200 protein-coding genes and 2 riboswitches (2 of these 202 running past the window's edge) are annotated in these 230,686 nt (G+C 71.7%); of the genes, 118 read left to right on the top strand and 82 right to left on the bottom strand.

Annotation, left to right across the window (positions count from 1 at the left end; translation table 11 throughout):
- The 6 genes from AB0F88_RS03140 to AB0F88_RS03115 all read right to left on the bottom strand — a co-directional run.
- Positions 1-488, bottom strand: the start of a protein-coding gene (locus AB0F88_RS03140; RefSeq protein WP_362676768.1) for a sensor histidine kinase. 1,660 nt of this gene lie to the left of the window's left edge; the window shows 488 of its 2,148 coding nt (coding positions 1-488); it begins with the start codon at positions 486-488; its stop codon lies beyond the left edge, outside the window.
- A gap of 2 nt (positions 489-490) precedes the next feature.
- The gene (locus AB0F88_RS03135) at positions 491-1,972 is read right to left on the bottom strand and encodes a BTAD domain-containing putative transcriptional regulator (RefSeq protein WP_362676766.1); all 1,482 of its coding nucleotides are present in this window, start codon (positions 1,970-1,972) and stop codon (positions 491-493) included.
- An 85-nt stretch (positions 1,973-2,057) separates the two neighbouring features.
- The gene (locus tag AB0F88_RS03130) at positions 2,058-3,992 is read right to left on the bottom strand and encodes a sensor histidine kinase (RefSeq protein ID WP_362676764.1); all 1,935 of its coding nucleotides are present in this window, start codon (positions 3,990-3,992) and stop codon (positions 2,058-2,060) included.
- A gap of 224 nt (positions 3,993-4,216) precedes the next feature.
- A complete protein-coding gene (locus AB0F88_RS03125; protein WP_362676762.1) occupies positions 4,217-5,242 on the bottom strand; it encodes a terpene synthase family protein in 1,026 nt (341 codons plus the stop codon).
- 71 nt (positions 5,243-5,313) lie between these two features.
- Entirely contained in the window at positions 5,314-5,859 is a 546-nt protein-coding gene (locus AB0F88_RS03120; RefSeq protein ID WP_362676760.1) for an EF-hand domain-containing protein, read from the bottom strand.
- 34 nt (positions 5,860-5,893) lie between these two features.
- Positions 5,894-6,838, bottom strand: a complete 945-nt coding sequence (locus AB0F88_RS03115) for a hypothetical protein (protein ID WP_362676758.1) — start codon at positions 6,836-6,838, stop codon at positions 5,894-5,896.
- 193 nt (positions 6,839-7,031) lie between these two features.
- Here AB0F88_RS03115 and AB0F88_RS03110 point away from each other — a divergent pair, with 193 nt between their 5' ends.
- Positions 7,032-8,393, top strand: coding sequence for a glutamine synthetase family protein (locus tag AB0F88_RS03110; RefSeq protein WP_362676756.1), 1,362 nt, complete (start codon positions 7,032-7,034; stop codon positions 8,391-8,393).
- Between the two features lie 92 nt (positions 8,394-8,485).
- Here AB0F88_RS03110 and AB0F88_RS03105 read toward each other — a convergent pair whose 3' ends face one another.
- Positions 8,486-9,286 (bottom strand): phytanoyl-CoA dioxygenase family protein, encoded by an 801-nt coding sequence (locus tag AB0F88_RS03105; protein WP_362676754.1) that lies wholly within the window; start codon positions 9,284-9,286, stop codon positions 8,486-8,488.
- Positions 9,287-9,810: 524 nt separating this feature from the next.
- On the opposite strand from AB0F88_RS03105, the gene AB0F88_RS03100 reads away from it, so the two are divergent.
- Positions 9,811-10,545, top strand: coding sequence for a hotdog fold domain-containing protein (locus AB0F88_RS03100; protein ID WP_362676752.1), 735 nt, complete (start codon positions 9,811-9,813; stop codon positions 10,543-10,545).
- A gap of 158 nt (positions 10,546-10,703) precedes the next feature.
- On the opposite strand, the gene AB0F88_RS03095 is transcribed toward AB0F88_RS03100, so the two are convergent.
- Complete coding sequence (locus tag AB0F88_RS03095) at positions 10,704-11,567, bottom strand: alpha/beta hydrolase (RefSeq protein ID WP_362676750.1); 864 nt, start codon at positions 11,565-11,567, stop codon at positions 10,704-10,706.
- A 168-nt stretch (positions 11,568-11,735) separates the two neighbouring features.
- On the opposite strand from AB0F88_RS03095, the gene AB0F88_RS03090 reads away from it, so the two are divergent.
- The 3 genes from AB0F88_RS03090 to AB0F88_RS03080 all read left to right on the top strand — a co-directional run bounded on the left by AB0F88_RS03090 (position 11,736) and on the right by AB0F88_RS03080 (position 17,129).
- Positions 11,736-12,446, top strand: a complete 711-nt coding sequence (locus tag AB0F88_RS03090; RefSeq protein ID WP_362676748.1) for a type 1 glutamine amidotransferase — start codon at positions 11,736-11,738, stop codon at positions 12,444-12,446.
- Between the two features lie 261 nt (positions 12,447-12,707).
- On the top strand, positions 12,708-15,689 hold the full coding sequence (locus tag AB0F88_RS03085) for a bifunctional [glutamine synthetase] adenylyltransferase/[glutamine synthetase]-adenylyl-L-tyrosine phosphorylase (RefSeq protein ID WP_362677928.1): 2,982 nt from the start codon (positions 12,708-12,710) through the stop codon (positions 15,687-15,689).
- A 201-nt stretch (positions 15,690-15,890) separates the two neighbouring features.
- Positions 15,891-17,129, top strand: a complete 1,239-nt coding sequence (locus tag AB0F88_RS03080; RefSeq protein ID WP_362676746.1) for a hypothetical protein — start codon at positions 15,891-15,893, stop codon at positions 17,127-17,129.
- A 37-nt stretch (positions 17,130-17,166) separates the two neighbouring features.
- On the opposite strand, the gene AB0F88_RS03075 is transcribed toward AB0F88_RS03080, so the two are convergent.
- From AB0F88_RS03075 to AB0F88_RS03050, 6 genes are all read right to left on the bottom strand, one after another.
- Positions 17,167-18,003 (bottom strand): LLM class flavin-dependent oxidoreductase, encoded by an 837-nt coding sequence (locus AB0F88_RS03075; protein ID WP_362676744.1) that lies wholly within the window; start codon positions 18,001-18,003, stop codon positions 17,167-17,169.
- 51 nt (positions 18,004-18,054) lie between these two features.
- On the bottom strand, positions 18,055-18,606 hold the full coding sequence (locus AB0F88_RS03070; RefSeq protein WP_362676742.1) for a C40 family peptidase: 552 nt from the start codon (positions 18,604-18,606) through the stop codon (positions 18,055-18,057).
- A 622-nt stretch (positions 18,607-19,228) separates the two neighbouring features.
- Positions 19,229-19,420 carry a hypothetical protein gene (locus tag AB0F88_RS03065; RefSeq protein ID WP_362676740.1) on the bottom strand — a complete coding sequence of 64 codons (192 nt, stop codon included), beginning with the start codon at positions 19,418-19,420 and terminating at the stop codon, positions 19,229-19,231.
- A 328-nt stretch (positions 19,421-19,748) separates the two neighbouring features.
- On the bottom strand, positions 19,749-22,442 hold the full coding sequence (locus AB0F88_RS03060; RefSeq protein ID WP_362676738.1) for a lectin: 2,694 nt from the start codon (positions 22,440-22,442) through the stop codon (positions 19,749-19,751).
- A gap of 1,135 nt (positions 22,443-23,577) precedes the next feature.
- On the bottom strand, positions 23,578-25,002 hold the full coding sequence (gene glnA / locus AB0F88_RS03055) for a type I glutamate--ammonia ligase (RefSeq protein WP_362676736.1): 1,425 nt from the start codon (positions 25,000-25,002) through the stop codon (positions 23,578-23,580).
- Between the two features lie 159 nt (positions 25,003-25,161).
- Positions 25,162-26,193 carry a hypothetical protein gene (locus AB0F88_RS03050; protein WP_362676734.1) on the bottom strand — a complete coding sequence of 344 codons (1,032 nt, stop codon included), beginning with the start codon at positions 26,191-26,193 and terminating at the stop codon, positions 25,162-25,164.
- Between the two features lie 127 nt (positions 26,194-26,320).
- On the opposite strand from AB0F88_RS03050, the gene AB0F88_RS03045 reads away from it, so the two are divergent.
- From AB0F88_RS03045 to AB0F88_RS03030, 4 genes are all read left to right on the top strand, one after another.
- On the top strand, positions 26,321-26,782 hold the full coding sequence (locus AB0F88_RS03045) for an RDD family protein (protein WP_362676732.1): 462 nt from the start codon (positions 26,321-26,323) through the stop codon (positions 26,780-26,782).
- Positions 26,783-27,190: 408 nt separating this feature from the next.
- Positions 27,191-28,237 (top strand): RNA polymerase subunit sigma-70, encoded by a 1,047-nt coding sequence (locus AB0F88_RS03040; protein ID WP_362676730.1) that lies wholly within the window; start codon positions 27,191-27,193, stop codon positions 28,235-28,237.
- Positions 28,234-28,536 (top strand): hypothetical protein, encoded by a 303-nt coding sequence (locus AB0F88_RS03035; RefSeq protein ID WP_362676728.1) that lies wholly within the window; start codon positions 28,234-28,236, stop codon positions 28,534-28,536. The genes AB0F88_RS03040 and AB0F88_RS03035 overlap by 4 nt, the downstream gene beginning before the upstream one ends.
- 133 nt (positions 28,537-28,669) lie before the next feature.
- On the top strand, positions 28,670-29,803 hold the full coding sequence (locus tag AB0F88_RS03030) for a serine hydrolase domain-containing protein (protein ID WP_362677926.1): 1,134 nt from the start codon (positions 28,670-28,672) through the stop codon (positions 29,801-29,803).
- Between the two features lie 96 nt (positions 29,804-29,899).
- Here AB0F88_RS03030 and AB0F88_RS03025 read toward each other — a convergent pair whose 3' ends face one another.
- From AB0F88_RS03025 to AB0F88_RS02985, 9 genes are all read right to left on the bottom strand, one after another.
- Positions 29,900-30,694, bottom strand: coding sequence for a class I SAM-dependent methyltransferase (locus AB0F88_RS03025; RefSeq protein ID WP_362676726.1), 795 nt, complete (start codon positions 30,692-30,694; stop codon positions 29,900-29,902).
- Positions 30,694-31,374: a DUF4191 domain-containing protein gene (locus AB0F88_RS03020; RefSeq protein WP_362676724.1), complete on the bottom strand. Its 681-nt coding sequence runs from the start codon at positions 31,372-31,374 to the stop codon at positions 30,694-30,696. The genes AB0F88_RS03025 and AB0F88_RS03020 overlap by 1 nt, the downstream gene beginning before the upstream one ends.
- Before the next feature lie 308 nt (positions 31,375-31,682).
- Positions 31,683-32,612 (bottom strand): lipoyl synthase, encoded by a 930-nt coding sequence (gene lipA / locus AB0F88_RS03015; protein ID WP_362676722.1) that lies wholly within the window; start codon positions 32,610-32,612, stop codon positions 31,683-31,685.
- Between the two features lie 197 nt (positions 32,613-32,809).
- Entirely contained in the window at positions 32,810-33,487 is a 678-nt protein-coding gene (gene lipB / locus AB0F88_RS03010) for a lipoyl(octanoyl) transferase LipB (RefSeq protein WP_362676720.1), read from the bottom strand.
- Between the two features lie 28 nt (positions 33,488-33,515).
- A complete protein-coding gene (locus tag AB0F88_RS03005) occupies positions 33,516-34,253 on the bottom strand; it encodes a peptidase E (RefSeq protein WP_362676718.1) in 738 nt (245 codons plus the stop codon).
- A gap of 49 nt (positions 34,254-34,302) precedes the next feature.
- On the bottom strand, positions 34,303-35,199 hold the full coding sequence (locus AB0F88_RS03000; protein ID WP_362676716.1) for a TIGR01777 family oxidoreductase: 897 nt from the start codon (positions 35,197-35,199) through the stop codon (positions 34,303-34,305).
- Between the two features lie 208 nt (positions 35,200-35,407).
- Positions 35,408-36,919 carry a 2-oxoglutarate dehydrogenase, E2 component, dihydrolipoamide succinyltransferase gene (gene sucB / locus AB0F88_RS02995; protein WP_362676714.1) on the bottom strand — a complete coding sequence of 504 codons (1,512 nt, stop codon included), beginning with the start codon at positions 36,917-36,919 and terminating at the stop codon, positions 35,408-35,410.
- A gap of 37 nt (positions 36,920-36,956) precedes the next feature.
- On the bottom strand, positions 36,957-38,336 hold the full coding sequence (gene lpdA, locus AB0F88_RS02990; protein ID WP_362676712.1) for a dihydrolipoyl dehydrogenase: 1,380 nt from the start codon (positions 38,334-38,336) through the stop codon (positions 36,957-36,959).
- A gap of 207 nt (positions 38,337-38,543) precedes the next feature.
- Positions 38,544-40,079, bottom strand: a complete 1,536-nt coding sequence (locus AB0F88_RS02985) for a leucyl aminopeptidase (protein WP_362676710.1) — start codon at positions 40,077-40,079, stop codon at positions 38,544-38,546.
- Between the two features lie 102 nt (positions 40,080-40,181).
- Between AB0F88_RS02985 and AB0F88_RS02980 the strand changes: the two genes are divergently transcribed.
- The 3 genes from AB0F88_RS02980 (at position 40,182) to AB0F88_RS02970 (ending at position 42,646) form a co-directional block, all read left to right on the top strand.
- A complete protein-coding gene (locus tag AB0F88_RS02980) occupies positions 40,182-40,517 on the top strand; it encodes a GntR family transcriptional regulator (protein ID WP_329092738.1) in 336 nt (111 codons plus the stop codon).
- Between the two features lie 38 nt (positions 40,518-40,555).
- Positions 40,556-41,551: a DUF1648 domain-containing protein gene (locus AB0F88_RS02975; protein WP_362676707.1), complete on the top strand. Its 996-nt coding sequence runs from the start codon at positions 40,556-40,558 to the stop codon at positions 41,549-41,551.
- A gap of 171 nt (positions 41,552-41,722) precedes the next feature.
- The gene (locus AB0F88_RS02970) at positions 41,723-42,646 is read left to right on the top strand and encodes a CPBP family intramembrane glutamic endopeptidase (RefSeq protein ID WP_362676705.1); all 924 of its coding nucleotides are present in this window, start codon (positions 41,723-41,725) and stop codon (positions 42,644-42,646) included.
- A gap of 113 nt (positions 42,647-42,759) precedes the next feature.
- On the opposite strand, the gene AB0F88_RS02965 is transcribed toward AB0F88_RS02970, so the two are convergent.
- Together AB0F88_RS02965 and AB0F88_RS02960 are read right to left on the bottom strand one after the other, a co-directional pair.
- Positions 42,760-43,710 (bottom strand): adenosylcobinamide-GDP ribazoletransferase, encoded by a 951-nt coding sequence (locus AB0F88_RS02965; RefSeq protein WP_362676703.1) that lies wholly within the window; start codon positions 43,708-43,710, stop codon positions 42,760-42,762.
- Between the two features lie 37 nt (positions 43,711-43,747).
- Complete coding sequence (locus AB0F88_RS02960) at positions 43,748-45,109, bottom strand: bifunctional adenosylcobinamide kinase/adenosylcobinamide-phosphate guanylyltransferase (protein WP_362676701.1); 1,362 nt, start codon at positions 45,107-45,109, stop codon at positions 43,748-43,750.
- Between the two features lie 269 nt (positions 45,110-45,378).
- On the opposite strand from AB0F88_RS02960, the gene AB0F88_RS02955 reads away from it, so the two are divergent.
- On the top strand, positions 45,379-45,585 hold the full coding sequence (locus tag AB0F88_RS02955; RefSeq protein ID WP_362676699.1) for a hypothetical protein: 207 nt from the start codon (positions 45,379-45,381) through the stop codon (positions 45,583-45,585).
- A 246-nt stretch (positions 45,586-45,831) separates the two neighbouring features.
- On the opposite strand, the gene AB0F88_RS02950 is transcribed toward AB0F88_RS02955, so the two are convergent.
- Positions 45,832-46,833, bottom strand: a complete 1,002-nt coding sequence (locus AB0F88_RS02950) for an aldo/keto reductase family protein (RefSeq protein ID WP_362676697.1) — start codon at positions 46,831-46,833, stop codon at positions 45,832-45,834.
- A gap of 55 nt (positions 46,834-46,888) precedes the next feature.
- On the opposite strand from AB0F88_RS02950, the gene AB0F88_RS02945 reads away from it, so the two are divergent.
- Entirely contained in the window at positions 46,889-48,256 is a 1,368-nt protein-coding gene (locus AB0F88_RS02945; RefSeq protein WP_362676695.1) for an SMI1/KNR4 family protein, read from the top strand.
- 194 nt (positions 48,257-48,450) lie between these two features.
- On the opposite strand, the gene AB0F88_RS02940 is transcribed toward AB0F88_RS02945, so the two are convergent.
- The gene (locus tag AB0F88_RS02940) at positions 48,451-49,059 is read right to left on the bottom strand and encodes a DUF3043 domain-containing protein (protein ID WP_362676693.1); all 609 of its coding nucleotides are present in this window, start codon (positions 49,057-49,059) and stop codon (positions 48,451-48,453) included.
- A 147-nt stretch (positions 49,060-49,206) separates the two neighbouring features.
- Between AB0F88_RS02940 and AB0F88_RS02935 the strand changes: the two genes are divergently transcribed.
- The 7 genes from AB0F88_RS02935 to AB0F88_RS02905 all read left to right on the top strand — a co-directional run bounded on the left by AB0F88_RS02935 (position 49,207) and on the right by AB0F88_RS02905 (position 56,380).
- On the top strand, positions 49,207-50,040 hold the full coding sequence (locus tag AB0F88_RS02935) for a PspA/IM30 family protein (RefSeq protein ID WP_344746178.1): 834 nt from the start codon (positions 49,207-49,209) through the stop codon (positions 50,038-50,040).
- Positions 50,037-50,315, top strand: a complete 279-nt coding sequence (locus tag AB0F88_RS02930) for a hypothetical protein (RefSeq protein WP_350947458.1) — start codon at positions 50,037-50,039, stop codon at positions 50,313-50,315. Before AB0F88_RS02935 ends, AB0F88_RS02930 begins: the two co-directional genes overlap by 4 nt.
- Before the next feature lie 9 nt (positions 50,316-50,324).
- Positions 50,325-51,230 carry a zinc metalloprotease HtpX gene (htpX, locus tag AB0F88_RS02925; protein WP_362676690.1) on the top strand — a complete coding sequence of 302 codons (906 nt, stop codon included), beginning with the start codon at positions 50,325-50,327 and terminating at the stop codon, positions 51,228-51,230.
- A 43-nt stretch (positions 51,231-51,273) separates the two neighbouring features.
- Positions 51,274-51,888: a hypothetical protein gene (locus AB0F88_RS02920; protein WP_362676688.1), complete on the top strand. Its 615-nt coding sequence runs from the start codon at positions 51,274-51,276 to the stop codon at positions 51,886-51,888.
- A 161-nt stretch (positions 51,889-52,049) separates the two neighbouring features.
- Entirely contained in the window at positions 52,050-54,662 is a 2,613-nt protein-coding gene (locus AB0F88_RS02915; RefSeq protein ID WP_362676685.1) for a protein kinase, read from the top strand.
- 1 nt (position 54,663) lies between these two features.
- A complete protein-coding gene (locus AB0F88_RS02910) occupies positions 54,664-55,416 on the top strand; it encodes a maleylpyruvate isomerase family mycothiol-dependent enzyme (protein WP_362676683.1) in 753 nt (250 codons plus the stop codon).
- Positions 55,417-55,654: 238 nt separating this feature from the next.
- On the top strand, positions 55,655-56,380 hold the full coding sequence (locus AB0F88_RS02905) for an SIMPL domain-containing protein (protein ID WP_362676681.1): 726 nt from the start codon (positions 55,655-55,657) through the stop codon (positions 56,378-56,380).
- A 124-nt stretch (positions 56,381-56,504) separates the two neighbouring features.
- Here AB0F88_RS02905 and nadA read toward each other — a convergent pair whose 3' ends face one another.
- On the bottom strand, positions 56,505-57,659 hold the full coding sequence (gene nadA / locus AB0F88_RS02900) for a quinolinate synthase NadA (RefSeq protein ID WP_362676679.1): 1,155 nt from the start codon (positions 57,657-57,659) through the stop codon (positions 56,505-56,507).
- Between the two features lie 211 nt (positions 57,660-57,870).
- Here nadA and AB0F88_RS02895 point away from each other — a divergent pair, with 211 nt between their 5' ends.
- Both AB0F88_RS02895 and AB0F88_RS02890 read left to right on the top strand, forming a co-directional pair.
- Positions 57,871-58,224 (top strand): iron-sulfur cluster assembly accessory protein, encoded by a 354-nt coding sequence (locus tag AB0F88_RS02895; RefSeq protein WP_030910261.1) that lies wholly within the window; start codon positions 57,871-57,873, stop codon positions 58,222-58,224.
- Between the two features lie 209 nt (positions 58,225-58,433).
- Entirely contained in the window at positions 58,434-59,420 is a 987-nt protein-coding gene (locus AB0F88_RS02890; protein WP_362676677.1) for a carbohydrate kinase family protein, read from the top strand.
- 268 nt (positions 59,421-59,688) lie between these two features.
- Here AB0F88_RS02890 and AB0F88_RS02885 read toward each other — a convergent pair whose 3' ends face one another.
- The 3 genes from AB0F88_RS02885 to AB0F88_RS02875 all read right to left on the bottom strand — a co-directional run bounded on the left by AB0F88_RS02885 (position 59,689) and on the right by AB0F88_RS02875 (position 61,604).
- A complete protein-coding gene (locus tag AB0F88_RS02885; RefSeq protein ID WP_362676675.1) occupies positions 59,689-60,111 on the bottom strand; it encodes a CBS domain-containing protein in 423 nt (140 codons plus the stop codon).
- Positions 60,112-60,172: 61 nt separating this feature from the next.
- Complete coding sequence (locus tag AB0F88_RS02880) at positions 60,173-60,442, bottom strand: sulfurtransferase TusA family protein (RefSeq protein ID WP_362677924.1); 270 nt, start codon at positions 60,440-60,442, stop codon at positions 60,173-60,175.
- Between the two features lie 25 nt (positions 60,443-60,467).
- Complete coding sequence (locus AB0F88_RS02875) at positions 60,468-61,604, bottom strand: aminotransferase class V-fold PLP-dependent enzyme (protein WP_362676673.1); 1,137 nt, start codon at positions 61,602-61,604, stop codon at positions 60,468-60,470.
- Between the two features lie 217 nt (positions 61,605-61,821).
- Here AB0F88_RS02875 and coxB point away from each other — a divergent pair, with 217 nt between their 5' ends.
- From coxB to AB0F88_RS02855, 4 genes are all read left to right on the top strand, one after another.
- Positions 61,822-62,568, top strand: a complete 747-nt coding sequence (gene coxB, locus AB0F88_RS02870; RefSeq protein WP_362676671.1) for a cytochrome c oxidase subunit II — start codon at positions 61,822-61,824, stop codon at positions 62,566-62,568.
- The gene (gene ctaD / locus AB0F88_RS02865; protein WP_362676669.1) at positions 62,565-64,232 is read left to right on the top strand and encodes a cytochrome c oxidase subunit I; all 1,668 of its coding nucleotides are present in this window, start codon (positions 62,565-62,567) and stop codon (positions 64,230-64,232) included. Before coxB ends, ctaD begins: the two co-directional genes overlap by 4 nt.
- Positions 64,229-64,624 (top strand): cytochrome c oxidase subunit 4, encoded by a 396-nt coding sequence (locus AB0F88_RS02860; protein WP_362676667.1) that lies wholly within the window; start codon positions 64,229-64,231, stop codon positions 64,622-64,624. Before ctaD ends, AB0F88_RS02860 begins: the two co-directional genes overlap by 4 nt.
- Positions 64,625-64,799: 175 nt before the next feature.
- Positions 64,800-66,035 (top strand): Ig-like domain-containing protein, encoded by a 1,236-nt coding sequence (locus tag AB0F88_RS02855; protein WP_362676665.1) that lies wholly within the window; start codon positions 64,800-64,802, stop codon positions 66,033-66,035.
- A gap of 384 nt (positions 66,036-66,419) precedes the next feature.
- Here the strand turns inward: AB0F88_RS02855 and AB0F88_RS02850 are convergent, their stop codons facing one another.
- From AB0F88_RS02850 to AB0F88_RS02835, 4 genes are read right to left on the bottom strand one after another with little or no spacing between them, the layout of a single operon-like run.
- Entirely contained in the window at positions 66,420-68,099 is a 1,680-nt protein-coding gene (locus AB0F88_RS02850) for a cytochrome bc complex cytochrome b subunit (protein WP_362676663.1), read from the bottom strand.
- Entirely contained in the window at positions 68,096-69,211 is a 1,116-nt protein-coding gene (locus AB0F88_RS02845; RefSeq protein WP_362676661.1) for a Rieske 2Fe-2S domain-containing protein, read from the bottom strand. Before AB0F88_RS02845 ends, AB0F88_RS02850 begins: the two co-directional genes overlap by 4 nt.
- Positions 69,208-70,023: a c-type cytochrome gene (locus AB0F88_RS02840; RefSeq protein WP_362676659.1), complete on the bottom strand. Its 816-nt coding sequence runs from the start codon at positions 70,021-70,023 to the stop codon at positions 69,208-69,210. Before AB0F88_RS02840 ends, AB0F88_RS02845 begins: the two co-directional genes overlap by 4 nt.
- A gap of 16 nt (positions 70,024-70,039) precedes the next feature.
- Positions 70,040-70,657: a heme-copper oxidase subunit III gene (locus AB0F88_RS02835; RefSeq protein ID WP_362676657.1), complete on the bottom strand. Its 618-nt coding sequence runs from the start codon at positions 70,655-70,657 to the stop codon at positions 70,040-70,042.
- A 195-nt stretch (positions 70,658-70,852) separates the two neighbouring features.
- On the opposite strand from AB0F88_RS02835, the gene AB0F88_RS02830 reads away from it, so the two are divergent.
- From AB0F88_RS02830 to AB0F88_RS02820, 3 genes are all read left to right on the top strand, one after another.
- Positions 70,853-71,251: a hypothetical protein gene (locus tag AB0F88_RS02830; protein WP_362677922.1), complete on the top strand. Its 399-nt coding sequence runs from the start codon at positions 70,853-70,855 to the stop codon at positions 71,249-71,251.
- A 28-nt stretch (positions 71,252-71,279) separates the two neighbouring features.
- Positions 71,280-72,350: an anthranilate phosphoribosyltransferase gene (trpD, locus tag AB0F88_RS02825; RefSeq protein ID WP_362676655.1), complete on the top strand. Its 1,071-nt coding sequence runs from the start codon at positions 71,280-71,282 to the stop codon at positions 72,348-72,350.
- Positions 72,351-72,449: 99 nt separating this feature from the next.
- Positions 72,450-73,646, top strand: a complete 1,197-nt coding sequence (locus AB0F88_RS02820) for a histidine kinase (protein ID WP_362676653.1) — start codon at positions 72,450-72,452, stop codon at positions 73,644-73,646.
- On the opposite strand, the gene AB0F88_RS02815 is transcribed toward AB0F88_RS02820, so the two are convergent.
- The 3 genes from AB0F88_RS02815 to AB0F88_RS02805 form a co-directional block, all read right to left on the bottom strand.
- The gene (locus tag AB0F88_RS02815; protein WP_362676651.1) at positions 73,589-73,876 is read right to left on the bottom strand and encodes an Lrp/AsnC ligand binding domain-containing protein; all 288 of its coding nucleotides are present in this window, start codon (positions 73,874-73,876) and stop codon (positions 73,589-73,591) included. The genes AB0F88_RS02820 and AB0F88_RS02815 overlap by 58 nt on opposite strands.
- 43 nt (positions 73,877-73,919) lie before the next feature.
- A complete protein-coding gene (locus tag AB0F88_RS02810) occupies positions 73,920-75,644 on the bottom strand; it encodes a DEDD exonuclease domain-containing protein (RefSeq protein WP_362676649.1) in 1,725 nt (574 codons plus the stop codon).
- A 141-nt stretch (positions 75,645-75,785) separates the two neighbouring features.
- Positions 75,786-76,946 carry a phosphotransferase family protein gene (locus tag AB0F88_RS02805; protein ID WP_362676647.1) on the bottom strand — a complete coding sequence of 387 codons (1,161 nt, stop codon included), beginning with the start codon at positions 76,944-76,946 and terminating at the stop codon, positions 75,786-75,788.
- Positions 76,947-77,097: 151 nt separating this feature from the next.
- Here AB0F88_RS02805 and AB0F88_RS02800 point away from each other — a divergent pair, with 151 nt between their 5' ends.
- The 7 genes from AB0F88_RS02800 (at position 77,098) to AB0F88_RS02770 (ending at position 85,434) form a co-directional block, all read left to right on the top strand.
- Complete coding sequence (locus AB0F88_RS02800; protein WP_362676645.1) at positions 77,098-78,420, top strand: NYN domain-containing protein; 1,323 nt, start codon at positions 77,098-77,100, stop codon at positions 78,418-78,420.
- A 47-nt stretch (positions 78,421-78,467) separates the two neighbouring features.
- Complete coding sequence (locus AB0F88_RS02795) at positions 78,468-79,100, top strand: hypothetical protein (RefSeq protein ID WP_362676643.1); 633 nt, start codon at positions 78,468-78,470, stop codon at positions 79,098-79,100.
- Positions 79,101-79,343: 243 nt separating this feature from the next.
- Positions 79,344-80,294, top strand: a complete 951-nt coding sequence (locus tag AB0F88_RS02790; RefSeq protein ID WP_362676641.1) for an NlpC/P60 family protein — start codon at positions 79,344-79,346, stop codon at positions 80,292-80,294.
- Between the two features lie 846 nt (positions 80,295-81,140).
- Positions 81,141-81,299: riboswitch (cyclic di-AMP (ydaO/yuaA leader) on the top strand.
- 133 nt (positions 81,300-81,432) lie between these two features.
- Entirely contained in the window at positions 81,433-81,948 is a 516-nt protein-coding gene (locus tag AB0F88_RS02785) for a C40 family peptidase (protein WP_362676639.1), read from the top strand.
- Positions 81,949-82,160: 212 nt separating this feature from the next.
- Positions 82,161-83,039, top strand: coding sequence for a hypothetical protein (locus tag AB0F88_RS02780; protein ID WP_362676637.1), 879 nt, complete (start codon positions 82,161-82,163; stop codon positions 83,037-83,039).
- Complete coding sequence (locus tag AB0F88_RS02775) at positions 83,036-84,313, top strand: M48 family metallopeptidase (RefSeq protein WP_362676635.1); 1,278 nt, start codon at positions 83,036-83,038, stop codon at positions 84,311-84,313. Before AB0F88_RS02780 ends, AB0F88_RS02775 begins: the two co-directional genes overlap by 4 nt.
- A complete protein-coding gene (locus AB0F88_RS02770) occupies positions 84,310-85,434 on the top strand; it encodes a glycosyltransferase family 4 protein (protein WP_362676633.1) in 1,125 nt (374 codons plus the stop codon). The genes AB0F88_RS02775 and AB0F88_RS02770 overlap by 4 nt, the downstream gene beginning before the upstream one ends.
- Positions 85,435-85,593: 159 nt before the next feature.
- Here AB0F88_RS02770 and AB0F88_RS02765 read toward each other — a convergent pair whose 3' ends face one another.
- Positions 85,594-87,387, bottom strand: a complete 1,794-nt coding sequence (locus AB0F88_RS02765) for an AMP-dependent synthetase/ligase (RefSeq protein ID WP_362676631.1) — start codon at positions 87,385-87,387, stop codon at positions 85,594-85,596.
- A gap of 218 nt (positions 87,388-87,605) precedes the next feature.
- Between AB0F88_RS02765 and AB0F88_RS02760 the strand changes: the two genes are divergently transcribed.
- The 7 genes from AB0F88_RS02760 (at position 87,606) to AB0F88_RS02730 (ending at position 94,502) form a co-directional block, all read left to right on the top strand.
- The gene (locus AB0F88_RS02760) at positions 87,606-88,373 is read left to right on the top strand and encodes a metallophosphoesterase (protein ID WP_362676629.1); all 768 of its coding nucleotides are present in this window, start codon (positions 87,606-87,608) and stop codon (positions 88,371-88,373) included.
- 67 nt (positions 88,374-88,440) lie between these two features.
- Positions 88,441-88,878, top strand: coding sequence for an SRPBCC family protein (locus tag AB0F88_RS02755; RefSeq protein WP_362676627.1), 438 nt, complete (start codon positions 88,441-88,443; stop codon positions 88,876-88,878).
- A 67-nt stretch (positions 88,879-88,945) separates the two neighbouring features.
- Positions 88,946-90,118, top strand: a complete 1,173-nt coding sequence (locus tag AB0F88_RS02750; RefSeq protein WP_362676625.1) for an ArsA family ATPase — start codon at positions 88,946-88,948, stop codon at positions 90,116-90,118.
- Entirely contained in the window at positions 90,108-91,235 is a 1,128-nt protein-coding gene (locus AB0F88_RS02745) for a hypothetical protein (protein WP_362676623.1), read from the top strand. The genes AB0F88_RS02750 and AB0F88_RS02745 overlap by 11 nt, the downstream gene beginning before the upstream one ends.
- Before the next feature lie 26 nt (positions 91,236-91,261).
- Positions 91,262-92,206: an ROK family glucokinase gene (locus AB0F88_RS02740; RefSeq protein WP_362676621.1), complete on the top strand. Its 945-nt coding sequence runs from the start codon at positions 91,262-91,264 to the stop codon at positions 92,204-92,206.
- Between the two features lie 190 nt (positions 92,207-92,396).
- On the top strand, positions 92,397-93,287 hold the full coding sequence (locus tag AB0F88_RS02735; protein ID WP_362676619.1) for an endonuclease/exonuclease/phosphatase family protein: 891 nt from the start codon (positions 92,397-92,399) through the stop codon (positions 93,285-93,287).
- A gap of 87 nt (positions 93,288-93,374) precedes the next feature.
- Positions 93,375-94,502 carry a hypothetical protein gene (locus AB0F88_RS02730; protein ID WP_362676617.1) on the top strand — a complete coding sequence of 376 codons (1,128 nt, stop codon included), beginning with the start codon at positions 93,375-93,377 and terminating at the stop codon, positions 94,500-94,502.
- 179 nt (positions 94,503-94,681) lie between these two features.
- Here AB0F88_RS02730 and AB0F88_RS02725 read toward each other — a convergent pair whose 3' ends face one another.
- Together AB0F88_RS02725 and AB0F88_RS02720 are read right to left on the bottom strand one after the other, a co-directional pair.
- A complete protein-coding gene (locus AB0F88_RS02725; RefSeq protein WP_362676615.1) occupies positions 94,682-95,158 on the bottom strand; it encodes a hypothetical protein in 477 nt (158 codons plus the stop codon).
- A 66-nt stretch (positions 95,159-95,224) separates the two neighbouring features.
- Positions 95,225-95,989 carry an alpha/beta fold hydrolase gene (locus AB0F88_RS02720; protein ID WP_362676613.1) on the bottom strand — a complete coding sequence of 255 codons (765 nt, stop codon included), beginning with the start codon at positions 95,987-95,989 and terminating at the stop codon, positions 95,225-95,227.
- A 149-nt stretch (positions 95,990-96,138) separates the two neighbouring features.
- Between AB0F88_RS02720 and AB0F88_RS02715 the strand changes: the two genes are divergently transcribed.
- The gene (locus AB0F88_RS02715) at positions 96,139-96,924 is read left to right on the top strand and encodes a lysophospholipid acyltransferase family protein (RefSeq protein WP_362676611.1); all 786 of its coding nucleotides are present in this window, start codon (positions 96,139-96,141) and stop codon (positions 96,922-96,924) included.
- A 39-nt stretch (positions 96,925-96,963) separates the two neighbouring features.
- Here AB0F88_RS02715 and AB0F88_RS02710 read toward each other — a convergent pair whose 3' ends face one another.
- On the bottom strand, positions 96,964-97,971 hold the full coding sequence (locus AB0F88_RS02710) for a substrate-binding domain-containing protein (protein ID WP_362676609.1): 1,008 nt from the start codon (positions 97,969-97,971) through the stop codon (positions 96,964-96,966).
- A gap of 248 nt (positions 97,972-98,219) precedes the next feature.
- On the opposite strand from AB0F88_RS02710, the gene AB0F88_RS02705 reads away from it, so the two are divergent.
- Together AB0F88_RS02705 and AB0F88_RS02700 are read left to right on the top strand one after the other, a co-directional pair.
- Complete coding sequence (locus tag AB0F88_RS02705; RefSeq protein ID WP_362676607.1) at positions 98,220-100,262, top strand: bifunctional aldolase/short-chain dehydrogenase; 2,043 nt, start codon at positions 98,220-98,222, stop codon at positions 100,260-100,262.
- Between the two features lie 204 nt (positions 100,263-100,466).
- Positions 100,467-102,050, top strand: a complete 1,584-nt coding sequence (locus AB0F88_RS02700) for a rhamnulokinase family protein (RefSeq protein WP_362676604.1) — start codon at positions 100,467-100,469, stop codon at positions 102,048-102,050.
- A gap of 136 nt (positions 102,051-102,186) precedes the next feature.
- Here the strand turns inward: AB0F88_RS02700 and mmuM are convergent, their stop codons facing one another.
- The gene (gene mmuM / locus AB0F88_RS02695; RefSeq protein WP_362676602.1) at positions 102,187-103,059 is read right to left on the bottom strand and encodes a homocysteine S-methyltransferase; all 873 of its coding nucleotides are present in this window, start codon (positions 103,057-103,059) and stop codon (positions 102,187-102,189) included.
- Positions 103,060-103,351: 292 nt separating this feature from the next.
- Between mmuM and AB0F88_RS02690 the strand changes: the two genes are divergently transcribed.
- Together AB0F88_RS02690 and AB0F88_RS02685 are read left to right on the top strand one after the other, a co-directional pair.
- Entirely contained in the window at positions 103,352-103,843 is a 492-nt protein-coding gene (locus tag AB0F88_RS02690; protein ID WP_362676600.1) for a SigE family RNA polymerase sigma factor, read from the top strand.
- Entirely contained in the window at positions 103,840-104,670 is an 831-nt protein-coding gene (locus AB0F88_RS02685; RefSeq protein ID WP_362676598.1) for a hypothetical protein, read from the top strand. Before AB0F88_RS02690 ends, AB0F88_RS02685 begins: the two co-directional genes overlap by 4 nt.
- A 171-nt stretch (positions 104,671-104,841) precedes the next feature.
- On the opposite strand, the gene AB0F88_RS02680 is transcribed toward AB0F88_RS02685, so the two are convergent.
- Positions 104,842-107,205, bottom strand: coding sequence for a VIT domain-containing protein (locus AB0F88_RS02680; RefSeq protein ID WP_362676596.1), 2,364 nt, complete (start codon positions 107,203-107,205; stop codon positions 104,842-104,844).
- Positions 107,202-108,047 (bottom strand): MerR family transcriptional regulator, encoded by an 846-nt coding sequence (locus AB0F88_RS02675; protein WP_362676594.1) that lies wholly within the window; start codon positions 108,045-108,047, stop codon positions 107,202-107,204. Before AB0F88_RS02675 ends, AB0F88_RS02680 begins: the two co-directional genes overlap by 4 nt.
- Before the next feature lie 124 nt (positions 108,048-108,171).
- Here AB0F88_RS02675 and AB0F88_RS02670 point away from each other — a divergent pair, with 124 nt between their 5' ends.
- Positions 108,172-108,639: a DNA starvation/stationary phase protection protein gene (locus AB0F88_RS02670; protein WP_362676592.1), complete on the top strand. Its 468-nt coding sequence runs from the start codon at positions 108,172-108,174 to the stop codon at positions 108,637-108,639.
- Between the two features lie 118 nt (positions 108,640-108,757).
- On the opposite strand, the gene AB0F88_RS02665 is transcribed toward AB0F88_RS02670, so the two are convergent.
- Positions 108,758-109,630, bottom strand: a complete 873-nt coding sequence (locus AB0F88_RS02665) for a class I SAM-dependent methyltransferase (protein ID WP_362676590.1) — start codon at positions 109,628-109,630, stop codon at positions 108,758-108,760.
- Positions 109,631-110,153: 523 nt separating this feature from the next.
- Here AB0F88_RS02665 and AB0F88_RS02660 point away from each other — a divergent pair.
- Both AB0F88_RS02660 and AB0F88_RS02655 read left to right on the top strand, forming a co-directional pair.
- Positions 110,154-110,576 carry a nuclear transport factor 2 family protein gene (locus AB0F88_RS02660; RefSeq protein ID WP_362676588.1) on the top strand — a complete coding sequence of 141 codons (423 nt, stop codon included), beginning with the start codon at positions 110,154-110,156 and terminating at the stop codon, positions 110,574-110,576.
- A gap of 496 nt (positions 110,577-111,072) precedes the next feature.
- Positions 111,073-112,317, top strand: coding sequence for a hypothetical protein (locus AB0F88_RS02655; RefSeq protein ID WP_362676586.1), 1,245 nt, complete (start codon positions 111,073-111,075; stop codon positions 112,315-112,317).
- 78 nt (positions 112,318-112,395) lie between these two features.
- Here AB0F88_RS02655 and AB0F88_RS02650 read toward each other — a convergent pair whose 3' ends face one another.
- The 7 genes from AB0F88_RS02650 to AB0F88_RS02620 all read right to left on the bottom strand — a co-directional run bounded on the left by AB0F88_RS02650 (position 112,396) and on the right by AB0F88_RS02620 (position 121,100).
- Positions 112,396-115,782 (bottom strand): P-loop NTPase fold protein, encoded by a 3,387-nt coding sequence (locus tag AB0F88_RS02650; RefSeq protein WP_362676584.1) that lies wholly within the window; start codon positions 115,780-115,782, stop codon positions 112,396-112,398.
- 42 nt (positions 115,783-115,824) lie between these two features.
- Entirely contained in the window at positions 115,825-116,037 is a 213-nt protein-coding gene (locus AB0F88_RS02645; protein WP_362676582.1) for a hypothetical protein, read from the bottom strand.
- 16 nt (positions 116,038-116,053) lie between these two features.
- Positions 116,054-116,989, bottom strand: a complete 936-nt coding sequence (locus AB0F88_RS02640) for an ABC transporter ATP-binding protein (protein WP_362676580.1) — start codon at positions 116,987-116,989, stop codon at positions 116,054-116,056.
- Positions 116,970-118,004 carry an ABC transporter substrate-binding protein gene (locus AB0F88_RS02635; protein WP_362676578.1) on the bottom strand — a complete coding sequence of 345 codons (1,035 nt, stop codon included), beginning with the start codon at positions 118,002-118,004 and terminating at the stop codon, positions 116,970-116,972. Before AB0F88_RS02635 ends, AB0F88_RS02640 begins: the two co-directional genes overlap by 20 nt.
- 12 nt (positions 118,005-118,016) lie before the next feature.
- Positions 118,017-118,856, bottom strand: a complete 840-nt coding sequence (locus AB0F88_RS02630) for an ABC transporter permease (RefSeq protein WP_362676576.1) — start codon at positions 118,854-118,856, stop codon at positions 118,017-118,019.
- The gene (locus tag AB0F88_RS02625) at positions 118,853-119,935 is read right to left on the bottom strand and encodes an LLM class flavin-dependent oxidoreductase (protein ID WP_362676574.1); all 1,083 of its coding nucleotides are present in this window, start codon (positions 119,933-119,935) and stop codon (positions 118,853-118,855) included. Before AB0F88_RS02625 ends, AB0F88_RS02630 begins: the two co-directional genes overlap by 4 nt.
- A 244-nt stretch (positions 119,936-120,179) precedes the next feature.
- Positions 120,180-121,100, bottom strand: coding sequence for a bifunctional helix-turn-helix transcriptional regulator/GNAT family N-acetyltransferase (locus tag AB0F88_RS02620; RefSeq protein ID WP_362676572.1), 921 nt, complete (start codon positions 121,098-121,100; stop codon positions 120,180-120,182).
- A gap of 153 nt (positions 121,101-121,253) precedes the next feature.
- Here AB0F88_RS02620 and AB0F88_RS02615 point away from each other — a divergent pair, with 153 nt between their 5' ends.
- Both AB0F88_RS02615 and AB0F88_RS02610 read left to right on the top strand, forming a co-directional pair.
- On the top strand, positions 121,254-122,252 hold the full coding sequence (locus AB0F88_RS02615; protein ID WP_362676570.1) for a beta-propeller fold lactonase family protein: 999 nt from the start codon (positions 121,254-121,256) through the stop codon (positions 122,250-122,252).
- 310 nt (positions 122,253-122,562) lie between these two features.
- Positions 122,563-123,588 carry a 6-phosphofructokinase gene (locus AB0F88_RS02610; protein WP_362676568.1) on the top strand — a complete coding sequence of 342 codons (1,026 nt, stop codon included), beginning with the start codon at positions 122,563-122,565 and terminating at the stop codon, positions 123,586-123,588.
- Between the two features lie 164 nt (positions 123,589-123,752).
- Here AB0F88_RS02610 and AB0F88_RS02605 read toward each other — a convergent pair whose 3' ends face one another.
- Positions 123,753-124,610 carry an MHYT domain-containing protein gene (locus tag AB0F88_RS02605; RefSeq protein ID WP_362676566.1) on the bottom strand — a complete coding sequence of 286 codons (858 nt, stop codon included), beginning with the start codon at positions 124,608-124,610 and terminating at the stop codon, positions 123,753-123,755.
- Positions 124,611-124,687: 77 nt separating this feature from the next.
- Between AB0F88_RS02605 and AB0F88_RS02600 the strand changes: the two genes are divergently transcribed.
- From AB0F88_RS02600 to thiI, 3 genes are all read left to right on the top strand, one after another.
- Positions 124,688-125,797 carry a DUF5931 domain-containing protein gene (locus AB0F88_RS02600; protein WP_362676564.1) on the top strand — a complete coding sequence of 370 codons (1,110 nt, stop codon included), beginning with the start codon at positions 124,688-124,690 and terminating at the stop codon, positions 125,795-125,797.
- A 52-nt stretch (positions 125,798-125,849) separates the two neighbouring features.
- On the top strand, positions 125,850-126,479 hold the full coding sequence (locus tag AB0F88_RS02595) for a response regulator transcription factor (protein WP_362677920.1): 630 nt from the start codon (positions 125,850-125,852) through the stop codon (positions 126,477-126,479).
- Between the two features lie 147 nt (positions 126,480-126,626).
- The gene (gene thiI / locus AB0F88_RS02590) at positions 126,627-127,829 is read left to right on the top strand and encodes a tRNA uracil 4-sulfurtransferase ThiI (RefSeq protein ID WP_362676562.1); all 1,203 of its coding nucleotides are present in this window, start codon (positions 126,627-126,629) and stop codon (positions 127,827-127,829) included.
- Between the two features lie 32 nt (positions 127,830-127,861).
- Here thiI and aroF read toward each other — a convergent pair whose 3' ends face one another.
- A complete protein-coding gene (gene aroF / locus AB0F88_RS02585; RefSeq protein ID WP_362676560.1) occupies positions 127,862-128,899 on the bottom strand; it encodes a 3-deoxy-7-phosphoheptulonate synthase in 1,038 nt (345 codons plus the stop codon).
- Between the two features lie 376 nt (positions 128,900-129,275).
- Here aroF and AB0F88_RS02580 point away from each other — a divergent pair, with 376 nt between their 5' ends.
- The 3 genes from AB0F88_RS02580 (at position 129,276) to AB0F88_RS02570 (ending at position 132,006) form a co-directional block, all read left to right on the top strand.
- Positions 129,276-129,890, top strand: a complete 615-nt coding sequence (locus AB0F88_RS02580; protein ID WP_362676558.1) for a molybdopterin-dependent oxidoreductase — start codon at positions 129,276-129,278, stop codon at positions 129,888-129,890.
- 48 nt (positions 129,891-129,938) lie between these two features.
- The gene (locus AB0F88_RS02575) at positions 129,939-131,132 is read left to right on the top strand and encodes a histidine kinase (RefSeq protein WP_362676556.1); all 1,194 of its coding nucleotides are present in this window, start codon (positions 129,939-129,941) and stop codon (positions 131,130-131,132) included.
- A 76-nt stretch (positions 131,133-131,208) separates the two neighbouring features.
- Positions 131,209-132,006: a LytTR family DNA-binding domain-containing protein gene (locus AB0F88_RS02570; RefSeq protein WP_362676553.1), complete on the top strand. Its 798-nt coding sequence runs from the start codon at positions 131,209-131,211 to the stop codon at positions 132,004-132,006.
- An 808-nt stretch (positions 132,007-132,814) separates the two neighbouring features.
- Here the strand turns inward: AB0F88_RS02570 and AB0F88_RS02565 are convergent.
- Entirely contained in the window at positions 132,815-133,654 is an 840-nt protein-coding gene (locus tag AB0F88_RS02565) for a deoxyribonuclease IV (protein WP_362676551.1), read from the bottom strand.
- 195 nt (positions 133,655-133,849) lie between these two features.
- Here AB0F88_RS02565 and uraD point away from each other — a divergent pair, with 195 nt between their 5' ends.
- From uraD to alc, 9 genes are all read left to right on the top strand, one after another.
- A complete protein-coding gene (gene uraD, locus AB0F88_RS02560) occupies positions 133,850-134,443 on the top strand; it encodes a 2-oxo-4-hydroxy-4-carboxy-5-ureidoimidazoline decarboxylase (RefSeq protein ID WP_362676549.1) in 594 nt (197 codons plus the stop codon).
- A 70-nt stretch (positions 134,444-134,513) separates the two neighbouring features.
- A complete protein-coding gene (gene uraH / locus AB0F88_RS02555) occupies positions 134,514-134,825 on the top strand; it encodes a hydroxyisourate hydrolase (protein ID WP_362676547.1) in 312 nt (103 codons plus the stop codon).
- Between the two features lies 1 nt (position 134,826).
- On the top strand, positions 134,827-135,729 hold the full coding sequence (gene pucL, locus AB0F88_RS02550; protein ID WP_362676545.1) for a factor-independent urate hydroxylase: 903 nt from the start codon (positions 134,827-134,829) through the stop codon (positions 135,727-135,729).
- A 15-nt stretch (positions 135,730-135,744) separates the two neighbouring features.
- Positions 135,745-136,620, top strand: a complete 876-nt coding sequence (locus AB0F88_RS02545; protein ID WP_362676543.1) for an FAD binding domain-containing protein — start codon at positions 135,745-135,747, stop codon at positions 136,618-136,620.
- Positions 136,620-137,093, top strand: coding sequence for a (2Fe-2S)-binding protein (locus AB0F88_RS02540; RefSeq protein ID WP_362677918.1), 474 nt, complete (start codon positions 136,620-136,622; stop codon positions 137,091-137,093). The genes AB0F88_RS02545 and AB0F88_RS02540 overlap by 1 nt, the downstream gene beginning before the upstream one ends.
- Positions 137,094-137,136: 43 nt before the next feature.
- Complete coding sequence (locus tag AB0F88_RS02535; protein ID WP_362676541.1) at positions 137,137-138,516, top strand: 8-oxoguanine deaminase; 1,380 nt, start codon at positions 137,137-137,139, stop codon at positions 138,514-138,516.
- Positions 138,517-138,768: 252 nt separating this feature from the next.
- Positions 138,769-140,010, top strand: coding sequence for a glycerate kinase (locus AB0F88_RS02530; RefSeq protein ID WP_362676539.1), 1,242 nt, complete (start codon positions 138,769-138,771; stop codon positions 140,008-140,010).
- A 73-nt stretch (positions 140,011-140,083) separates the two neighbouring features.
- On the top strand, positions 140,084-141,406 hold the full coding sequence (allB, locus tag AB0F88_RS02525) for an allantoinase AllB (RefSeq protein WP_362676537.1): 1,323 nt from the start codon (positions 140,084-140,086) through the stop codon (positions 141,404-141,406).
- A 71-nt stretch (positions 141,407-141,477) separates the two neighbouring features.
- Positions 141,478-142,443: an allantoicase gene (alc, locus tag AB0F88_RS02520; protein WP_362676535.1), complete on the top strand. Its 966-nt coding sequence runs from the start codon at positions 141,478-141,480 to the stop codon at positions 142,441-142,443.
- 42 nt (positions 142,444-142,485) lie between these two features.
- Here alc and pknB read toward each other — a convergent pair whose 3' ends face one another.
- The 4 genes from pknB to thiO form a co-directional block, all read right to left on the bottom strand.
- Positions 142,486-144,420, bottom strand: coding sequence for a Stk1 family PASTA domain-containing Ser/Thr kinase (gene pknB / locus AB0F88_RS02515; protein WP_362676533.1), 1,935 nt, complete (start codon positions 144,418-144,420; stop codon positions 142,486-142,488).
- 75 nt (positions 144,421-144,495) lie between these two features.
- Complete coding sequence (locus AB0F88_RS02510) at positions 144,496-145,302, bottom strand: thiazole synthase (RefSeq protein WP_362676531.1); 807 nt, start codon at positions 145,300-145,302, stop codon at positions 144,496-144,498.
- 69 nt (positions 145,303-145,371) lie between these two features.
- Complete coding sequence (gene thiS / locus AB0F88_RS02505; protein WP_344745009.1) at positions 145,372-145,572, bottom strand: sulfur carrier protein ThiS; 201 nt, start codon at positions 145,570-145,572, stop codon at positions 145,372-145,374.
- Positions 145,569-146,927: a glycine oxidase ThiO gene (thiO, locus tag AB0F88_RS02500; protein WP_362676528.1), complete on the bottom strand. Its 1,359-nt coding sequence runs from the start codon at positions 146,925-146,927 to the stop codon at positions 145,569-145,571. The genes thiS and thiO overlap by 4 nt, the downstream gene beginning before the upstream one ends.
- A 326-nt stretch (positions 146,928-147,253) precedes the next feature.
- On the opposite strand from thiO, the gene AB0F88_RS02495 reads away from it, so the two are divergent.
- The 3 genes from AB0F88_RS02495 to thiE are packed head-to-tail and all read left to right on the top strand — an operon-like array spanning position 147,254 to position 149,476.
- The gene (locus tag AB0F88_RS02495; protein WP_362676526.1) at positions 147,254-148,432 is read left to right on the top strand and encodes an FAD-dependent oxidoreductase; all 1,179 of its coding nucleotides are present in this window, start codon (positions 147,254-147,256) and stop codon (positions 148,430-148,432) included.
- A gap of 50 nt (positions 148,433-148,482) precedes the next feature.
- Positions 148,483-148,857 carry an Rv2175c family DNA-binding protein gene (locus AB0F88_RS02490; protein ID WP_362676524.1) on the top strand — a complete coding sequence of 125 codons (375 nt, stop codon included), beginning with the start codon at positions 148,483-148,485 and terminating at the stop codon, positions 148,855-148,857.
- A complete protein-coding gene (thiE, locus tag AB0F88_RS02485; protein ID WP_362676522.1) occupies positions 148,835-149,476 on the top strand; it encodes a thiamine phosphate synthase in 642 nt (213 codons plus the stop codon). Before AB0F88_RS02490 ends, thiE begins: the two co-directional genes overlap by 23 nt.
- Before the next feature lie 168 nt (positions 149,477-149,644).
- Here the strand turns inward: thiE and AB0F88_RS02480 are convergent, their stop codons facing one another.
- Complete coding sequence (locus AB0F88_RS02480) at positions 149,645-150,712, bottom strand: polyprenyl synthetase family protein (RefSeq protein ID WP_362676520.1); 1,068 nt, start codon at positions 150,710-150,712, stop codon at positions 149,645-149,647.
- Positions 150,713-151,127: 415 nt separating this feature from the next.
- Between AB0F88_RS02480 and metF the strand changes: the two genes are divergently transcribed.
- On the top strand, positions 151,128-152,060 hold the full coding sequence (gene metF / locus AB0F88_RS02475) for a methylenetetrahydrofolate reductase [NAD(P)H] (RefSeq protein ID WP_362676518.1): 933 nt from the start codon (positions 151,128-151,130) through the stop codon (positions 152,058-152,060).
- Between the two features lie 285 nt (positions 152,061-152,345).
- On the opposite strand, the gene AB0F88_RS02470 is transcribed toward metF, so the two are convergent.
- Together AB0F88_RS02470 and AB0F88_RS02465 are read right to left on the bottom strand one after the other, a co-directional pair.
- A complete protein-coding gene (locus tag AB0F88_RS02470) occupies positions 152,346-152,894 on the bottom strand; it encodes a GNAT family N-acetyltransferase (RefSeq protein WP_362676516.1) in 549 nt (182 codons plus the stop codon).
- 93 nt (positions 152,895-152,987) lie between these two features.
- Complete coding sequence (locus AB0F88_RS02465; RefSeq protein ID WP_362676514.1) at positions 152,988-153,464, bottom strand: YbaK/EbsC family protein; 477 nt, start codon at positions 153,462-153,464, stop codon at positions 152,988-152,990.
- Positions 153,465-153,583: 119 nt separating this feature from the next.
- Between AB0F88_RS02465 and AB0F88_RS02460 the strand changes: the two genes are divergently transcribed.
- Together AB0F88_RS02460 and AB0F88_RS02455 are read left to right on the top strand one after the other, a co-directional pair.
- On the top strand, positions 153,584-154,387 hold the full coding sequence (locus AB0F88_RS02460; protein ID WP_362676512.1) for a L,D-transpeptidase family protein: 804 nt from the start codon (positions 153,584-153,586) through the stop codon (positions 154,385-154,387).
- 405 nt (positions 154,388-154,792) lie between these two features.
- The gene (locus AB0F88_RS02455; protein WP_362676510.1) at positions 154,793-155,242 is read left to right on the top strand and encodes an SAV_6107 family HEPN domain-containing protein; all 450 of its coding nucleotides are present in this window, start codon (positions 154,793-154,795) and stop codon (positions 155,240-155,242) included.
- A gap of 282 nt (positions 155,243-155,524) precedes the next feature.
- Here AB0F88_RS02455 and AB0F88_RS02450 read toward each other — a convergent pair whose 3' ends face one another.
- The 4 genes from AB0F88_RS02450 to AB0F88_RS02435 form a co-directional block, all read right to left on the bottom strand.
- On the bottom strand, positions 155,525-156,658 hold the full coding sequence (locus AB0F88_RS02450; protein ID WP_362676508.1) for a PP2C family protein-serine/threonine phosphatase: 1,134 nt from the start codon (positions 156,656-156,658) through the stop codon (positions 155,525-155,527).
- Between the two features lie 217 nt (positions 156,659-156,875).
- On the bottom strand, positions 156,876-157,370 hold the full coding sequence (locus AB0F88_RS02445; RefSeq protein WP_329424589.1) for a transcriptional regulator: 495 nt from the start codon (positions 157,368-157,370) through the stop codon (positions 156,876-156,878).
- Positions 157,371-157,777: 407 nt separating this feature from the next.
- A complete protein-coding gene (locus AB0F88_RS02440; RefSeq protein ID WP_362676506.1) occupies positions 157,778-159,202 on the bottom strand; it encodes an amino acid permease in 1,425 nt (474 codons plus the stop codon).
- Positions 159,203-159,224: 22 nt separating this feature from the next.
- The gene (locus AB0F88_RS02435) at positions 159,225-160,469 is read right to left on the bottom strand and encodes an arginine deiminase (protein ID WP_362676504.1); all 1,245 of its coding nucleotides are present in this window, start codon (positions 160,467-160,469) and stop codon (positions 159,225-159,227) included.
- Positions 160,470-160,780: 311 nt separating this feature from the next.
- Between AB0F88_RS02435 and pyrR the strand changes: the two genes are divergently transcribed.
- From pyrR to metK, 14 genes are all read left to right on the top strand, one after another.
- Complete coding sequence (pyrR, locus tag AB0F88_RS02430) at positions 160,781-161,362, top strand: bifunctional pyr operon transcriptional regulator/uracil phosphoribosyltransferase PyrR (protein ID WP_362676502.1); 582 nt, start codon at positions 160,781-160,783, stop codon at positions 161,360-161,362.
- Positions 161,359-162,288 carry an aspartate carbamoyltransferase catalytic subunit gene (locus AB0F88_RS02425; RefSeq protein ID WP_344749604.1) on the top strand — a complete coding sequence of 310 codons (930 nt, stop codon included), beginning with the start codon at positions 161,359-161,361 and terminating at the stop codon, positions 162,286-162,288. Before pyrR ends, AB0F88_RS02425 begins: the two co-directional genes overlap by 4 nt.
- A complete protein-coding gene (locus tag AB0F88_RS02420) occupies positions 162,288-163,607 on the top strand; it encodes a dihydroorotase (protein WP_362676499.1) in 1,320 nt (439 codons plus the stop codon). The genes AB0F88_RS02425 and AB0F88_RS02420 overlap by 1 nt, the downstream gene beginning before the upstream one ends.
- A gap of 196 nt (positions 163,608-163,803) precedes the next feature.
- Positions 163,804-164,979, top strand: coding sequence for a glutamine-hydrolyzing carbamoyl-phosphate synthase small subunit (gene carA / locus AB0F88_RS02415; RefSeq protein ID WP_362676497.1), 1,176 nt, complete (start codon positions 163,804-163,806; stop codon positions 164,977-164,979).
- Positions 164,972-168,268, top strand: coding sequence for a carbamoyl-phosphate synthase large subunit (gene carB / locus AB0F88_RS02410; protein WP_362676495.1), 3,297 nt, complete (start codon positions 164,972-164,974; stop codon positions 168,266-168,268). Before carA ends, carB begins: the two co-directional genes overlap by 8 nt.
- A 56-nt stretch (positions 168,269-168,324) precedes the next feature.
- A complete protein-coding gene (locus AB0F88_RS02405; RefSeq protein WP_362676493.1) occupies positions 168,325-169,170 on the top strand; it encodes a dihydroorotate dehydrogenase electron transfer subunit in 846 nt (281 codons plus the stop codon).
- Entirely contained in the window at positions 169,160-170,134 is a 975-nt protein-coding gene (locus tag AB0F88_RS02400) for a dihydroorotate dehydrogenase (RefSeq protein ID WP_344749601.1), read from the top strand. The genes AB0F88_RS02405 and AB0F88_RS02400 overlap by 11 nt, the downstream gene beginning before the upstream one ends.
- The gene (pyrF, locus tag AB0F88_RS02395; protein WP_362676490.1) at positions 170,131-170,844 is read left to right on the top strand and encodes an orotidine-5'-phosphate decarboxylase; all 714 of its coding nucleotides are present in this window, start codon (positions 170,131-170,133) and stop codon (positions 170,842-170,844) included. Before AB0F88_RS02400 ends, pyrF begins: the two co-directional genes overlap by 4 nt.
- A 286-nt stretch (positions 170,845-171,130) precedes the next feature.
- A complete protein-coding gene (mihF, locus tag AB0F88_RS02390) occupies positions 171,131-171,454 on the top strand; it encodes an integration host factor, actinobacterial type (RefSeq protein WP_362676488.1) in 324 nt (107 codons plus the stop codon).
- 194 nt (positions 171,455-171,648) lie between these two features.
- Complete coding sequence (gene gmk, locus AB0F88_RS02385) at positions 171,649-172,221, top strand: guanylate kinase (RefSeq protein WP_362677916.1); 573 nt, start codon at positions 171,649-171,651, stop codon at positions 172,219-172,221.
- A gap of 12 nt (positions 172,222-172,233) precedes the next feature.
- Positions 172,234-172,497, top strand: a complete 264-nt coding sequence (rpoZ, locus tag AB0F88_RS02380; RefSeq protein WP_030909981.1) for a DNA-directed RNA polymerase subunit omega — start codon at positions 172,234-172,236, stop codon at positions 172,495-172,497.
- A 9-nt stretch (positions 172,498-172,506) separates the two neighbouring features.
- The gene (gene coaBC / locus AB0F88_RS02375) at positions 172,507-173,739 is read left to right on the top strand and encodes a bifunctional phosphopantothenoylcysteine decarboxylase/phosphopantothenate--cysteine ligase CoaBC (protein ID WP_362676486.1); all 1,233 of its coding nucleotides are present in this window, start codon (positions 172,507-172,509) and stop codon (positions 173,737-173,739) included.
- A gap of 148 nt (positions 173,740-173,887) precedes the next feature.
- Entirely contained in the window at positions 173,888-174,256 is a 369-nt protein-coding gene (locus AB0F88_RS02370) for a hypothetical protein (protein ID WP_362676484.1), read from the top strand.
- Positions 174,257-174,512: 256 nt separating this feature from the next.
- Positions 174,513-175,700, top strand: a complete 1,188-nt coding sequence (gene metK, locus AB0F88_RS02365) for a methionine adenosyltransferase (RefSeq protein WP_362676482.1) — start codon at positions 174,513-174,515, stop codon at positions 175,698-175,700.
- A gap of 96 nt (positions 175,701-175,796) precedes the next feature.
- Here metK and AB0F88_RS02360 read toward each other — a convergent pair whose 3' ends face one another.
- Positions 175,797-176,267: an ATP-binding protein gene (locus AB0F88_RS02360; RefSeq protein WP_362676480.1), complete on the bottom strand. Its 471-nt coding sequence runs from the start codon at positions 176,265-176,267 to the stop codon at positions 175,797-175,799.
- A 230-nt stretch (positions 176,268-176,497) separates the two neighbouring features.
- Between AB0F88_RS02360 and AB0F88_RS02355 the strand changes: the two genes are divergently transcribed.
- Positions 176,498-178,069 (top strand): hypothetical protein, encoded by a 1,572-nt coding sequence (locus AB0F88_RS02355; protein ID WP_362676478.1) that lies wholly within the window; start codon positions 176,498-176,500, stop codon positions 178,067-178,069.
- 123 nt (positions 178,070-178,192) lie between these two features.
- Positions 178,193-178,615 carry a hypothetical protein gene (locus AB0F88_RS02350; protein ID WP_362676477.1) on the top strand — a complete coding sequence of 141 codons (423 nt, stop codon included), beginning with the start codon at positions 178,193-178,195 and terminating at the stop codon, positions 178,613-178,615.
- An 8-nt stretch (positions 178,616-178,623) separates the two neighbouring features.
- Here AB0F88_RS02350 and AB0F88_RS02345 read toward each other — a convergent pair whose 3' ends face one another.
- Positions 178,624-180,618, bottom strand: coding sequence for a hypothetical protein (locus AB0F88_RS02345; protein ID WP_362676475.1), 1,995 nt, complete (start codon positions 180,616-180,618; stop codon positions 178,624-178,626).
- Positions 180,619-180,929: 311 nt separating this feature from the next.
- Here AB0F88_RS02345 and AB0F88_RS02340 point away from each other — a divergent pair, with 311 nt between their 5' ends.
- From AB0F88_RS02340 to AB0F88_RS02300, 9 genes are all read left to right on the top strand, one after another.
- Entirely contained in the window at positions 180,930-182,396 is a 1,467-nt protein-coding gene (locus AB0F88_RS02340) for an amidohydrolase family protein (RefSeq protein WP_362676473.1), read from the top strand.
- Between the two features lie 196 nt (positions 182,397-182,592).
- Positions 182,593-184,866 carry a primosomal protein N' gene (locus tag AB0F88_RS02335; RefSeq protein ID WP_362676471.1) on the top strand — a complete coding sequence of 758 codons (2,274 nt, stop codon included), beginning with the start codon at positions 182,593-182,595 and terminating at the stop codon, positions 184,864-184,866.
- 49 nt (positions 184,867-184,915) lie between these two features.
- A complete protein-coding gene (locus AB0F88_RS02330) occupies positions 184,916-186,574 on the top strand; it encodes a hypothetical protein (protein WP_362676469.1) in 1,659 nt (552 codons plus the stop codon).
- Positions 186,575-186,614: 40 nt separating this feature from the next.
- Positions 186,615-187,991: a hypothetical protein gene (locus AB0F88_RS02325; protein WP_362676467.1), complete on the top strand. Its 1,377-nt coding sequence runs from the start codon at positions 186,615-186,617 to the stop codon at positions 187,989-187,991.
- A 203-nt stretch (positions 187,992-188,194) separates the two neighbouring features.
- Complete coding sequence (gene def / locus AB0F88_RS02320) at positions 188,195-188,743, top strand: peptide deformylase (RefSeq protein ID WP_362676465.1); 549 nt, start codon at positions 188,195-188,197, stop codon at positions 188,741-188,743.
- A gap of 4 nt (positions 188,744-188,747) precedes the next feature.
- Positions 188,748-189,677 carry a methionyl-tRNA formyltransferase gene (fmt, locus tag AB0F88_RS02315; protein WP_362676463.1) on the top strand — a complete coding sequence of 310 codons (930 nt, stop codon included), beginning with the start codon at positions 188,748-188,750 and terminating at the stop codon, positions 189,675-189,677.
- A 5-nt stretch (positions 189,678-189,682) separates the two neighbouring features.
- On the top strand, positions 189,683-191,293 hold the full coding sequence (locus AB0F88_RS02310) for a transcription antitermination factor NusB (protein ID WP_362676461.1): 1,611 nt from the start codon (positions 189,683-189,685) through the stop codon (positions 191,291-191,293).
- Positions 191,294-191,443: 150 nt separating this feature from the next.
- Complete coding sequence (gene asnB, locus AB0F88_RS02305; protein WP_362676459.1) at positions 191,444-193,297, top strand: asparagine synthase (glutamine-hydrolyzing); 1,854 nt, start codon at positions 191,444-191,446, stop codon at positions 193,295-193,297.
- 133 nt (positions 193,298-193,430) lie between these two features.
- Positions 193,431-193,655 (top strand): twin-arginine translocase TatA/TatE family subunit, encoded by a 225-nt coding sequence (locus AB0F88_RS02300; RefSeq protein ID WP_362676457.1) that lies wholly within the window; start codon positions 193,431-193,433, stop codon positions 193,653-193,655.
- A gap of 30 nt (positions 193,656-193,685) precedes the next feature.
- On the opposite strand, the gene AB0F88_RS02295 is transcribed toward AB0F88_RS02300, so the two are convergent.
- From AB0F88_RS02295 to AB0F88_RS02285, 3 genes are read right to left on the bottom strand one after another with little or no spacing between them, the layout of a single operon-like run.
- Positions 193,686-196,253, bottom strand: a complete 2,568-nt coding sequence (locus tag AB0F88_RS02295; protein ID WP_362676455.1) for a PQQ-binding-like beta-propeller repeat protein — start codon at positions 196,251-196,253, stop codon at positions 193,686-193,688.
- Positions 196,247-197,065, bottom strand: a complete 819-nt coding sequence (locus tag AB0F88_RS02290) for a hypothetical protein (RefSeq protein ID WP_362676453.1) — start codon at positions 197,063-197,065, stop codon at positions 196,247-196,249. The genes AB0F88_RS02295 and AB0F88_RS02290 overlap by 7 nt, the downstream gene beginning before the upstream one ends.
- Positions 197,062-198,681 carry a PQQ-binding-like beta-propeller repeat protein gene (locus AB0F88_RS02285; RefSeq protein ID WP_362676451.1) on the bottom strand — a complete coding sequence of 540 codons (1,620 nt, stop codon included), beginning with the start codon at positions 198,679-198,681 and terminating at the stop codon, positions 197,062-197,064. The genes AB0F88_RS02290 and AB0F88_RS02285 overlap by 4 nt, the downstream gene beginning before the upstream one ends.
- A 334-nt stretch (positions 198,682-199,015) precedes the next feature.
- On the opposite strand from AB0F88_RS02285, the gene rpe reads away from it, so the two are divergent.
- Positions 199,016-199,672 (top strand): ribulose-phosphate 3-epimerase, encoded by a 657-nt coding sequence (gene rpe, locus AB0F88_RS02280; protein ID WP_362676449.1) that lies wholly within the window; start codon positions 199,016-199,018, stop codon positions 199,670-199,672.
- A 277-nt stretch (positions 199,673-199,949) separates the two neighbouring features.
- Here rpe and AB0F88_RS02275 read toward each other — a convergent pair whose 3' ends face one another.
- The 5 genes from AB0F88_RS02275 to AB0F88_RS02255 form a co-directional block, all read right to left on the bottom strand.
- The gene (locus AB0F88_RS02275) at positions 199,950-200,933 is read right to left on the bottom strand and encodes an oligopeptide/dipeptide ABC transporter ATP-binding protein (protein WP_362677914.1); all 984 of its coding nucleotides are present in this window, start codon (positions 200,931-200,933) and stop codon (positions 199,950-199,952) included.
- 71 nt (positions 200,934-201,004) lie between these two features.
- Positions 201,005-202,006, bottom strand: coding sequence for an ABC transporter ATP-binding protein (locus AB0F88_RS02270; RefSeq protein WP_362676447.1), 1,002 nt, complete (start codon positions 202,004-202,006; stop codon positions 201,005-201,007).
- Positions 202,007-202,020: 14 nt separating this feature from the next.
- Positions 202,021-203,001, bottom strand: coding sequence for an ABC transporter permease (locus AB0F88_RS02265; RefSeq protein WP_362676445.1), 981 nt, complete (start codon positions 202,999-203,001; stop codon positions 202,021-202,023).
- A gap of 123 nt (positions 203,002-203,124) precedes the next feature.
- Entirely contained in the window at positions 203,125-204,918 is a 1,794-nt protein-coding gene (locus AB0F88_RS02260) for an ABC transporter substrate-binding protein (protein ID WP_362676443.1), read from the bottom strand.
- An 18-nt stretch (positions 204,919-204,936) separates the two neighbouring features.
- Positions 204,937-205,938, bottom strand: coding sequence for an ABC transporter permease (locus AB0F88_RS02255; protein ID WP_362676441.1), 1,002 nt, complete (start codon positions 205,936-205,938; stop codon positions 204,937-204,939).
- A 343-nt stretch (positions 205,939-206,281) separates the two neighbouring features.
- On the opposite strand from AB0F88_RS02255, the gene AB0F88_RS02250 reads away from it, so the two are divergent.
- From AB0F88_RS02250 to AB0F88_RS02225, 6 genes are all read left to right on the top strand, one after another.
- On the top strand, positions 206,282-207,097 hold the full coding sequence (locus AB0F88_RS02250) for an oxygenase MpaB family protein (RefSeq protein WP_362676439.1): 816 nt from the start codon (positions 206,282-206,284) through the stop codon (positions 207,095-207,097).
- Positions 207,098-207,226: 129 nt separating this feature from the next.
- Positions 207,227-207,357: riboswitch (FMN riboswitch) on the top strand.
- A gap of 385 nt (positions 207,358-207,742) precedes the next feature.
- A complete protein-coding gene (locus AB0F88_RS02245) occupies positions 207,743-208,387 on the top strand; it encodes a riboflavin synthase (RefSeq protein ID WP_362676437.1) in 645 nt (214 codons plus the stop codon).
- Between the two features lie 143 nt (positions 208,388-208,530).
- Positions 208,531-209,748: a bifunctional 3,4-dihydroxy-2-butanone-4-phosphate synthase/GTP cyclohydrolase II gene (locus AB0F88_RS02240; protein ID WP_362676435.1), complete on the top strand. Its 1,218-nt coding sequence runs from the start codon at positions 208,531-208,533 to the stop codon at positions 209,746-209,748.
- Between the two features lie 58 nt (positions 209,749-209,806).
- Positions 209,807-210,277, top strand: a complete 471-nt coding sequence (gene ribH, locus AB0F88_RS02235) for a 6,7-dimethyl-8-ribityllumazine synthase (protein ID WP_362676433.1) — start codon at positions 209,807-209,809, stop codon at positions 210,275-210,277.
- Between the two features lie 134 nt (positions 210,278-210,411).
- A complete protein-coding gene (locus AB0F88_RS02230; protein ID WP_362676431.1) occupies positions 210,412-210,870 on the top strand; it encodes a PH domain-containing protein in 459 nt (152 codons plus the stop codon).
- A 321-nt stretch (positions 210,871-211,191) separates the two neighbouring features.
- Positions 211,192-213,426 carry a glycoside hydrolase family 9 protein gene (locus tag AB0F88_RS02225; RefSeq protein ID WP_362676429.1) on the top strand — a complete coding sequence of 745 codons (2,235 nt, stop codon included), beginning with the start codon at positions 211,192-211,194 and terminating at the stop codon, positions 213,424-213,426.
- 69 nt (positions 213,427-213,495) lie between these two features.
- Here the strand turns inward: AB0F88_RS02225 and AB0F88_RS02220 are convergent, their stop codons facing one another.
- The gene (locus AB0F88_RS02220) at positions 213,496-214,164 is read right to left on the bottom strand and encodes a TrkA family potassium uptake protein (protein ID WP_362676427.1); all 669 of its coding nucleotides are present in this window, start codon (positions 214,162-214,164) and stop codon (positions 213,496-213,498) included.
- The gene (locus AB0F88_RS02215) at positions 214,157-215,497 is read right to left on the bottom strand and encodes a potassium transporter TrkG (RefSeq protein WP_362676425.1); all 1,341 of its coding nucleotides are present in this window, start codon (positions 215,495-215,497) and stop codon (positions 214,157-214,159) included. The genes AB0F88_RS02220 and AB0F88_RS02215 overlap by 8 nt, the downstream gene beginning before the upstream one ends.
- Positions 215,498-215,699: 202 nt before the next feature.
- Between AB0F88_RS02215 and AB0F88_RS02210 the strand changes: the two genes are divergently transcribed.
- The 4 genes from AB0F88_RS02210 to AB0F88_RS02195 all read left to right on the top strand — a co-directional run bounded on the left by AB0F88_RS02210 (position 215,700) and on the right by AB0F88_RS02195 (position 219,648).
- Positions 215,700-216,599, top strand: coding sequence for a MoxR family ATPase (locus AB0F88_RS02210; protein WP_362676423.1), 900 nt, complete (start codon positions 215,700-215,702; stop codon positions 216,597-216,599).
- Positions 216,600-216,774: 175 nt separating this feature from the next.
- On the top strand, positions 216,775-217,845 hold the full coding sequence (locus AB0F88_RS02205) for a VWA domain-containing protein (protein WP_362677912.1): 1,071 nt from the start codon (positions 216,775-216,777) through the stop codon (positions 217,843-217,845).
- Entirely contained in the window at positions 217,838-218,944 is a 1,107-nt protein-coding gene (locus tag AB0F88_RS02200; RefSeq protein ID WP_362676421.1) for an XdhC family protein, read from the top strand. The genes AB0F88_RS02205 and AB0F88_RS02200 overlap by 8 nt, the downstream gene beginning before the upstream one ends.
- A 62-nt stretch (positions 218,945-219,006) precedes the next feature.
- Positions 219,007-219,648, top strand: coding sequence for a nucleotidyltransferase family protein (locus tag AB0F88_RS02195; protein WP_362677910.1), 642 nt, complete (start codon positions 219,007-219,009; stop codon positions 219,646-219,648).
- Positions 219,649-219,676: 28 nt separating this feature from the next.
- Here the strand turns inward: AB0F88_RS02195 and AB0F88_RS02190 are convergent, their stop codons facing one another.
- Positions 219,677-220,570: an endonuclease/exonuclease/phosphatase family protein gene (locus AB0F88_RS02190; protein WP_362676419.1), complete on the bottom strand. Its 894-nt coding sequence runs from the start codon at positions 220,568-220,570 to the stop codon at positions 219,677-219,679.
- 202 nt (positions 220,571-220,772) lie between these two features.
- On the opposite strand from AB0F88_RS02190, the gene AB0F88_RS02185 reads away from it, so the two are divergent.
- The 7 genes from AB0F88_RS02185 (at position 220,773) to AB0F88_RS02155 (ending at position 227,147) form a co-directional block, all read left to right on the top strand.
- Entirely contained in the window at positions 220,773-221,813 is a 1,041-nt protein-coding gene (locus tag AB0F88_RS02185; protein WP_362676416.1) for an LLM class F420-dependent oxidoreductase, read from the top strand.
- A gap of 136 nt (positions 221,814-221,949) precedes the next feature.
- Positions 221,950-223,098 (top strand): aminopeptidase P family protein, encoded by a 1,149-nt coding sequence (locus tag AB0F88_RS02180; RefSeq protein ID WP_362676414.1) that lies wholly within the window; start codon positions 221,950-221,952, stop codon positions 223,096-223,098.
- 25 nt (positions 223,099-223,123) lie between these two features.
- Entirely contained in the window at positions 223,124-223,684 is a 561-nt protein-coding gene (efp, locus tag AB0F88_RS02175) for an elongation factor P (RefSeq protein WP_362676412.1), read from the top strand.
- Complete coding sequence (nusB, locus tag AB0F88_RS02170; protein WP_362676410.1) at positions 223,684-224,094, top strand: transcription antitermination factor NusB; 411 nt, start codon at positions 223,684-223,686, stop codon at positions 224,092-224,094. Before efp ends, nusB begins: the two co-directional genes overlap by 1 nt.
- A gap of 457 nt (positions 224,095-224,551) precedes the next feature.
- A complete protein-coding gene (locus tag AB0F88_RS02165) occupies positions 224,552-225,310 on the top strand; it encodes a methyltransferase domain-containing protein (RefSeq protein ID WP_362676408.1) in 759 nt (252 codons plus the stop codon).
- A gap of 37 nt (positions 225,311-225,347) precedes the next feature.
- The gene (locus tag AB0F88_RS02160) at positions 225,348-226,586 is read left to right on the top strand and encodes a DNA polymerase IV (RefSeq protein ID WP_362676406.1); all 1,239 of its coding nucleotides are present in this window, start codon (positions 225,348-225,350) and stop codon (positions 226,584-226,586) included.
- A 147-nt stretch (positions 226,587-226,733) separates the two neighbouring features.
- Positions 226,734-227,147, top strand: a complete 414-nt coding sequence (locus AB0F88_RS02155; protein WP_344747391.1) for a DUF3040 domain-containing protein — start codon at positions 226,734-226,736, stop codon at positions 227,145-227,147.
- Between the two features lie 364 nt (positions 227,148-227,511).
- Here the strand turns inward: AB0F88_RS02155 and AB0F88_RS02150 are convergent, their stop codons facing one another.
- Together AB0F88_RS02150 and AB0F88_RS02145 are read right to left on the bottom strand one after the other, a co-directional pair.
- Entirely contained in the window at positions 227,512-229,953 is a 2,442-nt protein-coding gene (locus AB0F88_RS02150; RefSeq protein ID WP_362676404.1) for a DUF3488 and transglutaminase-like domain-containing protein, read from the bottom strand.
- On the bottom strand, positions 229,950-230,686 hold the 3' portion of the coding sequence (locus AB0F88_RS02145) for a DUF58 domain-containing protein (protein WP_362676402.1). Its footprint extends 520 nt past the window's final position; the window shows 737 of its 1,257 coding nt (coding positions 521-1,257); its start codon lies beyond the right edge, outside the window; the stop codon is at positions 229,950-229,952. The genes AB0F88_RS02150 and AB0F88_RS02145 overlap by 4 nt, the downstream gene beginning before the upstream one ends.

Raw genomic sequence — 230,686 nt, 5'->3', positions numbered from 1 at the left:
GCCTTTCCCGTGACCATGCTCAGGCGGAGGTACCCGGCGGACTCCATGTCGCCCGCCGCGGCGAAGGTGAACATCGCCGACTCGGAGAAGGAGTTGACCGCGCACATCAGGCCGCCCGCGCACATCAGCCACGCCGTGGCCGGACGCGAGCGGTGGGCCAGCAGGAAGGCTCCCACCACGGGGAACGTCAGTCCCGCCGCCAGATCGGGCGTGGCAGGCTCCTGTGGTCGCCACCCGGGCGGCAGGTCGAGACGCAGCACGAGGCCGACCACGGTGAGACCGACCGACAGGAGCGCCGCCGAGAGGGCGGCGAGCCGCAGCGGGGAGCGCAGCAGCCCGCGTGCGAGCGAGGTGACGGGCCAGGCGGGGGCGCCCTCGGTCACGGTATCGGTCACGGTGCCGGTCACGGTGACCGCGTCGACGACCCGCCTGGGCACGCCACCGGCGCCGTCGAGCACCCGGCCGCGGCCGCGCTGCCGCAGGGACATGGCTATCTGCCCACGTCGCCGGGGTTGACCAGCCCGGACTCGTACGCGGTGACGACGAGCTGGGCCCGGTCGAACAGCCCGAGATGGTCGAGCAGCTTGACGACCGACTGCGAGACCGACCGCTCGGGGACCGCCAGGGTCGCCGCGATCTGCCGGTTGGTCAGCCCCCGGGCGACCAGCTTCATCAGGTCGAGTTCCGTGTCGCCGAGACCGGCGAGGCCGGGGGGCGCCGACGGGTCGGTGCGCCCGGCGAAGGCCGCGATCAGACGGGTGGTGACGGCGGGGTCGATCAGCGCGTCACCGGCCTGCGCGGCCCGCATCGCGGTGATGAGCTGCTCGGGCGCCGACGTCTTGAGGACGAACCCGCTCACCCCGGCCCGCAGCGCCGCGTAGAGGTTGTCGTCCGTGCCGAACGTGGTCATCATCACGACCTTCGGCGGCGCCGCGTCGGACAGGATCCTGCGCGCGGCGGTCAGTCCGTCCAGCCTGGGCATCTGGATGTCCATCAGCACCAGATCGGGGGAGGTCTCCCTGACCACCGTGATCGCCTGCTCGCCGTTCTCGGCCTCCCCGACCAGCTCGAAACCGGGTTCGCTGTCCAGCACCACGCGCAGGCCGGTGCGGACCAGCGCCTGGTCGTCCACCACCACGACCCGCAGCCCCGGCAGCGCCCGCTCCTCGGCGGGCGTCACGCGCGCCGCCGCCGGTTCCGCGGCCCGCACCGGCTCCGCAGGCGGATGGAGATGCACGGCCTGGGCCAGCATGTCGGACTCCAGGCGTTGCAGGGTGGCGCCCAGGTCGAGGCCGAGCTCCTCGCGGAGCATCGTCCTGGCGCGCCGGAGCGCGCCCAGCGCGTCTCCCTGCCTGCCGTTGCGGTACAGGGCCAGCGCGAGCAGCCGCCAGGCCTCCTCCCGCAGCGGATGCGCCGAGGCGTGCGCCTCCAGGTCGGCGACCAGGGCGCCGGAGTGCCCCAGCAGCAGCCCCGCGTCGGCCCGGCGCTCGATCGCGATCAGCCGCAACTCCTCCAGCCTGCCCGCCTCGCTCACCGCCCACGGCAGGTCGGAGAACTCGGCCAGGGCCGGGCCGCGCCAGAGGGCGAGGGCCGCCTCCAGGCGATCCCACACCTCGGCGGGCTCGCCGCTCGTCTTGACCGCGCTCTCGAAACTCCAGGCGTCCACCTGGCCGGGCGAGGCGCGCAGCGCGTATCCCGGCGGGGCGGAGACCAGGACCTCGGCCTCCTCCCGCGGCGCGCGGCCGGGTTCCAGGGCGCGCCGCAGCCGCGACACGTATCCCTGGATGGTCGACAGGGCCTGGGCGGGAGGCTCGCCGGGCCACAGTTCGTCGATGAGCACGGCCACCGGGACGGCGCGGCCACCGGCCACGAGGAGCCGGGCCAGCACCGCCATCTGGCGCTGGCCGCCGAGGTCGAGTGATGTCTCACCATGAAGGGCCTGGAACGGGCCAAGAGCACGAAATGTCAGCATTGCAGGCGCAAGGGTAGGGCTACCTGGACCAACGTCATAGGGCAATACTCACCATCGTTCGCGAGCCGTAAGAAATCATCGGTGGTCAGATCTTCACATTCAAGTTCACCGGGAGTATCGCCTCGACCACGGTGCCCCCCTCGGGGGGCGTCGTGATCACGCATGTCCCGCCCAGTTCGGCGGCGCGCTCGCGCATCGACGCCAGCCCGACCCCCGAGCGGCGCCCGGCGGGGACGCCGATCCCGTCGTCGCGCACCCGGACGCTCAGGTCGTTCTCGCCCCGCTCCAGCGACACCCGCACCGTCGCGGCCCCGGCGTGCTTGCGCGCGTTGGTCAGCGCCTCCTGCGCGATCCGGTACGCCGCGACCTCGGTCGCGGCGGGCAGGCCCTGCAACTCGCCCTCGACCTCCACGGCGACGCCGGGGCCCGCCATCTCCGCCACGGCCCCGGCCAGGCCGAGGTCGTCCAGCGCCGGCGGCCGCAGGCCGTACACCAGGTGCCTGATGTCGCTGGTGACACTGTCCATGCCGGAACGCAGCTCACCGAGCATGCGCTCGGCCGTCTCGGGGGAGGCGCGCAGGGAGAGCCTGGCCGCGTTGATGGACATCGCCATCCCGCTGAGCGACTGGCCGAGACCGTCGTGCAGGTCGCGGCGGAGGCGGCGGCGCTCCTCCTCGCGGGTGGTGACGATCCGCTCCCGGGAACGCCGCAGCGCGCCGACCAGCCGGACCGCGTGGGCGGCGTCGGCCACGTACGGCGTTAGCGCGGTGATGACCCGCTCGTTGTGCGCGGCCGGCAGGCGCCGGGCGCCCGGCGGGCCGATGAGCAGGCGGCCGACGGGCTCGCCGTGCCAGACCAGCAGGATGTCGCGCGCCACCTCCTCCAGCGTCCCCGCCGTCGACTCCTCCGGCCAGCCGTCCTGGAAGCGCACGCCCGTGCCGGTGACCGCCAGGCCGTCGCGCAGCACGTCCAGGGCCGCGGCCAGTCCCCCCGCGGGATCGGTGCGCTGGAGCCTGCGCCCGAGCTCGGCGGCCAGGGCCACCGGGTCGCCCCTGCCGCCGTACAGGAGGCGGTCGGCGCCGCGCTGGAGCAGCCGCCGCATCGGGTGGAAGAACGCCCCCGCGCAGAGGGCGGCGACCAGGCCGCCGATCCGGTCCACGTCAGACAGGAACAGGCTGGAGGCGGCGCCCACCACCACGTACACCCCGCCGATCACGCCGACCAGGCCCGCGCCGACCAGCGTCCTGGTGATGAGCGTGTCGATCCCGTAGAGGCGGTGCCGCAGCACCGAGAAGGTGATCGCGACCGGGACCAGCGGGATCGTGAACGACGCCAGCCACCACACCGGGTTGCCGACCACCCAGGGGACGATCACGGTGGCGAGCGCGACCAGCGTCCAGAGGATCTGCCCGCGCTCCTCGCGGCCGGCCCGCCGGAACCGGGCGGCCAGCGAGGCGAAGGCCAGGATCATCATCGCGTTGGTGAGCATGTCCAGCGAGAACCGCAGGAAGTGGGGGGAGGAATCCACGGGCCCCTGTCCGGAGAGGGGCATCAGGTCCGTGACGAGCACGTCGGCCGCCAGGACGGCGACGGAGCCCCAGACCAGCGCCCGCCAGCGCGGGGAGGGTGGTTTCCCGTCCGGATAGAGCAGCGGCAGCAGCACGACCAGGAAGAGGACGGTCAGCTTCCAGCTCACCCCGGCGACCGCCCGGATCGCCTCCGGCAGGACCGTCCACTCTCGCGCGGTGTCCAGGAGCGCGAGGTTCACCGTGAGGCTGTTCAGCGCGGAGCACAGGCCGCCCAGGCAGAGCAGCCAGCCGATGACCAGCCGGGGCCGCTGGAACACCAGGAGCGCGCCGAGGACGGGGAACACTGCGCCGGCCACGTCCTCGGGCGCGAACGGCAGAGGTGTGTAGGAAGGCTGCGGGAGCTGCGCCGTGACCCAGATGTTGACGCACTCCATCGCCACGGACGCGGCGGCGGCGAGCACCGCCGCGATCCGCCTCTGGGCGGGCGTCACCCTCGGGATTCCCCGGTACAGCCCGCGCATGATGGTTTAGGCCCTTCATTTTGTGCTTAAAGGGACCTTAACCGGCGCAGACCGCAATTTAATCAACGAGCGATCAACGCGGGCCGGAGGTCGTACGGCGCCTCGGAACCGGCTCGCCCATCGGCCCCCACCCGCCCCACCCGCCCCCGCCCGGGCACGTGCGCGCGGGCGGGCGGGAGCGGCCGGTCACCGGGTCACGGCACGTCGTACCGGCTGGACTCCAGGAGCCATTCCAGCTGGGCCCTCGGCGCCGTGAGGAAGGCGCACGCGACCTTGCTGACGTCCCTGGCCTGGCCGGTCGAGAACCCGAAACGGTCGAACAGCGCCGGAAGGCGCCGCGCGGAGGTCCGCAGGTCCTCGGCGCGGGCGGCGATCCGGTCGTTCACCCAGGCGACGGCTCCGGTGTCGGAGAGGTCGAACGCGGTCGCGGCGACCGTCACGTAGTTGTGCACGTCGCCGTTGGCCCGCTCCTTGTGGTGCGAGGCGACGTCGTTGCACCAGGCGGTGACGTCGTTGCAGGCGTCCACCAGCGTCCGCCAGGTCGTACTCTCGCGCAGCCCCGCGGGCACCTCCACCCCCAGGCAGGGCTCCACCAGGTCGAACAGGTAGGGGCCCGCGGTGCCCCGCCGCAGCCGCGGGTACTCGGCGGGGGAGGGCACGCGGCCCGCGCAGCGGTTCTCGGCCTCGGTACGGCAGGCCTCGCCCTGCGCCGCCAGCCCCGCCAGGAACCGGTGCCGCCAGCGGGTGCTCATCCGCCCGGTGGTGGCCTTCCAGAGGTCGCCGAAGGCCAGCTCGACGGGCGAGGAGGCGTGCGCGGGCGCGCGTGCGACGAGGTCGAGCCGCGCGAAGGCGGCCTCGACGATCTCGGCCGCGCGCCCGGCGGGCTTCTCGTCCCACTCGTCGTCGAAGTGGAACAGCCAGGTCAGCCATTTGGCGAACAGCAGGGCCGACTCCACGCCGAATCCGCAGAAGGCGCGGCCGGCCATCCGCTCGAACCCGGCGCCGGGGGGAGGTTCGAGCCCGACCTCGCGGGCCCAGGCGGCCAGCTCGGTGCCGATCAGGTCGACCGAGGGGTGCATCGGGCACGGTGCCGACATCACCGGCACGAGCTCGGTGAGGGGCAGCAGCAGCGCCGCGGCCACTCCCGAGGGCCGCGGCGGCTCCGGGTGGCCCGGTGTTCCGGCGGGCGCGGCGGACGAAGGGGACAGGGAAAGTGACATGGAGGGTGGCAAGGTCTGTGGGTGGGGTCGGGAACGGGTGAGGGGGTCGCCGAACGTTGGGGTGAGCGCCACTACAGCGGACCGAACAGCCAGTTGCCGGCCACTTCCGGATCGGCGCTCGTGTAGAACTGCCGGGTCGCCTCGACCAGCTCGCCCACGGACACGACGCCGTCGCCGTCACCGTCGAGCCGCTCGAAGGTGGCCCGCACGTCCTCGCGCGCGGTGCCGAACGCGGCCATCATGGTCCAGAACTCGTCCGGCCCCACGGCCCCGTCGCCGTCGGTGTCGCACAGGCCGGCCGCCGCCTCGGCGGCGGGCGCGAACACCGCGTCGAAGTGGTCACCCTCGATGAACGCCGAGGTCATGCCCGCGCGGAACTCCTCGGACGAGATGGCGCCGTCGCCGTCGGCGTCGATCTCCGCGGCCAGGGTCCGCCAGATCCCCTCGAAGCCCTGGGCGAGCCTGTGACCGGCCGGGGAGGTCGGCGACTCGCCGAAGCCGACGAGGATCCGGGCACCGAGGCCGAGAAGGTCCTCGCGCTCGATCGATCCACTGCCGTCGACGTCCATGTGCCCGAAGGCACGGTCGAGCTTGTGATTGAGGAGCATGGTGCTCATCGTTACTCCAGCATTACTTGTCGAAATCGAACCGTTACCCTAAGTGACGATAGCGAGGTGTTTCCAGGAGCCACTCCAGGTAAGCCCGGGGGATGGTCAAGAAAGCGCATGCCACCCGCGTCACCTCACGGGAGGCGGTGAAGCCCAGGTCGTGCCGCTCCGTGAGCGCGGGGATCGCGCGGGCGGCCGTCCACAGCTCCTCCATGCGGGTGGCGACCCTGTCGATGATCCACTCTTCGGCCTCCTGATTGGAGCGTTCCAAAAAAATGGTGCCCGCATGGCCGCGTCCGGCCACCGCCTCCTGGCACCGGGCGACCACGTCGCCGCTCGCCTCGACGAGCGCCCGCCACTGCGGGCTCCGCCCCACCGGGGCCGGCACCTCCACCTCCAGGCACGGCTCCACCAGGTCGAACAGGTAGCGGCCGAAGGCGTCCCCGCACGGCTCCGCGGGTGTCTCAGGGGAGCACGGCTCCGCAGGTGTCTCAGGGGAGCACGGCTTCGCGGGTGTCCCGGGGGAGAGGGCCGCGGGTGGCTCGCGCGGGAGGATCGCCTCGCGCTGGGCGGCCAGCCCGGCCGTGAACCGCTCGCGCCACGCGTCGCTCATCCTCGGCGCGCACGCCGCCCAGAGGCCGGAGAAGGCCCGCTCCAGCGGCGCCGGCCCCGGCTCGCCGCCCGCGGCCACGGCGAGGACCGGGGTGAGGGCCTCGGGAGCCCGGCGCAGGCATGACATCCAGGTCAGCCAGCGGGCCAGCGCCGTGACCGCGCCGGTTTCGCAACGGGCGAACGCCCGCCCGGCCAGCCGGGAGGCCGCGGGATCGGGGTCCAGCCCGGCCGCGCGCGCCCAGTCGGCCGCCGCGGCCTCGACCAGGTGTATCGACGGATGGACGGGGCAGGGCATCGCCAGTGCCGCGAGGCGTTCGGCGAGCCTGGCCGGTGGCGGGACCGCGTGCGGTGATCCGTGAATTTCGGTACGCGTCATCGTTTCCCCCCGGATCGAACTTCCAGCGGCTCCGGTCGCACACTGTAGGAGGGGAGGGGGGCCGGCACGCGGAGGCGCGACGGTCCGGATGCCACATCTCACCGTTCTTCCTCGTAACGTGTGCGAAACACTGAGAGGGCAAACTGGGAGACCACTAGGCGTGTTGCGGCACGTCGGCAATGAAGGAGAAGCCTTGGACCGCCAGCAGGAGTTCGTTCTCCGCACCCTTGAGGAGCGCGACATCCGGTTCATCCGGCTGTGGTTCACCGACGTGCTCGGGTTCCTGAAGTCGGTGGCCATCGCTCCGGCCGAGCTCGAAGGGGCCTTCGCCGAGGGCATCGGCTTCGACGGCTCGGCCATCGAGGGCTTCGCCCGGGTCTACGAGTCGGACATGCTCGCCAAGCCCGACCCGTCGACCTTCCAGATCCTTCCCTGGCGCAGCGAGACGCCGGGCGCGGCCCGCATGTTCTGCGACATCCTCATGCCGGACGGCTCGCCCTCGCACGCCGACCCCCGCTGGGTGCTCAAGCGCACCCTGGCGAAGGCCTCGGACATGGGCTTCAGCTTCTACACCCACCCGGAGATCGAGTTCTTCCTGCTGAAGAACCGGCCGGAGGGCGACGAGCGGCCCGAGCCGATCGACGGCGGCGGCTACTTCGACCACACGCCGCACAGCTCGGGACACGACTTCCGGCGCAACGCGATCATGATGCTGGAGTCGATGGGCATCTCCGTCGAGTACAGCCACCACGAGGGCGGCCCCGGCCAGCAGGAGATCGACCTGCGCTACGCCGACGCGCTCACCACCGCCGACAACATCATGACCTTCCGCCTGGTCATGAAGGAGGTCGCGCTGGAGCAGGGCATCTGGGCGAGCTTCATGCCCAAGCCCTTCACCGAGCACCCCGGCTCCGGCATGCACACCCACATGTCGCTCTTCGAGGGCGACCGCAACGCCTTCTACGAGCCCGGCGCCGACTACCAGCTCTCCAAGATCGGGCGCTCCTTCATCGGTGGCCTGCTCACGCACGCCGCCGAGATCACCGCGGTCTGCAACCAGTGGGTCAACTCCTACAAGCGGCTGTGGGGCGGCGCCGAGGCGATCGCCGGAGCGGGCGGCGAGGCCCCGAGCTACATCTCCTGGGGCCACAACAACCGCTCCGCCCTGGTCCGGGTGCCGATGTACAAGCCGCACAAGGGCGGCTCGACCCGCATCGAGTTCCGCTCGCTCGACTCCGCCTGCAACCCGTACCTCGCCTTCGCCGTGATCCTCGCGGCCGGCCTGAAGGGCATCGAGGAGGGGTACGAGATGCCCCCCGGAGCCGAGGACGACGTGTGGGCGCTGACCTCGGCCGAGCGCAGGGCACTGGGCATCCAGCCGCTGCCCCAGTCGCTGGACGAGGCCATCGCGGTCATGGAGCGCAGCGAGCTCGTCGCCGAGACCCTCGGCGAGCACGTCTTCGACTACTTCCTGCGCAACAAGCGCGCCGAGTGGAGCGAGTACCGCAGGCAGGTCACCGAGTTCGAGCTCGGCCGCTACCTGCCGGTCCTGTAAGCCCAGGTCGGATTGGTTCTTACTTCGTAAAGGTGTGGGGCCGGACAGCGATGACCCGTCCGGCCCCACACCTTTTCAAGAATGAAGCACGTCTAACCGATACCGTCCCCGTCCGGGCCGGGGGTGGCCTGTCCCAGGCCCCGGCGGATCGCGATCTCCACGGGTGAGTACGCGCCGTCGGCCCGCTCCAGCTCGTACGGCACGGCCGGCATCAGCGGCGGCTGGGCCATGAAGCGCGGCCGCCCCCCGTGGTGCGGTTGCGCCGCGTGCACCAGGAACGGATGGCACAGGAAGACGTCGCCCGGGGAGCCGGTGGCGAGGGCGAGTGGCCGGTGGCCGGACGCCGCCACCAGATCGGGCGCGAGGACCAGCCCGCTCGCCCCGTCCTCCCCGTACCTCTCCAGCACCTTCGGCACGTCGAGGTGTGAGCCGACCCGGATCCGGGTCGGGGCGTCCTCCTCACCGACCTCGCTGAACAGGAACAGCATCAGCAGCGCCCGGCCCCGGGAGCGCAGATTCGTGAAGTACCAGCTCTCGCCCTCCGGCAGGTAGCTCCCCTCGATGTGCCAGCCCGCGTCGTCCGGCTCCTCCTCGTGCGGGAAGCGCAGCGGGAACGTGCCCAGCGAGTAGCGCGGCTCCCAGCGTCCCGCGCCGACGAGCAGGTCGTACGCGTGCTGCAGGAACGGGGAGTTGGGCGCGGCGGCGAACGGCCCCTGCGCCATGCCGGCCACCCAGTGCACGGGCTGCGTCCACGTCGACGGATCGTCCGGGTCGCAGCCCGTCTCCCGCCACAGCAGCCGCGCGCAGTCCGCGGCCACGCGCGGCGCGACGGCGCCCTCCAGCTTCACGAAGCCGTCGCGGAGGAAGCGGGATACCAAGGTCGTGTCATCCATGCCCCCATCGTGCGGCGGCACCGGTCCCGATCGCCCGACATTCTCCGCACCGCCTTTGTCGGGTGTTCGCCGAGTCCCTTCCTGTCCCTTCCTGCCCCTCGCCGCCCCTCGCCGCCCCTCCGGGACCGGAGGCGACCGTCCTGCGCCCACAGGACCACATCGCCGGCGGGTGCCGTGCGAGGAGCACCCCGGCGTGCCGGCCGGCCGCGAGGAGGGTGAAGCGGCCGTACCGGGCATCCGGCGGCGGGTGACGGGGGCCGGCGCTCCCGCCGGAGGCCGTGATCGGGGCGGGGTGCGACGGAGTGTGCCGCGTTCTTCCTGGAACGTGACGGACTGTGCCGCGTTCTTTCCGGAACGTGTGATCCGGGACCGCCCGCCAGACGTCATACCGGCGTTACCCACGGCTAACGAGGTCGTCATCGATCCCGAGTTGGCTGTATGTACAAGCAGTCCGGTAAAATCGGTCGGTCCGATTAACGTGATTTCTGAGGATTGATCGCCATAAAGGCGACAGGAGGTGCGGCATGACGACGACGTCCGAGCTGCAGACCGTGCTGACCGTTCCGGCGCGTTTCCGTGGTCCCGAGGGCTCCGCGAACGGCGGCTGGATCGCGGGTACGGTCTCGGAGGCGTTGCACGGCGCCCGGCACGACTCGGCCGTCGAGGTCACGCTGCACGCACCCACCCCGCTGGACACCGAGCTGTCCCTGGGCCACCTCGCCAACACCGCGACCCTCACCCACGGTGAGAAGCTCCTCGTCGAGGCCATCACGGTCGCCGAGGAGTTCGACGTCCCGGACTTCGTGCCCTTCAACGAGGCCGCGAAGGCCGAGGGCGGTTTCGCCGGCCTCGCCGGGCACGCCTTCCCCGGCTGCTTCGCGTGCGGCCTGCGCGATCCCGGCGACGGCCTGCGGATCTTCCCCGGCCCGGTGCCCGGCACCGACCTGATCGCCGCCGGCTGGCGGGTCCCGATGACCATCACCGACGCGGACGGCGTCGTCCCCGACGCGATCCTGTGGGCCGCCCTCGACTGCCCCACCGGCTGGGCGCACTTCGGGCCCGGTGAGTTCGCCCTGCTCGGCCGCCTGACCGCGCGGATCCACCGCCGGATCTACCCCGGCGGCACCTACTCCGTCGTCGCCCGCGCCACCGGCCGCGAGGGCCGCAAGCTCTTCGGCGAGAGCGCCGTCTACGAGACCGACGGCACCCTGGTCGCCGCGGCCAAGGCCACCTGGATCACGCCCGCCCAGCCCGCCTGACCGGGCCTGACCGGCGTCCCGCGTCCGGTCCCGCCGCTCCTCGCCGGTCCCGCCCGGCGCCGGGTGCCCGCCTCCCGCGTTCCGTACGACCTCCTCGGCCCGTACGACCTCCTTGGTGGCGACCCGGCGTGGGGTCGCCACTAACGGCTCACCATGACTTACCGGGAGAGGCGCTCGGCGACCAGCGAGGCGCAGCGGTCGTCGAAGAGGATCGTGTAGTGGTTGCAGTCGTCGAGCACCTCGTCCTCCAGCGCGGGCAGCCGCCTGGCCCACGCGGCGGCCAGCTCGTCGGGCAGCATGCCGACCGGCTGGTTCAGCAACCCCCGCGGGGCGCGCAGCAGCGACAGGGGTGAGGTGATCGCGCGCAGCGCCGCGCCGACCGTCTCGCCCTCGGTGAGCATCCACCGGCCGTCCTCGCGGACCGGTTCCCGCCGCACCCGCGAGCGCACCGCCCCCTCGGGCCCCGACGCGTCGTAGCGGACGTACTCCTCCGCCTCCTCCGTCCACGCCTCGGCGAAGGCGGGATGGGCCTTGAAGAAGTCCAGGTACGCGCCGACGCTCGGGAAGGTCTGGTCCAGCCGGGCGAGGGCCGGGCCGAGCGTGGCCTCCAGGACCGCGTCGGGGTCGGCGCCGCGGGGCGGCGGTATCGGGAGCCCGCCGTCGATCAGCACCACCCTGGCGTAGTCGTGTCCCGCGGCGGCGAGGGCCGCGACGTAGGCGCCCATCGAGTGACCGGTGAGCACGATGCCGGACTCGGCGCCCACGGAGCGGGCGACGAGGTTCACGTCCTCGGCGTGCGCGGCCAGGCCGTACGGGCCGGGGAGCCCGGCGCTGTGGCCGCGGCCCCGCAGGTCCATCGCGACCAGCGACCACTCGGCGGGGAGCCGGCGGGCGACGCCGGCCCAGGCCCGCAGCGAGGCGGTGATGCCGTGCACCGCCACGATCACGCGGGGCCCGGTGCCGAAGCGGGCGACGCGCAGCGCGCCGCCGGGGACCTCGACATCACTGAGGACGGGGTTCATCGGTTCTCCTCGTACATGGAGCCCCGCCTCCGGTTCCGGCGGGGCTGATGCCAAGGTGGCGGGTGCCCGTGCCCGAGGTCAATGTCCACGGCCGACATGAAGCGCGGCGGTCTCGTATGCCTCGCCCGCCCTGACCGCCTTGTGCCTATATAAGCCCATAATTGCCGTATGAGGATTACCGTCATCGAGCACGAGGCCGACGCGGGGCTCGGATTCCTCGCCGGATGGCTTTCCGGGGCCGGGGCCGTCTGCGAGGTCGTCCGGCCCTACCTGGGCGAGGCCGTGCCCGAGCGGGCCGCCGAAGGGCTGATCGTCCTCGGCGGCGAGGCGGCGGCCTGGGAGGACGAGCGGTGTCCCTGGCTGCCCGCCACCCGCGACCTGATCCGCGCCTGTGTCGAGGAGGGCGTGCCGACCCTGGGGATCTGCCTGGGGGCGCAGCTCATGGCGCTCGCCTGCGGCGGTGCCGTCGGGCGCGGGGAGCACGGGCTGGAGGTCGGCGTGACCGAGGTCGTCCCGCTGCCCGCCGCCGCGGCGGATCCGCTGTTCGCCGGCCTCGGCCCTTCCCCCGCCGTGCAGTACCACCGTGACGCGATCACGCAGCTCCCCCCGGGCGCGGTGCCGCTGGCCGCCGGGGACCCGTACCCCAACCAGGCCTACCGGCTGGGGGAGAGCGCCTGGGCGGTGCAGTTCCATCCGGAGGCCACCCCGGAGATCTTCGTCGGCTGGACGGCCGGCTCGGCCGACGTCCTGACCGGCCTGGGACACTCGGTCGAGGAGCTCAACGCGCGCGCGAAGGAGAGCGAGGACGGCCTGGTCGCCGCGTGGAAGCCGCTCGCCGAGCGGTTCGCCGCCGTCGCCGGGGCCGTCCAAAGCGCGTGACCGCGCGATTACGGTGCGAATCCGCTAACGACGCCGCACAGTTTCAGGATTAGCGTGTGCGGCGACGCTCCGAACGCGCGGGACGCGGGCCAGGGTGGGGATCCGGAGGCAGGTCGCGCCGATCCCGCCCACCCGCCGGGAGAACCGGGGTCCACGGACCGCGGGGAGCGTGCACCTTTGATCGCTCGGGGTAGGGACTGAGGAAGGGCACCCGTGCTTGTGATCGAGGAACATGGAGGGTCGGTGGAAACCGTGCCTCGGATGCAGACGACCGCCGGGCGCCTGGCGAGGCTCGGCTTCGCCGACGGCGCCAGGGCCGAGCGGCTGCTCGACGAGCTGGGGCCCGAGGCCGTCGGTGACATCGACCTGCTGACCTCGCTGGTCGCCGCGGCCGACCCCGACCTGGCGCTCACCTCGCTGAACCGGCTGGCCGAGCAGGATCCCAGCGTGCTTGGAGCGCTCCGGGCCGACCCCGGCCTGCGCGCGCGGCTGCTCGGCGTCTTCGGCGTCAGCGCCGCGCTCGGCGATCACGTCGTCAGGCACCCGGACCACTGGCGCCTGCTCGGCGGGGCACCGGACGCGGACCGCCCGACCGCGGAGGAGCTCCGTGCGGAGCTGCTGCTCGCGGTCGGCGCCGAGCCGGACGACCCCGAGCCGAGGGCCGCCGACGCCTCCACCGCCACCCTGTCGGCGCTGCGCGCCGCCTACCGGGGCCGCCTGCTCCACCTCGCCGCGCGCGACGTCACCGGGGTCGTCTCGCTGCCCGGGGTGACCGCCGAGCTGTCGGACCTGGCCGGGGCCGCCCTGGAGGCGGGACTCGCCGTCGCCAGGTCCGAGCACCCCGAGGCGGGGTCGGTACGGCTCGCCGTCATCGGCATGGGCAAGTGCGGGGCACGCGAACTCAACTACATCAGCGACGTCGACGTCGTCTTCGTGGCCGAGCCGCGCGAGGGAGGCGACGGCTCCCCCGACGAGCACGCGGCCATCAAGCTCGCCACCCGGCTGGCCCAGGGCATGATGCGCGCCTGCTCGACCAGCACCCCGGAGGGGGCGCTGTGGGAGGTCGACGCGGCGCTGCGCCCCGAGGGCAAGGCCGGGCCGCTGGTCCGCACCCTCGCCAGCCACCTCGCCTACTACCGGCGCTGGGCCAAGACCTGGGAGTTCCAGGCCCTGCTGAAGGCCAGGCCGGTCGCGGGCGACGCCGAGCTCGGCCAGCAGTACGTCGCCGCGATGAACGAGATGGTCTGGCAGGCCGCCACCCGCGACAAGTTCGTCGAGGACGTCCAGGCCATGCGCCGCCGGGTGGAGGCCCACGTTCGCGGCGGCGAGGCCGACCGCCAGCTGAAGCTCGGGCCCGGCGGGCTGCGCGACATCGAGTTCGCGGTGCAGCTGCTCCAGCTCGTCCACGGCCGCCTCGACCCGCTGCTGCGGAGGCGGGCCACGCTCTCCGCGCTCGGCGCCCTCTCCCGCGGCGGCTACGTGGGCAGGGACGACGCCAAGGCCCTCGCCGAGGCGTACACCTTCCTGCGCCAGGTCGAGCACCTGATCCAGCTGCACCGGCTGCGCCGCACGCACGTGGTGCCCGAGGGCGACGGCGACCTGCGCCGTCTCGGGCGGAGCCTGGGCATGACCGCCGACCCGGTGGGGGAGTTCACCACCAGGTGGCGCCGGCACGCCATGGAGGCCAGGCGCCTGCACGAGAAGCTGTTCTACCGGCCGCTGCTGCAGGCCGTCGCCCGGCTGCCCGAGTCGGAGGCCCGGCTGTCCACGGCCGCGGCCAAGGCCCGGCTGGAGGCGCTCGGCTACGCCGACCCCGGCGGGGCGCTGCACCACATCAGCGCGCTGACCACGGGAGTCTCCCGCCGCGCCGCGATCCAGCGGACCCTGCTGCCGGTCATGCTCGGCTGGTTCGCCGACGCCCCCGACCCCGACGCCGGTCTGCTCGGCTTCCGCCAGATCTCCGACAAGCTCGGCTCCACCCCCTGGTACCTGCGGCTGCTCCGCGACGAGACCGCCGTGGCGTCGCGCCTGGCCAGGATGCTCGGCACCAGCCGCTACGTGACGGGTCTGCTGATGAACGCCCCCGAGGCGGTCGCGATGCTCGGCTCGGACGCGGAGCTGGCCCCCAGGCCCGTCGAGGCGGTGCTGTCCGAGGCGCGGACCGTGGTGGCCCGCCACCCCGGGGACGCCGAGGGCGCGGTGGCCGCGGTCAGGGCGCTGCGCCGCAGGGAGCTGTGCCGCACGGCCGTCGCCGACCTCTCCGGGATCATCGGCATCGAGGAGGTCGGCCAGACCCTGTCCGGGCTCAACGACGTGACGATCCAGGCCGCGCTCGACGCCGCCATCGACAAGGTCGAGATGGAGCGCCGCACCCCGCTGGGCACGAGGTTCGCGGTGATCGCGATGGGCCGCCTGGGCGGGATCGAGTCCTCGTACGGCAGCGACGCCGACGTGATGTTCGTGCACTCGCCGCTGGAGGGCGTGCCGGAGCGTCAGGCCACCGAGACGGCGTTCGAGGTGGCCAACGAGCTGCGCCGCCTGCTGGCCCTGCCCGCCCCCGACCCGCCGCTGCTCATCGACCCCGGCCTGCGCCCCGAGGGCAAGGCGGGCCCGCTGGTCCGTACCCTGGCCTCCTACGCCGCCTACTACGAGCGGTGGTCGTCGCCGTGGGAGTCGCAGGCGCTGCTGCGCGCCCGCTTCTCCGCAGGGGACGCCGAGCTCGGCGTCGGGCTGCTGCACCTGGCCGACCCGCTGCGCTACCCCGAGGGGGGCATCTCCGACGCGGCCGTGCTGGAGATCCGCAGGCTCAAGGCCCGGATGGAGGCCGAGCGCCTTCCCCGCGGCGCCGATCCCGCGCTGCACACCAAGCTCGGTCCCGGCGGGCTGTCCGACGTGGAGTGGGTGGCCCAGCTCATCCAGCTCCGGCACGCGGGGTCGCGGCCGTCGCTGCGGACCACCCGCACCCTGGAGGCGCTGGGCGCGGCGGTCGCGGAGGGTCTGCTGTCGGAGGCCGACGAGGCCGTGCTCGCCGAGGCGTGGCGGTTCGCCTCGCGCATCCGCGACGCCATCGTCGCCGTCAGGGGCCGCGCCTCCGACGCGATCCCGGTGGACGCCCGCGAGCGCAGGCTCATCGCCCGCGCCCTCGGCTACCCGCCCGACGGTACGGAGGACTTCGTGGACGACTACCGCCGCGCCACCCGCCGCGCCCGCCGGGTCGTGGAGCGCGTCTTCTACGAGGACTGACCCGCTTCCACGGGGACTGGCCGGTTTCCACGAGGACCGACCCGGTTTCGCGGGGACTGGCCGGTTTCCACGAGGACCGATCCGTTTTCACGAGGAATGACCAGCGCGCCCGTTCGCGCGGGCGTCCTCCCGGTCACGAAAACCGACCTGTTTCGGTGATCGCGTTGCGCCGCCGGGGGCGTCCGTGTATCAACGGTCCGGGTGATCCTTTTGATATCCGTTTACATTGATCTGGCCATCGGCCTGATCCTGGCCTTTCTGCTCCTGTCGCTCCTGGTGAGCGGGATCAACGAGGCCTTCGTCCGGCTGCTCGGGATCCGCAGCAAGTTCCTGTGGGCCTACCTCAGGGACACCCTGGACGGCTCGGAGGACGGCAGGTCGTGGATCCCGTCGAAGATAGCCGACGTCTTCGCGAAGCTGCCCTTCTCCAAGGACGATCCGCGCCCGGTGCACAGCTCCGACCCCGCGCCCGCGGTGGTCGAGCCGATGCGGGTCGACGCGGCCACGGTCCTGGCCGCCCAGGCGGCCGCGGAGAGGGGCTCGGAGGAGATCTCCGAGGGGGTCGCCCCGGAGAGCGCCGCAGGGGAGGCGGGCGCCGGTGGCCCTCCCGATGCTCCCGCGGACGGTGCTCCCGCGGACGGCGGGCCCGTCGCCGGGGAATCGCCGGAGAGGCTCGCGCCGCCGGTGGACATGACCGCGCGGCTGTACGAGCGGCTGCAGGAGATCGACCATCCCAAGGGCGCCCGTACCAGCATCGCCAACATCCCGCCCGAGCGGTTCTCCGGCGCCGTGATGGAGCTGGTCGCCGCCGAGGAGGGCGGGATCGACGGCCTGCTCGCCAAGCTGGAGGCCATCAACAGCCCGCTCGCGGGCCACCTCAAGGGTGTCTGGGAGGGCGCCCAGCGGGACCTGCCGAGGTTCCGCAAGGGCGTCGAGGACTGGTTCAACGGGGAGATGCAGCGCCTGTCCACGCTCTACGCCCGCTACGTGAAGTGGGTGGTGTTCGCGCTGGGCGTGGTGCTGACGCTGGCGTTCAGCATGGACGCGCTGGAGTACGGCAAGACCCTGCTGCGCGACAACGCCTACCGCGCGGGGGTGAGCGCCATCGCGGGCGGCGGCGGGGACGGGTACGCCGCGCTCAAGGACAAGTGCGCCGGTGGCGAGATCGGTCTCGCCGAGCCGTACCAGTGCGTGACCGAGTCCCTCAGCTCCCCGGCGCTGGTCAAGATCTTCGATCACGCGATCGTGAGCATCACGATCCCGCCCGACGGCTCCGCCGATCCGTCCTTCCACTGGAACGGCGGAGCCTGGTGGGACCGGCTCATCGCTCCCGGGCACTGGCCCGGCTATCTGCTCACCATGGTCGCGCTGCTGTTCGGCGCCTCGTTCTGGTGGGACGTCCTGCGCCGCCTCACCGGTGTCCGGGGCGACCGCTCCTAGCTCGCGACGGCCGGTTCCCGGCCCGCGGCGACCGCTCCTAGCGGAGCTCCGCCAGGAGCAGGTCGACCTGGGGGAGCGGGTCCGGTCCGTACGGGCGGACCACGACCGTGCGGGCACCCGCCTCCCACAGGGATCTGACCTGGTCAGCGGCCTCCTCGGGAGAACCGGCCGCCATCACGACCTCCTCCGGGGCGACCTTCAGGAATCCGGCGGAGCCTTCGGCCAGACCGGCGACCACGGCGCGGTCGTCGCCCACGTAGAGGTTGACGAAGACGACCATCTCGTGATCGTCCTCGCCGGTCAGCTTCAGGGCCGCCTCGATCTGCCGGGGACCGACCCCCTCGGGCAGGATCGTGCCCTGCGCCACCCGTCCCGACAGCTCCAGCGAGCGGGGGCGCACCACCCCGGCCAGCACCGGCGGCACGACGGCGGGGGGATGCACCAGGCTCACCCCGTCGAGCCGCACGGCCCTGCCCTGGAGGGTGACCGTCTCGCCGCGCAGCAGCCCCCGTACCGCCGTGATGGTCTCCTCCAGCAACGCCAGCGGCGAGGGTGCGAGGACGCCCACCTGGCGCATCCAGTCCTGGACGCCGTGCCCGATGCCGGCCGCGAGCCGGCCCGGGTGCAGCCTGGCCAGGTTGCCCAGCTCCATGGCGAGCAGGGCCGGGTTGCGCAGCGGCGCAGGGGTGATCCCGATGCCCACCCGCAGGCGCTCGGTGACGGCGAGCGCGGTGGCCGCCGACGAGACGGCCCCGGTCCAGCCGAGATCCTCCACCACCCAGACGTCGTCCACCTCGGCCGCGTCCAGATGGCGGCAGAAGGGGATCAGTGACTCGGGGGGAAGGTCACGGTCGAACATGACGCCCAGGCGCATATCTCTCCTAGTGAACGGCGGGGGTTCCCGCTGTGCCGTTTTCGCGGGACCTCAGAGGGTCCTCGCGTAACGGAAGTAACCGGCGAGGTCGTCGATGGCCGCTACGCGATCGATCCGCACCTCGGTCCCGGTCCTCCGCGCATTGATCATCTTGCCCCGGCCGACATAGATGCCGACGTGGTGGGTCCTGACTTTACGCTTGCCGACCTTGCCGTAGAAGACGAGATCCCCCGGCCTCGCCACGGCGGCGGGGATCTTCTTGAGTCGTTTGACGTGGTCGTCGGTGTTACCCGGTCCAAGCACGTCGCGCCCGTAGGCGAGGTGGTAGACCCAGCGGGCGAGCCCGGAGCAGTCGAGGCCGCGGGTCCTGGTCGCGGGACAGGGCTTGATCGACCCCCGATAGCCCTGGCAGGTGCCGAAGGAGGGGCCGGGGTCATCGTCGTGGCCGCCGCCCCAGGAGTAGGGGATCTCCCCGCCCCGCCAGCCGGGCTGGTGCTGCCCGGCCTCGATCGCGTACGCGATGGCGGTGATCCGGTTGGGGGTGACGGGCCGGGTCGGTATCCAGGTGGAGGCGCTCAGGAGGAGGAACGTTCCCAGGAGCACGGCCGCCGCGGCCTGCCTGCGGCGCCGATGAGGACCGTGACGCCCGGGAGGACCGTGACCGCCGGGAGGACTCGGAAACCCGGGAGGGCTCGAGAAACCCCCGGGAGGGCTTGAGAAACCGGGGGAACCGTGATGCCCGAGGGGCCGGGTGTGCCCGAGGGGGCCGGGCTGCCGCTCCCCGGCCCGGGGAGGCCTGAGGTCCGCCTCTTCGTCCCGGAGCGACTCTGCCACGTCACCTCGCCTGGTCGGTCCCTGTGGGTCATGACCAGTCTGCCCAACAAGCCGGTGATGCGCGTCGTATGTTGTTTTGCCCTATTTCGTTCAGGCTCGTTCGTTCGGGCCCGACGGTGGTCTCGGTCTCGATGTTGCAGCGGCCTCGATGAGCATCGGCATCGTGGAGGAGGCGGACGGCGCGGCGCCGGGACTTCGAGATGGGACCAAGTCGTCATGAGCGGTCCTTAGAACGGGGACGACGACTTCGAGCGGGTGGTGATGCCTTGAGGGGGCCGGTGTCAAGAGACGCGGCGACCCGCGTGCGAAGCACGCGGGTCGCGGTGGTGCCGGGTACGGTGCGGGGCGCGATACGGAAGCGCCGCCCACCTGTGCCTCGCGGCCGGTGTCGTCAGTTGTTGTCGTCCCCGTCGTCGTCCGTGCCGCCGTCGTCGTCCACGCCGGGTCCGGTCGTCGTGTTGACGACGTCGGGACCGTCGTCCCCGTCATCGTCGCCACCGCCTCCGCAACCGCCGACCAGGCCGACGAGCGCCGCCATCGTCGCGGCGGCCAGCGCCGCCTTGCGCGTGGTCTGAGCAAGCATGCACAACCTCCAGGTGCCGGTCCTCGGCCGGACGCGTCGCCGTCCGGCCCCACCTCCCTGTCCCGTCTGGCGATGATCTAACACCGGGAGGGGATTCCATGTCGGACGCCCCCTCGCCGAGTACCGGGTTTCGCCCCGGAACCCCCGGTGTACCGGGGGTTCCGGGGCGGTCGTGGTCGTCCGGCCCGAACCGGCGCCGCGGTCCTCCTGCCGGATGTCCCCGGCGTCCGGCCCTCGGATACGACGCCTTCGGATGGGATCCCGGCCGCAGGCGGGTTGGGCCGCGGACGGTGCGCGATGACCGTCCGCGGCCCGGCAGGGCCTCACGTCAGCTGCGCAGGCTCCACTGCTGGTTCGTGCCGCCGTTGCACGACCACAGGATGATCCTCGTACCGTTGGCGGTGCCGCCGGCGTTGGCGTCCAGGCACAACCCGGACTGCACACCGGTGACGGTGCCGTTGGAGTTGAGGTTCCACTGCTGGTTGGTCTGTCCGTTGCAGTCCCAGATGATCACCTGGGTGCCGTTCGAGGTGCCCTGGTTGTAGGCGTCCAGGCACTTGTTGCCGAACACCTGCAGCTGCTTGCCGGAGGTGTAGGTGAACCGCTGGTTGGTGCCGCCGTTGCAGTCCCACAACTGCGCCTGAGCGCCGTTGGTCGCGGCGCCGCCGGTGATGTCCACGCATCGACCCGACTGGCCGCCCACGATCGTGCCGGTCTGGCCGCTTCCGCCGCCGTTTCCCTGCCTGACGAGCGACTTCGACTCAGGCGATCGGTTCCCCTGGGCGTCCACGACGTAGAGCCGGTACTCACCGGTCGACGTCGGAACGGCGATGGAGGTCGCGGTTCCGCCCGCCCTGGTCATCGTGTTCCCGGCGACGAAGGACGTCGTCCCCAAGGGAGCCAGCCAGACCGACTTGCCCGCGTCGCCGGCGCTCCGGATGGGAATCGACGTCGTACCGGCGGCGACGAACGTGCTGGCGGGCAGGACGTAGTCCGGCAGGGAGAGATTGCTCTGGGGGATGATGTTCCGGTACGCGTCCTCGAGTCCGGAGTTCACGGCGATGCCGTAGGCCTGCGACGGCCAGACGTAGTCGGAGGACACGAGGATGTCCTGGATCGTGCTGTTCGGCAGGTTCTTGTTGGAGACCTTGTTGATGGGGCCGTAGGTCTGCGTGATGCTCAGGTCGTGCTTACGCCCGAAGTCGTCGGAGTTGATGAGCCAGGTGATGTTCTTGTCCACACTCAGGACGTTGTCGCGGAAGGTCATGTTCCCCGAGCCCTCGTCCGGGTGGAGCCCGTACTTGTGGCCGGACGGCACGCCCTGCATGTAGTTGTTGGTGATCGTGGTTCCCGGCTGGTTGCCCAGCGTGTAGACGGGAGCCGTGTCACTCAGGCGCTGCACCGTGTCGATGAAGTGATTGTGGCTGATGGTGTTGTTCTTCGCCGTGGTGGTCGGCCGGTTGGGCGCGATCGAGCCTGACGAGCCGTCGAAGTTCCACCAGCCCCAGCCGAGCGTCACGCCGGACCACGGGGTCTTCTCGATGCGGTTGCGCTGGATGGACAGACCGTCGGCGAAGTACGCCGAGATGGGGCTGTGCCCGTTGAACAACACGGCACTGTCGTAGATGTAGTTGTTCTTTATCGTGATGTTCTTGGGCGCCCCTTCGACCTGGGCGGGATACTTCTCGCGATTCGTCGAGGTGTGGTCCCCGATGTAGACGTGCTGGGGATGGCCCACGGCGATGGCGGATCCGGCGATGTCGTTGGTGTGGTTTCCGATCAGCTGCGTGTTCACCACGTCGTTGACCATGTTGATTCCGTCGACGCCGGTGTGCTGTATCCGGTTCCTCTCCAGGACGAGCCCGTCGGCGTTGTCGATCTGGATGATGCCGGGCGCCATGTCGACATTGCGGTAGTAATAGACGTGGAAGTTCTGCTTGGCATACGCCTGCGCGCCGAGATTGCCCTGCTGGGCCTGCTTGAACGCCGAGCCGGCCACGTTGAACAGGTTCCAGTCGGAGTGCTGGACCGTGAGGCCGGAGAATGTGATGTTCCGGGCGCGAGCGCTCGTGGAGGTGCCGGCGACCTTGAGAAGGGTGGACACATTGTTCGGTGCGAAAACCGTGGCGGTCGCCATGTTCTCGGAAGCGGCCTTGTAGTAGTACACCGTCCGGCTCGTCTTGTCGAAGAAGAACTCGCCCGGCGTGTCCAGGAACTCGTAGGCGTTCATCACCTTGTGGGTGCCGCCGACCTGGGCGTTCCCGTTGAAGGCGCCCTGGGCGATGGCCGCGCCCGGCTGCTGGAACAGAGCTATACGGTTCGTGCCGTCAGAGGTGACCTGCCGGACTCCCACGATGGCCGTGGTCCAGGTCGTCCCCGTCTCCACCTCGATGTCGTCCTGATTGCCGGCGATGGCCGGAAAATCATTCAGACTGTACTTCGCTCCCGCGCACTGCGAGCCTGATTCCCACGCCCAGGACGCCTGTCCCGCCGTGATGTTGTAGGTTCCGGTGCACCCCGCCGAGCCTATTGTTTTGGAGGCCATGTACGCCCGCTTGTCATTGACGTAGAGCGCACGGAGCTTGTTGCTGCGATTCAGCGGGGCTTTCCAGATGTTGCCGCTGTGTTGCGTCCATCCGGTTACCTGAACGCCTCCGCTGAGGATCGGCGTCTCGTTCTGGTACGCGGCGTACACGACCCGGTAACCATTCGTGCCGGAGTCGGCCGGCGTGAAGTCGATCGTGCTGCCGACCGGATAGTTGCCCCCGCGGAGATACACGTGGATGTCGTCGGTCATGTTGGCGTTCACCGTGCGGACGACGTCTCTCGCGCGCTGCAGGGTTTTGAACGGTGACGTGATCGTTCCGGGGTTGGCGTCGTCGCCGCCGGGAGCGACGTAATAGGTCGCCTGGGCCGCTGCCGAGGCCGGGGCGCCACCCGCGAAGGTCGGCAGCGACGCTGCGGCGACGAACACCGCAAACGCCGCCAACACCTTTCCGGTGGTGGACAAGGCTGACTTCACGCTCTGTTCCTTTCGCTGGTTCCGAGCAGAGTGTTCGCCGCGCGGTCACCCCGCCGCAGCGGAACTCGCCGGGGTGTGCCATCGCGCGAGCGCGGCGCCTGTCTTGCGGTCGGGGACGTCGATCGGAGGGCCGTGCGCCTTTCCTGGCGGGCGAGGCGGGCCACCCTCACGCCATGCGCGGCGATCGCCGGTGGGGCGTGGGCGTCGGCGGACCCGTCGTCGGTGGGGCCGGATGTCCTCGCCGCGGGATGAGCGGTGCCGGCCGGTCCTGCGCGCCGGGCATTCGCCGCAGGCGGCTCACGGGCTCTCCATCACTCGAAGGACGAGCTCGCCGGTACCGAAGAAGCCCCGGTTGTCCGCCCTGGCACCGCGCTGACGAGGGTCACCGCCGCCGGCGAGAGGTCTCCTCATGACACGCCCTAAGAATCCGTGGCAAACGCGGCGTTACCATTTTGTAACGTATGACGTATGCCGAATGATGTCTGGGGGTAATGTCCCATTAACAGAGGTGTCTCGCAATAGTCGATGAAGCGGGGAAAAGCGCATCTGCGTTCACCCGGCGTCGCGACGCCGGGTGACCCTCCGCGACATGGCGGACTTCCCGCGGGTCGCGATGGGACCTCGCCGGTCATGCGTACGGCGCGACCCGGCGGCTCGCGGGCCCGATACGCCAGGCCAAGGCCGGTGTCTTTGTCGCCGCACCGGCTGCCGGCGGCCCGGCGCGATCCTCCGCGCGGTGCCCGCGGCGCACCGGATCCCCGCTGGATCGGCCCGCGTTCCGGGCGGTTCGAGGGGGGAGGCCGCTTACCTCGGCAGCGGTGAATCACGTTCGCCGATGTAAGTTTCATCGGCGAACGCGATCACGTTCGCCGGTTCGCTCAGTTGGTGTCCCCCGGCTTTCGTGAAGTCGTTTCAGTTGACTTAGGTGCCTTTATCCTTTTCGGGAGAGGTCGCCATGGCAGAAAGACATCTCTGCACGCCCTTCATGCCGCCGGGGGAGGGGCGCATGCGAAAGGCCGCCGAGCGTGCCCTCAACGGAGGGACGGCCGACGGCCTTTCGCGGGATGCCTGAGTGTCCTGGAGGTGCCCTGACGGGTTGACCGTCAGCGTTTTCCCAGATCAGAGGCTCGATAACTCAGACGTCGTAGTAGAGCTCGAACTCGTGCGGGTGCGGGCGCAGGCGGATCGGGTCGATCTCGTTCTCGCGCTTGTAGGCGATCCAGGTCTCGATCAGGTCCGGCGTGAACACGCCGCCCTCCAGCAGGTACTCGTGGTCGGCCTCCAGGGCCGCGAGCACGTCCGAGAGCGATCCCGGGACCTGCGGGATGTTGCGGGCCTCCTCCGGGGGAAGCTCGTAGAGGTCCTTGTCGACCGGCTCGACCGGCTCGATCTTGTTACGGATGCCGTCGATGCCCGCCATGAGCTGGGCGGCGAAGGCGAAGTACGGGTTGCAGGAGGGGTCGGGGACCCGGAACTCGATGCGCTTGGCCTTCGGGTTGGAGCCCGTGATCGGGATGCGGATGCACGCCGAGCGGTTGCGCTGGGAGTAGACCAGGTTGACCGGGGCCTCGTAGCCGGGCACCAGGCGGTGGTAGGAGTTGACCGTCGGGTTGGTGAACGCCAGCAGCGACGGGGCGTGCTTGAGCAGGCCGCCGATGTAGTAGCGGGCGGTGTCGGACAGGCCCGCGTAGCCGACCTCGTCGTAGAAGAGCGGCTCGCCGTCCTTCCAGAGCGACTGGTGGCAGTGCATGCCGGAACCGTTGTCACCGAAGATCGGCTTGGGCATGAAGGTGACCGTGTGGCCGTGCTCCAGGGCCGTGCTCTTGACGATGTACTTGTACAGCATCAGGGTGTCGGCGGACTTGAGCAGCGTGTTGAACCGGAAGTCGATCTCGGCCTGACCGGCCGTGCCCACCTCGTGGTGCTGCATCTCGACGTCGATCCCGGCGTCGATGAGCTTGCGGACCATCTCCGAGCGCAGGTCGGTGAAGTGGTCCATCGGCGGGACCGGGAAGTAGCCGCCCTTGAAGCGCGGCTTGTACCCGAGGTTGCCGCCGTCCTGGGCCTTGCCGCTGTTCCAGGCGCCCTCGATCGAGTCGATGTGGTAGTAGCTCGAGTGAGCGTTGGTCTCGAACCGCACGTCGTCGAAGATGTAGAACTCGGCCTCGGGGCCGAAGTAGACCGTGTCGGCGATGCCGGTGCCCTTGAGATACTCCTCCGCCTTGCGGGCGACGTTGCGCGGGTCGCGGCTGTAGGCCTCGCCCGTCAGCGGGTCGTGCACGAAGAAGTTGATGTTGAGCGTCTTGTGCTGCCTGAACGGGTCGAGCACGGCCGTGGACGGGTCGGGCAGCAGCAGCATGTCCGACTCGTGGATGGCCTGGAACCCGCGGATCGACGAGCCGTCGAACATCAGGCCGTCGGTGAAGACGCCGGCCCCGAAATTCTCCGAGGGGAACGTGAAATGGTGCGTCGTCCCCGGCAGGTCGGTGAACCTGACGTCAACGAACTGCACCCCTTCGTCCTTGATGAACTTCAGGACGTCGTCGGCGGAGTTGAACACGCGAACCTCCCATGGGACGGGCTAACAGCCCGAAAGTATGCCTGCGCCGTTACCGTCCCGTGTCTCGTTTGTTTCACCCGTGTTAAGCGAACATCGCCTCCACGGTAGTCCTCAAGTCCGCTTCGGGCGGGTATGAGAGGTCTTTCCTTTACTCGAGTTTCACGTCCCCGACGTCAGCGTCCCGCAGCTTCCCGGAGGCATGTCGACCTCGGCGCGGGAGTAGGGATCCACGGCGGGACCGGTCGCCTTCACGTCGGTCTGCGAGTCCGGATAGAAGGGGCGGACGAAGCCGTCGTCGATGTCGCACCGCGCGGAGGCCACACCCCCGCGGTTCCAGTCGCCCACCCAGAAGCGCAGCCGGTCACCGTCCCGCCACGCCTGCACGACGCCGACGCTGTGGGCGACGAGCCTCGTCACGGTGTCCGGGCGGCCCGGCCGCCGGACCGCGTACACGAACAGGTAGTTGACCTTGACCCGGACGCCCCTGAGACCGTTCTCCCGGAAGGCCGACAGCCGGGTCTCGCCGTCCACCTTGACGGTCCGGGTGACGAGTTCGGCGCTCCCCGGCGCCAGGCTCGTCACCCATTGGCGGCTGTGATACGCCCCCTTCCTGCCCGGACTTTTGAGCCCCTTGACGAACGGCGTGCGCTGCTCCGGGTCCAGCAGGCGGATCAGCTTCTCCGGCCTGCCGCCCATCAGCACCTTCCGGTCCAGGTGCGAGGCCACCAGAAGGCTCCTCGCGTGCCGCATGGCGGCGGACACTTCCTTGCGGCTCAGCCCGCCCACCGCCCTGGCGGGCGGCATGACCAGTCCCTTGGCGCCGTCGGCGTACCCCTGGGCGGGCGAGCCGTCGAAGGGGGAGGTCTTCCCCGATTCCGCGCGCGCCGTCTCGGCGGGCTCGTTCGTTCCAGCCGTCTCGGCGGTCTCTCCGGCCGCAAGGCCCGGGAGCCGCCCGGAGACGGCAATGCGGACCTGGTCGACGACATCCGGCCGGTAGACGACGAACCCCCCGGCCGCCGCCACCAGGACCGCCACGGCGATCGCCGCGTTCCGCAGCCTCCGGCGCCGCCGGAGGCGAGGATGCCGCGTCCACTCCTGGACGGCGGCCTTGTTCATCCGCCGGCGTTCCCGCTCGTCGATCTGAGCCGTGAGCGCTCTGAAACGCTCGTCGATGTCGTCGATGTCGGACACGGGGGTTCTCCGGGGGGATCTCGTGGGTGCCGACACACATGATCCACGGCTTTCGCGTGATACCGGTAGCCGGTAGGGGATGCGGGCGGATGCGGGGGCGGCGTCCCGGGCGGCTACCGTTGGGGGCATGAGCAGCAAGCAGCCGCGTTGGACGCAGACCTGGCTCGGCGGCGTCAGGTCCGCCGGAGTCGATCTCGGCTACCCCGGGGAGCGGCTCGGGCTGCCGAGGGAGGGCAGCGGCTCGGTGGCCGGCTTCGGCCGCAGGATCGGCGCCATCGTGATCGACTGGCTGATCTGCACCTGGGCCATCACCCAGGGGCTCCTGCGGATCGACCCCGCCGGGGCGCCCTGGGTGCCGGTCCTGGTCCTCGCCGCCGAATACCTCCTGCTGGTGGGCACCATGGGAATGACCTTCGGGATGCGCCTGCTCGGCGTCCGGGTCGCCGCGCTCGGCGGCGGCGCCCCCGGTTTCGTCGCCGTGCTGGTACGGACCTTCCTGCTCTGCCTGGCCGTGCCCGCCCTCGTCTGGGACCGCGACCAGCGCGGCCTGCACGACCGCGCGGCGAACACCGTGGTCGTACGCCTCTGAGCCGGCCCGCACCCGGTTCCCCGCTCCCGCCCCCGGCGTTCGCTCCGCGCCCGCACCCGGCTCCCCGCTCCCGCCCCCGCTTTTGCCCCCCGGCGTTCGCTCCGCGCCCGTTGTCGCGGTCGCGCTCCCCGGTTCGTGCTCCGCGCCCGTGCTCGCGGCCGCGCTCTCCTCGCCCGTGCTCGCGCTCGTGATCGCGTCCGCACTACCCTCGCCCCGTGCCCGTGCTCGCCCCGCGCTCTCCCCGTGCCCGTCACGGCTCCCGGACCGCCGCCCGTCTCCGGGCCCGTGCCGGATCCCGCGGTCCGGGCGGGACGGAACCGGGGCCTGCACCGATTCCTTTCCCGGCCGGTGGCCGTCATATCGGGGGCGGCCGCGCCGGGCGGGACGCCGCAGGGGAGGTATGAGGTCGTGACCAGGGACGAGACAGGCCGGGAACTGATGGAGGACGGCGAGGTCCTGGCCGCCGCGCTGGCGGGTGACGAGCCGGCGTTCGGCGCGCTCGCGGAGAGGTACCGGCGGGAGTTGCGGGTGCACTGCTACCGGATGCTCGGCTCGTTCGAGGAGTCGGAGGACATGGTGCAGGAGACGTTCCTGCGCGCCTGGCGCAAGCGGGAGAGCTTCCAGGGGCGTTCGACGTTCCGGGCCTGGCTGTACCGGATCGCGACCAACGCGTGCCTGGACCTCCTCGACCGCCACCCGCGCCGCCCGCGCCCGCGGGAGGCGCCGGTGCTGGCCACTCCCGGCGTGCCGTCGCCGTCGCCGACCGAGGTCTTCTGGCTGCGCCCCTACCCGGACCGGCTCCTGGAGCCGGTCGCGCCCGCCGGCGCCGAGCCGGACGTCGCCGTGGTCGCCAAGGAGACGATCGAGCTGGCGTTCATGGCCGCCATCCAGCATCTGCCTCCCCGGCAGCGGGTGGTGCTGATCCTGCGCGACGTCCTCGGCTGGTCGGCGCAGGAGACCGCCGCGCTGCTGGAGGTGAGCGTCGTCTCGGTGAAGAGCACCCTGCAGCGGGCACGGTCGACGATGCGGGAGAACCTGCCGGCGCGACGGCTGGACTGGGCGCCGTCATCGGATCCGACCGGTGAGGAGCGCGCGGTGCTGCAGCGCTACATCGACGCCGTCGAGCAGGCCGACCCGGCCATCCTGGCCGGGGTGTTGCGCGCGGACGCGTGGCAGTCGATGCCACCGGCGCCGATCTGGATCCTGGGAGGGCCGGCGATCGTCGACGCGTGGCGCCCGGCGATGATCGGCCCCGAGGCGTGGGGCGACTGGCGGGTCCTGCCCACCCGCGCCAACCGGCAGCCCGCGGCGGCGGCGTACGTCAAACGTGCCGGCGAGTCCGAGTACCACGGCTCGTGGCTCGGTGTCCTGCGGGTCGAGGACGGGCTGGTCACCCAGATCACGACCTTCGGCGCCGAGCTCTTCCCGGCTTTCGATCTTCCCCAGACGCTGTGACGGGCGCCGGTGAGAACCCGGCGCCCTCGCCTCCCGAACGGTTCGGGCCGTCGTTCGACGTGCGGAGGGTCGTGGTCGAGCCCGGCGGCTCGCGCGTCCACGACGAGGCCGAGTGGCGGGGGGCGATCGTCCTGCTGGAGCGCGGGCGTATCGAGCTGGTCTGCTCCGACGGCGATCACCGGGCCTTCCGGCGCGGCGACGTGCTGTGGCTGGACGGGCTGCCGGTGCGGGCGCTGCGCAACCCGGGGCGGGAGCCCGCCGTCCTGCTCGCGATCTCCCGGCGACCCTCGCGGCGCTGATCTCCCGTTCCCGGGACCGGACCGATTTCCCGGGACCCGGACCGATTTCCCGTCCCCGGACCGATTCCTTTCCCGGAGTCCGGCCGTCATACGGGTCACACACCTCATCACGAAGGGGAAGACCGTGAACGATATGCAGAAGCGGGTCCAGGAAGCGGCCGACAGGCTGGTGGAGTCCGGTGCCGAGCGGGGCCTGCAGGTCGCCGCGTACCTGCACGGCGAGCAGGTGGTCGACGTCGTCGCGGGCGTCGCCGATCCGGCCACCGGGCGCCTCGTCACGCCGGACATGCCGTTCTGGAGCGCCTCGACCGGCAAGGGCGTCACCTCGACCGTGGCGCACGTGCTCGTGGAGCGGGGCGTCCTCGGCTACGACACGCCGATCGTCGAGCTGTGGCCGGAGTTCGGCGCCCACGGCAAGGAGCGCGCGACCGTGCGGCACGCCCTGACCCACTCGACGGGCGTGCCCGGCGTACCGGTGGACACCACCCCGCAGGACCTGTGCGACTGGGAGGGGATGTGCGCGGCGATCGCCGATGCCAGGCCCTGGTGGGAGCCGGGCACCAGGAGCGGCTACCACCCCCAGTCGTTCGGCTACATCGTCGGTGAGATCGTCCGCCGGGCCACCGGCACGCCGATCTCCCAGGTCCTGCGGGAGGAGGTCGCCGGGCCGCTGGGAGTGGCGGACGAGCTGTTCTTCGGCGTCCCCGAGTCCGAGCTGGGCAGGCTGGCCCGCCTAGAGGACGCGCCGAGCGACTTCGAGATGCCCGAGGGGATGTCCGCGGAGACGATGTTCGCGGACATCCCGTTCTTCAAGGTCGTGGACGGCTACACGGCCGCGCCGATGGCGGCGATGCCCGACGCCGCTTTCGGCAACCGCGCCGACGTGCTGACCTCCGACATCCCGGCGGGCGGCACCATGTCCGCCCGCGCCGTGGCCCGCATGTACGCCGCCCTGCTGGGCGAGGTCGACGGCGTCCGGCTCGTCTCGCCGGAACGGCTTCGCGAGATCACCGCGGTGGAGTTCACCGGCATGGACGAGGTCACCGCCTTCCCGACCACCAGGTCCCTCGGGTACGCCCTCGGCGCCACCGGGGCTCTCGACGGCCTCACCCTGTTCGGGATGGCGGGCAGCGGCGGATCGGCCGCGTACGCCGACACGGCCACCGGGATCACGGTCGCCGTGACCAAGAACCTCGTCTCCGCCGGGGATTTCACCACCTTCGAGGCCCTCGGCGGACTGGTCGTGAACGCCGGTGGCGACCGCTAGGGCGCGTCCGGCGTGAGCGGTCCACCCCGCCGGGTCACCCGGCGGGGTTCCGCGCGTCTTGCCGTGCGCGGGTCGCCTTGCCGTGCGCGGGTCGTCTTACCGCGCGCAGGTGAAGATCGCGGTGCCGGGCAGGTGGCGGCCGCGCAGCGGGCTCCAGCCGCCCCACTCGCGGTCGTGGCCGGGCGGCCACTCGGGCTCGGTTAACCCCCGCAGCACCAGCCCCGACGCGGTGATGAGGCCGACCCAGTCGGCCATCGTGCGGTGGTGCTCGACATAGGACGGCCGCCCGTCCTCGCCGATCTCCACGTACGCGGAACGGTCGAAGTAGGAGCGGTCGGAGGTCAGCCCGGCGGGGCCCGGGTCGTCGGGGAAGGCCCAGCGGATCGGGTGGCTCACCGAGAAGACCAGCAGGCCCCCCGGGCGCAGCACCCGGTGGATCTCGGCCAGGACGGCCCCGGCGTCGGCCACGAACGGCAGCGCGCCGTAGGCCGAGCAGGCCAGGTCGAACGTCTGGTCGGCGAAGGGCAGCACCTCCGCGTCCGCCTGGACCACCGGCAGCGCGGACCCGGCCTCCAGGTCGATCCGGCCGGAGTGCTGGAGCTGCCGGAAGGACAGGTCGAAGGCGGCCACCCTGGCGCCCTGCCCGGCCAGCCAGCGCCCGCACTGCCCGGCGCCGCAGCCGATCTCCAGCACGTCCCTGCCCGAGACATCGCCCAGCAGGTGGGCGTCGGCCTCGTCCAGGCCCTCGGGGCCCCAGACGAACCCGGCGTCGCGCAGGAACTCCCCGTGCTCCGCCTGGTACTCGTCGGCGGCGCCGTCCCACCAGCCGCGGTTGGCCCGGGAGGTGGCCGCGGCGTCCACCCGGTGGCGGCCCACCCCGGCGAGGCTCATCAGCGCATCTTCGGGCGCGGCATCTTCGCGCCGCGCGGCAGCGGGCCCTTGGGCATCGGCAGCGTCTGCGGGAGGGCCTTCAGCCGGTTGTTGATCTCGTACAGGGCGGGCTTCTTGAGGTTGCGGGGCAGCTTCATCAGATGCCGCTGCAGCTTGGCCAGCGGGATCTGCCCGTCGCCGTCGCCGGACTGGATGTCGTAGACGGGGACGTCCAGCGCGACCCGCTGGACGCGCTTCTTCTCGGCGACCAGCATCTTCTGCACGCGGCTGCCCGGCCCCTCGGAGACCAGGATGATGCCGGGGTAGCCGACCACGCGGTGCACGATGTCCTGGTCGCGGGTGACGGCGACGGCGGGGGTGACCTCCCAGTTGCCGCGCATGCCCTGCAGGATCGCGGCGGCGGCGCCGATCTGCCCGTGCAGCATGGAGTACTGGGCCCTCTGGGCGAGCTGGCCGAACACCACCAGCCCGACGGTGAGGGCCAGCATGATCCCGATGAAGAGGAGATACCAGAACCAGCCCGTGACCAGGCCGATCACCACGCACAGCGCGAGCGTGCCCAGCGCCGAGGCGTAGACGATCGGCATCCCCTTGGGGTTTGCCTCCTTGATGATCTTCGCGATCATGCGGAGCTGCTTGATGCGCCCCGGGCGCTCTGAGTCTTCGGGCTTCTTGGCCATGTTCTGAAGGATACAAATCCAGGGCTCAAGAAGTGAAAACGTGACCTGCCGAGTGCCGGGTCCGGCGCGGGGGCCGCCGGGTGCCCGTGACCGTGCGCGTTCGCCGGCGGCCCCGCCGCGCCCTTTCCCGGGTGGAGGCGGCCATGCGGACGGGAGCCGAGGGCGGAAAACCGGAAGGACCCCTTCCCGGGTGGAGGCGGCCATGCGGACCGGCCGCGAAGGACGGGGACCGAGGGCGGAAAAACCGGAAGGACCCCGCTCGGGAGCGGGGTCCTTCCGGTTTCACGCGGGGCTCGGGGAGCCGGGGCTCAGGCGTGCTGGCGAGCCTCGACGGCCTGCTTGTACAGGCGGCCCGCCCGGTAGGAGGAGCGGACCAGCGGCCCGGAGAGGACTCCGGCGAAACCGATGGCCTCCGCCTCCTTCTGCAGCTCCACGAACTCCTCGGGCTTCACCCAGCGCTCGACGGGGTGGTGGCGCGGGGTGGGCCGCAGGTACTGGGTCACGGTGAGCAGGTCGCACCCGGCCTCGTGCAGGTCGCGCATGGCCTGGATGATCTCCTCGCGCTCCTCGCCCATGCCGAGGATCAGGTTGGACTTGGTCACCAGGCCGGCCTGGCGGGCCTTGGTGATCACTCCCAGGGACCGGTCGTAGCGGAACGCGGGCCGGATGCGCTTGAAGATCCGCGGCACGGTCTCGATGTTGTGCGCGAACACCTCGGGCCTGGAGGAGAACACCTCCTCCAGCTGGGCCTGGTCGCCGTTGAAGTCGGGCACCAGCAGCTCGACGCCGCACCCGGGCAGGAGCGCGTGGATCTGCCGCGCGGTCTCGGCGTACAGCCACGCGCCGCCGTCGGGCAGGTCGTCGCGGGCGACACCGGTCACGGTCGCGTAGTTGAGCCCCATCTGCCGCACCGAGTCGGCCACGCGGCGCGGCTCGTCGGTGTCGTACGCCTTGGGCTTGCCGGTGTCGATCTGGCAGAAGTCACACCGCCGGGTGCACTGGTCGCCGCCGATGAGGAAGGTGGCCTCGCGGTCCTCCCAGCACTCGGAGATGTTGGGACACCCGGCCTCCTGGCAGACCGTGTGCAGCCCCTCGCGTTTGACCAGCGCCCGGAGCTCGGTATGGTTCGGGCCCGCCCTGAACTTGGTCTTGATCCAGTCGGGCTTCTTCTCGATGGGGGTCTCGGCGTTGCGGACCTCGAGGCGGAGGAGCTTCCGCCCTTCGGGGGCGACGGTCATGCGAGCTCCTTCGTCGGTCGAGGGACCGAGGTGGTGCACATCGAGGTGCGGTAAATATCGTCACGCTCGCTCACCTCACCAGCTTATGTCCCGCCGCGGGTTGCGGCGGACCCGGGTCACGGCGGGTGAGAGGGCGGGGAGAACGGTCCCGAAGACGGTGCCGGACTCCGGACGCGCTCCGGAGGCCGGTGCCGGGGTCAGCGCCGGAACAGGTCTTCCTCGGGCAGCTCGAAGGCCTGCGCGCCGAGCGCCTCCGCCAGGTGCTTCTCGGCGTACGGCAGGACCTCGTCGACCACGATCCGGCGGCCGGTCTCGGCCGACAGCGAGGAGACCCCGGCGTCGCTGATGCCACATGGGACGATCCGGTTGTACCAGCTCGGGTCGTTGGAGCAGTTGAGCGCGAACCCGTGCATCGTGACGCCGCCCGAGACCCGGATGCCGATCGCGCCGACCTTGCGGTCCGGCAGGCCGTGCGAGGGGTCTCCGGCCACCCAGACGCCGCCGCGCCCCTCCACCCGGCCCGCCTGGACCCCGAAGTCGGCGCAGACGTGCACCAGGGTCTCCTCCAGGAGCCTCACGTAGGCGTTCACGTCGAGCGGGCCGCCGAGCCGCACGATCGGGTAGCCGACCAGCTGGCCGGGGCCGTGCCAGGTGATCCGGCCGCCCCGGTCGACCTCGACGACCGGGGTGCCGTCGGAGGGCCTCTCGTGCGGCGCGGTGCGCCTGCCCGCCGTGTAGACCGGCGCGTGTTCGAGCATCAGGCAGGTGTCGGGAATCTCCTCGGCCACCCGGCGCGCGTGGATGCGCCGCTGAAGATCCCATGCCTGCTCATAGGGGAAGTCAACGCCAAGACGGACGATTGCCAGGTCACTCACGCCTCAAGAGTAGTTGACCCGTTCGTGGTTAAGACGTGAGAAGCCGAGGCTCGATGCGGAACTCCTTCGCCCCGCCCGCCCCGTCGTGCTCGACCTTGTAGGCGTAGGCGTCCGGGTGCACGCTGACGGCCTGGATGAACTCGGTGCCCACGTAGTGCAGGGCGACGCCCTCGTCGGCGGCGTAACCCTGGGGCAACTCGCCCGAGGCCACCGCCTCGTGCAGCAGTCGCCGGCGCTGCGGGTCGGAGTCGTAGTGGACGCCGCAGGAGTAGGGGAGCATGCCCAGGCCGTCGGACCAGACCCGCAGCGTCGGCCCGAAGGAGTCGGTGTTGCCGCCCACGTGCCAGCAGAGCGCCCCGGCGCTCTGGCCCGCCAGCACCACGCCAGCCCGCCACGCCTCCTCGAAGATCTCGTCGAGGCCGTGCAGCCGCCACAGGACCGCCAGGTTGGCCACGCTGCCGCCGCTGACGTAGATGATGTCCTGGCTGAGCGCCCACTCGCGCGGGTCCTCGACGTTGGTCATCGGGAACACGGTCAGGTGGCTGACCTCGACGTCCCACGCGCCGAAGGCGCCGTACATCTTCAGCAGCCACTCCGCGTCGTCGCCGGTGGCGGTGGCGAGCAGGCCCAGGCGGGGCCGGTCCTGGCCGGTGAGGTCGAGGGCGTACCTGAGCAGCGGGCTCGCCTCCATGATCCCCTGGCGCGTGGACGCGCGGAACGAGCCGCCTCCGATCGCGAGGATGTGCGACTGCCCGGGGCTGCCCATGTCTGTCTCCCAAGTGATCTCATCGGCCAGAACGCCGAAAACAGGGATCTTAGAGTACGGCGGCCAGTGCCTCGTTGAGACGCGTATGCCGGAACGCGTAACCGCTGTCGAGCAGTCGCCGCGGGAGCACCCGCTGGCCGGTCAGCACCCCCTCCTCGGCGAACTCCCCGAGGGCCGTGCGCAGCACGAAGCCCGGCACCGCCAGCGGCATCGTGGGCCGGTGCAGTGCCGCTCCGAGCGCCTTGGTGAACTCGGCGTTGGTGACAGGCTCGGGGGCCGTCAGATTCACCGGGCCCGATATTTCAGGATTTTTCAGGATGTGTTGTACGGCGAGCACCCAGTCGTCGATGGAGATCCACGACCAGTACTGCCGCCCGGACCCCAGCGGGGCGCCCAGCCCGACCTTGAAGATGGGGAGGATCTGCGACAGCATGCCGCCCCGCCCGCTCAGCACCAGGCCCGTACGGAGCGTCACCACCCGGATGCCCGCCTCCTCGGCGGGCGCGGTCTCCGCCTCCCACGGCACCACCACGTCCTGCGCGAGGAACCCGGCGCCGGCGGGCGCCGTCTCGTCCACCGCCACGTCCCCGGTGTCGCCGTAGAAGCCGATCGCCGAGCCGGACAGCAGCACCGCGGGCTTCGCCGCCAGACCCGCGAGCGCGCCCGCCAGGGTCCTGGTCCCCTCGACCCGGCTGGCGACCACCTCGCGCTTGTGGTCCTCGCTCCAGCGCCGGTCGCCGATGCCCGCGCCGGCGAGATGGATCACCGCCTCCGCGCCCTCCAGCGCCTCCCGCTCGACGACCCCCTTCGCCGGGTTCCAGAAGGCCTCGTCGCCGCCCTCCGGCACCCGCCGGACCAAACGGACCACCCGGGCGCCGTCGTCCCGCAGAGCCTTGACCAGAGCCGATCCCAGCAGGCCCGAGGACCCGGTCACGATGATCGTCATGTCGTCCAATGTAATCGACCTCCCCCCGGATCTTCGGAAACCGGGCGCCCACCGGATTCGCGTCACCGCCGCGGGCTCTCGGAGGGCCACCGGGCCCCCGCGACCCCTGAGTACCGGCGGGACGCGGGAAGCCGCCCGCGCCCGGGGGGAGAACGAGCCGGGCCGGCCCGCGACGTCGCGGACCGGCCCGGTGGGAGAGAACGGGTGACTAGCCGTTCAGGCCCAGCTGGTTCTCGAAACGGCCCTCCTCGAGACGACGCTTGATCGTCGTCAGGAAGCGGGCGGCGTCGGCGCCGTCGACCAGGCGGTGGTCGTAGCTGAGCGCCAGGTACATCATCGAGCGGACGGCGATGACCTCGCCCTCGGGGGTGTCCAGGACCACCGGGCGCTTGACGACGGCGCCGGTGCCCAGCATGCCGACCTGCGGCTGGTTCAGGATCGGCGTGTCGAACAGCGCGCCGCGGCTGCCGGTGTTGGTCAGCGTGAACGTGCCGCCGCCCAGCTCGTCCGGGCTCACCTTGTTGGTGCGGGTGCGCTCGGCGAGGTCGGCGATCTTACGGGCCAGCCCGGCGATGTTGAGGTCGCCCGCGTCCTTGATCACCGGGACGATGAGGCCGCGCTCGGTGTCCGTCGCGAAGGCCAGGTGCTCGGCGTCGAAGTACGTGACCTCGTTGGTCTCGCTGTTGATCGTGGCGTTCAGCTTCGGGTGCTGCTTGAGCGCCTCGATCGTGGCGAGGGCGAAGAACGGCGTGAACGAGAGCTTGACGCCCTCGCGCCGCAGGAACTCGGCCTTCGCCTGCTCGCGCAGCCGCGCGATCTTGGTGACGTCGACCTCGACCACGCTGGTGAGCTGGGCCGAGACCTGCAGCGACTCGACCATGCGCTTGGCGATGGTCTGGCGCAGCCGCGACATCTTCTCGGTGCGCCCGCGCAGCGTGGTGTCCACCACGACCGGCTCGGGGGCCTGCGGGGCGGACGCCTGGGCCGGGGCCTGGGCGGCGGCCTGCGGAGCCTGGGCCTGGGGGGCCTGGGCCGCGGCGGCACGCTCGCGCTGGTCGCGGGCGGCCTCCAGCACGTCCTGCTTGCGGATGCGCCCGCCGACGCCGGTGCCGGTCAGCGTGTCGAGGTCGACGCCGTGCTCGCCGGCGAGCTTGCGCACCAGCGGGGTGACGTACGGGCTGTCGCCCGACGGCTGCGCGACGGGCTCGGACGCCGCGATCGGGGACGGCGGTGCGGACTGGGAGGACTGGACGGTCTGCGGAGCCTGGGCCTGGGGGGCCTGCTGCTGCGGGGCGGGAGCCTGCTGCGCCTGCGCCGGGGCCTGCTGCGCAGGGGCGGGAGCCTGCTGCGCGGGCGCCGGGGCCTGCGGAGCGGGCTGCGGGATCGAGGAGGCCGGCTGCGCCTGCTGCTGCGGAGCGGGCTCGGGCTCCGGCTCCGGCTCGGGGGCCTTCTCCTGCGCCGGGGCGGCGGCGCCCTCGGTGCCGTTCTCGTCGATGACGGCGAGCTCGGCGCCGACCTCGACGGTCTCGTCCTCGGCCACCACGATCTTCGTGAGGATGCCCGCCGCCGGGGAGGGGATCTCGGTGTCGACCTTGTCGGTGGAGACTTCGAGAAGCGGCTCGTCGGCCTCGACGCGCTCGCCCTCCTTCTTCAGCCAACGGGTGACGGTGCCCTCCGTGACGCTCTCACCGAGCTGGGGCATCTGTACGGACTTCGGCATGGGTTGTCTTCTCTCGCGTTCCGAGTGAGGGCTTGCGTTAGTTGTGGACGTGGAGCGGCTTGCCGGCCAGCGCCAGCATCGCCTCACCGACGGCCTCGGACTGGGTGGGGTGCGCGTGGATGAGCTGCGCGACCTCGGAGGGCAGGGCCTCCCAGTTGTAGATCAGCTGACCCTCGGTCACCAGCTCGCCGATGCGGCGGCCGACCATGTGCACACCGAGCACCGGGCCGTCCTTCGCCGCGATGATCTTGACGGCGCCCTGCGTCTGCAGGATCTGGCTCTTGGGGTTGCCCGCGAGGTCGTAGGTCAGCTCGACGACCTCGTGGCCGCGCTCCCTGGCCTGGGCGGAGGTGATGCCCACCGAGGCGACCTCGGGGTCGGAGTAGGTGATCCTGGGCACGCCGTCGTAGTCGATCGGCACCGGGTTCAGGCCGGCGATGTGCTCGGCCACCAGGATGCCCTCGGCGAAGCCCGCGTGCGCGAGCTGCAGGGTCGGGATGAGGTCGCCGACCGCGTACACGTTCGGCACGCTGGTCTGGCAGAACTCGTTCACCGTGACGGTGCCGCGCTCGATCGCGATGCCCGCCTCCTCGAAGCCCATGCCCGCGGAGACCGCGCCGCGGCCGACCGCGACGAGCAGCAGCTCGGCGTCGAGGGTCTTGCCGTTGGCCAGGCTGACGACCACGCCGGTGTCGGTGGTCTTGACGCCCTCGAAGAAGACGCCCAGCTCCTGCTTGATGCCGCGGCGGCGGAAGGAGCGCTCCAGCAGCTTGGAGCTGGACTCCTCCTCCAGGGGCAGCAGGTGCGGCAGGGCCTCGACGATCGTCACCTCGGCGCCGAAGGAGCGCCAGACGCTGGCGAACTCCACGCCGATGACGCCGCCGCCCAGGACGACCACCGAGGTGGGCACCCGGTCGAGCTTGAGCGCGTGCTCGCTGGTGATGACCCGCTCGCCGTCGATCTCCAGGCCCGGAAGGGACCTGGGCGCGGAGCCGGTGGCCAGCACGATGTTGCGGCCCTCGTAGACCTCGGAGCCCACCGACACCCGGTTCGGGCCCGCGAGACGGCCCTCACCCTCGATGATCGTGATGCCCTTGCTCTTGAGAAGGCCCTGCACGCCCTTCCAGGCGCGAGTGACGATCTTGTCCTTGAACGCGTGGACCGCGGGCACGTCGATGCCCTCGAAGCGGGCCTTGACGCCGTAGGTCGCGCTCTCCCGCGTCTCGTCGGCGACCTCCGCGGAGTGCAGAAGCGCCTTGGTGGGAATGCACCCGCGGTGCAGGCACGTACCGCCGATCTTGTCCTTCTCGATCAGCGCGACCGTCTTGCCCAGCTCGGCCGCCCGCAGAGCGCAGGCATACCCACCGCTACCGCCACCTAGGACGACGATGTCGTAGGGGCCGCTGCCATCAGCCACAGGAAAGCTCCTTGTCGGATCGGAATACCGTCTTCACGGTCGCGCCCCTCGTCGTGTCCTGGACGGCCGCGCGGATCCTCGATCGCATCCACGCCGCCACCGGACCCGGCTCGGCGCCGTGCCGGTGCCCGCCCTTGGCCTGACCCCGGCAACCGCATCTTTTCATTTGTCTGGGTTGCTTGTGACCCGCTTGCGCGGCGATGAGGGTTACCGCGCCGGCTCGCCCGCGTGGCGCTCGGCGAGGCCGACGAGCGTCCGGGTGATCGCCCCGGTGCCGCCCTTCGGCGTGTAGCCGTGGGCCTCGCCCTTGTTGAAGGCGGGACCAGCCATGTCAATGTGTGCCCAACGGACCCCGTCCGGTACGAATTCCCGCAGGAAGATGGCCGCCGTCAGCATCCCGCCGAAACGCTCGGGGTGCAGGTTGGCGATGTCGGCCACCGGGGAGTCGAGACCCTTGCGGAGCTCGTCGGGCAGGGGCATCGGCCACGCGGCCTCGCCCTGCTCGCCGGCCGTGGCGACGATCTCCGCGCGGAGGTCGTCGTCGTTGCCCATCACGCCCGCCGTCCGCCAGCCCAGCGCGACGATCTGCGCGCCGGTGAGCGTGGCGACGTCGACGATCACGTCGGGGTCGTCCTGCCCGGCGCGGGCGATGCCGTCGATCAGGACCAGGCGGCCCTCGGCGTCGGTGTCGAGCACCTCGACGGTCTTGCCCGCGAAGCTGGTGAACACGTCGGAGGGGCGCTGAGCGGTGCCGCTCGGCATGTTCTCCGCCAGGCAGAGGTAGCCGACCGCGTTGACCTTCAGGCCCAGCCTGGCGATCGCCAGGAGCGCGCCGAAGACCGCGCCGGCGCCACCCATGTCCGACTTCATCCAGTCCATCGAGGCCGTCGGCTTGAGCGACAGGCCGCCGGAGTCGAAGGTGATGCCCTTGCCGACGTACGCGAGCTTCTTGGTGGCCTCGGGGTGGCTGTAGGAGAGGCGGACCAGCCGGGGCGGGTTGGCCGACCCCTGGCCGACGGCGACGATGCCGCCGTAGCCGCCCTCCTTGAGCGCCTTCTCGTCCAGGACCTCCACCGACAGGCCGGCCTCGGTGCCCACCTGCTCGGCGATCTCGGCGAAGCGGGCCGGCCACAGGTCCGACGGCGGGGTGTTGACCAGGTCGCGGACCAGCGAGACCGACTCGGCCAGCGTGGTGGCGCGCTCGATCGCGGCCTGGGCGCCCTCGGCGTCGCTCAGCACGGCCAGCTCGGACACCGGGGAGCTCTGCTCTCCCACGGTGCGGTACCTGGTGAACGAGTAGGCGCCGAGAAGGCCGCCCAGGGCGGCGGCGCCGGCGTGCTCCGCGCTCGCGGCGGGCAGGGCGAGCGCCACCCGGCCGGTGCCGGCCAGGGCGCGGACCGCGGTGCCCGCGGCGCGGCGCAGGACCTCGGCGTCGTAGCCGCCGCCGGGGGCGTCGCCGAGGCCGACGACGACCAGCAGGGGCGCGGTCAGCGAGCCGAAGGTGGGGATCTTGGAGATCTCGCCCGGCTTACCCTTGGCGCCCACGCTCTCGAGCGTGGCGGCGAGTCTGCCGCCGAGCGCCTGGTCGAGGCCTTCGGCCCCGGGAGCGGGGAGCAGGCCGTCCGGTCCGGTGTGGACGCCGACGACCAGCGCGTCGGTATCGAACGAGACAGCGTTGTCAGTTGGGGTAAGCCGCACAGTGGTCACATAGGCCGATGCTAGTCGGGCTGGCGCAGTACGCATAAACGAGGGTTCGTCCTACGAATCGCATCGCTCAATGGTGCTATTCGCAGTGGCACCATTCGGGGGCTTGGTGCTAATGTCGATAGCACTATGTTGCTTACCTTGGATCTGAACGATCCCCGGCCGCTGCACGAGCAGGTCGCCGAGGCGATCAGACGTGCCGTCGCCGAGGGTTCGTACGCTCCGGGAGACCGGCTCCCGCCGGCTCGCGACCTGGCCGCCGCGCTGGGCATCAACGCCAACACGGTGTTGCGCGCCCTGCGGGACCTGCGCGACGAGGGGGTGCTGGAGTTCCGCCGGGGTCGCGGCGTGAGCGTGCTCAGCCGCCCCAACCCGCGCAGCGTCATCGAGGAGAAGCTGCGGGCCCTGCTCGACGAGGCGGTCCAGTACGGCTACCGCCACGACGACGTCATCGAGCTCATCAGGGAACTGTCGTGACCGGGCCGGGAGCCCGGTCCTTGGAAGGGGTGACCGACGTGGGCCTCCAAGCCCGATTCCTGCCCATCGCCGCCGGCTGGGTCACGCTGGTGACCGCCGTGACGATCGCCGCGCCGCTGGCGCTGCGAGACCGGCTGCCCGATCCGATCGCCACGCACTGGGGCCCGTCCGGCGCCCCTGACGACTCGATGCCGTTCATCGCCTCGCTGCTGTTCCAGGTGGGCCTGTGGGCGCTGCTGGCGGGCGGGGCACTGGTGTTCGCGCTCGCCAACGCCACACTGCTCAGGCGCAAGGCGAACCGCATGGGGCTCGGCGCCCTGCTGGGCGGCCTCGGCCTGTTCCTCCTGGGGCTGCAGGCGGTCACGCTGAAGGCCAACCTCGACGCCTCCGACTGGGGTCAGGCCGCCGACCTTGGGTGGGACGCGCTGCTCGCGGTCGCGGGGCTGGTGCTGGGCGGCTGGCTCGGCGCCCTCGTCGCCCGCCCGGGGCCCGACGACCGCCCCGAGCCCTCCGCCGTCCCCACCCGGAGGATCCCGCTCCGCCCCGGCCAGCGCGCGGTGTGGGTCTCCTCGGTGAGCAGCGTCGCGCTCGTCGCGCTCGGCGGCTCCCTCCTGGCCGCGGGCCTGGGGCTCGCCGTGCTCGCCCTGATCGGCGGCGAGGGCGCGCTGTGGCTCCCGGCGGTGATCATGTCTCTCGTGGGCCTGCTGGGGGCGACCTTCGGCTCGGTGCGGGTGCAGATCACCGAGGAGGGTGTCGTGCTCTTCTTCGGGCCGTTCCGCCTGCCCCGCAGGCACATCCCGATCGAGCGGGTGGAGCGGGCGTGGACGGAGGAGCGGTTCCCGATCGGCGTCGGAGGCTGGGGCGTCAGGGGGCTGCCGGGAGCCATGACGATCATGATCCGCGGCGGGGAGTGCCTCGTGCTGGGCTACGTCTCCGGTGGCCGCCTCGCCGTCTCGATCGACGACGCGGAGAGGGGCGCCGCCCTGCTGAACACCCTCGTGGACCGGGCCTCCACCGGCCCGTCCGCCCGCTGACCCCGTCCCCGCCCGTCCGTCGTCTCCCTCCTCCTTCCTTCGCACGTCCCTTTCCCGGCCTCTCGCTCCCCGGCCTCTCGTTTCCCTGGCCTCTCGCGGTGTCACGGCCCTCCCGTAGCCGCCTCCGCTGCCTTCCATTCCTTCCGCGTCCAAGCACCCGAAGGTGGTGTCATGCTTCGCCGATCCCCCGACCTGTGGTTGTTCCTGCTCGTCGCGTTCGGCCTGTCCTGGTTGTTCACTCTTCCCCTCTGGCTGTCGGACGCGCCGACCGGCACGCTCATGTTCACGTTGGTCGGGGTGGCGATGATGTTCACCCCGACGCTCGGCGTCCTCGCCGTCCGGCTACGCGGCAGGCAGCTCGGGGATCCCGCCACCGGGCGCGAGTGGGCGGTGCGGACGGGCCTGTCGGCGGGCGGGAGCCGGGGCCGCACGCTCGCGCTGGTCGCGCTGGCCTGGTTCGGCATCCCCGCGCTGGTCGTCGTCGCGATCGCGCTCAGCGCCGCCCTCGGCCTGCTCTCCGTCGACCTGCGGGAGTTCAGCCTGTTCCGCGAGAGCCTGGCGGCGGCCGCGCCGGGCGGGCCGCCCCCGGTGGAGATCGGAGTCCTGGTGGCCGCGCAGGCCGTGTCGATGGTTCTGATCGTCCCGGTGGTCAACTCGGTCGCGGCCTTCGGAGAGGAGTGGGGGTGGCGAGGCTGGATGCTGCCGCGCCTGACGCCGCTCGGCACCTGGCGGGCGCTCCTGGTGTCCGGGGTGATCTGGGGGCTCTGGCACTTCCCGCTCACCCTGCGCGGATACAACTACCCCGAACTCGGGGCGTGGGCCGCGCCGATGTTCGTCGTCTTCTGCGTGACCTTCGGAGCCCTGCTCGGCTGGCTCCGCCTCTATTCGGGAAGCGTCTGGCCCGCGGTCGTCGGGCACGGATCACTGAACTCCTCGGCGGGCCTGATGCTGCTCATCGGTGACGCGGCCGATCCGCCGGTGTTCGCCGTCGCGGGAATCACGAGCCTGGTCGGCTCGGCGCTGATGGCCGTGGTCTCCGCGTTGCTGTTCACATACCGGCCGGTCGAGCGGCCGGTCCCGGTCGCCGCCGGGTGAGGTCCCCGGTGAAGGCCGCGTGAGATTTCGGGCAGGGAGGGTCCCCGGCCCTCGGCCCCTCTTCTTCGGCCTTCGGCCCCTGGGCATCGAGGCCCGGGCCGGGCCCGGGGAGGTCAGTTCGCGAGGATCGTGCAGGCCAGCAGGGTCGTCGCGGTGGCGGTCTCGACGAGGGCGCCGAGCACGTCGCCGGTGACGCCGCCGAGCCGTCGCACGGCCCTGCGCCGTATGGCCCAGGCCGCCAGCAGTCCCACGAGCATGGCCAGGGGGAGACCCAGGGGGGCGAGGAACGGCCCCAGGCCCAAAGACCCCGCACCGGTGATGGCAACCTCGGAGTAGGGCATTTCCACGTAAGCCCAGTAGCCCCAGCCGCCGGAGGGCTCGGACGGGGAACCGGAAGACCACAGGTCGAGGGCGCCGATGCCGTGGAGATAGGCCAGCGCCGTCGTTCCCGCGAGCACCAGCGCGGTCACGGCCACCGCGACGCTCCGCCGTACGGTGCCCGCGACCATCGCGCCGAGCCCGTCGGGGCGTGCCGGGGGAACGCCCGCGCGGCAGGCCCAGGTGAGGGCGAGCCGCCCGGCCGTGCAGGCCGCGACCAGGGTGATCGCACCCGCGCCCGCGCCGGCACCGGTGATGGCCTCCTGCAGGGCCGTCACCTGGACCAGAAGGACCAGGACCAGCGTCACCACGCCGAAGGGGCCGATGTCCGACCGCTTCATGATCTCCAGCGCCCGCTCGGCGGGTTTCCCGCTGCCCAGCCCGTCGGCGAGGTCGGCCAGCCCGTCCAGGTGCAGTCCCCGGGTGAGCAGCGCCACGATCGTCACGGCCAGCACCGACGCCGGAAGCGGCGTCGTCCCCAGCCACAGGGAGATCATCAGCGCCAGCCCGCCGACGGCCCCGATCACCGCTCCCACCAGCGGGGCCACTGTCATCGCGATCCCTCCGGCGCGGCGGTCGACCACTCCTGGACGGACCGGGAAGACGCTCAGCGTGCCGATCGCGAGACGCACCCCGTCGGCGAACGTGGACGGGCCGTCCTTGGGCGGGGGCCAGGGGTCGGACATGACCGACGATCGTAGCCGTCGGCCTCGCGGGGAGGCATCAGACGGGGAGGGGGAGGAGGCGGCCGGAGACGACGAGGGTGGTGTCCTCCGACTCCAGGGCGAGGCGCTGGTTCAGCCGGCCGAGGGTGTCCCGGAACATCCGGCCGCTGGCGGTGCCGGGCACCACGCCGAGCCCGACCTCGTCGGAGACCGCCACGACCCGGACCCGGGTCTGCCTCCAGGCCGCCACCAGGTCGTCGCACCGGGCCGCGACCGCGTTCCCGCCGTCCCTGCCGTCCCTGCCGTTCCCGCCGTCCTCGCGGGTGGAGCCGTCACCGCCCGGCCAGGCGTCGCACTCGTCGAAGACGGCGGCCACCCAGGTACCGAGCCCGTCGATCAGCAGCGGGATGCCGGCGGACCGCAGCAGCCCGGCCAGGTCGGTGGTCTCGACGGTCCTCCAGTGCGCGGGCCTGCGGTCGCGGTGGGCCCGGACCCGGCGCAGCCACTCGGGGTCGCCGGCGCCGGACGGGCCTGTCGCGACGTAGAGCACCTCGGGCTCCGCCGCCAGCCGCAGTTCGGCCTCCGCCGACTTGCCCGACCGGCTCCCCCCGAGCAGCAGGGTCCTCCTGGGCGGGGGAACCGGAGCGGGCGGAGGCTCGCCGGTGTCGACGATCGTGCCGTCCGGTACGACGCGCACGCCCCACAGAGCGGCCCGCCGGGTCAGTTCCGCCTCCGTGGGGACCCGGTGGTCGACACCGACGGCCACCACGTGCGTCCGCTCACCGACCAGGCCCCGCCGGCGCAGGTCCCCAAGCCGTTCCGGCCGGTCCAGCACGTCCAGCAGCACCAGATCCAACGCCCCTTCCGCGCCCTCGGCGTCCCCCTCCCTGACGCCCCGCTCATCACGCGGCGGTTCATCGCGCGGAAGCTCGTCGCGCGGAGGCCCGCCGGGCGGGGGAGACTCGCGGGACGGGAGAGAGACGGACGGGGGCGAGGCAGAAGAGGAAGAAACGGCGTGGAGGACGCGCCGGCCGCTGGGGGTGGTGACGGTGAGGCCGTCCGGGCCGGCCGAGGCGTGGTACCCGGGCGGAAGCGGGCCGGTCGGCGGCAGCCGCGCGAGGCCGCCGGGCGCCTCCGAGCCGCCGGGTGTCCCCGAACCGTCGAGGGGCACCGGGTCGCCGGGGCCGACGAGAGGCAGGGAGCCGTCAGATGTCCCCGAACCGTCGAGGGGCACCGAGCCACCGGGACCGACGAGCATCAGGGAGCCGTCGGGCATCAGGGAGCCGTCGGGTGCCACCGGGACGTCGAGTATCACGGAGGTGGGGCGGCGGCCCGGTGTGACACGGGCGCAGGAGGCGCACCCGCAGTCCGGCGCCGGCCATCCGCCAGCGCTCGCCGTGCCGGAGATCAAGATCTTCACGTCCGCTCTCCCGCCGGGTCGAGGGGCCGCTCTCCCGCCGGGTCGAGGAGCCGGTCTCCCGCCGGGTCGAGGAGCCGGTCGAGAGGCCGCGTGCCCCCATCTCCGGGCGGACGCTGACGACCCCCGCGGCGGGCCGGGGGTGCCGGGAACGTCCCGGCGGCGGAGCACGAGGTCATGATCTCGCCTTCATGCCCGGGAGTGCCCGGGAGAGGTAGTGTTCGCTGAGCCGCCAAGGGGCACCGGCAGGATCCGCGAGAAGGAGCTATGGCATGACGTGGCGCTGGCGTTACGAAAACGCGAATGGTGGCGAGGTGGTCGAGGGTGTTTCGCCGTCCGACACGTTCCCGAGCCAGGCGGATGCCGAGTCGTGGCTCGGTGAAAGCTGGCGTGAGCTGTTGGAGTCCGGAGTCGAGAAGGTCGCCCTGCTCGAAGGCGAGCGCGTCGAGTACGAGGGGATGTCGCTGCGCCCGGAGTGAACCGGAGCGAATCCGGATGAACGGAGAACCCCTCGGACCCTCGGTGAAGATGAGGAACCGAGGGGTTCTTTTCCGTTCCACGCCCGCGTTTCCCGTTCCACGCCCACGCACGAGCGTCCACGCCCGCGTTTCCCGTTCCACGCCCGCGCACGAGCGTCCACGCCCGCGCACGAACGCGAGAGGCCCGCGCACGAACGCGAGAGGCCCGGTCAACGCCTCCGGCGTTCACCGGGACCGGTCACCGCGCTATGGACGCCGCTCGGGGCTCACGGTCTTGGCGGGGTCGCGCTCGACGATCGGGCCGAGGATGTCGTCGATCTTCTTCAGCACCTCGGACTCCAGTTTCACCCCGGAGGCCTTGACGTTGTCGCGCACCTGCTCGGGCCTGCTGGCCCCCACGATGGCGGAGGACACGTTGGGGTTCTGCAGCACCCAGGCCACCGCGAGCTGGGCCATGCTCAGGCCGAGGTCGGCGGCGACCGGCTCCAGCTGCTGGACGCGGGTGAGCACGTCGTCGTTGAGCATCCGGGCGATGAAGTTCTTCCCCCCGGATTCGTCGGTGGCCCGGCTACCGGTGGGAGGCGGCTGCCCCGGCCGGTACTTGCCGGTGAGCACGCCCTGGGCGATGGGAGAGAAGACGACCTGGCCGATGCCCTCCTTCTCGCTCAGCGGCACGACCTCGGCCTCGATGACCCGCCACAGCATGGAGTACTGGGGCTGGTTGGAGACCAGGCGGTCGAAGCCCATCTCGTCGGCGATCTTCAGTGCCCGGCCGATCTGGTCGGCGGTCCACTCGCTGACGCCGATGTAGAGGACCTTGCCCTGGCGTACGAGATCGTCGAAGGTCTTGAGGGTCTCCTCGAGCGGCGTCTCGTTGTCGAAGCGGTGTGCCTGGTACAGGTCGACGTAGTCGGTCTGCAGGCGGCGCAGCGAGCCGTGCAGTGACTCGGTGATGTGCTTGCGCGACAGCCCTCGGTCGTTGGGGCCGGGGCCGGTCGGCCAGTAGACCTTGGTGAAGATCTCTAGGGACTCGCGGCGAACCCCCGCGAGAGCGCGGCCGAGAACCTCCTCCGCCTTGGTGCCCGCGTACACGTCGGCGGTGTCGAAGGTGGTGATCCCCTCGTCGAGTGCCGCTCGCACGCATTGCTTGGCGGCGTCCTCCTCTACCTGGGAACCGTGTGTGATCCAGTTGCCGTAGCTGATCTCACTGACCATGAGACCGCTGCGGCCAAGGTGGCGGAATTCCATGGTCCGACATTAGTAGGCGCCATATTTCGGAATGATTCGGGATACCCTGCCGGGCGTGTTGCGGTTGATCACTTCTCGGAGGGTAAGGTTCGCGCTCGCCGCGGCGGTGCTGGCGGCCGTCGTCGTGGCGGTCGCCCGCCTGTGGCGCCGGGCGGAGGATCGCCGGGCCGCCTCCCCGATCGAGAGACCCGGGGTCGCCTCCCCGGGCGGGGGGCCGGACTCCGGAACCGGGCGCGCGCCGCGATGGCCCCCCGCGCCCATCCTCGGCACCCCCACCGACGAGGATCTCAGGCGGTACGCCAGGCCCCCCTCCGCCGTCCGGACCGCCGTCGAGCGGATGTTCGAGCGAGGGCCGCGGAGGCCGGGAGAGCCGCTGGACGAGGCGACCCGGGGCCGCCTGGTCCGCTGGGGCGCCGTGGGGATCGGGCTGTGCCTGCTCGCCTTCGGTACGCATGTCCTGGAGAGCGCGGTCTTCTCGAACGGGGTGGAGACCGTCGAGGCGACCGGCTTCCGGAGCGCGGACGAGCGGTGCGAGCCGGGATCGGACACCCCCTTGGAGCCGGGATCGGACATCCCGCTGGAGCCTGGGTTGCGCTACCCGGCCGACAGCGAAAGGGAATGGGCGGTCCGGTACGTCCGGTGTGGGGACGCGGAGGAGTTCCACCAGCTCGAAGAGGTGTATTCCGACATGGGGCCGTATCCCCGATCGGCCGACCCCGCCCGGCCGGAGGAGATCCCGGTCCCGGAGGTGACCGCCGAGACTCCCGTGGTGGTCCCCGACGCCGACTGCCACCCGCGGGCGCGGACCGCGCGGGTGCGGGCGGTCGACCCGAGGGTGACCCGGGCGGTGAACCGCCAGTGGCGCCGCATCGAGAGGTGGCTGAAGGCCAACGCCCCCGCGAGCCTTCGTACGCTGGGCAAGCCCGCCAGAGCCCGTACGATCGCCGTCGCCGAGGCTCAGATGGGCCTGCGCTTCCCCGACGATCTACGCGCCTCCCTGCTGCGCCACGACGGCGCCTCCGTCGTGGCCGACACCTGGCCGTTCGGGTTCCTCGGCAACTGGAACCAGGGGGTCCGCGAGATCCGTGACACCTGGCGGCAGCTGTGCGAGATAGAGGGAGAGGTCAGGGGCGACGGCGACGCGCGGACGGAGTGGTGGGACGGGCGGATGATCCCGTTCGGCGCCGACGGGAGCGGCAACCACCTGGTGATCGACTCCGTGATACGTGACGTCGGCGACACCGATCACGAGGGCATGATGAACTTCGAGCCCGGCGGCGTTCCGATCAGGTCGTACCACGGCCTGCTGCGGGCGACGGCGCACGCCCTGGAGACCGGCGGGTCCGTCGGTTTCTGGAAACCGGTGGTCACCGGAGGCGAGCTGGGCTGGACCGTCGTCGAGGAGCGACCGTCGGAGGAGTGACCGTCGTCCGGGACGACGCTCGTCCGGTTCGATGACGCTCGTCCGGTTCGCGGGTGGGGTTCGTCGGCGAACCGGCGAGGACGCGAAGAACCCCGCCCCCTCGTGGAGGGGACGGGGTCCGGGAACGTGCTCGGCCGCGGTGCCTGCCGGGCGCCGCTGTCTCCGTGGCCGGCTCCGCCGGCAGTTCTTCGCCGTCAGTTCTTCGGCGGGACGGGCCTGCCGCCGGGCAGCACGGTGGGCGGCGGGAAGCGCAGCTTGCGGATCTGCAGCGCCCGCATGGCGGCGTAGAAGCCGACACCCTTGAGGTTCTCGTCGGGGAACTTCTCGGCGGTCAGCTTCTTCACCTTCCAGGACACCCAGATCGAGGTGAGGAGCACGCCGACCATCATGAGCGGCCAGCCGACCGTGATCACCGCGACGTAGACGTACCCGCGGATGTCCGCGGGGAAGGGGATCCAGGTGAGCAGCAGGATGAGGAGGGAGAACGGCAGGAAGTACTGGCTGACGAGACGACGGGAGTCGACCCAGTCGCGCGCGAACTTCCTGGCGGGCCCCTTGTCCCGGGCGGGGAAGTAACGCTCGTCGCCGCGCAGCATGCCCTCGCGCGCCTTGACGCGTTCGCTGGCCTGGCGTTCGCGGAGGTTCTTGTAGGCCTCTTTGCGGTTCTGGGGGGCGTTCACCGGCTGTCGGCGACGGCCTTCGGCGTCCCGTCGCTTGGGTGTGGGACGCCCCTTGCCCGCAGGCTTAGGATCGTTGGCGGAGGCGGGGGAGTCGTCCGCGGTGGTCTGGGTACGTCGGAACACAACGTCAGCCTACCGGGAGTGCAACTTAGTGACGCCCCCGCGCGTTATGCGTAGGGTGAACCCTATGGTGGCTCCGGTGCTTTTCGGGGGGCTGGACTCACTTGGGGTGACCCGAAGCGCACTTGAAGAAGGGGACGGCCGACGCGCATGAGCGTGATGAAGAGACTTTCGCTGATCTTCAGGTCCAAGGCGAACAACGCGTTGGACAAGATGGAAGATCCTCGCGAGACCCTGGACTACTCATATCAGCGCCAGCTGGAGTTGCTGCAGAAGGTGCGCCGGGGCGTGGCGGACGTCGCCACCTCGCGCAAGCGCGTGGAGCTTCAGATCAACCAGATCGAGGCGCAGTCGCGCAAGCTTGAGGAGCAGGGCCGCAAGGCGCTCGGAGTCGGCCGCGAGGACCTGGCCCGTGAGGCACTGACCCGCCGTGGCAGCCTGCAGACCCAGATCGCCGACCTCCGCGTGCAGCACGACAACCTGCAGGCCGAGGAGGAGAAGCTCACCACGGCCTCCCACCGGCTGCAGGCCAAGGTCGACTCCTTCCGTACGAGGAAGGAGACGATCAAGGCGACCTACACCGCCGCCGAGGCGCAGACGCGGATCAACGAGGCCTTCTCCGGCATCTCCGAGGAGATGGGCGACGTCGGCCTGGCGATCCAGCGCGCCGAGGACAAGACCGCCTCCATGCAGGCCCGCGCGGGTGCCATCGACGAGCTGCTGGCCAGCGGCGCGCTCGACGACTTCAGCGGGCAGCGCGGCGACGACATCCAGGCCGAGCTCGACCGCATGGGCGGCGGGCACGACGTGGAGCTGGAGATCGCGCGGATGAAGGCCGAGCTCGGCCAGGGTCCCGCGCCGCAGGGCGCGATCACGCCCGGCCCGGCCCAGCCCCACCAGCAGCCCCAGCCCCAGCAGCCGCACCACGAGCAGCCGCAGTCCAACCAGACGCAGCAGCTGCGCCAGCCGGGGGAGGGCCTGTGATCGTCCGCATCATGGGGGAGGGGCAGATCGACATCGCCCCCGCAGACCTCGACGTGCTGAACGCGCTGGACGCCGAGCTGGAGGCCGCCATCGAGGCCGGCGAGGAGGAGGCCTTCCGGGTGCGGCTGCACGCCCTGCTCGACAAGGTCCGCCACGTCGGCAAGGCGCTGCCCGACGACAGCCTGGAGTCCTCGGAGCTGATTTTGCCTCCGGCCGACGCATCCATGGACGAAGTGCGGGAGATGCTCGGCAATGAAGGGCTGATTCCCGGCTAGCTTGGGCATATGGCACAAACCCGGTTCGCCCCGGACCGGGGCCTGACCAGGCGCATGGTGGTCACCATGTTCCTGCTCGGACTGCTCTACGTGGTCTTCGTGGCCGTGTTGATCGCGCTGGGCGTCCGGGCCGTCGTGGTGCTGCTGATCGCCGGCGGCATCCTGCTCGTGCAGTACTTCATGTCCGATCGCATCGCGCTGTTCGCGATGCACGGACGTGTCGTCTCCCCGCAGGAGGCCCCGGAGCTACACGGCATGGTCGACAGGTTGTGCGCGCTGGCCGACATGCCCAAGCCGCGGGTGGCGATCGCCGACTCGGACGTCCCGAACGCTTTCGCCACCGGCCGTAACCAGAAGAACTCCGTGGTCTGCGTGACCACGGGGTTGCTGCGCCGCGTCGACGGCGGCGAGCTGGAGGGCGTGCTGGCCCACGAGATGTCCCACGTGGCCCACCGTGACGTCGCGGTCATGACGATCGCGTCCTTCCTCGGCATCGTCGCCGGGCTGATGACCAGGGTCGCGCTCTACAGCGGCCTGGGCGGGCGCGGGCGCGACGACCGGGGCGGCCTGCCGATCGGCGTGATCATCCTGCTCGTCTCGGTCCTGGTGTACGCGGTGAGCTTCCTGCTCACCCGTGCCCTGTCGCGCTACCGTGAGCTGGCCGCCGACCGCGCGGGAGCACTGCTCACCCAGCGGCCCTCCGCCCTGGCCAGCGCCCTCGTCAAGATCAGCGGTGAGATGGCCCGCATCCCGACGAAGGACCTGCGCGAGGCCGAGCCGTTCAACGCCTTCTTCTTCGCGCCGGCACTGTCCGGCAGGGCCGGCCTGGCCGCGCTCTTCGCGACCCACCCGCCGCTGGAGCGGCGCCTGGAGCAGCTCGGCAGGATCTCCGCCCAGCTCGGGCAGGGCGGGTGACCGGACGCCTGGCCGTACGGGGACGTGAAGGGGGAGTGATCCGATGCGCTGGTGGGACGCGCTGATGGGGCGCGGCGAGCCGGCCAGGGCCGACCTGGACGCTTTGTTCGCGCTGCCCTCGGCCGCGGTCACCCTGCAGGCCGCCACCGACCTGGCGCCGACGGGGGTGGGGGCGGTCTGCTTCCGCTCGGCCGAGGGCGGGGCGTTCGCCGAGCTGGAGCGCGACGTCACCCAGCTGCTGGACGCCGGAGGCGGCCCCCCGGTGGAGGTGTCGAAGGACTCCTTCGGCTACACGTGGCTGCTGGTGCGCCGGGCCCCCGAGACGCTCGGTGACCTGGTCACAGACCTGCACGCGGTCAACTCCTCCCTCGAGGCGGCGGGTTTCGGCCCCTCCCTGCTCTGCTCACTGGTCTCCTTCGCCGCCCCCGACGGTCGCGGGCTCGCCCTGGTCTACCTCTACAAGCAGGGCACCTTCTACCCGTTCGCCCCGCTGCCCGCCGAGCGGGAGGGCGGGCGGGCGTCCGGGTACGGGGGAGGGCAGGCGCAGCGCAGGGACAACGCGCTGGAGCTGCAGGTACGCGGCGCGATCGGCGGCGAGCTGGAGATCGAGCCGGACCTCGGCCGCTGGTTCCCCCTCTGGGGCGCGCCCGGCCTCTGAGAGGTCCTCGCGAAGCCCTTCCCACCCGGCTTTTCCCCGCGATTCGCGAGGCCGTCTGGAACGCGCCATCGTGGCTGTCCGGCTTGCGATTTGATGTACGTCCTGTGACCCTTTGCCCCCACAATGGGACCGGAAATCCATCGCGCGAGAAGGGTGTCACCATGGCGGACCTCGCGTCCTTGCGGTCCGGGGATCCCGAGCAGGTGCGGGAGTACCGGCTCACCGCCAGGCTCGGCGAGGGAGGCCAGGGCACGGTCTACCTGGGCGTTTCCCCGGCGGGGGCACGCGTCGCGGTCAAGTTGCTCCGCGCGGATCTCACGCAGGACGAGGAGGCGATGGAACGCTTCGTCCGCGAGGTCAGCACGACCCGGCGTGTCGCGCCCTTCTGCACCGCCGCGGTGATCGACACCGGGGTCGACCGGCATCGCCCGTACATCGTCAGCGAGTACATCGACGGCCCGACGCTCGACGCGGTCGTGAGCACCGAGGGCCCGCGCGAGGGCGCGGCCCTGCACCGCCTGGCGATCGGAACGGTCACCGCGCTCGTCGCCATCCACCAGGCGGGGATCGTGCACCGCGATTTCAAGCCGTCCAACGTGCTGCTGGCCCCCGACGGCCCCCGAGTGATCGACTTCGGCATCGCCAAGGCGCTCGACCGGACCTCCACGCTGACCGCGATGGCGATCGGCACCCCTTCCTACATGACCCCCGAGCAGCTGGCCGGGGAGAACGCGGGATCGCCCGCCGACATGTTCGCCTGGGGCTGCACGATGGTCTTCGCGGCCACCGGGCAGCCGCCGTTCGGCACGGACAGCCTTCCGGCGATCTTCAACCGGATCATGAACATGGAGCCGGACCTGGGGGCGATCACCGATCCGGCGCTGCGCGACCTGGTCGGGCAGTGCCTGTCCAAGGACGCCGCCCGGCGGCCCGCGGCGGGTGAGGCGCTGCTGCGGCTGCTCGGCCACGCGGGCGGCCCGGGTGACGTGGGCGGCGTGACCGGTGCCGCGCCGCCCACCGCGCCGCGCGGCATCCTGGCCGAGGGCTCGGCCGCCGCGGCCCAGCGGACCGGCCCGGACGGGAGCGACCCCGGCCCGGGCGGGAACGACGCCGGGCACACCGTGTACGGGCAGCGGAGTCCGGGCGGCGACGACCGTGCCCGGTGGGACCACCGGCAGCACTCCGGGCCGCAGCCGTTCGCCCAGCCGGGCGGGTCCGGCGGGGGATACCCGGCACCGGGCCCGCAGGGCGGCCCCACCGGTCAGGCCCGGCATCCTCGGCAGCCGGACCCGGGTGGTCACGTCCCGCACCCTCAGTACTCGGATCCGGGTGGGCACGTCCCGTACCCCCAGCACTCGGATCCGCGTGGTCACGTCCCGTACCCCCAGCACTCGGATCCGCGTGGTCACGTCCCGTACCCCCAGCACTCGGACCCCCGCGGTCACGCCCGGGACCCCGGGCACGTCCAGCAGTCCGGGCCCCACGGTTTCCCGCAGCAGGGGCCGCCCCACACCCGGTCCTCTCCCGGCGGGCATCCCGGCCCCGACGGCTACGCGGGCGGCCACCCCCCGCAGGGCCCCGGGCACCCGCCGCCGGGATATCCGGGACAGCCCGGACACCAGCCCTACGGTGGTCCCGCGACCTACCCCTCCTCGGAGGGGGCGCCGTACCGCAACCCCGCGGCACCGGCGTACCCGGGACAGGCGGCCCCCGCCCGGCGCGGGGTGTGGCCGGCGGTCGTGGGGGGCCTGCTGGTCACCGCGCTCGTGGCCGGGGGCGTCGTGCTGGCGCTGCGCGGCACCACCGAGACGCCGGGGACCACCCGGGCGGGCAGTACGAGGGCCGCGAACACCCCCGCTCCCACCGCTCCGGCGGTACCGGAGGCCGGCAGCACGATCAAGCTGCCCGGCAGCTCGCTCACGCTCCACGAGAGCGACCGGGACCCGATCAAGCTGAGCTCCTACAGCCTCGACTGGGACAAGACCCTCTACGTCCGCGAGCGGGGCACCGAGCGGTTCGTCAAGAACGGCAAGTACTTCCAGTACACGGTCAACGCCGACGGCACCCAGGCGCTGGCCACCGACCGGATGTACGACGCGCAGAGCTACGCGATCGTGTCGATCGTCGATCATCGATCCGGCGCGGCGAGTAGGATCAGGATCACCAAGGCGCCGATCTACCCGACGCTGCCGCAGTGGTCGCCGGACGGCAGGCGCGGCCTGGTGACCCTCTACGAGGCGGTCGGCGACATCAGCAAGGAGTACGGCTTCGCGATCATCGACGTCGCCACGAAGAAGGCGAAGGTCGTCCGCGTGAAGGAGAAGGACGCGGGCAAGTGGAGTTATTTCTGGCGGGGCGACGGCAGGGCCGTCGGCACCTGGGCGCTCACCGGCAAGACCCAGCGCATCCGCTTCTACGACACGCAGGGCACCGTGCTGCAGACCCTGCTGGACGTGGGCACCCCGATCACGGTCGAGGGCGACGACATCTCCCCGTCGGGCTCGTCCCTGCTGACGTACTGCAAGGAGAGCAAGAAGGAGATCTGCGTCTGGTCCACCGGCTCCGACGCCCCGGCGAAGGTCCGGATCCCGTTCGAGACGGAGCGGCTCATCGGCTGGTACGACGACGAGCACATCGCGGGCTGGCGGCGCAAGGGCTCCGGCTACGAGGCGGTGGTGTTCGACTTCACCGGGAAGGTGCAGCGGTTGCTGGTCACCAGCACCGACGCCAAGGAGTACGAAAAGCAGTTCATGCGCTTCACGCGAGAGGGTTGACATGAGGGAGTGGACCCACGCCGAGCACACCGCGGCCGGCGCCGTGGAGATCGCCCGGATGGCCGACGTCCTAAAGGGACGTGACATGTCTGTTTCCGTACGGACCTGTCCCGGCTGGGATCTGGCGAGGCTCGTCACCCACACCGGAGGCGTGCACCGGTGGGTGGCCGCCATGGTGCGCGACCTGGCCGAGCGGCGCCACGATCGCGACGCCATGGACATGGGCCTGCCCGCCGGCCCGGACGGCTACGCCGCCTGGCTCGGGGAGGGCGCCACCTTCCTGCCCGAGGCGCTGCTGTCACAGGACCCGGAGGCGCCGATGTGGACCTGGGGCGCGGAGAAGCGGGTGCGGTTCTGGTCGAGGCGGATGCTCCACGAGACCCTGGTGCACCGGGTGGACGCCGAGCTCGCGCTGGGCGTCCCGGTCGTGATCGACGAGCACGTGGCGGCCGACGGGGTCGAGGAGTTCCTCGACGTCCTGCCGTACGTGAGGTGGAACCCGGACGTGGCCGACCTCAGGGGCGGAGGCGAGACGATCTCCCTGCAGGCCGACACCGGAACCGGATGGGTGATCACCCTCGACCCCGACCGCTTCCACCGCCGGCGCTCCCTGCAACCGGGCACCGTGACCGTGCGCGCCGCCACGTCGGCCGACCTGCTCCAGGTCGTCTGGGGGCGGCGCAGCCCCGACGACTACGCCATCGAGGGCGACGGCGGGCTGCTGGGCTGGTGGCGGGGGCTCACCCGGATCTAGACGGCGTCCACCCGTCCGGCCCCCGGCCGCGCCCACAGACCCGGGTCCGGGCGACGTCCACCCGCCCAGGTCCGGGCCGCGTCCGCCCGCCCAGGACCGGCTCGTGCCCGCTCGCCGCGATCTGCCCGGAATCCAACCCGGTCGGCGGCAAAATACCCGTCCGGGATTCGGCCAAGACACGACAGGGCCCACGCAGCGCTCGCCGCCGCGACCGCGGTCCCGTGGTGCCATGAACTTTATGATCAAGACGTCTCAGGCGGTCGCCTCGGCCGTGCTCGTCTCCACGGGACTGCTCCTCACAGGTCTGTCCGGCGGCACCGCGCTCGCGGACTCCGAGCCCTCCGTGACCGCCGCGGAGGGAAATCGCCCTCAGATCACGATCGTGGGCGAGGGCACCGTGTCCACCACCCCCGACATCATGCGTCTGGACACCGGCGTCGAGGTGCGCCGCCCCACCGCCGGGGCGGCGTTCACCGCCGCCCGTGTCGCCGCCGCCGACCTGACGCGGGCGCTGCTCGCGGCCGGGGTCGCGCAGAGGGACCTGCGGACCGACGAGTTGACCCTCGGGCCCGAGTACAAGGAATACCCCACGATCTCGGGCTACCGGGCCACACAGGGCGTCGAGGCCATAGTGCGCGACATCGACGACGCGGACGACGTGGTGGAGGCGGCGGCCGCCGTCGGCGAGGCGGTCCGGCTGAACGGCATCTCCTTCGAAGTGTCCGACAACCGCGCGCCGCTCAGGCTGGCGCGCGACGCCGCCTTCAGGGACGCCCAGAGCCGCGCCACGCAGTACGCCAGGCTCGCGGGCCGCGGGCTCGGCCGTGTCATGGAGATAAGCGAGCAGAACGTCACCCCGCCGACGCCGATCCTCGGCTTCGCCGCGGCCGTCGACAGGGCGTCGATCAGCCCCGGCCGCCGGAACGTCTCCGTCAGCGTCAAGGTGGTCTACGAGCTCGAATAGGCCCCGCTCACGCGGTGCTCCCCCGACCCCGGGTACGCGACAGGTCCCCGGAACGCGATGGGCCCCGGCGGGTCACCACCCGCCGGGGCCCGTCCACGCCGAGGTCCGCCGAGGTCCGCCGAGCTCAGGGCAGGGCCAGCATCCGGTCCAGGGCGACCCCGGCCCAGTGGGCGGTGTCGTCGTCCACGGTGATCTGGTTGACGACCTGGCCTGCGGCGAGCGACTCCAGCGCCCACACCAGGTGCGGCAGGTCGATCCGGTTCATCGTCGAGCAGTAGCAGACCGTCCGGTCCAGGAACGTCACGTTCTTGTCGGGGAACATGGCGCCGAGCCGCTTGACCAGGTTGAGTTCGGTGCCCACCGCCCAGGAGGACCCGGCCGGAGCCTCCTCGATCTTCTTGATGATGTACTCGGTCGAACCGACGTGGTCGGCCTTGGTGACGACCTCGTGCCTGCACTCGGGGTGCACCAGCACGTTGACGCCGGGGATGCGGGCGCGGACGTCGTCCACGCACTCGGCGCTGAAGCGGCCGTGCACCGAGCAGTGCCCCTTCCAGAGGATCACCTTGGCGTTCCCGAGCTGCTCGGCGGTGAGGCCGCCGTTGGGCCGGTGCGGGTTGTAGACGACGCAGTCGTCCAGCGACAGGCCCATCTCCAGCACCGCGGTGTTGCGGCCCAGGTGCTGGTCGGGGAGGAAGAGCACCTTCTCGCCGCGCGAGAAGGCCCACTCCAGGGCGCGCCTGGCGTTGGAGGAGGTGCACACGGCGCCGCCGTTGCGACCGCAGAACGCCTTGATGTCGGCGCTGGAGTTCATGTAGGTGACGGGGACGGTGACCCCGGCGATCCCCGCGTCCTCCAGAGCCTCCCAGCACTCCTCGACCTGGTCGAAGGTGGCCATGTCGGCCATCGAGCACCCGGCCGCGAGGTCGGGCAGCACGACCTTCTGGGAGCTCGACGTGAGGATGTCGGCGGATTCGGCCATGAAGTGCACGCCGCAGAAGACGATGTACTCGGCGTCGGGGCGGGCCGCGGCCTCCTTCGCGAGCTTGAAAGAGTCGCCGGTCACGTCGGCGAACTGGATGACCTCGTCGCGCTGGTAGTGGTGGCCCAGCACGAAAACCCGGTCGCCGAGCGCCGCCTTGGCCCTCCTGGCGCGCTCCACGAGCGCCGGGTCGGAAGCGGACGGCAGCTCGCCGGGACAGTCGACGCCGCGCTCGCTGTGCGGGTCGACACCTCTGCCGAGGACGAAGAGCGGAAGCCCGGTCTCGGTGGTCGTCATGGCCACACCCCCTTATCGTCGAAGTGACGACTAATGATGACACACGCGATTGGGGCTTTATTCCGGGGGAGGGGGTTTTGTCCAAGGACGGATGTGTCTGTCGTCTCAGGAATGTGTACAGGGAGGCGGGTGTTGGTAGCGTCTGAGAAGGACGTCACAAACAGACAGCCGTTCCCGGGGAGCGGCTGACGCAGACGCGGGAGTCATCAACATGTCGGTTGAGAGCAGCGAGACCACGGCGCAGGGCCTGATCCTCAGTTCCGCGGCCGCGGCGAAGGTCAAGAGCCTGCTGGAGCAGCAGGGCGAGGAAGGTCTCCAGCTGCGCGTGGCCGTGCAGCCCGGCGGCTGTTCCGGTCTGCGCTACCAGCTCTTCTTCGACGACCGTTCGATGGACGGCGACGTCGTCTCCGACTTCGACGGCGTGAGCGTGGTCACCGACCGGATGAGCGCCCCCTACCTCGTGGGCGCCACCGTCGACTTCGTCGACACCATCGAGAAGCAGGGCTTCACGATCGACAACCCCAACGCCACCGGCTCGTGCGCCTGCGGCGACTCGTTCAACTAGGCGAGTTCGGCAGGCGAGCCGCACCGGCGAGAGCGCCCGGCCCCGCGGGGTGACATTGGTCACCCCGCGGGGCTTTCGCGTGCCCGATCGGGGTAGCCCCTGGGGTACGAGCGGGCCGCGGGAAAGGTCGCGTATTCTTGCGTGGCTCAACTTCCCGTGCGGCTCAATCGCCCACGTCCGAAGATGCAGACAACGAGGAGAAGAACCCCGTGCGCATCGCCGTCACCGGCTCAATCGCGACCGATCAACTGATGACCTTCCCCGGCCGCTTCAGCGACCAGCTCATCGCCGGCCAGCTTGACCGGGTTTCCCTGTCGTTCCTCGTGGACGACCTGCAGGTCCGCCGCGGCGGCTGCGCGGCCAACATCGCGTTCGGGATGGGCTGCCTGGGGCTCAAGCCCCTCCTGGTCGGCGCGGTCGGCGCCGACTTCGCCGACTACCGCTCCTGGCTGGAGCGCCACGGTGTGGACTGCGACTCCATCCACGTCTCCGAGACGCACCACACCGCCCGCTTCCTGTGCACGACCGACGACGACCACAACCAGATCGCGTCGTTCTACACCGGCGCGATGGCCGAGGCCCGCCTCATCGAGCTCGACCCGGTCGCCCGGCGGGTCGGCGGCCTCGACCTGGTGCTGATCAGCCCCAACGACCCCGAGGCGATGCTCAGGCACACCGCCGAGGCGCGCCAGCGCGGCATCCCGTTCGCGGCCGACCCCTCCCAGCAGCTCGCCCGCATGCCCGGGGAGCAGATCCGGGAGCTGGTCGACGGCGCCGCCTACCTCTTCGGCAACGACTACGAGAAGGGCATGATCGAGCAGAAGACCGGCTGGAGCGACGAGGAGATCCTCGACCGGGTCGGCGTCCGCGTCACCACGCTCGGTCCCAAGGGCGTCGTCATCGACCGCAAGGGCGAGCCGTCCCTGCACGTCCCCCCGGCGCCCGAGCTCGGCAAGGCCGATCCCACCGGCGTGGGCGACGCCTTCCGCTCCGGCTTCCTGTCCGCGCTGGCCTGGGGCCTGTCCCTGGAGCGCTGCGGCCAGGTCGGCAACCTCACCGCCACCCACGTCCTGGAGCGTGTCGGCGGCCAGGAGTACGAGCTCGGCCAGAAGGTCTTCCTGGAGCGCCTCGCCGACGCCTACGGCGCCGACGCCGCCGCGGAGGTGGCCCCCTTCGTGAAGTGCCACCACGCCTGAGCCGCCACGGCCGGGCACCTGTCCGCCGGGCCGCCACGGCCGGGATGTCCTCCTGAGCCACCGGTGAGCCACCGGGGCCCGGGCGCCTCTCCCAGGGTGCCGGGCCCGGGCGTCGTTCCGCGACACCGCTCCCGGCCCGCGGGCCGGGCCACCGTAGGCCACCACGGGCCGCCACCGGGCTTGTCGTCCGGTGGCGGCCCGGTCCGGTGCCGCCGGTACGGCGGCCGCCGTGTCAGGTGCCCGCTCAGGCGCCCGCGCGGGCCGGGTGTCAGCCGCTCGCGTAGACGCGGTGCACGAACTCGGCCAGCTTGTCGTCGGACAGCTTCCTGGCCAGGTCGGCCTCGGTGATCATGCCGACGATGCGGCCGTCCTCGATCACCGGCAGCCGCCGGATCTGGTTCTGCTCCATCTTGGCCAGCGCCTCCTCGACGCTCGCGTCCGAGGACACCCAGACCAGGCCGGTCGCGAGGTCTCCCGCTGTCATCTGGGAGGGGTCCAGGCCCTGTGCCACGCACTTGACCACGATGTCGCGGTCGGTGATGATCCCCTTCAGCCGGTCGTCGCTGCCGCAGATGGGCAGCGCGCCCACGTTCATGTCCCGCATCATCTGTGACGCCCGGTCGAGTGTCTCGTGTGCCTCGACGCACCGGACCCCGGCGTTCATCAGATCTCTGGCAGTCTCACCGCTCATGCCGTCCCCCCGAACCGTTTGGCGTGTTTTCGGGGGAGGTCATACCCAATTTCAGGACATGTCAGTAATTGCGGCGCACGTGGATGGCCCAGCCGCGCTCCGGGAGCTCGTAGCTGCCCACGTGGTGGTGTGACTTCAACCGGCACCAGGCGGGGATGTCGGTGAAGGCGGCCGGATCGTCGGCGAGGACCGCGACGATCCCGTTGCGCGGCACGTCGTTGATCTGCGCCGCCAGCATGATGATCGGGATCGGGCACTTCTTGCCCAGCGCGTCGATGGTCAGGGCGGGAGGCTGTGCCGATCCCGCCGGAGTGGCCTGGCCGGACGTCATCACGTCTTCACTCCCCGAATGTTGATCAAAGCTTGACACCGGCCTCCTCGCGTATCCTCCGCACCGCGTCCGGCAGGAAGGCGAGGAAACGGTCGACATCCGTCGCCGAGGTGCCCCGGGGCAGCGAAACGCGGACGTTCCCGTGCGTGAGCACTCCCATGGCCTCCAGAACATGCGACGGACGAAGCGTACTCGCCGTGCAGGAGCTGCCGGACGATACCGAGAACCCGGCCTTGTCGAGTTCCGTCAGCAACGCCTCACCTTCCACGTAAAGACACGAAAAGGTGACAATGTGCGGCGCTCGTACGACCGGATCTCCGATGACCTCGACGTCCGGGACCAGCCGGGGCACCTCGGTCCTGACGCGGTCCACGAGCGCCGAGAGCCTGGCCGACTCCATGGCCGACTCGGCCACCGTGGCGCGCAGCGCGGCGGCGGCCGCGACGACCGCCGGCACGTTCTCGAACCCGGGGACCCTGCGGCGCTCGCGGTCGTCCTCGGGCAGCGGGGTGCGCCACCGGGTGCCCTTGCGGACCACCAGCACGCCGACCCCCGCCGGGCCGCCCCACTTGTGCGCGCTGGCGGCCAGCACCGACCAGCCGGGGGGCAGCGGCATCCTGCCCGCCGTCTGGGCCGCGTCCACCAGCAGCGGCACCCCCGCCTCGGCGCACGCCGCCGCCGCCTCGGCGACCGGCTGGAGCGTGCCGACCTCGTGGTTGGCGCTCTGCAGGCAGGCCAGGGCCGTGCCCTCGGCGCGGACCGCCTCGCCGAAGACCTCCGGGTCGACCGCGCCCGTGATCCCGACGCCGACCGTCTCGACCGAGCCGCCGTCGCGCTCGTGGACGCCCGCCGCGTGCAGCACGCAGGAGTGCTCCACGGCCGAGGTCACCAGGCGGCGACCGGCCCGGTGGCGGCCGCGCAGGGTGCCGAGCACGCCCAGGTGCACCGCCTGGGTGCCGGAGGAGGTGAACGAGACCTCGTCGGCCCTGGCGCCCAGGGCCTCGGCCACCTCGGTCCTCGCCTGTTCCAGTAACATCCTTGCCCGGCGGGCGGAGCCGTACAGTCTCGCGGGGTCGGCCCAGCCGACGTCGAGGGCCGCGATGAGAGCCTCGCGCGCCTGGGGGTGCAGCGGCTCCGTGGAGGCCGCGTCGAAGTACGCCACGTCCCAATCGTCGCACCACGCAAGGTGCGGGCGGGGGCTGCGGGGGAGGGCGAGGGGTGTCCGCGCTAATGTGTCCCCCAGTGTGAAGCTGTGAACTACGAAATCTTGAACGTGAACAAACGACCGCCCAGGAGCGACTCCTGGGCTTCATCTGTGGGGTAGGCGATCCGTGAGTCCGACCCGCCGTTCTGCACGGCGTCCGTTGGCCCGCCGCCGGGTGCCACGCGCTGCCGCTCTGGCGCTGCTGCTGGTTTCCCTGACGGCGTGCAGTGCCGAAGACTGGTCCCGAGGGGGCCTGCCCGAGGGCGTCACCAAGCAGTCCGACGCCGTCCAGAGTCTGTGGAACGGCTCGTGGATCGCCGCCCTCGCCACCGGTGTGGTCGTGTGGGGCCTGATCCTCTGGTCCGTTGCCTTCCACCGTAAGAAGAAGAACTCCAAGGAGGAGCTGCCGCCTCAGGTGCGGTACAACCTCCCGATCGAGATCCTCTACACGGTGGTGCCGATCATCATGGTCGGCGTCTTCTTCTTCTTCACCGCGCGGGACCAGAACTACATCAACGAGATGTCCGGCAAGCCCGACGTGAAGGTCAAGGTCGAGGGCTTCCAGTGGAGCTGGCGCTTCACCACGGAGTACAACGGCAAGACCGTCCAGGTCGTCGGCAAGCCCGCGGCGGACTACATGCAGGGCCCGCAGCTGGTGCTGCCGGCCGGCAAGAAGGTCGAGTTCGACCTGCACTCGCCGGACGTCATCCACTCCTTCTGGGTCCCGGCGTTCCACTTCAAGCGCGACGTGATCCCCGGCGTGACCAACAAGTTCGAGGTCGACACCGTGAAGCCGGGCGTCTACGCCGGCCGCTGCGCCGAGCTCTGCGGCGTGGACCACAGCAGGATGCTCTTCTCGGTGAAGCTCGTTCCGCAGAACGAGTTCGACCAGTACATCGCTAGTCAGGCGGGTGCCCAGTGACCGCGCACAACGAATCCCTCCCTCTTCCCCCGGTGCCGACCCGCAAGGGCTCGATCATCACGAAGTGGGCGTCGTCCACCGATCACAAGATCATCGGACATCTCTATCTGATCACCTCGTTCATCTTCTTCCTCATCGGCGGCGTCATGGCGCTGGTCATGAGGGCGGAGCTGGCGCAGCCGGGTCTTCAGTTCACCAGTAACGAGCAGTTCAACCAGCTGTTCACCATGCACGGCACGGTCATGCTGCTGATGTTCGCGACCCCGCTGTTCGCGGGCTTCGCCAACGAGCTCATGCCGCTGCAGATCGGCGCCCCCGACGTCGCCTTCCCGCGACTGAACATGGTCAGCTACTGGCTCTTCACCTTCGGCAGCCTCATCGCCCTGTCGGGCTTCATCACCCCGGGCGGCGCGGCCAGCTTCGGCTGGTTCGCCTACACCCCGCTGTCGAACGCGATCAGCTCGCCGGGAATCGGCGGTGACCTGTGGATCGTCGGCCTGACCATCAGCGGTCTGGGCACGATCCTCGGTTCGGTGAACTTCATCACCACGATCGTCTGCATGCGCGCGCCGGGCATGACCATGTTCCGCCTGCCGATGTTCACCTGGAACGTCCTGCTCACCTCGATCCTGGTGCTCATGGCCTTCCCGGTGCTCGCCGCCGCGCTGCTGGCGCTGGAGTCCGACCGCAAGCTCGGCACGCACATCTTCGACTCCCAGACCGGCGGCGCGCTGCTCTGGCAGCACCTGTTCTGGTTCTTCGGCCATCCGGAGGTCTACATCATCGCGCTGCCGTTCTTCGGCATCGTGACCGAGGTGCTGCCGGTCTTCAGCCGCAAGCCGCTGTTCGGCTACATCGGCCTGGTCGGCGCGACGATCGCCATCGCGGGTCTGTCGATCACCGTGTGGGCGCACCACATGTTCCCCACGGGACAGGTGTTGCTACCGTTCTTCTCCTTCATGACGTTCCTCATCGCGGTGCCCACCGGGGTGAAGTTCTTCAACTGGATCGGCACCATGTGGCGCGGCCACCTGTCGTTCGAGTCGCCGATGCTGTTCTCGATCGGCTTCCTGGTGACGTTCCTGTTCGGCGGCCTGACCGGCGTCATCCTGGCCTCCCCGCCGCTGGACTTCCAGGTCTCCGACTCCTACTTCGTGGTCGCGCACTTCCACTACGTGGTCTTCGGCACCGTGGTGTTCGCGATGTTCGCGGGCTTCTACTTCTGGTGGCCCAAGTTCACCGGCAAGATGCTGAACGACACGATGGGCAAGATCCACTTCTGGACGCTGTTCGTCGGCTTCCACACCACCTTCCTGGTCCAGCACTGGCTCGGCGCGCAGGGCTTCCCGCGCCGCTACGCCGACTACAGCCCGATCGACGGCTTCACCGACCTCAACATGGTCTCCTCGGTCGGCGCGTTCCTGCTGGGCGCCTCCACGCTGCCGTTCCTCTACAACGTGTGGAAGACCCACAAGACCGCGCCGCAGGTCACCGTGGACGACCCGTGGGGGTACGGCAACTCGCTCGAATGGGCGACGTCCTGCCCGCCGCCGAGGCACAACTTCACCTCGCTGCCCCGCATCCGGTCCGAGCGCCCGGCGTTCGACCTCAAGCACCCGCACATCCCGGCCGGTGCCGATCGTGAGCTGGAGGAGGTCCGATGAAGGTCCAGGGCTGGTTGTTCATCCTCTGCGGCGTCTTCTTCGCCGCCGTGGACGTCGTCTACTGGTACTGGTCCAAGGAGCCGGTCGGCACGACGGCGATGGCCATCTCGGTGGGCTTCGCGTTCATGATCGGTTACTACCTCATGTACACGGCCCGCCGGATCGGCGACCAGCCGGAGGACGACAAGCAGGGCGAGATCAGCGAGGGCGCCGGCGAGCTCGGCTTCTTCAGCCCGCACAGCTGGTGGCCGCTCTTCGTCTGCCTCGCCGTCGCGCTCAGCGCGGTCGGCCTGGTCATCGGCTGGTGGCTCTTCCTGATCGGCGTGTTCGCGATCGTGATGAGCATGATCGGTTTCGTCTTCGAGTACTACCGGGGCAACTTCTCGCACTGACCTCGCTTCTCGCACCGACCTCGCGTTTCACCGCCATCCGAGCGGGTCACGGAAAAGCTTCCGTGGCCCGCTTTTTGGCGTTTATTTGGCGCCTAGGGTGGATGTCTTATGTGGTGAACCGCTTACTCCGGGTAATAACTGAATCAGTGGTTCAGTCCGGGACAGGGGAGTTCATGTGGGGCACGCGATCCGTGGTTCGAGCCAGGGAGCGGGACTGCTGGCTCTCGCGCTGGTGACGGCCTCCTGCTCGGGAAACACCGCCGTACAGGGCGACCGGACGCCACAGGCGTCGCAGAACCCTCCCTCCGCCGTCGCCGCGGCCGTCGTCACCGTGGCCCCTCTCGACAGGGCCAGAGGCGTTCCCACGGACACCCCCATCCTGGTCGCGGTGCAGGGCGGCACCCTGCGGCAGGTCGCCGTCAGGGCCGTGAAGGGCGCCAGAGGCTCCCTGCCGGGCGTTCTCAGTGCCGACGGTACCCAGTGGCGCAGCAGGGGCGTCGCGGCCCCAGGGGCCTCCTACGAGGTCTCCGTGACGGCCGTCAACCCGGCCGGCGCCGTCACCACCACGACCTCCTCCTTCTCCACGGTGAGGAAACGCGAGGCCTTCGCGATCGAGAACTTCATGCCGGGCAGGGACACGACCGGCCTGACCGTCGGCGTCGGCATGCCGGTGATGATCACCTTCGACCGCGACGTCACCGACCGGGTCTCCATCGAGCGCAACCTGTTCGTCCGCACCTCCAGGCCGGTCCTGGGGGCGTGGCACTGGTTCGACGCCCGCAACGTCCACTTCCGCCCGAAGAAGTTCTGGCCCGCCGGTACGAGGGTCCGGGTCGAGGCCCGCCTGGCGGGGGTGCGCGGCGGCAACGGCCTGTACGGAGCGGCGAACAAGACCGTCAACTTCAAGATCGGCCGCTCGCAGATCACCCGGGGCAGCGTCCAGACGCACCACCTCACCGTGAAGCGCGACGGCAAGGTCGTCCGCGAGATTCCCATGAGCGCCGGGCAGGGCGGCAACTGGAAGTACCACACGACCAGCGGCGTGCACCTGGCCATGTCACGGGAGAACGTCACCGTCATGACCTCCCCGGGCATCGGGCCCGGTTCCCCCGGCTACTACCAGCTGACCGTCTACGACACCGTCCGCATCTCCAACAGCGGCGAGTACATCCACGCCGCTCCGTGGTCGGTCGGCTCCCAGGGCAACTCCAACGTCAGCCACGGCTGCGTCAACGTCAGCCCGAGCAACGCCAAGTGGTTCCTGGACAACACCCTGATCGGGGACCCGATCATCATCACCGGCTCGCCCCGCGTCCTGGAGCCCCTGAACGGGTGGGGCCACTGGCAGGAGAGCTGGAAAGAGTGGCTCAAGTGGAGCAGCCTCAAGCACTTCAACACCGACGACGTCTGACCGGCGGCGTCCTGACGTTCCCTGAGGGTGCCGGGGACACGGGATGAGTCGTTCGTGGCCCCGGCCAGGGAAAGGCCCGCAGAGACCTCCTGGAGGCCTCTGCGGGGGTCTTGTGGCAGCTCGGAGGCACCACCGCGCCCGTCGTCCGGTGGCGTGCGGAGCAGTCGTCCGGCACCGAACCGTCGTCCGGTGATGTGCGGAGCCGTCGCCCGGTAGGCCTGCCATGCCGTCGTCCGGCGGCGCGGAGCCGTCATCCGGTGGACCCGCGAGGCCGTCGCCCGGTGACCCGTAAGGCCGTCTTCCGGTGGCGCGCAAAGCGGAGGGCCCGGACACCGTACGGTGTCCGGGCCCTCCGGGTGGCGTCAGCCGTGGCAGGTCAGCGGGTCAGTGGGTCAGGGACTTGTCGTCTCCGGACCGGCCGACCGCCGCGTGCTCCCCGTGACCCGTGCCGACGGCGTCGTGGTCCTCGCCGTGGCCGTCGTCGAGCGGGATCTTCTCGCCGCCGTACGCCGCGCTCATCTTGGCGCGCAGCCTGCCGAGCGGGCCGCGCATCCCCTTGGACGGGATGTCGTCGCGGCTCTTCGGGCCCGCGTCGCCGCCGGAGACGATCGGGATCGCCTCCTTGCCCCGCATGTGGGCCTCGATGGACTCGTGCGGCGGGACGTGGACCTCGATGTACTCGCCGTGGGGCAGGCGCTTGATCACACCGGACTCCACGCCGTGGCTGATGATCGCCGCGTCGCCGCGCTGCAGGCCCAGGCAGACCCGGTAGGTGATGATGTACGCCAGCACGGGGCCGGCGATCACCAGGAACCGGCCCGCGTAGGTCGTCCAGTTCAGCGAGATGTGGAAGAACGCGGAGATCTCGTCGTTGGCGCCCAGCAGCCACAGGACGCCGTAGAACGTGACCGCCGACATGCCGATCGCGGTGCGGTGCGGGTTGTTGCGGGGACGCTCCGCGACGTGGTGCTCGCGGCGGTCACCGGTGACCCACTGCTCGATGAACGGATACAGCGCCAGGCCCGTCATGACGATGCCCATCGGCACCAGGGCCGGGATCAGCACGCTCATCGCGAGCGTGCCCCCCGCGCCGCCGAAGAGGTTGAGCTCCCAGGCGGGCATCAGGCGCAGTGCGCCTTCGAGGAAGCCCATGTAGAAGTCGGGCTGCGAGCCCGCCGAGATGTCGGCGGGGGTGTAGGGACCGAACAGCCAGATCGGGTTGATCTGGGCGAAGGTGCCCAGCATCGCGATGACCCCGAAGGTGAACATGAAGTAGGCGCCGGCCTTGATCATGAAGGCCGGGTAGAACGGCGCGCCCACCACGTTCTCGTTGGTGCGGCCCTTGCCCGGCATCTGCGTGTGCTTCTGGACCCACATCAGGATCATGTGAGCCGTGATGAGCGCGAGCAGGATGCCGGGGATGAGCAGGATGTGCAGGGAGTAGAAGCGCGCGATGACGTCCTCGCCCGGATACTCGCCGCCGAAGAGGAAAAAGGTGATCCAGGTGCCGACCAGCGGCAGCGAGATCGCCACACCCTCGGTGATCCGCAGACCGGCGCCGGAGAGCAGGTCGTCGGGAAGGGAGTAACCGGTCAGGCCCTCGAGCAGCGCCAGCGTGAGCAGCAGCACGCCGATCAGCCAGTTGAGCTCGCGCGGCTTGCGGTAGGCGCCGGTGAAGAACACCCGGAGCGCGTGCACCATCATGCCGCCGATGAACAGCAGGGCGGCCCAGTGGTGCATCTGCCGCATCAGCAGGCCGCCGCGCACGTCGAAGCTGATGCTCAGCGACGAGGCGTACGCCTCGGACATGGTGACGCCCTGCAGCGGGCCGTACGAGCCGGCGTACTCGACGTGGCCCATGCCGGGCTTGAAGAAGAACGTCAGGAACGTGCCGGTCAGCAGCAGGATGATGAACGAGTAGAGCGCGATCTCGCCCAGCAGGAACGACCAGTGGTCGGGGAAGATCTTCCGCAGGTTGCGCCGCAGGAAGTTTCCCGCGCCGATGCGGTCGTCGACGAAGGTGCTCGCACCCTCGATGGGCTTGGGCACGGTCTCGATGCTCATGACTTTTGGGCTCCGTTCTCACGGACCTCGGCCTCGGCGTCGCCGCGCTCCCAGAAGCTGGGACCGACAGGGACCGCGAAATCCGCCGTTGCGACGAGATATCCCTCATTATCGACGGCGATCGGCAGCTGAGGAAGCGGCCGAGCGGCCGGGCCGAAGATGACCTTGGCGCCGTCGGCGGCGTCGAAGGTCGACTGGTGACACGGGCACAGGATGTGGTGGGTGGTCTGCTCGTACAGGGCCGCGGGGCAGCCGACGTGCGTGCAGATCTTGGAGTACGCCACGATCCCGTCGTGTGTCCAGTTCAGGTTGGTCCCGGACTTGAGCTCCTCGGGACGGAACTTGATCAGGATCAGCGTGGCCTTGGCCAGCGCGTTCAGGTCGTGCTCGTACCCTTCGGGCACCACGGAGAGGATGCCGCCGGGGGAGTTGAAGTCGGCGGCCCTGATGGGCGAGCCGCTTCCCTCGACGAGGAGCTTGCGCGGCTTGCCGTCCTTGGTCTTCTCGCCCCAGACGGTGTGCCGCAGCTTGGCCGGGAAGTTCGTGTGGCTCGGGCCGAGGTCGCGCAGCAGGACCAGCGGGGCCAGGCCGAGCGGCGCGGCGGCGGCCAGCAGGGTGCGGCGCAGCAGCGGGCGCTTGACGATGCCGCTCTCGTTCGCTCCCTGCAGGAAGGTCTCGGCCACGTAGGACCTGGTCTCGGGGTCGGAGGCCATCGTGTGGCGCTCCTGGACCAGGTTGTACTTGGGCATGACCAGGCGGACCCAGGTGGTCAGGCCCGCGGCCAGCCCGAGCAGGGCCAGGGTGAGCGTGCCGCCCAGCGCGAGGTTGGAGACCTGCGTCTTCTCGATGTCGCCGACCTGGAAGACGACGTACGACACCACGAAGCCGATGCCCCCCAGGAAGGCGACCAGGAAGCAGAGGGCGGCGTAGCGCTCACCCTTCTTCGCGGTCGCCTCGTCCTGCGGGACCACCCCGGGAACCTGGACGACGTCCGTCTTCCTCGGCTCGTCGCGGCCGAGAAGAGAGGTGCTCGCCGCCGGGGAGGGGGTGCCGATCACGCGCTTGGGCGCGCGCTCCTCCGGCTGCTCGATGTCGTGATTGTTGTCAGTCATTTGGCCTGTCGCCTCTTCGCGGTGATCCAGATGGCGGCCAGGGAGAGGAGGCTGAGCCCGACGACCCAGGCCACCAGACCCTCCGTGACCGGGCCGATGCGGCCGAGACCGGCGCCGCCCGGGTTGGGCTCCTCACGCACGCCCACGATGTAGGCGATCATGTCCCGCTTCTGCTCGGGGGTGATGATGCTGTCGTTGAACACCGGCATCGCCTGCGGACCGGTGATCATCGCCTCGTAGATCTGCCTCTCGCTGGCCTGGTGGAGCGGCGGTGCGTACTTGCCCTGTGTCAGGGCGCCGCCGGAGCCGACGAAGTTGTGGCACTGGATGCAGTTCGCGCGAAACAGCTCCCCGCCCTTGGACTTGTCGCCCTTGGAGGCGTCGACCTGCTCGTCGGTCGGGACGGTCGGGCCGCCGCCGAGTGACTGCACGTAGGCGGCGAGCTGCCGGACGGTGTCCTCGTTGACCCAGGGCGCCAGGGGCTTGCGCGGTGCCTGCGCGCTGGGGTTGGCCAGGGGCATGCGGCCGCTGCCGACCTGGAAGTCCACGGAGGCGGCGCCGACGCCGATCAGGGTCGGACCCTGCGCGGTGCCCTCGGCGTTGAGGCCGTGACAGCTGGAGCAGCTCTGCTCGAAGAGTTTCTTGCCCTCCGCCACGTCGTCGGCCCTGCCGGACGCGATGGCGGCGTCGGCCTGCCGGCTGGGGGAGACCGCGAGCGCGACGGTGTAGACCCCGCCGATCAGGCCCAGGGCCAGGAGCAGGACGGCGTATCTCGCGAGGGGATGCCGCCGCCCAGCGGTGATCCTATTCACAGAGATCCCCGATTCCTTAGTGAATGCCATAGATGGTTACGAAAAGGCCAATCCAGACCACGTCGACGAAGTGCCAGTAGTAGGACACGACGATCGCGCTGGTCGCCTGCTCACGGGTGAAGCGCTTCGCGGCGTACGTGCGTCCCAGCATGAACAGGAACGCGATCAGTCCACCGGTCACGTGCAGGCCGTGAAAGCCCGTGGTCAGGTAGAACACGGAGTCGTACGCGGAGTGCGACAGCGTGTGCCCCTCGTGGACCAGCTGGCTGTACTCGTACAGCTGGCCGCCCACGAACACGGCGCCCATCAGGAAGCTGACGATGTACCAGAAGCGCAGCTTGGCGACCTGGCCCTTCTCTGCCGCCCACACGCCCAGCTGGCAGGTCACACTCGACAGGACCAGGATGATCGTGTTGGCCAGGGCGAACGGGACGTTCAGATGGGCCTCGGGCCAGGGCAGGCCCTGGCCGATGCTCACCGACCGGATGGTGAAGTACATCGCGAACAGCGCCGCGAAGAACATGAGCTCGGAGGACAGCCAGACAATCGTCCCGACGCTGACCAGATCGGGTCTGCGGGACGAGTGTGCTGTCGTCGTCGTTGAAATTGCGGATGCTGTCGCCACGGGCAGCATTATTGCGGCTCTCCTGCTCGGGTCGCCGCACGACCCCCCGATAGCGGGTGCGCACGTCCCCTCAAAGTGGACGTATGGGGCAATTCGCTCGCCGTCGGCTCCGGCCTGGGTCTCCGGACCGGCTGACCGGTAGCATCCCAGGTGACCATACATCGACGAGGGATAGTGAGCGCGACCGTGAGCACCGACGACAAGATGAGGGTCCTCGTCTACAGCGACGACGCGAGCACCCGCGAGAAGGTGCGGCAGGCGATCGGCCGCCGCCCCGCAGGCGACGTGCCCCTCGTGGAGATCGTGGAGTGCGCCACCCACGCCAAGGTCGTCCAGCACTTCGACTCCGGGGAGATCGACGTCGCCGTGCTCGACGCCGAGGCCCAGCCGGCCGGCGGCATGGGCGTGGCCCGCCAGGCCAAGGACGAGGTTCACGACTGCCCGCCGATCTGCCTGCTGATCGCCCGCCGCGACGACCGCTGGCTGGCCGAGTGGTCGCGGGCCGAGGCCGTGGTGCCGCAGCCGATCGACCCGGTCGTCCTCGCCGAGACCGTCGCCGACCTGATGCGCCGCCGCCTGTCCACCCGCCTGCCCGCCCGGTAGACCCCCCGGAACCCCCCTGGAGACCTCCATGGACGCGCGCACCACCTGGCCCGCGCTGTTGTCCGCCCTGATCGCGGGCGAGCACCTGACGGCCGACGAGACCGCCTGGGCGATGAACCAGATCATGTCCGGCTCCGCCACGTCCGCCCAGATCGCGGGCTTCGCGGTGGCGATGAGGGCGAAGGGCGAGACGGTCGCGGAGGTGACCGGCCTGGCGCGCACGATGCTGGAGCGGGCCACCCCGCTGTCGGTCGAGGGCCCCGTCGTCGACGTCGTCGGCACCGGCGGCGACCGGGCCCACACCGTCAACGTCTCCACCATGGCCGCGATCGTGGCCGCCGCGGCGGGAGCCAGGGTCGTCAAGCACGGCAACCGGGCCGCCTCCTCCTCCTGCGGCGCCGCCGACGTCCTGGAGCACCTCGGGATCGTGCTCGACCTGGCCCCGGCCGACACCGCCAGGGTCGCCGTCGAGGCGGGGATCGCCTTCTGCTTCGCGCCGGTCTACCACCCGGCGCTGCGCTTCGTGGGCCCCACGCGCAAGGAGCTCGGCATCCCCACGATCTTCAACTTCCTGGGCCCGCTGACCAACCCGGCCAGGCCCGCCGCCCAGGCGATCGGCATCTTCGACGCGGGGATGCTCCCCACCGTCGCGGGCGTCTTCGCCGAGCGCGGGGTCTCCGCGCTGGTCTTCAGGGGCGACGACGGGCTGGACGAGCTCACCATCGCCACGACCTCCACGGTCTGGGTGGTGCGCCGGGGCGCCCTCGAGCAGGTCGTCTTCGACCCGGCCGCCCTCGGCATCCCCAGGGCGGCGCCCGACGCGCTGCGCGGCGGGGACGTGGTGTTCAACGCCCAGGCGGTCCGCGACCTGGTCGGCGGCAAGACGGGGCCGGTCCGCGACGCGGTGCTGCTGAACGCCGCCGCCGCGCTGGTCGCCCTCGACGGCGCGGGCGAGGGCGCGGACGACGGTGCAGGCGACGACCTGAACGCCGCGATGGCCGCGGGGTACGAGCGCGCGACGAAGGCCGTCGACTCCGGTGCCGCCGCCGAGACCCTCGACCGCTGGATCGAGGTCAGCCGGGCCCTGAAGTCGTCCTGACCCCCGCAGGGGAGCCGGAGGTCCCTCCTCTCGTGGGCGGATGCGAGATCCGCCCACGAGGGGATGTATCGCCCTGAGCGGCCGTTCTAGATTGCGGCCATGTGGCGTGCCGACCTCCTGACCGGGCAGATGTTCCCCATCCTGCTGTCGTGCGCGGCGCTCGTCCTGTGCGTGGCCGTGGCGGGCCTGGTATGGGAGCGCAGGCTCCTGCTGCTGAGGCTCAGGTCCTGGGAGGCCAGGTTCGCCGACCAGGGGGAGGCGCTGGCCGGCGCCCGGCTCGCCGAGAGGCGGGCGCGCATCGCCCGCGAGCTGCACGACGTCGTCGCCCACGGGATCAGCATGATGACGCTCGGGGTGGGCGCCGGTCGAATGATCATGGACAAGGACCCCGAGCGGGCCAGGGAGACCCTGCGGGTGGCCGAGGAGTCGGGGCGCCAGGCGCTCGTCGAGCTCCAGCGCACCCTGGCGCTGCTCGACCTCGACGGTCTCCCGGCAGGCAGGACGCCCCAGCCCAGGCTGTCGGACCTGCGCGACCTGCTCGCCGGGGTCAGGGCACGGGGCCTGCGGGTGGACGTGGTCGAGGACGGCAGGCCCGCCGAGGTCGGGCTCGCCCTCGAACTGGTGGCCTACCGCATCGTCCAGGAGGCGCTCGACAACACCCTGCGGCACGCCGGTGCCCGCTCGGCCCGCGTCACGCTGCGCTGGCGGCCGGGTCTCCTCGACGTTCTCGTACGCGACGACGGCAGGACCGTCCCCGCGGCGGCCGCGGGGCACGGCCTGCTCGGCATGCGCGAGCGGGCCGCCCTCTTCGGCGGGACGCTGGCGGCCGGGACCCTGCCCGGAGGGGGGTTCGAGGTGCGGGCGCGGCTGCCCACCGCGGGCGAGGCCGGCGGCCGCACCGGCGAGGGTGACCTCACCGTCACGGCGCGCCCCGGGCCGCGCCCGGGCTCAGCGGGCCCGGGTTCTGCCGCCCTGGGCTCAGCAGGCCCGGGCTCAGCGGGCCTGGGTTCTGCCGCCCTGGGCTCAGCAGACCTGGGCTCAGCGGGCCCGGGTTCAGCAGACCTGGGCTCAGCGGGCCCGGGTTCTGCCGCCTTGGGCTCTGCCGCTCTGGGGGCCGCCGGCCCGGGTGAGGCGGCTCCCGTCGGACCCGCCGGGCCGAGGCCGGGTGCCGGCGTGGGCGAGGAGCCCCCCACCCGGCCCGCCGGGCCGCGCCCGGGTGCCTTACGGGCGGGTGAGGATCAGTCGGACTCGCCGAGGCCGATCGAGAAGGCGGCGTCCAGGTCGTGCCGCGAGTAGGCCCGGAAGGCGACGTGGGTCTCGGTGTGCAGCACCCCGTCCACCTTGTTGATCCGGCCGGGGACGACCTCGGCGATCTCCTCGTAGGAGGGGACGCGGACCATGGCCAGCAGGTCGTACTCCCCGGTTATGGAGTAGACCTCGCTCACCCCGTCGATCTCGGCGACCGTCTGGGCGACCTCGGAGATCCGGTCCACCTCGGCGTTGATGTGAACGATCGCGGTGACCACGAGCTTCCTCCTCGTTGAGTGCGGCATTTCGTCTCAGAAGCTATCAGCGCAGCGGGCGGCCCTCGCGCGCCCGCCGCGGCTCGGCCGCCTGGTAGGCGCGGTCGATGCGGGCCTTGAGACGCCCCGCGCCCGAGACGGGCAGGCTCCAGGTGCCCTCGACCTGCACCAGCCGCACCCCGGGGGTCTCCAGCCAGCGCAGGACGCACTCGGTCTCCTCGGCGCTGGCCGCGTGGACCGGCCCGGGGCCCGGCGGCACCGTCTCCGCGGTGGCGGTCAGCGCCTCGACGAACAGGGTGGGGTGGGCGCCCTCCGGCATCACCCCGGCCGAGGCGAGCCGACCGTACCGGATGACGTGGATCTCCCAGTCGCCGCCCGGCAGGGGGGCGGCGGCAACCATCTGGGAGATCGCGGTCAGCGACCGCAGCCGCTGCATGCGGGCCGAGGTGCGGACGTAGGAGGCGAGCCGGTCACGGTCGGCCGCGGCCTCCTCGTAGCGCTGGTCGAGGGCGAGCCGCTCCATCCTGGCCTCGATCGCGGAGAAGACCGGGGCCGCGTCCAGCTCCATCGCCCGGCGGGCCGCCACGACGTGCACGGCGTACTCGCCGGGGCTCTGGCGGCCCTCGCACGGCGCCCCGCACTTCCCGATCTCGGCGAGGGCGCAGGCGGAACGCCTGGTGCGCGGGGTGATCCGCTCGGTGCACTGCCGCAGCGGGACCGTCTCGTGCAGGGCCGTGCGGGCGTCCTCCGCGGCGCGGGTGCTGTTGAACGGGCCGAGGTAGGAGGCCTCGTCGTCCCTGACCTCGCGGACGACCGACAGGCGGGGGAACGGCTCGTCGGTCAGTTTGAGCCAGAACATCTTCTCGGGGAAGCGCGACCTGCGGTTGTAGCGGGGCTTGGCCGAGCCGATCAGCCGCAGCTCCCTGACCTCGGCCTCCAGCGAGGTCGCGCAGGCGATCGACCTGACCCGCGCGGCGATGCCGATCATCTCGCGGACGCGCGGCCTGGTCTCGCTCGCGGTGAAGTAACTGCGCACGCGGTTGCGCAGGTTGGTGCTCTTGCCGACGTAGAGCGGGTCGCCGCCCTCGTCCTCGAACACGTAGACGCCGGGGCCGGCCGGCACCGAGTCGGCCAGGTGCCGCTTGCGGCGCTGCTCGGGGGTGGGCGCGCGGACGAAGCCCTTGAGCTCCTCCAGCGTCTGCACCCCGAAGGAGCCCGCCCGCTCCAGCAGGGCGTGCAGCACGTCGACGGTGGCCCGCGCGTCGGCGAGCGCCCGGTGGCAGGGCTCGGTGTGGCTGAAGATCTTGGCGAGCGTGGACAGCTTGCAGTTGGGCGCCTCGTCGCGGGTGAGCAGCTTGCGGGCCAGGTCGACGGTGTCGACCACCTGGTGGGACGGCGGGGGATAGCCGTGCGCGGCGCAGGCCGCCCTGACGAACCCCAGGTCGAAGCCCGCGTTGTGCGCCACCAGGGTGGAGCCCGCCGCGAACTCCAGGAAGGACGGCAGCACCGACTCGATCCTCGGCGCCGCCACCACCATGCTGTCGGTGATGCCGGTCAGCACCGAGATGAACGGCGGGATCGGCGAACCGGGGTCGACCAGAGTGGCGAACTCGCCGAGCACCTCGCCGCCCCTGACCTTGACCGCCCCGATCTCGGTGATCGCGTGCTCGCCCGCCGAGACGCCGGTGGTCTCCAGGTCGAACACGACGAAGGTGATCTGGCTGAGCGGGGTGCCCAGCTCGTCGAGTGTTCCCTGCACGGCGTAGTTCACGATTCACGACCATAGAAGCCCCGACCGACATTTACCGCACCGGGCCCTCCCCGGGCCGGTGCGCGCCGGCGCCGGGAGAACCCGCCCCCTCCGGGGGCCGCGAGAGCCTCCCGAAGGCCTACTGATGGCCTCCTGAGGGCCTCAGCTCCAGTGACTTCCGTCCAGCATCCGTTCGAGGAGGGCCCGGTGCATCACCAGGTCGTCGGGGTCGTCGGGCATGGCCTGCTCGCCGAAGTGGACCTGGCGCTGCCAGACGCGGGCCATGATGACGCCGTGCCTGAGGGCGGCGTACGTCTCGTAGAACTCCATGTCCCGGGGCTTGTATCCCGTTATTTCGTGGTACGTCTGGCAGACGTCCTCGCGCCGCATGAAGTCGGGCATCCCCGGTAGTTCCATGAACTCGGTGAGGTCCTGGAAGAAGGTGTGCAGGAAGATCATCCAGGAGATGTCCAGCTCGCGGGGGGCGATCGCGGCCATCTCCCAGTCGAGCACCGCCACCGGGGTGAAGTCGCGGTACATCACGTTCCCGATGCGGGCGTCGCCCCAGTTCAGCACGTCGGGTCCCGGATCGGCCGGCCAGTGCTCCTCCAGCCAGCCGAACGCCCGCTCCAGCAGCGGGATGGGCATCGAGCCGTGCGCCCACTCGTAGTAGGCCCGCTGGTCGTCGACGTGCCTGCGCAGCGCGGTCCCGCCCGTCCCGGGGATCTCCAGGGGGCGCATCTCCCCGGCGGTGAACGGGGCGTCGTGCAGCCTGGCCAGGATCTCGACGCTGCTCCGCTGCAGCCGGTCGCGGTCGGCGGGGGAGGCGTCCAGCAGCCAGCTCCCGAAGGTGTAGGGCATCACGTCCGGCGGCACGTCACCGGTGAGCCGCTCCATCACGAAGAACGGGGCGCCCAGCCGCCCGGGGTCGGGCTCGTACCACAGGGCCCGGGGCGCGAGCACGCCCGCGCGCTCCCTGACCAGCCGCATGACCTCGTACTGCCTGCCGAGGTCGTATCCGGGGAAGACCGGCACCGCCTCGCTCGCCGGGGCCATCCGGGCGACGCACGCGACCTCGTGCCCGCCCTCGGCGGAGGTCCAGGAGGCGTCGAAGAGCAGCGTCTCGCTGGACATGCCATTGCCCGAGGGACGCGACAGCGGGGAGACCGCGACGGGGGAGCCCACCTTCCCGGCGAGCCATGAGCGCATCCGTTCCCGTAACTCCCCGAGGTCGCGGGTCGATGTCCGCATGCTCTTGCCGGCCTGCCGGCCGGGCTCGTTCGTCGGCTCGTCCATCGCGCTCTCCCGGGTGGCGTGCGTCACAAGGCGATCCGCACAGTCGTAACCCAGCAGCAAGCGCTTGTCCATAAAGCGTTCACAGGCTCGTCGGCCGCCGGTCGATTCACGGTCAGGTCGGGGTCAGGGTGCGGTAGCCGTACCCTTGACGTGAAGACCGATCCGAGTAGGGGCCGTGATGAGTTCAGCCGGAGAGGGCCTGTCTCGTCCGTTACCCGAGCAGGTCCGCTTACATGTCGTGGAGCTGGCCTCCCAGATTCTCGGTTCGATGCCCGCCGCCTCGGTGCCGCTGCCCCTGAAGGGGATCGCCAGGTTCGACCCCCGCAAGCGGGCCAGGCTGGGCGGGGCGCCGATCGCCGCGCAGCTGGAGACCGACAAGAAGTTCCGCGAGCTGGTCGCGGAGACGCTGACCGAGGGCTGGCCCGAGCTGGTCGCGAGCCTCGCCGAGGGCACGGTCCCGCCGGCCGCCGAGCCCGTCATGGTGGCCGCGGCCGCCTACCTGACCCGGCCGCCCGGCTGGGCGGAGATGGTGGAGACCGCCCGCGCCGATCTGGAGCGGTCGGCCGCCGCGGCCGAGGGCTCGGCGCAGGAGCAGACGGTCTCCCGGCTGCGCGAGCAGCTGGCCGCCCAGAAGACCGCGGCCAAGGAGGAGTCAGAGCGGCTGCGCGAGCAGCTCAAGACCTCGCGCTCGGAGGTCTCCGACCTGCGCCGCAGGCTGCACGACGCCCGTGAGCGGACCAGGGCGGCCGAGGCGCGCGCCGCCGCGGCCCAGGAGGTGGCCGACGAGGCACGCGCCGCCGCGCTCTCGGCGGGGAGCACGGTGGAGAGCGAGCTGCGCCGCCTGCGCGAGCGGCTGGCCGACGCCGAGCGGCAGCTGGAGTCGACGCGCAGGGCCGCCCGCGAGGGCCGCAGCGTGGAGGACACCAAGGTGCGCATGCTGCTCGACGCCCTGCAGGACGCCGCCGCCGGGCTGCGCAGGGAGCTCGCCCTGCCCTCGGGCATCCACCGCCCCGCCGACTCGGTGGCCTCGGTGGCGCCCGGCAGGCAGGGGGTCCAGGCGGTTCCCGCGCGGGCGCTCGCAGACGACGACCCCGCCCTGCTCGACCAGCTGCTCGCGCTGCCGCAGATCCACCTGATTGTCGACGGTTACAACGTGACCAAGACCGGTTACGGCACGTTCACCCTCGCCGACCAGCGCACCCGCCTCCTCACCGGTCTCGGCGCGCTCTACGCGCAGACCCGCACCGAGCTGACCTGTGTCTTCGACGGCGCCGAGCTGAACGGGCCGGTCCCGGTGTCGGCGCCCAGGGGGGTGCGCGTGATGTTCAGCGCCCCGAACCAGATCGCCGACGACCTGATCCGCCAGCTGGTCCGCGCCGAGCCCGCGGGGCGTGCGGTCGCGGTGGTCTCCTCGGATCGCGAGGTGGCCGAGTCGGTCCGCAGGATGGGCGCCAGGCCGGTGCCCTCGGTGCTTCTTCTCCGCCGTCTGGGTCGCGCGTAAACCTTTCACGGTCGCCGCGCATCGGATCACCCAGGAGGTTTGATTCGATGAAGAAGATCATAACGCTCGCCCTCGCCGTCCTGGCCGTAGGAGCGACCGTGACCACGCCCGCGGCGGCCACGACGGCCGCCATCCCCAAGGGCTTCCTGCTGTACGAGAAGGACGCCGCCAGGAAGGACGACGACCCCGAGACCAACTGGAAGGTCGGCAACTCGGCGAAGGCGAAACTGGCCGTCAACCCGTGTGACAGGAGCACGCTGGCCGCGACCGGCCGGGTGGCCGCTCGGACGGTGACCTTCACCGGCGTGCCGGACTTCATGAAGGTCGAGCAGGTGGTCCTGTACGGTTCGCGGGCCTCGGCCGTCTCGGCCGTCGCCCAGGTGCGCGCCGCCCTGACCAGGTGCGGAGGCAGGACCGGCTCGGGTTCCGGCTACCGCTACGCCTCCTCGCGCCTGACCGGGCTCGGCGACGAGGCGCTGAGGATCTCCGGGCAGGTCTACTACGGGAAGAAGGCCGGGGTGGGCGGCGACCGGAGCGTGCTGGTCAGGAAGGGCAACGCCGTCGTGGTCTACCTCTGGGCGGGTGAGTACGCCAAGCCCGCGAAGAGCGACTGGACCGTTCAGCTGCGTGACGCGAGGAAGATGACCGCCAAGATCTGCGACATCGCCACCTGCCGGTAGCGAGACCTGGCGGGGTCCGGGGCGGACGGCCCCCCGTGGCCGGGGCGCCGCCGGTCGTGAGACGGGCGCCGCCGGTCGCGGGTAAGTCGCGGGTAAAGGGGTTCACCTGAGATTAAGGAGCAAACCCGGCAAAAAGGTGAGTCAATCATTACTTCTTCTGTACTATTCGCCGCAGGTCTGGTGCAGTCGGGAGGCGTTGACGTGGCCGTGGCGGGTTTGCCGGTTGGACTGATTCGGATACCGGTGGCGGCCGGGCTCGCTCTCGCGTTGCTGACGCTGCCGGTGGGCGGAGCGGCCGCCGATCCGAGGCCGACGGCCGCCCAGGCCAAGAAGAAGCTGGAGAAGCTCAACGAGCAGGCCGACCAGGTCGTCGAGAAGTACAACCAGGCCTCGGAGAAGTGGAAGCGGGCCAGGAAGAAGTACAACACGCTCAACGATGACCTGACCCGCCAGAACGAGCAGGTGGCCGGGCTGCGCAAGGAGCTCGTCACGATGGCCGTCAGCACCTACCAGGTCGGCGTGGTCAACGGCTGGGAAGGCATGATCTACCAGACCGACCCCGGCGCCCTGCTGAGCGGTCTGGCCGCCGCCGACCAGATGTCCACCTCCCGCGCCCAGTCCCTGAACGCCTTCGACGAGGCCACCAAGGTGCTGCGGACCAGCCGGGACCAGGCCAAGAAGGCGCTGGCCGAGGCCGACGAGACGCGTGACGAGCTGGCCAGGGAGAAGGCCAAGGCCGACAAGATGGTCAAGGCCCAGACGAAGATCCTGCGCGAGCTCAACGCCTTCAGGACGGGTAACCCCGAGAGCGCCGGGATCCAGTACAACGGCTCCGCCTCGGGCAACGCCCGCGCCGCCCTGCAGTTCGCCTTCGCCCAGGTCGGCAAGCCCTACCAGTACGGCGGCACGGGCCCGCGCGGCTGGGACTGCTCCGGCCTGGTCCAGAGCGCCTGGCGCAGCGGGGGAGTCAGCCTCCCCCGCACGACCTGGGAGCAGTGGAGCTGGGGCGCGAGCCGCAAGGTCTCGCTGAGCGAGCTCCAGCCGGGCGACCTCATCTTCAGCGAGGGTCTCGGCCACGTCAGCATGTACGCGGGCAACGGCCAGATCGTGCACGCCCCGCAGACCGGCGACGTCGTCAAGGTCGTCCCGCTGTCCGCCTACGGCCGCCGCATCGTCGGAGCCGTCCGCCCCTGACCGGGCCGGGCCGCGCTCCCGCCGGGGACGTCCCGGCCCCGTCTCGCGCCTGACGGGACGCCGGGAAACCGGATGTGCCGGCCCCGTCTCGCGCCTGACGAGACGCAGGGAAACCGGATGTGCCGGACGCGGCGGCACATCCGGCATCGGGACATGATCAAACCACGGACGCCCGAAGAGCGCGCGCCGGTCCCGAGCGCCTCGACTCCGACTCCGACGCCGTGCTCGGCCGTCGGCTCGACGGCGTGGCGGGCGATGCCGCGCTGGGTCACGCCCGCGCTGGGTCACGCCCGCGCTGGGTCACGCCCGCGCTGGGTCACGCCCGCGCTGGGTCACGCCCGCGCTGGGTCACGCCCGCGCTGGGCCACACCCGCGACGACTGTGCCGAGCGTCTGCGCACCGAGTACGGCACCTTCGGGCGGCTGCCCGGACCGATGCTCGACGCCGCCGGACTCGAGATCGTCGGGCGGACTTCCGGGAGCCGGTCCACGGCGCCTGCACGCGCGTCGGGCGCTGAGGTCACCCGGCCGGATCATGCGGGACCGCTCCATCGGCGGTGAGTGTGATGAAGATTACATAAATCGTGATTTGTTGGACTGGCGAGAAGGGTGTGACGAGAGTCATATCTCAATAGCATAAATAGCCATTAAGCAGGGGTAACAGGAAGATCAAGAGGGGTTGTCGATCTCCCAATTTGGCGAATGCTTTGCCGAAAGTTGGAGATCGGGGTAACTTCTGGCGTCGCGACGTGCAAGCCACGCCGTCGCGGCGAATGTCGGTCTTCGGGCCGGTGTCCCTATAGAAATCCAACCGGCCGCCGTGCCCCCACCCGGGGGCAGGGCTCATCACGGCGGCCCGCCGAATCTATGCAGCCAGGAGGCATGGAACCGGGGACCCAAAAGGCCCGATACAGCGTGGCCAGGGGTGAATCGGCGCGTTTTGCCGTAGGGCATCTTCCAAGCCCGAATCCGTCAGCTAACCCGGTAGGCATCAGTGGAAGTCCCAAGGAGAAATCCTGTCTACCACCCCGTACAACCCCCGTCTGTCGCGCCTTTTCCGCCTTTCCCTCGGCGGCATCGCCCTCACCCTGACCGCCTCAGCCGGAGCGGTCACCCTGGGGCCCACGGCGGCGCAGGCGGTGGACGGCCCCTCCGAGATACTGGTCAACAGCGCGGCCGGTGTCTCAGAGAAGGCCGAGAGCACCAACAAGACCGCCTCTCAGGCCGAGACCAAGGCTGAGACCAAGGTCAAGGCCAAGGGCAAGGCCAAAAAGAGCAGGGCGGCACTGCAGAGGATCCGGGCCGGTAAGGCGGTCTCGGCGGCCAAGAAGCAGATCGGCGATCCGTACCGGTGGGGAGCCTCCGGTCCCGGAGCGTTCGACTGCTCGGGGCTCGTCCGGTACGCCTGGCGGAAGGCGGGCGTGTCCCTTCCCAGGATCACGCACAGCCAGTACAGGTCGATCAGGAAAAAGGTCTCGTGGAGCAAGTTGCACCCCGGTGACCTGCTGTTCTTCAGTGGAAAGGGCCATGTCGGCATGTACGTCGGCAAGGGCAGGATGGTCCACTCGCCGAGCAGCGGCAAGACGGTCCGTATCGTGAGGCTGGCGGGCTATTACAGGTCCTCCTTCGCCGGAGCGGTACGGCCCGGGGCCTGAGCCCCGCACGGAGCCCAAGGTCCGCGCGTGAGCGCGGAGCCCGGGATCCACGCGTGAGCACGGAGCCCAGGTATGGAACCTGAGCCTGAGCCCGCGTCCGGGCACGCGCTCGAGCACATGCCCGAGCACGCGCCCGAGCACGGAAAAGCGGCCCCGGCCCTCCACCAGGAGGGCCGGGGCCGCTCCATGCCGGTCGAGTACCATCGGCTCGTATGTCCGTCCCGAAAGGGCGCCGCGCCGTGCTCGCCGGGATGCTGGCGCTGATGAGCGCCGGTCCGTTCGCCGGGACGGGACCTCTCCTGGCCGGAGCCGCGCCCCTCCCGCGCGCCCCCCGTCCCCCTGACCCGTACGGCGCCCGGACCCCTTCGCGCGTCCCGTACGCCTCCCGTAGCCCGCGCGATCCCCGCGACCTGTGGCCGGGCGCCGCGGTCACCGTCCGGGGCGAGTACTCCCTCGTGATCGGCCACGGCGTCCCGGCCGCCGTCCTGCGGGACCTGGCGGCCAGGGCCGACCGGGCCCGCGCGACGATCGCGGCGATCTGGGGGCCGGTCCCCGCGGTGGTCCTCTTCCCCGCCACCGACGCCGAGGCCGCGGCGCTCGCCGGGGCCGGGAGCACCCGCGGCCTGGCCGCGATGGCGACCGCGGACCGGGTGATCGTCCTGCCGTCGGGGTACGCCCGGCTCACCGCGACCGGCAGGGACGTGGTGATCACCCACGAGCTCGCCCACGTGGCCACCGGCGCGACGCGCGGCGGCCGGGTGCCGATGTGGCTGTCGGAGGGCTTCGCCGACTACGCGGGTTACCGCGACGCCGGGATCGCGGTGCGCACGGCCGCCGCCGAGCTGGCCGCCGAGGTGCGCTCGGGCGCCCTGCCCGCCCGGCTCCCCGGCCCGGCCGACTTCGCCCCCGGCGCGCCGAGGCTCGCGCAGGCGTACGAGGAGGCGTGGCTCGCCTGCCGGTTCGTCGCGGAGCGCTTCGGGGAGAAGGCCCTGGTGAGGCTCTACGGTAGCGATGTCGAGAGCACGCTGGGCCTGCCGGTGGCCGAGTTCACCCGAGCCTGGCGCGACTACCTCAGGGAGGAACTCACGTGACGCTGAGCACGACGGACACGCCCGCGGGCGTGCGGTCGGCGGGGTGGGCGCTGGCCGTCCTGGGGGTGGTCACGCTGGCGGTCGTGGCGTTCACCACGCCCTGGAGGGCGCTGCCCGAGGGGGCCCCGGCCGTCGTCCCCGATCCGGCCCGCGACTTCACCGCCGAGCAGATCGCCAGGGCCGGGACGTTCGACGCGCTGGTCAGCGTTCCCGGTTACCTGTCGCTCGGCCTGACGCTGGTCGTGGCGGGGGTGCTGGTCGCCACCCCGCTGGGCGCGCGGCTCGCCGGCCGGCTGCCGGGCCCCTGGTGGCTGCGGGCGCTCCTCGGCGTGCTGACGCTGTCGGTGGCCGTGGCGATCCTGCGCTGGCCCCTGGGGATGTGGTCGGAGAGCCACCTGCGCGACTTCGGGCTGTCCACCCAGGCCTGGCCGGCCTGGGCGGCCGACCGGGCCAAGAGCACCGGCATCGGCACCGCGCTGACCGCGATCATGGTGCTGGCGGTGATCGCCCTGGCGCGGCGCTACCGGCGCTGGTGGATCCCCGCCGCGGCCGGGGCGTTCGTCTTGACCGTGGTGGCCTCCTTCGCCTACCCGGTGCTCATCGAGCCGGTCTTCAACGACTTCAGGCCGCTGGAGGCCGGGCAACTCCGCGACGACCTGCTCGCCATGGCCGCCAGGGACGGCGTGCCGGTCGAGAACGTGCTCGTCGCCGACGCCTCCCGGCGGACCACCGCGCTCAACGCGTACGTCTCCGGATTCGGCGCGACCCGCAGGATCGTGGTCTACGACACGCTGCTCCGCGCGCCCGCCGGCGAGGTCGAGCTGGTGGTCGCCCACGAGCTGGGCCACGCCAAGGCGGGCGACGTGCTGTCGGGAACGCTCGTCGGCGGCCTGGGCGCGGCGTTCGGGGCGTGCCTTCTCTACGCGGTGACCTCCGCGGGGGGCGTACGGCGCAGGGCGGGGATCTCCTCCCTCGGCGACCCGAGGGCGGTGGGCCTGGTCATGGGGTTGCTGAGCCTGGCCACCGTCCTGTCGGGACCGGCCCAGAACCTGGTGAGCAGGCAGATCGAGGCTCGTGCGGACGTGCACGCGCTGGACCTGACCAGGGACCCGGCGACGTTCGTCGCCATGCAGAAAAGACTGGCGGCTACCAATATTTCGGATTTGTCGCCCGATCTAGTCGAATATGTACTTTATGCATCGCACCCCACGACGCCGCAGCGCATCGCCCTGGCGCGATCCTGGGCGAGGCTGAACGGCCTCCCCGAACCGTGAGCCGCACGCTGGTCGTCACGAACGACTTCCCGCCCCGCGCGGGGGGGATCCAGTCGTTCGTGTACGGTCTCATCGCCCGCCGCCCGCCCGGTTCCGTCGTCGTCTACGCCCCCCGGTGGGCCGGCAGCGCGGCCTTCGACCTGCGCCAGCCGTACCCCGTCGTGCGGCACCCGACCTCGCTGATGCTGCCCACGCCCGCCGTCGCCCGCCGGGCCGCCGGGCTGGTCGCCGAGTTCGGGTGCGACACCGTGGTCTTCGGGGCGGCGGCGCCGCTCGGGCTGCTCGCGCCCCGGATGCGCGAGGCCGGGGCCCGTCGCGTCGTCATGGTCACCCACGGCCACGAGGCGGGCTGGGCAGGGATCCCGATCGGCCGCCGGGTGCTCGCCAGGATCGGGGCGGATGCCGACGTGGTCACCTACCTGGGGGAGTACACCCGGCGGCGGCTGGCCAGGGTGATAGCGGCGGACAAACTGGTGCGCCTCGCGCCCGGCGTCGACACCGGGGTGTTCCATCCGGGGGCCGGTGGGGGGCGGGTGCGCGCGCGCCTCGGCCTGGGGGAGCGGCCGGTGGTGGTCTGCCTGTCCAGGCTGGTGCCGCGCAAGGGCCAGGACACGCTTCTGCGGGCCTGGCCCGGCGTGGTCGGGGACGTGCCCGGCGCGGTGCTCCTGATCGTCGGCGGGGGCCCGTACCGCAGGACCCTGGAGCGGCTGGCCCGGCCGATGGGCGGCTCGGTGAGGATCACCGGCCCGGTGCCGGAGGCGGAGCTGCCCGGCTACCTCGCCGCGGGTGACGTGTTCGCCATGCCGTGCCGCACCCGCCTGGGCGGGGTCGACGTGGAGGGACTCGGCATCGTCTACCTGGAGGCCTCCGCCAGCGGCCTGCCCGTGGTGGCCGGTTCCTCGGGCGGCGCCCCCGACGCCGTGCTGAACGGGGAGACCGGCCTGGTCGTCGACGGCACCCGCCCCGACGAGGTCGCGGCGGCCCTGGTCGGCCTGCTCAAGGATCCGGCCGGGGCGCGTGCGATGGGGGAGCGCGGGCGCGAGTGGGCGGCGCGCGAGTGGAACTGGGACCTCGCCGCCGCCCGCTTCTCCCGCCTCCTGGAGCCGGCGGAGACCCTCTAGCCGTACGACGGCCTTGTCCGCCGTGAAGACGCGTGAAGACGCGTGAAGACGCGTGAAGACGCGTGAAGACGCGTGAAGACGAAGAAGGCGGGGAGGTGCGGAGACCCGCGCGGGCTCCAGGGTGCCTGGAGCCCGCAGAGACCCCCTAGTTGTAGAGGGCTAGTTGTAGAGGGAGTCGACCTGCTTGGCGAAGTCGCGCATCACGATGTTGCGCTTGATCTTCAGGGTCGGGGTGAGGTGCCCGCTCTCCTCGCTGATGTCGATGTCGAGGATTGTGAACTTCTTGATCTGCTCGGCCTTGGAGACGAACCTGTTGGCGCCGTCCACCGCCTTCTGCACCTCGGCGACGATCGCCGGGTCGGAGCTGAGCTCGGTGAGGCCCGCCCCCGCCTTGCCGTTGGCGGCCTTCCACTGCTCCAGGGCCTCGACGTCGAGCGTGACGAGCGCCGCGACGAACGGCCTGTCGTCGCCGACCACCATCGCCTGGCTGATCAGCGGGTGGGCGCGGATGTGGTCCTCCATCGGGGCCGGGGCGACGTTCTTGCCCGCGGCGGTGACGATGATCTCCTTCTTGCGCCCGGTGATGCGGAGGTAGCCGTCCTTGTCGAGCTCGCCGATGTCGCCGGTGTGGAACCAGCCGTCCGCGTCGATCGCCTCGGCGGTGGCCTCGTCGTTGTTCCAGTAGCCCTGGAAGACGTGGCGGCCCTTGACGAGCACCTCGCCGTCCTCGCCGATGCCGATGGTGACGCCGGGGAACGGCTTGCCGACGGTGCCGATCTTGTTGGCCCCGGGCATGTTGACCGAGGACGGCGCGGAGGTCTCGGTGAGGCCCCAGCCCTCCAGGGTCTCGATGCCCACGCCGCGGAAGAAGTGGCCGAGCCGCTCGCCGAGGGCGGAACCGCCGGACACCGCCGTCGTCAGCCTGCCTCCGGTCGCGGCACGGATCTTGCCGTAGACCAGTTTGTCGAACAGGGCGTGCTTGAGCCGGAGGCCCAGTCCGGCGCCGCCCGCCGACTCCGCCCTGCTCCAGGCGACGGCGGTGTCGGCCGCGGCGTGGAAGATCTTCCCCTTGCCCTCGGCGGTCGCCTTCTGCTCGGCGCCGTTGTAGACCTTCTCGAACACGCGGGGCACGCCCAGCAGGAACGTGGGCTTGAAGACCTGCAGGTCGGGGGCGACGTTCTTCATGTTGGGGGTGTGCGCGAGGATTGTGCCGGTCTCGATCAGCACGATCTCGATGATGCGGGCGAAGACGTGCGCGAGCGGCAGGAAGAGCAGCGCCGCCCTGCCGTCCACGACGAACAGGCGCTCCAGCGGCCCTTGCGCGACGTTCCTGGCGGTGAACAGCAGGTTGTCATGTGTCAGGCTGCAGCCCTTGGGCCTGCCGGTGGTGCCCGAGGTGTAGACGATGGTCGCCAGGTCGGCGATCCCGCGCCCGGTCCTGCGCTCGGCGAGCGTGCCGTCGGGGACCTCGGCGCCGAGCGCGGTGAGCTCGTCCAGGGCGCCGCTCTCGATGCGCCAGATGTTCTTGAGGCCCGGCAGACCGGCCGCGTCCTCGCGGATGGTCTCCTCGTGCGACTCCAGCTCGGCGAACACGGCCTTCGCGCCGCTGTCGGAGATGATCCAGGCGACCTGGTCGGCCGAGGAGGACTCGTAGATCGGCACGCCGACCGCCCCGGCGGTCCAGATCGCGTAGTCGATCACGGTCCACTCGTAGCGGGTGCGCGACATCAGGGCCACCCGGTCGCCGGGCTCCACCCCCGCCGCGATCAGGCCCTTGGCCACCCCGGCGACCTGGTCGCGGAACTCCCTGGCGGTGACCGCCGTCCAGTCGTCGCCGACCTTGCGCCGCAGGGCGACGACGTCGGGCTCCTCCTCGGCACGCCGGAACACCGTGTCGGTGAGGTTGGCGGAGGCGGGGACATCCACCAGCACGGGGACGCTGTACTCGCGCACGGGTCACTCCTGGAGACGCACGATCGATGGGCTGCCTGGAAGTTATCGCGATAAGTTACGCATGAGTAAATTCGTCACCCAGGCGTTATGAAGAGGGATTTCAAGGTAGCAACTACCGTCGCGCCGGACCGTCGGCCGCGCCGTGTGTCCCCCTCGCGCTCCCGCCTTGCCAGGTTCATCACATATGGCCGTATTCATTGGTAGTTAGGATGTCCGGCATGCGGGTTCATGTCGTCAGCGATGTGCACGGAAGAGCCGACGCGCTGGCCCGCGCGGGAGACGGCGCCGACGCGCTGATCTGCCTGGGCGACCTGATCCTGTTCGTCGACTACGAGGACCACTCCCAGGGCATCTTCGCCGAGCTCTTCGGGGCCGAGCGGGCGGGGGAGTTCATCGCGCTGCGCACGGCCAAGCGGTTCGACGAGGCCCGGGCGATGTCGTCCGCGCTGTGGGCCTCGCTGGAGGGCGACCCGCGCGACCACATCGAGCGCTCCGTCCGGCGGCAGTACGGCGAGATCTTCGCCGCGATGCCGACTCCCGCGTACCTCACCTACGGCAACGTGGACCTGCCGGTCTACTGGCCCGAGTACGTCCGGGAGGGCCACCACGTGCTCGACGGCGAGACCGTGGAGATCGGCGGTCTTCGCTTCGGCTTCGTCGGGGGCGGCCTGCGCACCCAGTACCGGACGCCGCACGAGATCGACGACGAGGAGTTCGCCCGCAAGGTCGAGGCCGTCGGCGAGGTCGACGTGCTCTGCTGCCACATCCCTCCCGCGATCCCCGAACTGCTCTACGACGTGGTCGCCCGGCGCTTCGAGCGGGGCAGCGAGGCCACCCTGGAGGCGATCAGGCGGACCCAGCCGCGCTACGCCCTCTTCGGCCACGTGCACCAGCCCCTCGCCACCCGCACCCGGGTCGGCAGGACCGAATGTCTCAACGTGGGGCACTTCCGGAACAGAGGCGTCCCCTACGTCCTGGAGTGGTGACCGCGCGGTGGCCGCGCCCGGCCCCGCCGGGCGTACGCGGACGATCGTGAAGCAGTACGGTTGCCCCATGGCTGATCGCACCACCTCCAGCATCAAGATCGGCGCGGACCGGTCGACCATCATGACGGTCATCGCCGACTTCCCCTCGTACCCGGAGTGGGCCGGGCAGGTGAAGGCCGCGCGCGTCCTCTCCACGGGGGAGGACGGCCGGCCGGAAACGGTCCGGTTCGTTCTCGACGCGGGCGTGATCAGCGACGAGTACACCCTCCGCTACACCTGGCACGGCGACGAGTCCGTCGACTGGAGCGTCGCCGAGGCGGGAAAGATGGTCTCCGGGCTCACCGGGAGTTATCGTCTCGCCGACGCGGGCAGCGGCACCGAGGTGACGTACGAGCTCGCCGTCGACCTCAAGGTGCCGATGATCGGCATGATCAAGCGGAAGGCGGAGAAGGTCATCATCGACACCGCCCTGAAGGGGCTGAAGAAGCGCGTCGAGACCCCATGAGGGAGCGGGGCGCGCGGCACGGCGCGGTCGCGGAGCGGAGCCCCGCGCCGTCCCGCGGGGAGGCGGCGTGAGCAGGGTCCTGCTCTTCACCGGAAAGGGCGGCGTCGGCAAGACGACCGCCGCCGCCGCCACGGCCACGCTCGCCGCCCGGTCCGGGCTGAAGACCCTGGTGGTCTCCACCGACACCGCCCACTCGCTGGCCGACGCCCTCGGAGTGCGGGCCGGCGGGGAGCCCACGGAGATCGCGCCCGGCCTCTCCCTCCACCAGGTCGACACCCAGAGGGCGCTGGAACGCCAGTGGGGCGAGCTGCGCGACTACGCCAGGGGCGTCTTCGCCGAGCTCGGCCTCGACGAGGTGACCGCCGAGGAGATCACGGTGCTGCCCGGCGCCGAGGAGGTCATCGCGCTGCTGGAGCTGCGCGAGCAGGCGCGCACCGGGCTGTGGGACGTCATCGTCATCGACTGCGCCCCGACCGCCGAGACGCTCCGGCTGCTCGCCCTGCCCGAGGCCCTCGACTGGCACGTGAACCGGCTGCTGCCCATCGGCAGGCGGCTGCTGAGCACCATCTCCCCGCTGGTCCGCCGCCTGGCGCAGGTCAGCATGCCGGAGGACCACGTGATCGGCGCGGGCGAGCGGCTCCACCGGGGCCTGATGGAGGTGCGCGAGCTGCTCACCGGACCCGGGGCGAGCGTCCGGCTGGTGCTCACCCCCGAGGCCGTCGTGCTCGCCGAGGCCCGGCGCACGCTCACCTCCCTCAGCCTGTACGGCTACCGGGTGGACGCGGTGATCGCCAACCGTGTCTTCCCCTCCGGGGGCGCCGACCCGTGGCGGCGGAAATGGGTGCGGGCCCAGGCCCGGCACCTGGCCGAGGTCGAGGAGTCCTTCGCGCCGCTGCCCGTGCACACCGTGCCGTACCTCGAGGCCGAGCCCGTCGGCCTCGACGCCCTCGCCGCCGTCGCCGAGGCCATGTACGGAGAGGGCGACCCCTTCGCCCCGCCCTCCGTCGACCCGCCGCTGCGGATCACCGCCGAGGGCGAGCTGATCCTGGCCCTGCCGCTCGCGGACAAGGACGAGGTGGATCTGGCGCGCAAGGGCGACGAGCTGATCGTCAACGCCGGTTCCTACCGCCGGGTCCTGGCCCTGCCCGCCGCGCTGGCCCGCAGGTCGGTGCGGGACGCCGCGCTCCGAGACGGGTTTCTCCGGGTACGGTTCGAATCGGGAGGGCCTGATGACCGATAACACGAACGACGCAGAGAAGACCCCGAAGCCGCGCGCGCCGAGGAAGCCACGGAAGGCCGCCGGCGCCGCGACGCCGCCGGCCGAGGCCGGAGGCACCGAGAGCACCGGGAGCACGGAGAACACCGGGATCGCCGGAAGCACCGAGGGTCCAGAGGGCACCGAGGGCGCCGGCAAGGCCCAGAAGGGCCGGCGCGCGGGAAAGACGACCCAGAAGGGGCGGAGCGCGGACCCGGCCGGGAGGTCCCCGAAGGGCGGGCGCACCGGATCGTCCGAGTCCGTCGAGTCCGTCGAGTCCGTCGAGTCCGTCGTGCGGGTCGAGCGGGTCGAGTCCGTCGAGCGGCCGGAGAACGCGGGGAAGCCCGCGCGGGGCGAGCGCGTCGAGAAGGTCGCGCGCCTGGAGGTGATCGAGGTGGAGGCCGTGGCCGAGGCCGCGCCTTCCGGGCGGGACCCGGACCCCGAGCAGGTCCCGGGCTCCGAGCAGGCGGCGCGTACCGAGCGGACCTCGGGTTCGGCGCAGGCCGATCGCGACGCGCGCGCCGAGTGGTTCGAGGAGCGCGCCAGGCGGGCCAGGCAGGAGGAACGGGCCGGATGGACCCCGTGGGCCCGGCCCGGCGACCGCGCCGGGTCCGTGGAGCGCGAGAAGGACGGCGCGGCCGGGAAGCAGGAACGGGCACGGGACGAGCGGGCGCGTGACGAGCGGTCCCAGGGCGGCAAGGACCCGCTGGGCACCGCCGCCGAGGAGGCGTTCAAGCTCTTCGACACGCTGCAGCAGAAAGCGACCAGGGAACTGCGCAAGAACCTGATCAAGGGCACGATGACCGGGGTCGGCGGCGCGTTCTCCGGTGGTGGCCGCAGAAGAGAGCGGGACGTGTGGGAGGAGGCGGTCTCGGAGCATGAGGAGTACATCTGCCGGGCCTGCCCCGTCTGCCGCGCGATGGCCGCGCAGCGCGAGTCGGGCGGTGGCGGTGCCGTCACCGACCACCTCCTGCAGGCGGGCACCGAGCTGTTCGCCGCCTTCAAGTCGGCCGTCGACGGACTCGGCAAGCCCGCTCCCGCGCAGCGGGAACGGGAGCGCGAGCGAGGAGACACCCCCGTGGAGCACATCGACCTGGGGTGAGCCCAGGGGGAGAGGATGAATGGACAATGGCGCTGACCATCGGTGTGGACATTGGCGGTACGAAGGTCGCGGCGGGAGTCGTGGACGAGGACGGCCAGATCGTCGAGCATCTCTTGCGGCCCACCCCGGCGGAGAATCCGGACCAGGTCGCCCACACGATCGGTGACGCGATCCTGGAGCTCTCCAAGGGCCGGGAGATCGAGGCCGTCGGTCTCGGCGCGGCCGGGTTCGTCGACGAGACCAGGTCCATTGTCCGGTTCGCCCCCAACCTCGCCTGGCGCGAGGAGCCCCTGCAGAAGAAGGTCTCCGACATGGTCGGCCTTCCCGTCGTGGTGGAGAACGACGCCAACGCGATGGCGTGGGGCGAGGCCAGGTTCGGTGCCGGTCGTGGCGAGACCCACCTGGTGTGCGTGACCGTCGGCACCGGCATCGGTGGCGGCATCGTGTTCGACGGCTCCCTCTACCGGGGGCGCTGGGGCATGGGCGCCGAACTCGGCCACATGCAGGCGGTCCCCGGCGGACGTCTGTGCGGGTGCGGCAACCTCGGCTGCTGGGAGCAGTACGCCAGCGGGAACGCCCTGGTCAGCGAGGCCAGGAGGATCGCCGAGGCCGAGCCGGACCAGGCCGTCAAACTCCTGGAGATCGCCGGAGGAACGCCCGACCAGATCGAAGGCCAGGAGATCACCGAGGCCGCCCGGCAGGGCGACCCGGCCGCGCTGGCCGCGTTCTCCTCGATGGCCCGCTGGATCGGCCAGGGCCTGGCAGACCTCGCCGCCGTCCTCGACCCGGGCTGCTTCGTCCTCGGCGGCGGTGTCTCGCGTGCCGCCGACCTGTGGATCGACGAGACCCGTGAGTTCTACAACACCCATCTGAGCGGCCGGGGGCACCGGCCGCTGGCCGACATCCGCTGCGCCGAGCTCGGCGCGGCGGCGGGTCTGGTGGGCGCCGCGGACCTCGCCCGCAGGCGCTGACCGCCTCAGGCGCGTACTGCCGCCCGCACACCGGCGGGGCGGGTGGCCGGCGCGTCCGGCGGTGAGCGTGCCGACGGCGGCGGGTGGCCGGCGCGTCCGGCGGTGAGCATGCCGATCGGGGCGGGCGGCTGGTACGCCCGGCGGCGCGCGGCTATCCTCGCGGCACGCGTCGCGAAGTGAGGTGGCCGTGGTGCTCAGGATCGCCAGCTACAACGTGCGCTCGATGAAGGACGACGTCCCGGCGCTGGGGCGGGTGGTCGCCGCGCTCCGCGCCGACGTGCTCTGCGTGCAGGAGGCGCCCCGGTTCCTGTGCTGGCGCCGCAGGCGAAGGCGGCTGGCCGCCTTCGGCGGGCTGGCCGTGGCCGCGGGCCGCCGCAGGGGCGGGGTCGCCGTGCTGACCGGTCCCGGGGTGCGGCTGCTGCACGGGGAGGGCCGGCTCCTGGAGTCCTTCTTCCCCCTGGAGCGGCGCGCCATCGCGATCGCCGTGGTGGAGGCGGGCGGACGGCGGGTCGCCGTCGGGTCCATCCATCTGGACCTCGACGAGACCGCCCGCCGCCGCCACGCGGACGAGGCGGTGAGGCTCCTGCGGGAGGTGGCCGACCGGTTCGGCGCGCTGCCGGTGCTGGCGGGAGACATCAACGAGCAGTCCGGCCAGCCGAGCTGGCGGCACCTCGCCGAACGGCTGACCGACTGCTATCCGGTCTCGCCGCGCGGCGACGGCTTCACCTTCCCCGCCAGGGGCCCGCACAAGCGGATCGACGCGATCTTCGCGGTCGAGGGTTTCTCCGTGGTCTCCTGCGGCGGGGTCGACGCCGACCCCGCCGATCTGGTGGCCGCCACCGACCACCTGCCGGTGGTCGCCGAGCTGGACCACCCGCGCCCCGAAGGCGAGGTGCCCCCGGACCTCGTCGCGGACGCCGGTCCCGGTACGGACCCGGTGAGATTCCCCGGTACCGACACCGGCGACCACGCGGGCGCCGCGCGAGGGGGACCCGCTCCGGGCCTGCCGGGGGAGGCGGGAGAGCCCTTTCCGGGGGAGGCGGGAGAGCTGGGGGAGCCGGGAGGACCGGCGTCCCGATGACCAAGGACAGGCCGTCTTTCCAGATGGCACCGGTCAAGTGGGGAGACCGGCACACGGGGAGCGCGCGAGCCCCGTACCATTTGAAACATGACCCGTCGCCTTCCGCGGCGTGCGCTGGTTCTCTGCGCGGGAGGCCTGCTCCTGCTGTCTCCGCAAACGTTCCCAGCCCACGCCGATCCCGTCAGCCCGCCCGCGGCCGAGGCATGGCAGGCTCCGGTAAGCGCGGGCCTGAGCAGTGACGGATCGCTGTCCGACGTGGCGGGGGTCTCGGCCACGAGCGTGTGGGCGGTCGGCCAGCAGAGCGTCTGGGACGTCTGGCAGAGCCGCGGCGCGATCACCCACTGGGACGGTTCCTCCTGGAACGAGGTCGGCATCCGCAACGACCCGACCGGTGCCGGGCCCCTGCGTTCCGTCGCCGCGGCCTCGGCGACCGAGCTGTGGGCCGTCGGCGAGGGGCACGACGGCCTCCCCTATCTGGCGAAGGGGGACGGGGCGTCCTTCGACAGGGTCATCGTCGACAAGCTGCACTCGGGCGACTGGCTGGGCGGGGTGGCGGCCGTTCCCGGCCGGGTGGTCGCGGTCGGCCGCCGCGACAAGCTGCCCATGGTCGTCACCGGCACCGGCTCGAAGTGGAAGCTCACCCACCTTCCCGGCCGGGGCACGCTGTACGGGGTGGCGCTGTCGGGCAAGAACGACGGGTGGGCGGTGGGCGACACCGGTGGCAAGCCGTTGATCATGAAGCAGTCCGGCGGGCGCTGGAAGACCTATAAGACCCCCGAGATCGCCGGCGGCTATCTGCGTGACGTCCACCTCGACGGGCCCAAGCGGGCCCTCGCCGTCGGCGGCGTCTACCGGGAGGCCGGCGGGATCGTCCCGCTGGTCCTGTCGTGGAACGGCAAGAAGTGGTCCCGGGTGTCCCTCCCCGCCGGTGACGTCCGCCTGTACGGGGTGACGGGTGACCGCAAGGGTCACTTCTGGATCTCCGGGGTCGACCTGGAGCGGCCCGGCGAGGCGTTCCTGCTCCGCTACGACGGGCGCACGGTCAAGGCGCTGCGCGGTCCGGAGACCGCCGCCCCCCGGACGGTGCGGCTCCAGTCGGTGGCCTACCTGCCGGGCACCGGCACCGTGTGGACCGTCGGCCACGTGGTCGACGCCTCCGGCAAGTACACCGACGTGATCGAGCGCTTCGGCACCTCGGAGCGCGCCAAGCCGTAGCCGGGCGACCGGCGCTCGTGGACGACCCGCTCGGGCGAGCGCGGTCGATGGCCTGTTTCACCGGCTTCCACCGGCCGCGACCCTGTTCCGCCGGCCCACCGGCCGTGACCGGACGACCCGCTCGGACGAGCGTGGCCGATGACCCGCCCGGGTGGGGTGACCGTGACCGGACGCCTCGCTCAGATGACGGCGCCGTCGTCCCAGCCGGAGTCGTTGGGCGGGCCGTCGCCCATGCGGACCACCAGCGCCACGAAACCGCCGATGAACGCGGCGACCGCGGTGAAGAGCATCCACCCCTGCAGGTTCCAGTTGAGCGCGGCGCTCAGCAGCAGGTAGGCGGGGCCGCCGAACAGCGCCAGCCATGCGATCTTGGTGGTGGCGTCGGTCTTGGGCAGCGGGGGTGGGGGCGGGGGAACGTAGTGCCCCTCTTCGTCCTCGCCGCCGGACTGTTCCGTACCGGATTCGGTGTCGTCCGCGGGGTCGTCCTCCCGCAGGAGGTCCTCCTCGTCCGACTGTTTGATCACCCGTCGCGGAGGCTCGGCCGGAAGGTTCTCGCTGTCCGGCCACGGCTGATTCGCCGAGTCACGCTCGGCGGTGTCGTTGAAGGACGCGACGATCTGACGCCAGACCTCGTCCTCATCGCTTTGAGGTGTCACCTAGCTGGGCCCGTTGTTCATCGGCCGATCACTTTCTCCCGGAGACCGCGCATCCCCCGCTCGCGATCAGTCTCTCTGCAAGGGTACAGACGCGTTCGCGGTGATGAACTCCAGGCTCCCCGCAAAGATCCGATCAGCGTCGTTGTCAAGCGTCGCGACGTGATAGCTGTCGGCGAGTTCCACCACATTCAGATTCCCCCCGGTCAGCCTCTCACGCAGAATACGCACACTCCCCGGTTTCACAACATGATCCTGCGGACTATGGAAAACCAGGACGGGCTGGGTGATCTTACCCAGCTCCGATCGGGTCAACGACCACAGCCGCAGGAGGGTGGCCGCGGCCTTGACCGGCGTACGCGTGTAGCCGAGTTCGGCCGCTCCCTCCTTCTTGATGTCCCCGGCGATGCCGGGCACCGACGCGACCACGAACTTGAGCAGGGGCGCCAGCCTGAGCAGCGGCGCGTCGTTGACGATCGACGGGTTGACGACCACCAGTCCCTTGATCCCGTCACCGTGCACCTCGGCCAGCCGCAGCGCCATGCACCCGCCGAGCGACAGGCCCATGACGAAGACCTCGGCGCAGCTGCCGCGCAGGTCCGCCAGGGCCTTGTCCAGCTCGGCGTACCAGTCCTCCCAGCGGGTGCGCGCCATCTCCCGCCAGGTGGTGCCGTGACCGGGCAGCCTCGGCAGCGCCACCGTCATGCCCGCCGCCGCCAGGTATTCACCCCAGGGGCGCAACGACTGCGGCGATCCGGTGAATCCGTGGCAGAGCAGGACGCCGATCTGTCCCCCCGCATGGTGGTACGCCTCCGCACCGGGCATGACTGGCATCGCGGCTCCTAGTAAGGTTCGCCCGATCGTCGCACGACTGGGACGTGTTTTGCGAGAGGTCGATTTGGGTGGTTCGGTGGGGTAGGTGACCGGGATCGGAAGTGGGAGGATAACTCCAGGTCCACGCCTGTCAACCGAAGGAGCATCGAGTGTTCTACTGGGTGGTGAAGGCCATCCTCTCGCCCTTCCTCCATCTGATTTTCCGTCCCTGGGTGGAGGGCGTGGGGAACGTGCCGAAGGAAGGGCCGGTGATCCTGGCCGGAAACCACCTGTCGTTCGCCGATCACTTCTTCGGCGCGCTGTTCCTGCGGCGCAAGGTGATCTCCCTCGGCAAGTCCGACTACTTCACCGGCCGCGGTCTCAAGGGAATGATGAGCAAGGCCTTCTTCAGCGGTGTCGGCACCGTCCCCATCGACCGCTCCGGAGGCAAGGCCAGCGAGGCGGCCCTGCGCACCGGCAGGCGCATCCTCGACGAGGGGCACGTGCTCGCCATTTACCCGGAGGGGACCCGCTCCCACGACGGCCGCCTCTACAAGGGCAAGACCGGTGTGGCCCGCCTGGCGCTGGAGTCGCGCGTGCCGGTCATCCCGTGGGCGATGGTCAACACCTTCGAGATGATGCCCCCGGGCAGCGTCCTTCCCAAGCTGGGCATCCGCCCGGGGGTGAAGTTCGGCAAGCCGCTCGACTTCACCCGCTACTACGGGATGGAGGAGGACCGCCTCGTCCTGCGCGCCGTCACCGACGAGATCATGTACGCGCTGATGGAGCTCTCGGGTCAGGAGTACGTCGACAAGTACGCCGCGAGCGCCAAGGTCGAGGCCGCCCGCGCCGCCAAGGAGGCGAAGGAGGCGGCCAGGCAGGCCGCCAAGGAGGCGCGCAGGCGTCCTTCCCCGGGTGGCGACGGGTCCACCGGGTCAGGCGGGACCACCGGGTGAGGCGTGCTCAGGGAGCCGACTCTCGGATGGCCGGCGGGCTCAGAGGGTCGACTCGCGGACGACCAGCTCGGGCTGGAACATGATCTGCTGATGGGCGTGCGACTCGGGATTGTCGCACTCGTCCAGCAGTAGCTCGGTGGCGACCCGGCCGAGCCGGTGAGTCGGCTGCCGGACGGAGCTGAGCGAGACCGTCGACGCCGAGGCGAAGTCGATGTCGTCGTAGCCGATGAGGGAGACGTCCCGGGGGACCCGCACGCCCGCCTGGAGGAGCCCGCGCAGCATGCCCAGGGCGAGCAGGTCGTTCGCGCAGAACACGGCGTCGGGCAGTCGCCCCTCGGCGATCATCTTCTCCGCCGCCTGCTGCCCCGACCTGGCGTTCATCGCGCTCATCGCGATCTCCTCCAGCGTCTCCCCGGGGTCGCGGCCCGCCGCGGCCAGCGCCCGCTCCGCGCCGATCAGGCGGTCGGCGCACTGGCGGATGGTGAGAGGGCCGGTGACGTAGGCGATCCGCTCGGCGCCGGTGGACAGCAGGTGGGAGACCGCCAGCGAGCCGCCGGTGATGTCGTTGACCGCGACCGAGCACTGGTCGGCGCGTTCGGCGGGGTGGTCCACCAGCACCACGCTGATGCCGCGTTCCTTGAGCTGGTCGAGCTTGGCCAGGTTCGCCCCGGCGGGAGTGATGAGCACCCCGCGGACCCGCTGCTCAGCGAAGACGAGCAGGTTGCGCTCCTCCTTGAGCCGGTCGCCCGAGGAGTTGCCCAGGATCACCGCGTACCCGCGCTCGCTGGCCACCTCCTCGACCCCCGCCGCCACGTCGGTGAAGAAGGGGTTGCCTATGTCGATCACCGACAGGCCGACGGTGCGGCTGTGCCCGGCCCGCAGGCTGGAGGCGGAGCCGTGCCGGACGAACCCGAGGTCGCGGATGGCCTCCTCGACCCGGGTGCGGGTGGCCTCGGCGACCTTCTCCGGGCGGTTGAGCACGTTGGAGACCGTGCCGGGGGAGACCCCGGCCCGTGTCGCGACTTCCTTTATGCTCACCGAACTCATGTGTATTGATTAAAACGTAACAACCGGTGGTCCGCCAGTCGGTGCCGGTACTTTCGGCCCGCCTGACGGTTTCCGGCCCGCGATCCGGGGTGCGGGCGTTGACAGTGTCATGCGTGTCACATAGCTTTTTCACCGTCGTTAAAACGTTTTTAAGAAGATCTCACCTCGCCGCGCCCCCGGGTCTCCCACGAAGGCCCCGCCGGGTGCCCGCGGGAGGTGACAGGTGAACGAGTGAGCGGAGAGGTGTCATGACGTCGCCGGTTGAGGAACTGCTGCAGCGGTCGCACGCGCTGGGGGCCGATCCGCGGAACACGAACTTCGCGGGGGGCAACACCTCGGCCAAGGGGACGGCGGCCGATCCCGTGACCGGGACCCCGGCCGAGGTGATGTGGGTCAAGGGGTCCGGGGGAGACCTGGGCACCCTGGCCGAGCGCGGTCTGGCGGTGCTGCGGCTGGACCGGTTGCGGGCGCTGGCGGGGGTGTACCCCGGGGTCGAGCGCGAGGACGAGATGGTCGCGGCGTTCGACTTCTGCGCCTTCGGCACGGGTGGCGCCGCGCCCTCGATCGACACCGCGATGCACGGCCTGGTGGACGCGGCACACGTGGACCACCTGCACCCCGACGCGGGGATCGCGATCGCCACCGCCGCCGACGGGGAGGCGCTGACGGTGCGGATCTTCGGGGACCGGGTGGTGTGGGTGCCCTGGCGGCGGCCCGGCTTCCAGCTGGGACTGGACATCGCGGCGATCAGGAAGGACAACCCCCTGGCGATCGGGTGCATTCTGGGCGGGCACGGCATCACCGCCTGGGGCGACACCTCGGCCGCCTGCGAGGCCAACTCGCTGGAGATCATCCGCACCGCGGAGGCGTACATCGCCGAGCACGGCGGGGCGGAGCCGTTCGGGCCGGTGCTCGCCGGGTACGAGCCGCTGGACGAGGAGGCGCGGGCCGCGCGGGCGGCGGCGCTGTTCCCCGTGGTGCGCGGGCTCGCCTCCACCGACGCCCCGCAGGTCGGCCACTACACCGCCACCGGCGAGGTGCTGGACTTCCTGTCGCGCGAGCGCCACCCCGAACTGGCCGCGCTGGGCACCTCGTGCCCCGACCACTTCCTGCGGACCAAGGTGGCCCCGCTGGTGGTGGACCTGCCCGCCGGCGCGCCGATCGACGACGTGATCGCCCGGCTGCGGGAACTGCACGCCGCCTACCGCGAGGAGTACGCGGCCTACTACCGGCGGCACGCCGTGGAGGGCTCGCCCGCGATGCGGGGAGCGGACCCGGCGATCGTCCTGGTGCCGGGGGTGGGCATGTTCTCCTTCGGCAAGGACAAGCAGACCGCGCGGGTGGCCGGGGAGTTCTACGTCAACGCGATCAACGTGATGCGCGGCGCCGAGGCGCTCTCCTCGTACGCGCCGATCGAGGAGAGCGAGAAGTTCCGGATCGAGTACTGGGAGCTGGAGGAGGCCAAGCTGCGCCGGATGCCGCCCGCCCGCCCGCTGGCGACGCGGGTGGCCGTGGTGACCGGCGGCGGCTCGGGCATCGGGGCGGCGACCGCGCGCCGGCTCGCCGCCGAGGGGGCGTGCGTGGTGGTGGCCGACCGCGACCTCGGCGCCGCGCGCAAGGTGGCCGCCGAGCTGGGCGCGAAGGCGTACCGGCCCGAGGACGTCGCGGTCGCGGTGGAGGTGGACGTCACCGACGAGGCACAGGTGGTCGCCGCGCTCCGGGCGGCGGTGCTGGCGTTCGGCGGGGTGGACCTGATCGTCAACAACGCGGGCCTGTCGCTGTCGCGCTCGCTGCTGGAGACCACGACGGCCGACTGGGACCTGCAGCACGGCGTGATGGCCCGCGGGTCGTTCCTGGTCTCGCGGGAGAGCGCCCGGGTGATGATCGCCCAGGGAATGGGCGGGGAGATCGTGTACATCTCCTCCAAGAACGCGGTGTTCGCCGGACCGAACAACGTGGCCTACGGGGCGGCCAAGGCCGACCAGGCGCACCAGGTGCGGCTGCTGGCGGCCGAGCTCGGCGGGTACGGGATCCGGGTCAACGGGGTCAACCCCGACGGGGTGGTGCGCGGGTCCGGCATCTTCGCCTCGGGGTGGGGGGCCAACCGGGCGGCGGTGTACGGGGTGGAGGAGGAGAAGCTGGGCGAGTACTACGCGCAGCGCACCCTGCTCAAGCGCGAGGTGCTGCCCGAGCACGTCGCGGGGGCGGTCTTCCAGCTGACCCAGCTCACCCAGACCACCGGGCTGCACATCCCGGTCGACGCGGGTGTCGCGGCGGCCTTCCTGCGCTGACCTCCGGTCGCCGGTCCCCGGTTGTCCTCGTCCGGCTCCCGTCCCGCGAGGCGGGGGCCGGGGACGTTCCCGCCTCCTGATTTCCTGTTTCCTGTTTCCCGCTTCCTGAGAGGGGCTCGCATGCAGTCGGCACCGGGGACCGGAGGGTTCGCGCAGGCCGGACATCTCGCGCGGTCCGAACAGCCCGCGCGGTCCGTGCGGTCCGTGCCTGCTGGGCCGGCCGGGCGGACCGGGCGGTACGCCGCGGTCGACCTCGGCGCGTCGAGCGGCCGGGTGGTCGTCGCCGAGATCGGGCCGGACACCCTGGAACTGCGCGAGGTGCACCGTTTCGCGAACGTGCCCGTCCGGGCCGGCGGGACGCTGTACTGGGACATCCTGCGGATCCACCGGGGGGTGCTGGACGGCCTGCGCGCGGCGGGCCTCGTCGACGGCATCGGGATCGACTCCTGGGCCGTCGACTACGGGCTCCTGGACGAGGACGGCGCGCTGCTCGGCAATCCCGTCCACTACCGTGACGCCCGCACCGAGAAGACGGCCAGCCGGGTCCCCTTCGAGGAGCTGTACGCCCGCACCGGCATCGCCCGCCAGCCGTTCAACACCATCCACCAGCTCGCCGCCGAGACCCGGCTGGCCTCTGCCTCGACGTTGCTGCTCATTCCCGACCTGATCGCGTACTGGCTGACCGGGGAGGTCGGCGCGGAGCTGACCAACGCCTCCACCACCCAGCTGCTCGACGCCAGGACGCGCCGGTGGGACACCGTGCTGACGGCCGGTCTCGGCCCCGCGGCCAGGGTCCTGCCGCCGATCCGGCGTCCCGGCGAGGTGATCGGCCCGCTGGCGCCGGAGGTCGCGGGCGAGCTCGGGCTCTCCCCGGACACCCGGGTCATCGCGGTCGGCTCCCACGACACCGCCTCCGCGGTGGCGGCGGTCCCCGCGGAGAGCGAGCGGTTCGCCTACATCTCCTGCGGCACCTGGTCGCTGGTCGGCGTCGAGCTGGACCAGCCCATGATCAGCGAGGAGGGGCGGCGGGCCAACTTCACCAACGAGGCGGGCATCGACGGCACCGTGCGCTACCTGCGTAACGTCACCGGGTTGTGGCTGCTGCAGGAGTGCATCCGCACCTGGGAGGCGCAGGCCGCCCCGGCGGAGACCCCGCCCGGCGCGGAGCCGTCCACCGGGTCGTTCACCGGGTCGCCCGAAGAGCCGGCCGGCGGGGCTTCGGCCGACGCCGGGGCCTCGCCCGCCGGGGCGCCGGGAGGGCGGGTCGACCTGGAGGAGCTGCTCCAGCAGGCCGCCGGGGAGGAGCCGTTCCGGTCGGTCGTGGACGCCGACGACCCGATCTTCCATCCGCCCGGCGACATGCCCGGACGCATCGCCGACTTCTGCCGCCGTACCGGCAGGCCCGTGCCGGAGACCCGCGCCCAGACCGTCCGCTGCGTGATCGACTCCCTGGCGCTGGCCCACCGGGCGGCGATCGAGGACGCCCGGCGGCTCACCGGGCAGGCGGTGGACACGATCCACATCGTCGGGGGAGGCTCCCGCAACGCGCTGCTCTGCCGGCTCACCGCCGACGCCTGTGGCCTCCCCGTGGTCGCGGGACCCGTCGAGGCCACCTCGATCGGCAACGTCCTGGTCCAGGCCAGAGCCGACGGGGTCGTCTCCGGCACCCTCGCCGACCTGCGCGCCCTGGTCCGGCGCACCCAGCACCTGGAGCGCTACGAGCCGCGCCCCGATGCCGGGATCCCGCCGGCGGAGACGCTCGACCGGCCTGTTCCCGCCGAAGGGTGAGTGTCGACCGGCCTGTTCCCGCCGAAGGGCCGGCGGAGGGCCCGCCGGACCCCCGTAGGCGTGCGGCCGGGGATCCTGGGCGTGGGCGTGGATGCGGATGCGGGACGCTCGGAAGGCGCGGCGGCCGGTCAGGGCCTCACGGGGTGCCCGGCCCCATGAGGTGGGTGCGGATCTGGCGGATGTGCTCCGGAGTGGTACGGCAGCAGCCGCCGACGAAGGCGGAACCCGCGGCGGTCCACCCGGCCGCGGCCTCTCCGAACTCCACCGGGTCGGCCAGCCCGAGCCAGCGCCGGTTCGCGGAGTCCCAGACCTCGCCGGAGTTGGGGTACACCATGGTGGGCTTGCCCTTGATCTGTGAGATCAGGCTGAGCACGTGGCGCGGTGCCGTGCAGTTGACGCCGATCGCGATCACCTGAGGGTTCCCGGTGAACAACCCGGCGGCCATCTTGAGCGGGGTGCCGTCGTTGATGTGCTCGCCGTCGCGGCAGGAGAAGCTCACCCACGCCCGCATCTCCGGCGTCTCGGCGAGCAGCCGCCTCAGCGCCCTGGCCTCGGTGTAGGACGGGATGGTCTCGCAGGCCATCAGGTCGGCCTCGCTGTCGGCCAGGATGTGCCAGCGGTCGCGGTGCCAGTCGGTCAGGCCGTCCTCGTCGAGGTCGTAGTCGCCGGTGTACTCGGCGCCGTTGGACAGGTAGGCGCCGTACGGGCCGACGCTGGCGGCCACGGTGCCCGAACCGTGGGCGTCCCTGGCCTGGGCGGCCAGGTGCACGGAGAGCAGGATGAGGTCCTCGGCCTCGGCGGCGCTCAGGCCGCGACGTACGAACGCGGGGATGCTCGCCTGGTAACTCGCCGTTATCGCCACCTCGGCGCCCGCGGCGAAGTAGTCGAGATGCGCCTGCCGGATCACGGAGGGGTTCTCCAGCAGGAGTTTCGCCGACCAGAGGTCGTCTCGCAGGTCCGCGCCCAGCTCCTCCAAATGGGTGGCCAGGCCGCCGTCCAGAATCACCATCCCGCTACTTTATGTGGCGCGGCCCGAGTTGGAACCCCGCTCTTCCTGCCCTTGGTCCCGCTCTGTCCCATATCGGCCTCGCGGCATCTCCACCGCGCACGGTGATCCGCCGGTGATCCGCACCCGCGGGGGCCGGCTCCGGTGAGGGCACCGCGCCGATGACCGCGCCTCGTTTCCGTGGAACGGGGAACTTCCGTGGAACGGGGAAACGGCTACGCGTCGTCTCCCGCTGTCGTCCGAACCGGCTCGCCGCCGAGTAGATGTCTGTGAGACTTCAGGACGGAGATCGTGAATGGACGACGGGTTCGACGCTTACGTGGCGACGCGTTACGAGCGGCTTCGACATACGGCGTACCTGCTGACGGGCAACAGGGCGACCGCCGAGGATCTCGTGCAGACGGCGCTGGCCAAGGCGTGGGTGGCGTGGCGGCGGATCGAGGGCGACCCCGACCCGTACGTGCACCGGATCATCGTCAACACCCACGCCTCCTGGTGGCGCAGGAAGTGGCGCGACGAGGTGCCCGCCGAGCACCTTCCCGAGCGCGCCGACCCCCGGGACTTCACCGCCGAGGTCGGCAGCCGCCAGGTGCTCAGGGAGGCGATCGGCGGCCTGTCGAGGCGGCAGCGCGCGGTCATCGTCCTGCACTACTTCGAGGAGCTCACCCTCCCGCAGTGCGCCGACGTGCTCGGCTGCTCGCTCGGCACGGTGAAGACCCAGCTCGGCCGGGCGCTGAAACGCCTTCGCGTTCATTCGGAGATGCAGACGACGGGAGCGAAGCGATGATCCACACCGAGGACGAGTTGCGCGCGGCACTGGCCGAGGACGTCTGCGACACCCCCCCGGACGTGCGGGAGATCGTACGGCGTGGCCGTCGCATCAGGCGGCGCAGGGCCGTGGCGGGTGTGGCGCTCGCGGGAGCGGCCGCGGTCGCCGTGGCCCTCGTGGGTCAGGGGTTCTGGAGGAGCGCGCAACCGGTGGAGGAGCCGCCGACGGCGGCGAGGATCTCACCGCCGCCTCCCGCCCTGCCCCCTGAGGACCTCCTGGACGCCCCTCTGATCACGTCGTACGGTTTCACGACCATGCCCGGCAGCACGACGGTCACCTTCCAGCCGTTGAGCGCCTTCACCACGTACCTGGTCGTATGCGCCGATCCGAAGGCGGTGGTGGTGATCCGGAAGCACAACGGAGGCGGTACGGCCGGCACGTGTGGCAAGGATGGCTTCTACAACTACAACCATGACCGCACCGTCTCGCTGGAGCGGCCCCAGCGTCTCAAGATCTGGGTCCTGCCCGGTGACGCGTTGATCGATCCTCCCGGCCCCCACCCGAACCCGTACGAGGGCTGCAAGGTGGTCAGGAAGGAAGTGGGTCTGTGTGACGGCAAGTACATGGTGTCGGCGTTGCTCAGGCCCGGAGTCGTCGAACGGGTGTCCGCCGGAATCGAGCGGCGACCGGGGCGGTGGGCGGTCGGCGTCTACGATCAAGCGGACAGGACCGCACCGCCGGGGCCGACTCCGACGAGGACCGTCACCGTCGAACCGGACGATCGGGCGGGGGCGGCGACACGGCCGGGGCCGACTCCGACGAGGACCGTCACCGTCGGACCATGAGGCGGGCGGGCCCCTCCGCCGACGGGCCCGGAAATCGGCCCGGAGCACGCTCTTCGCGGGTGTTCGTGCCCGGAGATGGTCTCGTGACCGTTCGAACGGTCACGAGACCATCCCCCGCTCCTCAGGTCGGCACGGCGTCCCGTGGTGCTTTCCGGGGCGGGAGCGGCGAGGTCACCGCTTCCAGAACGGGCGTCGCCTGGCGGGACCCGCCAGGGACTCCAGGACCTCCACGGCCCGCCGCCACAGGGTGTCCACGTCCCCACCTGCCTGCAGCTCGCCGGCCAGGGCGGCCAGCTCCGCGTGGCCGCCGAGGTAGACGGCCAGGGCCGCGAGGCGGCTGCCCAGGTCCTCCAGCAGGCGCAGCCGCTCGGCGGCGGGCAGGGAGGCCGCGGCGCGCAGCCGCTCCAGCTCCTCGGCGAGCTGCTCCCTCGGCGGCTCCTGCGGGCCGCCCCGGGATCCGCCCCGCATCGGAGGAGCCCCCGCCGGTGCGGGACGCAGCATCCGGGCGCGGTCGTCGAAGCCTCCGGCCGCCGCGTCCTGCGGCAGGCCGCCGACGGCGGGGCTCGCCGCGAACTTCGGCATGGAGCCGGGACGGGCCATCCCCGGAGGCGCCCCGGGGGCCGGCGGCGGGCTCGGGGCCGGGGCCGCGCTCTCGAAGGCCATCGAGGTCATCATCATCGGCGCGGCGGTGACCGGGCTCCCCCAGCCGCTGGGCAGCTCCACCGGCTGGATCACCCGGTGCCCCGGGCCGCCCTCGGCGACCACCTGCGTGTCGACCGCGACGAAGGCGGTGAACCGGCAGAGCACCCCGTACCTGAGCGAGGTCTCGACGATCTCGGCCTCCAGGGACCGGTCACCGGCCGCGTAGCGGTCCTCCAGGGCCCGCAGCCGCGCCCGCGCCCAGATCGCCCGTACGGCCGGATTGTCCACCGTCGACGCGCCGACCCTCCGCTCCCACGGCGAGCCGTCGGCGCCCAGGCCCCGCACGGTCAGCGCCCCGGCGGCCGTGCCGCGGTAGCGGCCCAGCACGGTGAGCGGGACGCCCGAGTAGATCGAGCCGACGTGGCTCACCGTCCCGGTGACCAGGTCGAGCCCGTCGGCCTTGAGGGACAGGTCGGTGACCAGGGGGGCGCCGATCCGGCGGTGGATGTGCTCCATCGCCTCGTCCAGCCGGTCCTCGGACTCGACCAGCTCGCACCTGCCCCCGCCGAGCCCGGCCAGCCTGCCCAGGAAACCGGCGTTGACCGCCCTGTCGATGCCGACCGTGTGCACCCGCACCCCGGCGAGCGCGGCGCCGAGCCGCTCCAGGATCTGGTCCTCGTTGCCGACCTGCCCGTCGGTGACGAGCACCAGCACCCGGTCCCCGGCGGAGTCGGCGAGCAGCGCGGCGGCCCGCTCCAGCGGCGACAGCATCTCGGTGCCGCCGCGCGCCTCCAGCCTGGCCAGGTGCTCCACGGCCCGGTAGCGGTTGCGGTCGGACGCCTCGGACAGTCCCTCGCCCAGCCCCTCCGGGTACTCCACGACGGTGTCGAAGGAGAGCACCGCGAACCGGTCGCCCGAGGTGAGCGTGTCGACGATGCGGGCGGCGGCGCGCCGGGCGGCCACCATCTTCCAGCCGGTCATGCTGCCCGAGCGGTCGAGCACCAGCACGACGTCCTTGGCCCCGGTCCCGGCGGGCGCCGGTTCGGGGACGACGGTCAGCGTGAACGTGCCCTCGCTCTCGCCGTCCCCGTCCGGGGCGAGCGCGAGGGAGGTGGAGGCGTCGAAGGCCAGACGCAGGATGAAGTCGCGGTCCAGCCGCTCACCCGGCTGGAGGCGGATCGTCGTGCTCTCCTCCCGGACCACGTGCAGGCTGGAGCGGACCTCGCGCAGCTCCAGGCCGGCGGGGTCGACGGAGACGGCCAGCGACAGCCGGACCGGGTCGGGGAAGCCGGGCAGCAGCACCGGCGGGGTGATGCGGGAGGCGTCGGGGACCGCGTCGGTGTCCGGGGCCCAGCCGTCGCCCGCGCGCTCGCCGTCCAGCGGGGTGCCCGGGATGTAACGGGGGGCGACGACCAGCGGGAAGCGGAAGGTGGCCGCGCCGTCCTCGTACGGGAGCGGCTGGTTCAGCGTGAGGTGCACGGTGACCCGCTCGCCCGGCACGATGTTGCCGACCCTCATGGTGAAGACGTCCGGCCGGTCCTCCTCGGCGATCGCGGCCCGCTTCCCCTGGGAGATCGCCTGGTCGTAGTCGGCCCTGGCCTGGCCGCGCTCCTTGAGCACGCCCTCGATGACCCGGCCGTCGGCCTCCATCCTGAAGGCGGTCACGGCGGCCCGGTCGGGCAGCGGGAAGACGTACGTCGCCTCAAGGGCCACGTCGTGCGGGTTGCGGAAGCCCTGGACCACCTCGACCCCGGCACTCAGGCCGGACACGGCGGCGGTCACGTCCACGCTCTCCAGCGGCAGGTTGCCGCGCTCGGTGGCGAGCGCCCCCATCCCGGCGTCGGGGACGGGCAGGCACTCCTCCGGCGGCAGTGTGGTGATCGAAGTGGTCATGCGTGAATTCCTTCCGGAGGTGTGAGGCCGCGTTCGCGAAGGAGCGACAGGAGCCCCTCCGAGGCGGCGGCGATCTCGGCGAGGTCCTCGGGTGAGGGGGCGTGCCCGCCCGTGTCGAGCATCAGCGTCACGCCGTTCGCGAGCCGTACGCCGTGGACGATCACGGCTTGCGCGGCGGGCGTCGCCGGGATTTCCGGGGCGGGCGGCGCCGGGGGAGGGGGAGTTCCGCCGGGTGGGTTCTGAGCCGGCGGGACCGTGACGGAGGAGGGCGTGCCGGGGAAGGGCGTGCCGGACGGAACAGGGGGCGGCGGGGCTTCGCCGGAGGACGCCGGAGACGGCTTCGGCGGAGCGGAGCCGGTGACCGCCGAGGCTGCGGCCGCCGGGGCTGTGGCCGCCGGGGAGGCGGGTGCCGGGGAGGCGGAAGGGCCGGCCCAGAAACGCGGGCGCGCCGCCCGGGGGGAGCCGGTCTCGGCCGGAGACGCGGGCGGGTGCCCGGGGACGGGTTCCGGCGCGTTTTCCGGCGTGTTCCCCGGCGAGGGCTCGGGGAGCCGGGCGATCGACTCCAGGGTCTGGTCGGTGGCCCCGGCCAGCTCGGCCTGGATCTCGGCGATGGTCCGGCCGTCGGACTGGCGCCGCTTGACGGCGACGATCTGGAGCAGGTGGCGCCTGCCGTACATGGCCACGCGGCCCCGGCGGGCAGACGGGGGGTCGAGGAGACCGATCGTCGAATACCAGCGGATGAGGCGTTCGTTGGGCATGTCCCTGACCCGCCCGTTGAGCTGGGCGGTGGGGGCCAGCGCCGCGGATGCCCGCTCGGCCAGTTCACCGATGGTCCATTCCATGCCTCGATAGTGACACTGTAATCATGACAGTGTCAACATGATGGCCGGAATAGGGAAGTGGATAGATGGGTACGGACATTTCGTAGCAAAGGGGAAACTAAGCTCGAAACAGGGGGAACGCTTCATGTCCGCGATCACCAGCCCACTCACGCCAGAAGACAAGAAGACCATTGCCGTCGTGCTCCAGGGGGCTCTCGTCGACCTGATCGACCTTTCGCTCTTGACCAAGCAGGCCCACTGGAACGTGATCGGCCACAACTTCCGGTCGCTGCACCTGCAGCTCGACAAGATCGTCTCGTCGGCCCGGAAGCACGCGGACACCGTCGCCGAGCGCGCGGTGGCCCTCGGGTGCAACCCCGACGGCCGGGCCTCCACGCTCACGAGCACCAGCGAGGTGCCGCAGCTGGAGTCGGGCTACCTCAACGACGGCAAGGTCGTGGCCGCCATGACGGACATCCTCGGGTCCATCATCCGCCGGATGCGTGAGCGCATCGAGGCCGCCGAGCAGCCCGACCTGGTCACCCAGGACCTCCTCATCGAGATCACGCAGGACCTGGAGAAGCACCACTGGATGATCGAGGCACAGCGCTAGATCGTCTTCCGAGGCACCCCGGCCCGTGAGGGCCGGGGTGCCTTCCGCGTGAGTTCCGGTCAGATGGATGGGCCCGGTCGCGCCGCAGGATCACTTCGGAGGGATCGAACACGTCCTTCTAACGCTGAAAGTGCCACAACAGCATCGACGGCGTTCCGGCGATGGCCGCGTGCGCCGCCTCGGGCGCCAGGTCACACAGGGCCCACGGCCATACCTCCCACGGCTCCAGGACATCGGTCCGCTCGCCGGGCTTCTCCGGCGGGTGCCGTGGCTCCTCGCAGCGCCGTACCCGGAGCCCGGCCGCCAGCGCGGCTCGCAGGTAGTCACCGACCAGGTGGCGGTAGGTGGCCACCCTTCCCGGCCGGCCGTCGGGCAGCCGTACGGGCGGGACCACTCCCCGAGCCACGCCCTCGGGATGGATGTCGGTGATCACCAGGTGCCCACCGGGCCGCAACACCCGCGCGAACTCGGCCAGCACCGGGTCCAGGGCGGGCACATGTGTCAACGCCAGCGAGCAGACCACCAGGTCGACGGACTCGCCGGGCACCGGCAGCGATGACAGGTCACCCAGTTGGAACTCCGCCTGCGGCACCCGCCGGCGCGCCCGCTCCAGCATGTCGGGTGAACTGTCCACGCCGCGCACCCGATGGCCGCGCCCTGCCAGATAGGCCGCGATCCTGCCGGTGCCGCACGCCGCGTCCAGCGCGTCGCCGGGCGGCAGCGCGTCGACCAGCTCCCTGATGAAGGGCTCGTCGGCGTCGAACGCGGCGTTGGGGGTGTCATAGGTCTGCGACCAGATCCGGTAACCGTCCACGGTGTCCACGCGGGCCACCTCGACAGCGGCGCAGGCAAGGGAGTCGTCGTCGAGGAACTCGCGGATCTCGGTCAGGCGCGCCTCGACGAACGCGCGGTCGTGCTCGCCGGTGTAGGCCCGCATCAGGGCGATGCCCTCAAGTCCGAGCACGTACGCCAAAGGATGCTCGTAGATCACCGCGACACGCTAACGGCGGCTGCCGCGAGGAGGCCACCGGATTTCGAACCGGACGGGCACGCGCTGGATGCGCCAGGCTTCCAGGGCCTGAACTCCTCAGGAGCCGCCGTCCCGAGCACGCTCTGGAACGCCGGGAGAGGATGATCGCGTTCCCGTGGCGCTACGGGGCGGGGACCTTCCTGTCGCCGTCCCCTAGCTAGACCAGGTCGGAGTGAGCGGTCCGAGGCGACTCCTGCAGGCCAGAGCGATGGTCTGTTCAGAGAAGCCTGCGTTCGATACCATCCGGGCGCACCAGCACGCCACCGGCGCGCTCCGCATCCCACGCGACACCCGGGCCGAGTGGGAGGCGTTCGTCGGCGGCGTCAAGGACGGCGAGTTTGATTTCCCCGCCCGTTGACCGTACCGGCCGCCGAGTGGCACGGCCGGGCAGTGAGGCGATTCGCCTTGCCCCCCGGCCTCTGCGGGTCCCGTCATACCTCGGTGGTAATCGACGGGCGGCGCCCGGAACCTAGAGGCTTGTGGCATGAGTGATGAAACCCGTGACATCGTGGAAGAGTTGCTGCGCCGGATGGCCGAGGGCGATCACGGCCGTACGGCGGAGTTGTTCGCCGAGCCGGTCGACTGGCGGCTCGCCTGGCCCGCCGAGGGGCATCCGGCGGTGCCGTGGATTCGCCCCCGGTCCGGCCGGGCCGACGTGGCGGACCATTTCCGGTCGCTGGAGGCCCACCACGTGCCCGAACTGAACGGCACGTCGGTGGCGCGGATCCTGGTCGACGGCTCGGACGCCGTCGTGCTCGGGGAGATCGCGCAGACGGTGCGGGACGGCGGGACCTCGTACACCTCACCGTTCGCGTTGCACCTCACCGTCGAGGACGGGCTCGTCACCCGCTTCCACATCTACGAGGACAGCCTCACGGTCGCGCGGGCCCTCAGCGCTCAAATGTGATCGCGAAGGGTCCCTTCCGTCGTGGTGTCGAGGAATCGTGGTGTCGAGGAAAGGGCTCACGCTGCCCGTCAGGCACCACCCTCTTCCGAGATCCTTGGTTTTCCGGAGATTCGCCCTCCGGGTGACGCCCGGAACCGGATCCGCGCCCGGCCGCCCGGGGCGAGACTCCCGACGGCCGGACGAGGATCCGAACAAGGGCGTCGATACCGTGCCGCACGCTGTTTTGACGGAAACCCTCATGTAAAAAATTGCTCGGCATTCCGCCTATAGGCTTCCGTTTCGTGCCGAAACGATCATCGATTCTCTGGGGAGCGGCGATTCTGGCCGCCCTGGTTCCCCGAATCCATCTCTGGATCAGGACGATGGTGCCCGGCATGGGGGTGCCGGGGGTGGCGTCTGGTTCTCGTCCAGCCGCTGCGAGGGGCGCCGGATCGACCAATGGCTGAACGAGCTGCTCGACCCGGTCTGGGATTTCCCTCTCCTGTGGTTCGAATCCGTGCCGCTGATCGTCCTCGCCTGGGGGAGCCGGTCTCTGAGCGGGCGGGCCGGACATCCCAGGATCGGCCGGATCCTGGGGCGCCTCGCCGCCCTGGTGATGATCGTTCGGTATCTCCCGTCCCTGTTACTGCTCATGATCGACAGGTCCGTCGATCCCGGATGCGCGGTTCTCTGGGGGCTGGGGCTGACGAGCTGGGGTGTCACGAAGGATCTCTGTGGCCTTGTCGCCGCGATCCTCGTGCTCCTCGCGGTCCGTGCCTCCCGTACTCCGGGAACTCCGGGAACTCCGGGAAACGGTCTCGCCCGTACGGCGATCGCGGTGCCGCTGGTGGTCGTGGTGCTCCTCGGCGTGGGGGGCGACGCCGCGCGGGGGAAGGTGAGCGACGCGTCGGCGCTCGACTGCGCCGGATTCGGCGACGGTACGGTCTCGGGGCTGGACAAGAGCGAGAAGGAGTTCCTGTGCCGGATCCGGGACGACTACAGGTGGGGCATCTCGGCGCTGGAGGACATGCCCGACCGTGATCTTCTCGCGTACGGTCGCGGGCTGTGCGACCTGGCGGTGCGCCACGGAGGAGGCGACGTCGACGCGCCCGCCGTGGCGGAGGCGATCGGCGAACTGCACAGCCACTCGCTGGCGGGGGCGCTGAGCCTGCTGTGTCCCAAGGTGGCCGAGGTGCAGCAGGAGAAGGGGCGACGGGCGCAGGAGGAGAGTGACGCCTACTTCGCGGCGGCGGAGAGGAGCTGCGCCGCCCATCCCCGGCACCGGCCGAGGATCACACCGGTACGGCAGGTCCGCGAGACCGTGTGGACGGAGTTCTGGGAGATCCACGCCTGGGACGAGGAGAACGAGGGCGCCGAGGTCGACGGCCGGGTGGCCGACCTGGTGGGCAGTGAGCCCGGCGCGCTGGCCATCTGGGCGGCGGACGAGATCGGCCACGCGTGCGTGACGGGGGAGTCCTACCGGCGCCGCCCGCCGGTGGAGACCCGGGGCTGGGAGCAGGTCGTCGAGGTCGGCTATCGGAGCGGCGACGGGGTCCTGTCCATCGTCGACGGTGAGGGCGGACGGCTTCCCGACCTCGCGGCCGGAGGCCCGGGGGACTACCGGGTCCGGGTCCACGTCCGGGGGCGCGAGGCCGTACGGGAGAACTTCGACGTTCCCGACGGCACCGTCCAATTGCTGATCATGGTGTTCCCCGGAAAGGAGAGGGAGCCCAGGATCTACCGGGACTCCCTGTCGTCCTGAGCTCGGAGGAGATGCCTGGGTTCGGAGGAACTGGCCGGGCTCGAAGGAGATACCTGAGCCCGCAGGAGATGCCCGAGCTCAGAGGAGATAGCGGGCGAGGTCGGCGATGGGGTGCGGTCCGGAGAGCAGGTCGCGCAGGGAGTCCAGGTGGGTGCCGCCCGAGGTGTGGTGGGCGATGAGGCCGGTGTCGTGGACGGCCCGCTCCCAGCCCCCGTCGTCGTTCGCGGCCTCCTCCAGCCGCCGCAGCACGCTCGCCCCGTCCGTCTCCCCGGCCAGCAGCGTCAGCAGGTGCGGCCACTGGACGGCGAGCGCCGCGAGCTTGGCGACCTCGCCGTCCGAGGCGGGGGCCGCCCCGGCGAGGGCGCGGCGGTAGGTCAGGAACGAGTAGAAGCGGAACACGTTCACGTACCGCTTGATCTCGCGCGGGTTGAAGAACGTCAGGGCCGGGAGCACGAACTCGATCGCCCGGTAGGCGTTCTCGTCGCTGTAGAGGTCGTCGAAGACCCGGTCGGCGGCCTCCCGGGTCGCCGCGCAGAGACCGCCGACGGCGTCGGAGCACTCGATGCCCAGGGCGTCCTGTGCCAGCCGCGCCGCCTCGTCGAGGGTCGTCGTGGTCGGGCACAGCGCCCAGATGGCGTCCTGCAGCCGGCTCACCTGCACCGGGTCCGGCGGTTCCGCCGCCCGCGCTCCTGGCTCGGGCGTCTCCACCGGTGTACGCGGCCCGAATCCCTGCAGCTCCATCGTCGCCCGCAGCCCGAGCCCCGGTATCGCCACCGGCGTTCGCAGCCTGGGTCTCCGTGGGGCCACCGGTGCCCGCAGTCCCGGCACGGCCGCTCCCGGTGGCGTGGCGGTGCCGGGCGAGCCCGGTGTGACCGCGCCGAGCGGGGAGGGCCGTGCGGGAGGCAGGGGACCGCGCGAACGCGGCCCGGCCGGATCCGGTGGCGGGTCGAGCCGTTCCAGGGCGGCTGGGGGACCCGCCGGACGCGGTCCGGCCGGATTCGGTGTCCGTGTGGTGTCCGGGTCCCGCGGCCACGGGGTCTCCGTGTCCGGGGGAACGGTGGGAAGATCCGCGTGTGGATCGGGAGCGCCCGCGCGTACGTCGGGATCCCCCGGGGGGACGGTCGCGGGCCGCGCCAGGCCGGACACGCCCAGCAGGGCCCGTACGAAGGCGGGCAGCCGGTCGGCGTCGTCCAGCAGCGGCACGCTCAGCGGGAGCTGCACGATCTTCTCCAGGAACCGCCAGCCCAGGCCGGAGCGCCCGCCGCCCGGCAGCGTCCCGGCCAGCTCCGGGTAGGCCGCCTCGACGTGCGCCACGACCACCTCCGGTTCCATGGCCAGCACGAACACGCAGTTGGGGAACTCCCCGGCGAGGAAGAGGTTGATCGCCTCGATGACCTGCGCCACCGTTCCCGGCGAGCAGCGGTCCAGGTCGTCCACGAACACCACCAGCGGGCGCTCCCCGGTGGCGACGAGGTCGAGGACCTGCCGCATGTCGGTCTGCACCAGGTGCAGGAAGCCGGTCCTGGACCGGTACCCGGGGGCGGTCGCGACCTCGTTGACGAACCCGTCGGCCGCGCCGGGGCCGAGCAGGTCGGGTTGGGTGACCAGGCCGCGGAACGCGTTGTCCGCCGACTCCCCGAAGAACCGCGCCAGCCGTACGGCGCCCGCCCCCACCACCAGCGCCGACCCGGCGGAGCCGACGGCCGCGGCGGCGTTCCCCAGGAAGGCGCCGAGTGCGGGCAGCAGCGCGGCGGCGGCCAGGAGCGCCCCGGTGAGGACGACGGTGGCGACCAGGCCGAGGGCCACCGGCGCCAGGCGGGTCATCGCCAGGTGGTAGGCGCGCCTGCGGACCGCCTCCCGGTCGATCCTGGACAGGTTCAGCTCCAGCCAGAACCGTTCCCGCTCGGCGCGGGGCAGCCGCCGGGTGACCTGGGTGATGATCTCGTGGGCCAGCCCGGCCCAGACCTGCTCGCCGCTCTGGTACATCCACGGGTTGAACCAGACCGTGGGCCGCCAGTCCGCCCGCCGCAGCGGGAGCGGGCCCGGTTCGGCCCGCCCGGCGCTCTCCCGGGGGCGCCGTCCCGTCCTGGCGAGCACCTCGGCGTTGGTCAGCGTCCGCTCCGCGCGGGAACCGGGCAGGTGGATCGGGGCGGGGTCGTCCCCGGCGGCCCCGGGATCCAGCAGGTCCTGGATCATCCGCATCAGCGAGGTCTTGCCCGCGCCCCAGGGGCCCTTGACGCCGATCGTGAGCGGGGGCCGGGTCTCGGGGTGGCGGACGAACGCGGCGATGGCCTCGGCGTAGACCCGGTGCCCGAGCTGGTCCTCGGTGGTCCACCGGTCGGCGGTGAGCCTGGCCCTGGGCCGTACCGTCCGCAGCCCGGCCCGGCGGCGGCGCAGCAGCGCCGAGGTCTGCGCCCGCTCGGCCGCCGACAGCCGCGAGTGGCCGAAGGTCCGCACGTCCGGGTGGACGAACGTGGTCGTCTCGCCCAGCAGGCCCCACTGCCTCAGCTCGGCGGCGTCGCCGAGGATCTCGTCGATCGGCTCGCCCTCGTCGAGCAGGGCCGCCCTGCGCAGGATCTCCCTGGCGGGCTCGCTCAGATGGAGCTCGTAGACCCGCCGGACGATCTCGACCCCGCAGGCGGGCGGGGCGTGGTCGCCGAGCCGCGCCAGGACGCGGGCGAAGGCGGCGTGCGGCACGGCGGCGGTGTCCCTCGCCGGGGTGATGGCGACCCCCGCGACGGCCCCGTACGAGATCAGGATGGGCGTGCGGGCGGCCGAGACCGCCGCGTAGCGGGCGAGCGCGTAGGCGTGCAGGTCCCCGACGCTGATCGTCCCGTCCCCGTCGAGGTCGGCGGCCCGCGTCGTGAGGCCCTCCGCGATGACGTCGGTCAGCGTGCGCACCGGGCCGGGTACCGTCTCGTCGAGCCTCAGCGTGAGGGTGAGGGCCGCCGCGGCCACCCTCGGCTCCCCGGCCACGGCGAGCTGCCTGACCGGTTCGGCGGAGCCGTCCAGGGCGCTCCAGCCGAAGTCGACGATCATCAGCACGGCGGCCGCCAGCGACTCGCCGACCTGCCGCCCGAACGCGCCGATCATCGATCCCAGCTGTCCCGAGGTCCAGCCGCCGTCGGCGGGCAGCCGGATCACCAGCAGGTCGCCCTCCCGCGCCGAGCGCAGCAGGTTCCACACGCGCTCGCCGTCCGCGCCCGCCCCCTCGCTGATCCCGGCGTCGACGGTGAACCCCTCGGCGCGCAGCGCGCTCGCCAGCCGCGCGTCCGGCGGGGCGGCGTGCGGCCCGGTGGCGGGGGCGCCCGCGCTCGGCGAGGACGGGGGCGGGGACGAGGACGGGACAGGTGACGGTGGTGGGGTCGCGGCCGTGAGGGAGTCGAGGAAGACGAGAGCTCGGCGGGTGCCCACGTGGGGCGTGGTCTCGGAAACTGGATTCGCGAACGCGAGTCCCTCGCTCAACGGTCCTCCCGATCTGACGGCGGTCATTCCACTGTGGACGCGTCAGACGGGACAGATGGCGATCTTGGCGATAGGTCGACCTGTTTTGACGGATGTTTGCTCGCCGGTTTCCGCAAAGTTTGCGGCGGGGGCCGGGGCGGCGTCACCCACGACGTCACCTGCGGTGTCGTTCGCGGCGGTGTCACCCGCGGTGCCGTTCACGGCGGTGTCGCCCACGACGTCACCTGCGGTGTCGTTCGCGGCGGTGTCGCCCACGACGGCGCCCGCGAGATCACCGGCCCCTTCCGCCGCCGGGCGACGCGGCCTCCCTGACGACCTCCGTCAGCTCCTCGCGCAGCCCGGCGAAGAGCGGGTCGGTGCGGGGATGGTCGCCGTACGGCAGGTCCGAGCCGCGGTCGAGGACCACCCGGCCCGGCCTGCCGCTCAGCGCGAGCACGCGGGTGCCGAGGTAGACGGCCTCGTCCACGCTGTGGGTGATGAACACCACCGTCGTGCCCGCCCGCCGCCACAGCTCGCGGACCTCCTCCTGCATGCGTTCCCTCGTGAAGGCGTCCAGGGCGGCGAACGGCTCGTCCATCAGCAGCAGCGCGGGTCCCGGGGCGAGGGCGCGGGCGATCGCCGCGCGCTGCTGCATGCCACCCGAGAGCTCGTACGGCCTGGCCCTGGCGACGTCGGCCAGCCCGGTCAGCTCCAGCAGCTCGGCCACCCGCTCGCGCCGTGCCGCCCTCGGCAGGCCGCGCAACCCGAAACCGACGTTCCCCTCGACGGAGAGCCAGGGGAAGAGCCGGTGCTGCTGGAACACGTACCCCCTGGCCGGGTCGGGCCCCGTCACCGGCTCGCCGGAGGCCGTGATGGCTCCCGCCGACGGCGCGGCGAAGCCCGCCACCAGCCGCAGCAGCGTGCTCTTGCCGCACCCCGAGGGGCCCACGACCGTCACGAACTCCCCGGCGGCGATCTCCAGGTCGATCGGGCCGAGCGCGTCGACCGTCCCGGCGCGCCCCCGGTAGGAGTGCGCCACCCCGGCGAGCGCGAGCGCCGTGTCCCGGAGAGCCGCGCCCCGAGGTCCCGCGTTCCCGCCGGTCACCTCCGTGCTCACCTCGCCCGCGGCCTCGGGGGCCGCGTTCGCGCGGGCCGCCGCCTCGTGAACCGTGCCGGCCGTCTCGGGGCCCGCGCCCGTGCGGGCGGTCTCAGCTTCCGGCGAAGGCATCCGCGAGCTCCTGCGTGGCCAGGCCCTTCTGGAAGACGCTCAGCTCCGGTACGGCGTCCACCTTCTTCTGGCCCTTGAGGAACTCGGCGGAGCTGTGCAGGTTCTCGGCGAACCTGCCGGGGGCCGAGGGGGTGCCGAGATATTCGGCGGAACGCTGCTCCGTGGCGTCGAGGAGCACGAGCTGGCCGAGCTGGCGCCCGGCCTCCGCCGGGTCGAGGTTGAGCTGGCGGCCGATGGCCGCGGCGGCGGCGTCCTTGTCGCTCCTGGCCAGTTTGACCGCGCGGTCCTGCTGCTGGAGCCAGACGTGCAGCGCCTTCGGGTACTTCTTCGCGAAGGCGTCGCTGACCACCGCGAGGTCGGCGGTGAGCTTGCCCCGCTGGGCCAGCTCGCGGCTGGTGACCAGCGTCGTGCCGCCGTTCTTCTGCAGCTCGGCCAGGGTGGGCGTCCAGACGTAGGCGGCGTCGATGTCACCGCGCTGCCAGGCGGCCTGGATGTCCGGCGGCTCCATGTCGAGGATCTTCACGTCGGCCTCCGACAGCCCGGCCTCGGCGAGCGCGGCGAGCAGGCTGTAGTGGGTGGTCGAGGCGAAGGGGGCGGCGACCCGCTTGCCCGCGAGCCCCTTGACGTCGGTCACGCCGCCCCGGGCGACGAGCGCCTCGTTGTCCCCGATCACGTCGAAGATCCACGGCACCCGGTACGGGATGTCGAGCGGCGCCGACAGGCCACGGGTGACCGGGCTGCTGCCCGCCAGCCCGATGTCGAGCGACCCGGCGATCATCGCGGTGTTCACGTCACCGCCCGAGTCGAACCTGCTCCAGGTGATCTTGGTGTTCGGCAGCGCCTTCTCCAGCCACTGCTGGTCCTTGACGATCAGATCCCCGTTGGGGATGAGCTGGTAGCCGATGCGCAGGGTCGCCGGGGAGCCGTCGGCGGCGGGCCTGGCCTCCTGCGTACCGGACCCGCAGGCGGTCAGGGCGAGGGCGGCGGCGGTGAGGGCGAGGATCATGCGTTTCATTGGGGGTCTTTCCTAGGTACGGCCGCGCCAGGGCACCAGGCGGCGGTCCAGCGTTTGCAGGAGGAAGTCGATGAGCAGGCCGGACAGGCCGATGACGATGATCCCGAGCACCACCACGTCCGTCTGGTTGTAGCGCTGGGCGTCGCGGACCATGCCGCCGATGCCGGGCACGCCGTTCACGGTCTCGGCGGCGACCACGGTGGTGTAGGCGACGCCCACGGCCACCCGCACCCCCGTGATGATCTCGGGCAGCGCGCTCGGCAGCACCACCCGCAGCGGCAGCTCGTGCCGGCGGGCGCCCAGCGAGCGGGCCGCGTTCAGGTAGTCCTCGTGCACCCCGCGCACGGCGTCGGCGGTGGCCACCGCGACCGGCGGCAGCGCGGCCAGCAGCAGGAGCCAGATCTTGGGCTCCTCGTCGATGCCGAACCAGATCACCAGCAGGCTGAGGTACGCCAGCGGTGGCAGGGTGCGGACGAACGTGACCAGCGGTCCCAGCAGCGCGCGCAGCGTGGGGACCATGCCGATCAGCAGTCCCAGCGCGATGCCGCCCGTCACCCCGTACAGGCAGCCGAGCAGGATGCGGCGCAGGCTGGTGAGCAGGTGCTCCTGGAGCGTGTGGCCGCTCACCCCCTCGACGGTGGTGCGCAGGAACCGGTCCCAGACCGCGACGGGCTCCGGTACGAAGACCGGCGGCCAGATCCCGGCCATCGCCACGGCCTGCCAGATCGCGACCAGCGCGACGATCGCCCCGGCCCGCAGCGCCAGGGCCCGCCAGAGCCCCCGGCCGGGCTCGGCGCCGGGGACGTTCGCGCGGCGGGGACGGAGACGGGGCGGGGAGGTGAGAACGCTCACGCGACGAGCGCGGGAGCGGCCAGCCGGGGGAGGACGAAGTCGCCCACCCGCCAGGCCTCCTCCAGGTGCGGCCAGCCGGACAGGACGAACTCCGACAGGCCGAGCTCGGAGTATTCGCGGATGCGCTCGGCGACCTCCGCGTAGCTGCCGACCAGCGCGGTACCGGCACCCTCCCTGACCAGCCCGACCCCGGCCCAGAGGTTGGGCGAGATCTCGAGCGCGTCCGCGGAACCCCCGTGGAGGCCGGCCATGCGCCGCTGTCCCACGGAGTCCATCCGGGCGAACCGCGCCTGGGCGGCGGCGATCCTGTCCGGGTCCATGCCGTCGAGCAGGCGCCGGGCGTGCGCCCAGGCCTCCTCGGAGGTGTCGCGGGCGATGACGTGCAGCCGGATGCCGAATCGCAACTCGCGGCCCGCCTCGGCGGCGAGCGCGCGCATCCTGGCGACCCGTTCTGCGATCATCGCCGGGGGTTCGCCCCACATCAGGTAGACGTCCGCCCCGGCGGCGGCCACCCGCTCCGCGGCGGGGGAGGCCCCGCCGAAGTAGATGTCGGGGGTGTCGAGGAGCGGTGTGGCGAGCCCGCCCCCCGACACCCGGTAGTGGGCGCCCAGGTGGTCGAACGGCTCGCCCGCCCAGGTGCGCCTGAGCACCTCGATGAACTCGCCGGTGCGCTCGTAGCGGGCGTCGTGGTCGAGGAAGTCGCCGTAGGCGCGCTGCTCCCGGGGGTCGCCGCCGGTGACCACGTTGAGCAGGAGCCGCCCTCCGCTGATCTCCTGGAGGGTCTGCGCCTGCTGGGCGAGCAGCGTGGGAAGGGTGAAGCCGGGCCGGAAGGCCACCAGCAGCTTGAGCCGCTCGGTCCGCGCCGCGAGGGCGCTGCACGCCACCAGCGGGTCGGGGCAGCCCGCTCCGACCGGGGTCAGCGCCGCCTCGAAACCGGCCGCCTCGGCGGCGCGGGCCACCTGGGACAGGTAGTCGAGCGTCGCGGGCCTGGCCGCGGCGCCTCCCGCCGCGACGGTGGTCGTGGCGGGCCTGACGTGATGGCCGTCGCCGGTGGTCGGCAGGAACCAGTGCAAGCGCATCTTCGCCTCATAGGGCTCATACGGAACGGGTGGTGCCCCTGATATTAACCACATAATACCTATCTATAAATAGGGAATTAGGGCGAGGTTGGAGACGGCCCCCGAGCAGGGCCCTTGGGCTCGGGACCGACCGGCCGGGTTCCGCGAGGAGGCGGTCTCAGGGGTGAGCGCGAGGAGGCGGTCTCAGGGGTGAGAAGGCGGAGGGGGTGCAGCGGTCTCAGATCTCAGAGGTGAGAAGGCGCTCTCAGAGGTCGCGGGCCCAGATCTCCTCGACGAAGTCCCCGCCGCCCGGCCCGCCCCCGCCCCGCTCCTTCTCGACCAGCTCGAAGCCCGCCGCCTGGTAGATGCGCCTGGCGCCCACCAGCACGTCCCTGGTCCACAGCACCATCCGCCGGTAGCCGGCGGCCCTGGCGAAGCGCACGCACTCGTCCACGAGCCGGGTGCCGATCCCCATGCCGCGCGTGGACGGCTCGACCAGCAGCATCCGCAGCTGCGCGGTCTCGTCGTCCTTGCGCACGCAGAAGACGCATCCGGCGCGCTCGCCGTCCACCTCGGCGATCCAGGCCGCCTCCCTCCGGGGGTCGTGGCCGTCCACGTAGTCGGCCACGACCCTGGCCACCAACGCCTCGAAGTCCATCCCCCAGCCCCGCTCCTGGCTGTAGAGCGTTCCGTGCCGGTAGACCACCCAGCCGAGGTCGCCGGAACGCGGCGGGCGGATGACGTACGGCAGGTCCGCCTTCGGCGTCCGGCCGAAGATCTCTTTGATCGTCGCCATGCTCGCGACCAGCCGGTCGCCGTCCTCGTCGGTCACCCCGGCCATCAGGTCGCGTACCTCCTGCGCCGCGCGCTCGTCGAAGCCCGCGAACCTGGTCCGGCCCTCGGCGGTCAGCTCGACCACCTGCCGCCGCGCGTCGGCGGCGGACCGCTCGCGCACCACCAGGCCGTCGCCCTCGAACCTGCCGAGCATCCGGCTCAGGTATCCGGCGTCGAGCCCGAGCAGCCGCCGCAGGTCGCTCACCTCCATCCGGCCCGCCCGGTCCAGCTCGAACAGCACCCTCATCTCGGTCAGCGAGTAGGGGCTGTCCAGAAGGCCCTGGTGGAGCAGGCCGATCAGCCTCGTGTAGAAGCGGTTGAAGGCGCGGACGTCCTCCACGTGTCTCTCCATGCTTGACAGAATCAACCAATTCATTGACGGAGTCAACGAATTGGCCGACGTGGGTTCCTGTGAGGTCGGCGGTCAACTGCGCTAACTTCGCACTTTGCCCGAGAACGGATGATGAGCGGGGGCGGCGCGTGCCGCGCCCACGGCGGGAGCATGATGGCTGAGGTCGCGTACATCGGCGGATACACCCCGGACACCGACGGGTCCGGGCCGGGGATCACCCTGGTCGAGCTGGGGAGCCTCGCGCGGCTCGGGGAGACGGCGGCCTCCGGCCCCTCCTTCCTCGCCGTCCACCCCACCCTCCCGGTCCTCTACGCGGTGGGGGAGAGCGAGCGCGGCACGGTCTGCGTCTTCGCCCGTGCCGGGGACGGCACGCTGAGCCCGCTCGCACAGCGGCCCAGCGAGGGGTCGGCCCCCTGCCACCTGGCGGTGGACCCCACCGGCACGCGCCTCGCGGTGGCCAACTACGGCGACGGCACGGTCAGCGTGCACGGCATCGACGGCTCCGGCCTCCTGACCGACGTGTGGATCTTCCCCTACCGCGAGGGCGCCCACGCCCATCAGGCGGTCTTCGGCCCCGACGGGGTGCTGTACGTGAGCGACCTGGGCTCCGACGAGGTCCGCCGCTACCTGGTCGGGGACGAGGTGGTCCCGCACCCCGCGGGTCCGGTGCGGCTCGCGTCCGGCATGGGCCCCCGGCACATGGCCTGGTCGGACGGCCACTGGTACGTGGCGGGGGAACTGGACGGCACCGTGCGCGTCTACGAGGTCTCCGACGGCCTCGACGGCCTCGACGGCTCCGACGGCTCCGAGGTCTCCGGCGGGGAGTGGCGCGAGGTCGCCGCCGTCCCGGCCAGCGGGGTCGACGGGCACAACCAGCCCTCGCACCTGGAGGTCTCCGGCGGGCTCGTCTACGTCGCCAACCGGGGACCCGACACGATCTCGGTCTTCGCGGGTCCCGGGCTGGAGCCGGTGGCGGAGGTCCCCTGCGGCGGCGTCTGGCCGCGGCACTTCGCCATCGCCGACGACCGCGTGTACGTGGCCAACCAGCGCTCGGACGGCGTCGCCGTGCTCCCGCTCAAGGGAGGCGTGCCGCAGCCCTCGGAGGAGGTCTTCGCCGTCGGCACCCCCTCCTGCGTGCTGCCGCTGCCGTAGCATTTTCCCGAGGAGCCTCCCGGGACCTCCGGCCCGCTTCCGAGGTGCCCTGGCATGCCTCTGGCGTGCCTCTGCCGTGCCCCTGACGTGCCTCTTATGCGCGCGCCCGGCCGGGCGTGGGGACCCTGGTCCGCCGGGCGGCTCACCTGTCGATCATGGGAAAGGACATGTGAGGACTACTCCGCTTGGTCTAGACCACTGGGCGCATCTGCGGGCAGAATGCGTTGCGTCGGTGGCGAAAACCCGTCGCCGGACCGACCGTGCCACTTAGTCTGGCCATCTTGTATCGAACTCACTACCGGAGGATGCCATGCGTATCGGAGTGCTCACCGGGGGCGGCGACTGCCCTGGCCTGAACGCCGTTATCCGCGCCGTCGTGCGCAAGGGAGTGGGCGTTCACGGGCATGAGTTCGTCGGGTTCCGCGACGGCTGGCGCGGTCCCCTCGAGGGCGACACCATGCCGCTTGACATCGAGGCCGTACGCGGGATCCTGCCGCGTGGCGGAACGATCCTTGGCTCTTCCAGGACCAACCCGATCAAGATCGAGGGTGGCGTTGAGAAGATCAAGGAAAACCTCGCGAAGGGCGGGGTCGACGCGCTGATCGCGATCGGCGGCGAGGACACCCTCGGTGTGGCCAAGCAGCTCTTCGACAAGGGCGTGAAGGTCGTCGGCGTGCCCAAGACGATCGACAACGACCTCAACGCGACCGACTACACCTTCGGTTTCGACACGGCCGTCAACATCGCCGTCGAGGCGATCGACCGCCTGCACACCACCGCCGAGTCCCACCACCGCGCGCTGATCTGCGAGGTCATGGGCCGCCACGCGGGCTGGATCGCCCTGCACGCCGGAATGGCGGGCGGCGCCAACGTCATCCTCATCCCGGAGAAGCCCTTCGACATCGACAAGGTCTGCGCCTACGTCGAGTCCCGCTTCGAGACGCGGTACGCGCCGATCATCGTCGTGGCCGAGGGGGCGCACCCGGTCGAGGGCCAGATGGCGCTGCAGGCGGGCGAGCTCGACGCCTTCGGCCACGTGCGGCTCGGCGGCATCGGCGAGAACCTCGCCAAGGAGATCGAGAAGCGCACCGGCAAGGAGGCCCGCACCACCGTGCTCGGCCACATCCAGCGCGGCGGCACCCCCACGGCCTTCGACCGGGTGCTGGCCACCCGGTTCGGCCTGCAGGCCATCGACGCGGTGCAGGAGGGCGACTTCGGCAAGATGGTCGCCCTGCAGGGCACCGACATCGTCAGGGTCGGCCTCGACGAGGCCACCAAGGAGCTGAAGACCGTGCCGGCCGGCCGCTACGAGGAGGCCGAGGTCTTCTTCGGCTGAGCCGGGACGCCCCCGGAGCCCGCCCCCGAGGTGTCTGCCCGGGGGCGCCGGCAAGTGTTCTGCAAGCGGCCTCCCCTAGCCTCCCGACAGGGCGGCCGCCCGCGATTCCCCTCCATGTACGGCTTGCGCCTTGACCAGGCACCAGCGGGGGCGCAAGCCGTACATCATCGCCCCTGGGAGTCGAACAGCGACGGGCCCTTCCGCGCGGGGGCCGGCGGCGGGGCGACCGGCTCCCGGAGCCGGTCCTCGTCGCGGAGGCTCTCCAGTTTGGCCAGCAGGGCGGCGTCGTTCTCCATCTCCCGCGGCGACGGCGCCAGGATGACGGCCAGCAGCAGGCCGAGGGTGAGCAGGCTCACCAGGGCCAGCGTGGGCAGCATGAAGTCGACGCCCCTGGCCCCCTCGACCGGCGTCAGCGAGATCAGGGGCCGCACCTCGAGCGCGAACATGCCGGTGTAGTGCATGCCGCAGACGGCCAGAGCCATGATCAGCGCGGCGCCGCCGGTGGCGAGCGCGCCGCTGACCCGCAGGGTGAACCAGAGCGCCACCGTGGAGGCGGCGATCGCGATCAGCACCGAGAGCCCGACCAGCAGCGGGTCGTAGGAGACCTGCGCCGACATGTTCATCGCGAACATCCCGATGTAGTGCATGCCCGCCACGCCGAGGCCGGTGAGCACGCCGCCGGACAGCAGGGAGAGCGGCCTCTCGCCCTGGTAGGAGACCAGGAACAGGCCCGCGCCCACGATGACGACCGCCAGGGCCGCCGAGCCGACCGTCAACGGCACGTCGTAACGGATCTGGCCACCGCCGACGGCGAAGCCCATCATGGCGACGAAGTGCATGACCCAGATGCCGGTGCCGCCGATGGACAGTGCCCCGCCCGCCAGCCAGCGGACGCGGGCCGAGCCCGTCGCCGCACGGGCCCTGGCGGTGAGCAGAAGACCGAGCATGCATCCGACGCTCGACATGACGTAGGCCAGCACGGGGGTGAGCAGGCCATAGGAGAAGTGATCTACGTGGGACATGTTCCAGTTTCTAGTGAGAGGGAAATCAGGGGATTATTGCAGCTCGCGGCCTTTCCGGAGAAAGGCGCGGGCGCCCGATGACGGGAATCGAGGATCCGTTCTGGCGAGCGGTCGCGGTTTTCCGCGTCGCATCCCTCGGATACGCGGCGGTCCTGCTCATCCGCGCCGGAGGATACGCCCACCCGGTGACCGGCTGGCTGGTGATCGGCGTCATGGCACTGTGGACCGTGGCGACGATCTTCGCCTACTCCGTCAGGGAGCTGCGCGGCCGGCCCCTGCTCGCCGCCGACATGCTCGTGACCGTGGGCTGCCTGCTCGCCACTCCGGCCGTGCAGGGCGCCTACCAGCAGGGTAGCCTGCCGATCACCGGTACCTGGATGGGCGGGGCGGTGCTCGCCTGGGCGGTGTACGGCGGGCGGCGGCTGGGGGCGGCGGCCGCGCTGATCGTCTCGCTGGCCGACCTGTGGCTGCACGGCGTCCCCGGGGGCGGCTTCGAGGTGCTGCCGATCAACGGCACCGTCCTGCTCTTCCTCGCCGGAGTGGTCGTCGGGCACGTGGCCCGGCTGGCCAAGAAGGCCGAGGAGCGCATGCAGCAGGCGATCGAGCTGGAGGCCGCCGGGCGGGAGCGGGAGCGGCTCGCCCGGGGGATCCACGACTCGGTGCTCCAGGTGCTCGCGCTGGTCCAGCGGCGCGGGCAGGAGATCGGCGGCGAGGCGGCCGAGCTGGGCAGGCTCGCGGGCGAGCAGGAGGTTGCGCTGCGCGAGCTGGTCAGGCTCAGGCCCGAGGCGTCCGCCCTCGGCACCGCCGACCTGTGCGCCCTGCTGCACAGGTACGGCTCGGCCACGGTGACCGTCTCGGCCCCGGCGACCCCGCTGACCCTGCCCGCGGCCACCGCGGCCGAGATGGCCGCCGCGGTCGGGGCCGCCCTGGACAACGTCGCCCGCCACTGCGGGGCGCGGGCGCCCGCGTGGGTCTTCGCCGAGGGCGACGGCGGGCTGGTCACCGTGACCGTCAGGGACGAGGGGCCGGGCATCCCGCCCGGACGCCTGGAGGAGGCCGCCGCCGCCGGGCGGCTGGGCGTCGCGCAGTCCATCCGGGGCCGCATCGCCGACCTCGGCGGCACGGTCACCGTGATCTCGGACCCGGGCCGGGGCACCGAGATCGAGATGTCGGTTCCGGCCGGGTGAGGAAGACCGGCCTGTCGGGACAGAACAGCCCTAAGGTGGGCCAATGCGCGTGATGGTGGTGGACGACCACCCGATGTGGAGGGACGGGGTGGCCAGGGATCTGGCCGAGGCCGGGTACGAGGTCGTGGCGACGGTCGGGGAGGGGCGGCAGGCGGTCCGGGTGGCCGCGGCGGTCCGGCCCGAGCTGGTCGTGCTCGACCTGCAGCTGCCCGACCTGCCGGGGGTCGAGGTGGCCAGGAGGCTGGCCGCGTCGGAGCCGCCGCCCCGGGTGCTGATGCTGTCGGCCAGCGGCGAGCAGGAGGACGTGCTGGAGGCCGTCAAGGCGGGCGCGTCCGGATATCTCCTGAAATCCGCGAGCAAGGAGGAGTTCCTCGACGCGGTCAGGCGCACCGCCGAGGGCGACGCGGTGTTCACCCCCGGCCTGGCGGGACTCGTCCTGGGGGAGTACCGCAGGCTGGCCGCCCGGCCCGCGCCCGAGGCGACTCCTCGCCTGACCGAGCGGGAGACCGAGGTGCTCCGCCTGGTCGCCAAGGGCCTGTCGTACAAGCAGATCGCCGAGCGTCTCGTGCTCTCCCACCGGACGGTGCAGAACCACGTCCAGAACACCTTGAACAAGCTCCAGCTCCACAATCGGGTGGAGCTGGTCCGCTACGCGATCGAGCAGGGCCTCGACGAGTCGTAAGCGCGACTAAAGTGACAAGGTCGAGACGTTGTCTTTGCGTGAGTACGCGAGAGACTTGACCGTGGTACCCGGACCCCCGGGTTCTCCGGGTCTCCCTGACGTCCCCCGACTCCCCGTTCCCCTCGACGTTCCACCGGAGGTCGCACCATGACCATGTCCGCCTTGGGCGAGCCCTGCGTTCTGCTCAAACTGGGCGAGGTCGTCCTCAAGGGCAACAACCGCGAGCTCTTCGAGCGCAGGTTGCAGGCCAACATCAAGGCCGCCCTGAAGGACGTCGGCGTCAAGGTCGACGTACGGCAGCGCCACGGTGTCATCGCGCTCTTCCTGCCGGACGGCAGCGACGCGGAGATCGCCGACGCGGTCGCCGAGCGTGTCTCGTACGTCCCCGGCCTGGTCTGGGTGCACCGTGCCTGGCGGGTGGAGAAGGACCCCTCGGCGATCACCAAGGCCGCCATCGAGTTGCTGGCCGACCGTGACGACGTCAGGCGCGGCGTCTCCTTCGCGGTCCGCTCCCGCCGCCGCGACAAGCGCTTCCCGCTCACCTCGATGCAGCTGGACCGCTCGGTCGGCGGCGAGCTCAACGACATCTACGGCCTGCCGGTCGACCTGAAGCGCCCCGAGCTGGTGGTCTCCATCGAGGTCGACCGCGACGAGGCGTTCGTCTTCACCGGCGGGCAGCCGGGCCAGGGCGGGCTGCCGGTCGGCACCAGCGGCAGGGGCCTGGTGCTGATGTCCGGCGGCATCGACTCCCCGGTGGCCGCCTACCGGATGATGCGCCGTGGCCTGCGGGTCGACTTCCTGCACTTCTCCGGCATCCCCTTCACCACCTCGGAGTCCATCTACAAGGCGTACGCGCTGGTCAGGGCGCTCGACAAGTTCCAGGGCGGGTCCCGGCTGTGGGTCGTCCCGTTCGGCAAGGCCCAGCAGTCGATCAAGGCCTCCGGGCAGGACCGCCTGGCGATCATCACCCAGCGGCGCCTGATGCTGAAGACCGGCGAGGAGGTCGCCCGCCGCCTGCGCGCCGGGGCCCTGGTCACCGGCGACTCCCTGGGGCAGGTCTCCTCGCAGACCCTGCAGAACATCACCGCCCAGGACGACGCCGTCGACATGCCGATCCTGCGTCCCCTCATCGGCCTCGACAAGACCGAGATCATGGCCGAGGCCCGCCGCATCGGCACCCTGGCGATCTCCGAGCTGCCGGACGAGGACTGCTGCACGCTCCTGGCCCCCCGCAGGGCCGAGACCGCCGCGAAGGTCGCCGACCTGAAGAAGATCGAGCGCCGCCTCGACGCCGAGGAGCTCGCCGTCCAGCTGGCCGGGTCCCTGCAGGAGTACAAGATCGACGCCTGACCCCCGGGCGCGCCCGGGGGAGGGCCGAGAGGTCAGGCGGGCGCCAGGAGGTCACCGGCGGCGACCTTGCCCAGCAGCGGCGGGAACCGCTCCATCACCCGGGCGAGCTCGTCCAGGTCGCCGTCGACCAGCGCCTGCGGGCCGTCGCAGAGGGCCTGCTCGGGGTGCGGGTGGACATCGATGATCACGCCGTCGGCGCCGGCCGCGATGGCCGCGCGGGTGAGCGGCAGGACCAGGTCGCGGTGGCCGCCGGAGTGGGACGGGTCGACGATCACCGGCAGGTGCGACAGCCGCTGGGCGAGCGGCACCGCCGAGACGTCCAGGGTGTTGCGGGTGGCGGTCTCGAAGGTGCGGATGCCGCGCTCGCACAGCACGATGTCGAGGTTGCCGCGCTGGGCGACGTACTCGGCGGCCATCAGCCACTCCTCGATGGTGGCGCTCATCCCGCGCTTGAGCATCACCGGCTTGCCGGCGGCGCCGACGGCCTGCAGCAGCGCGAAGTTCTGCGCGTTGCGGGTGCCGACCTGGAGCATGTCGGCGTAGGAGGCCACCAGCTCCACGTCGTCGGCGTCGACGACCTCGGTGACGACGGGAAGCCCGGTCTGCTCGCGCACGTCGGCGAGGATGCGCAGCCCCGCCTCGCCCAGCCCCTGGAAGGCGTACGGGGAGGTGCGGGGCTTGTAGGCGCCGCCGCGCAGCAGGGTGGCCCCGGCCGCCTTCGCCATCAGGGCGGCCTCCAGGGTCTGCTGCGGGGTCTCCACCGCGCACGGCCCGGCGATCAGGGTGACCGTGTCGGGGCCGATCGGCACGCCGCCGACGCGCACGGTGGACCGCTCGGGGTGGTTGTCGCGGCTCACCAGCTTGTACGGCGCGCTCACCCGCATCACGTCGGCCACCCCCGGCATCCCGCGCAGGTCCAGGGTGGCGAACTGGGCGATGTCGCCGACCAGGCCGATGATCGTGCGGCTCACGCCCCGGCTGACGAACGCCTCGCCGCCCGCCGCGCCGATGATCTCCACGATCGCCTCGACGTCCTCCAGGGTGGCGCCGGGGCCCATGACGATGACCATTTCTCTCCCTCTCGATCGCTCCGCCGGTGCCGGCCGATCCCGGCGGGCCCCGATGGTTTTCGTGGTTGTGACGTTCTCGACGCAGGCCGGGAAAAGCAGAAGGCCCCGGGTCCGAAAACCGGACCCGGGGCCTTCTGTTCGCCAGGCTGTCAGCGCAGCATCTGGAGGCGAACGGTCCGACCTGAGGGTCCGTCGCCATACCAAAACCAGAACGCGGTGCGCATAGCCGCAAATGATAGCGCACGACGAGAACACGCTCTCCCGTGACCCGGGGCCCGGAGGGGGAAGGGTGCAATGCGGTGGCCACCGAGGAGGTGGGAAACCGACGATGGCAGGATTACCCCGTGCCAGCGGGGAAACGGCGAGGGGAGTGACGGTGGAGCAGGCCGAATCGCCGGAGGAGCCTCGACTGCCCCCCGGCCAGTACGTCCCCCGGGGCAGGCCGGTGATCCACTACGGCCGGGTGCCCACCTTCCGCCCGGCGACCTGGCAGTTGCACGTCATGGGGGCGACCGCCTCGGGCGAGCAGCACCGCTTCACCTGGCCCCAGTTCTCCGAGCTGCCGCGCACCACGATCGTGGCCGACTTCCACTGCGTCACCAAGTTCTCGATCATGGGCAACGAGTGGAGCGGGGTGTCCACGGAGACGCTGATGAAGATCGCCCCGCCCGCGCCCGACGTGAAGCACGTGATGATCTGGGGTGAGTACGGCTACAGCGCCAACGTCCGGATCGGCGACTTCGCCCGCTCCCAGACGATGTTCGCGCTGGAGCTCGACGAGAAGCCCATCTCCCCGGAACGCGGGTTCCCGGTGCGGATGGTCGTCCCGCACCTGTATGCCTGGAAGAGCGTCAAGTGGGTCCGCGCCGTGGAGTACCTGGTGGAGGACAAGCGCGGCTTCTGGGAGGAGCGCGGTTACCACAACATCGCCGACCCCTGGCGCGAGCAGCGCTACTCCTATCAGGAGGAAGCGGGCGAAGGCCCGCCGTGATCGGCGTTCGCCCCTGATCAGCGGGGCAGGTTGACTACGGTTTTCCGCATGTCGACCACCGGCTGGGTGCTGCTGTGCGCCTTCAGCGCCCTCCTCGGATTCCTCCTTCCCCGCCCGCGCCGGCAACACCCGGACCGTCCGGGCGGCCCGACGGACGAGGCCACCTTCCTCACCCTGCACATCGCGGCGATGGCGGCGCCCTCGCTGCGGGCCGGGCTCACCCGCGACTCCGCCCGCAAGGCGGTCCGCCACCTCCGTGCCCTGCTGGGCACCAGCGCCATCGCGGTCGTCGACTCCGGCGGCCTGCTCGCCTGGGACGGCGAGGCGGGCTGCCACCGCGACCACGCGCCCGAGCACGCCCGTACGGTCCTCGCCTCCGCCCGCCCGCGCGTGGTGGCCGAGGACGAGCTGGCCTGCGACACGCCGGGCTGCGCCATCCGGGGCGGGGTCGTCGTGCCGCTCACCGTCGACGGACGGGTGGTCGGGGCGCTCGCCGCGTACGACACCGTGGTGAGCGCGGCGCTGGTGCGGACCGTCACCGAGGTCGGCCGGTGGGTCTCGGGGCAACTGGAGCTGGCCGAGGCCGCCTCCTCGCGGCGGCGGACGATGGCGGCCGAGATGCGGGTGCTGCGCGCCCAGATGTCCCCGCACTTCGTCTACAACGCGCTGACCACCATCGCCTCCTTCGTCCGTACCGACCCCGACCGGGCGCGGGAGCTGCTGGTGGAGTTCGCCGACTTCAACCGGTACGCGCTGCGCCGGGCCCGCGACTTCGCCACCCTTGCCGAGGAGGTGCACTGCGTGGACCGCTACCTGCTTCTGGAACGTGCCAGGTTCGGCGACCGGCTCCGCGTCACCCTCAGGGTCGCGCCGGAGGTGCTGTCACTCCCCGTCCCGTTCCTCTGCCTGCAACCCCTGGTGGAGAACGCCGTCAAGCGCGGGGTGGCCGCGGCGGGACGTCGTGGCGAGGTCCGGGTGGTGGTCAGCGACGCCGGCCCCGAGGCGCACATCAGCGTGGAGGACGACGGCCCGGGCACGCCTCCCGGGCGGACCCGGCCGTTCCTCGGCGGCGGCTCCCCGCACGAGGACCCGCACGGGGACGAGGAGGGCGGGATCGGGCTGGCCGGCGTGGACGTGCGGTTCCGCCAGATCTACGGCGAGGACTACGGCCTGGTCGTGGAGAGTGCCCCGAACGCGGGTACCACGGTGAGGCTCCGCGTTCCCAAGCTCCCCCGCCAATAGCTAGATGTAGTCAAACTATTACCTGAAGTCGCCATGCGGCTTGCGGCGGATGTGGTTCAGGGGGCAGCGTAGGGTCATGTTGCGAGTCCTGGCCGTTGACGACGAGGTCCCCGCCCTTGAGGAGATCGCCTATCTCCTCCGCCAGGACCCCCGGATCGAGCACGTCTCCACCGCCGTGGGCGGCGTCACCGCGCTCCAGGACATGGTCCAGATGATCGGTACGGGCGAGCGGCTGGACGGGGTCTTCCTCGACATCCGGATGCCCGGCCTCGACGGCCTCGACCTGGCCAGGCTCATCGCGGGCTTCCCCAACCCGCCCCGGCTGGTCTTCGTCACCGCCCACGAGGAGTGCGCGGTGCAGGCCTTCGAGCTGGAGGCGGTCGACTACCTGCTCAAGCCGATCAGGGCCGACCGGCTGGCCGAGGCGGTGCGGCGCCTGGAGGCGCTGATCCCCGCGACCCCCGCGGCGGCCGACCCCGTGGCCGAGGACGTCATCCCGGTCGAGCTCGCCGGGCGGACGAGGTTCGTGCCGCAGCAGGCCGTCTGGTTCGCCGAGGCGCAGGGCGACTACGTCCGGCTGCACACCGACGAGGGCAGCTATCTGGTCCGCATGCCGCTGGCCGCCCTGGAGCGGCGCTGGGCCGGTTCGGGGTTCATCAGGGTGCACCGCAGCACGCTCGTCTCGGTGCGGCACGTGAGCGAGCTGCGCTTCGACGGCGGCCGGGTGATGCTCAGGGTCGGCACCGAGACGCTCCCGGTAAGCCGCCGCCACACCCGCCAGGTCCGCGAGCGGCTCATCCGCCAGTTCCGCGACCGCCCGGCCGTCCCCGGGGTGGCCCGGGGCAGGTCCCTGCCCTCCGCCGCCCTGCGCTAGCCGCGCGGGGCCCCCGGGGGTGCTTCCGGGGGTTCTCGCCCCTCTCCGGGTCGTACGGCCGCCGTGCGACCACGTCTTCGCCCGGGGCCCTGCCTCGGCGCTCTCACGCCCCCGTGCGGCGATTCACGCCCGGGTGGACCCCGGCGCGCCCGCTCCCGGGCCGCAGGGCCGCCGGAGGTGTCTCCCGATCGCCGTCCCGGCCGCGACCCGGACGGCGGCCCGCGCTCGCCGCGGGCACCCTCGCCCGGGACGCCTGCCTGCCGTCACCGGGTTCCCGGTCCCTGATCCCGTTCGCCGGCACGCGTTTCGCGCGCCCCGACGGCGTTCCCCCCACCGGTGGTCTCACGGGCCCCAGAAGCCCCCGATCGACCGTTCGTCGTCCGCCGGCGGCCGCTCGTCGTGCCGGTACTCTCCGTACATCGACAACTACGAACCGTTAATCGCGCTGGAGGGAAAGCGCCGCTCACTCGTCTGGACGCGCCTCTAGTGTTCCCTCATCGGAGAGCGAGACCCGCCGCGTCAGGGGGGACAGAGCCGGAAGGCTCGCACAAGACCTGACGTGCGGACATCGGGTGACCGTCGAGAGCCGGCGACATCCGGTCACTCGGCCGCCGGGTCCTCGGCCGGAAGGGGAGGGGCCGCCGATCTCCGATATGACGGGACGCCCGCGCTAGCCAGCGGGCCGGACCGTGATCCGGCCACACGGGGGCGGTCGGATCACGAGGACGGGCGTCCCGTCTGACCTCGCGGACCCCGGGGACGCGGGCCCTCCCTGCCGGTGATCACCGGCAGGCGGCCGGTCGCCGGATCAGGTGTCGCGCAGCTTCTTGAGCGTGTCGATGTCCTCGCGGTGCTTCTCGGCGCCGCCCGGCGTCTCGATGCAGAACGGCACCCCCGCCACCGCGGGGTGGCGCATCATCTCGGCGAAGGAGGCGGCGCCGATGTGGCCGGCGCCGATGTTCTCGTGCCGGTCCCTCCTGGAGGCGCACGGGTCCTTGGAGTCGTTGGCGTGGACCAGCTTGAGCCGCCCCGGGGCGATCGCGTGCAGGGTGTCCAGGGTCTCCTTGATGCCCTCGGAGGTCGACAGGTCGTGCCCGGCGGAGAAGACGTGGCAGGTGTCGAAGCAGATGCCCGCCTTCGGGTGCCAGTCGAGGGCCTCCAGGTAGGGCTCCAGGTCCTGGACGGTCGCGCAGAGCACCCCGCCCTGCCCGGCCATCGACTCCAGCAGCAGGTCGGGCCCGTCGTCGGGGATCTCCTCCAGGAGCGGCAGGAGGTGCTCGCGCAGCTGGCGCAGAGCGGCGTCACGGGGCTGGCTCACCGCCGACCCGGTGTGGATGACCACTCCCTTCGCGCCGATCGCGTGGCCGCGCAGCAGGTTGTGCCGCACGGTGGCCAGCGACTTCTCCAGCGTCTCGGGAGTGGGAGATCCCACGTTGACGAGGTAGGAGGCGTGCACGAAGGACAGCACGCCCGATTCGCGCAGCTTGGCGTCCTGGGCGGGGTCGCCCGCGGCGAGAGCCCAGCCGCGGGGGTTGCTGACGAACACCTGGATCATCTCGGCGCCGATGTCCGCGGCGTACCGCAGCCCGCCCTTGGCGAGACCGCCGGTGACGGTGACGTGCCCGCCGATGGGGGAGAGTGAAGTCATAGTGACCCCATTTTAGACGCCGGCCGGGTGGTCGGCCTGTCCCGGCGGTCGGTGCTCCTCGTCGCCGCCGTCGCCCGCCGGCACCCGTCGTTCAAGCGAGTTTGGAGCATGTTACGAAAATCTGGGGCAAATCATGGCTCACTTTGCGGTTCGTGACGCTGGACCGCGCACACCGGCGGTGTGTGTACTGCTCCCATGCCTAACGTGAACTCCGCGCCGCCGGTCCCGGGACTGGCCGCGTTCAACGCGCTGGGCGCCGAGGAGGCCGAGGCCGGGCTGCTGGCCTGCTGCGCCTGCCGGGCCTTCGCCCGGGGGGTGGCCGCGCTGCGCCCCTACCGCGACCTCGACCGGCTGGCCGAGGCGGCGGAGGCCGCCGTGCGGGGGCTGGACTGGTCCGGCGTCCGCGAGGCGCTGGCCGCCCACCCCCGGATCGGCGAGCCGCCCCGGGAGGGTGGTCCTGCGGCCGGTTCCGAGCCGCCCGGCCACCCGGGAGAACACGAGGAAGGGCGCTCGGCGACGGAGGCCGCCTGGTCGCGGGGGGAGCAGGCGGGGGTCGGCACGGCCGGGCGGGAGGTCCTCGACCGGCTCGCGGAGGGAAACCGCGCCTACGAGCGGCGGTTCGGCCACGTCTACCTGATCTGCGCCACCGGCCTGTCGGCCGGGGAGATGCTGGCCCGTCTCACGGAGCGGCTCGGCAACGACGAGGACACCGAGCGGGAGGTCGTCAGGGCCGAACTCGCGAAGATCACCCGTCTGCGGCTGGCGAAACTCCTGGGAGCCGCCACGTGAACCCCGTTCCTCCGGGAGCCGTCACGGCCTCCGTACCCCTCGAAGACCGCGCGCCGGGGAAGGGTCCCGCATGAGCCTGTCCACCCACGTGCTGGACGCCGCCCTGGGCAGGCCCGCGGCGGGGGTCGCCGTACGCCTGGAGAGGGACGGCGAGGTGCTCGCCGAGGGCGTCACCGACGCCGACGGGCGGATCGCGGGATGGACCTGCGGGGCCGGTGACCACCGGCTGGTCTTCGAGACCGGCGGCTACTTCGCCGCCCGCGCGGTGGAGGCCTTCTACCCCCGGGTCTCGATCGACTTCACGGTGGCGGACCCGGGGGAGCACCACCACGTGCCCCTGCTGCTCAGCCCGTTCGCCTACTCGACGTATCGAGGGAGCTAGCATGCCCGTCGTTCTCGGCCCCAACCGCTACGGCAAGGCGGAGACCCGCCTGGTCCGCGTCGTCAGGGACGGCGCCGTCCACCACGTCAAGGACGTCACCGTAGGCTCGGCGCTGTCCGGGGACATGGAGGCGGTCCACCTCACCGGCGACAACGCCGCGGTCCTGCCGACCGACACGCAGAAGAACACCGTGTACGCCTTCGCCAGGAAGTACGGCGTTACGGAGATCGAGGACTTCGCGGTCCTGCTGGCCCGCCACTACGTGGAGTCGCAGCCCACCGTGCACCACGCCCGCGTGGAGATCGAGGAACACTTCTGGGACCGCATCCCGGTGTCCGACGACATCGCCGGGGAGCGCGGGCGGCACTCCTTCGTCCGCTCCGGCCGGGAGACGCGCACCTGCGCCGTCCACCACGACCGGGACGGCACCACCACCGTGGTCTCCGGCCTGAGGGACCTGGTGGTGCTCAACTCGACCGACTCGGAGTTCTCCGGCTTCGTCGAGGACGAGTACACCACCCTCCCGCCCACCAAGGACCGCGTCCTGGCCACCGCCGTCTCGGCCCGCTGGCGGCACCTGCCCGGCGCGGCGACCTCGCCGGCGGCGTACGGGGAGTCGTACGACGAGGTGCGCCGCCACCTGCTCGGGGCGTTCGCCGAGACCTACAGCCTGTCGCTGCAGCAGACGCTCTACGCGATGGGCGAGCGGGTCCTGAACGCCCGGGAGGAGGTTTGCGAGGTGCGCCTGGCGATGCCGAACAAGCACCACTTCCTGGTCGACCTCACCCCGTTCGGGCTGGACAACCCCAACGAGGTGTTCCACGCGGCCGACCGTCCCTACGGGCTGATCGAGGGCAGCGTGCTCCGCGACGACGCCCCCGACGCCCGCTTCGCCTGGGAATGACTGGGAGTGACGACGATGGACTTCCTACGACCCGCCACGTGGGCGGAGGCACTCGCCGCCAGGGCCGACCGGCCGGACGCGGTGCCCATCCAGGGCGGCACCGACATGATGGTCGAGCTCAACTTCGACGTGCGGCGGCCCGGCGCGCTGCTCGACCTGAACCGGGTCGCCGAGCTCGCGGAGTGGAGCGAGGAGCCGGACGGCAGGCTCAGGGTCGGCGCGGGGGTGACGTACGCCCGGCTGATCGCCGAGCTGGGCGACCGGCTGCCCGGCCTGGCCCAGGCCTCCCGCACGGTCGGCTCGCCGCAGATCCGCAACCGGGGCACCGTGGGAGGCAACCTCGGCGCGGCCTCGCCCGCCGGGGACAGCCACCCGCCGCTGCTGGCCGGGGACGCGGTCGTCGAGGTCGAGTCCGCCGCCGGGGGCGTGCGGATGATCCCGGCCGACGGCTTCTACCTCGGGGTCAAGCGCAGCGCGCTGGAGGCCGGCGAGCTGATCCGGGCGTTCTGGATGAGCCCCGCGAGCGGCCCCCAGTACTTCTCCAAGGTCGGCACCCGCAACGCCATGGTGATCGCGGTCTGCTCGTTCGCGATCGCGCTGCGCCCCGGCGAGCGCCGGGTCGGCACCGGGATCGGCTCGGCCGCACCGACCCCCCGCCGCGCCGTCGCCGCCGAGGAGTTCCTCGCCGCCGAACTCGACTGGGAGGCCCGGCTCGACCCCGCGGTGCTCGGCCGTTTCGGGGAGCTGGCCGCCGAGGCCGCCTCGCCGATCGACGACGTGCGCGGCACCGCCGACTACCGGCGCCACGCCATCGCGGTGATGGCGCGGCGCACCCTCACCTGGGCGTGGAACGAGTTCCGCTCCGGACACTTCGAGAGGAGGGCCGGATGATGCGTGTCACCTTCACCGTCAACGGCCGCACCGAGACCGCCGACGACGTCTGGGAGGGCGAGAGCCTCCTGTACGTCCTGCGCGAGCGGGTCGGCCTGCCGGGTTCCAAGAACGCGTGCGAGCAGGGCGAGTGCGGCTCCTGCACGGTCTATCTCGACGGGATCCCCGTCTGCGCGTGCCTGGTCGCGGCCGGGCAGGCCGAGGGGCGCCGGATCCGCACCGTCGAGGGGCTCGCCGACGGCGACCGGCTCGACCCGATCCAGGAGGCCTTCGTCGAGTGCGGCGCCGTCCAGTGCGGCTTCTGCACCCCCGGCCTCCTCGTCCAGGCCCACGACCTGATCGAACGGGTCGGGCAGCCGTCCGACGCGGAGATCCGCGAGGCCCTGGCGGGCAACCTGTGCCGGTGTACCGGCTACGAGAAGATCCTCGACGCCGTACGCCTCGCCGCGGCGCGGAAGGCGGCGGCCCGGTGAGCTCCATCCTGATCGAGAGCGTCCGCGTGGAAGGTGGTGGCCGGTGAGCTCCATCCTGATCGAGAACGTCCACATCGCCCCGGTCGTGGGCCCGGAGATCCCCTCGGGGCACATCCACGTCGAGGGCGACAGGATCGCGGCCGTGGGCGCCGGTCCGGCGCCGGACGTCCCGGGAGCGGCCAGGATCGACGGCACCGGCTGCCTGGCCACCCCCGGCCTGGTCAACACCCACCACCACCTCTACCAGTGGGCCTCCCAGGGGCTCGCCCAGGACGCCACCCTGTTCGAGTGGCTGACGGCGCTCTACCAGGTGTGGGCCGCGATGGACGCCGAGGTCGTCAGGGGCGCGGCGGGCGCGGGGCTGGGTCACCTGGCGCTGTCCGGCTGCACCACCTCCAGCGACCACCACTACATCTTCCCAAAGGGACGCGGTGACCTGTTCGCCGCGGAGATCGAGGCGGCGAGGGAGGTCGGCCTGCGCTTCCACCCCGCCCGGGGTTCGATGGACCGGGGCAAGTCGCAGGGCGGCCTGCCGCCGGACGTCGTGGTCGAACGGCTCGACGAGATCCTCGACGCGACGGCCGAGGCCGTCGACACCTACCACGACCCGTCCTTCTCCTCCATGCTCCGCGTCGCGGTCGCCCCCTGCTCGCCGTTCTCCGTCAGCGCCGACCTGATGACCGAGGCCGCCGCGCTGGCCAGGTCCAAGGGCGTGCGCCTGCACACCCATCTCGCCGAGACCCTCGACGAGGAGGAGCACTGCCTGCGGCAGGTCGGGCAGCGCCCGGTCGACTACATGGAGAAACTCGGCTGGCTCGGCCCGGACGTGTGGTTCGCCCACGCCGTCCACCTGAGTGACGGCGACATCGACGTCTTCGCCCAGACCGGTACCGGTTCGGCGCACTGTCCCAGCTCCAACGGCCGTCTCGGCGCCGGGATCGCCCGCGTCTCCGAGATGCTCCACCGGGGCGCGAACGTCGGCCTGGGGGTGGACGGCAGCGCCTCCGCCGAGCTGACCTCCCTGTCCGGCGAGATGCGGCAGGCCCTGCTGTTCCAGCGGGCCAGGTACGGGCCCACCGCGCTCACCGCCCGCCAGGCCCTGGAGATCGCCACCCTCGGCGGGGCGAGGAACCTGGGCAGGCAGGAGGAGCTCGGCTCCCTGGAGGCCGGGAAGCTCGCCGACATCGCCCTCTGGCGCACCGGGGCCACCGGGGCCTTCGCCTCCGCGGTCGCCGACCCGGTCTGCGCCCTGGTCTTCGGCACCCGGCAGCCTCCGCTGGCCCGGCTGCTGGTCGGCGGCCGGACCGTCGTCGAGGACGACGAGTTGCGTAACGTCGCCCAGGACGGGCTCGGCCGTGCGGGAGGTGAGGCGCACCGCCGCCTCATGCGCCTGGCGGCGGAGCAGGGCTTCGGGATCTCGTGACTTTTCCCGCCGGTGGCCCGGAGGCGTCGCCGGGCAGGACCAGGAGTCCGGGTGGCCGGGACGTCCGGGACGTCCGGGACGTCCGGGACCTCCAGGATGTCGGGGGCGTCCGGGGAGTAGGGGCCGGGCGTCCGGGGCGTCCGGGGGCGGATGTCAAGATGGTGCTCCGTCTCACCGGGGTCCGGCATCCGCCTCCCGTCCGCTCGTACCGGCCGGGGACGCGTGCCCCCCATCCGTCACCAGGGAGCAGGGTTGTCTGAGTCGTCGGGACACGTCGTGATCGCCCCGGACAAGTTCAAGGGTTCGCTGACCGGCGCCGAGGTCGCCGCGCGGGTCGCGGCGGGCCTCGGGCCCGGCGTCGCCACGGTCGCGCTGCCGGTGGCCGACGGCGGTGACGGCACCGTGGACGCCGTCGTGGCCTGCGGGTTCACCCGCGTCGAGGCCGAGGTCACCGGTCCCGTCGGCGCACCGGTCCTCGCCTCCTACGCCTGGCGCGACGCCTCCTCGCCGGGGGACGCCTCTTCGGGAGGGGACGTGGCGACGGCGGTCGTCGAGCTGGCCGAGGCGTCCGGCCTGCGGCGGCTGCCGGTCGCCTCCGGGCCCGCCGCCCCGGCGGGATCCCCCGCGCACGAGGGCGTCGAGCTGGCCCCGCTCACCGCGACCAGCCACGGCACCGGCGAGCTGATCGCCCACGCCGTACGGCGCGGGGCCCGGCGGGTCGTGCTCGGCCTCGGCGGCAGTGCCTGCACCGACGGCGGCACGGGCATGATGCGGGCGCTCGGCGTCCGCTTCCTGGACGCCGAGGGGCGGGAACTCCCCTTCGGGGGAGCGGCCCTACGCGACCTGGAAAGAATTGATATATCCGGACTTATCCCCATTGATGGGGTCGAGTTCGTGGTCGCGGGCGACGTGGACAACCCGCTGCTGGGCCCGCACGGCGCCGCCGCCGTGTACGGCCCGCAGAAGGGCGCGAGCCCCGACGACGTGAAGCTGCTCGACCGGGCCCTCGCCCGGCTCGCCGCCGTCGCCGCGCACACCCACGGCCTGGTCGGGGCCATCGAGCACGACGGCGTCGTCCGCTCGATGGGCGTGGCCGGGCAGCCGGGCGCGGGCGCCGCGGGGGGAGTGGGCTTCGCCGCGCTGGCCTTCCTGGCCGCCGACTTCCGCCCGGGCATCGACTACCTCCTGGAGCTGCTCGGCTTCCGCGACCGGCTCGAGGGCGCGCGCCTCGTCATCACCGGCGAGGGCTCGCTCGACGAGCAGACGCTGCGCGGCAAGGCACCCGCCGGGGTCGCGAGCGCCGCGGCCAAGGCGGGGGTCCCGGTCGTCGCGGTCTGCGGGCGCCGCGGTCTCGGCGACGAGGAGCTGAACGCGGCGGGCATCACGGCCGCCTACGCGCTCACCGACATCGAGCCCGACCCGGCCGTGTGCATGTCCCAGGCGGGCCCGCTGCTGGAGCGGCTCGCCCGCAGGGTCGCGGAAAGGCACCTTTGACAGGCGAGGGACGAAGAGCGGCCGACATCCTCCCCAGGGCCGAAGCCCGGGGTCTCCAGGCTGGAGGTATCCGATGAGCGCAGGGACCGAGGACGTACCGGATCTGGCCATCCGGTCCCGCAGGGTCGTGCTGCCCGGGGGAGAGGGACCGGCGGTGGTCGCCGTACGGGACGGGAGGATCGTCGGGGTGCACGCCCACGACGCCGAGCCGGACGCCGTCGAGCGGGTCGACCTCGGCGACGTCGCGCTGCTGCCCGGCCTCGTCGACACCCACGTGCACGTCAACGAGCCCGGCCGTACCCACTGGGAGGGTTTCGCCTCCGCCACCCGGGCGGCCGCGGCGGGCGGGGTGACCACCATCGTGGACATGCCGCTCAACTCGCTGCCGCCGACCGTGAACGCGGACGCCCTGGCCGTGAAGAGGCGGGCCGCGGACGGGCAGTGCGCGGTGGACGTCGCCTTCTGGGGCGGGGCGGTCCCCGGCAACGCCGGGGACCTGCGGGCGCTGCACGAGGCGGGTGTGCGCGGGTTCAAGTGCTTCCTGTCCCCGTCGGGCGTGGACGAGTTCCCGCCGCTGGACGCGGACGGGCTGCGGGCCGCCATGGTGGAGATCGCCTCCTTCGACGGCCTGCTGGTCGTCCACGCCGAGGACCCCGCGCTGCTCGCCGACCCCGGGGGGCCGGGATATCCGGAGTTCCTCGGCTCCCGGCCGGGAGAGGCCGAGCGCCGCGCCGTCGAACAGGTCGCCGCGCTGGCGGGGGAGACCGGGGTGCGGGCGCACATCCTGCACGTGTCGTCCGCATTGTGCCTGGAACCGCTGGCGAAGGCCCGGCGGGAGGGGGTGAGGCTCACCGCGGAGACCTGCCCGCACTACCTCACGCTGACGGCCGAGGAGGTGCCCGAGGGCGCCACCCAGTTCAAGTGCTGCCCGCCGATCCGCTCCTCGGCCAACCGCGACGAGCTCTGGCGCGGTCTCGCCGACGGGGTGCTCGGCTGCGTCGTCTCCGACCACTCGCCGTCCACCCCCGACCTGAAGGTGCCCGACTTCGCCGCCGCCTGGGGCGGGATCTCCTCCCTCCAGCTCGGCCTGACCGCCGTCTGGACCGAGGCGGCGCGGCGCGGGCACGACCTGGGCGACGTCGTGCGCTGGATGGCGGGAAACCCGGCCGAGCTGGTCGGGCTGGCCGGACTGCGCGGCAAGGGCGCGATCGCGGTGGGCGCGGACGCCGACCTGGTCGCCTTCGACCCCGGCGCCGTCCACACCGTGGACGTCTCCGCCCTGCACCACAGGAACCCGGTCACGCCCTACCACGGCAGGACGCTCATGGGGGAGGTCCGCACGACGTGGCTGCGCGGCCGGGCCGTGGGTAGGGAACCCCGGGGCGCCCTCCTGTAGGGCCGCCGGATCCGAAGGGCCGTGGAACGCCCCGGTGGCCGGGCCGGCTCCCCGCGAGAAAGGTTCTCTCCTTGACCGAGTTCACGACCGGATTCACCGCACTGCCCGACCTCGCCCTGCGCACCCTCGGCGGCTCGGTCATCGCGGCCAACGACGAGTCCTTCGCCGAGAGGGAGAGCCTCATCAGGCCGGGCCGCCCCGGCTTCATGCCGCACACCTTCGGGGCCAAGGGCCAGGTCTACGACGGCTGGGAGACCCGCCGGCGCCGCGAGCCCGGCCACGACTGGGCCCTGGTCAGGCTCGGCATGCCCGGGGTGATCAGGGGCGTCGTGATCGACACCGCCTGGTTCAAGGGCAACTACCCGCCGTACGCCTCCGTCGAGGCCGCCGAGGTCGAGGGCTACCCCACGGTCGCCGAACTGGAGACCGCCGACTGGGCGGAGATCGTTCCCAAAAGCGAGCTGAAGGGGGACGCCGAGCACCTCTTCGCGGTGTCCGGCGAGCGCCGCCACACGCACGTACGGCTGAACATGTTCCCCGACGGGGGCATCGCCCGCCTGCGGGTGCACGGCGAGGTCAGACCCGACCTGTCCCTGTACGAGGGACTCGGCCTGGACCTGGCCGCCCTGGAGAACGGCGCGCTCGTCACCGCGTGCTCCAACGAGTTCTACTCCTCGCCCAACAACGCCATCTCACCCGGCCTCGCCCGCCACCAGGCCGAGGGCTGGGAGACCGCCCGCCGCCGCGACGACGGCAACGACTGGCTGGTGATCCGCCTGGCGGGCTCCGGCGTCGTCGGCCTCGCCGAGATCGACACCACCAACCTGGTGTTCAACGCCCCCGCCGAGGTCTCCGTCACGGGCAGCGCGGACGGCACCACCTGGTTCCCGCTGCTGCCCAGGACCCGACTGCTGCCCGACACCCGGCACCGCTTCCGCATCCGGGACGCGCCCGCGGCCACGTACGCCAGGGTGGACATCCACCCCGACGGCGGCCTGGCGCGGATCCGGCTGCACGGTTTCCTCACCGGGGGCTGAACCGAGGGCTGATCCGCCCCGGCACGGTCCGGAAGAGAGGGATCAGTACCAGATGGTGACCTCGGTGCCGGGCGGGACCGCCTGGCCGCCCGACGGGACCTGGGCCAGCACCCTGCCCTTGCCCAGGGTGCGCCTCAGCTTCACCGTGACTCCCGCGGCGCGCAGCTCGTCCCTCGCCGCCCGGTAGTCCTTGAACACGATGTTCGGGATCACCACGATCTTCTGGTCGCCGGGCGGCGGCTCGCCCTCGCGCTCCCAGGGCCAGTGCCACTCGCCGTTGCACTGCGACAGGGTCAGCCGGACCACGGCACCCCTGTCGACCTCGGCCTTCGGCAGCGGGTCCTGGGCGATGACGGTGCACGGCTGGGCGGAGTCGGTCTGCTCGACGAACTCGGGAACGAACCCGCCCCCGCGCAGCACCGCGTCGGCCTGGTCGCGGGGCATGCCCCTGATGTCCGGCATGACCAGGCCCGCGCTCACGATCAGGTCGAGCCTGCTGTTCTCCTTGACCGGGTTTCCCACCGCGGGGATGGTCCGCATCACCTGGCCGCGCGGCACGGTCTCGCTGGCCTGCTTCCTGACGTCGTCGACGAGGAGGGAGGACTCCGCCAGCTTGCTCCTGGCCTGCGGCTCGGTCATCCCCACCACGTTGGGCACCGCCACCCGCTTGGGGCCGGCCGAGGCGATGAGGATCAGCTTGCTCTTCGGCTCGGCCTCGGTGCCCGCCGTGGGCTCGGTGCGCAGCACGATTCCCTTGGGAACCTTCTCGTCGTGCTCGGCCTTGCCCGTCTCGACCGTGAAGCCGCTCCGCTTGGCCTCGCCGGTGGCGGCCATGACGTTCTTGCCCACCAGGGTGGCGGGCACCACGATGGAGGTGTTCTGCGAGAACAGCCAGCCGGTCACCCCCACCGCGATCACCATGACCACGGCCAGCCCGATCAGGAACCAGCGGGCCCCCGACCCCCTGCGCGGCCTGGGGGCGGCCTCGTGACGGTCGCCGGCCGGGCCGGTGAGCAGGTCGGCGCGGGGCTGGATCAGCGTGTGGTTGGCCGGGGCGGGAGGCGCGGGCGCCACCATCTCCTGGCCGTGCGGCGGGCCGACGGGGACGGACGGCACCGGTCCGCTCTCCCTGGGCAGCATCCGGTGCGCCTCGACGGCGGCGACCAGCAGCGCGGTGGCGTCCGCCGGACGGTTCGCGGGGTCGCGGGCCGTCGCCCTGGCCACCAGGGTGTCGAGCAGCGGGGAAGAGCCCGGCAGCAGCGCCGAGGGCACGGGCACCGTGTCGTGCACGTGCCGGTAGGCCACCGACATCGGGGTCTCGCCCTCGTACGGCTGGCGGCCGGTCAGGAGCTCGAACAGCATGATGCCGGCCGCGTAGACGTCGCTGCGGGCGTCGGCGCCCCCGGAGGTCACCTGCTCGGGCGACATGTAGCCGATGGTGCCGATCATGACGCCCGTGCGCGTCTGGTTGCTCGCCTCGATCGCGCGGGCCAGGCCGAAGTCGACGACCTTGACCCGGCCGTCGTCGGCGAGCAGCACGTTCTCCGGCTTGACGTCGCGGTGGATCAGACCGGACTGGTGGGCGGCGCCCAGCGCGGCGAGGACGGGGATCATGACTTCCAGCGCCTCGCGGGCGGGCAGCCTGCCCCGGGCGCGGAGCACGTCGCGCAGGGTCCGCCCCGGTACGTACTCCATCGAGAGGTAGACGTTGTCGCCGTCCGTGCCCTGGTCGAACACGTGCACCACGTTGGGGTGCGACAGGCTGGCCACCGACTTGGCCTCGCCGATGAAGCGCCGCACGAAGGCGGGGTCCTCGGCGAGCGAGCGGTGCATCACCTTGACGGCGACCGTGCGGTCGAGCCGGACGTCCAGGGCCAGATAGACGGTCGCCATTCCGCCCCGGGCGATCCGGGACTCAACGCGGTAACGCCCGTCGAGGAGTTTCCCGACCAGGGGGTCCGTAAGCGTCGTGTCCACGTGGCCGAGTTTACGGGCGATTTGGCGCCGACAGGATCCCCGAATCCCAAACCGATGCCGAGACGTGGTGGTTTTCTATCGATGAACCACCGGCGTGCTGTCGATCGAGGGAGAGGAGGCTTCCGCGTAGCGACGCCGGGGTATCCGCCCGGCCATACGGGCCGCCCGGCCCGCGGAGACGGCCGAGCGCATCGCCCGGGCCATCAGGTCCGGACGCTGTGCCCGGGTGACCGCCGTGGCCAGCAGGACCGCGTCGCAGCCCAGCTCCATGGCGAGCGCCGCGTCGCTGGCCGTGCCGATCCCGGCGTCCAGGATCACCGGCACGCTCGCGAACTCGACGATCAGCTCGATGTTGTGCGGGTTGCGGATGCCCAGCCCCGAGCCGATCGGCGCGCCCAGCGGCATCACCGCCGCGCAGCCCGCCTGCTCCAGCCTGCGCGCCAGCACGGGGTCGTCGCCGATGTAGGGCAGCACCGTGAACCCGTCGGCGACCAGCCGCTCCGCCGCGTCGAAGGTCTCGATGGGGTCGGGCAGCAGGGTGCGCTCGTCGGCGATGACCTCCAGCTTGACCCAGTTCGTCTCCAGCGCCTCCCTGGCCAGCCTGGCGGTCAGCACGGCCTCGCCGGCGGTGAAGCAGCCCGCGGTGTTCGGCAGCACCTTGATGTCGCGCCGGCGCAGCACGTCGAGCACCGAGCCCCGCGCGGCCGGGTCGAGCCGCCGCATCGCGACCGTGGTCAGCTCGGTCCCCGAGGCGGCGAGCGCCCGGTCGAGGATCTCCAGGGACGGGGCGCCCCCGGTGCCCATGATGAGACGGGAGGAGAACTTCTCGCCGCCGATGATCAGCTCGTCCGCCGCACCCGTCATGTCAGCCGCACCCGTCATGTCAGCCGTGCCGACTGTGCCGGCTGTGTCGGCTGTGCCGACCATGTCCGCCGTGTTCGTCATCGCCCGTCACCCTCCCTGGACCGCGGTGAGCACCTCGACGCGGTCGGCCTCCGCGAGCGCCGTGGACTCCCAGGCGCCGCGCGAGACGACCTCGTCGTTCACCGCGACGGCCACCCCGCTCCGCACGCCGGTCAGCCGCTGTACAGCCTGCGCGACGGTCGCCCCCGGGGGCAACTCGTGCGCGGCGCCGTTGATGGTCACGTTCATCGGTACTCCTGCTGTGTGTGCTCCCGGAGGCGGTGTTCCCGCCGCGGGTTTTCCCGGGAGCCGTGCTCCCATGGGGTGCGCTCCTGCGGGGTGCGCTCCTGGGGATCGTGCTCCCATGGGGTGCGCTCCTGTGGGGTGCGCTCCTGGGGATCGTGCCCCCGGTAGGTGTGCTCCTGCGGGGTGCGCTCCCGTAAACGGAGTTCCCGGGAGCCGGGCTCCTGGAAGCGGAGGGGGGAGCAGACCGCGGAGAGTCCCGGGTCCGGCTCACCTGTCCCGTCCACCTCGCCCGTTCCGCCCGCGCAGAGGTCGGCGGTGAGCGGCGCGAGCAGGACCCCGCCCCGGTGGTGGCCGGTGGCCAGGTGGAGACCGGGCACGATCGTGGGGCCGATCAGCGGCAGGTTGTCCGGGGTACCGGGGCGCAGTCCCGCGGCCACCTCGGCCACGTCCAGCTCGGTCACCCCGGGGACGAGCTCCCGCGCGTCGCGCAGCAGCTCCCACAGCCCCCCGGCGGTGACGCGGGTGTCGAAGCCCATCTCCTCCTGGGTGGCGCCGAGGACCGTCTCGCCGTCGCCGCGCGGCACCAGGTAGACGTGCGAGCCGTGGACGACCCCGCGCACGCACCGCCGCAGGATCGGCTCGGGGGAGCGCAGCCGCATGATCTGGCCCTTCACGGGCCGCACCGGGGGCAGCGCCTCCGGGGGCACCCCCTCCATGGTGCCCGACCAGGCTCCGGTGGCGAGGACGACCAGGCCGGCGCCCACGGTCTCGCCACCCTCCAGGCGTACCCCGGTGACCGTTCCCGAGGACGTGAGCAGCTCGGCCACGCGGGCGCGTACCAGGGCGCCGCCCGCACGATCCAGGGCCGCCAGGAGCGCCGTGGTGACCCTCCTGGGGTCCACCCAGGCGTCGCCGCCCGCCAGCAGGCCGCCCCGGACGGCGGGGGCCAGCATGGGCTCCAGGCGGCGGCACTCGCGGCCGGTGAGCCGCTCGGCGGGCAGTCCCAGCCTGGCGGTGAAGGCGGCGAGGTCGTCCAGCGCGGCCAGGTCGTCGGAGCCGAAGGCGACGTCGAGCGTGCCGTCGGTGCGGTAGTCGGGATCGTGCCCGCTCGCGTCCGCCAGCTCGGCGGCGAAGGCGGGCCAGCGCTCCAGGGAGGCCAGGCCCAGCCGCAGCAGCGGCTCCTCGGTGTAGGTGACCTCGCTGACCGGGGCCAGCATGCCCGCCGCCGCGTGCGAGGCGCCGGAGGCCGGTGCGGGGTCGGCCACCGCCACCCTCAGGCCCCGGCGGGCGGCGCGCCACGCCACCGACAGGCCGATCACGCCCCCGCCGGCGACGAGAAGATCGAAATGGTCCGCCATACGTGCTCCGCTCCCTTCGCCGGCATGACCCGGATCAGGTTCGTGGCGGTCGAGGGCTCGCTCGCGGCCGCTGTCCGGACCTCGCTCGCCCGTGCCGTGCCCGATCGCGCCCCAGGGCGCGTCTCCTCGCACATCACCGGCTCACAGGGTCCTTCTTCGCCCGCAGCCCTCCTCTCAGCCCGGTGCGTTCCGGGCTCCCGCGCGTCTTCACCCCCACCCTAAGGGTTCGGGCAACACACTTAGCGCGTCAGATGTGAGGTAAATCCCGTTTTCGTTATCAACGACCGTTGGTAGGAGTACGGGGTTCCCGCTTATGGTCGGGAAGTGTGAATCATGTCGTGGTGGTTGGGGCCGGCCTCGCCGGTGTGCGCAGCGTCGAGGCGTTACGGGCCCGTGGGTTCGGCGGCGAGATCACCCTGATCGGAGAGGAACGGCACCGGCCCTACGACCGCCCGCCCCTGTCCAAGGGGGTGCTGCTCGGCGAGACCGACTCCACGGTCGTCGACTCCGACCTCGACGCGCTCGAGGTCGACTTCCGCGCGGGCGTCTCCGCCAAGGGGCTCCACCCCGGCGTGGTCGAGACCACCGAGGGCGAGCTGGCCTACGACGGCCTGGTCGTCGCCACCGGCGCCCGCCCGATCAGGCTGCGCGGGGACGGCCCCCAGCACGTGGTGCGCACCATCGACGACGCGCTCCGGCTGCGTTCACTGCTCGGCGAGGGAACCAGGGTCGCCGTCATCGGCGCGGGCTGGATCGGCGCCGAGGTGGCCACCGCCGCCCGCAGGGCCGGCTGCGCCGTGACCGTCGTCGAGGCCGCCGGCACCCCGCTGGCCACCGCGCTCGGCCAGGCCGGCGCGTACACCGCCCCCTGGTACGCCGAGGCGGGCGTCGACCTGCGCCTGGGCACGATGGTCGCCTCCGTCGACCACGGAGGGCTCACCCTGGCCGACGGCTCGGCGGTCGAGGCCGACGTGGTCGTCACCGGAGTGGGCGTGCGGCCCGCGACCGAGTGGCTGGCCGGGTCCGGCATCAGGCTCGACAACGGCGTGGTCACCGACGAGCACCTGCGCACCTCGCTGCCCGGCGTGGTCGCGGTGGGCGACTGCGCGGCCTGGTGGTCGCGCCGCTACGGCCTCCGCCTCCGCGTCGAGCACTGGGACACCGCCCTGGGCGCCCCGGACGTCGCGGCGGCCACCCTCGTCGGCGACGCCGCGGTCTACGACCCGGTCCCCTACTTCTGGTCCGAGCAGTTCGGCCACATGGTCCAGTACGCGGGCCACCACGACGGCGCCCGCCTCGTCCTGCGCGGCGACCCGGCGGCCGAGGGAAAACCCAGGTGGGCGATCTGCTGGGTGACCGAGGACGACCGGCTCACCGCGGTGCTCTCCGTCAACCGCCCCCGCGACCTCGTCCAGGGACGCCGCCTCATCGAGGGCGGGCAGCGCCTCGACGTCGATCGCCTCACCGACCCTGCGGTAGCGTTGCGCGATTGTACGGTGGCGTAACCTCGCCGCCAGGTGTTTGGCGAAGGGCTCGATGTGGTAGTGGTGGATTCGTGACGCTTTCTGTTGCGCAGATCGACCGGGAAACCGACCAGCTGGTGGGCGAGTGGCTCACCCTGACCGAGGTGGCCAGAAGGCTCAACCTGAGCGCCGGTCGCGCCAAGCAACTTCTCAAGGACCGCAAGCTCATCGGAGTGCGCAGGGGCGGTGGCGAGCCACAGGTCCCCGCCGCGTTCCTCGCCGACGGAGACGTCGTCAAGGGCCTCCCCGGCACCCTCACGGTGCTCCTGGACGCCGGATACGACGACGTCGAGTCCCTTCGCTGGCTCTTCACCCCCGACGACACGCTTCCGGGATCGCCGGTCGACGCGATCCTGGCGGGCCGCCACACCGAGGTGAAGAGACGTGCCCAGGCCCTCGGTTTCTGACGCCCGCCTGTATCTCTGTACGGACGGACGCCGGGACCGGGGAGACCTCGCGGACTTCCTCGACGCCGCCCTCGCGGGCGGGGTCGACATCGTGCAACTGCGCGAGAAGGGCCTTGAGGCGCGCGAGGAGCTCGACCTCCTCGCCGTCTTCCGCGAGGCCTGCGACCGGCACGGCACTCTCCTGGCCGTGAACGACAGGGCCGACATCGCCTACGCGATCCGTCCCGACGTGCTCCACCTCGGCCAGGACGATCTGCCGGTGCGGGTCGCGCGCGACATGCTCGGCGACGACATCCTCATCGGGCGTTCCACTCACGCCCCCGAGGAGGCGTCCGCCGCGGCCGTCGAGCCCGGTGTCGACTACTTCTGCTGCGGCCCGATCTGGCCGACGCCCACCAAGCCCGGCAGGTTCGCCCCGGGCCCCGGCCTGCTCAGGCACGCCGCGGCCCTGGAGACCGACCGGCCCTGGTTCGGCATCGGCGGCATCGACCTCGCCAACCTCGACGAGGTGATGTCGTACGGCGTGCGCCGGGTCGTGGTCGTGCGTGCGATCACCGAGGCCGACGACCCCAAGGCGGCGGCCGAGGAGTTCAAGCGGAGGCTGGCCGCCCCCGCCTGAGGTCCCTTCGCCCGGCGAGGACCACGTCCCCCGCCGGGCGGACCGGCCTGCCCGCGAGCGTCTTCGTGGACCGGCCTGCCCGCGAACCTCTTCGCGGGCCGGCCTGCCCGCGAACCCGCCGCAGGCCGGCCGGGTGCGCGTCCGGCCGGGTATGCGTCCGGCGCGCGGTCAGGTCCGCCGGGAGGTGGCGGCCACCGCGAGGTCGGCCAGGGCCGCGCGGGCCTCGGGAAGGATCGGGGCGCCCTCCAGCGAGCCGAGGGCGTTCTCCAGATACCCCTTGATCAGGTCCTCGCACGCCACGAGGGCCCCCGTCTCCTCGATGATCCGGCGCAGCCGGTCGACCCCTGCCTCGTCCAGGCCGGGGTCGCCCAGCGTGGTGCGCACCACCTGGGCCTGCGACTCCGAGGCCGCGGCCAGCGTGCGGGCGATGAGCATGGTCCGCTTGCCCTCGCGGAGATCGTCGCCGGCCGGTTTGCCGGTCTCGTCGGGGTCGCCGAACACGCCGAGGATGTCGTCGCGCAGCTGGAAGGCGATGCCCACGGACTGCCCGTACTCCTCGCAGAGCCGGTCGATCCACGGCTCCCTGCCCCGGGCGGCCAGCACCAGGCCGAGCCGGAGCGGCTGCTCCACGGAGTACTTGCCGCTCTTGAAGAGGGCGACCCGCAGCGCGCTGTCGAAGGTGCCCTCGCCGTGCGCCTGCTCCAGCAGATCGAAGTACTGCCCGCACATCAGCTCGGTGCGCATGTCGTCGTGGACCTTCTGCGCCGCCGCCAGCGAGGCGGCCGGCAGGCCGCTGTTGCGCCACATCTCACCGGACCAGATGAGCATCAGGTTGCCCAGCAGGATGGCCGCCCCCTCGCCGAACTGCTCGGCCGAGCCGTGCCAGCCCGCCTTCCTGTGCAGCTCCTCGAACCTGCGGTGCGCCGAGGGCATGCCCCGGCGCAGGTCGCTGGCGTCCATCACGTCGTCGTGCACCAGGGCGCTGGCCTGGAGCAGCTCCAGCGAGGCCGCGGCGGCGAAGAGCGCGGGATCGTCACCTCCGCCCGCGCCACGCCAGCCCCAGTAGCAGAAGGCGGGTCGCAGCCGTTTGCCGCCCGCGAGGAAGTCCTCGGCCGCCGAGATGAGCGGGGCCAGCTCCGGAGCGCTGACCTGCGGGCGCTGCCGTTCGACGAATCGCCGAAGGGAGCGGTCCACCTCGGACCGGATCGTGTCCAGCGCGGCTGCAGAAGTGATCATCGAATACCTCCAGTGTGGAGACCCTGGGCTTCAGCTCTGGGGGGGAAACGCGGTACGTTGCCGTGCGTAGCGGCAGCGTGACCAGCGGTGATGACGCACCGACCACCGTACGCATGATCGACAAGATCCTCTCCGCCGGTCCGGCGGAGAGGTGGAGCGCCTGTGGAGCCGATGTAAGGCACGACACCTCCGGGTTCCTTGCGACTGGCGATGAGGCAGGAAACCCAATCTATGAAAATCGGAATCCCCCGCCTTCGACGGCGGGAGGAGGTCAGGTAATGAGATTAACGGTCCAAGAGGACATTTCGATCTAGAGGGGCGGTTGATTTGCGCGATAATTGACACAAGGCTGTTCTGCGGGTGGCGGAGATGATCTGATCGGGCACCCGAGCGGCCGGGCAAGTATCCTTGCCCCATGGCTCTGGGTCGCGCATCTGTCCTCCCCGATCGTGTCGCCACCGTCCGCGAGCTCCTCGCCGCCGGTGCCCGCTCGTTCTCCTTCGAGTTCTCCCCCCCGAAGACCGACGAGGGAGAGCGGCAGCTCTGGCGCGCCGTCCGCGAGCTGGAGTCGCTGCACCCCACCTTCGTGTCCGTCACCTACGGCGCGGGCGGCAGCACCCGCGACCGCACCGTCGACATCGTCGAGCGGCTCGCCCACGAGACCACGCTCACCCCGGTGGCCCACTTCACCGCCGTCAACCACTCCGTCCGCGAGCTGCGCCACCTGATCGGCCGCTTCGCGGGGGCGGGCGTGCGCAACATCCTCGCCGTGCGGGGCGACCCGCCCGGCGACGTGACGGGCGAGTGGGTGCGCCACCCCGAGGGCGTCCAGTACGCCGAGGAGCTCGTCCGGCTCATCCGCCAGTCCGGCGACTTCTGCGTGGGCGTGGCCGCCTTCCCGTACAAGCACCCCAGGTCGAGTTCGATCGAGTCCGACACCGAGTACTTCGTGCGCAAGTGCCGCGCGGGCGCCGACTACGCGATCACCCAGATGTTCTTCCGCGCCGAGGACTACCTGCGGTTGCGCGACCGGGTGGCGGCCAGCGGCTGTGACACGCCGATCATCCCCGGGATCATGCCCGTCACGCAGATGAGCACCATCGCCAGGTCCGAGCAGCTCTCCGGCGCGCCGTTCCCGCCGGAGGTGGCCGAGAGGTTCGCGGCCGTCGCCGACGATCCGGCCGCCGTGCGCAGCCTCGGCATCGAGCACGCGGCCGAGCTCTGCCAGACCCTGCTCGACGAGGGGGCGCCCGGCATCCACTTCATCACCTTCAACCGCTCCAGCGCGACCCGCGAGGTCTTCCAGGCCCTCGACCACACGCCGAAGGCCGCCCCGCTGCCGGTCTGACGCCGTCGCGCCCCCGCCGCCCCCCGCTCCCGCCGGGGGCACGGCAGCCGGTGGGCGGTCCCCGTCCGGCCGGGCCCCGGTCACCGGGGACCGCCGCGGAGCCGCCCGGCGCGCCCGGCCCGGCCGGGCCGGGCGGCCCGGTTCCCCGGGAGGGGTACGCCGGTGCGGGGCGTCCCGGGAGGGCGGCGTCCCGGCGGGGACCCGTAGCGTCGATCTTGACTTGCTCGGACTTCAGCCCACCCAGGGGCGGCGTCCCGGCGGGGACCCGTAGCTCCGGCCGGTGGCTCAGCCGCCCAGCGGCAGGGTGGTCCCGAGGATCGCGTAGCGCTCGTGCCCGCCGGGGAAGACGAACTGCGTGAGCAGGTCCACGAAGCCGATGTTCCGGTAGAGGTGCCGGGCCGGGGTGGGCCGGTCGCGGGTCGACAGCACGGCGGTGCGCTCCAGGCGGCCCGCGCACATGCCCGTGATCATCGCCCGGCCGATGCCCTTCCCCTGGTAGTCGGGGTGGACGTGGATCTCGGCGAGCTCCAGCGCGTCGCCCAGCCAGCCGCGGGCGCCGCCCTCGCCGTGTTTCTCCACGAGGGCCCGCCTGACCACGTCGTGCCACCACTGGCCGGGAACCCCGTGGAAGCCGTAGGCGATGCCCACCGGTGTGCCGTCGGCCAGCTCGGCGAACAGGCAGGTGAAGGCGGGATGGGTGGCGTGGTTTCCCATGATGAGCCTGCGGCCGGCGATCTGGTCGGCGGGCGGGTTCATCGCCTCGGTGTAGACGTGGAGGACCGCGTCCAGCCGGAGCCTGAACTCGTCGGGTCCGATCCGTCGCAGTCCGATCACGCGTCGCACCCTAGCAGTGCGGACGTGGCGCGGGTCGGCACGAGACGCGGGTGCGCGCCTGGTGGGTGCGGCCTCAGGCGCCGTGGAAGGTCGTCATTCGACCTCGACGGGGACCCCGCCGGTGATGCGGACGAGCTCCTCGAAGGAGGTCGGGAAAACGGTGTGCGGATGGCCGGCGGCGGCCCAGACGACCTCGTGCTTGCCGAGCCAGGTGTCGACCAGGGTCCTGACCGGCGCGGGGTGGCCGATCGGGGCGACGCCGCCGATGACCTGACCGGTGGCCGCCCGCACGAAGGCGGGGTCGGCACGCCGCACCTTCGCCGCGCCCGCCGTCCTGGCGATCAGGTCGGTGTCGACCCGGTGGGCTCCGCTGGTCAGCACCAGGAGCGGCTCGCCGTCGGCGTCGAATATCAGGCTGTTGGCGATGGCGCCGACCTCGCAGCCGAGCTGCGCGGCCGCGGTGGCGGCGGTCGGGGTGGCCTCCGCGAAGACGACGATCTCGCCGGGGACGCCGTGCTCGCGCAGGACGGCGGCGACCTTCTCGATGTTCGGATGCAACTTTTCTGGCACGCGGCCACTCTAAACAGATTGACCGTTGATTGCCGCTTTATAACCGGCGGCCTGCACGGGGAACCCGTGCGCTATGGTCCCTTGACCTGATCCATAGTGATATGAGGAGTTGATTGAAAGTGGGGGTTGGACAGCGGCAGGGAGTGGCCGCGCTGATGACGGCGGGGGCCGTGCTCCTCTCTTCCGCGGGCGTCACCCTTTTCGCGGGCGCCGCCGCGGCCCAGACCTCGGCTTCCCCGGCGGTCTCGGCCGTGGCGGCGACGGGGGCGAGCCCGTTCGTCGCGCCGGGCAAGACGCTCAAGCTCGGCGCGAAGGGCGCCACGGTGAAGGTGCTCCAGACCCGGCTGGCCGAGCTCGGCTACGCCCCGGGCAGGATCGACGGCCGCTACGGCGGGGCGACCCTGGCGGCGGTCTGGGCCTTCCAGAAGGTCAACGGCGTCACGCCGACCAGCACCGTGGCGCGCAGGACCTGGGCCGCCCTGGAGGCCCCGCGGGCGCCGAAGGTGCTCGTGCCCAGCGGGAAGCCGACCCGGGTGGAGGTCAACCTCGCCAAGCAGGTGATGGTCCTCTACGTCGGCGGTGTGGCGAAACTGGTCAGCCACATCTCCTCCGGCAGCGGGATCGCCTACTGCGAGACGGCCACCTGGGAGGGCAGGGCCCAGCGGTTCTGCGGCGACGCCCGCACGCCGACGGGCGACTACAAGACCACCTGGCGCAGGGACGGCTGGCACAAGTCCTACCTGGGCCAGCTCTACAACCCGATCTTCTTCAACGGGGGCATCGCCTTCCACGGCGCGCTGTCGGTGCCGCTGGCGCCCGCCTCCCACGGCTGCGTACGGCTGCCGATGCACGTGGCGGAGGTCCTTCCCGGCCTGCTCGGTACGGGAGTGCCGGTGCACGTCCGGGGCAGGTTCGTCCGGTAGGGCGGCGGAACGGGCGGTCCGGCGGGCGTGACCCCGCCGGTCGTGAACCGGGGCCCCGGGAGATGGTGATCTCCCGGGGCCCTTTCGCGTGCCCGCGCGCACCGATCTCCCGGGTCCGCAGGTGCCCTCACACACCCGAAGATCGAACTTTTGTTCGCCGTTTTACTTGACAGTGTTAGTGATCGAATTTATGTTCGATGTGATGACACGGGGCTCGCGGCTCGTGTCCAAGGGCGGCCGATCCGGTCCACGTCGTCGGCGGAGACGATCGGGCCAGGTCAGGACGGGCGGGGAGAGGGGAAGCTCCTCGTCCGGCCGTCCGGTGGATTTGTCGGTGGGGTCTGCGAGTGTGATACCGCCGGCGAAAACGCCGGAGCCGCTCGCGACCAAGGAGGCTGAAGCACTATGACCCCTCGGCTCGGCGATTCCGGTGGGCCCCGGTTGTCCCCCACGGTGCGGGCACACCTTTCAGACGCGCGCGACTGCCTCGAAGAGGCCGCCGCCGCCCGGACTTCCGCCGCGCGTTACGTCGCGGCCCATCTCGCCGCGCTCAGGGCGGCCGCTGCCGTCCTGGCGGCCCGTCCCCGTCCCATGGAGGGCCGCAGGAGGCGCAGGCTGCGCAGCGCCTGGGAGATGCTGCCCGAGGCCGAGCCCCGCCTGGCCGAGTGGGCACCCTACTTCGAGACGAGCGCGGCCAAGCGGGCCGCCGCCGAGGCGGGCCTGACCCGCACGGTGTCCTCGCGGGACGCCGAGGAGCTCATCTCCGAGGCGGAGCGTTTCGTCACCGCCGTGGAGAAGCTGCTCGGCGTGCCGAGCCAGCCCATGCTCCCCGGCCGGGTCCCCCTGGCCGGTTAGAGCACCGGATCCCCCTAGCCGGTTGGAGCCGGAGCGGCCTCCCACCAGGGGTCGCCGCCCGGGCTCACCGGCGCCGTCCCCGTACGTCTCCGTGCCCGCCGGTCCCCCCGGACGGCACGAGGACGTACGGGGACGTTTTTCGTGCCCCCGTCCCGTCGTGCCGCTCGCCTGTCGTGCTGCCTGTCCGTCGTGCCGCTCGCCTGTCGTGCCGCTCGTCCCGTGGCGCCGCCCGTCCCGGGCCGCCCCCGGGCCGCCCCCGGGCCGTCCTCGCTCCGTCCGTTCTCACGCCGCCGTCGTGGAGTTCTGGCGGGCGGCGCGGTGACGTAGCAGGAGCATGGCGGCGTCGTCGCTCAGCGGCCTGCCCACGTGGTCGAGCAGGTCGGCGCGGAGGGCGTCCAGCGAGCCCTGGGGGTCGTCGCCGTCCAGCAGGTGCGCCCGCTCCAGCAGGGGGTAGAACTCGCCGACCCCGTCGCGCGCCTCGATGACCCCGTCGGTGTAGAAGAGCACCTGGTCGCCCGGCTCGAACGGGATGTGGTGCGGCTGCGGCTCGCTGGCCTTGAGGGCGCTCATGCCCAGCGGGAGCGCCTCGTCCGGCGGGTCGGCGAACCAGATCCCGCCCTCGGCGTCGAGCACCATGGGCGCCGGATGGCCGCAGTTGATGACGGTGATGGTGGAACCGCCGCTGATCTCGGCCAGCACGGCGGTCACGAACTGCTCGCCGGACAGCTCGCGGGTCAGGGCGTTCTCCAGACGCGCCACGACGCCCTGGAGCGTCCTCTCGTCGTGGGCCGCCTCCCGGAAGGCCCCGAGCACCACGGCGGCCGTCTCCACGGCCTCCAGGCCCTTGCCCTGGACGTCCCCCACGATGATCCGCACCCCGTGCGGGGTGGTGACGACCTCGTACAGGTCGCCGCCGATCCTGGCCTCCGCCGTGGCGGAGGTGTACGAGACGGCCACGCCGATGCCCGGTCCCGCGCGGCGGGGCACCGGGCGCAGCAGCACCCGCTGGGCGGCCTCGGCCACCGAGCGCACGTCGGCGAGCTGGTGTTCGTGGCGCAGCCGCCCGGCGCTGGCCAGCACGCTGGCCATGGTGACGCCGAGGATGGCGAGGAGGGTGATGTCGGTGCGGGGCATCCAGAGGATGTCGTTGTAGGCGCCGAGCGCGAAGCACAGCACCAGGGCGACGACGCCGACCACCGTGGTGCGGGCCAGGCCGCACGCCACGCTGGCGAAGGCCGGGCCGAGGGCGAGCAGCGGCAGGAGGCCGGACGTGGGGCCCGAGCCGAAGTCGATCAGGGCCACCACGGCCATGACGACGAACGGCAGGAGTTTCAGGGTGTCCTGGGTCTTGGTGGTGCCTATCGAGGTCAGCAGCCGCAGGAACGCACGCGTCTTGGTCGACCCCAGCGACGTCATGACGGCGCGGAGACGGTTTTTCCGGCTTGATCGAGAGTGATCGAGCCGATCATCTCCCGAGGCCATGTCCACCACATCTCGCTAAACGCATGTTTGCCTTTTCCTACCACAGTGGCGGTCAGCCCGGGGCGGGACGAAGGGCACGTTCTGCTGAGAGCAGGAATCTCTGCGGGGTGGGCACGCCGGTTCCGGCGCACCCACGACCGGTCAGGGGTCGTCAGAAGGACTCGACGGCTCGGCGCGCCTCCGGGTCCAGGACACCCCAGCTGATGAGCTCCTCGGTGAGTTCGCTGGGGGACTTGTCGTAGATCACGGCGAGGGAGCGGAGGTCCTCCTGGCGGATGGACAGCACCTTGCCGTTGTAGTCGCCACGCTGGCTCTGGATGGTGGCCGCGTAACGGGCGAGCGCGCCCGCCTTCTCCTTGGGGAGCTGGGCGAGACGCTCAAGGTCGATCACAAGCTTCGGTGTCGGGCCCAGGGGGCTCGGAGCGGCCCCTCCCGGCAGCAACTCCGAGACCGGCACTCCGTAGAAATCAGCCAGTTCGGCAAGCTTCTGCACGGTGACGGCACGGTCGCCACGCTCGTAGGAGCCGACGACGACCGCCTTCCAGCGCCCGCGGGACTTCTCTTCCACTCCGTGCAGGGACAGGCCCTGCTGGGTGCGGATGGCGCGGAGTCGTGCACCCAGCGACTTGGCGTACTCAGACGGCATGGTGTGGCCCCCCGGCTCTGTTATGTAGTGCTCTCAACATGATTGTGCTACCTCGCAACTTATGCCCCGTTCACCGGGTTGGTGCCCGGGGTAGGCACCTTCGGTGACCGATGCGTCAGGGTTCACCCGATAACGCCACGAGGTGTGGTTACGGACAGTGACGGTAAAGCTGTGGGCGCCTAAGGTCAAGCTGATTGGAAAAAAGATGTCGAATCCGGTCCGGTGGGGTCCGCCTCAAACGCCGCACTTGTCCTACCTCACATCACGAAACCTTCGATTTTTCCGGCACTTTCGCATGATTCCCGGCTCTTCTCCGGGATTCGGGGCGACGTCGTCCCCGGGCGTGGCGACGGGCGTATGATCTTGAAAGACGCGGCGGCGGGCGATACCCGGTGCGACGGTCCCGGTCACCGGGCGCCCCGGTCGAGACGCGAGTGGCGGTACCCGTAGAGGAAGTAGGCGAGCAGGCCGGCCGCCATCCAGATCCCGAAGGCCAGCCAGGTGACGCCGGCCAGGCCGGCCATCACGACGAGGCACAGGATCACGCCGAGGATCGGCGTGACCGGGAAGAACGGTGTCCTGAAGCCGCGGGGCAGGTCGGGGCGGGTGCGGCGCAGGACGAGCACACCGGTGTTGACGATCGCGAAGGCGAACAGGGTGCCGATGCTGGTGGCCTCGGCGAGCCGGCCCAGCGGGACGAACCCGGCGAGCACGGAGACGAAGGCGGCCACGATGAGGGTGTTGGCGACCGGTACCCGGCGGCGCGGGCTCACCCTCTCGAAGATCTTCGGAATCAGGCCGTCGCGCGCCATGGCGAACAGGATGCGGGTCTGGCCGTACAGCACGGTCAGGACCACGCTGGCGATGGCGATGGCCGCGCCGAAGGAGATGACGACACCGGGCCAGGTGGCGCCCACGGCCCGCTTCGCGATCAGGGCCAGGCCCGCCTCGGTGCTCTCCGGGTCGAAGTCCTGCCACGGCATGGCGCCGACGGCGGCCAGCGCCACCAGGACGTAGACGAGTGTGACGACGCCGAGGGACAGCATGATCGCCAGAGGGAGGTCGCGCCTGGGGTTCCTGGCCTCCTCTCCGGCGGTGGAGGCCGCGTCGAAGCCGATGTAGGAGAAGAACACCTGCGAGGCGGCGGCGGTGATGCCGGCGATCCCCATCGGGGCGAACGGCGCCAGGTTGCCCGCGTCGAACGCGGTGAACGCCACGACGCAGAAGAACGCCAGCACCGCGATCTTGACGAGCACGAAGGCCGCGTTGGCGCCCGCGCTCTCCGAGGCGCCGCGCAGCAGCAGCCAGGTGGCGAGCAGGACGATCAGGATCGCGGTCAGGTTGACCACGCCGCCCCGGTCGCCGGGGGAGTGGACGACGGCCGCCGGGAACGTCCAGCCGAACAGGTCCCGGAGGAAGGCGTTGAGGTACTCGCCCCAGCCGACCGCCACGGCCGCCACGGAGACGGCGTACTCCAGCATCAGGCACCAGCCGCACACCCACGCCACCAGTTCGCCCAGGGTGGCGTACGCGTACGAGTACGACGACCCGGAGACGGGGATCGTGCCGGCCAGCTCCGCGTACGACAGCGCGGAGAACAGGGCGGTGACCGCGGCCAGCAGGAAGGCGACGGGCACCGCGGGGCCCGCCTCGGGCACGGCCTGGCCGAGGATCACGAAGATGCCGGTGCCGAGGGTGGCGCCGACGCTGAACAGGGTCAGCTGCCACAGGGTCATGCTCCTGCGCAGCTCGCCGCCCTCGCCGTGGCCGCCCTCGGCGACGATCTCCTCGGCGGGCTTGGTACGGAGAAGCCGGCGAGCCGGTGAGGCCATCCGTTCCTCCCCTCCGCCGAGGTCAGATGCCGTCGCGTTCGAGCGGGCAGCTCATGCAGCGCGGGCCGCCCCGGCCGCGGCCGAGCTCGCTGCCCCGGATCGTGATGACCTCGATCCCGTTCTCACGCAGGTGGTTGTTGGTGGTGGTGTTGCGCTCGTAGGCCACCACCACGCCGGGACGCAGGGCCAGCACGTTGCAGCCGTCGTCCCACTGCTCCCGCTCGGAGGCGTACACGTCCTGCGTCGCGCTGAGGACCTTGATGTCGTCCAGCCCGATCGCCCGCGCGATGGCCCGGTGCATGTCCTCGGGGGGATGGTCGGTGATCTTGAGCTCCTTCTCGTTGTCGCCGGGCTCGACGGTGTAGGAGGGCAGCATGCCCAGCCCCGCGAACTTGGTGAAGACGCCGACGTCCACGTTGGTCATGACCGTGTCCAGGTGCATGAAGGCCCGCGCCTTCGGCATGTCCAGCGCGACGATTTTCGTCGCCGCCCCCCGCTTGAACAGGCTGCGCGCGAGCATCTCGACGGCCTGGGGCTGCGTGCGCTCGCTGATCCCCACCAGCACCGCGCCGCGGCCGATGACGAGCACGTCGCCGCCCTCGATGGTGGCGGGCGCCATGGGGATGCCCGGCAGCCAGACGTTGTAGCCGCCCTCGTCCGGCCGGTCGTAGCCGGGCGCGAAGGCCGGGTGGTAGCGGTAGATCGCCTCCATGTTGACGGTCTCGCGGCGGCGGGCCTTCTTCCTCATCGCGTTGATCGAGACGCCGTCGTAGATCCAGCAGGAGGTGTCGCGGGTGAACAGGTGGTTGGGCAGCGGGGGCAGGACGAAGTCGTCCGGCTCGAGCGTGTGGAAGGCGAGGCTCTTGGGGTCGGTGCCCATCTCCACCATCTCGCGCTTGGTGATGCCGCCGGTGAGATAGCGCTGGAGCACGATGGAGTCCATCGAGTCCAGCGCGTTGCGGATGGCGTCGACGGCCATCGGGCCGAAGTAGCGCTCGTCGGCGACGCCGTCCAGGATGTGCTTGCGCGCCTCGGGGATCTCGACCGTCTCGCGGAGCAGGTCGGAGAGCATGTAGACGGTGACGCCCTGGTCGACCAGGAGCTTCTGCCACTCCTCGTGCTCCTCCACGGCGCGCTGCACCCACAGCACGTCGTCGAAGAGGAAGTCGTCCTTGTTCGACGGCGTGAGCCGTTTCAGGGCGAGTTCCGGCCGGTGCAGCAGGACCTGGTGGAGCCGGCCGACCTCGGAGTCGACGTGAAAGGCCATTTCTCTTCCTTCGCGGCTGGTGGCGGGATCGGCCGGTGACGGGGCCCTCGGAGGCCGCCGGACCGGCTGTGCCCGGGGTGTGATCGTCGTGCTCCGCCTCGGTGCGGATGTAAAGCGCATACCCGGAAGAACCAACGGGAAGTCAGCGAAGATCGGGATATTTATTCTCTTTTGAGAAGATTGCTGGGCCGGATCTTCGGTGTTCGCGGAGCGGACCCCCTGTTCGGGCGAGTCTTCACCCGGCTGGTACCGTGAAGGCGTTGACTTCCTTTAAGACCCGTCCCGTGAGGCGGGAAAGGCGGTGTTTCTCCTTGGCCGAGGCCATTTCGCGTTCGCTCCCGCATGCGCAGGGCAACGCCCGCGCCGTGCTTGAGGGGCCCGACATCAACCGGGCCCTCATCCGCATCTCCCACGAGATCCTCGAGCGCACCAAGGGCGGCGAGAACGTCCTTCTCCTGGGCATCCCCACCCGCGGCGTCCACCTGGCCCGCCGCCTGGCCGCCCACATCAAGCAGTTCGAGGACCGCACGGTGCCCGTCGGCTCCCTCGACGTCACGATGTACCGCGACGACCTCCGGCTGCGTCCCGCCCGCGCGCTGGGCCGCACCGAGCTGCCCGCCGACGGCATCGACGGCAGGGTGGTCGTCCTCGTCGACGACGTCCTCTACTCGGGCCGCACCGTCCGCGCCGCCCTCGACGCGCTCAACGACCTGGGCCGCCCGCAGGCCGTGCAGCTCGCCACCCTGGTCGACCGGGGGCACCGCGAGCTGCCCATCCGCCCCGACTACGTGGGCAAGAACCTGCCGACGTCGAAGTCCGAGAGCGTCAAGGTCTACCTGGAGGAGAACGACGGCCGCGACGCGGTCCTGCTGCTGAAGGAGGAGGACCGGTGAAGCGGCACCTGATCTCCGCGGCCGACCTGACCCGCGACGACGCCCTGCTCATCCTGGACACCGCCGACGAGCTGGCGAAGATCTCGGAACGTTCCATCAAGAAGCTGCCCACCCTGCGGGGCCGCACGGTGGTGAACCTCTTCTTCGAGGACTCCACCCGGACCAGGATCTCCTTCGAGGCCGCCGCCAAGCGCCTTTCGGCCGACGTCATCAACTTCTCCGCCAAGGGCTCCAGCGTCTCCAAGGGCGAGTCGCTCAAGGACACCGCGCTCACCCTGGAGGCGATGGGCGCCGACGCCGTCGTGATCCGCCACGGCGCCTCGGGCGCGCCGCACCGGCTGGCCGGCTGGGTGCGCGGCAGCGTCGTCAACGCCGGCGACGGCACCCACGAGCACCCCACCCAGGCCCTGCTCGACGCCTTCACCATGCGCCGCCGCCTGGGCCCGCTGGACGGCAGGAAGATCACCATCGTCGGTGACGTGCTGCACAGCCGGGTGGCCCGCTCCAACGTGCTGCTGCTGGCCACGCTCGGCGCCGAGGTGACCCTGGTCGCCCCGCCGACCCTGTTCCCGGTCCAGGTCGACTCCTGGCCGTGCGAGGTCTCGTACGACCTCGACGCGGTGCTGCCCAAGTCCGACGTGGTGATGATGCTGCGCGTGCAGCGCGAGCGCATGAACGCGGCGTTCTTCCCCACCGAGCGGGAGTACAGCCGCCGTTACGGGCTCGACCGCGACCGCGTCGCCAAGATGCCCGACCACGCCATCGTGATGCACCCCGGCCCGATGAACCGGGGCATGGAGATCGCAGCCGAGGTGGCCGACTCGCCGCGCTCGACGATCGTCGAGCAGGTCGCCAACGGTGTGACCGCACGCATGGCCGTCCTTTATCTGCTGCTCGGCGGCGCCGACCTCGGGGGAGAGATCTGATGAACGACCGCATCGGGGCCACGCGTGACGGCATCGTCATCAGGGGCGCCAGGATCCTCGGCGGTGAGCCGGCCGACATCCTGATCCGCGACGGCCTCCTGGTGGAGATCGGCCAGGGGCTGACCGGCGGCGAGGTCGTCGAGGCCGAGGGGCTGATCGCCCTGCCGGGCCTGGTCGACCTGCACACCCACCTGCGCGAGCCGGGCCGCGAGGACGCCGAGACCGTCGACACCGGCACCCGCGCCGCCGCCCTCGGCGGCTACACCGCCGTGCACGCCATGGCCAACACCGAGCCGGTCGCCGACACCGCGGGCGTCGTCGAGCAGGTCTGGCGCCTGGGCCAGGAGGCGGGCCACTGCGACGTGCAGCCCGTCGGCGCCGTCACCGTCGGCCTGGGCGGCGAGCGCCTGGCCGAGCTCGGCGCGATGGCCGACTCCGCCGCGCGGGTCCGGGTCTTCTCCGACGACGGCAAGTGCGTCTCCGACGCGGTGCTCATGCGCCGCGCCCTGGAGTACGTCAAGGCGTTCGACGGCGTCGTCGCCCAGCACGCCCAGGAGCCGCGCCTGACCGCGGGCGCGCAGATGAACGAGGGCGCGGTCTCCGGCAGGCTGGGCCTGACCGGATGGCCGGCGGTCGCCGAGGAGGCGATCATCGCCCGCGACTGCCTGCTCGCCGCCCACGTCGGCTCGCGCCTGCACATCTGCCACGTCTCCACGGCCGGTTCCGTGGAGATCATCCGCTGGGCCAAGTCCAAGGGCTGGGACGTCACCGCCGAGGTGACCCCGCACCACCTGCTCCTCACCGACGACCTGGTCGAGGACTCCCCGGTCGGCTCCTACAACCCGATCTACAAGGTGAACCCGCCGCTGCGCACCCGCGCGGACGTCGAGGCGCTGCGCGAGGCCCTGGCCGACGGCACGATCGACTGCGTGGCCACCGACCACGCCCCGCACCCGGTCGAGGACAAGGAGACCGAGTGGGCCGCCGCGGCCATGGGCATGATCGGCCTGGAGACGGCGCTGGCCGTGGTCCAGGAGGCGATGGTCGACACGGGGCTGCTCGACTGGGCCGGCGTCGCCGAGCGCATGTCCGTCGCCCCGGCCAGGATCGGCAGGCTCCAGGGGCACGGGCGGGCCATCGAGGCCGGGGCCCCGGCCAACATCACCCTCTACGACCCGTCGGTGCGTGCCGCGGTCGACCCGGCGGGCTACGCTTCCAAGAGCCGCAACACGCCCTACGAGGGCCTGACCCTGCCCGGCCGCGTCGTGGCGACCTTCCTGCGCGGCAGGCCGACCGTCCTGGACGGAAAGCTCACGTGAGGGCTCCCGTCCGCCCTGCCCGGGCGACCGCCGCGACCTTCGTGGCGAGCGCCTTCCGCCCTCCCTCCCCGGGACACGGGGGCCTCCCTTCCACCCCGGGGCGCCGAGGTGCCCCGCTCGGCGGGGGAATGGCGACCCACTATGCCGGATATTTCATACTTTGCGGAGCTGTAACCGAGATGATCGGGGTGTGTGAGTGACCGCAGTGCTAGTGCTGGAAGACGGCCGCGTCTTCCGCGGGACCCCTTACGGCGCCGAGGGCGAGACCTTCGGCGAGATGGTCTTCAACACCGGGATGACCGGCTACCAGGAGACGCTGACCGACCCGTCGTACCACCGCCAGATCGTCGCGATGACCGCGCCCCACATCGGGAACACCGGGGTCAACGACGAGGATCCGGAGTCGTCGCGGGTGTGGGTGGCCGGATACGTGGTCCGCGAGCCCGCCCGGACGGCCTCCAGCTGGCGTTCCAACCGTTCCCTGGACGACTACCTCAAGGAGCAGGGCGTCGTCGGCATCGCCATCACCGGCACCCGCGCCCTCACCCGCCACCTGCGGGAGCGGGGGGCGATGCGGGCCGGGGTCTTCTCCGGCAAGGCTCTGGCGCCGGTCGAGGAGCTGCTGGAGCGGGTGCTGGGCAGCCCCGCGATGGAGGGCGCCGACCTGGCCGGGGCGGTCTCCACCCCCAAGCCGTACGTCGTGCCCGCGATCGGTCCCAGGCGGTTCACCGTGGCCGCCGTCGACCTCGGCATCAAGGCGATGACGCCGCACCGGATGGCCGAGCGCGGCTGCGAGGTGCACGTGCTGCCCGCGTCCGTGACCGCCGAGGAGATCCTCGCGCTCGGTCCCGACGGGGTGTTCTTCTCCAACGGTCCCGGCGACCCCGCCACCGCCGACGGCCCGGTCGAGGCGCTTCGCGGCGTCCTCGACGCGGGCGTCCCGTTCTTCGGCATCTGCTTCGGCAACCAGCTCTTCGGGCGGGCGCTGGGGCTGGGCACCTACAAGCTGCGCTACGGCCACCGGGGCGTCAACCAGCCGGTTCAGCACCGGGGCACCGGCAAGGTGGAGATCTCCGCGCACAACCACGGCTTCGCCGTACGGGCGCCGCTGGAGGGCGCGTTCGACACGCCGTACGGACCGGCGGAGGTCAGCCACGTCAACCTCAACGACGACTGCGTCGAGGGGCTGCGGCTGCTGGACCGCCCGGCCTTCAGCGTCCAGTACCACCCCGAGGCCGCGGCGGGCCCGCACGACTCGGCCGGCCTGTTCGACGACTTCTGCGCGTTGATGGCGGGCGAGCGGGGAACGGTCAGCGAGGTGAGCGCTAACACCGGCGCGACCATGAGCACGGAGGGAAGCAAGGGTGCCTAAGCGCACGGACATCCAGTCGATCATGGTGATCGGCTCAGGGCCGATCGTGATCGGCCAGGCCTGCGAGTTCGACTACTCGGGCACCCAGGCCTGCCGCGTGCTGCGCGCCGAGGGCTTCCGCGTGATCCTCGTCAACAGCAACCCGGCGACGATCATGACCGACCCCGAGTTCGCCGACGCCACCTACGTCGAGCCCATCACCCCCGACATCGTCGAGAAGATCATCGCCAAGGAGCGGCCCGACGCGCTGCTGCCCACCCTGGGCGGGCAGACCGCGCTGAACACCGCGATCTCCCTGTACGAGGCCGGGGTCCTGGAGCGCTACGACGTCGAGCTGATCGGCGCCGACGTCGACGCCATCCAGGCGGGCGAGAACCGCGAGCTGTTCAAGGGCATCGTGGCCAAGGTCGCCGCCGAGCGCGGCCTCAACGCCGAGTCGGCGCGCTCGTTCGTCTGCCACACCATGGACGAGTGCCTGGCCGCCGCCGGCGAGCTGGGCTACCCGCTGGTGGTGCGGCCCTCCTTCACCATGGGCGGGGTCGGCTCGGGCTTCGCGCACGACGAGGAGGGGCTGCGCCGCATCGCCGGGGCGGGCCTCGACGCCTCGCCGACCACCGAGGTGCTCCTGGAGGAGTCCATCCTCGGCTGGAAGGAGTACGAGCTGGAGGTCATGCGCGACCGGGCCGACAACGTGGTGATCGTCTGCTCGATCGAGAACATCGACCCGATGGGCGTGCACACCGGCGACAGCGTCACCGTGGCCCCCGCCCTGACGCTCACCGACCGCGAGTACCAGAACATGCGCGACGTGGCCATCGCGGTCATCCGCGAGGTCGGCGTCGACACCGGCGGCTGCAACATCCAGTTCGCCGTCGACCCGCGCACCGGCCGCATGGTCGTCATCGAGATGAACCCCCGCGTCTCACGCTCCTCGGCGCTCGCCTCGAAGGCCACCGGCTTCCCGATCGCGAAGATCGCCGCCAAGCTGGCCATCGGCTACACCCTGGACGAGATCCCCAACGACATCACCAAGGAGACCCCGGCGTCGTTCGAGCCCTCGCTCGACTACATCGTGGTCAAGGTGCCGAGGTTCGCGTTCGAGAAGTTCGCCGGGGCCGACCAGACCCTCACCACCCACATGAAGTCCGTGGGCGAGGCGATGGCGATCGGCAGGTCCTTCCCCGAGGCCCTGCAGAAGGCGCTGCGCTCGCTGGAGAAGAAGGGCGCCTCCTTCACCTGGGCGGGGGAGCCGGGCGCCAAGGACGAGCTCCTGGCCGCCTGCCGGGTCCCGCACGACGGGCGCCTGTTCACCATGCAGCAGGCGATCCGCGCCGGGGCCACGATCGAGGAGCTGTCCGAGGCCACCTCCGTCGACCCCTGGTTCCTCGACCAGCTCATCGAGATCGACGAGGTGGCCGCCGAGCTGCGCGACGCGCCGCAGCTGACCGCCGAGGTGCTGACCCGGGTCAAGCGGTACGGCTTCAGCGACGCGCAGATCGCCGAGCTGCGCGACATGACCGAGCCGCGGGTGCGCGACCTGCGCCACGCGCTCGGCGTCCGCCCGGTCTACAACACGGTCGACACCTGCGCCGCCGAGTTCGCCGCCCAGACCCCCTACCTGTACTCCACCTACGACGAGGAGACCGAGGTCCCCTACGGGGAGCGCCCCAAGGTCCTCATCCTCGGCTCGGGGCCCAACAGGATCGGCCAGGGCATCGAGTTCGACTACGCGTGCGTGCACGCCTCCTTCGAGTTGTCGGCCGCCGGGTACGAGACCGTCATGGTCAACTGCAACCCCGAGACGGTCTCCACCGACTACGACACCTCCGACCGCCTCTACTTCGAGCCGCTCACCCTGGAGGACGTCCTGGAGGTCGTCCACGCCGAGCAGCAGACCGGTCCCGTGGTGGGCGTGATCGTCCAGCTCGGCGGCCAGACCCCGCTCGGCCTGGCCCAGTCGCTCAAGGACGCCGGGGTCCCGATCGTCGGCACCTCGCCCGAGTCGATCCACCTCGCCGAGGAGCGCGGCGCGTTCGGCAGGGTCCTCGCCGAGGCGGGCCTGCCGGCGCCCAAGCACGGCGTCGCGGTGACGGAGGACGAGGCGCTGGCCATCGCCGCCGAGATCGGCTACCCGGTGCTGGTGCGGCCCTCCTACGTGCTGGGCGGCGCCGGGATGGCCATCGTCTACGACGACGACACCCTGGCCGCCTACATGGCCAAGGCGGGCGCGGCCAGCGACCACCCGGTGCTGGTGGACAAGTTCCTCGACGAGGCCGTGGAGATCGACGTCGACGCCCTGTTCGACGGCGAGGAGCTCTACCTCGGCGGCGTGATGGAGCACATCGAGGAGGCCGGCATCCACTCCGGCGACTCGGCGTGCTCGCTGCCCCCGATGACGCTGGGCGGCTACGACATCAAGCGCATCCGCGCCGCCACCGAGGCCATCGCCAGGGGAGTGGGCGTGCGCGGCCTGCTCAACGTGCAGTACGCCATGTCGGCCAACATCCTGTACGTGCTGGAGGCCAACCCGCGCGCCAGCCGTACGGTCCCGTTCGTCTCCAAGGCCACGGCGGTGCCGCTGGCCAAGGCGGCGGCCAGGGTGATGATGGGCGCCACGGTGGCCGGGCTGCGCGCCGAGGGCCTGCTGCCCGCCACCGGCGACGGCGGCACCATGCCGCTGGACGCGCCCATCGCGGTCAAGGAGGCCGTGCTGCCGTTCAACCGCTTCCGCGGCGTGGACATCGTGCTCAGCCCCGAGATGCGCTCCACCGGCGAGGTCATGGGGATCGACGAGTTCTTCGGCACCGCCTACGCCAAGTCGCAGGCCGCCGCGTACGGCTCGCTGCCCACCAAGGGGCGGGCGTTCGTCTCGGTGGCCAACCGCGACAAACGCGCGATGATCTTCCCGGTGAAGGCCCTCGCCGACCTCGGGTTCGAGATCCTCGCCACCGAGGGCACCGCCGAAGTACTGCGCCGCAACGGCGTCCATGCCAAGATCGTGCGCAAGCACAGCGAGGGGACCGGCCCCGAGGGCGAGCAGACCATCGTCCGGCGCATCCTGGACGGGGAGGTGGACCTCATCGTCAACACCCCCTTCGGCAGTCCCGGCCAGTCGGGGCCGCGCCTGGACGGCTACGAGATCCGCACCGCCGCCGTGCTGCGCGCCATCCCCTGCATCACCACCGTCCAGGGACTCGCCGCGGCCGTACAGGGCATCCAGGCGATCGTCCGCGGCGACATCGGCGTACGGTCCCTCCAGGAGCACGCGAAGCGTTTGCGGAGCGGCTGAGGAGCGGGGCCGGTGCCTTAGCGGAGGTGAGGGAGACGCCTGTTACTCCGGTACAGGTGACCGGCACGGTGCTGACGACGCGCCGCGTCGACGCCTACCATGCGCTGACCGTGGTGGCGCCCGGCATCGCCGAGCGCTTCCGCCCCGGCCACTTCGTCGGGGTGGCCGTCGGCGGGGCGCGGACGTCGATGCTGACGCGCCGCGCCTTCTTCGTCCACGACGTCAAGCCCGACTACGGAGGCACGGTCGAGTTCGTCTTCTCCGTACGGGGTCCCGGCACGGCCTGGCTGGCCGAACGCCGCGCCCGCGACACCCTCGACCTGGTGGGCCCGCTCGGCCGCCCGTTCCCGCTGCCCAGGGACCCGGTGACCTGCGTCCTGGTCGGCGCCGAGCACGGCTCGGCGACGCTGTTCACCGTGGCCGACGCCCTCCAGGGGCGCGGCTGCCGTGTCGACTTCGTCCTCGGCGCGGTCTCCGCCGACCGGGTGTTCGGCGCCCTGCGCGCCAGGAGGATGGGGGAGACCACCACGCTGACCACCGAGGACGGTTCCCTGGGCATGCGCGGCAAGGTGACCGACGTGCTGCCCGGGGTGATCGCCGACGTGCGGGCCGACGCCGTCTACGCCTGCGGCCCGATGCCGACGCTGCGCGGCGTCACCGCGGTGGCGGTCGAGTTCGACATCCCCGTCCAGGTGGCCGTCGAGGAGGGGATGGCGTGCGGGATCGGCGTGTGCATGACGTGCGTGCTCCCGGTCATCGGCGACGACGGTGTAACCCGGATGGTGCGCTCGTGCGTCGAAGGACCGGTCTTCAGGGGCGAGCGCGTCCGCTTCGACGACGTCGGGACGATCCCGTTCGACGCGCTGGGAGCGCCCGGTGGGGGAACGCGGAATGCCGGTTGACATGCGGACGTACCTGGGGCACGTGGAGCTGGTCAACCCCGTCACCACGGCCGCCGGGTGCGCGGCCTCGGGCTCGGAGCTGGCCCAGTTCTTCGACCTCGCCAGGATCGGCGCGCTGACCACCCGGTCGATCACGATGGCCCCCAGGGCGGGCCGGCCGACCCCCAGGATGGCCGAGACGCCCTCGGGCATGCTCAACGCCGTCGGGCTCCAGGGGCCGGGCGTGGACGCCTTCCTGGAGCGCGAGCTGCCCTGGCTGGCCCAGCGGGGCGTGCGGACCGTGGTGTCCATCGGCGGCGGCACCGTGGCCGAGTACACCGCGCTGGCCCGCAGGCTCACCGACGCGCCCGGGGTCACCGCGGTGGAGGTCAACCTGTCCTGCCCCAACATCGAGGACCGGGGCCGGGTCTTCGCCCGCGACGGCGCGGCCTCCGCCGAGGTGATCGCCTCGGTGCGCTCGGTCATGCGCTACGACGTGCCCGTGGTGGCCAAGCTCTCCCCGGACGTCGTGGACATCGTGAGCGTCGCCCGCGCGTGCGTGGACGGCGGCGCCGACGCGCTCTCGATGATCAACAACCCGCTCGGCATGAGCATCGACACCGAGGCCATGCGCCCCGCGCTCGCGGCCGTCACCGGCGGCCTGTCGGGACCGGCCATCCGGCCGCTGGCCGTACGCTGCGTGTGGCAGGTCCACGCGGCCCTGCCCAGCGTGCCCATCATCGGCATGGGCGGCGTGCTGACCGGCAGGGACGCCTTCGAGCTCATCCTCGCCGGCGCCTGCGTCGTCGCCGTGGGGACGGCGCTGTTCCACGACCCCTACGCCTGCCTGCGCATCCTCCGCGAGCTGGAGGAGCTTCTGGCGGCCCGGGGGTTCCACCGGCTGGCCGACGCCGTCGGACTGGCCCACCGCCCGCCGGGGGCGTCCTCCCGGCATCGGATAGATCTTGAGGAGAGTTCCCTGTGAGGCCCGCACCCATCGCCGTCGCCCTGGACGCGCCAGACCTCGAGACCGCGGCCCACTGGGCGAGCCTGGTGACCCCGCACGTCACCACCGTCAAGGTCGGGCTGGAACTCTATCTCCGCTACGGCCCCGACGTGATCGCCTCCGTCCGCGGGGCGAGCGGGGTGCGGATCTTCCTGGACCTGAAGCTCCACGACATCCCCAACACCGTCGCGGGCGCCGCCAGGGCCGTGGCCCGCCTCAAGCCCGCCATCCTGACCGTGCACGCCGCCGGCGGCCCCGCGATGATCCGCGCGGCCGTGGAGGCCATGCCCAACACCCAGATCGCGGCGGTGACGTTGCTCACCTCGCTCTCGGAGGCCGACCTGGACCAGATGGGCGTCAACGGCCCCTCGCAGGACGCGGTGCGCCGCCTGTCGGCGCTGGCCGTCGCCGCGGGTGCCCAGGCCCTCGTCTGCTCGCCGCGCGAGGTCGCCGCGGTGCGCGCCGAGGTCGGGCCCGACATCACCCTCATCACCCCCGGCGTCCGTCCCGTCGGCGCCGCGAGCCAGGACCAGGCAAGAGTAGCGACTCCCGAGCAGGCGCTGGCCGACGGGGCCGACCTTCTCGTGATCGGCCGCCCGATCACCGGCTCCGCCGATCCCGGCGCGACGGCCGCGGGCATCGCCGCCGCCCTCCGGCGCGTCTCCGCCGCCTCGGGGCAGGGTGCGTGACGGGGTCCGGAGACCGCCGGGCGTCGCGGGTGGGGTAACGCCGGGAACCACCCGGTTTCGCGTGTGAGGGGACGTCGGAGACCGCTGTGCGTCGCGGGTGGGACAACCCCTGAAAACTCGGCGTTGAGAGCAGTTTCGTCGACGTAGAGCAACACGGCGAGCACGGAAAGTCACGAAGTAGATTTTCTAGGGGGATAAAGTGGCCTTGACGTTGCTTGAAGCGCCATGACCAGCTAGTTTCCCTTCCCGTCCGAGTACATCGACAGGAAATTCGAGGTGACCCGGCGTGGCTCTTCCTCCCCTTACCCCTGAGCAGCGCGCCGCAGCCCTAGAGAAGGCTGCCAAGGCCCGCCGAGAGCGTGCCGAGGTGAAGAACCGCCTGAAGCACGGTGCGGTCTCTCTGGCTGAGGTGCTCAAAGACGGGCAGGCCGACGACGTCATCGGCAAGATGAAGGTTTCGGCCCTTCTCGAGTCGCTTCCCGGCGTGGGCAAGGTCCGCGCCAAGCAGCTCATGGAGCGGCTTGGAATCGCAGAGTCCCGCCGCGTGCGGGGCCTGGGTACGAACCAGCGAGCTTCGCTCGAGCGTGAGTTCGGCGGGGCCGAGGGCTAGTCTCGGTTCATACGACCACGCTCGCCCCGCATGGGGGACGGCATCACGGGGGGTTTGGAGTGACCGGAACGTCGTGGTCCGACGAGAGTCGGACTCCGGAGGCAACCGCCGAGGGCGGGGCCGGTCGCTTCACATCCCCAGCCGGAGGTCCGGAGGGGGCGCCAGCCTTCCCCGGCCTCTCGGCCGGTAAGCGCCTGACGGTCCTGTCCGGGCCGTCGGGCGTCGGCAAGTCCACGGTCGTCGCCGAGCTTCGGCGGGCACACCCGGAGGTGTGGCTGTCGGTCTCGGTGACCACCAGGAAACCCCGTCCGGGGGAGACCCACGGGGTCGAGTACTTCTTCGCCGACGACGAGGAGTTCGACCGCCTCGCCGCCTCGGGCGAGCTGCTGGAGTGGGCCGAGTTCGCCGGCAACCGGTACGGAACCCCGCGCGGCCCCGTGCTCGAGAAGCTCGACGCCGGGGTGCCCACGCTGCTGGAGATCGACCTCCAGGGCGCCAGGCAGGTCCGCGCGACCATGCCCGAGGCGCTGCTGGTCTTCCTGGCCCCCCCGACCTGGGGAGAGCTGGAGAAGCGGCTGCGCGGCCGGGGCACCGAGCCCGAGGACGTCATCGCCCGCCGCCTGGCGGCCGGCCGGATCGAGATGGCGGCCGAGCAGGAGTTCGACCTGACACTCGTCAACACGTCCGTCCAGGACGTATGCCATCGGCTGATAGCCTTGTTGGCTGATGCTCCCGAGGATTCGCGCCTCGGACGTTCACCTAGCTAGGGGAAATCACACGTGGCAACCAGCGCCGCCTACTCCGAAGGCATCACCAACCCGTCGATCGACGCCCTGCTCGACATCGTCGACAGCAAGTACAGTCTTGTGATCTTCGGCTCCAAGCGGGCGCGTCAGATCAACGCCTACTACTCCCAGCTCGGCGAGGGCCTGCTCGAGTACGTCGGCCCGCTCGTCGAGACCCACGCGCAGGAGAAGCCGCTGTCCATCGCGCTGCGCGAGGTCAGCGAGGGCCTGCTGACCTCCGAGCCGATCGAGGGCTGAACCACCTCGATGCGGACCCCAGAAGAAGCCGGGTCTCCCGGCAGACCCAGGGTCGTCCTCGGTGTGAGCGCGGGCATCGCCGCCTACAAGGCGTGCGAGCTGCTGCGCCTGTTCACCGAGTCGGGCCACGACGTGCGCGTGGTCCCGACCAGGGAGGCGCTCCGCTTCGTCGGTGAGCCGACCTGGGCCGCGCTGTCCGGCAACCCGGTCACGACCGACGTCTGGGAGTCCGTGCACGAGGTGCCGCACGTCCGCATCGGGCAGGGCGCCGACCTGGTGGTCGTCGCGCCGGCCACCGCCGACGTGCTCGCCAAGGCCGCCCACGGGCTGGCGGGCGACCTGCTGACCAACACCCTGCTCACCGCGCGCTGCCCGGTGCTGTTCGCCCCGGCGATGCACACCGAGATGTGGGAGCACCCCGCGACCCGCGCCAACGTGGCCACGCTCCGCGAGCGCGGCTCGATCGTCGTCGACCCCGCCGTGGGCCGCCTGACCGGCGCCGACACCGGTCCCGGCCGGCTGCCGGACCCGAAGGAGATCTTCGAGGTCTGCCGCGCGGTTCTCGCCGGACGCTCCGCCGACCTGGCGGGGCGCCGCCTGGTGATCTCCGCCGGAGGCACCCGCGAGGCCATCGACCCGGTCCGCTTCATCGGCAACCGCTCCTCGGGCCTGCAGGGCTACGCGCTGGCCCGCACGGCCGTCGCCCGCGGGGCGGAGGTCACCCTGGTGGCCGCCAACGTCGGGCTGCCCGATCCGGCGGGCGCCAGGGTCGTCCGGGTCGAGTCGGCCCTGGAGCTGCGCGCCGCCGTGCTCGACGCGGTGGAGGGCGCCGACGCCGTGGTCATGGCCGCCGCCGTCGCCGACTTCCGGCCCTCGGCGCGGAGCGGATCGAAGATCAAGAAGACCGCCGACGAGCCCGACGCCATTCATCTCGTGAAAAATCCTGACATTTTGGCTGAGCTGGGTGAGCGGCGTCGCGAGGGGCTCAAGCCGTACCCGCGGGTGATCGCGGGATTCGCGGCCGAGACCGACGACGTGCTCGCCAACGGGCGGGCCAAGCTCGCCCGCAAGGGCTGTGATCTGCTCGTCGTCAACCAGGTCGGCGACGGCCTCGCCTTCGGCACGCCCGACAACGCGGCCGTGGTCCTGGTCGCCGGCGGGGAGCAGGTCGAGATCCCCCGAGGCCCCAAGGAGGCCCTCGCCGACACGGTCTGGGACCTCGTCGCCGCGCGCCTGGCCTGACCGCTCGCCGTAGCCTGCCTCCCGGTGGATCCGGCCGCTCGCCGTAGCCTGCCTCCCGGTGGATCCCGACCACTTGCCGTCGGCCACCTCCCGGCGGATACTGCCTCCGAGATGACCTGCGTTGTCGCGGCTGGGAGGGGTTCCGATCATGCCGGTCGCCGCCGCCGTCAGGGCTCGATGCCGGGCGCTGCTCCCTCCGGGGGAGGAGATCCACTACGTCATGCCCGCGTTGTCGGTGGGCACCCCGGTCATGGCGACCTTCCTCATCGTGGTCACCGACCGCACCATCTGCGTGATGTCCACCAAGTTCTTCGACCGCGACGCGCCGACCTCGGTGTATGCCACCCACTCCCGGCGCACCCGGCTCGGCCCGCTGGAGTTCTCCGCGGGCGCGGCCATCGAGCTCGGCGGCATGGTGTTCGAGATCGACGAGGAGTACGCCGCGGTGGTCGCCGCCGCCGACGCCGAGGTCTTCGCCCCCGAGACGCTTCCCCCCGACCCGCTGCCCGATTTGTGAGCTAAATACCTTTTTGGCGGGCTTCTGCTCGTGCCGCGATCGAGCCTCCGGGCGTCGCGGTCGTGCGCGATTTCGGCCCGGATTCCGGTGAGCCGGCGGTCTTTCCCGTACGCGATCTGAGACTTTAGGGTGACATGATCTGAGACGATTTCGCGGCTCCACATCAGGTGGGGCTAGAATTCGCCGGAGCGCTACTGGTGTCCGCCGACGCCAGAGCCCCCAGACGCCAGCAGCCGCTGCATGAGGAGCCACTGACTTGTCCCGTCGCCTTTTCACCTCCGAGTCGGTCACAGAGGGCCACCCGGACAAGATCGCCGACCAGATCAGTGACGCGATTCTCGACGCCATGCTCAAGGGTGACCCCAAGAGCCGCGTCGCGGTCGAGACGCTGATCACCACCGGTCAGGTCCACGTCGCCGGAGAGGTGACGACGGAGACCTACGTCGACATCCCCGGTCTCATCCGGGAGAAGATCCTCGAGATCGGTTACGACGCCTCGCACAAGGGCTTCGACGGCGCCTCCTGTGGCGTGTCGGTGTCCATCGGGGCGCAGTCGCCCGACATCGCCCAGGGCGTCGACGACGCCTACGAGAACCGCGAGGGCGAGGCCGGCGACGAGCTCGACCGCCAGGGCGCCGGCGACCAGGGCCTGATGTTCGGCTACGCCTGCCGCGAGACCCCCGAGCTGATGCCGCTGCCGATCCAGCTGGCGCACCGCCTCGCCGAGCGCCTGTCGCAGGTCCGCAAGGACGGCACGGTGCCCTACCTGCGTCCCGACGGCAAGACCCAGGTCACCGTCGAGTACGACGGCGACAGGCCCGTCCGGCTCGACACCGTGGTGGTCTCCACCCAGCACGCGGCCGAGATCGACCTCAAGGAGATGCTCGCTCCCGACATCAAGGAGCACGTGGTCGACCCGGTCCTGGCCGGCCTGGAGATCGCCACCGAGGGCTACCGCCTCCTGGTCAACCCGACCGGCCGCTTCGAGATCGGCGGCCCCATGGGCGACGCCGGCCTGACCGGTCGCAAGATCATCGTTGACACCTACGGCGGCATGTCCCGCCACGGTGGCGGCGCCTTCTCCGGCAAGGACCCGTCCAAGGTCGACCGCTCGGCCGCCTACGCCATGCGCTGGGTCGCCAAGAACATCGTGGCCGCCGGTCTGGCCGACCGCGCCGAGGTCCAGGTCGCCTACGCCATCGGCAAGGCCCACCCGGTCGGCGTGTTCGTCGAGACCTTCGGCACCGAGAAGACCGACGTCGAGAAGATCCAGCAGGCCGTGCTGGAGGTCTTCGACCTGCGCCCGGCCGCGATCATCCGCGACCTCGACCTGCTCCGCCCGATCTACTCGGGCACCTCCGCGTACGGTCACTTCGGCCGCGAGGGCTTCTCCTGGGAGTCCACCGACCGTTCCGGCGCCCTGCGCAGCGCCGCCGGTCTCTGACCCGCACCGCCTTTCCCGTACGGCCCCCGCGAACTCCTTCACGGGGGCCGTCCGCATTCCCGGTCCCGTCCCGCCCCGCGGGATGCCGGGCTTCCATCACGATTGCGAGGATGAGGGCCTCTCGCTGGTGAACTGGGCCCAGACGGCGTGGCCGTGGGATTGGGTGCCCTGGCAGCCGACCTGGGAGGCCAGGGCGGTGACGAGGAGGAGGCCCCGGCCGCTCTCGCCGAGGAGGGCGGGGTGGGGGAGCGTGGGTACGGGCCCCTGGCCGGAGTCGTAGACCGTCACGCGGGTGGTCTCGGGTTTGCGGACGACCTCGACGACGAACGTGCCGTACGGCCGTCCGCTGGCGGTGTGGCGGACCGCGTTGGCGGCGAGTTCGGCGACGACCTGCTCCGCGTCCTGGCCGAGGGGGGAGTCGGCCAGGAGGAACCGGACGAAGCGTCGAGCCTCGGGAACCTGGCCGGGACGGCCGGGGAAGGTCCGCCGCCAGGTCATGCCGCCGGGGCGGAGCCGGACCATCGCCTCGATCAACTCCGGGGCCACGCCGTCGTGGGTAGCGGTCATGTGCGTTCTCCTGGTCTCCTGGTCAGGGGAAAATCGTCAGCAGAACAGTGGCCCGGCACTCCCGTGCGGTAGCCCTCCGGGACGGCGTCAGCGAGATACTCCGCACACAGCGCCGCTGACCTGCGAGAACATCGCATCCAGTGGCCGAGGATCCCCACTTCCCTCACGCACTGTCATTCTCCGTGACCGCGGTAATACGATCCGTGTGTGTTCGGGGAAGGGAGTTGAGGATGCCCGGAGAGGGATACCGGATCCTGCTGGGATGCAGACGGCGCAGCGAGGCGCTGCGGGCCTGCCGCCTCACGTTCGACCAGATCGCCGGCGTGTTCGCCCTCGACCACCAGGTCAGCCCGTTGCGCCTGTATCGCTACGCCCACGGTCGCACGGCGGGTGAGGTGGTGGCCGCCTACAACGACCTCGACCCGGCGGGCACCGCCACCCTGCGTGCCGCGCGCTTCTACGACTACGAGGCATGGCCGCAGGCCGGGCGGCGTCCCGGCGCCGGGGCGGTCGCCATCTTCGCCCGTATTTACCAGACCACCGCCCGCCGCCTGGTCACCGACGAGGTCTACGCCTCCTACGGGGTGCGCGACCGCGACCTGATCGACCAGACGGATCACCGTCACCTCGACGCGCACCACTGCCGCCAGGTGTCCGCACCGGCCGTCCCGGGCACCAAGGGAACGAAGGTACTTTCCCCACTCGTTCCCGCGCCCGCGCCCGCCCGCTGTGCCGACCTGCTGCGCGCGGTCGGCGCAGAGGAGGCCGACGTGAAACGCCGCGAACTGCTCTTCGAACTGGCCCTGCTCCTGGGCGGGACACCGGCCCTGGGCCTGCTGCGCCACCTCACCCCGCCGGAGCGGGAGCGCCTGGCAGCGGCCGCCCGGCACCAGGGCCCGATCGACGCGGCCACCGTCGACGTGCTGGAACGGCTCACCGCCCAGCTGTGGGGCATGGACGAGGCGTCCGGCCCTCAGCGGGTCCTGCCGGTCGCCGAGGCCAAGCGCGCCATGGTCGACGACCTCCTCAAACGGGGCTCCCTCACCCCGGCCCTGCGCGAGCGCCTGCTCCGCGTCTACTGGAGCCTGAGCCACATGACGGGCTGGTGTCACTACGACCTGATGGACTACACGAATGCTGCCCGTCGCTACGGAGAGGGGCTGGCGGCGGGTCATGAACTGGGTGATCCCGCACTCTTAGCCCATCTTCATGGGCTGATGGCTGATATGGCGATTTATCGAGTCAAGCCGACCATGGCAATGGATCATGCTTTCGCAGCCGAGGGGTGGGCCAGGAACAGTGGAAACAGCCTGCAGCAGGCGGCGACCTTCTCCATCGTCGCCCGGGTGCTCTCGAACACGCGACGTGACGGGGAAGGGCTTCGGATGCTCGATCGTGCCGTCAGGCTGGCGGATGGAAGCCGGAGCGGAGCGGAACTCCGGCACCTTTTCTGGCTCGAACCGGATCGCATCGCTCGCCACGCCGTGTTCTGTCTCATCAAAGCCGGGCAGTTCGATCGGGCGATAGCCGAAGTGGAGCAAAGGCTCGCGAAGACGAAGTCCGGTTTTGTTCTGGGGAAAAGCATGCTTCAGCTCGAATGCGCGACCGCGCTGATCAAAAAACAGGAGATTCCGGCAGCCACCGCCATGATCGACGAGGCCGCACAGTTTGTCGTGGGGCACAGTTCCGCCCGTCTGGTCCACTCCGTACGGCAGACTCGTGCTCGGCTTCAGCCTTGGGAGTCCAACAAGCATGTCCGGGATCTGGATGAACGGTTGCGGTTGTTGTCCATCCCTGTTTGACATACTCCGACACTCTTCCCGGTGGTCGCTTGATTATCGGACATCATTGAACCTGGGCGAGGTTGGCCGACGTGAACGGAGAGTTCCACGATGCATCTTGCTTCCGCCCGTGTCGGATCAGCCGTGATCGCCGTCTTGGGGATGCTGACTCTGGGCGCGTGTTCCTCTGATCCTCCGGGGCCGACGGCGGCCCAGGCGGAGGCGACGTTGAAGACCGACCTCGACTGGCTGATGAAGCTGCTCCATGCGAAAGACGTCAAAGTGACGGATGAGGGGGGAAGGGACATCCCCTGCGGAGAAGGGAAGGCGAAGAGGACCTACGCCGTTACCGGTGTCGATACTTCTGGGATAGACGGATCGGTCAACACGCTCAACATGCTGGCCGGTGGTCTGGGCAGACGGGGCTACAAGGTTTCTTCGGTTGACTGGAGCGTGCCGAGAGATGAGCTGGTGAAGAAGGAGGCATACGTAAAAATAGTGGCTACATCTTCCAGCGAAAATAATTTCGTGCTTTCAGGGGAAACGGAATGCCTGAGGATGAGTTGATGCTGGTCTCATCCGAACGGGACGGGTGTGTTCTGAGTCTTGTCCTTGGCGCCTCCGAAGGAAATGTCGAGCAGCGTCGCCGCTTCTCCAGCGGTGCTCAGGTCACCGCTCCCGGATCCGTTGCGAATCATCCAGTCGGCGAGGTTCTTCAATGCCTTCGGGTCCTTGGCCAGCTTGTCGAAGGGGAGCAGGTTGCCGTCCTTCCCGGTGATGGGAGGCCGGCTGAAGGCCGGATCGTTCGGGGGCACCGGGTAGGAGAACCCGTAGCGCTTCAACTCGTGAAAGATCCAGTATTCGCGCCCAAGGGTGGCCAGGCGATTACGCTCCTTGAGAGTGTCCAGGCGGGTTTTGTCGATGTCCTTGTACGAGTCGACGGTCTCGCTCGCGGACTTGCCGATCAGCAACCAGATCAGCTCTCCGGCCGGGTCGAACGCCATGCTCGCGCCCGAGGCGTCCAGCGTCGCGGCGGCCCACTGCGAGACACCGAATCCCGCGAGGTCGACTCCCAATCCCAGGAGGAGGAAGAGCCGATCCCTCACCTCCTGGTCATACTCATCCATTTTTCCCTGGACCTCGTTCGCCGCGGCGAACTGCATGCCGGAGACGTAACCCAGGCTCGCGAAGGTTCTTCCGAGATGTTTGATGCCCGCCCCGCGGTCCTTGGCGCCCGCCTCGTCCATGAGGTGCCTGGAGAACCTGCCCATTCCCGCGTCGAACGGTTTCATCCGCTCCGCCGAGTCGGCGAAGGTCTTGATGAAACGGTAGGTGTCACCGGGACTGAGACGGAACTTCGGATGCAGGCCGGCGGTGAGCGTGGCGGTTTTCTCGAACGCGCTGTCCTTCGTCCGGTTGGCGTCCCCGGCGTCGGCGCCCTCGATGATCTCGGCGGCGTAGGCGCCCGCGAGCATCGACATGAAGATTCTCGCGCCCTTCGTCACCTCCATCGGCTGCCCCTCCGGGTGGTGGAAGTCCGCTTCGGTCCGGAGGTCGCCCATGGTCGTCATGGTGTTGAAGGCGAATCGCACCGCCTCGGGGCCGGGGGAGCGCTTCTCGAAGACACCGGCTCCGGCGGCGAGCATCCGGCCGAACTCCTTCTCCAGGTCGAAGGCGATCACGTCATGCTCGTCGGGATAGAGCGAGACCTGCTCGTTGAGTTCGGAGAACAGTTTCCTCAGATCTCCGGGGGACAGGTCGTTGAACAGGGCTCTGGCCGTTTCCGGATTGTTGGCCAGAGCGGGCAGGAAATGGCTCAGGTCGGCGGTCCAGCGTGCCGGACCCCCGCCCTCGGCGGCTTTCTGGACGCGGGGACGTATCACCTCGGTGAACCACCCGGAAGGGAACCTGCCGTGGCCGAGCACCAGGCCCAGATCGGCCCCCTGCGTCTTCCCGAGGCTCTCCGGTTCCCAGGCCGGGCCGAGCGTTCTCGGCCGCCGGGTCACCGCCGTGGCGAGAGCCTCTCCCATGGTCTCCCAGTGTTTTCGAGCGGATTCTCCGTGATAGTGATTCAGCTTCCGAAGCGCCGCCGCCGCGCCCTTCGGGCCGAGGGCGGCGAAGAATCCCGCGGTGAAGTCGGCGTCCTCCCGCCTGTCGGCGAGCCGGTCGAAGATGCCGTCGTAGACGCTTTCCGAGGAGTAGGGAGTCGGGTGTCCCAGAGCGGTGAGGGTCTCCGCGAGCCTCTCGCCCTCGTCGGTGGCGAGAGTACGCGTCGTGAGGGCTTTCTCGTCGAAGGCCGTGAGCCCTCCGCTCCCGGGCCCCGGTGTGAGTCCCAGCGGACCGAGCCCTACCGGGCCCGAGGCCCACTCCTTCAGGAGGTCGGGCTCCTGGATCAGCTGGTTGCGCCTGCGCAGTCGCGGGATCTCCTGGTCCAGCCAGCCTTCGATCTCGCGGATCCGCAGGGCCGCGGACCGGTCGGCGTCCACCGAGGAAAGCGCCTTGAGGATTCCCGAGAGCTCCTCGCCCACCACTTTCCGCGCCTGCTCCAGCGACGCGATGAATCTTTCCATTAACTCTGGATTGATTCCCGAGTATTCATCCGGAGATGACCCCTTTTCCGATGGCACGGGCGGTGTCGGCCCCATATTGAAATTCTCCTGCCGAAGGCGATCCACGTTTACCTTAAGCACCCGGATCGCGGCCGGATAGGAGTTCGACCGCCTGGAAACGCGGACCACCGGTTCTGGCCTCTCGTACGGGTGACGGGCGCGGTGCGTCACGACACGGGGAAGAACAGTGGCCGGTATGGGAGAAGAACGACGGCCGAGAAGAATCCGGCACCCGGGGGAGCACACGTCGGCTTTGCGCCTAATCTCTGCTTATGCCCTCACCGTCCCCTCGCCTTCTGCTGCGCGACGCGCGGCTGGGTCCCGGCGGCCCGCTCCGCTACGTCCTGATCGCCGGAGGCCGGGTCGCGGAGGTGGCCGCGGAGCCGCCTCCCTGCGACGAGTCCGTCGACGCCGGGGGCGCCACCCTCCTGCCGGGCCTGTGGGACGCGCACGTGCACTCCGCGCAGTGGGCGCAGGCCCGGCGCAGGATCGACCTGACCTCGGCGCGGTCGGCGCGGGAGGCGATCGACCTCGTCGCGCCGCGCGCCGGCGCGCCCGGCGCCGCCGGGTTCACGGTCGGGTACGGCTTCCGCGACGCCCTGTGGCCGGACACGCCGCACAAGTCGCTCCTCCAGGCGGCGGCGCCCGGCCGCCCGATCGTCCTGGTCAGCAATGATCTGCACACCGCCTGGTTCAGCCCGGCCGCGCTGGCGGCGATCGGCAGGGGCGAGCACCCGACGGGGGTGCTGCGCGAGCGCGACTGCTACGACGCGATGGCGGAGATGCCCCCGCCACCCCGGGAGGAGCTGGATCGCTGGGTGGCCGAGGCCACCACCGCCGCCGCGGCCAGGGGCGTCGTCGGCGTGCTGGACTTCGAGTTCGCCGACAACGTCACCGACTGGACCCGGCGGGTCCGGTCGGAGCGGATCGACGTCCGGGTCGGCTGCTCGATCCCGGTGAATCGGCTGGAGGAGGCGATCGGCCGAGGGCTGCGCACCGGCGAGCCCGTCGCCGGTTCGGGGGGCCTGCTGGAGGTCGGGCCGGTCAAGACGTTCGTGGACGGGTCGCTGAACACCAGGACCGCCTACTGCGAGGACCCGTACCCCGGCGGCGACGCGCGCGGGTTGCTGGAGACGGCGCCCGAGGAGCTGTACGGCGTCATGGCCCTGGCCGCAGGGCACGGGATCGACCCGGCGGTGCACGCGATCGGCGACCTGGCGGTGGACATCGCGCTGGACGCCTTCGAGCGGACCGGCTGCCCGGGGAGGATCGAGCACGCGCAGCTGGTCCGCCCGGAGGACTTCGGGAGGTTCGCCAGGCCTGGCCTGGTCGCGGGCGTGCAGCCCGCCCACGCGCCCGACGACCGCGACGTGGCCGACCTGCACTGGTCCGGGCGGACCGGCAGGGCCTTCGCCTACGCCGACCTGCTGGCGGCCGGAGCCGTCATCGAGCTGGGCTCCGACGCCCCGGTGGCCCCCCTCGACCCGTGGGACGGGATCGCCTCGGCGGTGGCCAGGACCGACGACGAGCGGCCGCCGTGGCACCCGGAGCAGGCGATCCCGCTGCCTGTCGCGCTCGCGGCGGCGGCCAGGGGACGCGCCGGCGTGCGTCCCGGCGACCCCGCCGACCTGGTGATCACCGAGTACGACCCGGCCGGGCTGGACGGGGACGGCCTGCGCCGCATGCCGATCCTCGGCACCCTGCTCGGCGGCCGCTGGACCCACCGCCGCTCCATCTGATCCGTCCGGCCGGCCCCCGGCGGCGATCTCGTCGTCGCCGAGCGTCGCCGCGAACGCGTCCTCTGGTTCCGTCTGATCCATCCGACCGGCTCCGGCGGCGATCCCGCCGGAGCGGCCTCCCGTCTTCCCTGCGCGGGAGCCGGCCACCTCGCCCGCCGTCGTCTGGGCGGGTGCCCGGGTCTGGTAGGACAGGTGGGTGACCCACAGCCCCTCGCCGGACGACGACGCCCTGCTGCCGCTCGACGCCGTCCGCGAGCGGCCCGCGCCCGGCGGTCCGGCGAGGGCTCGGGGCGGCGCCTCCAGGACCTTCAGGACCTCCAGGGTCGTCAGGGCCGCCGGGACGGCCAGGGCGGCCGGGGTGGCCGAGCCGGTCAGGGGGGTGCCGGAGCCGGCCGCCGAGCTGCCGGTCGCCCGGGTCGTCGTCGACACGCCGCTGCCGCACCTCGACCGGTTGTTCGACTATCTCGTCCCCGCGCCCCTGGACGCCGCCGCCGTGCCCGGGGTCCGGGTCCGCGTCCGGTTCGCGGGCAAGCTCGTCGACGGCTTCCTGCTGGAACGGGCGGAGAGCACCGAGCACGAGGGCAGGCTGACCCGCCTGGAGAGGGTCGTCTCCGCCGAGCCCGTGCTCACCCCGGAGATCGCCGCGCTGGCCCGCGCCGTGGCCGACCACTACGCCGGGACCATGGCCGACGTCCTGCGCCTGGCCGTCCCGCCCCGCCACGCCAGGGTCGAGGCCGAGGCCGCCGCCCCGGCCGCCTCGAGCCCGCCCGTTCCCGCTCCCGCCCCGGTTCCGGTCACTCCGGCCTCGGTCCCACCGGCCCCGCCCGCTCCCGCTCCCGACCCGGTTCCGGTCCCACCGGCCCCGGCCGCCCCCGACCCGGCGCGGGAGGCGGGACCGGCGGGGCCGGGGCCGTGGGCGGACTATCCGGAAGGGGAGGCGTTCCTGGCCGCCCTGGCGAAGGGAGGCTCCCCCCGCGCGGTGTGGACCGCCCTGCCGGGAACCGGGGAGAGCGGGCCGGGATGGCCGGAGGCGGTCGCGGTCGCCGTACGGGAGACGCTGCGTGGGGGCAGGGGCGCCCTCGTGGTGCTTCCCGACGGCAAGGACGTGGCCCTGCTCGACGCGGCCCTCAGCGCCGTCCTGGAGCCCGGCGCGCACGTGGCGCTCACGGCCGACCTCGGGCCCGCCGAGCGCTACCGGCGATGGCTGCGGGTGGCCAGGGGACAGGTGCGGGTCGCGGCGGGGACCAGGGGCACGGCGTTCGCCCCGGTCAGGGATCTCGGGCTGGCGGTCATCTGGGACGACGGCGACGACCTGCACTCCGAGCGGCTCGCCCCCTACCCCCACGCCAGGGAGGTCCTCGCCCTGCGCGCCCACCGCGCGCGGGCGGGCATGCTCATCGGGGGGTACGCCCGCACGGCGGAGGCCACCCGGCTCATCGCGGCGGGCTGGGCCGGGCCCGTCGTCGCGGCTCGCGGGACGGTCAGGACCAGGGCGCCGAGGGTCCGCCCGGCGGGGGAGGACTCGGAGCTGGCCAGGGACGAGGCCGCCAGGGCCGCCCGGCTGCCCAGCCTCGCCTGGCGGACCCTGCGCGCCGGGCTGGAGAGCGGTCCCGTGCTGGTGCAGGTCCCCCGGCGGGGCTACCTGCCCTCGCTGGCCTGCCAGAGCTGCCGGGCGACCGCCCGCTGCGGGCACTGCGGCGGCCCGTTCGCGCTGCGCGCCGGCCACGTGGCCCCGTACTGCCGCTGGTGCGGCCGGATCGCCGGTGAGTGGCGCTGCCCGTCCTGCGGCGGCGCCCGGGTGCGGGCCCAGGTGGTCGGCGCCCGGCGCACCGCCGAGGAGCTGGGGCGGGCCTTCCCCTCGGTGCCGGTCAGGACGTCGGGCCGGGACGGGGTGCTCGCCACGGTCGGCGCGGGCCGCGCCCTGGTGGTGGCCACCCCGGGGGCCGAGCCGGTGCCCGAGGGAGGGTACGCGGCGGCGGTGCTGCTGGACGGCTGGGCGCTGCTCGGCCGGCCCGACCTGCGCGCCGCCGAGGAGACGCTGCGCCGGTGGATGAACGCGGCGGCCCTGCTGCGGCCCTCGGCGGAACTGGTCGTGCTGGCCGACTCCTCGCTCGCCGCCGTACAGGCTCTGCTGCGCTGGGACCCGGTCACCCATGCCGAGAGGGAACTAGCTGACAGGACAGAACTCGGTTTCCCCCCTGCGGTGAAAATGGCGACGCTCACCGGATCCCCGGCAGCGGTCAGGGAAATGCTCGGCGAGATGACGCTGCCCCCCGAGGCACAGGTGCTCGGTCCCGTCCCGGTGGCCTCCCCCAAGGGGGATCAAGTGCGGGAACGCGCCATGGTGCGGATCGCGCGGGGCTCCGGAGCGGCACTGGCCGCGGCGCTGAAAGGGGCCGCCGGAGTGCGCTCCGCGCGCAAGGCTCCGGAGGTGGTCAAGGTATGCATTGACCCTCTAGATGTGATTTGAGTTGTTTCCCCGATTCGCGGTGCTGGCAGTAAGCCGTTAATTTTCCCCTGTGTCGATCGAATGGGTGAATCGGGCCGTAGACGACCTGCGCGCGTGGGGGCGTGCGCACGGCCTGGACGTTGACGTGGACGAGGTACGGCTGCTCTGCGACTACGCGAGTGACTATCTGGACGTGAACGAGCTGGGTGACTTCACCCCTGTCGCCTTCGAGGAGCTGCTGCTCAACATCTATCCGCGCAAGGTCATCGCCCCCCCGGAGAGCGCCCCGGAGACCGTCGCCGCCGCCCGTACCCTGGTCGACTTCCTGCTCGCCACCGAGGAGATCGGCGGCAAGATGGCGGTCCGGATGAGGAGCGTCCTCGACCGGATCGAACCCGAGATGCCCATCGCCCTCGCCGACACCTCCCGGTTCGGCATGGCCAAGAGCCTCTTCAGCGCGATGGGCGCCGACTCGCTGGAGCAGGACGCCGGCAGCGCGATCCTCTCCGTCTCCGCGGTGCAGGAGGAACCCGCCGTCGAGCACTGCGACTGCCCCGGCTGCTCGCCCCTTCCCGCCGTGCGCCTGGCCCCCCGCGAGGCGCTCACCCGGAGCGCCCTGCGGGTGCCGCTGATCACCGACGCGCGCAGGCTGGTCCAGTGGATGCTCGCCGGGGGCCGCACCCCGACCGTCAAGGGCCGGCTCAGGGTCCGCGACGCCGCCGAGGCGACCGCCCAGCTCTCGGTGACCGATCCCGGACTGCTGTGGGAGCTCGCGGTGCACACCGGCCTGGTCACGGTCGAGGGCACCGCCATCTTCGACGGCGAGGACTTCGACCCGCTCGACATCTGGGCCGCGACGGTCGAGTTCGTCGTCGAGAAGGAGACGGGCGGCGCCGTGACGGGCGACGTCTCCCTCGACGAGGAGCTCTACGGCCTGTGCGACATGCTCTACCGCCTCCAGGCGCCCGTGCCGATCCCCCTCGTCAGGGAGTACATGCAGGAGATCGGCCTGGTCGAGGAAGGCGAGATCGACATTCCCGAGGCCGTCAGGCGGCTCGCCTACTGCGGGATGGCCGAGCCGGGCGAGGAGCTGCTCGAGCTCACCCCGCTGGCCCTGTGGGGACTGCACGAGCTCTACACCGACCTGGGCATGGAGGCGCCCGAGGCGCCCGACCTGACCACCGCCGACGCGCCCGAGCTCATCGAGGGACTGCTCTCCGGCATGCCCGCCGAGATGGCCGAGGCCGACATCGGGGGCTGGCTGGAGAACAGGACCCCGGCGCAGGCGGTCACCGAGCTGCTCGGCTCCGTCTCCGGCGCGCCCGCGGTCGCCAGGGGCGTCGCGGTGACGATCGTCGACCGCCTCGGCCCCGACGCCGAGGAGGCGGTGCGCGCCTTCCTGGAGGAGCCGGAGCTGCGCCCGCACGCCATCCACTGGCTGAGCACGCGGGGCCTGGCGGCCCCCGTCCTCACCCAGGAGGAGGTGCTCTGGATGAGCGTGGACATGCTCGCCCTGGCTATGCCCGCCGCCGAGGAGGATCCGGAGACGTTCGCCGAGAACATGTCCGCCTCCGGCCCCCCGCCACACGTGATCGAGGAGATGTGGCGGGTCGACCATCCCGAGGTCGTCGACGTCCTTGAGCTGCTCGGACGCTCTCTGAGAGATCACGGAGCGGCCAAGGCGGCCCGCAAGGCGGCTTTCAAGGCACGTTCCCGCGCCATCGGCTGAGCCGTGTATGCGTGAGGCGCGAGTGCAGTAAGTTTCACGGGTGGCAAAGAGCGGGAACAGTGGGAACGTCTTCGACATCGGCGAACTGCGCAGGCTGGTCGACGAGCTGGGAACGGCACCCCGCGAGCTGCGGGCGGCCGTCCTGGAGGAGTCCGTCACCGCCACGGGCCGCGAGTGCCCCCCGCGCGGCGACGCGCTGAGCTTCCCCCCTGTCGACCTCGCCGCCGACACGGAGCTGGCCGCGCTGGTGCCGCACGTGCCGCTGGTGATCGACGCCCAGCGCCTGGCCGCCTGGACCGGCGCCCGCCAGGTGACCCCCGAGGGCCTGCTGCCCGACCCGTTCGCGCCGTGCGCAGAGCTCGGTCTGCCGGGCCCCGCCCGGCTGCACCTGCTCTGGGTGGTCGCCGTCAACACCGGCATGCTCCGCATCTCCCGGGGCCGGGTGACGCCCGGCCCGCTCGCGCTCTCTCCCGACCTGCCGCCCCGGGCGCTGCTGGGATTCTGGGACGGGGTGGTCATGGACGTCCTCGACCGCGCCGACGACGACCTCACCGGGTCCCCGGTGATCGACGACCACCTCGCCGAGATGCTCGCCACGCTGTACGCCGTGCGCGAGGGGCTGTCCACCGCGACCCTGGTGAAGGGCATCCTGCAGTCGCACCAGGTGGCCTGCGGGGCCCGCCAGGCGGAGATGCGGGTGCTGGCCCGCGCGCTCCCGGCCCAGCTGGAGTCGGCCCTGTCGCTCCTGGGCTACTGCGGGCTGGTCGAGACCTCGCCGGAGGGCCGGCCCCGGCTGACCCCGCTCGGCATGTGGGCCGTCCGCCAGGACCTGATGCGCGAGGGCCACGACGCGCCGACGGGCGCCGAGGTCGCCGTCTTCACCGACATCGGCGCGGCCGAGCTTGTCGAGGCGATCATGAAGGGCTCCGCCGCGCCCAGTGCCGTCACCGTGTGGCTGGAGTCCCGCCATCCCGAGGCCGCCGCCCGCGAACTGGTCAAGGTCGCCGCCTCGGGCACGGCCGGCCGCCGCGGCGCCGCGGGCACGATCCTGGAGGAGCTCGGCCCCGAGGCCGAGGCCCCGCTCAGGGAGGCGCTCTCCGAGCCCGCCATGTGGCGCTACGCCGCCTCCTGGCTGCACATCCGCGACCTGCCCGCGCCCGCCCTCACGCCCGCCGACAACACCTGGCTGGCGGTCGACTCGCTCGCCTCGCTCCTGGAGCGCGGCGACGCCTCCGAGGCGATCTGCGAGTTCGACGCCCTCGAACCCGGCGAGGACCTCGTCCGCGTGATCGAGGAGATGGCCCTGGTGGACCATCCCGACACCTTCGCCGTCCTGGACCTGCTGGGTTCCCGCCACGGCGACGCGGCGGTGGCCAAGTCCGCCCGCAAGGCCGCCATGAAGGCCCGCTCCCGCTGACCTGACCTTCCCCTCGCGTCCGCGCGTCCGGCGGCCCGCCGGGCCGGCCCCGTGCCCGGTCCGGGAGAAGACCCGTGCCCGGTCCGGAAGAAGGCCCGGGGCCGATCGGGGAGAGAGCCCGCGCCCGGTCCGGGAGAAGGCCCGGGGGAGGTGGCCGTCGCCCTTAGACTGGGGCAATCCCCTGAAGCGTGAGGAGATCCCTGTTGGCCATTCAGCCGATCCGCCTTTTCGGCGACCCGGTGCTGCGCACTCCGGCCGAGCCGGTCAAGGACTTCGACAAGGAGCTGCGCAAGCTCGTCAAAGACCTCACCGACACGATGATGGACGCGCCGGGAGCCGGTCTGGCGGCGCCGCAGATCGGAGTCGGGCTGCGGGTCTTCACCTACTACGTGGACGACCAGCTCGGGCACCTGATCAACCCCAGTCTCGACCTGTCGGACGACAAGGACGAGGAGGGGGAGGAGGGCTGCCTGTCGTTCCCCGGCCTGTCCTTTCCCACGCCCAGGTCGATCCGGGCCGTGGCGACCGGTTTCACCATGTACGGCGAGCCGGTGACCCTCGAGGGCACCGACCTGATGGCCCGCTGCTTCCAGCACGAGACCGACCATCTGGACGGCGTGCTGTTCATCGACCGGCTGGATCTCAAGCAGCGCAAGCTCGCCATGAAGGCGATCCGCGAGGCCGACTGGAACGGGGGGTCGGCCCCCGCGTTCAAGCTCTCCCCGCACCCCACCCAAGGGAAGGCTCTGTAGGACCTTGCGCCTGGTCTTCGCCGGAACCCCGGACACCGCCCTGCCCTCGCTGCGGGCCCTGATCGACTCGCCTCGCCACGACGTCGTCGCCGTCGTCACGCGCCCGGACGCCCAGTCGGGCCGGGGCCGCAAGGTCCATCCGAGCCCCGTCGCCGAACTCGCCGAGGAGGCGGGCATCGAGGTGCTCAGGCCGCCCAAGGCGGGTGACCCGGAGTTTCTCGACCGGCTCAGGGAGCTCGGCCCCGACTGCTGCCCGGTGGTCGCCTACGGCGCGCTCCTGCCGCAGGCCGCCCTGGACATCCCTCGGTACGGCTGGGTCAACCTCCACTTCTCGCTGTTGCCGGCCTGGCGCGGCGCGGCACCGGTGCAGCACGCCGTGCTCCACGGTGACGCGATCACCGGCGCGGCCACCTTCCAGATCGTCAAGGAGCTGGACGCGGGCCCGGTCTACGGTGTGGTCACCGAGGAGATCCGCCCCGCCGACACCAGCGGGGGGCTGCTCGCCCGGCTCGCCGAATCGGGCGCGGGGCTGCTGGCCGCCACCCTCGACGGGATCGAGGACGGCAAGCTGGAGGCCGTGCCGCAGCCCGCGGAGGGGGTGAGCCTCGCCCCGAAGATCGGCGTCGACGACGCCAGGATCGACTGGGCCGCGCCCGCCATGCGGGTCGACCGCCTGGTCCGTGCCTGCACCCCCGCCCCGGGGGCGTGGACCGAGTTCCGCGGCGGGCGCGTCAAGATCGGTCCGGTGCGACCGGCTCCCGACGCCTCCGGCCTGGCCCCCGGCCAGATCGCGGCGTCCAAGAACTCCGTCCTGGTGGGCACCGCCACCTACCCGGTCGAGCTGGGCGAGGTGCAGCCGCAGGGCAAGCGCCTGATGGGCGCGGGGGAGTGGGCCCGCGGCGTGCGGCCCACCGACGAGGATCGGCTGGCCTGAAGATCATGAGCAGTGGTAACGGCCGTAACGTCCCGCGCGGCGGGGATCACGGCCCGGCGGGCCGCTCGCGCGGCGCCGGGGGCAGGGGCGCCGGGGGCAGGGGTGGCGGCAGAGGCGGGCGCCCGTCCAAGCCGGTCCGCGACGAGGCGCGCAACGCCGCGTACGACCTGATGCGCGCCGTCGACGAGCGCGACGCCTACGCCAACCTGCTGATGCCCGCGCTGCTGCGCGAGCGCCGCCTCTCCGGGCGCGACGCGGGCCTGGCCACCGAGCTGGCCTACGGCACCCTGCGCGGCCTCGGCACCTACGACGAGATCATCGCGGCCTGCAGCGACCGGGCGCCGGAGGACGTCGACCCGCCGCTGCTCGACGCCGTCCGCCTGGGCGTGCATCAGCTGCTCAAGACGCGCGTCCCCCCGCACGCCGCCGTCGGCACCACGGTCGACCTGGTGCGGCTGCGGGTGGGCATCGGCGCCTCGAAGTACGCCAACGCCGTGCTGCGCAAGGTCTCCACCCGTTCCCTGGAGCAGTGGATCCCGATCGTGGCGCCCGACCCGGCCGACGACCCGGTGGGGCACCTGGCGGTGGCGCACAGCCACCCGAGGTGGATCGTCGACGCCCTGCGCGACGCGGTGGGCGGCGACTTCGACGAGACGGCCGCCCTGCTCGCGGCCGACAACGAGCGTCCCAAGGTGACCCTGGTCGCCCGTCCCGGCCGCTCGTCGGTGAAGGAGCTCCTCGACGCGGGCGCCGAGCCCGCCAGATACTCCCCGTACGCGGCCTACCTGCCCGAGGGCGACCCCGGCGCGGTCCTCGCCGTGGCCGAGTCGCGCGCGGCCGTCCAGGACGAGGCCAGCCAGCTCGTCGCGCTCGCCCTGACGCGGGTCCCGGTGGAGGGGTCCGACTCCCGCTGGCTCGACCTGTGCGCGGGTCCCGGCGGCAAGGCGGGCCTGCTCGACGCCATCGCGACCCGCGGCGACGAGGCGGGCCTGGGCGGCCCCGGCGCCGGGGTGCCCGTGCCGGCCGCGGCGCCCGCCCCGGTCGCGGGTACGACCCCGGTCACGGGTTCCGGAGCGGTCCCCGCCGCGGGTCCCGGCCCGGGCGCCGGGCCGGTGGCCTTCCCCGGCGGGGCGCGGCTGCTCGCCGCCGAACTGCAGTACCACCGGGCGCGGCTGGTGTGGCAGACGACCCGGCAGGCCGCGGTGATCACCGCGGACGGCACCGCGCCCGCCTGGCGGCCCGGGGCCTTCGACCGGGTCATGCTCGACGCCCCCTGCACGGGCCTGGGCGCGCTGCGCCGCCGCCCCGAGGCCCGCTGGCGCCGCGACCCCCGGAGCCTCCCCGAGCTGGGCAGGCTCCAGCGCGCCCTGCTCGACTCGGCGATCGACGCGGTCCGGCCCGGCGGCGTGGTCGCGTACGTGACCTGCTCGCCGCACCTGGCCGAGACCGTCATCGTGGTCGGCGACGTCCTGCGCCGCCGTGACGACGTCGAGGCGCTGGACGCCCGCGACCACCTCCCCGAGGTGGAGGGGCTGGGGGAGGGGCCGTACGCGCGGTTCTGGCCGCACCGGCACGGCACCGACGCCATGTTCCTGGCCCTGCTGCGCCGCCGCTGAGCGGGGCGCCGGCTTCCGGATCCCGCGCTCCCCGGAGAGGGCCGCCGGGGGCGTCGTCGCAGCTCAGGGCGTCCTATCTGGGCATATATGGGCGCTGTACACCGTTCGACTGGATATAACTGCTTCCGAACGGGACGCGGGGGTGTCCAGGTGTGCGGAATCTGTGGATGGGTGGACTTCGAGGGCGATCTCCGGCAATCAGCGGCCGTCGCGCAGGCCATGACCGACACCATGGCCTGCCGCGGACCCGACGACGAGGGGCTGTGGCTCGCCCCGCACGCCGCGATGGGCCACCGGCGTCTGGCGATCATCGACATCGAGGGCGGACGCCAGCCGATGATCGCCGATGAGGACGGGCGACCGCTCGTCGTCCTCACCTACAGCGGCGAGATCTACAACTACGTCGAGTTACGCGCGGAGCTGACCGCCCACGGCCACCGCTTCCGGACGCAGAGCGACACCGAGGTCCTCCTGCGGGCCTACCTCGAATGGGGTGAGGGCCTCGCCGAACGGCTGAACGGCATGTTCGCCTTCGGGATCTGGGACACCCGCCGGGAGGAGCTGCTGCTCGTCCGGGACCGGATGGGCATCAAGCCGCTGTACTACCACCCGCTCCCGAACGGCGTGCTGTTCGGCTCCGAGCCCAAGGCGATCCTGGCCAACCCCCTCGTCGGGACGCCCACGGTCGACGCGGACGGCCTGCGCGAGCTGATCGCCTTCGTCAAGACCCCGGAACGAGCCGTCTACCAGGGCATGTACGAGGTCCGTCCCGGCCATACCGTCCGGGTGACCCGCGACTTCCTGTGCCGCCGCCCCTACTGGCACCTGGAGGCCCACGATCACACCGACGACCTCACCACCACCGTCGGGACGGTGCGCGAGCTGCTGGACGACATCGTCACCCGCCAGCTCATCTCCGACGTTCCGCTGTGCACGCTGCTCTCCGGCGGCCTCGACTCCAGCACCGTCACCGCGCTCGCCGCGCTCGGCCTGGAGGGGCAGGGAGCCGGGAAGGTCCGGTCGTTCTCCGTCGACTTCACCGGGTACAGCGAGAACTTCAAGCCCGACGAGATGCGCGACACCCCCGACACGCCGTATGTGCACGACGTCGTGCGGCACATCGGCGCCGACCACACCGACATCGTCCTGGACTCCTCCGATCTCATGGATCCCGCGGTGCGCGCCGCGGTCCTGAGGGCGCGTGACCTGCCGATCGGCATCGGCGACATGGACACCTCTCTCTACCTGCTGTTCCGCGCCATCCGGGGCCATTCCACGGTGGCGCTGTCCGGCGAGTCCGCCGACGAGGTCTTCGGCGGCTACCGGTGGTTCTTCGACCCCGAGGCGGTCTCCGCCGACACCTTCCCGTGGCTGGTGTCCCCCGGATTCGGGCGGTTCGCCGGGGTGGGGGCGCTCCTCGACGAGGGCCTGACCCACAAGCTGGACATTCCCGGCTACCGCGCGGACAGCTACCGGCAGGCGCTCGACGAGGTGCCCCGGCTGCCGGGCGAGGAGGGCCTGGAGCGGCGCATGCGGGAGATCTCCTACCTGCACCTCACCCGGTTCGTGCAGATCCTGCTGGACCGCAAGGACCGCATGAGCATGGCCGTCGGGCTGGAGGTCCGGGTGCCGTTCTGCGACCACCGGCTGGTGGAGTACGTCTTCAACGCCCCCTGGGCGATGAAGACCTTCGACGGGCAGGAGAAGAGCCTGCTGCGCGCCGCCGCCGCGGACGTCCTGCCGCCCTCGGTCGTCGGGCGCCGCAAGAGTCCCTACCCCTCGACGCAGGACCCCTCCTACGAGGAGGCCGTCCGCGCGGAGGCCTCCCGGCTGCTCGCCGACGGGAACCTGGCCGCCGCGCCGCTGATCGACCCGGACAAGGTACGGGCCGTGATCGACCGGCCCGAGGCGGCCGGTGGCCCTGCGGGCAGCCGGGCGTCGCTGGAGGGGCTCCTTCAGTTCAACGCCTGGCTGGAGAGGTACCGCGTCCGGATCGACATCTGACCCGCGCCTCCGTGCCCCCTGTGCCCCCTGTGCCCCCTGTGCCGCCCGCCCGCGGCGGCACCGCGCCGAACCCCCCGCCCCGGTCGGCTCCGGCCCCCGGGGCGGGAACGCACCACCGGAAGGAGGTCGCCTCATGGCCGACCTGGGACTGCCCGAGCTGCTCATCATCGTGGCGGTGTTCATTCTGCTGTTCGGTTCCGCGAGGCTGCCCGACGCCGCCAGGTCGGTGGGCCGCTCCCTGCGCGTCTTCAAGACCGAGGTGAACAGGCCGGACGACGCTCCACCGCCTCCCGGAGAGACCGGAGAGACCGGCGGACGGGACGAGCCGCCGCTCGTTCCGCCCGCTTCCCCCGGATGATCCAGGGTCACCCCGGTTGACCCCGGATCGTCAGCGCGGCAGGGGCGTGTAGAAGAGCTTCATCTCGCTCCGGCCGGCGAAGTCGTCCCGGGCCAGGTCGGTGAGGATCCGGCCGTGGAGATCCATCACGCTCGCCGCGTGGCCCTCGCCGTGGCGGCGCCACACCAGCAGATGGTCCTCGTCGTACCAGCGGATCGGATACCGCATGCTCGTCTCGATTCGGACGAGCGTGGCCCCGGTGGCGGCATCGTGCACGCAGAGATTCCGGGGACGGTCCGGGCACCACCCGGCCAGCCGCCGTCCACTGGGGGAGTACGGGTCGAGGATCTCCCCGTCCGGCCTTCCCAGCCCGCGCACGGCGGACAGCGGGGCGCCGTCGGTGCCGAACGTGCGCAGCTCGTAGGAGTCGTACCCCTCACCCAGGTCGGTGTAGAGGTCGCCGAGGCCGAAGTGACCGCTCACCCCGGTCCCGTCGGCGCTCCACCGGTACGGGGGGTTGTGGGGCTGGTCGTCCCCGATGAGGGTGACCTTGACCGTTCCCCACGCCGGGTCGACGACGACGAACCCGCGCGCGGCCGAGTAGTCCCTTTCGTCGGTGTGCCACAGGGTCAGCAGCACGCGGCCGTCGGGGGACCAGACGGGGGCGGTGTTCGACCAGGGGCGCCTCACCGTGGCGATGCGCCGGACCCCGCCACCGCGCCGGTCGAGGAGGACGACGCCGTCACGGCCGTCGACGTAGTCCCTGAAATCGCTCACCGCCCACCGGCCGTCCTGAGAGACGGCCTTCACGCGCTCCCGCCTCACGGTGAATCCGTCGCCGTTCCCAAGGTAGGCGGGACCGTCCTTCCCGAGCTGGTAGGCGGTGAGCGAGAGCGGCGAGCCAGGGGCGTCGCGCACCTGGAACCGGGTCCCCGGCAGCCTGCGGATCCGGCCGGCCGGTGTCACGCCGTACTCCACCGGGGGCGACCAGCTCGCTGGCACCGCCCATCTCAGCGCGCCGAGCCGCCCGGCCAGCGCGCGGGCGACAGGGACCAGCCTGTCGCGTGCGGTGAGGTACGGTGATCGGATCCGGAGCAGATCACGGCCGGTGCGTACGACGACCGCCCGCCCCCGGTCGTCCAGCAGGCGGGCCTCGTCCCCCACTCCGGGGACGGACATCCCTCCGCTCTCCGCGCCGAGTTCCGTCAGGACGCGGGCGGCCTCCGCCTCCGTGGCCAGGCGCCAGAACTCGGCCGTCATCGGCTCCCCGCGCGCCTCGCCGAACTCGCAGGCGGTGAACGGCGGGACCGCCCGCCGGTACCGGGCCCTGCCGAGCACGGTGAACCCGGCCGCGCGGAGCGGGCCGCACAGGTCGGCCCCGGGCGCCGCGGCGGGCAGTGCGGCGGGCACTGTGGCGGGCACTGTGGCGGGTTCGGCCGCGAGGGAGGAACCGGTGAACCGGTCCGGGACGCGCAGCGCGGTGACCCGCAGCCGCGCGGGCAGGGCGGCCGGTCGCACCGTCCGGACGAAGTAGAGCCGGTCGCCGTCGGCGCCGAACAGCGGGCCCGCCGCCGGGATCATCGTCCGCCGCAGCAGCCCCGTCGGCGCCTGGATCACGTCCAGGACCCTGCCCAGGTCGTCGCCGTACGGTGTCGCGTAGACCGCCGCGCCGAGGGGGACGAGCCGGTCGTAGCGCGGCCCGTTCGGCTGGGCCCACCTCCACGCGGCCGAGCCGCGGGTGAGGTCGATCCCCTCGACGGCCGAGGCGCCGTCCTGGTCGCGGGCCACCACGATCCGTCCACCGGCGTGCACCGGTACGCACCCGTCCCAGCAGTCCCCGCGTTCGGTGATCACCCGCCCCGTCGCGGCGTCGTAGACCGTCAGCCTCTCGGGGCGGGAGACGACCACCGTGCCGCCCCCGACGTACAGGGCGGAGAAACTCGTGATCCTCATGCTCCACCGTTCGGCGCCACCGGCCGGGTCGAGCGCGCTGACCCGGATCCCGTTCCCGCAGCGCGTCGCGATCGCCGCGGTCCGCGCACCGGAGCCCGCCGCGATCATCCGATCGCACGACGGGGGGAGCGGAAGGGTCCACCGGGTCCGTCCGGTCGCGGGGTCCAGGCCGAGCAGGGCCCGGGAGACGGGGTCCCGGGCGAGCCCGACGGGCGGGGTCTCCTCCGCCCCCGCCCGGGCGGACATCGGCGCGCCGAGGCCGAGTCCCTCCCGGTGCCAGAGCACGGCGCCGGTCCGGCGGGAGAGGCCGGTCAGGGCGGTGACGTCCCCGGACGGCGTCGGGCGGCGGGTTTCCGCGACCACCGCGGGTCCCGCCGGTGCCCACTCCCGCACGGCGGCTCCGGCGGGGGCGTACCGCCACCTCTCGGCACCGGTGGCGGGATCGTGGACCCGCAGCGCCGTACGGGTGGGCACGAGGAGGTCCCCGCCGGACAACCTCACCGCGGAGCCGTCCAGCGGGCCGGGCGCCTCCAGGCTCCACACCTCGGAGAACCCGGTCCTGGCCGGGTCGCCGGAGGGGAGGGCGGAGCGTGGCACGGCGACGAGCAGGACGAGGACGGTGAGGATCGCCGCCCGCCCGCCACCTCTCCATGGCCCCGTCAGCATCTCTTGACGTTCCTGCCGATCTCGCGAAAACGGGAGATCATGGGATTTCCGTAGGCCATGGCGTATCTGCGGGCGGGACCGGTGAGCCGGAAGGGCCCGCCCTCGGCTGTGAAGTGATCGCGCTGGACCCCGGGCGAGTCGCCGTAGACGTAGGAGACCTCGATGTCCCATTCGTAGCTGCGCTTTCGCGCCGTCACGGTCAGCTCCACCGACGCCCGTTCCCCGTAGACGAGGTCGAGGTTCTTCTCCAGGAGCCGCCCGGAGGAGCCGCTCCCGGCGCCGGCCAGCCGGTCGAGGTCGGCCTTCACCGGGAACACGGGCGATTCGCCGGCGTTGGACAGGGACAGACAGGTGCCGGCCGCGACGGGTCCCGAGGACAGGATCCGGGGACGGACGTCCAGCACGCGGATCGGGTCGTTGCGCCGTCCCCGCAGCACCAGGAGGATCTTCATCTCGCCGATGCGCGCTCCCCGGCCGGACCGGAGCACCTCCTCGTAGTCGCCGGCGAGCAGGCGGCGGCGGTCGGGGCCGGAGGTGACGGCGCGGGGGAGGGCGAACGATATCCCCTCATTCTCCGGGGAGTAGACGATCGCGCTGATCCGAGGCTCCCGGTGGAACTCGCGCCACTGGTCCTGCGCCCACGACCAGCCGGTCACCACGGCACCCGCGATGATCGTCGCGAGTCCTCCGGCGACGGTGAGCCCGAGCCACTTGAACGGCCGGGCGGCCTTCGCCAGCGGGGTCTCCTCGGCGGCGTCCCCTGCCGGTCGCTCGTCCCTGGCCGGTTGCCCGGAGGACGTCCGCGTCGTCACGGATTCCCCTTCCCCACCGGCTCCGGCTCGCGCAGGCGCCCGCTCACGATCCGCCCGGCCTGCCGGAGCAGGGCGCGGTCGCCGAAGGCCTCCACCGTGACGATGACGCGGCCCTCCCTGAGGATGACCGCGTCCTCGGCCGCGTCGAAGTAGCCGGCGTGCTCCGCCACGCCCGGGGCCTCTCCCTCGCTCGGAAGCTCCTCCATCCCCTTCGCCGCCTTCCCGGCCGACGCGTACGCGCACACGACGGTGACGGTGACCGGTGTTCCCCCTCGCGCCGGGGTGAGCTCGCAGGACAGGGGGGTGGTCAGTCTCATCTCGGGGGGCGCGGGGATCGGGGTGGCGGCGTACCGGCCGGTGCCGGCGCGCGAGGCGAGTTCGGCGGGAGGCAGCAGCGCGCAGGGATCCGGCCAGGCGGTCGCGGGCACTCCGCCGCGCTCGCCCCAGCCGGGCGGGGCGGCCAGGGCGGCCTCGATGTCCTCCTCGGTCAGCGGCGCGGAGAGCGTCACGAGTGTGCGCCCGTCCGCGGGTTCGAGAACGGTCAGCCCGTCGCCGAGCCAGGGGTTCACCCCGTCGCTCCGCACGTAGATCTTCCCCGCGGCGACGCCGACCTCGCCCGACACCTCGGGCCGGGACCACACGACCCGTCCCGACGACCGGCTGATCGACCTGACCCCCGCGAGATCGCCCTGCCCGTCGCCCGAGAGGATCACCGCCTCGTCGGTGACGACTCGGGAGGGGGGGTAGTGGACGAGGGCGTCGGCGAGGACCAGGCCGCTCCCGTCCACGACCGTGATCGCGCCGGGGAACGTCACGAAGGAGACGCCCTCGTCCAAGGCCAGCTCCGGGTCGCCGGGCGGGGGGAGCCGGTGTCGCCAGCGGACGCGTCCGGTGGCGGGGTCGAGGCCGGTGAGCGAGGTGTGGCGGTCCTCGCACCGGCCCATCGCGACCGCCAGCCTCTCGTCCGCGAGCGAGTACGAACGGACGACGTTCTCTCCGGCCCTGGGCAGGGAGGCGCTCACGCAGTCGCCGGGCAGGGCCGTCTCCCACACGACCGTCCCGTCGCGCGGGTCCAGCGCGCGGATCGTCCGGAGGGCGGGAACCTCGACGAGGACCTTCCCCGCCGCCGCGCCTACGAGGTGGAAGAACGGCCGTGCCGGGCCGTCCCCGGCGTAGCCCGACAGGACGCTCCAGGTCCGCAGGCCGGTCAGGGCATCGATCACGGTGATGCGCCGCCGGTCGTCGGGGCGGTGCGGGTTGCCTGACCCGGACGTGGTCTCGATCACGAGGTGGCGGCCGGTGGAGGCGGTATTCGGTTCTCCCTCCTCGCGGTCCTCCCCCACGTTCATGGACTTCCCGAACTTCTCCACCAGCACGTCGAACGCGTCCGGGGAATCGCCTTCCCATGCGCTTTTCCATAGGACCCGGCCGGTGCCGGAAACCCTCGCGCTGACGATCCCGTCCTTCTTGGAGACGCGGATTCCGGCGATCGGTGACGGTTCGACGGTGCGTGGCCGGGACGCCGGAGCCCCGGTGGGCACGGCGAGGAGGGCGGCGGCGATGACCGCGAGGGCGAGGGCCGAGCGCAGGTGGTGACGGTGGCGGGGAGGGGACATTGCCGTCCGGTTCCGGTGGGCGGGACGGGGGCGGAGGTCGCTGGACCTCGCGCCCGTCTCTTTCGATGACTTTCGGATAATCCGGAAGGGAAATTACCCCAGCGGTTCGCGGTCCGCCGGGAGAGTTGCGAAATCGCACCGGTGGAATTTCCGGCCGCGCGTGGATTCGATAATTAAAATGTCTTTTTTATGGTGTTTTTAGGTAAATAGGGGATTGGTGGGCGCGGTCGTTCGTCCGCCGCGCCGACCGGCCCGCGAGGTCTTCGCGCCTCGGCCCGGCTCCGACCCACGGGGAGGACGGGTGGCGGGCCCTCGCCGCTAGAATCGGCGAATCATGGCCGTACAGATCTCGCCCAGCATCCTGTCCGCCGACTTCGCCCGCCTCGCCGAGGCGGCCGCGGCGGTGCCCAACGCCGACTGGCTGCACGTGGACGTCATGGACAACCACTTCGTGCCCAACCTGACCCTCGGGCTGCCGGTCGTCGAGTCCCTGCTCAAGGCGACCTCGACGCCACTCGACTGCCACCTCATGATCGAAGACCCGGATCGCTGGGCCCCCTCGTACGCCGAGGCCGGGGCCGGGAGCGTCACCATCCACGTGGAGGCGGCCAAGGCACCGGTCCGCACGCTGCGCCAGATCCGCCGGGCGGGCGCCCGCGCGGGCCTGGCGCTGAACCCCGCCACCCCCGTCGAGCCGTACGAGGACCTGCTCGGCGAGCTCGACATGCTGCTGCTGATGACCGTCGACCCCGGTTTCGGCGGGCAGAGGTTCCTCGACATGGTGCTGCCCAAGATCCGCAGGACCCGCGAGCTCGTCGACCGGCACGGCGGCCAGGTGTGGCTCCAGGTGGACGGCGGCGTCTCCGACGCGACGATCGAGCGCTGCGCGGAGGCGGGCGCCGACGTCTTCGTGGCGGGCAACGCCGTCTACGGCGCCGAGGACCCGGCCCGCGCGGTCGACAGCCTGCGCGCCCTGGCCACCGGGCGCTGACCGGGACAACCGGGCTGACCGGGAGAACCGGCCGATCGGGAGAACCGGTCGCATGACCGCGAAGGGCGGGCCCGTACGGGCCCGCCCTTCGTCGTCCGAAACCCGCCGCGGTCTTCTGGCTTCCGGAACCCGCTGGAACTCGCGGCGACCTTCTACTGACTTCTACTAACTTCGCGGCCTTCTGGAACCCGCCGCCCTCCTCGCGACCCCGGGAGGCCGCGATCGGGCACGGCGGACCGGGACGACCGGAGACGCGGGCGGGGGAGAGGCGGCGCGGTCAGCCCTGGAGCGCCGGGTCCAGCACCACGTCCCGGCCGTGCACGGTCGGCTGCTCGGGGAAGTGACAGGCGGTCAGGTGACCCTCCTTGTTGCCCTCCAGCCTGACCAGCGGGGGCTCCTCGGTCGCGCACTTGTCCTGGGCCTTCCAGCAGCGGGTGCGGAAGCGGCAGCCGGACGGCGGGTTGATCGGGGAGGGGACGTCCCCGGCCAGGCGGATGCGCTCGCGCGGCTCCTCGTCCTCCATCACCTCGGGCACCGCCGACAGCAGCGCGTGGGTGTAGGGGTGGCGGGGGCGCTCGTACAGGGAGGCGCGGTCGGCGACCTCGACGATCTTGCCGAGATACATGACCGCGACCCGCTGGGAGAAGTGCCGCACGATAGCCAGGTCGTGCGCGATGAACAGGAACGCGATGCCCATGTCCCGCTGGAGCTGCTGGAGCAGGTTGACGACCTGCGCCTGGATGGAGACGTCGAGGGCGGAGACCGGCTCGTCCGCGATGATCAGCTTGGGGTTCAGGGAGAGCGCGCGGGCCACCCCGATGCGCTGCCGCTGGCCGCCGGAGAACTCGTGCGGGAAGCGGTTGAAGTGCTCGGGGTTGAGCCCGACGATCTCCAGGAGCTCCCGGACCCGGTTGTCCCTGCCGCCCGGGGGGTTGATGCCGTTGATCTCCATCGGGCCGCCGACGATGGTGCCCACCGTGTGCCGGGGGTTCAGCGACGAGTACGGGTCCTGGAAGATCATCTGGATCTCGGCCCGGATCGGCTTCAGCTCCCTGCGCCTGGCGTGGCCGATCTCCCGTCCGGCGTACCTGATGCTGCCCGCGGTGGGCTCCAGCAGCCGGGACGCCAGCCGCCCGGCGGTGGACTTGCCGCAGCCGGACTCGCCGACCAGGCCGAGCGTCTCGCCGGCGTGCACGGTCAGGTCGATGCCGTCCACCGCGTGGACCTTGCCGACCTGACGCTTGAAGATGGCACCGCCCATCACCGGGAAGTGCTTCTTCAGGCCGGACAGCTCCAGCAGCGCCTCGCCGCGGGGTTCACCGGTTGTCTCGCTCACTTTTGGATCTCCCTCTTCTGGGCGAGGGTCAGGTAGCACGCGTCGCCGTGGCCGCGGTGCGGGGACAGTTCGGGCCGCTCGGAGCGGCACAGCCCGGGACCGGCCAGCTCCATGAAGTCGCACCGGGGGTGGAAGGGGCAGCCGGGCGGGACGTTGATCAGGCTTGGCGGGGTGCCGCGGACCGGCCGGAGCGGTATGTCCACCGAGGCGTTCAGGCGTGGCATGGAGGCCAGCAGGCCCCAGGTGTAGGGGTGGCGGGGCTCGTGCAGGACCTCCCTGACGGTCCCGCGCTCCACCGCCCGCCCGGCGTACATCACCAGCACGTCGTGCGCGGTGTTGGCGACCACGCCGAGGTCGTGGGTGATCAGGATGATCGAGGCCCCCGTCTGGTCCTGGAGCTCCTTGAGCAGGTCCAGGATCTGGGCCTGCACGGTCACGTCCAGGGCGGTGGTGGGCTCGTCGGCGATCAGCAGGTCCGGGTCGCACACCAGCGCCATCGCGATCATCGCGCGCTGCCGCATGCCGCCGGAGAACTGGTGGGGGTAGTCGTCCACCCTGGTCTTCGGCTGGGGGATGCCGACCCGCGTCAGCATCTCGATCGCGCGGTCCCTGGCCTCGGCGCGGCTCGCGCCGGTGTGCTTGCGGTAGACCTCGGAGATCTGCTTGCCGATGGTGTGGTACGGGGAGAGCGAGGTCAGCGGGTCCTGGAAGATCATCGCGACCTTGTTGCCGCGCAGCTTCTCCATGGTGGACCGGGAGGCGCCGATCAGCTCCTCGCCGTCCAGCCGGATCTCCCCGCCGATCTTGGTGGTCTCCGGGTTGTGCAGGCCGAGCACGGTCAGGTTGGTCACCGACTTGCCCGAGCCGGACTCGCCGACGATGCCCAGCGTGGTGCCCTTCTCCACGTCGAAGGAGAGCCCGTCCACCGCGTGGACGACGCCGTCCTCGGTGTGGAAGTCGACGGTCAGGTCACGGACCGAGAGGAACGGAGTTGACACTTTCTTCAAGGCTCCTAGCTCAGCCGCACGCGGGGGTCGATGAAGGCGTACATGATGTCGACGACGATGTTGAAGACGACGATCGCGGCGGCCGCGACGAGCACCGTCGCCATCAGCATGGGCAGGTCGGAGTTGGTGACCGCCTTGACCGACAGCTGGCCGAGCCCCTGGAGGCCGAAGGTCTGCTCGGTGATGATGGCGCCGCCGATCAGCGCGCCGAGATCCACGCCGAAGATCGTGATGATGGGGGTCAGCGTGCCGCGCATCGCGAAACGCATCACCACGCTGCGGCCGGACATGCCCTTGGCCCGCGCGGTGCGGACGTAGTCCTCGCTGAGCTGCTCCACCATCGTCGAGCGGGTCATGCGGGTGTAGTTGGCGGTGAAGATGATCGCCAGCACCAGCCACGGCAGCAGCAGGCCGGTGGCCCAGCCGACGGGGTCCTGGGTGAACTCCACGTACTTGGGACGCCAGAAGATCTGGTTCTGGTAGACGAGGAAGTACAGGGCGAGGGTGCCGATGAAGTAGATCTGCACGGAGGCGCCGATGAGGGACGACACACTGGCGATCTTGTCCAGCGGCTTGCCCTGCTTGAGCGCCGCGATGATGCCGGTGGCCACGCCGAAGGTGAGGAAGACGACCGCCGCGCCGATGGTGAGCGAGATGGTCAGCGGGAGCCGGTCCAGGATCGTCTCGAACACCGGCGCGCGGTTGACGAAGGAGAAGCCGAGGCAGGGGGCGGGGCAGGCGCCCAGGCCCCCGTAGTCGCGGCCGACGAAGATTCCGGCCAGCCAGGCCACGAACTGGGCGAACAGGGGCTGATCCAGTCCCAGGTTGTGCCGCGCCTGCTCCAGCAGCTCCGGCGGGCAGACCTTGCCGCAGGCGAGTCTCGCCGGGTCGGCGGGCACGGCGAAGAAGAGGAAGAACGTGACCGCGGCAATGATCACGAGAGTGACCGCGGCGCCGAGCATGCGGCGAGTGATGAATGGAAGCATTGCCTGTTTTCCCGAGGTGGCTGGGACCGTTGGGGCCGGGGAGGCCCCTGGCCGTGGCCTCGCGGGGATGTCGTCATCCCCGCGAGGCCACGGCCGCCGGTTCTCCTACGGTTTCGTGAGCCGCTACGGCTTCACGAAGATGGTGTTGGGCGAGACGACCCACGACTGCGGGTCGATCTCGGCGCCACCGACCTTGGAGCCGTGGAGGGTGTTGGCGATCCGGTTCTCGGCGACGACCAGCGGGGTGATCGTCTCCTGGATCTTCTTGTCCAGCGCCATCCACGCCTTGTTCTGGGCGTCGATGTCGGTCATCGCGGTGATCTCCTCCATCTCCTTGGTGATGGCCTCGTCCTTCAGGTGCGAGTAGTTCGGCGCACCGTCGGCGACCGGGCCGAAGATGACGGGCAGGACCGTCGTGCCGGACGGCCAGTCGGCGCCCCAGCCACCCCAGTAGAGGTCGAACTCGTTCTTCACCTTGCCGATGGAGTCGTAGTAGGTCTTACGGTCCAGGGGCTTGAGCACGACCTTGATGCCGGTCTTCTCCAGGGCGTTCTTGATCACGACGGTGATCTGCTCCTGGAGCGGCGTCTGGTTGTAGGCGTAGACGATGGTCGGCGTCGGGTTGGTCGACTCGGCGAGCAGCTGCTTGGCCTTCTCGATGTCACCCTCGGGCTTGGCCTCCTTGCCGAACAGGTCGTAGGACTCGTAGCCGACCGTGGTGTTCTCGTTCAGGATCGTGGTGGGCAGCGCCGCCGCGGCCGGGCCGCCGTAGACCTGCTGGATCTGCTTGGACGGCCACGCGTGGTTGATGGCCTGGCGGATCTTGATGTCCTTCACCCGGTCAAGGTTGAAGTAGTAGTAGTTGCCGTACGGCGAGGGGCTCTTCATCAGGCGGGAGGCCAGGTTGGCGTCGCCGAGCACCTGCTGCAGCCGCTCCGGCTGGGTGGTCGCGTAGGGGGTGAACGCGGTCTGGTCGGGGCCGGTGTCCGCGATCAGGCGGTCGTTGATCTGCAGGTTCTCCTGGCCGAACTCCAGGCGCCACTTGTCGGGGTAGGCGCCGCGGATCGGGTCGGTGGCCGGGTCCCAGTGCGGGTTGCGCTCCAGTTCCATCGACTTGTCGACCACGTGGCTCTTGATGATGTACGGGCCGCTGGAGACGGGCTTCTTGTCGTACGCCTCCTTGGTGTCCTTCTCCTTGGGCACGATGCCGTAGCCGCCCATGGCGAAGGCGTAGTTGGCGTCGGCGTGCGGCGACTTGAACTTGTAGACGATCGTCTTGTCGTCCGGCGTCTCGATGCTGTCAAGGCGCTTGCCGTCGTACGGGCCCTGGTAGGCCTTCTTGTGGTCGACCTCGGTCAGCCACTGCTGGATGTAGGTCGGGCCCTGGGTGACGAACGGGGCGAAGGTCCGCTCCATGCTCCACTTCACGTCCTCGGACGTGATCGGCGTGCCGTCCTCCCACTTCACGCCGTCCTTGAGGGTGAAGGTCCAGGTCTTGCCGCCCTCGGACGAGGTGCCGGAGTCGGTGGCCAGGTCGCCGACCAGCTTGTAGTCGCCGGGGCCGACGCGCTTGTAGCCGGTCAGGGTACGGCCGATGAGCAGGCCGAAGTTCGACATGACGTTGACGTAGACCTGGGCGGGGTCGAGGTGACCGATGTCGTCACGGTCGATCAGCGTGACGGTGCCGCCCTTGACGACGCCCTCGGGCTCGACGGCCGGGCCCTTGGAGTCGTCGGCCGTGCCCACGGTGATCGTCGGCGGCTTGTAGGTCGCCGCGGGGGCCGCCGCGCCGGGCTCACCGGACGCCGCGCCGCTGGGGGCAGCGGGCGCGCCCTGGTTGCCCTGGGCGCAGGCACCGGTGAGTGCGAGCGCGCCTATGGCGAGTACGGCCATCGCTGACCGCGTACGGACTTTCATCTTTCTCCTATTTCCGATCTAGCGCTTGAGCTTGGGGTCGAAGGCATCGCGGACCGAGTCACCCAGGAGGTTGAACGCGATCACGAAGATCAGGAGGGCGACACCGGGGAATATCAGATAGGTGATGTCGTTCTGATAGATCTCGGTGCCGCGACGGAACATGCGGCCCCAGTCGGGGGTGGGCTCGATCATGCCCACGCCCAGGAAGGACAGCGCGGCCTCGGCCGTCACCAGCGCGGGCAGCAGCAGCGTCGACTGGATCAGGATCGGGGTCCAGAGGTTCGGCAGGAGTTCCTTGAAGACGATCCTGGCGGGGGAGGCCCCGGTGACCTTCGCGGCCTCGACGAACTCCCGCTCGCGCAGGGAGAGCACCTGGCCGCGCAGCAGGCGCGCGAGGCCGGCCCACTGGAACACGGTCAGCGCGATCACGAGGGTGACCGCCCGCAGCCAGATCGGCGTCTCCTCGTCCGGCTTGACGAACAGGTTCTCCACGACCGGCATGAACGCGATGATGAAGAGCACCGAGGGGAACGACAGGACGATGTCGATCAGGCGGCCGATGAAGTAGTCGGTCTTGCCTCCGGCGTACCCGGCGACGATGCCCATCACGATGCCCATCGCCGTTGCGATGATGGTCGCGGTCACCGCGATCGACAGGGAGGTCCTGATCCCGTAGACGAGCTGGGTGAACACGTCGCGGCCCAGGCCGGGCTCGATACCGAACCAGAACTCCGAGCTGATGCCGCCGTTGGGCAGGACCGGGTAGCCGTAGTCGTTCAGCAGGCCCGGCATGTCCTGGCCGTACAGGGCGTAGGGGTCCTTGCCGTACAGCCAGGCGATGACCGGCGCGAGGAGCGCGACCAGGAAGAAGAAGATCACCACCACGGCCGAGACGATGCCGGTCCGGTCGCGTCGGAAGCGCAGCCACATCAGCTGCCCGGGGGAGCGGCCCACCGTCTCCGGTGTCTTCGCCGCCAATACCTCCCCGGTCGTGGTCGTGGCTGGTGCAGGGATGGTCATCGTGCGGAGGCTCCCAACGAGCATGACTGAGCGGGATCCCTGGAACCATTGCAAAACAGTCCATGACAATCAATGGCCTGGTCATTACTCATTTTTTTGTTGTATAACGTCCACCTGTTTGTGGCTGCAATTCCGTTGACGTGGACAGGGGGTGACGTGGGATGATAGGGCTCCCGAAGGCCGGTATTCACGGATTTGTGACACATCCATGACGTGTCCGTGACGGCTTTGTCCGGGTATGGCCCTGCTTATGTCACAAGCCCGATACAGTGTTACAGGCTTAATACGCGGGGTGTGTCGGGCCGCCTCGCGGGGTAACCCTCCACTTGCCGGGAGGTGGAGCATGGATCACGGCCTGTTCGGACCCGATTCGGTGACCTGGAAGGTGATGGGCGAGCCGATCCTGCTCGTCGGGGGCTTCCGCGCGCTGCTCATGCAGGGCCTGCACCCCCGGGCGATGCGCGGGGTCGCCCAGAACTCCTCGCTCATGGACCCGGCCGAGGCGTGGTCCCGCTTCGTGCGCACCACCGAGTTCGTCCGGGTGCGCACCTACGGCACGACCGAGGAGGTGGCCCGCGCCGGGGCCAGGGTCAGGAAGATCCACGCGAGTCTCACCGCCCTCGACCTCGACACCGGCGAGCGGTTCCGCCTCGACGACCCCGACGCGCTGCTCTGGGTCCACGTCGGCGAGGTCGACTCCTACCTGTCGGTGGCCCGGCGCGCGGGGGTGCGCCTGACGGACGAGGAGGCCGACAGGTTCGTCGCCGAGTGGCGCCGCGCCGCCGAGGTGGTCGGCCTGTGCCCCGAGGACGTGCCCGGCTCGGTCGGCGAGATGGACGACTACATCCGGGCCTGCCGGCCCGGCCTCTACTTCGCCCCCGAGGTGCCCCACCCGCTCCGGCGGTCGCTCAACGCGCCGCTGCCGGCCCGCCTGACCCCGCTCAAGCCGATGTTCCCCATGCTCACCGTGCTCGCCTTCGCGACCCTGCCGCGCTGGGCCCGCAGGCTGTACGGCCTGCCCGCGACCCCGCTGGGCGACCTGTGGGCGACGGCCTCCCTGCGGGCCCTGCAGACCGGGATCGGCCTGGTGCCCGCGCCGGTGCGCTACTCCCCGGACGCGCGAAGGGCGCGGAAGGCGGTCGCCGAGCACGCGGCGTGATCACACCAAGTGCCCGCTTGTCCACATCATGGAAGGCGTACCGTCCGGTTTTCCGGACATGGCACACTGGTAGTGGTAGTGGAGGGTGAACCGTCCTCGGTGCGCCCTCCGCGAGAACAAGAGACAGAGCAGCGTGCTCCGGGGTCGGTGAAATTCCGAGCCGGCGGTTACAGTCCGCGACCCGGTCGAAGCCATCGACCGGTTGACCTGGTGAAACTCCAGGACCGACGGTTAAAGTCCGGATGGGAGGAAGCGCGCGAGCGGAGAGTGTCTTCGGGCACCCTCCGCTGATCGGGTGTATGCACCCGTTGATCCCCCGGGGCCCGCCATGGCAAAAAGCTACTGGCGAGTAGGAGACCTCGGGTGACTGATCCGGCGCGGACGCGCCAAGCGGTCGGGCGCGCCCCTCACGGGCGCGGCGCCGTCGACCCCCACCATTCCCCGCATTCCCCGCATTCCCCGTCCGGCCGCACCCGGTCCGGGCGCAGCGGCACATCCCTCTTTTCCGGCGTGCCCCGCCTTCCCGGCGCACGCCCTTCAGGACCCCGTGTTCCCGGGCCCCGTGTTTCCGGGCCCCGTGTTCCCGGGTCCCGGACGACCTCCCCGTGCCCGGCCGTCCGGGCGATCCCCCAGAAGGAGCTGTGAATGTTCACCGGAATCATCGAAGAACTGGGAGAGATCGCCGGGATCGAGCCGCTGAGCGACGCGGCCCGGCTGTCGATCCGCGGCAGGACGGTCACCGCGGACGCCGGGCACGGTGACTCGATCGCCGTCAACGGCGTCTGCCTGACCGTGGTGGACGTCGCGGGTGAGGTGTTCACCGCCGACGTGATGAAGGAGACCCTCGACCGCAGCTCCCTCGGCGCGCTGGGCCCCGGCTCCCCGGTCAACCTGGAGCGCGCGGTCCGCGCCGACCAGCGGCTGGGCGGCCACATCGTGCAGGGCCACGTGGACGGGACGGGCGTCCTGCTGGCGCGGGAGCCCGCCGAGCACTGGGAGGTCGTCCGGATCTCCCTCCCGCCGGACCTCGACCGCTACGTGGTCGAGAAGGGCTCGATCGCGGTCGACGGCATCAGCCTGACCGTCATGAGCGTGGGCTCCGGCGGCTTCGAGGTCAGCCTGATCCCCACCACCCTGAGCCTGACCACCCTCGGCGCGAAGCGGCCGGGCGACCCGGTGAACCTCGAGGTCGACGTGATCGCCAAGCACGTGGAGAAACTCGTCGGCGCGTACGCCCCGGCCGGTGGGCCCGCCCGGGACGCCGCGACGGATCAGGGGGGAAGGCTGTGAACCACCTCGCAACGGAGTCCGAGGCCGCCGAGGCCGGGAGCCTTCGGAGAGACAGGACCGTGAGCACCGGAAGCGCCGGCCGGACGAGTCAACCGGCCCGAGGAGTACCGGTCGAGGGCCGTGCTCGTCATCGAGGAGACCTTGTGATCAAGCTGGACCCGATCGAGCGGGCGATCGCCGACATCCGCGAGGGCAGGGCCATCGTGGTCGTCGACGACGAGAACCGCGAGAACGAGGGCGACATCATCTTCGCCGCCTCCAAGGCCACCCCCGAACTGCTGGCCTTCACCATCCGGCACAGCAGCGGCGTGGTCTGCGTGCCGATGCGCGGCGAGGACCTCGACAGGCTCGGCCTGCCGCTGATGGTGTACGACAACAAGGAGCGCCTGCGCACCGCGTACACGATCAGCGTGGACGCCAGGGACGGGGTGAGCACCGGCATCTCCGCCGCCGACAGGGCCCGCACGATCCGTACCCTGGCCGACTCGGCGACCGAGCCGTCCGAGCTGGTACGGCCGGGGCACGTCTTCCCGCTCCGCTACCGCGAGGGCGGCGTGCTGGCCCGGCGCGGCCACACCGAGGCGTCCGTGGACCTGGCCAGGCTCGCCGGGCTGAGCGAGGCGGGCGTGCTCGCCGAGGTCGTCAACGACGACGGCACCATGATGCGGCTGCCGGAGCTGCGCGACTTCTGCGACGAGCACGACCTGGCGCTCGTCTCGATCGAGCAGCTGGTGGAGTTCAGGCGCCGGAGCGAGCGGATGGTGACCAGGGTCGCCGAGACGCGGCTGCCGAACCGGTACGGCGAGTGGCGGGCCTACGGCTTCGCGAGCTCGCTGGACGGCGGCGAGCACCTGGCCCTGGTCCTCGGCGACATCGAGGACGGCGAGAACGTCATGGTCCGGGCGCACTCCGAATGCCTGACCGGCGACGTGCTCGGGTCGCTGCGGTGCGACTGCGGGGTGCAGCTCGACCACGCCATGTCGCGGATCGCGGAAGAGGGACGGGGCGTGGTCGTCTACCTGCGCGGGCACGAGGGACGCGGGATCGGCCTGCTGGCCAAGCTCAAGGCGTACAGCCTCCAGGACAACGGCAGCGACACCGTCGACGCCAACCTGGAGCTCGGGCTGCCGGTGGACGCCCGGGAGTTCTCCAACGCCGGGCAGATCCTCGCCGACCTGGGCGTGAAGTCGGTCCGGCTGCTGACCAACAACCCGGCCAAGCTGCGCGGCATGGACGGCTACGGCATCAAGGTGCTCGGCCGCGAGCCCATGCCGGTGGCGATGAACCCCTACAACGAGAAATACCTGTCGGCCAAGCGCGACCGCCTCGGCCACGAGATTCCCAGGGAAGAAGAAGCATGAGTGAGCGAGCGGGCCAGTCGGAGCGGGACGGCCGCACGAGCGGGTACGGGGTGATCGCGTGAGCGGGGACGGGAGGCCGGTGGCCGAGGCCGTCGAGGCCGGGGGGCTGACCGTCGGCGTCGTCGCCGCCCGCTGGCACGAGAAGATCACCGATCAGCTCGTGGCGCGGGCCGAGCAGGCCGGCCGGGACAGCGGCGCGGAGGTGACCGTGGTGCGGGTGGCCGGATCGCTGGAGATCCCGGTCGTGGCGCAGGTCCTGGCCAGGAAGTACGACGCGGTCGTCGCCCTCGGGGTCGTGATCCGCGGGGAGACCCCCCACTTCGACTACGTGTGCGACTCCGTCACCTCGGGCCTGACCCGGATCTCCCTCGACGAGGAGGTCCCGGTCGGCAACGGCGTGCTGACCTGCGAGTCCCTCGACCAGGCCCTCGACAGGGCGGGGCTGCCCGGCAGCCACGAGGACAAGGGCTACGAGGCCACCGTCGCCGCCCTCGGGACGGCGCTGCTGCTGCGGGAGCTCCGCGCCTAGCGCCGCCGTACGGGCCCGCCCCGCCGTGCCTTGTGATCGGCCCGGCGGGGCCGTGCGGTAGGTTTCCCTCGGCACCGTGACCAGCGGTCGCAGCCGTTCCGACCGGTGGTTTCCCGAAGGATCGTGATCTGAGAGTGAGCCCGGAGAGCGTCTCCCCGCCCCCGTTGCCCGTCGTGTGGCGGCCCAGGAAGGGCCGGATCGCGGCATACGGCTTCGCGGGCCTGATCATGCTCGGCGCGGTGCTGATGGCGGTCTTCCTGTCCGAGCCGTTCACCCTGGCCGACAGGCTCGCGATGGTCGGGCTGGGCGGGGTGGTCGCCTGGGTCCTGCACCTGCTGGGGCGGGTCCGGGTGGAGGCCGACGAGGAGGGGGTCACCGTCGTCAACCCGCTGCGGGTGCATCGCTACGAGTGGCCCGAGGTGCTCGGGGTCACCCTGGTCGACCACGAGCCCTGGGCGAAGATCGACTTCACCGACGGGGCCACGGTCGGCGCGATGGGCCTGCAGGGGTCGGAGAAGGAGCGCACGGTCCGTCAGGTCCGCGAGCTCGCCGCCCTCATCAGGGAGCGCGGCGAGGCGTCGGAGACCCGCTGAGCCGCCGTACGGGGGCTCGGTGCCCTTGAACCGCCGGGCCTGCCGGGCCGGGCCTTCTCGGGAGTCCCGGCGCCGGCCGGCTTGGCGACGGGCGCGAGCGTGACCTCTGGGCGAGGACGCGGGGATGCGTGCGGGTCGCGGGAAAAGCGGTCACGCCAAGATCCTGCGAATCGCCGAAATCCGTGAAAGTTACACGGTCGTTCGCCGTAAGTATCGCTTCGAGCTGCACGAAACGCCTTCCTCGATGACGGCGGCTGTCTTTTTCCGGCCTGAGGGTTCCAAGATGCGAAGCCCAAGCAGCACAGGCCGAGAGGACTCCACGTGAACACGTCAGGCCGGATTCGGCTGTCGGCGGCGGCGCTGGCCGCAGCCCTGGCCGCGGCATCGATCACCGCGGTCGTCACCACAGGAACCGCCAACGCCCTTGTCCGACCGGCGCTCGGCCAGAACATCAAGGTCAACCAGGTCGCCTACGCGCCCGGCGCGGCCAAGCAGGCGACCGTGATCAGCAACTCGAACTCGCCGCTGGCCTGGAGCCTGCTGGACGGTTCCGACCAGGTGGTGGCCGGCGGCACCACGACCGTCTTCGGTGCCGACTCCGCCTCCGGCGACTCCGTCCACAAGATCGATTTCTCGTCCTACACCGGGACCGGCACCAACTACGTGCTCACCGTGAACAGCGAGTCCAGCCACCCCTTCGACATCGGCACCACGGCCTGGAAGAAGCTGCCCTACGACGCGCTGGCGTTCTTCTACCACCAGCGCAGCGGCATCGCGATCACCTCCCAGCACGCCGGCGGCAACCAGTACGCCCGCGCCGCCGGCCACCTGAACGTCTCTCCTAACCAGGGCGACAACAACGTGCCGTGCCGCAGCGACTGCGGCTACCGGCTGGACGTGCGCGGCGGCTGGTACGACGCCGGCGACCACGGCAAGTACGTGATCAACGGCGGCATGTCCGCCTGGCAGCTGGTCAACACCTACGAGCGGGCCAGGAACGTCCCCGGAGCCGACACCGGCGCCTTCGCCGACGGCACCATGTCCATCCCCGAGCGCGGCAACGGCGTGCCCGACATCCTGGACGAGGCCCGCTGGGAGATCGACTTCCTGCTGAAGATGCAGGTCCCGGACGGCCGCCCGCTGGCCGGCATGGCCCACCACAAGATCCACGACGCCGAGTGGACCGGGCTGCCGCTGCTGCCCGCCCAGGACCCGCAGGCCCGGGTGCTGTCGCCGCCCAGCACCGCCGCCACCCTGAACCTGGCCGCCGCGGCCGCCCAGTGCGCCCGGGTGTGGGCCTCCATCGACTCCGCGTTCTCCGCCCGCTGCCTGACCGCGGCCGAGAAGGCCTACGCCGCGGCCAAGGCCAACCCCTCTCGGTTCGCCCCGGCCTCCGACGGCACCGGCGGCGGCTCCTACGCCGACGGCAAGGTGACCGACGAGTTCTACTGGGCCGCCGCCGAGCTGTACGCCACCACCGGCAAGCAGGCCTACCGCACCGACCTGACCTCCTCCTCGCTGTACTACGGGCGCAGTTTCACCAACGAGGGCGCCCTGTGGGCGGAGGTCGGCAGCCTGGGCGACATCACCCTGGCGCTGGTGCCCAACGGCCTGACCTCCTCCATCGGCCAGCAGCTGCGGGCCTCCTTCGTCTCGGCCGCCGACGGCCTGCTGAACGTGATGCGCGGCCAGGGCTACCCGGTGCCCTTCCGGTCGGCCGGCGGCGGCTACATCTGGGGGTCCAACAACCTGATCCTCAACAACGCCGTCGTGCTGGCCCTGGCCCACGACTTCTCCGGCGCCGAGCGGTTCCGCGCCGGGGTGTTCGAGACGATGGCGTACGAGCTCGGCCGCAACCCGACGGGCTACTCCTACGTCACCGGCTACGGCGACAAGCCCTCCCGCAACGTCCACCACCGGTTCTGGGCCAACCAGCTCAACTCCTCCCTGCCCATCGCCCCGCCCGGCGCCCTGGCCGGCGGCCCCAACAGCGGCCTGGAGGACCCGGTCGCCCAGCAGCGCCTCAGCGGCTGCCGGCCGCAGAAGTGCTACCTGGACGACATCGACGCCTGGTCGGTGAACGAGGTCGCCGTCAACTGGAACGCGGTCCTGGCCTGGGTCGCCGCCTGGACGGCCGAAAAGTCCGGCACCGACGGCCCCACCCCCACCCCCACCCCCACCCCGACGCCGACGCCGACGCCGACGCCGACTCCCACCCCGACCCCGACTCCGACCCCGACGCCGGGCGGGAAGGCCTGCGCCGCGACCTACACCGTCACCAACCAGTGGCACGACGGCTTCGGAGCGAGCGTCGAGGTGAAGAACACCGGCACCGCCGCGCTCACCGGCTGGACCGTCGCGTGGACCTTCCCCAGCGGCCAGACCATCACCCAGCTGTGGAGCGGCTCGCACACCGCGAGCGGCTCGGCCGTCACCGTGGCCAACCTGTCCTGGAACGGCGCGCTGCCTTCGGGAGGCACCACCTCCTTCGGCTTCAACGGCGCCTGGTCCGGGGCCAACACCGCCCCCGCCGGGGTGACCTGCACCGCCCGGTAGGCGGCGCGGCGGGAACCCGCCGGTGCGCGACGGAACCGAGTTCCGGTCCGCACCGGCGCGTTCCCGCGCTCAGGTCTCCTCGGCGAACCGCTCGGCCTTGTCGGTCTCGCCCGCCACGAGCAGGGTGTCGCCGCCGTGGATCACCGTGTCGGAGGTGGCGTACGTGAACCTGCCGCCGGGTTTCTTGATCCCGACCACGGTGACCCCGTACTCGCTGCGGATTCCCAGGCTGCCCAGGCTCTTGCCGTCCGCCCAGCGGGGCGCCATGGTCTTGATCATGGCGTAGTCCTCGTCGACCTCCACGTAGTCGAGCATCCGCCCGGTGACGAGGTGCGCTACCCGCTCGCCCATGTCGTGCTCGGGCTGCACCACGTGGTGCGCGCCGACCCGCTGCAGGATCCGGCTGTGCTGCAGGCTGATCGACTTGGCCCAGATGTCGGTCACCTCCAGGTCGGCCAGGATCGAGGTGGTCAGGATGCTCGCCTCGATGTCGGTGCCGATGCCCACGACGGCCCGCCCGAACTCCCCGATGCCCAGCTGTTCGAGCGCGTCGGGATCGGTGGAGTCGGCGCACACCACGTGGGTGAGCCGCCCGGAGAAGTGCTGCACGTTCTTGGGGTCGCTGTCGACGCCGAGCACCTCGACGTCGCGGCCCACCAGCTCCACCGCCAGCGCGCCGCCGAACCGGCCGAGACCGATCACCACGACCGCGTCGCCGCGGTTCCTCTTGTCAACCAACGAGGGGACGCTCCTCCGGATATCGGAACCGACGGGTCTGTACGTGCAGCGCCAGCGCGGCGCCCAGGGTCACCGGGCCGAGCCTCCCGACGAACATCAGGAGGGTCAGGATCAGGTGTCCCAAGGTGCCGACGTCGGCGGTGATCCCGGTCGACAGCCCGACCGTGCCGAAGGCCGAAATCACCTCGAACAGTACGCGGTCCAGCTTGAACGGGGTCACCGTCATCATCGCGAACGTGCCCACGGCGACCGACGCCACACTCAGCAGGGCGATCGTCAGCGCCTGCCGCTGCAGCTGCTCGGGAATGCGGCGGCGGCCCGCCGAGACGTCGGGCTCGCCGCGCAGCTCGGCCAGGATCACGAACCCGAGGAGCGCGAACGTCGTCACCTTGATGCCGCCCCCGGTGCTCGCGCTGCCCGCTCCGATGAACATCAGCACGTCGCTGATCAGCCAGGAGTTCTCGCTCATCTGGGAGGTGTCCACGGAGTTCAGGCCGCCGCTCCGGGTCATCGCGCTGTGGAAGAACCCGGCCATGACCCGCAGCCCGGGGGAGAGGCCGCCCATCGTGCCGGGGTTGTTCCACTCGGTGGCGGTGATGGCCACCGCCCCGCCGAACAGCAGCACGGCGGTCATCCCCAGGGTGATCTTGGCGTGCAGCGTCCAGCGGGACGGGCGGCGCCAGTTCTGCCGCAGCACGGCGTAGACGGGGAAGCCGAGACCTCCGGCGACCACCGCCGTGATGAGCGGGAGGCAGATCCACGGGTCGGCGACGAACCTCATCATGCTGTCCGGCCAGAGCGCGAACCCGGCGTTGGTGAATGCCGAGATCGCATGAAAAATCCCGTAATAGGCGGCGCGGCCGACCGGTTCCCCGTACCCGATCACGAAGCGGGCGGCGAGCACCGTGGCGGTCAGCGCCTCGGCGACCAGCGTGACCTTGGCGACCCCCACGATCACCCGTCGTACGTCGCCGGGACCGAGGGTCTTGGTCTCGGCCTGGGTGTTGAGGCGGGCGCGCAGGCCGAGCTTTCCTGAGACGATCACCGCGAGGATCGAGGAGAGAGTCATGATCCCGAAGCCGCCGATCTGCATCAGCACCAGGAGCACGATCTCACCGAAGAACGACCAGTGCGCCGCCGTGTCGTGCACGGCGAGCCCGGTCACGCACACCGCGGAGGTGGCGGTGAACAGGGCGGACGTCCACGAGGCGCTCTGGCCCCCCTCGACCGCGACCGGCAGCGACAGCAGCCCCGTACCGGTGAGGACCACGGCCAGGAACGCCACCACGACGACTCTGGACGGGGTGTTGATCTGGTCGATCAGGTTCTTCACAGGGGGTGACAATACTTCTTCGCGGGAGAGAGGTGGCGTTCCCGCCGGATTCCCGCCCCGCTCCCGCCGGCCCACCGGTTTCCGGGACCTCGTGGGCCACCCGCCGCGAGACCGGCACCGGCGTGCCGCGGGGTTTCCTGGGAACGCCGGATCCGGGGACGGTGTGATCACGCGAGGACCCGGCCGCCGGGCGTAGCCTGAGATGGTGGTGAGGCGGACAATCGAGGCATCCGATGTGGAATCGCCCGCGCAGCTGGCGGAACTGCTCGACGAGCGGTCGTACCTGGCCGGTGCGGGGCTCGCCACGGCGGCCTTCCTCGCGCTGCGGATGGGCCGCCCGCTGCTGCTCGAGGGCGAGGCCGGAGTCGGCAAGACCGAGCTGGCCAGGACCCTGGCGGAGGTGCTCGGGGCGCCGCTGATCCGCCTGCAGTGCTACGAGGGGCTCGACGCCTCCCAGGCGCTCTACGACTGGGACTTCGCCCGCCAGCTCCTGCACCTGAAGGCGGCGGAGGCGGGCGGTGTCACCGACGCCGCCCGGCTGGAGGGCGAGGTCTACGACCGGCGGTTCCTGATCGCCAGGCCGCTGCTGAAGGCGATCGAGACCCAGCCCGCGGTGCTGCTCATCGACGAGGTCGACCGGGCCGACGTGGAGTTCGAGGCGATCCTGCTGGAGGTGCTCTCGGACTTCGCGATCTCCGTCCCCGAACTCGGCACGATCCGCGCCGCGCGGCCGCCGGTGGTCGTGCTGACCTCCAACCGCACCCGCGAGGTGCACGACGCGCTGAAGCGGCGCTGCCTCTACCACTGGCTGGAGCACCCCTCCTTCGAGCGGGAGGTGGCGATCCTGCGCAGGCGGCTCCCCGAGTGCTCGGGCAGCCTGGCCGAGCAGGTGGCCACGGCGACGGGACGGCTCCGCGAGGCCGATCTGATCAAGCCGCCGGGGATCGCCGAGACCCTCGACTGGACCGAGGCGCTCCTGGCCCTCGGCGCCCGCGAGCTCGACCCCGACGTGGCGGCCGCCTCGCTGGGCGCCCTGCTCAAGCACAGGGAGGACCACGAGACGGTGCTCGGGAACGGATTCTTCGGTGCGTCCCGGCGCTGACGGCCCTCCCCCCGCCGGAGTGCCCTCCGCCGCCGCGGAGGGTTCCCCCGCGACGGGGATCCCCTCCGCCACGGGGGTTCCCGCCCCGGCCGCCCAGGCCTCCCAGGCTTCCCCGACCTCCCCTGCCCCGGCCCGGGCTTCCCGGGCCGGGGCAGGGGAGGACCTGGTGGCGGTCATGACCGGTTTCGCCAGGACCCTGCGCGCCGCGGGGGTGCCCGCCGACCACGAGCGGACCCAGAACCTGCTGCGCGCGCTGTCCCACCTGGACGCCTCCAGACCCGACGACGTCTACTGGGCGGGCCGCGTCACGCTGTGCGCCTCGGCCGACGACCTGCCCCGCTACGACCGGGTCTTCCGGGCCTACTTCGGGGGGCTGCGCGCGGGCCGCGCGAGAGCGGCGGCGGTCACCGTCACCCGGCACACCGCGGCGCCGCCGGGGGTACGCCCCGACCGGGGGGAGAGCGGCGGGCCCCCGGCCCTCGCGGCGACCGCGAGCGCGACGGAGGTGCTGCGCACCAGGGACGTGGCCGCGATGACGGCGGCGGAGCTCGCCGAGGCGCACCGGCTGCTCGCCCTGCTGCGGACGGGCAGGCAGCGGCGCGCGTCGCGGCGTTTCCGGCCCGCCCGCAGGGGGCGGCTGGACGGCAGGGCGACCATCCGCGAGACCCTGCGCAGGGGCGGGGAGACGGCCGGGCTGCGCTACCGCGCGCACCGGACCAGGCCCCGCAGGGTCGTGCTGCTGATCGACGTCAGCGGTTCCATGACCCCGTACGCGGACACGCTGCTCCGGCTCGCCCACGCGCTGGTCAGGTCGGAGCCGAGGGCCACCGAGGTGTTCAGCGCGGGCACCCGGCTGACCCGGCTCACCTCCGAGCTGCGCCACCGCGACCCGGCTGCCGCGATGGCCGCCGTCTCCCGGGCCGTCCCCGACTGGAGCGGCGGCACCCGCCTGGGTGAGGAGCTCCGGCGGTTCCTGGCGCTGAACGACGCGGCGGGAGCGGTGGTGGTGATCGCCTCCGACGGGTGGGAGCGCGGCGACGTCTCGCTGCTGGGGGCGGAGATGGCCCGGCTGTCCAGGACGGCCCACCGGGTGATCTGGGTGAACCCGCACAAGGGCAGGGAGGGCTACGAGCCGCTCACCGCCGGGATGCGGGCCGCCCTTCCCCACATCGACGACTTCGTGGCCGGGCACAGCCTGGCCGCGTTCGAGGAACTGGCGAAGCTGCTGGGAGGCGCGCATGCGTGACGTGTTGTCACAGATCCTGAGGTGGTGGGAGGCGGGAGAGACGTTCGGCCTGGCCACCGTGGTCGACACCTTCCGCAGCGCGCCCCGCCCGCCGGGGGCGTCCATGGCGGTGCTCGGCGAGGAGGCCGAGGGCAGCGTCTCCGGAGGCTGCGTCGAGGGCGCCGTCTACGAGCTGGCCCGGGAGGTGGTCTCCTCGGGCGTGCCCGTCCTGCAGCGGTACGGCGTGAGCGACGACGAGGCCTACTCCGTCGGCCTGACCTGCGGCGGCATCCTGGACATCCTCGTCGAGCCCGTCTCGAAGGAGACCTTCCCCGAACTGGGGGCGGTCGCCGCCTCGGTGCTGCGGCGCGAGCCGGTGGCGGTGGCGACCGTCCTGTCGGGGCCGGGCGTGATCGGCACCCGCCGGGTCATCTGGCCGGACCGCTCCTCCGGCTCGCTGGGCGTGACCCGGCTGGACGACGCGGTGGACGACGACGTCCGGGGCATGCTGGCGCAGGGGCTGACGGGCGTGCGCAGGTACGGGGCGCGGGGACAGCGGCGGCTCGACGAGCTGCCGGTCTTCGTGCAGTCCTTCGCGCCGCCGCCCCGGATGCTGGTCTTCGGCGCGATCGACTTCGCCGCCGCGGTCGCCAGGGTCGGCAAGTTCCTCGGCTACCACGTGGTCGTGTGCGACGCCCGGCCGGTCTTCACCACGGCCAAGCGCTTCCCCGAGGCCGACGAGGTGATCGTCAAGTGGCCGCACGACTATCTCACCTCGACCGTCGTGGACGAGCGGACCGCGATCTGCGTGCTCACCCACGACCCCAAGTTCGACGTCCCCCTGCTCGAGGTAGCCCTGCGCACCCCGGCGGGTTACGTCGGCGCGATGGGCTCGCGCCGCACGCACGAGGACCGGCTGGCCAGGCTCGCCCAGGCGGGCCTGGGGGAGGCCGAGCTGAAGAGGCTCCGCTCACCGATCGGGCTGGACCTGGGCGCGCGTACGCCCGAGGAGACGGCGATCTCCATCGCCGCCGAACTGATCCAGCTGCGCTGGGGCGGCTCCGGCCGGCCGCTGACCGACGGTTCCGGCAGGATCCACGGCGAGGGGCCGGGCGCGTGAGCGAGGAGGCGGAGACACCGGCCGGGGACGGGGGAGGGGGCGCCGGGAGCCCCGCGGAGGAGATCCCGGCGGGATCGGCGGGCGGGCGCCCGTCGAGCGCCGGGCTGCTGCTGGCCGCCGGATCGGGCTCGCGGCTCGGCACTCCCAAGGCGCTGGTGGAGTTCCGCGGGGAGCGGCTGGTGGACCGGGGGATCAGGACGCTCCACGACGGCGGCTGCCGTCCCGTGGTCGTGGTGCTCGGCGCGGCCGCCGTACGGGTGCGGGGAGCGGTGACCGTCCACAACCCGCGGTGGGACTCGGGCATGGGCTCATCGCTCAGAGCCGGCCTGGACGCGATCCCCGAGACCGCCGAGCACGTGGTGATCGCCCTGGTGGACCAGCCGTTCGTCGGCCCGCGGGCGGTGCGGCGGCTCATCGACGCGGCGGCGGAGGGCGCCTCGGTCGCCGTCGCCACCTACGGCGGCGCGCGGCGCAATCCGGTGCTGATCGCCAGGGAGCACTTCGGGGAGGTCGCCCGGCTCGCGACCGGCGACGCCGGCGCCCGCCCGTTCCTGAGGGCCCATCCCGAACTGGTGGTCGCGGTCCCCTGCGACGACGTCGCCGACCCCGCCGACATCGACACCCCGGCCGACCTGTCCGCGCTCCGGGCCGCCCGGGCTCCCGGGTTTCCGGACGGCCCGGCGGCCGGGCAGCCGGGAGGCTAGGCGGTCAGGCGGTCAGGCGGCCGGGAGGCTAGGCGGCCAGGCGCAGTGAGGCGACGGCCGCGCGGTGGTCGCTGCCCGCGGCCCGCTCGACGCCCGCCCTGGTGGCGACCATGCCGCGGTAGAGGATGTGGTCGGGCCGGGTGACGGGGAAGGACGCGGGCCAGGTGAAGCCGAATCCCGTGCCGGCCTCCTGCTGGGCGTCCGACAGCGGCGGCACCAGGCCGGAGCGCTTGCGGTCGGTGGTGGCGGTGTTGAGGTCGCCGAGCAGCAGCAGGTGCTCGCTGTCGTCCCTGTCGATCATCCTGCGGGCGTAGGAGAGGGTCTCGTCGCGCTGGGCGGTCTGGCCGGGCCGGGCGGAGGCGAGGTGCATGACGTACACGGTCAGCCTGCCCTTGGGGGTGACGACCACCGCGCGCAGCGCCCGCGCCCAGTCGAGGCCGATGTCGGCCTTGCGGGCCTCGGCGATCGGGAACCGGCTCCACAGGCCCACCGTGGCGATCCGGTAGCGGTGGGGGAAGCGGTCGTTGAGGACCTTCGCCGCCGGGCCGCCGGCGGTCAGCTCCTGCACCGCGACCAGGTCGCGGTCCCTGGAGACGGACCGTATGGCGTCGGCGGAGTCGGCGTTGGTCGCGCCGACGTTGAGCGTGGCGACCGACAGGTCGCTGGGCCCGCCCGGCGGGCTGCGCAGCAGTGTCGGGCCGAACATCAGGCCCCACACGGTCGCCGGGACCATCGCGGCGAGGATCACCTGCCACGAGCGGGTGGCCAGCGCGCAGACCAGCAGGACCGGTACGGCGACCCCGAGCCAGGGGAGGAGGCTCTCCAGCACGGGTGTGAAACCGCCCAGCTCCGGCAGGAGCCGATGCCCCCCGAGGATCAGGGCGAGCGCTCCCGCCGTCACGATGATCGACCGCCTCAGCACATCGCTCCTCGTCCACCCTCCGGCGGTCACCTGCCCCCGGAACGTCAGCCCTTCCGGGGTCCCCTACCCCGGAATGCGTAGGCTACCGGCCCGGCGGCGACGGCGCGGGGCTTGGTGCTTCGGCGGTGAGTCGATAACCTTTGTTGCCGAGACAACGGAACAACATTCGGTTTCGTCGGCACCGCGGAAGGACGATCTCACGATGCGCATCGGTATGGCCCTGAACTACTCGGGGGGCTTCAAGGAGACGGTGGCCGAGCTGGCCGACTACGAGAAGGCCGGTCTCGACATCGTCTTCGTCGCCGAGGCATACAGCTTCGACGCGGTCAGCCAGCTGGGCTACATCGCCGCCAGGACCGAGAGGCTGCAGATCGCCTCCGGCATCCTGCCGATCTACTCCCGCACCCCCGCCCTGCTGGCCATGACCGCCGCCGGCCTGGACTACGTCTCCGACGGCCGCTTCACCCTCGGCCTGGGCGCCTCGGGCCCGCAGGTCATCGAGGGCTTCCACGGCGTCCCGTACACCGCGCCGCTCGGCCGCACCCGCGAGGTCATCGAGATCTGCCGCCAGGTCTGGCGGCGCGAGCGCCTGACCTACGAGGGCAGGCACTACACCGTCCCGCTCCCCGCCGGCCAGGGGACCGGCCTGGGCAAGCCGCTGAAGCTCATCAACCACCCGGTCCGCGACCGCATCCCCGTCGTGATCGCCGCCATCGGGCCCAAGAACGTCGAGCTGTCCGCCGAGCTCGCCGAGGGCTGGGAGCCGATCTTCTACGTGCCGGAGAAGGCCGCCGACGTGTGGGGCGCCTCCCTGGCGGCGGGCAAGGCGAAGCGGGACCCGGCGCTGGGCGAGCTGGACGTGATCGCGCAGGCCTCGCTGGCCATCGGCGACGACGTCTCGGGCTGGCTGGAGCTGGGCCGCCCGATGGCGGCCCTCTACATCGGCGGGATGGGCGCCAAGGGCAAGAACTTCTACAACGACCTCGCCCGCAGGTACGGCTACGAGAAGGAGGCCGAGCAGATCCAGAACCTCTACCTGGAGGGCAGGAAGGACGAGGCCGCCGCGCTCGTGCCGTACGAGCTGCTGGAGAAGATGTCCCTGATCGGCCCCGAGGGGCACGTCCGCGAACGCCTGCAGGCCATGCGCGAGTCGGGCGTCACGACCGTGAACGTCGCCCCGCTGGCCGGCACGCACGAGGAGCGCGTCCGGCTCATCGAGAAGGTCAGGGAACTCGCCTCCTGACCCGCCTCGCCGGCGGACGGGTACGCGGCCAGGGCGGGCGCGCGGCCAGGACAGGTGCGCCACCAGGCGGAGGCGGCGGGACCGGGCGCGATCACGGTGGCGACATCCGGTCAAAGCGGTTAATAGCATGCGTGTCATGACCGCCACCCATGCCCGTCGCCGTGCGAACCTCGCGGCCCTGCTGCCCGCTCACGAGGCGGACGCGATCCTGGTCACCGGCGGCGTGAACGTGCGCTACCTGACCGGCCTGGCCAGCTCCAACGCGGCCGTCCTGGTGCGGGCGGACGCCACCGCCACGCTGGCCACCGACTCCCGCTACATCGGGGCCGCCCGGCGCGTCTGCGACGACATCGAGGTGGTCGAGGAGTCCGACGTCGCCGGGGCCCTGCTGCCGGCGAGCGGCCGTACGGGCATCGAGGCCGACCACATGTCCGTCGCCGGCTACTTCCGGCTGGGCGGGGAGTCCCCGCGCCTGTCCGGGGTGGTGGAGTCGGTGCGCGTGGTCAAGGACGACGCCGAGCTCGACCTGATCCGCACCGCGTGCGAGATCACCGACCGCGCCTTCGTCGAGGTCCTGCCCGAACTGCGCCCCGGGCTGACCGAGAAGGAGGTCGCCAGGGCGCTGGAGCGCCGCATGATCGAGCTGGGCGCGGACGGGCTCGCCTTCGACTCGATCGTCGCGAGCGGGCCCAACGGCGCGATCCCGCACCACTCGCCCGCGGACCGGCCGCTGGAGCGCGGGGACCTGGTCACCATGGACTTCGGGGCGCTGTACCGGGGCTACCACGCCGACATGACCAGGACCGTGGCGATCGGCGAGCCCGCGGGGTGGCAGCGCGAGCTGTACGACCTGGTCCAGGCCTCCCAGCGGGCCGGCCGCCTGGCCGCGAGGGCCGGCGCGGCGCTCCACGAGGTGGACGCCGCCGCCCGGGACCTGATCGGGGAGGCGGGGTACGGGGAGTTCTTCAAGCACGGCCTCGGCCACGGCGTCGGGCTGCAGATCCACGAGGCGCCGTTCCTGTCCCGGAGAAAGCCGGAGGACCGCCGGGGAAGGCCGGAGGACCGCCCCGGGGAGCCGGCGGACTCCCCGCAGCCGGAACGATCTTCACAGGAGCCGGAGCGCGACCATGGGCACGCTAGACTTGAGGATCGAGTTCCGGTAACCGTTGAACCCGGGGTTTACCTTCCCGGCAGGGGCGGCGTCCGCATCGAGGACACGCTCGTGGTGCGCGACGGCGGGCCGGAACTTCTCACACGGACGACCAAAGAGCTGCTCGTCCTTTAAGAGCGGCCGTACGCAGGAGAGACTAGTGGCGACGACGAACGACCTCAAGAACGGCCTGGTGCTCAAGCTCGACGGCGGTGAGCTCTGGGCCGTCGTGGAGTTCCAGCACGTCAAGCCCGGCAAGGGCGGCGCGTTCGTCCGCACCAAGCTCAAGAACGTGCTATCGGGCAAGGTCGTCGACAAGACCTTCAACGCGGGCGTCAAGGTCGAGGTGGCCAACGTCGACAAGCGCGAGATGCAGTTCTCCTACATGGACGGCGACGACTACGTCTTCATGGACACCGAGAACTACGACATGCTCCACGTCACCCGGGTGGCGGTCGGCGACTCGGCCAACTACCTGCTGGAGAACATGCTGGCCACCGTGGCGATCAACGAGGGCAACGTCCTGTACGTCGACCTGCCCGCGGCCGTCGAGCTGATCGTCGCCGAGACCGAGCCCGGCCTCCAGGGCGACCGCTCCACCGGCGGCACCAAGCCCGCCAAGCTGGAGACCGGCGCCGAGATCAAGGTGCCGCTCTTCATCACCACCGGCGAGAAGGTCAAGGTCGACACCCGCACCGGCGATTATCTCGGCCGCGCCTGATGTCGGCACGGGGTAAGGCGCGCAGGCGCGCGCTGGACATCCTCTTCGAGGCCGAGGCGCGCGGAGAGGACCCGCTCGGCGTTCTCGCCGAGCGCCTCGCGCGGGCCGAGCCGCCCGTGAACGAGTACACCACGACGATCGTCGAGGGCGTGTGCAGGCACCGGGCGCGCATCGACGAACTGATCACCACCTACTCCGAGGGCTGGACGCTCGACCGCATGCCTGCGGTCGACCGCAACCTCCTGCGCGGCGGCACCTACGAGCTGCTGTGGATGCCCGACGTCCCCGAGGGCGTCGTCATCAGCGAGTGGGTCAGCCTGGCCTCCGAGCTGTCGACCGACGAGTCGCCGCAGTTCGTCAACGGCCTGATGGCCCGTTTCAAGCAGCTCAAGCCGTCCCTGGCGCTCTAGCCGCCGCCACGGGGAGCCCGGAGCCCCGGTCTCCCCGCGCCGGCGCACCTCCGCCGGAGGTGTCCCCTTTCCTCCGTGCTTGCCCGCGGGAGCGGTCCGCGCCCGGAAAAAGACTCGATCAAGCGCGAGTATGGATAAGTCCTTGGGCCGCGCCGGGGGGCGCGCGACGTAGGCTGGGCTTGTCGTTGGACATTCGGGGTGAACACCCTGTCCTTCGGGCAAGAAGGAAACCCTTCTCGCCCTGTCGGTTCAACCCGTTAGGGTTGGGGTGTCCCGCGCCAGCCAGGTGGGACTTGTGGTCTCAAACGCGGCAGGGCGTGCCGTGTCTGCGCGGGGAGGCTTCGGGGTTGCCCGGGCCGGTGAACCGCGAACCGACAGACTCGACCGGCGGTCGGGTGCTGGAATCCGGGGCTCTCGGGCCGTGGAGGGCGTCAACGTACGAGGAGGCGATCTGAAGTTGCACGCCGTAGGCATCTCACGGCAGCCGGGCACTCCCGCGGTCCGCACAGCGGTCGTGTGGGACGTCCTGAGTGCCGTGCTGGCCGAGCGGGTGGCCGCGACGGGCCGTGAGCGGCTCGACATCGTCGACGCCGGAGGTGGCACGGGGGGTTTCGCCGTTCCCCTGGCCGACCTCGGGCACGCCGTGACGGTCGTCGACCCCAGTCCCGACTCGCTCGCCGCGCTGGAGCGCCGCGCGGCCGAGGCGGGGGTTGAGGTCCGGGCACTGCAGGGCGACGCCGCGGACCTGGAGGAGCTGCTCCCGACCGGCGGCACCGACCTGGTGCTCTGCCACAGCGTGCTGGAGTACGTGGAGGATCCGGCCGGCGCGGTGAAGGCCATGGCCGGCCTGCTGCGCGAGGGCGGCGTGATCAGCGTCCTCGCCGCCAACCCGCTGGCCGCCGCGCTCCACCGCTCCATCGCCGGCAGGTTCGACGAGGCCCGCCAGGTGCTGGACGACCCCGAGGGCCGGTGGGGCGACCGCGACCCCACGCCCAGGCGTTTCACCCGCGAGGCCCTGGAGCGGCTCCTCGCAGAGACGGGCTTCGCGCCCGGCGAGGTGCACGGTGTGCGGGTCTTCGCCGATCTGGTGCCCAGCAGGCTGCTCGACGGCGAGCCCGGAGCCGCCCGCGCCCTGGTCGCCCTGGAGCAGGCGGCGGCGGCGCACCCGGTGCTCCGCGACATCGCGACCCAACTGCACGTGCTTGGCCACCGGTGAACGCCGCGTCGAACGCCTGTTCCCGTAGGATGGCGTCGTGTCGAGAAAGCAGCAGATACCGCGCCCGGGTTCCGACCTGGGGGCGGACGACACCGGCTGTCCGATCCTCCACGTCGACATGGACGCCTTCTACGCGGGCGTCGAGCTGCGCGACCGTCCCGAGCTCCGGGGCACCCCCGTCATCATCGGCGCGCCCGGGGCGCGCGGGGTGGTGCTCAGCGCCACCTACGAGGCCCGGAGGTTCGGGGTGCACTCGGCCATGCCCATGACCCGGGCCCGACGGCTCTGCCCCCAGGCGGTGATCATCCCGCCCAGCCGGGGCAAATACTCGGAGGTCTCCCGGCGCGTCATGGAGATCTTCCAGACCTTCACCCCCGAGGTCGAGCCGATCGCCTCCGACGAGGCGTTCCTCGACGTCGGCGGGGCCCGCAAGCGCCTCGGACCGCCGACGGCGATCGCCCGGATGATCCGTGAGCAGGTCGAGCGCGAGCAGGGCATCACCTGCTCCGTCGGGGTCGCCAACAGCAAGTTCGTGGCGAAGCTCGCCTCCCAGCACTGCAAGCCCGACGGCCTGCTCGTGGTGCCCGCCGACAGGGTGGTCGACTTCCTGCACCCGCTCCCCGTGGCGGCGCTGTGGGGCGTCGGGGAGCGCACCGAGCAGTCACTGGCCCGCCTGGGCATCAAGACCGTCGGCGACCTCGCCCGGGTCCCGGTGGACACGCTCCAGCGGGAGCTGGGCCAGGCGGCGGGCGCGCACCTGTCGGCGCTCGCCTGGGGGCGCGACGAGCGCCCGGTGACCCCGGACGTCCCCGACAAGAGCATCGGCGCGGAAGAGACTTTCGCCACAGACATCGCCGATCCCGCGGAGATCCGCAGGGAGCTGCTCCGGCTCTCGGAGCGGGTCGCCGCCCGGCTCAGGAAGGGCGGCAGCGTCGGCCGCACGGTGAGCGTCAAGCTCCGCCGCGCCGACTTCACCACCCTCTCCCGGTCGCGGAGCCTGCGCGAGCCCACCGACGTCGCCAAGATCCTGTACGACGTCTCCTGCGCCCTCTACGCCGCCTCCGGCCTGGAAAACGTCCGCCTGAGGCTGGTCGGCGTACGGGTGGAGAACCTCAGCCCGGCCGCCGGGGCGACCCGGCAACTCGGTCTCGGAGAGCGCGAGACGGGCTGGCGGGAGGCCGAGCAGGCGATGGACAGGGCGGCCCGCAGATTCGGTAAGGACGCCGTCCTCCCGGCCTCCCTTGTTCGCCCTCCGTTTGATGGAATAGATCCATGAATCCGCCTCCGGTTTGGACTACGTTGGACGTTTTCTTTCGTCTACGTCTACAGCCTCGTATTCTGGGGATAACCGACCGCGAGGTTCGGACACCCCGTGTCGTCCGTCACCGTCTTCCCCGTCCTGGGGCTGTCCTTGGGAGGCGCCGTGCCGCTCTCTGAGCACGAGCAGCGCTTGCTCGACCAGATCGAGCAGGCCCTCTACGCCGAGGACCCGAAGTGGGCCAATACCGTCAGGATCAGTGATCCTCGCAGCCACTACAGGCGCCGCCTGGTAAAGGCCTTCATCGGCTTCATCCTGGGCGTCGTCCTGCTGATGGTCGGCGTCGTGATCAACAACGTCCCGCTCGGCATCCCGCTCGGCGTCGGCGGTTTCGTGGTCATGCTCGCCGCATGTCTGTGGGGCCTGTCCAGCTGGAAGCGGATGAACGGTTTCGGCGAGGCCAACGCGGCCACGCCCGCCGATCAGCCGCGAGGCAAGGGGGGGCGCCGTGCGGGCTCCCGCCAGAGCTTCATGGAGCGAATGGAGGAGCGCTGGCGCCGTCGACACGACGAGCGCTAGCCCGGCAGCGCTAGCCCGGCAGGGCCCGCCGTCCGCGGCGGGCTCCCTCCCTGACGGATCCCCCTGTGCCCGCGAGGTTCACTCGCAGCGTGTGAGGGCCCGTGCCGTCCACCTGCCTCCGTTCACCGAGGTCGCCCCTCGTCCACCGGGTCCACCCCCCGCGTGTCCCGGTGACCCGGATTCGCCGTTCGCCACCCCGTCCTGAGGGTTACTGTTCCGTACCCTCCCGGCGGTCGAGGATCCCGGCCCAGGGCCCCGATCGTCGTCCCCCGGTGATCGGATCGTCGTCTTCCGGTGATCGGTCCTTCGGTGATCGGTCCCCCGGTGATCGGGACGCGGTCGTGCGTCCCGATCACCGAGGGCGCTAGGCGCCCTTCCTGGCGGGCCTGCGGAGCCGGATGTTCTCCAGACGGTCGAAACCGTCCAGCACCCGCCCGCCCAACGCCCGCATCCGCAGGAGCGTGGAGGGCGGCAGCAGCACCGCTCTGATCCGCCTGCCGCGGGTCGTGGTCGCCGCCAGCGCCCGGCGCACGCTCCGCATGTCCTCGCGCAGGGTAGCGATCTCGCCCGGGGTCCTGGCGTAGAGCGTCCGCTCCACCGCCGCGGCGATTCTCGCCAGCGCGGCGGCGGTCTCCGGCTCGAACACGTACTGCTCCGCCAGCCGCCCGGCCAGCGCGCGCGGGCTCTCACTCGCCTGCCGGGACATCCCGTAGTCGCACAGGGCGTCGTCGAGCTCGGTCCACGCGACTGTCACCGCCGGCTCCCGGGTCCCCGCCCTGACCCCCGTGGGGGAGGCGGTACCGCCGGGATCCGGAGCGGCCGGATCCCCGCCGGCCGGGTTCCCGGCCCGCCGTGAGTAGGACCTGCTGCGGCGAACCCGCAGCTGCCAGCGGATCAGCGCGGGGATCAGCGCGACCAGCAGCGCGATCGCGACCCCGATGCCGATCCGGCCGGCCGGCGGCATTCCCTCGTCCACCGGGGTCAGCGCTCCGCCGAACTCCCTGTCGAGCATCTCGTTACGGCGGTCGTTCGCCGGCCCGATCGGCGAGTCGGAGCCGGTGGGGTCCGACGACGGTGCTGCGCTCGGCTCGTCGGGGGTGTCCGGCGCCACCTCGGGGAGGGTGTACGACGGCACCGTCGCGCTGCCCTGGCCCGCTCCGCCCGCCGGGGTGGGCTCGAAGCGGAGCCACCCGGTCCCCTCGAAGTACAGCTCGGGCCAGGCGTGCGAGTCGTGGGTGCGAACCTGCCACCCTCCGGAGGTGACGCTGCCCCCGGTGTAGCCGATGGCGACCCGGGAGGGGATGCCCAGGACGCGCGCCAGCACCGCCATGGAGGCGGCGAACTGCTCGCAGTAGCCGGTCCTGTTGCGGATCAGGAAGTCCGTCAGCGCCGGGCCGTCGTGCCCCTGGGTGGCCAGGCTGTAGGTGAACCCGCCGCTCTCGGTGAAGAACTCCTGCAGCTGGATCGCCTGCTCGTACGGGCTGGACCCCCGCTCGGTCTCCTGGAGGGCGAGCCGCCTGATCTCGTCCGGCAGGTCCTCCGGCAGCGTCAGGTACCGTTCCCTGATCGCCGTCGCGGGCGGGGCCGCCGCCTTGAGCCGGTCGGCCGTGGGCTCGGGCTCGGCGGTGACGGCCTGGTACGTCAGGCCCCCGGCGGTGTTCCGCGTGGAGAAGACCATGAGCGTGTCGCGGTCGGGCCGCCAGTCGCCCGCCACCGTGACCTTGGACACCGGGTAGGGCAGGGGGAGGAAGCTCAGCCTCCTGACCTGGTCGCTCACCGTGACGGTGAGGTTCGCCGGGGTGACGGGCACGCCCGCGCCCTGGCCGGGGGGCAGCGGCATCGGCGCGTCGGACGTCCGGTCCTCGGGGCGGCCCCTGGGCTCCGACATCGTCCACTGCTCGCCGTCGAAGATGTCGAGCGAGTACATCCTCAGGTAGCGGGGCGTGCTGTCGCTGGCCTTGTAGGTCAGGACGGTGGAGTTCTCCGGCAGCGACAGCTGGCCGCGCAGGTTGACCATGGGGTTCGGGATGCTGATCGAGTTGCCGCCGCCCCTGCCGTTGCCCACGCCGAAGCCGAACAGCGGGTTGGGCTCCATGGTGGGCAGCAGCGCGGGCAGCAGGACGGCCAGCACGATCGCGGTGAAGCCGATGCGCTTGCCGGAGAGCCGCAGTGCCCCGCTGTCGGAGGGCGCGGGCCGGGTGACGGTGAAGGACGACGTGCGGCGCACCAGCACCGCGCGGCCCCAGTGGCTGACCCGCTCCCGCCCGTCGGCGACGAGGATTCCCAGGTAGCCCAGGGCTCCGATGATGAACGCCGGCCAGCTGATCGGCTCGGCGATCACCGCCGCCGGGACCACGAACAGCGCCAGCAGCGGCAGCCCGGTGAGGGCCGCCTTGCGCAGCCGCGCGGCCAGCAGGTCCACCAGGACGGCGATCAGGCCGACGCCGCCGCAGGTGAGCAGGACGATGCCGGTGCTGTCCGGCACCGGGGCGGCGAACCGCTGGATGTCGGCGAAGCCCGTCGTCAGCAGCCTGTCCAGCCTGGCGACCGAGTCCCAGGTGGGGACCACCCTCGCCCACGCCTCGTCCCCGGCGAACACCGCCGTCAGGTAGATCCACACGCCCAGCACCTGCGCGGGCGGCGCCAGCCAGCCGGGCAGCGTGTAGTGGCCGGCCAGCACGCCGATCCCGGCCACGACCAGGATGACGCCCAGGCTCGACCAGAACCAGGCGCCGCCCTGGAAGAGCGGGTAGAGCGCGATCGCGACCGCTCCGGTGGCCACGCCCGACGCGATGGAAAGTCTCATGAGCCACCCCTGCTCGCCGCGAATCGGCCGCGCTGCGCGACGTCCTGCCACACGCTCGCGACGGAGGCTCCGGCGGGCAGCCGCACGACGCGCCAGCCCGTTCCGGTGAGCACCGACCGCGCCGCCTGGAACTCCTCGTCCTCGCCCAGCTCGGGATGCTCCCACGCCTCCACGTCCAGCATCACGGCCACGCCGGTCACGTTGCCGTGCCTGGCCCTGGACAGCTCCTGAGCCTGGTCGAGGTCCATCTTGCCGAGCACGGCCACGATCAGGCCGTCGCCGCCGCCCTGCCGCAGCGCGCCGACGCCGTACTCCAGCGACCGCGCGGTGCTGGCCCGTACGACGGCCAGGGTGTCCAGCAGCGACAGGCTCAGCCCGCTGTCGGTGAGGTGCTCGGCCCCCTGGTCGGTGACCAGGCGCAGGCCGAGACCCTCGTGGGCGAGGTGCACGCCGATGGAGGCCGCGGCCGAGACCGCCGCCTCGAACGACGAGCGCGGGCCCTCGCCCCGGTGGGCGTAGCGCCGGGTGTCCAGCAGCAGAGCCCCCCTGCTCTGCCACTGCTGTTCCTCGCGCCGCACCATCAGCTCGCCGTGCCTGGCGGTCGAGCGCCAGTGCACCCGCCGCAGGTCGTCGCCCTGGCGGTACTCGCGCGGCGCGACGTCGTCGTCCCCGGCCGCCGCCACGCTTCTCGTACGGCTGTCGCCGCCGCCCGTCCACTCGCCGGCCAGGCGGA

Origin of the sequence: Streptosporangium sp. NPDC023963 (assembly GCF_040639135.1) — a bacterium.
Classification (GTDB): Bacteria; Actinomycetota; Actinomycetes; order Streptosporangiales; family Streptosporangiaceae; genus Streptosporangium.
Note: the sequence above shows the minus strand (reverse complement) of the source record. Positions and strands in the feature narration are given on the sequence as shown.

What these genes read in the sequence shown, in the direction of transcription:
- AB0F88_RS02570 (WP_362676553.1), top strand. Translation starts at nt 131,209, where the DNA reads ATGTTGCGAGTCCTGGCCGTTGACGACGAGGTCCCCGCCCTTGAGGAG.
- AB0F88_RS02610 (WP_362676568.1), top strand. Translation starts at nt 122,563, where the DNA reads ATGCGTATCGGAGTGCTCACCGGGGGCGGCGACTGCCCTGGCCTGAAC.
- AB0F88_RS02745 (WP_362676623.1), top strand. Translation starts at nt 90,108, where the DNA reads ATGACCGATAACACGAACGACGCAGAGAAGACCCCGAAGCCGCGCGCG.
- AB0F88_RS02245 (WP_362676437.1), top strand. Translation starts at nt 207,743, where the DNA reads ATGTTCACCGGAATCATCGAAGAACTGGGAGAGATCGCCGGGATCGAG.
- AB0F88_RS02885 (WP_362676675.1), bottom strand. Translation starts at nt 60,111, where the DNA reads ATGAGCGGTGAGACTGCCAGAGATCTGATGAACGCCGGGGTCCGGTGC.
- AB0F88_RS03020 (WP_362676724.1), bottom strand. Translation starts at nt 31,374, where the DNA reads ATGGCCAAGAAGCCCGAAGACTCAGAGCGCCCGGGGCGCATCAAGCAG.
- coaBC (WP_362676486.1), top strand. Translation starts at nt 172,507, where the DNA reads ATGCGGACCCCAGAAGAAGCCGGGTCTCCCGGCAGACCCAGGGTCGTC.
- AB0F88_RS02950 (WP_362676697.1), bottom strand. Translation starts at nt 46,833, where the DNA reads ATGGAATTCCGCCACCTTGGCCGCAGCGGTCTCATGGTCAGTGAGATC.
- AB0F88_RS03000 (WP_362676716.1), bottom strand. Translation starts at nt 35,199, where the DNA reads ATGACGATCATCGTGACCGGGTCCTCGGGCCTGCTGGGATCGGCTCTG.
- AB0F88_RS02255 (WP_362676441.1), bottom strand. Translation starts at nt 205,938, where the DNA reads ATGACCATCCCTGCACCAGCCACGACCACGACCGGGGAGGTATTGGCG.
- AB0F88_RS02340 (WP_362676473.1), top strand. Translation starts at nt 180,930, where the DNA reads ATGCCCTCACCGTCCCCTCGCCTTCTGCTGCGCGACGCGCGGCTGGGT.
- AB0F88_RS02360 (WP_362676480.1), bottom strand. Translation starts at nt 176,267, where the DNA reads ATGACCGCTACCCACGACGGCGTGGCCCCGGAGTTGATCGAGGCGATG.
- rpe (WP_362676449.1), top strand. Translation starts at nt 199,016, where the DNA reads ATGGCCGTACAGATCTCGCCCAGCATCCTGTCCGCCGACTTCGCCCGC.
- AB0F88_RS02480 (WP_362676520.1), bottom strand. Translation starts at nt 150,712, where the DNA reads ATGATCACTTCTGCAGCCGCGCTGGACACGATCCGGTCCGAGGTGGAC.
- htpX (WP_362676690.1), top strand. Translation starts at nt 50,325, where the DNA reads ATGGCACAAACCCGGTTCGCCCCGGACCGGGGCCTGACCAGGCGCATG.
- AB0F88_RS02845 (WP_362676661.1), bottom strand. Translation starts at nt 69,211, where the DNA reads ATGACTGACAACAATCACGACATCGAGCAGCCGGAGGAGCGCGCGCCC.
- AB0F88_RS03095 (WP_362676750.1), bottom strand. Translation starts at nt 11,567, where the DNA reads ATGAACCCCGTCCTCAGTGATGTCGAGGTCCCCGGCGGCGCGCTGCGC.
- thiI (WP_362676562.1), top strand. Translation starts at nt 126,627, where the DNA reads ATGACCATGTCCGCCTTGGGCGAGCCCTGCGTTCTGCTCAAACTGGGC.
- AB0F88_RS02880 (WP_362677924.1), bottom strand. Translation starts at nt 60,442, where the DNA reads ATGACGTCCGGCCAGGCCACTCCGGCGGGATCGGCACAGCCTCCCGCC.
- AB0F88_RS02605 (WP_362676566.1), bottom strand. Translation starts at nt 124,610, where the DNA reads ATGTCCCACGTAGATCACTTCTCCTATGGCCTGCTCACCCCCGTGCTG.
- AB0F88_RS03005 (WP_362676718.1), bottom strand. Translation starts at nt 34,253, where the DNA reads ATGGGCAGCCCCGGGCAGTCGCACATCCTCGCGATCGGAGGCGGCTCG.
- AB0F88_RS02660 (WP_362676588.1), top strand. Translation starts at nt 110,154, where the DNA reads ATGAGTGATGAAACCCGTGACATCGTGGAAGAGTTGCTGCGCCGGATG.
- AB0F88_RS02640 (WP_362676580.1), bottom strand. Translation starts at nt 116,989, where the DNA reads ATGCCTTCGCCGGAAGCTGAGACCGCCCGCACGGGCGCGGGCCCCGAG.
- AB0F88_RS02295 (WP_362676455.1), bottom strand. Translation starts at nt 196,253, where the DNA reads ATGCTGACGGGGCCATGGAGAGGTGGCGGGCGGGCGGCGATCCTCACC.
- AB0F88_RS02185 (WP_362676416.1), top strand. Translation starts at nt 220,773, where the DNA reads ATGCGCATCGGTATGGCCCTGAACTACTCGGGGGGCTTCAAGGAGACG.
- AB0F88_RS02755 (WP_362676627.1), top strand. Translation starts at nt 88,441, where the DNA reads ATGGCTGATCGCACCACCTCCAGCATCAAGATCGGCGCGGACCGGTCG.
- AB0F88_RS02920 (WP_362676688.1), top strand. Translation starts at nt 51,274, where the DNA reads ATGCGCTGGTGGGACGCGCTGATGGGGCGCGGCGAGCCGGCCAGGGCC.
- AB0F88_RS02575 (WP_362676556.1), top strand. Translation starts at nt 129,939, where the DNA reads ATGTCGACCACCGGCTGGGTGCTGCTGTGCGCCTTCAGCGCCCTCCTC.
- AB0F88_RS03100 (WP_362676752.1), top strand. Translation starts at nt 9,811, where the DNA reads ATGACGACGACGTCCGAGCTGCAGACCGTGCTGACCGTTCCGGCGCGT.
- AB0F88_RS02310 (WP_362676461.1), top strand. Translation starts at nt 189,683, where the DNA reads ATGAGCAGTGGTAACGGCCGTAACGTCCCGCGCGGCGGGGATCACGGC.
- AB0F88_RS02625 (WP_362676574.1), bottom strand. Translation starts at nt 119,935, where the DNA reads ATGCGCTTGCACTGGTTCCTGCCGACCACCGGCGACGGCCATCACGTC.
- AB0F88_RS02420 (WP_362676499.1), top strand. Translation starts at nt 162,288, where the DNA reads ATGAACGACCGCATCGGGGCCACGCGTGACGGCATCGTCATCAGGGGC.
- AB0F88_RS03120 (WP_362676760.1), bottom strand. Translation starts at nt 5,859, where the DNA reads ATGAGCACCATGCTCCTCAATCACAAGCTCGACCGTGCCTTCGGGCAC.
- AB0F88_RS02820 (WP_362676653.1), top strand. Translation starts at nt 72,450, where the DNA reads ATGTGGCGTGCCGACCTCCTGACCGGGCAGATGTTCCCCATCCTGCTG.
- AB0F88_RS02595 (WP_362677920.1), top strand. Translation starts at nt 125,850, where the DNA reads ATGGTGGTGGACGACCACCCGATGTGGAGGGACGGGGTGGCCAGGGAT.
- sucB (WP_362676714.1), bottom strand. Translation starts at nt 36,919, where the DNA reads ATGCCGAAGTCCGTACAGATGCCCCAGCTCGGTGAGAGCGTCACGGAG.
- AB0F88_RS03030 (WP_362677926.1), top strand. Translation starts at nt 28,670, where the DNA reads ATGCAGAAGCGGGTCCAGGAAGCGGCCGACAGGCTGGTGGAGTCCGGT.
- AB0F88_RS02615 (WP_362676570.1), top strand. Translation starts at nt 121,254, where the DNA reads ATGGCTGAGGTCGCGTACATCGGCGGATACACCCCGGACACCGACGGG.
- AB0F88_RS02635 (WP_362676578.1), bottom strand. Translation starts at nt 118,004, where the DNA reads ATGAAACGCATGATCCTCGCCCTCACCGCCGCCGCCCTCGCCCTGACC.
- AB0F88_RS02680 (WP_362676596.1), bottom strand. Translation starts at nt 107,205, where the DNA reads ATGACCACTTCGATCACCACACTGCCGCCGGAGGAGTGCCTGCCCGTC.
- AB0F88_RS02795 (WP_362676643.1), top strand. Translation starts at nt 78,468, where the DNA reads ATGAAGAAGATCATAACGCTCGCCCTCGCCGTCCTGGCCGTAGGAGCG.
- AB0F88_RS02740 (WP_362676621.1), top strand. Translation starts at nt 91,262, where the DNA reads ATGGCGCTGACCATCGGTGTGGACATTGGCGGTACGAAGGTCGCGGCG.
- AB0F88_RS02300 (WP_362676457.1), top strand. Translation starts at nt 193,431, where the DNA reads ATGGCCGACCTGGGACTGCCCGAGCTGCTCATCATCGTGGCGGTGTTC.
- AB0F88_RS02150 (WP_362676404.1), bottom strand. Translation starts at nt 229,953, where the DNA reads ATGAGACTTTCCATCGCGTCGGGCGTGGCCACCGGAGCGGTCGCGATC.
- AB0F88_RS02210 (WP_362676423.1), top strand. Translation starts at nt 215,700, where the DNA reads ATGGTGGTGAGGCGGACAATCGAGGCATCCGATGTGGAATCGCCCGCG.
- AB0F88_RS02915 (WP_362676685.1), top strand. Translation starts at nt 52,050, where the DNA reads ATGGCGGACCTCGCGTCCTTGCGGTCCGGGGATCCCGAGCAGGTGCGG.
- aroF (WP_362676560.1), bottom strand. Translation starts at nt 128,899, where the DNA reads ATGGTCATCGTCATGGGCCCCGGCGCCACCCTGGAGGACGTCGAGGCG.
- AB0F88_RS02545 (WP_362676543.1), top strand. Translation starts at nt 135,745, where the DNA reads ATGGACTTCCTACGACCCGCCACGTGGGCGGAGGCACTCGCCGCCAGG.
- AB0F88_RS02780 (WP_362676637.1), top strand. Translation starts at nt 82,161, where the DNA reads ATGTCCGTCCCGAAAGGGCGCCGCGCCGTGCTCGCCGGGATGCTGGCG.
- AB0F88_RS03090 (WP_362676748.1), top strand. Translation starts at nt 11,736, where the DNA reads ATGAGGATTACCGTCATCGAGCACGAGGCCGACGCGGGGCTCGGATTC.
- AB0F88_RS02675 (WP_362676594.1), bottom strand. Translation starts at nt 108,047, where the DNA reads ATGGAATGGACCATCGGTGAACTGGCCGAGCGGGCATCCGCGGCGCTG.
- AB0F88_RS02540 (WP_362677918.1), top strand. Translation starts at nt 136,620, where the DNA reads ATGCGTGTCACCTTCACCGTCAACGGCCGCACCGAGACCGCCGACGAC.
- allB (WP_362676537.1), top strand. Translation starts at nt 140,084, where the DNA reads ATGAGCGCAGGGACCGAGGACGTACCGGATCTGGCCATCCGGTCCCGC.
- AB0F88_RS02620 (WP_362676572.1), bottom strand. Translation starts at nt 121,100, where the DNA reads ATGGAGAGACACGTGGAGGACGTCCGCGCCTTCAACCGCTTCTACACG.
- AB0F88_RS02850 (WP_362676663.1), bottom strand. Translation starts at nt 68,099, where the DNA reads ATGAGCATCGAGACCGTGCCCAAGCCCATCGAGGGTGCGAGCACCTTC.
- AB0F88_RS02265 (WP_362676445.1), bottom strand. Translation starts at nt 203,001, where the DNA reads ATGCTTCCATTCATCACTCGCCGCATGCTCGGCGCCGCGGTCACTCTC.
- nadA (WP_362676679.1), bottom strand. Translation starts at nt 57,659, where the DNA reads ATGACGACCACCGAGACCGGGCTTCCGCTCTTCGTCCTCGGCAGAGGT.
- AB0F88_RS02955 (WP_362676699.1), top strand. Translation starts at nt 45,379, where the DNA reads ATGACGTGGCGCTGGCGTTACGAAAACGCGAATGGTGGCGAGGTGGTC.
- AB0F88_RS02760 (WP_362676629.1), top strand. Translation starts at nt 87,606, where the DNA reads ATGCGGGTTCATGTCGTCAGCGATGTGCACGGAAGAGCCGACGCGCTG.
- AB0F88_RS03025 (WP_362676726.1), bottom strand. Translation starts at nt 30,694, where the DNA reads ATGAGCCTCGCCGGGGTGGGCCGCCACCGGGTGGACGCCGCGGCCACC.
- AB0F88_RS02510 (WP_362676531.1), bottom strand. Translation starts at nt 145,302, where the DNA reads ATGACGGGTGCGGCTGACATGACGGGTGCGGCGGACGAGCTGATCATC.
- metF (WP_362676518.1), top strand. Translation starts at nt 151,128, where the DNA reads ATGGCTCTGGGTCGCGCATCTGTCCTCCCCGATCGTGTCGCCACCGTC.
- AB0F88_RS02200 (WP_362676421.1), top strand. Translation starts at nt 217,838, where the DNA reads ATGCGTGACGTGTTGTCACAGATCCTGAGGTGGTGGGAGGCGGGAGAG.
- AB0F88_RS03105 (WP_362676754.1), bottom strand. Translation starts at nt 9,286, where the DNA reads ATGGATGACACGACCTTGGTATCCCGCTTCCTCCGCGACGGCTTCGTG.
- AB0F88_RS02835 (WP_362676657.1), bottom strand. Translation starts at nt 70,657, where the DNA reads ATGCTGCCCGTGGCGACAGCATCCGCAATTTCAACGACGACGACAGCA.
- AB0F88_RS02400 (WP_344749601.1), top strand. Translation starts at nt 169,160, where the DNA reads ATGCCGGTTGACATGCGGACGTACCTGGGGCACGTGGAGCTGGTCAAC.
- AB0F88_RS02685 (WP_362676598.1), top strand. Translation starts at nt 103,840, where the DNA reads ATGATCCACACCGAGGACGAGTTGCGCGCGGCACTGGCCGAGGACGTC.
- AB0F88_RS03115 (WP_362676758.1), bottom strand. Translation starts at nt 6,838, where the DNA reads ATGACGCGTACCGAAATTCACGGATCACCGCACGCGGTCCCGCCACCG.
- AB0F88_RS02370 (WP_362676484.1), top strand. Translation starts at nt 173,888, where the DNA reads ATGCCGGTCGCCGCCGCCGTCAGGGCTCGATGCCGGGCGCTGCTCCCT.
- AB0F88_RS02935 (WP_344746178.1), top strand. Translation starts at nt 49,207, where the DNA reads ATGAGCGTGATGAAGAGACTTTCGCTGATCTTCAGGTCCAAGGCGAAC.
- AB0F88_RS02830 (WP_362677922.1), top strand. Translation starts at nt 70,853, where the DNA reads ATGAGGGTCCTCGTCTACAGCGACGACGCGAGCACCCGCGAGAAGGTG.
- AB0F88_RS02440 (WP_362676506.1), bottom strand. Translation starts at nt 159,202, where the DNA reads ATGGCCTCACCGGCTCGCCGGCTTCTCCGTACCAAGCCCGCCGAGGAG.
- AB0F88_RS03125 (WP_362676762.1), bottom strand. Translation starts at nt 5,242, where the DNA reads ATGTCACTTTCCCTGTCCCCTTCGTCCGCCGCGCCCGCCGGAACACCG.
- nusB (WP_362676410.1), top strand. Translation starts at nt 223,684, where the DNA reads ATGTCGGCACGGGGTAAGGCGCGCAGGCGCGCGCTGGACATCCTCTTC.
- AB0F88_RS02260 (WP_362676443.1), bottom strand. Translation starts at nt 204,918, where the DNA reads ATGAAAGTCCGTACGCGGTCAGCGATGGCCGTACTCGCCATAGGCGCG.
- AB0F88_RS02345 (WP_362676475.1), bottom strand. Translation starts at nt 180,618, where the DNA reads ATGGAAAGATTCATCGCGTCGCTGGAGCAGGCGCGGAAAGTGGTGGGC.
- AB0F88_RS02895 (WP_030910261.1), top strand. Translation starts at nt 57,871, where the DNA reads ATGTCGGTTGAGAGCAGCGAGACCACGGCGCAGGGCCTGATCCTCAGT.
- AB0F88_RS02455 (WP_362676510.1), top strand. Translation starts at nt 154,793, where the DNA reads ATGACCCCTCGGCTCGGCGATTCCGGTGGGCCCCGGTTGTCCCCCACG.
- AB0F88_RS02730 (WP_362676617.1), top strand. Translation starts at nt 93,375, where the DNA reads ATGACCCGTCGCCTTCCGCGGCGTGCGCTGGTTCTCTGCGCGGGAGGC.
- AB0F88_RS02905 (WP_362676681.1), top strand. Translation starts at nt 55,655, where the DNA reads ATGATCAAGACGTCTCAGGCGGTCGCCTCGGCCGTGCTCGTCTCCACG.
- AB0F88_RS02710 (WP_362676609.1), bottom strand. Translation starts at nt 97,971, where the DNA reads ATGAGTTCGGTGAGCATAAAGGAAGTCGCGACACGGGCCGGGGTCTCC.
- pucL (WP_362676545.1), top strand. Translation starts at nt 134,827, where the DNA reads ATGCCCGTCGTTCTCGGCCCCAACCGCTACGGCAAGGCGGAGACCCGC.
- AB0F88_RS02180 (WP_362676414.1), top strand. Translation starts at nt 221,950, where the DNA reads ATGACCGCCACCCATGCCCGTCGCCGTGCGAACCTCGCGGCCCTGCTG.
- AB0F88_RS03075 (WP_362676744.1), bottom strand. Translation starts at nt 18,003, where the DNA reads ATGCGCCTGGGCGTCATGTTCGACCGTGACCTTCCCCCCGAGTCACTG.
- mmuM (WP_362676602.1), bottom strand. Translation starts at nt 103,059, where the DNA reads ATGGTGATTCTGGACGGCGGCCTGGCCACCCATTTGGAGGAGCTGGGC.
- AB0F88_RS02970 (WP_362676705.1), top strand. Translation starts at nt 41,723, where the DNA reads ATGCTTCGCCGATCCCCCGACCTGTGGTTGTTCCTGCTCGTCGCGTTC.
- lipA (WP_362676722.1), bottom strand. Translation starts at nt 32,612, where the DNA reads ATGACCGTCGCCCCCGAAGGGCGGAAGCTCCTCCGCCTCGAGGTCCGC.
- uraD (WP_362676549.1), top strand. Translation starts at nt 133,850, where the DNA reads ATGCCTAACGTGAACTCCGCGCCGCCGGTCCCGGGACTGGCCGCGTTC.
- AB0F88_RS03045 (WP_362676732.1), top strand. Translation starts at nt 26,321, where the DNA reads ATGAGCAGCAAGCAGCCGCGTTGGACGCAGACCTGGCTCGGCGGCGTC.
- AB0F88_RS02250 (WP_362676439.1), top strand. Translation starts at nt 206,282, where the DNA reads ATGGATCACGGCCTGTTCGGACCCGATTCGGTGACCTGGAAGGTGATG.
- AB0F88_RS02450 (WP_362676508.1), bottom strand. Translation starts at nt 156,658, where the DNA reads ATGACGTCGCTGGGGTCGACCAAGACGCGTGCGTTCCTGCGGCTGCTG.
- thiS (WP_344745009.1), bottom strand. Translation starts at nt 145,572, where the DNA reads ATGAACGTGACCATCAACGGCGCCGCGCACGAGTTGCCCCCGGGGGCG.
- uraH (WP_362676547.1), top strand. Translation starts at nt 134,514, where the DNA reads ATGAGCCTGTCCACCCACGTGCTGGACGCCGCCCTGGGCAGGCCCGCG.
- AB0F88_RS02690 (WP_362676600.1), top strand. Translation starts at nt 103,352, where the DNA reads ATGGACGACGGGTTCGACGCTTACGTGGCGACGCGTTACGAGCGGCTT.
- AB0F88_RS02860 (WP_362676667.1), top strand. Translation starts at nt 64,229, where the DNA reads ATGAAGGTCCAGGGCTGGTTGTTCATCCTCTGCGGCGTCTTCTTCGCC.
- AB0F88_RS02800 (WP_362676645.1), top strand. Translation starts at nt 77,098, where the DNA reads ATGAGTTCAGCCGGAGAGGGCCTGTCTCGTCCGTTACCCGAGCAGGTC.
- AB0F88_RS02285 (WP_362676451.1), bottom strand. Translation starts at nt 198,681, where the DNA reads ATGTCCCCTCCCCGCCACCGTCACCACCTGCGCTCGGCCCTCGCCCTC.
- AB0F88_RS02600 (WP_362676564.1), top strand. Translation starts at nt 124,688, where the DNA reads ATGACGGGAATCGAGGATCCGTTCTGGCGAGCGGTCGCGGTTTTCCGC.
- thiO (WP_362676528.1), bottom strand. Translation starts at nt 146,927, where the DNA reads ATGGCGGACCATTTCGATCTTCTCGTCGCCGGCGGGGGCGTGATCGGC.
- AB0F88_RS02435 (WP_362676504.1), bottom strand. Translation starts at nt 160,469, where the DNA reads ATGGCCTTTCACGTCGACTCCGAGGTCGGCCGGCTCCACCAGGTCCTG.
- AB0F88_RS02445 (WP_329424589.1), bottom strand. Translation starts at nt 157,370, where the DNA reads ATGCCGTCTGAGTACGCCAAGTCGCTGGGTGCACGACTCCGCGCCATC.
- AB0F88_RS03135 (WP_362676766.1), bottom strand. Translation starts at nt 1,972, where the DNA reads ATGCTGACATTTCGTGCTCTTGGCCCGTTCCAGGCCCTTCATGGTGAG.
- AB0F88_RS02205 (WP_362677912.1), top strand. Translation starts at nt 216,775, where the DNA reads ATGACCGGTTTCGCCAGGACCCTGCGCGCCGCGGGGGTGCCCGCCGAC.
- trpD (WP_362676655.1), top strand. Translation starts at nt 71,280, where the DNA reads ATGGACGCGCGCACCACCTGGCCCGCGCTGTTGTCCGCCCTGATCGCG.
- AB0F88_RS02985 (WP_362676710.1), bottom strand. Translation starts at nt 40,079, where the DNA reads ATGCGTACTGCGCCAGCCCGACTAGCATCGGCCTATGTGACCACTGTG.
- AB0F88_RS02670 (WP_362676592.1), top strand. Translation starts at nt 108,172, where the DNA reads ATGTCCGCGATCACCAGCCCACTCACGCCAGAAGACAAGAAGACCATT.
- AB0F88_RS03065 (WP_362676740.1), bottom strand. Translation starts at nt 19,420, where the DNA reads ATGCTTGCTCAGACCACGCGCAAGGCGGCGCTGGCCGCCGCGACGATG.
- AB0F88_RS02720 (WP_362676613.1), bottom strand. Translation starts at nt 95,989, where the DNA reads ATGCCAGTCATGCCCGGTGCGGAGGCGTACCACCATGCGGGGGGACAG.
- AB0F88_RS02705 (WP_362676607.1), top strand. Translation starts at nt 98,220, where the DNA reads ATGACGTCGCCGGTTGAGGAACTGCTGCAGCGGTCGCACGCGCTGGGG.
- AB0F88_RS02965 (WP_362676703.1), bottom strand. Translation starts at nt 43,710, where the DNA reads ATGTCCGACCCCTGGCCCCCGCCCAAGGACGGCCCGTCCACGTTCGCC.
- AB0F88_RS02565 (WP_362676551.1), bottom strand. Translation starts at nt 133,654, where the DNA reads ATGACTTCACTCTCCCCCATCGGCGGGCACGTCACCGTCACCGGCGGT.
- AB0F88_RS02355 (WP_362676478.1), top strand. Translation starts at nt 176,498, where the DNA reads ATGCCCGGAGAGGGATACCGGATCCTGCTGGGATGCAGACGGCGCAGC.
- AB0F88_RS02275 (WP_362677914.1), bottom strand. Translation starts at nt 200,933, where the DNA reads ATGGGCGGTGCCATCTTCAAGCGTCAGGTCGGCAAGGTCCACGCGGTG.
- AB0F88_RS02910 (WP_362676683.1), top strand. Translation starts at nt 54,664, where the DNA reads ATGAGGGAGTGGACCCACGCCGAGCACACCGCGGCCGGCGCCGTGGAG.
- AB0F88_RS03085 (WP_362677928.1), top strand. Translation starts at nt 12,708, where the DNA reads ATGCAGACGACCGCCGGGCGCCTGGCGAGGCTCGGCTTCGCCGACGGC.